Origin of the sequence: Marinobacter flavimaris (genome assembly GCF_002933295.1) — a bacterium.
Classification (GTDB): Bacteria; Pseudomonadota; Gammaproteobacteria; order Pseudomonadales; family Oleiphilaceae; genus Marinobacter; species Marinobacter flavimaris.
On record NZ_PSSW01000005.1, the window covers coordinates 1 to 226,184 of the forward strand.

Genomic DNA, 226,184 nt, shown 5'->3' on the forward strand with positions numbered 1-226,184 from the left:
GTACTACTCAACAACAGGAGGAATCTGACGACCCGGACACTCAAAAAGCGGTCACTGAAAACTGATGAAAACCGGACAATCTAAACTGATAAAAATCGGTCAAAACTCACTGTTGTTGACAGGATGGGGCGGGGCCGTTTTGCGGAATTGTCAGGGGCGGTGCGTCAGGTGGTGCCCGATGACAACGATTGGCGGCGGATTCGGTTCATGGTGTTTGATCTTCCGGATAAGGAGGCAACCTTCGACCAACGTTTGGCCCGGCTGCGTGTATTAATCCAAGAGGTTGAATCACCCTACATGGCGCTTGTCGATCAGCAACGGGCGAGCACCCATGAGAAACTGATGCAGCGTTTGGATAAGATCGTCGACGGCGGCGCAGAGGGTTTGATGTTGAAGCTGGGGTCCAGTCATTACCGAAGTGGGCGCTCCGATGATCTACTGAAAGTAAAACAGTATCAGGATGCCGAAGCGGTGGTTGTTCATCATCTGCCGGGAAAGGGCAAATACGAGGGGCTGATGGGGTCACTGCTGGTGGAGTTGGACGATGGCAGGCGATTCCGGATTGGTACGGGGTTCAGCGATTCCGAGCGAGCGTCTCCTCCGAGACCCGGAACCACGATCACATTCAAGCACTATGGCCTCACAGCCACGGGGCTGCCTCGCTTTGCCAGCTTTCTCCGTATCCGGAATGATGAACCTGCGCGGTAATTGAGCGCACAGGCTCACTGGCGCTTGACGGGGGTCAAGACTGGCAAGCGCAGCTAGCCATACACTGGAATGAGTCAAATACATCTCATCCCCCACAGTCATGGAGACTGCGCGAATGTCCCTCGAAAAACACGATCTGATTCACGAACTGCCGGAATCCAAAGAAGCCATTCATCTTTTGAAAACCAACAGCACTCACTTCGCCAAGCTGTTTGACGAATATCATGAAGTGGACCATGCCGTTCATCGCGTTGAAACGGGCGCTGAAAACACCTCCGATGAGTATCTGGAAAACCTCAAAAAGAAGCGGCTGAATCTGAAGGACCAGTTGTTTGCCATGATTCGCGAGTATGAGGCTTCGGCGGCTAGCTGAGGGCAACCTGCCAGATAATCCAGCATCGGCTGTCAATTGGCCGTAATCCTCCTTGGGGAGACTGTTGATAGGGTATCATCGGTCTCACAAGGAGGAGGTTATGATGTTACGGATCCTTTCGGGGCTGGTGCTGTGCTCGGTACTTTCCCTGGTACAAGCGGCGACCGTTGAAGAGCTCTCCCCGCAATCAATTGCGCTGGCGCCTGAACAGTCGGAGCCCTCGGTCCATCTGGGACCACGGCCTTTCTGGCTGGTTGGTGCAATGGACGACAGTCCGCTCAAAGAGCGCCTGCAAGCCTGCAATACCGACACTGTCGAGAAAACGGATTTCTCCATCGGCCATCGTGGCGCGCCCCTGCAGTTTCCCGAACATACCCGTGAATCCTACATTGCGGCAGCGCGCATGGGTGCGGGTATTCTGGAATGTGATGTCGCCTTCACCAGGGATCGGGAACTGGTTTGCCGACATGCCCAGGACGACCTTCATACCACCACCAATATCGTTGCCGTCCCTGCATTGAACGCCAAGTGTACCCAGCCTTTTGTGCCCGCCGATCCTGCCACGGGCACGCCGGCACAGGCCGAGTGTCGCACCAGCGATATCACTCTGGCCGAGTTCAAGTCACTGGAGGGCAAGATGGATGCCCACAACCCAATGGCAACCACGCCGGAGGAATACCTGGCTGGCACCGCAGACTGGCGCACTGATCTCTACTCCAGCCGGGGCACCTTGATGACTCATCAGGAGAGCATCGAGTTGTTCAGGGCTCTGGGCGCGAAGTTCACTCCGGAATTGAAATCACCGGTGGTTGCTATGCCCTTTGAGGGGGATTACAGCCAGCAAGACTATGCCCGCCAAATGATCCAGGATTACATCGATGCCGGTGTGCAGCCGGAAGACGTCTGGCCCCAGTCCTTCAATTTGAAGGACGTTCTTTTCTGGGTAGACGAGATGCCGGAATTTGGTCGGCAAGCAGTCTTCCTCGACCAATCTGAGTCTACCCTTGTGAACGCGTCCGCAACCTATATGGCTTACCTTAAAAGTAGGGGTGTGAACATTCTGGCGCCGGCGCTCTGGAAGCTGCTGACTCTGGACAGCCAGAGGCAAATCGTTCCGTCCCGGTACGCGGAGAATGCGCGCGAAGCCGGCCTGGACCTGATTGCCTGGACCGTTGAGCGCAGCGGTCCGCTGGAAAAGGGCGGCGGCTGGTATTACCAGACGGTGACCGATGCCATTAACAACGACGGCGACGTGCTCACCGTGATCGATGTTCTGGCCCGTGAGGTAGGTGTGATTGGGGTTTTCTCGGATTGGCCGGCGACAACGACCTTCTATGCCAATTGTATGGGGTTGTCTAAGCATTGAGGTAGGGACGGCGCAGCGCCAAGTTGGCCCCCCGGAGAGAATGTGAATCTATGGCCTGTTTCTCCGGAGGACAGACAATAGCGCTCCTGAGCTCTTGTTCACTTAAAAGTCTTGTTCATTATTAATGAACAGTGCTATTTTGTGAACATAATGTTGGAGAGGCTATGAAACCATCAATCAACGAGCGCGCATTTCTAAGCCAGGCAATCCGCGCGTTCCATCAAGAGACAGGTTTAGACTTACACCCTACTGTCGAGAGTGAAGTGATGCCCTGCTCTGATGGCCTCATTCTTGCACTGGGCGATACGGGCATCCAGTACAGCGTTGAGCTGAAGCGCTGGGCGCAGCAGGCGAATATAGGCACTATTGTCGCTCAGCTACGGCGAATGCCGCCGCCCGCATTGCTGGTCGCTGATTACGTAAACCCGAATATGGCAGACCGCCTTCGAGAAGCCGGCGCACAGTTCATTGACGCCGCCGGCAATGCTTATCTGAACGAAAAGACATTCTTCATCTTCGTAAAAGGTAATCGCAAAAGGCCGGTTCATGCATCAGCAAGGAAAACCTCCCGAGCCTTTAATTCATCTGGTTTAAAGCTGATTTTCAGTTTTCTAATGGACCCTCATCTGGTCGGTGAAACTTATCGAAAAATGGCAGAAGTCAGCGGTGTTTCCCTCGGAGCCATCGGCTGGGTTCTGAATGACCTGAAAGACAAGGGCTATGTTCGAGAACATGGAAAGAAGGGCGCAAGGTCACTTGAGAACCCTATGGGGCTGCTTGATCGCTGGGCCGAGTCCTACCCGGAAAAACTGCTACCCGAGTTGGACATGGGGCTATTTCAGGCAACCTCTGCGATGCCGTGGAAGAAAATCCGGCCGGAGCTTCTGGGTGGGTGTTGGGGCGGGGAAGTTGCCGTCTCTCGGCTGGGCAACTATCTGTCGCCTGCCCAGGGGACTATTTATCTGCCCCGAGAAAAGCTGAAAAGCTTGGTGATGGAATATAGGCTTCGTAAAAGCCCGGGCAATTCACCCAATACGTCCGAGACATTGCAGATCAACGAGAAATTCTGGCTCGCTGATTCACTCAACGTAAACCAAACTCCTGGGATTGCCCCAGATATTCTTGTCTATGCTGACCTCCTGATGACCGGCGACTCGCGTAACCTGGAAGCAGCGGAGCGGCTTTATGCCCAGATTAAAGATCGATTCCAAGAATATTAATCCGACTCAATTGAAGACCTACGGAGCCATCAAGTGTGTCGCCGTGGATCAGGATGTGCCATTCATCATTGTCGGCGCCTCCGCCCGTGATCTGGTAATGCATCACGCCTATGGAGCACCCATTCAACGGGCAACAATGGATATCGATCTTGCCGTTCAGGTCCCGGATTGGGCTGATTTTGAACGCATCCGCGATAGTTTGATTGGCAAAGGTTATACCAAAACCGATCTCCCTCATCGTTTGCACGGCCCGAACGGCGCACCCATCGACATTCTTCCTTTTGGAGCTGTTGAAAGTGACGATTCAGTTATTCAATGGCCGCCTTCTGGCGAAGTGCAAATGAGCGTGGTCGGTTTTCAGGATGCCCTGAATAACGCCGACTGGTTGATGATAGCAGCAGAGTCAGAGTCAGAGTCAGAGTCAGAGCTGGAGTTGCCTGTTGCCAGTCCTCAGGGATTGGCCCTTCTGAAACTGGTGGCCTGGTCCGAAAGAGATGCGCAAACAAGACGCAAAGACGCGGCCGATATCGCTTATCTGGCATCCAACTATGAAAATATTCCTGGCCAGATGGACCGGCTTTTCGAACAGCATGAAAGCATCCTCGAAGCCTACGGCTGGGATACGAGACTTGCGGGCGCTCAGTTGCTCGGCAAGGAAACGGCACAGATTGCCAACAAATCAACGATGAAAGTCCTGCGACGCCTGCTCAGTAAGGATCTGATTGCCAACCTGACTAGGGATTCGGGCAACACGTGCGGCGATTTCACCGAAGAAGTTGTGTCAGCGTTTATTGGCGGACTTTTTGGCTCAGAAGTAACAAATGTACAAAATTGACTCAGAAGCCAACCGCATAACACCAATGGCGGTAACTTCTCAGAATGCAAGATTTTAGAGCGAAATCACTGTCAGGAATGGCTCGAAAACGCTCCCGAAGCCTTCGGCGAAGAGCTTCCGATTATCCAGAAAGAGTTCGACGGTTTTGAAGATACCCGTGGACGCCGAGATTCACTTGTTCTCGACAAAGACGGCAACCTGGTCATTATCGAAAAGAAGCTGGATGACATCCGATCGTTATGTGGTCTGGCAGGCGCTGAAGTACGGCGGCTACTCCGCGAATCTGAGCAGTTCCTAGCGCCTGATATTCGTGGCGGCTAAATTCCGCAAAGAAGTCACCAATGTGGTGTTATGGCTCAGCCAGTTCTGATTGCATTCTCTTCCTTGCGCTTGTCTTCTACCGCCTGACACGGCCGGTTTCCTCCAGAAAACGGCAAAAAGGGGTAGAGGCGCAATCAGGTTTAGGTATCGATGCCATTCGCAATCTGATCAAAGCCAATCCCCTGGAGGCCGCGTTGATGGCGTTCGCAGTGGGTATCGCAGAGCAGAAGGATCCCAGGCTCAAATCATTGCTGATGGAAGGTGGCATGGTGCTGATGAAACGGGCCGAGTCGTCTGACCCCGACCGGGTCGTTGCATATAAGACTCCCGAGAACGAGAGTGAAACCAAGCCAGATTCTAATACCCCTCAATAAGTCAAAGTTGTTGTTTTTTTCGAGGTTAATTGCGGATTACGGGATCTTAGTCCGGGTTTAACCCGGTAGGGCAGGAATTCCTAGTAGGGTGAGTTCAGGTAATTGAAAGGCAACTTTCGATTTCCATGGAATGAAAGGATATTTGAACTCATTAGGAGGAACGCCCTATGAATTCCGCAATCCGTTTTACCAGCGCCGCACTGTTCACAGCCTCGTTTGTTACTGCGCCCGTCGCATTAGCTCAGAGCAACGTGGAGAGGGACCAGTCAGGCCCGTATGTCAGCGGCAGCTACGGTGGCTACAAATCACACGGCGGCGAGTTCGAGGACGAAAACGATCTGCTTGGCGCCGCTGTTGGCTACCAGTTCAATCCGTTTTTTGCCCTGGAGGCCGAATACATTGATTTCGGCAACTTTGGCGAGGACGACGTTGAAGGCAAGCTGAAAGGCTTTGGCCTGAGTGCTGTTGGCCGTCTGCCTCTGACCGACAGCTTCGGCGTCTATGGTAAGGCCGGCGCGTTTGCGTCTGCGTTCGATGTTGATGCATTCAACGAAAGTGAAACCTACGATGAAGTATCGCCCTTTGTCGGCGCCGGTGTGGATTTCCGGGTAACGCCTGCGCTGACGGCATTCGCGGAATACAATCGCTACAACGTCGACATTGATAAAGAGGACTTCAACGGCCAGGTAACCAACAGCGGTCCGGAGTTTGATACCGGTCGGGTCGGCCTGAAATATCAGTTCTGATCAGTGCAGGGCGCAGCGCGAGGCTGCGCCTTTTCCCGTTTACTGAACGTTTTCCTGCTCGCCAAACTGGCCGGCGAATAACGCGGTGGAAAGATAACGCTCGGCGGTATCCGGCAGCACCACCACAATGTTCTTGCCCTGGTACTCCGGCTGCTTGCTGATGCGTACTGCAGCCACCACGGCTGCTCCGCAGGAAATACCGCAGAGAATGCCCTCTTCCTGCATCAGCCGATGGGCCATGTCCATGGCCTCCTCGTTGGTGACCGTCTCCACCTGATCGACCATTTCCAGATCCAGATTCTTCGGCACGAAGCCCGCACCGATGCCCTGAATCTTGTGGGGCGCCGGTTTGATGTCTTCGCCGTTCAACATCTGGGTGATCACTGGTGAATCGGTGGGTTCGACGGCAATGGTGGCGATCTGTTTGCCCTTGGTGCCTTTGATGTAGCGGGAAACGCCGGTCAGCGTGCCACCGGTGCCCACGCCCGCCACGAAGATATCGATTTCACCATCTGTGTCTTCCCAGATTTCCGGGCCGGTGGTGTCCTCGTGGATTCGGGGGTTGGCCGGGTTCTGGAACTGCTGGGGCAGGAAATAGTTATCCGGGTCTGACGAGAAGATCTCTTCGGCCTTGGCGATGGCACCCGGCATGCCTTTGGCAGGTTCGGTCAGCACCAGTTCGGCTCCCAGTGCCTTCAAGACTTTGCGACGCTCAAGGCTCATGGAGGCGGGCATGGTCAGGATCAGTTTGTAGCCCCGGGCGGCTGCCACGTAGGCCAGGGCGATACCGGTATTGCCGCTGGTGGGTTCCACAATGGTCATGCCCGCCTTCAGGGTGCCGCGCTTCTCGGCGTCCCAGATCATGGCAGAGCCGATCCGGCATTTAACGGAATAGGCCGGGTTTCGGCCCTCAATCTTGGCCCAGATCGTGGCGCCGTCGTTCACGCGGTTCAGTCTGACCAGTGGGGTGTTGCCGATGGACAGGGAATTGTCCTCGTAGATGCGAGCCATGGCGTTCTCCTTGTTACTTTGTTTTTATTCAGTCTAGCACCACTCAGGAACCCACTGAACGCGCTTCCAGCCGGTTGCGACCGTTCTGCTTGGCCTGGTAGAGCGCCTGGTCTGCCTGTCTGAGAAACTCTGCTGGCGAGTCGTCGGGGCCCGGTATGCCAGTGGCAAGGCCAATGCTGATGGTGAGGTGAACGTCGTGTTCTCCGCATACCGAGCAGCTTTTTTCGACGTGTTTGCGGAAGGATTCCAGCCGGTTGCGAATTTCGCTGTTGTCCTCATAGCTGGCGAAAATGACGAACTCTTCGCCACCGAAGCGCGAGAGCCGGTCGGTTTCCCGCCGGAAATGTTTGCGCATAAGCTCTGCCAGTGTTTGCAGGCAGATGTCGCCTGCTTCATGGCCGTAATTGTCGTTGATCCTTTTGAAGTGGTCGGCGTCGACCATGGCCACTGCGAAGCCAGAATGGTGGCGCTGGCACCACTGGAAGCTCTTTCGGAATTCCTGGTCAAAGTAGCTTCGGTTGCCCAGCTTTGTCAGGTCGTCGGTAACGCTGAGTTTCGCGAGCGTCTCGTTGGCCTCGGTCAGATCATGGTTGAGGCGATTCAGCTTTCTATTCCAGTAAACCAGCAGGAAAGCGATCACAATGGCGGCGATCGACAGTTGCCAGATCAGGGTGTAATCCACAGGCTCTTTGAGGCGGATGTTGCGCCACTGCCTTTCGAGGTCTTTGCGTTCCTGGGTGGTAAGACTGGATACCAGTTTCTGCATGATGCCCAGAACAACAGGCTCGTCTTTCCTGACTGCAATAGACAGCGACCAGTCTGCTGGAATGCGCCCGATGACCTTCAAATCAGCGAGGCCGAGTTCCTGCATATAGTAACTGGCGGTTGCCAGAGTGGTGATGTAGCCGTCCAGTTCGTTGTTCTGCAGTTGCCTCAGGCCAGCCTGCTCATTGGGAACTTCGACCAGGTTCAAGGAGGGATAGCGGCTTTGGAGCAGCTCTGCGAACGCGTAGTCCTCGACAACACCGATTCTCTGGCCACGAAGATCGCCCACGCGTTCTATAAAGGGGGCTTCAATCCGGCCAAGAACCACTGTGGGCACTTCGAGATAGGGTTCTGTAAAGTTGAGGAACTCCAACCGTTCCGGCGTTTGCATCGCCATGGTGAAAATCTGACATTTACCCTGTTTGATCGAGGCAATGGATTCGGTCCAGCTTTCTGTGGCAACCAGTTCGAAGTCCACGGGCGATCGTTTGGAGAAGAGTCGCGCAACCTCTGCGGATAATCCGGCATGCCTGCCTTCCTCGTCCAGGCCTTCCAACGGGAACCAGTCCGGATCAATACAGTAGCTGAGTTGATTGTCATGCGTCCCGAGCCAGGCGAGCTCAACGGCGTTCAGAGAAACCTCACCAGTTTCCTGGACTTCCACATCAACACTGGCCCCCAACCAACGGCTCTCGATGGTGTGCATTTCTTCCGGCGTGATTGCTGCCAATGCATCGTCAAGGATGTCCGCGAGCGGCGCGAGCCCTGGTCTCACGCCGAACCGCAGATCTTCTCCCGTCTGTTCGTCCAGTACCAGCTCGCCGGCTATCCGGACACCCGGGATGCCCAACTCGCGAATCCAGAAATTGCCATTGGGCAGGGCGGCCAGAACAACATCCACCTCGTCCCGGGATAGCGCCTGGAACATGGCCTCCTGGGTCGTGAATATTCGGGCATTTTCGCCCAGGGCCTCTCTGACAGGCTCTTCGTAGTAAATACCGGAACCGAGGGCAACACGCTGATTTTTGAGATCAGCCAGGGTCTCGGTTCTCAGGGTTGGGTCCCGGGTAAAAGCGACGTTCGGGATGGTGTGATAGGGCTCGGTGAAACGAGTGAAAGCCTCCCGTTCCGGTCTGAAAGACATGTTGGCCAGGACATCGATCTCGCCATCCCGGAATAATGGCAACAGTTCTACCCATTGCCCCTCAACCGGTATCACCTGTAATCCCGTCAGGTCCGATATCCGATTGAGGATATCAACGGTCAAGCCGTGAATTCGTGTCCCGCTTTCGAAGCTGTAGGGTGCGTAATCCCGCATCAGGCCAACGCGAACAGGGCCCGTTTCAGCAATGAACCGGCGCTGTTCTGGCGACAGTGAAAAACTGGTTCCGCTTACGAGGCTGTTACCTCCAAGGTCCTGCCAACGCTGAAGTAGTTGGCTGATTCGCTCTTTCGGGACCTGTTCCAAACCAGAGGCGATCTTCCGATACAGGTCCTCGTTGGACTTTAAAACGCCAATGCGGAAATCTTCGGTCGCCAGATCGCCGAGTGGCGCGGCGCCGGCAATTTCGAGAAAACCGAATCCGGCCTTGTTGGCATAGTATTGGAGCGTAAGCCTGGGGCCGACAACGACATCAACCCAGCCGAAAGCAAGGGCCCGAATGAGGCTGTGAACGGAATCGTAGCTCGTGAGGGAGACACCTTCTGCCTGCAGTGCGTCGCGGTAGTACACGTCGCGCACAATACCTACCCGAAGTCCCTTGAGATCTGAAAGGGTGTTGATGTCCCCCAGTGGCCTCTGGGTATTGTGCATCAGATAGGTCTGGCGAAGGTGGTAGGGCTCAGTGAACAGGATGTTCTCTGCACGCTCGGCACTGAACGAGATGCCGTCGATAACATCCAGTTCGCCCCGCAAAAATGCATCGTAGATTTCCGGCCAGCTGCCGGCGCGAAACTGGAAGGTCAGATCGGCCCTGCGGGCGACTTCCCGAAGCACATCAACAGAAAAACCGGAGGCGCCGGGGCCATCGTCGAACGAGTAGGGTTTGTTGTCGCCCACGATGCCGACAGTCACGGTGTCGTCCGCCTGTTCGGACATCGCCAGTGGGGATGCGAGCAAAAGGCAAAGGGCCCAGAGGACTGTCGCGGCCACGCTCCGGTATCGGGTTTCTTTGTGAGTATCGGAAGTCTTCATCGGCGAGCCGGCGATCCTTTACAGCTTCGACTTAAGTGTAGCCTTAACCGACTCGATTGAACATTACTCAGGTGCTCACTGGGCGGCCGGTGTAATCGGAGAAGTCCGGCTTTTTCGGATGATGCTGGTCGTCTGTCATGTACGCCGAGGTAAGAATGAATTCGGCAGTTGCGCGGTTGCAGGCTACGGGAATGTTCCAGAGCGCGGCAATGCGCAGCAGGGCCTTGATGTCCGGGTCATGGGGTTGAGGTTCCAGGGGGTCCCAGAAGAACACCAGCAGGTCGATTTCGCCCTCGGCGATCTTGGCGCCGATTTGCTGGTCGCCGCCTAGCGGACCGCTTAGCAGGCAATGGATATCGTCCCGCTCCAGGTTATCCCGGAGCAGCCGGCCGGTGGTGCCGGTGGCGTAGAGTTTCAGTGGAGCGAATCGGGTGCGGTTCTCGGCAACCCAGTCCACCAGTTCCTTTTTCTTGTTGTCGTGTGCCACCAAAGCGACGGATTTTACGGCCATTTGGGGTAAAGTCTCCTGTTATCAAGGTTTTTACGGTGTCAGTGTTTCACAGGCTGGCCCGGTTCGGAATAGGAAAGAGGTTTATGTCCGCGACAACATCGTTTGACTGGCAATCCACACCGGCGTCTGTCTGGCGTCGGCATCGCTCGGGGCTGCGCGCCATCCGCCGGCTCGATCCGGTGCAATGGCAGGATCTGAAGGGCATCGACCGACAGCAGCAGGCTTTGGCCCGCAATACCGAGCGGTTTCTGGCCGGTGAACCCTCCAACAACGCGTTGCTCTGGGGCTCACGCGGCACCGGCAAGTCGTCGCTGATCAAGGCGCTGTTGAACCGCTACCAGGAGCGAGGGCTGCGGATGATCGAGGTGGACAAGGATGATCTGGTCAACTTGCCGGAAATCGTTGACGACATCTGCGAGCTGCCGTTCCGGTTTGTGATCTTCTGCGACGACCTGTCGTTTGACGTTGGTGAGTCCAGCTACAAGGCCCTGAAAAGTGTACTGGAAGGTTCCCTGGAACTGCCCCCGGAGAATGTAAGGGTGTATGCCACCTCCAACCGCCGTCATCTGATGCCGGAGTTCATGTCCGATAACCTCAAGAGCGAAATGCGCGACGGTGAGCTGCACCCGGCCGAAGCCATCGAAGAGCAGGTGTCCCTGGCGGACCGGTTCGGTCTTCAGCTTTCGTTCTATGCGTTTTCGCAGGCTGTGTACCTGCAGGCGGTGGACGCGCTGTTCCCCGACTTTGATGACCGGGAAGGCCTGCATCGGGAGGCGATCCGCTTCGCCACTGCCAAGGGCGTACGCAATGGTCGCACGGCCCAGCAGTTTTACCGGCAGTTTGCCGGCGAGCAGGATCTCGGCAGGCTGAAGTAGCTACTGCCGTTTTGCCATCTTGATGAAGTGATGGTGGACCACCCGAACCCCGAGAAACACCAGGGTCATTACCACCGGAATGGCGATGCCCAGAACCAGGGTCTTGTTGAAGACAACACCGGCTTCGTAAACCGAATCCAGCCCGAATTTGAGCAGGCCGATCAGGTAATAGGTGATGGCCACCACCGAGAAGCCTTCCACCGTATGCTGCATCATCAACTGGATCTTGGAGCGCCGGTCCATGGAACTGAGCAATTGCTGGTTCTGGCTCTGGATGGCCAGTTCCACCCGGGTGCGCATCATGTCCGAGGCCCGGTCGACCCGTCGGGAAAGGTCTTCCAGCCGTTCGCTCACCGCTTCGCAGGTTTTCACTGCCGGAGTCAGCCGGCGGGTCATGAATTCGGTCAGGGTCAGGTGGCCGGAGAGTTCGTCTTCCCGTAATTCCTCCAGGCGGGTCAGTACCAGCCGGTGATAGGCGCGGGTGGCAGAGAAACGGAACGTGGAGTGGGCCCGGAAGGCCTCGATACGGGCCGCAATGTTGGTCAGCTGGGCCAGCAGTTTTTCTTCGTCGACATCCTCGTTTTCCGCCAGTGACCGGGTGATCACGGCCAGTTTCTCGTCCATGTCGTTCAGGGACGGCGTGATTTCCCGGGCAACGGGGAGTGCCAGCAGTGACATCAGGCGGTAGGTTTCGATTTCCATCAGGCGCTGGGTCAGACGGCCCAGCTGGCTGTCCGACATGTGGTGGTTCATCACCATGAACCGGCCAAAGCCGTCACTGTGTAGCCGGAAGGTGCCCCATACCCTGGCGGCACCCTCCTGGGGACTGCTCCCGACCAGTCGCATGCCTTCGAAGTGCTTGCGTACATAGTCCAGGTCGCCTTCGGTTCCGTCAGCGGCGGGCCGTACTTCCAGGTGGAATGCCGCAATCACTGTACCGGTCAGCTGTTCCAGCCACTCCTCGGGCAACGGTGTAATGCCGGTCTCGCTGAAGGGTGTTTCCTCACCCGCAGCCAGGTTGATAAAGGTGTAGGACGCGAATTCCATGTGCATCTCGCGACGTACCCGCAGGGCACCGAAGGTATGTTCAAAGCAGCCCACCTCGTTCTCCGGGACCGGATGCCCCATCAGCCGATGAAGTTCCTGCAGGTGCCGGAATTGTTCCTGCCGTTGCTCAGGTGTTGTCAGAACCGCCATCTGGGTAACCCGCGCCGGTGTCGGTAGCACCTGGAACGGCCTTGAGTGCAGCTCGTTGTAGAGATCGTTCCGAAGCGGGTGAATGTCGAGGGATTCCAGGCGTGCGCTCACGGCAGGGTGGTCCTGTGGTCAAGAGTGGATAGCTGGGATCATAACCCGGAAGCACACACCGTCAATGCCACCTTGGGCGCGGTTCCGGGCTTCCACATGGGCACCATGGTAGTCGGCAATCAGGTTGACAATGAGCAGCCCCTGTCCCAGGTGGCCCTGTTCCTGGCCGTCCCGCATTGAAACGAAGGGGCTGAAGATGTCAGTTGTTGTGTCTTCGGGCAGCGTTGAACCCTCGTTGAAGACCGACAGACACAGCCCTTCCGAAGTTGTTTCCAGGCCCACCTCAATCAGGCCATCCTGTGGTGTGAAATCCCGGGCGTTGTCCACCAGCTTGTCGAGCAGTTGCACCATCAGTTCTGGCGAACCCGTGATCTTGCAGCCTGCCTGCGGCCCCGAATAGCGGATCTGATGGCTGCTGTCGAGGGCCTGATACGCAGCGGTTGCTTCTGCGGCCACCTCCGCCAGATCGAACTGTTCTTTATCCGCATGGTCCAGGCTCTGTTCCAGGCGCGCCGCTTCGCTCATGCCATGGAGTATCTGCCGGAGGCGTTCGGTGGCGGAAGCGGCCCTTTCGATGTATTGCCTGCGCTCTTCCTCCGAATCGCTGTGGTTGAGGTTTTCCAGCGAGGAACGAACTACGGCGACAGGTGTTTTAAGCTCGTGAGAGAGTCGCCGGGAGAAGCTTTCCAGGTAGCGGTTGTACCCGTGGAGACGATCCACCATCAGGCTGAAGTGTCGCTGCAACTGGCCCAGTTCGTCCTTGCTTCGGGCATCCGGCACTCTGCCTGTGATCCGGCCGTCTTCATCAATACTGGCGCTGACAGCACGCTGCAGTCGTGTAATCCGCCAGGAGAGCCAGCTGGCATAGCCAAGCAGAACCAGGGTGAGAGCAACAATGATGAGGGTGCTGCGGGCAATGACCGAGCCGAGGGCAGAGCCGGAGAGAGTAAGAAGCTGATCCAGCGATTGCTCCAGAATCAGCGTGCGGCCACCGAAAACCTCCCGGGTGGTCAGCAGCCAAACGCTGTCATCTTCATGACGGACCAGGCTCGTTTCCGGTAGCGCCTCAACGTCCACACGGTTGGTGTCGGTTTCGATTGAGGTGGGTTCTGGCTGGTAGAGGCGTACCAGGCCTCTGAGTGCATTGAGACTGATCTTTTCGATCACCTGCACCGGGCTGAGACTATCGAACTCTGGCGCTGTGACGGCTGAGTCAGCCTGTTGTCTCGCGATGACCCATCCGGCCGGTTCAACCAGTCGGGCCTGCTGGCCGGGGTTAAGTTGTGGTTCCAGCTGTCGCTCCAGGGCGAGATTTCGACTGACCAGCACCGGCAATGGATCAACCGACGTGGAGACGCCGGTTACCTGATCACTGCCCCATAAGGCCGCAAAACCCAGGCGGCTGCGGTCGACAGGCATGGGCAGTTTCAGTTCCAGCTGCCAGCCATCGCCGGCGCCCTGCAAAAAGCCGGAGAGGCGATAGTCAGGCTGGCCGCCTTTCTCTTCAAGGCCATAGAGCTGGCCGGGAGCCGGTGTGCGCAGTAACCAGGACTGCCGGCCGGATTCCTGGGCCAGGTTGCCGCCTGAGGGCTCTAGCCAGAGCCTCAGCCGGTCATGGGCCTGTTCCGGGCTGCCGGGATTAAAGAACACGGGTTGCCTATGGCTAACGCGAATTAGCAGGTACAGGTTCCGTCTATCGGTAGCGGCCTGCCATTGCAGAGCCGTTTCCCCGGCTTTGCCGCTGGTGACCCTTTGCCAGTTTCTGGTCTGGTTTGCCTCGTCATATCCTGGCCAATCGTCAGCGTAACCATCCAGGTTCAGGTTGCCGGCAAAAGGTTCCACGTAGATGGCGGGCTCACCGGGCCGGACCACCGGCGTACCGATGATCTGATCGCCGGCAGTCGCGGCCAGTCTTTCGGCCTGGGCCTGGAGTTGCTGCCGGGCCTGTTGGCGAAGGGCATCGTCCAGCTCCAGAACAAACTGAAGGCCCGCCCAGGGGATCAGCAGCATCAGAAGGCTGGCAACGAACAGCTGGCGCTTGAGATTCAAGACTCAGACCTCACGGGCGTTCCACCGGTAGCCCATGCCGTAGGCGGTCTGTATGCCGTCAAAAGTTGCGTCAATCTGCTGGAACTTGCGGCGGATACGCTTGATGTGGGAGGTGACCGTATTGTCATCCAGCACCGTGCTTGCGGCTTCCATCAATTGTTCCCGGCTGCGGACATGGCCGGGGTGCTGAACCAGCGAGTGCAGCATCCAGAATTCAGTGACGGTCAGGTCGATGGGCGTTTCATCCCAGGCCACTGTCATGCGATCCACATTGAGGGAGAGTTTGCCCCGCTCGAGCACCTCGTCCGGTTTCTGCAGGGCTTCGGCCCAGGCGTCGGCCCGCCTGAGCAGGGCGGTAACCCGGGCCAGCAGGTGGTCCAGGCTCATGTCCTTGGTGACGTAATCATCGGCCCCAAGGCGCAGGCCGTGGACGGAATCGATATCGCTGTCACGGGCGGTCAGGAAGATGATCGGCAGGGTCTGGGACAGTGACCGCAGATCCTGACACAGGGCAAAGCCGCCCTCCGGTTCGTCGCCCAGGCCGACATCGATGATGGCCAGGTCCGGCAGTGACTGACGCAGCACCTGCCAGGCAGAAGACCGGTCGCCATGGGCAGTCACACGATAGCCCCGGCGCTCGAATGCGGCGCGGTAGTTGTCGCGGATGGCCGGTTCGTCTTCGATCAGTACAACGTGTTTCTTCATGGTGGCGGCTGCTTCCCCTTGCCGGTGTGTGCCTATTTAACCACGGCAGGTTTTGATAACAAGTGCGAAGGGCGTTGTTGCCATAATTCATCATTTTTTGAGGGCGGTTTGTCGCTTTCTGCCATGGGAGTTCCTTTCCGGATTGCTGAAATGGCGGTGTTTCGCACAGTCATGCAGTCACAAGGATTCCCTCATGATTATTTCCAGTTCTCCTCTCAGGCTCTACTCACCAGCCTCTGTTACCCGGCGTCAGCGATTTCGGTTAAAACGCTTTCTGGAGGGTGTCAGCCTCTGGCTGTCGGTTCTGTTGATGTTGTTTGTTCACCCACTGTATGCCGAGGCGAATGAGGCAGACAACGTCGGCCAATTGCATTTTGTCGATGGCCAGGGGCAATGGCAGGAACCGGCACTGGTGCTGGACAGTGAATTCGACATCCAGGTCAGCGGACTGATTGCCGACACCCGGTTGCTGCGCAGTTTCCGGAATACCAGTGACCAGTGGCGGGAAGGCATTTTCGTGTTCCCGTTGCCCGAGAAGGCCAGTGTCTATGGTCTGACCATGAAGGTGGGGGAGCGGACCATTGAGGGCAAGGTGCAGCCGAAAGAGACGGCGCGTCGGACCTATGAGAAAGCAAAGCAGGCCGGGCAGCATGCGGCGAATGTGGAGCAGCAGCGTCCGAATCTGTTTACCGCCCGGGTTGCCAATATCCCGCCGGGGGAGACGGTTTCGGTGGAGCTGAAGTACCAGCAACCGGTGCAGTATCAGGCCGGGGTGTTCGAGCTCACTGTGCCAACCACGCTGACGCCCCGTTACATGCCGGGAAAGGCGCTCAGTGCAGCGCCGGATCAGTGGCAGGGTGGTTGGGCAGTGCCGACGACCGAAGTGCCGGACGCCGGTGCCATCAGTCCCTTTACGGTTAATCCGGGTGATGTGGCGGACGATAGCCATCGGGCGGTGATCAATCTGGTGATTGATTCCGGGCTCCCCCTTGAGAGCGTCTCCAGCCCGTCGCACCGACTTGCGACCAGTCAGGACGGCCAGACGTTCAGAGTTCGTCCCGATGGGGGCGAAATCCTTATGGACCGGGACTTTGTGGTGCGCTGGCGCCCTGTTGCCGGGCTGGAGCCCTCGGCAGCGGTGTTCCATCAGTCCTGGGAAGGAGAGGACTACCTCATGGCCATGCTGGTGCCCGGAGAAAGCGGCGCCATGGCGTTGCCCCGGGATCTGGTGTTCGTGATCGACACCTCCGGTTCCATGGCGGGCGAATCGATCCGCCAGGCCCGAGATGCTCTTCAGGCCGGTCTGGGCACACTGACACCAAGGGATAGGTTCAATGTCATCCAGTTCAACAGCCAGACGCATTCCCTGTTCATGCAGCCTGAAGTGGCCACCGGTAACAACCTTGCCCGGGCGCGCCAATATGTGGATCGCCTTCGTGCCGACGGTGGCACCGAGATGGCACCGGCTCTGTCCAGAGCCCTGGAAGGCGGAGGCGAGACTGAAGACGGCGCACGGGTGCGCCAGGTCATTTTCATTACCGATGGCGCGGTGGGAAATGAAGCCGCCCTGTTCCGGCAGATCCGCCAGCAGCTTGGAAACCAGAGGCTGTTTACGGTGGCTATTGGCTCTGCGCCGAACCGGCACTTCATGCGCGAAGCCGCCCGCTGGGGGAGGGGTACCTACACGGCGATTCACTCGCCTTCGGATGTGGATGGACCTCTGCAGGCCCTGTTCTCAGCCATGGAGTCACCGGTTCTGACCGATATCGGGGTCAACTGGCCCGGCCAGAAAGCCGGTCAGGAGTCGTTTCCGAGACGCCCGGGCGATTTGTTCCAGGGCGAGCCGCTGATTCATGTGGTCCGTGGCGTCCCGGCCACGGGGCAGCTGGAGGTGTCGGGGCGCCTGCCGGGTGGCAGGGACTGGACCAGAACGCTGGATCTGCAGCAGGCCGCTCCCGCAACGGGGCTGCATCGGCATTGGGCGAGGGAGAAAATCGACAGTTTGGAGGATGAGGCTAAGGTCACAGGCCGGGAGCCGGATGAGGCCGGCCTGACCGAGCTGGCGGTTCAGCACGGCCTGATGTCTGCCTACACCAGTTTTGTGGCCGTGGATTCCACACCCGCCCGAAGTTCAGAGGCGCCCATGGAATCGGATAATTTGCCCACTCTTCTACCGGCGGGCAGCCAGGCGGGCATGCTGCGCTATCCACAGACGGCAACATCGGCGCCGTTGCTGATCGCGCTCGGTTTGGTGGGGTTGATGTTTTCACTGGCGATTGTGCTGCTGCAGAGGAGGGCGTTCTCATGACCCGGCTTCTGCTTCTGTTATTGACCAGCTCTGCTACCTTGTTGGTATTCGGGTTATGGATTCCGCTCAAGGCGGTTATCGCCCAGGAATTACTGGCGATCGCCTGGGCTGAAAGCCAGGCACGGCAGACGGAATCGCGTCCCTGGCCCTGGGCGGACACCTGGCCGGTAGCCCGGCTGGCTATTCCGGAACTGAACGACTCGATGATTGTTCTGGCCGATACCCATGGTGAGAGCCTGGCCTTTGGGCCGGGCCGATTAACCGGAGGCGCAGATGTCGGGGGAGCCGTGATCATTGCCGGGCACCGGGATACACATTTCCGGAGCCTGAAAGCACTGGAGACCGGCAATGAGGTGCGTCTGCAGGGAAGGGATGGCCGTTGGCAGAGTTACCTGGTGGAGGGTGCCCGGGTGGTGGACAGCCGTTCAGAGCTGATCGATACCCAGCGTCTGCCAGAGGGGACGCTTCTGCTGGTGACCTGTTACCCGTTCGACAGTGTCGACGCCGGTGGGCCGCTGCGATACGTCGTCAGAGCCTCGGCAAAGGGTAAACAAAGGGAACAAATTGACACTGTTGCCGGAATATAAAGTTGGCGTACACTTGTGCGCCAAAATTTCGCTGCAGAGTTTGGTTGCATGGGTATTATCAGAAAACTGCTGGCGTGGCTGAGCGTACCGATCATTTGCCTGTTCGCGCTCGTGTTCTACGCGGCGAGGCCGTTCAATCCGGACAACAACCGTATCCTGGCGCGCGTCGTCGCTCGTTTCGGGCGGGCGGTTCTGGGTATGGAGCGCCCTCTTGAAGGCTGGGAAAACATGCCGCAGGACCGGCCTACCGTCGTCATTGCCAATCACCAGCACAATGACGATCTGTTTGTTGTGGGCGACTTGTTGCCGCCGCGCACCGTCACGGTTGGTAAATCGTCACTGGTCTGGGTGCCTTTCTTTGGCCAGGTCTTCTGGCTGGGCGGTAACGTTATCCTTAATCGCGGACGCTCCCACAAAGCCATTGCGGTCATGAAGGCCACCAGCAGCGCCATCGCACGGGATCGAAAGAGCCTCTGGGTTTTCCCCGAAGGCACCCGCAGCAGGGGCCGGGGACTGCAGAAATTCAAGAAAGGCGCGTTTCACGCAGCGGTAGCATCGGGCGCGCCCATCACCATGGTCTGTGTTCAGGAGTACGCCGATGAGGCCGTCGGCTGGACCGGCCGGCGTGAGTCAGTGGCCATTCGGGTTTTACCGCCCATCGAAACCGAGGATCTCACGGCTGATGATATTCCGGAGCTGATCGAGCGTTGCCACAAAAAAATGTCGGAGACGATTGCCACATTGTAATCGCCTCGTCTGGAAGTGCTTGAAGCACTTCGGTAAACAGGGCAGTCTTGCGGGACTGATCGTTTCGTTCAACGACCCTCAGGGAGAGGCAAGAGATGAATCTGATTCTGTTTTTGATTATAGGCGGTGTGGCCGGTTGGCTGGCTGGTTTGATCATGAAGGGCCGTGGTTTTGGCATTCTGGCCAACATCGGTATTGGTATTGTCGGCTCGTTTCTCGGCGGTTTTGTGTTCCGCCTTCTGGGTCTGGCGGCCCAGGGTGCTGTTGGTGAGCTGGTCACCGCAACGGTAGGCGCTGTGTTGCTTCTCGCTATTGTTAGTGCAATCAAGAAGGCCTGAGCATGATCGTACCCGTAACCGGAGTGTTTGCCGCAGTTATCGGCATTCTTTTGCTGGTGTTGTCGGCGCAGGTCGTCAAATTTCGTCTGAAGTACAAAAAGGGCCTGGGCGTCACCGATGATCGGGATTTCGAGGCCGCGGTCCGGGCCCACGCCAACCTGGTGGAGTATGCGCCACTCGGTCTGCTCATGCTGGCTATCGCTGAGCTCAACGGCGTTTCCAGTACTCTGATTTACTGGACCGGTATGGCGCTGGTGGTTGGCCGCATTCTTCATGCCTTCGGCATGATCAACGGTCGCGGTGGCACCCATTGGGCCCGTATGATCGGCATTCTGCTGACCTGGCTGGCGATTCTGGTGACAGCCTTATTGCTGTTGTGGAACGTCTGGCAGGTTTATGGCTAGACCAGAAAAGAACGGGCGGCCAATGGCCGCCCGTTCTGCTTTCAGCAACCCGGTTTTATACCCGGTCAGTCTTCAACCTGGCTCTCATCCTCCAGGATAAGCTCTACTTCTTCCGCATCCAGTACCTGAGGCTCATAGGTCAGTCCCTGTGCCTCGATCACGCTTACAAAGGCTTTCAGGTGGCTTTTTGATCCATCCAGCAGGTTGGAATAGGCAAGAATGATGGCGCGCTCATCGGTTTGATTAATCGCAGCCAGAATATCTCTCATATCCTTCTCTTCGATCAGGCCCCCTACGAACAGGCCATCAACAAACGAGTTTTTTCCCTTGGCAACCAATTCGTCATACAGGGCCTGAAGTTCCTGATTGGTGAATACGCCGATCGTGTCATTCACTACCGGGTCTTCAACATCAAACTTTTTCAACAGGTAGTCTACGGTGCTGGTATGAGATTCTTCGGACAGCGCGATTCTTGCGAATACCTGCGTTCTGTCGCCCCAGTACTGGTCCATTGTGAGATAAACGTCTCGGGCCAGCTTTTCCTCTTCGCGCATGAACTGCAGATCGCTCACCTCAATGGTGGTCAGATCTTCCGAATCGGCAGTTTCTGCCGATCCACCCCCGCCGTCGCTGTTGCGCGGACCGCCTGCAGCGAATGTGGCGCTGGTAAGGAACATCGAACCAATGAGTGCGGCAGTGGTGAAGGTTTTTGCGTTCATAGTGACCTCTCTAGTCAGGTAACAGTTAAACCCTGGATACATGACTAAGACGAGGAATTCGGGCAAAAGGTTCGTTAAATAAATGTAAGTTTGCTTTCTAGTTTGTAAATAAAGTCTTGTTTTTATTGAATAATAATTTTCAGTTTTAATGAAATTGATCCGTTTACCGCTTCAGAAATCGGAATAATTAAGATTTCATAAAAGCCGCCGACAGCGGTTGCAGGGTGTTCCATCACGCCTGTGCAGGGTGCATCCAGCCCCCGCTACGCGGTAAGTCCGGGGGCGGCCTATGGGGTTGGTGTTGCCGCTCAGAGTGCCTGGGCGACATCCATGTCCATGTATTCCAATTCTACTCGGCGGTTGGCAGCCCTGTCTTCCGGCGTTGCCAGAGGGCGCGCTGAGCCCCAGTGCCGCATTAGAATCCGGGATTCCTCCACGCCTTCCTGAATGAGACTTCGCGCCACTGCATTGGCCCGCAATCGTGACAGAAACTGGTTGTAATCCTCCGAACCGAAGTTGTCGGAATGGCCATGAATCCGCACGCTCACGGAAGGATGCTCCTTCAGGTAGGCGGCGTGCTGTTGCAGGAAGGCAATGTCATCCTTGTCCAGTGAGTGCTTGTTGAAGCCGTAATGGAACTTCATGCGGTGCGGGCGTCTGGTCCCGGCATCGTAAGTGGCAGCGGTGAAGCCTGCGGCCATCGCAGCATTGGCGATCAGGCCCGGGTTATCCAATACAAGTACGGTCATCTGAAAATCCTTGGTTCGGTATCCGGTTTTTCTTGTTATTCCTGTTCACTATTGGCCGGAGCAGGAATAACGGCAATTGGCGAAAAGTCGATACATGTCCCGGCACAGTCCGTCGCTGGAAATGATTTAATGTCATTTGTGTGACGCGCCAATGACAGTCTCACCGGTAGTCCGGGCTTTTCCGACTCTGTGGGGTGTGCCACATTTCCGGGATTGACCCATAGCGACCTTTGCGCTGGATTCCATTTGAGCGCGAAAAGAAGGCGTGGCTGTGGTAAAAAGCAGACTTTCAGGGACAGATTATGATGAATTGTGACCGCCCATGCTGATTATCCCCGCCGAGAACGCCATCAACTGGAAACGCCCGCCCTGGGTCACCCTGGGCCTGATCATGGCCTGCCTGCTGGTTTTCCTGTTTTATCAGGGGGACGACAGCCGGAAACTCGAGCAGGCCGTTGAACAGTACCTGGCCGCCGATCTACATGAGCTGGAGGCGCCGGCCTACGAGGATTACCTGCAACGGCAAATCCAGTTCCAGGGTGAAGAAGGCCGGGTATACGAACTACAGCAGTTTCAGCAGCTCCGGGAAGAGAACGAAACCTTCTGGCTGGCCATCAATCTGATGATGGATCGGGAGTTCTACCAGTATCTGCTGCAGAACCGTGATGTGATCTGGGCGCCGACAGAAAGGGCCCGTTGGCAGGAGCAGCGCACTGCGATAGAGCAGCAGTACATCCAGAAGCTGAGTGCCAACCAGTTGGGACTGGTTCCTGCCGATCTGTCACTGTATACCCTGATCACCTACCAGTTTCTGCACGGCGGCTGGGGCCACATCATCGGTAACCTGATCTTCCTGTTCCTGCTGGGATTCACCGTTGAGAAAGCCCTGGGGCCGGGTCGGTACCTGATTGCCTATCTGGTTTGCGGTGCCTTGTCCGGCCTGATGTTTACCGCGGTTTCGGCGGGTAGCTATGTACCCCTGGTGGGTGCCTCTGGCTCGATCTCCGGCCTGATGGGCATGTACGTAGCCATCTATGGCCTGCAGAAGATCCGTTTCTTCTATTTTCTCGGCGTTTACTTCAACTATTTCCGTGCTCCGGCTATTGCTCTGTTACCGGTATGGGTGGGCAAGGAAATCTACGATTACTGGTATGCCGGTGCCACCGGTATCGCCTACATGGCCCACGCTGGCGGTCTGATCGCAGGTGCCGGCCTGGTCTGGCTGCTTGGCAAAAGCTGGCTGCAGGTGCGAGAGGAATTTTTTGAACCGGAAGAGGAAGAGCAGGATGCCCGGTTTACCACCGGTTACGCCCAGGCCATGGCCAGCCTCGGCCGAATGGAGTTCGATCTGGCCCGGCGGCAATTCGAGGCTCTTCGTGAGCACTATCCGGAACGCCATATTCTGCTGGAACACCTTTACCAGTTGGCCAAACTCCGCCCGGACTTGCCCGAATATCGTGATCGCGCCAAAGAGCTGATGAACGATGCCCTCAGCCGGCGCCAGCCAGAGCAGATGATTGCGATTTGGCAGGAATACCTGGGTAAAGGGGAAAGCTATCAGCCGTTATCGGCGCAAGACCATAACCGGGTGTTGTTTACCAGCCTGAAACAGCATGATCTGAAAGCTGCCGAGAAAGCCTTTGAGCGATTGAAAAGCACCGGCGATGACATGCTGACCACCGAGGCCTGTCGGTTGCTTGTGGAAGAGTTTGAAAAGCGCCAGATGGCGCCCAAAGCTCGTCATTATCGTCAACTTCTTCAGGCCGGCTAGCCTCGGGGCAGCAGGGTATGGGAGGGGCTTCCCAAAACACGCTGTGAATACGTCCCTGTACGCTCGGCTCCGCCATCCATGGCTCCGCACGGTTTTGGGAAGCCCCTCCCATACCCTGCGTCAGTCCTGGGCAGAAAACGTTGCTTTCGGTCCCTTCAGCGGCTCTTTATTCTGCGCCTGCTCCAGATAAACCGTAATCTGCTCATGCAGCGGATGATTCACGCATTTTTTCTGAATAAACGTCAGGAAAGCCGTCGCTTTTTCCCACTGGGACAAGCCGTTGGCCAGGGTCTGGGCGACGAGCAGATAGGCTGGGGCCAGCTGTTCGCTGTCCGGGAAGCGTTTGTGGAAATCCTGAAGCACTCGCAAGGCCGGTTTGAACTGGCCACGGTGATACAAGGCCCTGGCGCAGCGCACTGAAAGGTCCGGATCCTCCAGTTTGAAGCCGGGTTCTGCTTTCTGGATCGTATTCAGCACATCGGCGATGCCTTCGCCGTCGTTGCGGTCGGCCAGCCAGCCCAGAATGCGTGGATGGTAGCGGTAGAGTTCGTCGGTGTCCTGGCGGGCGGTGAGTAGCTGGTACAGCTGGCCGATTCTCAGGGCGTTATCCCGGTCCCGCTTCAAAGCTTCCTTCAACATGCTCTGCACCCGATCGTAGTTGCCGTCTTTCAGGTTCATATCGATATCGGCATCAAAGCGGGCGCTACGGTCGCGCTGGTGGGTGTCCTGCCCGGTGGTGTCATCCTGGATATCCGAGGCAAAACCCAGCTCTTCCTGGTACTGGAACAGCAGGTAGCCCAGCATGTGGAACAGGATCAGGGTGAAGGTACTGTTCAGGAAGCCGGCCAGGGGCTGGGCCACCCAGAACGGAAAGTGATTCACCGCAAAGTCCTGGGCCGCGCCCGAGGCGAGGGTCAGCAGGATCAGGTAGCCGTAGAGCAGGAAATAAGGGGTGCCAATTCGCGAGATCAGCACCGCCAGGTTCATCGGATTCACCGCAGCACCCACCGAGCGTTCCATGGCCAGAACCATGATGCTGGCCGGTAATGCCAGAATGACAAATGCCAGCGCCAGCAGCATCAGGATGGGGCCGCCGAGCATGGCAGCCGCGCCAACCAGCCCGCCCATCAGCACGAAGACCAGCAACTGCAGGATGACAATATCAAAGCCACTGCCGGTGAAGGCGACGGACACGGCGGGCGGTTTCAGGTGGCCTTCAGCGGTGTGGTTAATCACCGCATAGGTGTACTTGAACAGGGCCAGGGCAAGCACCAGCCAGATCAGGATGCCAATCAGGTTGGCGGGGGCTACCACCGGCACCAGGGTACAGATGGCGATCACGATCAGCGGATCGGTATGGAACGGGTAGCGGAAGAACGCGCCGAGTCGCTGCCAAAACGGGACCACTTCGGTGGCGGCGCCCAGGTATCGCATGGCCTTGCTGCAGTGCGGACACAGGGCCCGACGCTGTCGGGTATCGGCGTCGGGCATGCAGCGGCTGCAGTAGTGAATCTGGCACTCCCCACAGTGCCATTTGGCAGGGTCGCCGGGGTGATAGTGGCAATCGTGTTTCACAGGTGCTTGTGTCCTGGTCCATCAGAAAATCGTTGGCTCATGATGACAGATGTCGGTTTTGATCGCAGCAAACCAGTTAACAGGTAGACTATTGTCAGTTCCCGGGCGTATCCAACCGGGCACATCTGATTATCCGGAGGTTGCTTGGAACACCCGCAAAACAGCGTAACCGGTATCGATACTCGCGAAACCCGGCAGCAGTACACCTGGCGGGATATCTTTGGGCTTGCGCTCAAGCACAAGCCAAGACTGGTGCGTGCCAATCTGCTGGCTATCATGGCAACCGTGATGAGTGTGCCGGTGCCACTGCTGCTGCCGGTTCTGGTGGACGAAGTGCTGCTGGACGAGCCTGGCCCTGTGTTACCGGTAATGGATTCCTTCCTGCCGGGGAGCTGGGAAACACCGGTGGTCTATATCGGCCTGATGGTTGTGGTGGCATTTCTGCTTCGTGTGGCGGCACTGTCGTTCAACGTTTTGCAGTCCCGGGAATTTTCCAAGGTTTCCAAGGATGTGGTGTTCCGCATCCGGTCCCGCCTGCTCGGGCGTTTGCAACGGGTGGCCATGTCCGAGTACGAAACTCGCGGCTCGGGCGGAATCAGCAGTCACTTTATTACCGATCTGGATACCGTAGACCAGTTTCTGGGTACCACCATCAGCCGTTTTCTGGTGGCGAGCCTGACAGTGCTGGGTACCGCTGGGGTCCTGCTCTGGGTGCACTGGGAGCTGGGCCTACTCATTTTGCTGTTCAATCCGCTGGTTATCTTCGCCACGATTCTGATCGGCAAGCGGGTCAAGGAGTTGAAGCGCCGGGAGAACAGCGCTTACGAAGACTTCCAGGGCGACCTGACCGAAACCCTGGATGCGATTCACCAACTGCGGGCGGCTAATCGGGAAAAGCATTACCTTCGCCAGCTGATCGACCGCGCCCGCAACGTGCGGGACCACGCGATCCAGTTCGAATGGCGCAGCGATGCAGCCAGCCGGGCCAGTTTTGCCCTGTTCCAGTTCGGCGTCGACGCGTTCCGGGCCGCCGCGATGGTAACCGTGCTGTTCAGCGACCTGAGCATCGGCATGATGTTCGCCATTTTCGGCTACCTCTGGTTCATGCTGACGCCGGTTCAGGAAATGCTCAACATGCAGTACGCCTGGTTCGCCGCCAATGCGGCGCTCGGGCGTATCAACCGGTTGCTGGATCTGAAAGAAGAGCCCCGCTATCCGGCGCTGGAGAACCCGTTCCGCGACCGTCATACCGTGGGGCTTACCCTGCGCAATATCCATTTCGCTTATGGCGAGGAGCAGGTGCTCCGGGGCATCAATCTGGAGTTGGCGCCCGGCGAAAAAGTGGCCCTGGTGGGCGCCAGCGGTGGCGGCAAGTCGACTCTGATTCAGGTCATCCTCGGCATGTACACACCGCAGCAGGGCGAGGTGTTGATTGATGGAGTGCCTGTTGAGCGCATTGGCTTGCCCTGCCTTCGTGAACATGTCGCGACCGTGCTTCAGCACCCGGCGCTGTTCAACGATACCGTTCGCCAGAACCTGACCCTTGGCCGGGACAAGCCCGATGCCGCGCTCTGGGATGCCCTGCGAATCGCCCAATTGGACGGCACGGTTGCGGCAATGCACGACCAGCTTGATACCGTTATCGGCCGACAGGGCGTGCGCCTGTCGGGCGGACAGCGTCAACGCCTGGCCATTGCCCGGATGATCCTGTCAGAGCCTTCAGTGGTGATCCTGGATGAAGCCACCTCGGCTCTGGATGCGGAAACAGAGTTTCAGCTCCATCGGGACCTCGAAGCTTTCCTCAAACAGCGCACCACGCTGATCATTGCCCATCGCCTCAGCGCCGTTAAACAGGCAGATCGTGCCTGTGTTTTCGAGGATGGCCGGATTATCGAAGAGGGTCACCACGACGAGCTCATTGCCAAAGAAGGGCTGTACGCCCAACTTTATGGCGAGCGCCAGATGTAATCCTGTCCCTAAAGTTTACTTCTCATTACAACAAAAAAAGATCTGTCGCTTTTTGCGTCCGTAAAAGATTGGAAATGCAAGTTCTAGGGGCTAAACGTTGCGTAATGCACCCATAGCCCGGTTTCAAACTTCTCTGCAAACTTGCGCGGATCTTTCACGGACAGGAAAAGTGAACAGGAAAACGACAAGTATTCTGCTTTTCGCCGCAGCTTTCCTTTTGGCACTTGCGCTCCCGGTGATGCCGTCGCTGCTGAACAATAGCGGCTTTTACGGGATGGCGATTGATGAGCCGGGAGAGAACCTGAATGGCTACCAGCCTCCGCAGAACGGACTTTCCGTTATTTTCTTTGGTTATCGCCAGTGCGGAACCGTTTGCCCGGTTCAATTGGTCAATCTGATGGAGTTGAGCCAGCTTTTGGATGGGGCTGAGGTCGAATTCCTGTTTGTCACCCTTGACCCGGAAAACGACACGCCGGAAGTGCTTGACCAGACCATGGAGAGTCTTGGGAAGGTGTTCAGATTCTACCGGCCAGAAACTCACCGGGCCGCTCAAAAACTGGCTTCAGCGTACAACGATTTTGCCGTTAAACAGGGTAGTTCCGAGGATGATCTCATTGCTCACAGCGCACATCTGCATGTAGTGACGGGAGAGTTCCGCAGAAGGCTGGTTTACACAACGCCAGATCTGAATCTCAAGCTGGTTGAACAGGATCTTCGCCGCTTACTAAAAGACAAAAATAGCGAGAGTTCCAAATGATGAGCGCAGTAAACAGTCAGTCTTACGAAGTTGAAATCCGGGAGCGCACCGATCGCCAGATGTTGTTGATCCTTCTGGCTCATATTCCGGTGGTCGGCTTGCTGGTGCCGATGGGCTATGGCACCACTATGTTCGCTCTGATTGCGTCTTTGCTGGTGGGAGGTCTTGCAACTGCCGGCTTCTTTACGATGCGTGGAACAAGGGCCTTGTCGTCACTGTTCGCAATCTGCCTGATGCTCTTCTCAGCCATCATGATCCAGGCGCAGTTGGGTCGCATTGAAATGCATTTCCACATCTTTGCCGCCCTGGCTCTGGTGATCATTTATCGGGACTGGCTGCCGGTGGTGGTCGCGGCAGGTACCATCGCTGTTCATCATTTGGCGTTGACGGGCCTGCAGCTGAGCGGTGCGTCCTTTGGCAACATGGCATTGATGATCTTCAACTATGACTGCAGCTGGTCGATCGCATTTCTGCACGCAGCTTTCGTGGTTTTCGAGGCGGCGATTCTGGTGTTCTTCGCGATTCGAATGGGTGCGGAGCAAAAGCAGTCGATCCAGATAATCGAGATTATTCGAGGATTCGATTCCAACAACGATCTGACGACACGTCTGGATGACGCGGACAAAAGTGTGACGGCCGGTTCGTTCAATAACATGCTGGAGCGGTTTGTCGAATTGATTTCCAGGCTCCGGGAGCTGTCAGAACAACTTCGCTCAAACGCTGATGACATGACCAGTGTCAGTGACACAACCACGCAGATTGCCAACGAGCAGCAGGTTCAGACTGATCAGGCGGCCACGGCAACCAATGAAATGTCCGCCAGTATCCAGGAAGTCGCCAGTAACGCGCAGTTGGCGTCCGATGCGGCCAGCAATGCTTCTGCTGCCGCCACCAGAGGTGGTGAGGCCATGGCTAACGCGTCGAAACTCACGGAGTCTACCGATGAAGCTCTTGAAAGCAGTGCTAATCGGGTTGATGAGCTGAGCGAAAAAATCGAATCCATTTCCTCTGTCGTCGGCTCTATCAATGCGATCTCCGAACAGACCAACCTGCTGGCCCTGAACGCCGCCATCGAGGCGGCAAGAGCCGGAGAGCATGGCCGTGGATTCTCCGTGGTGGCGGATGAGGTCAGGGCGCTTTCCCTGAAAACCCAGGAATTTACTGACCAGATTCGGGCTACCGTCGGCGAACTTAGCGACATATCAGAAGCCACCAAGGCTTCGATGGAGATGGGCCGGACCCGTTCTGCCGAGTCAACACGGGCCATGCGAGAAACCGGCGAGGCAATTCGCGAAGTTGAAGCAGCCATCGGCGAGGTTTCGCGAATGAATTACCAGATCGCATCGGCTTCGGAAGAGCAGGCAGCCACGTCGCTTCAGATCAATGAGAATATTCATTCCATCGCCAACCGGAACAACGATGTGGTATCCGAGGCGGAGCGGGTCAGAACCATGGCTTCAGACCTTGAGGCGGTCACCGAAAAACTGAATGAACTGGTGAAGCTGTATCGCATCTAAACCTTCCAGGAACTGATGTCGGAGAGTCGTCCGGCTCTCCGACGTTGGTCTGATATTCACCGCGCTGATGCCGAACATTCACCGGCCCGCGGTTGAACTCTCGTTAATTGCTGCAATAGTTAAAGGTGACTTCACGCTGTGGAGTCCTTTCATCAGGCTATTGCCCGGTATGGGATTGCTTTCCCGGTCGATGCGTTGCTGAAAGGGCTTCGAAAGAGCCTTCCGGAATACGCGGATAACGACGAAAAAGGAGGCACCACATGTCGAACGAAAGTCTCAGTAAAGACAGTCTGAATACCCTTTCCAGCCTGGATGCTGGCGGTAAAACCTTTCATTACTACAGCCTGCCCAAGGCTGCGGACACCCTCGGCGACCTGAATCGCCTGCCGTTTTCGCTCAAAGTGCTGATGGAAAACCTTCTGCGCAATGAGGATGGCACCACCGTGGACAGAAGCCACATTGATGCCATGGTGCAGTGGATGAAGGACCGTCATTCCGACACTGAAATCCAGTTCCGGCCTGCCCGTGTGTTAATGCAGGATTTCACCGGCGTGCCCGGCGTCGTCGACCTGGCTGCCATGCGTGAAGCGGTCAAGGCAGCCGGTAAGGATCCGGCGATGATCAACCCGCTGTCGCCTGTGGACCTGGTGATCGACCACTCGGTAATGGTGGACAAATTCGGCGACGCGTCCTCGTTCAAGGACAACGTAGCCATCGAAATGGAACGCAACCAGGAACGCTATGAGTTCCTGCGCTGGGGCCAGCAGGCGTTCGACAATTTCCGTGTGGTGCCACCGGGCACGGGTATCTGTCACCAGGTAAACCTGGAATATCTCGGCAAGACCGTCTGGCAGAAGGACCAGGACGGCAAGACCATCGCCTACCCGGACACCCTGGTCGGTACCGATTCTCACACCACCATGATCAACGGCCTGGGCATTCTTGGCTGGGGCGTTGGCGGTATTGAAGCGGAGGCCGCCATGCTGGGCCAGCCGGTCTCCATGCTGATTCCGGAAGTGGTGGGCTTCAAGATCACCGGAAAGCTTCGGGAAGGAATCACCGCAACAGATCTGGTGCTTACCGTCACCGAAATGCTGCGCAAGAAAGGCGTGGTGGGCAAATTCGTGGAGTTCTACGGCGACGGCCTGAAGGACATGCCGGTGGCAGATCGGGCCACCATCGCCAACATGGCCCCGGAATACGGCGCCACCTGTGGTTTCTTCCCGGTAGACGAGCAGACCATCAAGTACATGCGCCTGACCGGCCGTGAGGAAGAACAGCTGGAGCTGGTGGAAGCCTACGCCAAGGCCCAGGGCTTGTGGCGTGAGCCCGGCCATGAGCCGGTGTACACCGACAACCTGGAACTCGACATGGGCGAAGTTGAGGCCAGCCTTGCCGGCCCCAAACGCCCGCAGGATCGTGTTGCCCTGAAGAACATGAAGTCCTCCTTTGAGCTGTTGATGGAAACTGCCGAGGGGCCTGCCGAGAACCGTGAGGCCAACCTTGAATCCGAGGGTGGTCAGACCGCCGTTGGCGTTGACGACAGCTACAAGCATCATGCCAGCCAGCCCCTTGAGATGAATGGCGAGAAAAGCCGGCTGGATCCGGGTGCGGTCGTCATTGCGGCGATCACTTCCTGCACCAACACGTCGAATCCGAGCGTTATGATGGCCGCAGGCCTGATCGCCCAGAAAGCGGTCCAGAAGGGACTGAGTACCAAGCCCTGGGTCAAGACATCGCTGGCGCCGGGTTCCAAAGTCGTCACTGACTATCTGAAAGTGGGTGGCTTCCAGGACGATCTGGACAAACTCGGCTTCAACCTCGTCGGCTATGGCTGCACAACCTGCATCGGCAACTCCGGGCCTCTGCCGGACGCGGTAGAGAAAGCCATCAGTGATGGTGACCTGACCGTGGCCTCTGTGCTCTCCGGCAACCGGAACTTCGAAGGCCGGGTGCATCCGCTGGTGAAAACCAACTGGCTGGCATCGCCGCCTCTGGTGGTTGCCTATGCGCTGGCCGGCAACGTGCGCCTGGATCTCTCAAAAGATCCGTTGGGCAACGACAAGGATGGCAACCCGGTGTACCTGAAGGACCTCTGGCCGAGCCAGCAGGAGATCGCTGAAGCGGTGGAGAAAGTGAAGACCGATATGTTCCGTAAGGAATACGCGGAAGTCTTCGATGGCGACGCCACCTGGAAGTCCATCAAGGTGCCGGAAAGCAAGGTGTACGAGTGGTCTGATAAATCCACCTACATCCAGCATCCGCCGTTCTTCGAAGGGCTCAAGGAAGAACCGGACGCGATCGACGATATCAAGGATGCCAACATACTGGCACTGCTGGGCGATTCGGTGACTACCGACCACATCTCACCGGCCGGTTCCTTCAAGCCGGACACCCCTGCCGGACAATACCTGCAGGAGCACGGTGTCGAGCCGAAAGACTTCAACTCCTATGGCTCTCGCCGGGGTAACCACGAAGTCATGATGCGTGGCACCTTTGCCAATGTGCGTATCAGGAACGAAATGCTCGACGGCGTGGAAGGCGGTTACACCAAATTCGTGCCCACGGGCGAACAGATGGCGATTTACGATGCCGCCATGAAGTATCAGGAGAAAGGCACGCCGTTGGTGGTCATTGCCGGCAAGGAGTACGGTACCGGCTCAAGCCGCGACTGGGCGGCCAAGGGTACCCGTCTTCTGGGTGTGAAAGCTGTGGTGGCCGAATCCTACGAGCGCATTCACCGCTCCAACCTGATCGGTATGGGCGTAATGCCACTTCAGTTCCCGGAAGGCACGGACCGCAAGAGCCTCAAGCTCACCGGTGAGGAAACCATCAGCATCGAAGGCCTGTCTGGTGAGATCAAGCCGGGACAGACCCTCAAGATGACGGTGAAGTACAAGGACGGATCCACGGAGACCTGCGAGCTGAAATCTCGCATCGACACCGCCAACGAGGCCGTCTACTTCAAGCATGGCGGCATCCTCCATTACGTGGTGCGGGAAATGTTGCGCACTGCCTGAGTGGACAGGGTGAAATGGCATAGCGGGCGGCCGCTATGCCGAATTCAAGAGATCAATGAGAGAAACGAGAGAGACATTATGACCGATCAACCGTTTCTGACCGACGTGAAAACCCTCAGAGAGCGGGCCCGCAAGCACATCGAAGAAGGAGCGCTTACCGAGGGCTACGGTGCCAACCGCGACAATGTGGTGAAGATTCTTAACGAAGCGCTGGCGACCGAAATTGTCTGCACCTTGCGTTACAAAAGCCACTATTTCCGTGCTGATGGTATCAACGCCAATGTCGCTGCCCAGGAGTTCCTGGAGCATGCAGACCAGGAACAGCAGCACGCCGATTGGCTGGCCGAACGTATCGTGCAGTTGGGTGGGAAACCGAACTTCTCGCCCGAAGGTCTTTTAACGAGGTCCCACGCTGAGTTCGTTGAGGGCGATACATTACGGGAAATGGTAGTGGAAGATTTGGTGGCGGAGCGGATTGCCATCGACAGCTACCGCGAAATTGCCCGTTATCTGGGCGATCAGGACCCGACCTCACGGCGGATTATCGAGGAAATCCTGGCTCAGGAAGAGGAGCACGCCGACGATATGGCGGGCTTGCTTGAAGGTCTGGATAGCTAAGCCGCCTGACCGTGGAGAGTAAAAGTGCTGCCTTTCAGGTAGCGCTTTTATTGCCGGTTTAGGCGACCGGCAAACTCAACCAGAAACAGGCGCCATGCCCTTCCTCTGAGTCAAACCCCACATCTCCGTCCATGGCGTGCATCAATTCTCGCGTAATGGCAAGCCCAAGACCGGTGCCACCCTTTGCCCTGCGGTCTGAAGAGTCTGCCTGGGAAAACTTCTGGAAGATCCGGTCTCTGAACTCCGCAGGAATGCCCTGGCCTTGATCAGACACGAGAATACGGATTCTGTTTTCCGTTCGCTCGGTATGCACGATCACCTCGGAATGATCGGGTGAAAACTTGATGGCGTTGGAGAGCAGGTTGTTGAGTGCCTGGCAAAGTCGGCCGCGGTCTGCTTGGACATTTACATCGTGAATGTGTTCCGCTTTCAGCGTTACCTGTTTGTCCACCGAAAAACTTTCGATGCCTTCCAGGCATTCCCGAACAACCCCTGACAACTGGCAGTCTTCCAGGGCGAAGACCATTTTCCCGGCAACCAGCTTTTCAATATCGAGCAGGTCATTGATCAGAAGTGTCAGTTGCTGGGTGTTTCTGTAAGCAATCTCGGCCAATCTCGACGCTTTTTGAGGAAGTTCACCGGCTGCATTATTCGAGAGTAGCCCCAGTGATCCCGCAATCGACGTCAGAGGCGTCCGTAGCTCATGGCTGACGATGGAAATGAATTCGCTCTTTACTCGGTCGGCCTTCTTTTGCTCTGAAATATCTTCGGCGATCAGCCAGATAACCGGGTCGCCGTATAGAGTGTCCAGCGTGAGGCCATGGAGCAGCACCGGGTTCAGTTCGTTTTTTGCGTCTGGAAAATAACCCTCCAGGCCGCTGAAACGGGGTTCTTTCTCCAACAGGCCGGAGATGTCCAGTTCTTCGGAGAGAATCCGGCGCCTGTGGTCATAGACGTAACGGAAAAAATGTAAAGAGTTTGCTTTGTGGCCAAACAGCTTTTCGAAGCTTTTGTTGGCGCGTAAGAGCTTTCCATTCTGAGCGGCGTACAGCCCGATACCGAAAGGCGCCAGTTCAAAAAGGCCCGAAAAGCGCCGCTGCATCTGGTGGTCGCGCAGCAGAAGGCTGGTTAACCAGTAGGTACCTGCGAAAAGCAATAAAACCATCAGCCCTAAAATGGATCGCACGAGCACCGGTGATTCCGGATGGCTTGGCCACCCCTGGGTGGGTTGTGCGAACAGCGTCCATGTAATGCCCGGCAGATTGAGTTCGGTGGTTATCGGATCTTGCCATTGAGTTGTGGCGGCGCCGAAAAATGGGTCTTCTTCGAGGCCAGGGGACGACGTTTTGAAAAGCGCCAGATAGCCGTTTTCTGAAAACGACGCCATGTCCACCGCGTTATAGAGACGATTAAGATCGAGAATCACGGAAATGACACCCCAGAACTGACCTGACTCGTTCTCGAAAATCGGAATCCTGGCCGCCATGCCCTGGCCACCCTGAACAAGATTGATCGGACCGCTGAACAGCGCTTTCCGGGACTCCGTTAGTGTCTTTACCTGCTCGGGGGAGAGGCTTTGGCTGGTTAGATCAAGCCCAAGAGCCGCCTCGTTTCCTTCCAGCGGGTAGATATTGCGAATGGTCAGGTCCGGGGCCAAACCGATGTTCCGCAGCTGTGGTGCCAATGAGAAAATAACGGGGGCTAGCTGTTGAAACTCGGCCTCTGTGATGTCTGGCTGAACAGAGACATTGGCAGCCAGACCCCAAACCGTCTGAACGTTTTGCAAAATGGCACCCTGCAGCTTGAGGTCTATATCGTTGAGTCGGGCTTGCCATTCCTGACGGACGTCGTTCCGATGAGTCTGGGTAGCTGCGCTATCGAGTACAAAGGCTACCCCGAGCAAGAGGACAAGAACAGCGGCACGAGCTAACCAGACGAGGTAAAAGAGCGCCCGGTCTTGAGTTTTTGTCATCGTCTATGCCTTCACTTGCTCCAACGGCAGTCCCAGCCAGAAAGTTGAGCCCCTTCCTTCCCGTGACTCGAATCCGACATCTCCTCCCATCTGTGTCATGATTTCTTTCGTGATGGCCAGACCGAGACCTGTTCCCCGTTTGCCACGTGTGTCGGAACTGTCTGCCTGAGCGAATTTCTGGAAAATTCTGCCGCGGAAATTATCAGGAATGCCAGGTCCCTGATCAGTAACGAGGATACGGACAAGATCATGTTCGACCTCGGTGCATACCAAAACCTCACCTTCAGGGGGCGAGAACTTGATGGCGTTAGACAGCAAATTGGTAAATGCCTGGCCCAGACGCGATCGATCGATTTTCGCCATGCAGTTGGGGCTAGTGTCCTTGATCTGCACAGAGACGCCGCTCTCCAGGGCGTAGGTTTTTAGACGTTCTGCCGACTCCTCAATGACGGGGCCAAGTTCCTGTATACGCAGGTTCATGGTCATCTTGCCGGAAACAAGTTTCTCCATGTCTAACAGGTCGTCCACCAGTTGTTTCAGCTGCTCGGCATTACGATGGGCGATAGACACCATACGCTCAGCCTGTGAGGGAAGCGCGCCCAAAGTTCCGCTTTCGACCAGGCTGAGAGAGCCTGATATGGAGGTCAGCGGCGTACGGAGTTCATGGCTTACCGTTGAGATGAACTCGCTCTTCATCCGGTCTACTTTTTTGCGCTCGGAAATATCTTCTATAAGGGTCCAGATCAGCGGTTGGCCAGAGGGGTTGCTGATTTTCATACCGCGGACGATGGCAGGGTAGGTTGAACCATCCGCGCGCACGATCTCGACTTCATAAGGTCCGAAACGTCTTTCGCTCTGAAGTTCGGCGATGATTTGCTGTCGATGGTTTTCGAAGTCTGGAGGCAGGAGCTGCGAGTAGTCCATTGCCATCAATTGGTCACGGCTGTATCGGGTAGGCCCTAGCAGAGCCTCGTTCACGTCAAGAAACGCTCCTGATACATAATCATTCAGCGCTATGCCAATGGGGGACAGTTCGTAGAGCCTCCGGAGCTGAACTTCGCTTTCCTGAAGGGCCAGTTCGGTTTGTTTTGCCTCGTCAATGTCAGCAATGTAACCGTGCCACATGGTACTGCCGTCTGGCATCCGTTCCGGTGATGATTTGCCCTCTACCCAGCGCCAGCCGGATTTGCCGTCTGTTACACGATAGTGACTGTGCCAGAGAGTCAAGGACTCCTCAGATCTCTCAATACTGGCTGCTACCTTGGGAAAATCATCGGGATGGATCTTGGTGAAGCAGATCGAGGCATCTTCATGTGCCTCCTCTGCTGTAACACCGTAGATGTCCGTGATGCCGGGGCTGGTGTAGGGAAACGAAACACGGCCATCCGGCCACTGTTGATACTGATAAAGCATTCCCGGCGTCTGTTCTACCAGTTTGGTGAGCATCTGCATACTGAGCTGCCTTTCAATGAGGGCTCCAACCCAGCGTGCCAGGAGAGTCACAAACTTGATTTCAGTATCCGAGAAGTCCTGTTCCCGTGGTTCCGGCGAAGAAAAGTTGAGGGTTCCGTACAAACGGTCTTTGATGAAAATGGGCGCGGCCAGGTAGCTCTCAAGCCCGAACTTGTCGTAGCAACGGTGGCCGCGATAGCTCGACTTGGCCATGTGTGCAATGGCCAGGCTTTCCCGTGAACCGAGAAGCATAGAACAATAGGTGTCTTTTAGTGGGTAGCTGGAATTTTTTTCTAACCCGGCGTCTTCGGGGGCGACGAACCACCGGATGGAATAAACGCTACTGTGGATCTCGCTGACTATTCCGAGCGGAAGCTTCAGGTAGTCGGACCCTAGCCGGAGGGCTCTTTCGATGCGGATGTCGTCATTGGTTTCGGTGTCGAGGGTCAGATCATTGAGGATCGCCAGCGCTTCGTTCTGATGCTGGATCTTGTTCAGGTTGTTCATTTCCTCTGTGATATCGGCGTGGGTGCCGTACATCATCAGGGGCTCGTCGGTCTCGGTCCATTGGAAGACCTGGCCGCGATCGTGCACCCAGACCCAGTGGCCATTCTTATGCTTCATTCGGCATCGGTAGTCGTACTCGGACAATTCGCCCGCAAAATGAGCTTTAAGCAAACGTTCTGATTCAGGCAAATCCTCCGGATGCGCCAGGCCCAACCAGGTCTCAATACTGATCGGCTCCAGTTCATCCAGCGTGTAGCCGCAGATATTGGCCCAACGCTCGTTAAAAACGGTCTCACCGGTTTGTACATTCCACTCCCAGGTGCCAATTCTGGTGCCCTCGATAATTGAGCGGGCCCTGCGCTCGCTGTGTTTGAGGTCCCGGTAGAATTCGCTTGCCGCCTGCAGGTTAATTTCGCGCTCTACACAATCGGCGATTTCACGAAGAAGGGATTGGTCATTCTGATTGAAACTGCGTGGCGAGCTGTCAATCAGGCAAAGAGTGCCGAGTCGGAATCCCTCGCTGTTATGGAGTGGTGCGCCCGCGTAAAAGCGTATGTGCGGATCGTCTGTGACCAAGGGGTTGTCCATAAAACGCTTGTCGTGAAGCGTATCCTGGATCACGAGGAGTTCCGAGTTCAGGATGGCATGGCCACAGAATGAAACGTTGCGTGGGGTTTCTGAGGCGGAAAGCCCCTGACAGGATTTGAACCATTGTCGATTGCTGTCCACGAGGCTGACCAACGCGATCGGCACGTTGAAAGCCTTGCAGGCCATTCGTGTGTAACGATCAAAACGTTCTTCAGGCGCTGTATCGAGCAGGCCTGTACGTTCGAGCGCCGCCTGGCGCTCAAACTCCTCGGGAGGTGTTTCTGGCGCTTTCATTGACGTGATTCTTCCTGGTCATATTATTGGGAAGTTCAATCCAGAAGTTGGCGCCGCGATCGTAGAAATAGCCAACTTCTCCATTCATGAGCTTTGCCAATTCGCGGCAGATCGCGAGGCCGAGGCCTGTGCCCTTGATGGACTTTGATGTACCGACCTCCGCCTGGGAGAAACGCTCGAAGAGTTCGTTCTCGAACTGCTTTGGCACGCCATCACCGCAATCGCTGACTGTGATGCGGGTAAAGCCCGGGACGGTTTGTTCAACTCTTACGGTGATGGCCTCATCAGGCGGCGAGAACTTGATGGCGTTGCTGATAAAGTTATCGAGAACCTGTCGCAGGCGGTGCTCGTCAGCCACAACCATCTGATCCTCAAGGCCTTCGGTAGACAACGACAAAACGTGTTCCTCGGCCAGTGCGATATTGCCAGCGATTGCAGCATTGATGACAGGCGCCACGGGCTGAGCAGACAGAGTGACGTTCATTTGGCCGGCAGTCAGCTTGCTGAAGTCCAGCAGGTCCGAGATCAGAAGATGCAGGCGATCGCCGTTACGCAGAGCCAGACTCGCCATTTCCTCAGCTTTCCCGGGCAGTTGACCGGCAGCTCCGGAAGCCAGTAAGCGAAGTGCCCCATTGAGCGAGGTCAGGGGTGTTCGTAACTCGTGGCTGACATTCGAGACGAAGTTTTCTTTCATGGTGCTGATTGCATCGCGCTCCGACATGAGCTGATTGAACGCGGTGGCCAGTCTCCCGGTCTCCTTGGCGCCGTTGGCAGTCAGTCGTTGGCCAGTGGAGGGACTTTTTGCCATCTCTTCGATCTTTTCGGTCATTCTGTCCAGAGGCTTTATGGCCGTTCGACTTGCAACAAAACCCAGCAGTGCAATGACCAAACCAATAGCCGCGCTGATGATAAAGAACTGCACGAATGAATCGTTTGCCGGAGCGGTAGCACGTTCGTAAGGAACAGAGCGAACGAACATCCAGCCGAGTTCTTCCAGATGACTGGCCGCATAAATCAGTTCCTTGCCACTTTTGTCCCTGACGGTTCCAAACGTGATGCCTGACAAGGCCGCGTCAACAAGGGGGTCGGCGCCAGGTTTTGGAAGAGGTTGGATACGTTTGCCCGGAGACGGGCCGCCTTCGATGTAAAGAAAGTTTTCAATATCAACAACCTTGAACAGATCCTCTTCTTCCCTCAGGCGCCTGAGCATCTCTTTGGGTATCAGGCTGGTCTGACCAATATTTACGGTGCCACCCAAGAATCCGAGCAGATCTCCTTCATCGGACTGAATGGGTGCAAGAAAGGACAGCAAGGGCACGCCAGTTGTACGGCCAATGATGGGTCGGCTGATTATGGGGGATCGGGTCGTGATTGCGCGCCGGAAATGGTTTCGGTCGGAGTAATTCGTGCCGATACGGCCCGGAACGTGAAAGTCCTCTGCGATGGCGGTTGCTTCGGCATCAAAGACCACAAGACCATCTGGAAAGAGTGAACGCAGAAGGTTCTGTCGGTTGAGCTGGTAATTAATTTCGGCGATTGAGTGAAGGGCGTTGCCATCGGTCATCATGGCAGCAGACTCACTGAGTACGTCCAGCTTCAGTTCAAGGCGCTGCTCTACCTCGGAGGCGATTCTCCGTGTTTCCACGAGCTGTTGCTCAGTCAGTATTGCCTCGAAATCGTCCACCAGGGCGTTGTACGCAACAGCCAGAACTGCCCCGACGGTCAAGATGGAACCAAGGATAACAATGACGGCAAGGCGGGTCCCGAGTGAAAGTGACGGCAAAACGATTTCCCCGGTGGTACTCTGAAAAAAATGATGCAAGTATTTTAGCCGAAGTATGGCATAAAACAGCTTTATTGCGGATCTGATTGAGTGGTGTATGTCTGACGAGAAAACGGCTGACGTTTTACGCAAACTTGATGTCCTGAAAACACGCTTCAGGGAGAAGGCGTCGGGCGATATCAATCTGGTTACGTTGATGGCTCAGGATGCCATTGCCGGCAAGGGAAGCTCAGACGACCTTCTACGTGCCTATCAGGTTCTTCATCGGCTCGCCGGGTCTGCGGGCACCTTCGGCTTTCGGGCCCTTGGCGACGAAGCCCGGGCGCTTGAGCTGATACTCAAGCCCTTCTCGGAGAATGATGGGGAGGCTGGCGAAAGTGTCGAGAAGGTTAAAGACGATCTTCACCACGCCCGCTTTATCGAAAGAGTCGAAGGTCTGGAGCGTTTGCTCAATATAGAGGAGACCAGTCCGGATACGGCCGAAATGTCGGAAAGCAGTAAGGTTGATGCGGCTGGCCAACCTGTGGTTCTCATCGTAGAACCAGACCAAGCAGCAGCAGAGCGACTCTCAAATGCGCTGGCTCCCCATGGATTTAATGCTTATCCCGTAGCTCCGAAAAACCTTGTCTCGGAAAATCTGTCCCGGATATCCATGGTTTTGATAAGGGACAATGTTCTGATTGCGCAGGAACAGATCCCATTGTCTTCAGGCGACCGGCCTCCTGTTATCTGCATTGGTTCCAGCGATACCTTCGAAGACAGATACAGACTTGCGGCGTTGGGTGTAGACGGGTTCGTCAGTGAGCCTATCGACGTGCCAGCACTGGCGGATTACATGGAACGTCTCGCCAATGAAAAGTTGGAGTCTGGCTCCGGGCGGGTGATGGTTATCGATGACGATCCCGAGTTGCTGGAGCGATACAGCCTGATTCTCGAAGGTGGCGGGCTGGAGGTTCGCGGAGTGAGCTCTCCCTCCGATATCCTGGGCGTTCTGTCAGAGTTCCGGCCGGATATCATTCTAATGGATGTCCAGATGGGGCGGTTTAGTGGGCCTACACTGGCAAAAATGCTTCGCTTTGATCCCGAATGGGTGGGTTTACACATTATTTTCCTGTCCTCGGAAGAAGATCGTGAGTTCCAGTTTGATGCCCTGTCCCAGGGCGGCGATGATTTTCTCACCAAACCCGTTTCCGACAGGATCCTGGTACAGGCGGCCAAAGTTCGCTGTTATCGGGCCAAACAACTGGACAAGCTGGCGTCGCGGGATAGCCTGACCGGATTGCTGAAACATTCGTTGGCCAATTCGGAAGTCGCCAAAGAGCATGCTCGCTGTCAGAGACTGGCGCATCATTCTGTTGTAGCAATGCTCGATCTTGACCATTTCAAGCAGGTAAACGACCGGCATGGCCATCGGGTTGGCGACCTGGTTATCAAAGGCCTGGCCAACCTGCTTCGGCACCGCCTGAGAAAGACCGACATTATTGGGCGCTACGGGGGTGAAGAGTTCATCGTGGCATTACCCGATTGCTCGATCGAAGACGCAAGACAATCAATGCAGGCGGTGTGTGAGCAGATGTCGAAGATTGCTTTCAGCGGGGCCGGCGGCACCTTTTCAGTGACATTGAGTATTGGTATCGCGCCTCTTGATTCTTATGAAAAGCCGGAGGACGCGATAGAAGCCGCAGACCGGGCACTTTATGTCCGTAAATCGGCTGGTCGCAACGGCGTTACCATTGTCAATGATCTGGACAGCATGAAGCAGGGGGCTTAGCCGGCATGAATGTCATTATTGTCGAAGACGACGAGTTGATGGCAGACCTCCTGGAGACTGTAGTTGCCGGGCTTCATCCGGCTATAAACGTCTTCAAGGCATTCACCAAGAGAGAGGCATTGGATCTCTGGCGGGGCAAAGATCCAGGCCTGTTCATTGTCGACTGGTCGCTGCCGGATGGATCCGGCCTGGATGTGTTGCGAGAAATACGTGGCAAGGACGAGAATATGCCGGTTGTCATGGTAACCGGCCGGGCTGATCGAGATTCGATTTTAAAAGCTGCCCATTATGGAATCAGTGGTTACATGAGCAAGCCGTTCAGTGTGGAATTGCTCCATGAGCGTCTTGCGAGAATGCTGAAGGGCGTACTTCCGGAAGACAATGACTCCGAGAGCCTGGATGAGATGCTATCCCGGAAACTGGAATCGGGCTTGCAGATACCAACCCGAATGGATGTTTCCGGTATTTTGGGCCTCATGGAACGCGCCCACGATCTTTCTGGCGCACAGCTGGCCGAACGTTGGCAGAAAGAGGCGTCGTTGTGTGCCAGATTGCTGGAAGTAGCCAACCGATCTTCGTTCCGGCGAACCGGAGAGCCGGTTGCTACGGTTCGAGATGCTATTTCGGTGATGGGTGTGCCCATGGCTTTGAGCCAGGCGCTGGCTCTTGCACTTGACTCAGGTTCCGCCTTCCGGTCGGCTGCCCTGGCAGACAGGGCCAGACAGCACCAGGCCGAGGCCGAGGCTGCAGGTGTCGAAGCGCAGAAAATTGCCCTCGTCCTTGATAAGAAGGCCCTCGAGTTCCAGACAGCCGGACTGTTGAGTCGAATGGGAGAGCTCGCCGTGTTGAATGTTATGGATCAGTTTGTTCAGCACGGTGGGGAGCTGACCGATGCGGATATTGAAAATGGGCTTCGTGACTGGGCTCAAAAATATGGAAACACGTTGAAAGTACAGTGGCGCCTGCCGCTGGCCATCCGGCAAATGACCGGTGCGGTGCATTACCTCGCACGTGGGGATGTCAGGCAAAATCTTCTTGTCATGCGGGTCGCTGGTCTGATTGCGGGTGGGCAGACAGATAATTCGGAGTGCGCCAGGCTGCTCAGGCACCTCGGCCTGGAAGACTGGTTGGAATCCCGGAAACAAACATCGGATACGGGGAGTGTGTAGATGGGGGAGTCTGTGGCGCCTTTGGAAAAGATCATGTTGGTCGAGGATGAGGAAGACATCAGAGCGGTGGCCGAGTTGGCTCTGGAAGCGGTTGGCGGATTCACCCTGAAAACCTGTCATTCCGGTGCCAACGCACTTGAGAGCCTTGATGTTTTCAGGCCGCAATTGATCCTGCTGGATGTCATGATGCCATCAATGGATGGCCCCAGCACACTGCGAGCCATCCGTGATAAGCCCGGATTTGCGAATACTCCCGCTGTTTTCATGACTGCCAAGGTTCAGCCCGACGAAGTGAAGGGATACCTTGCTCTGGGCGCCGTCGACGTAATCCCCAAGCCCTTCGATCCGATGACACTCTCGGATCGGATTCGGGAAATCTGGGACAATCTCGACTGAAATACTTGTCTGGCCTTGCGGATTTGAGGAGGCCGGTGGTTTTGCTGCGCCCGATTCGGTTAACCTGTGGCTGTTCTAGTTTGTATTTGAGGCCCCTTAATGTCGTCTTCTCCTTCCCTGGATGAGTTAAAAGCGAAGCTCAATCTGGAAACCTCCCGCATCCACTGGCATGAATTGCAGACCTATTTTGCCCGTGGCCAAGTGGTTCGCGTGTCACCGGATCTCGATCTGCTGGATGTGGCAGCAGAGCTTGCGGCTGATAATAAACAGCGATTTGCCCAGTGGATGGAGGAAGGACGCGTTGGTGAGGTTGCCCCGGACGCGGCGCAGGGTTGGTATGATCGCAATGCGGAACTTTGGGCGGTCGTCATCGCACCCTGGGTCCTCGTTCAGGACAGGTCAGGGCATGTTCTGCACTGACAGCATAACGCCATGAAGCTCCACTATTTCCACGGCCGTAGCCCGCTTCGGGATCTTGTCATGGTGAAAGACGGCCAACGCATCGAGCTGCACATCCGGCCAGCAGGCGGCGGCCATTGGGGCCTGGTCGCTCTGTCTGGCCCTGATGAGGGGCGCCCGGATGGGCAGTTCTGCCGTGGGCCCTGGCCAACCCAGGCCCGGGCTGAATCGGTTCTCAGGAGCGTCGCCGGCACCATGGTGGGAAAAGGCTATGAGCCGAAGCCCGGAGATTATGCGGTCTGGTCCGTTACCGCCCAGCGTCTTGCCCGCACTATCGGAGCTCCCCAGGGCGAACAGGCCACCCCGGATGCCGATCCCGACCAGTTCAAACCCCTGACCTGATAACCCCTTTTCTTTTCGAGGACGCCATGCTGACTGGAGCCTTGCTCATTCTTGCTCCCCTGTTCCTGGGTTTTGCCATCGCCCTGGAAAACCGCCGGGCCATGACGGTGATCCATTACACGGTGGAGGCACTGGTTTACTTCATCCTGTTGCTGCTGGGCCTGGGGCTTGGCCAGATGGAGGGCCTGGCGGCGCAACTGGGTGGCATGGCGACTCAGGTGCTGGCACTGGTGCTGGTGCTTTTCGTCGCCAACATGTTTGGGCTCTGGATGTTCCACCGCTGGCAGCCAATGTCCATCGAGCGGGTCGAGGGCAGTGTCAGCCCCGGATACCGCCGGCTTTTTCTGGCTGGCCTGAAACCGCTGGTGGCGGTTATTGCCGGGCTGCTTGCCGGCTACTACCTGTTGCCGGACATGCCCATGGCGGAACAACTGGCGACCTGGTCCCTGATGTTGCTGCTGTTTCTTATCGGCCTGCAGTTGCGCAATGCCGGGCTGTCGCTGCGCAAGCTGCTGATGAATCGGCAGGGCCTCGGCATTGCACTGGCTCTGACGCTCAGTTCCCTGGTGGCCGGTGCCCTGTTGATACCCTGGCTTGGGTTGCCCTGGCACGACGCCCTGGCGGTTGCCTCCGGGTTTGGCTGGTACTCGCTGTCCGGCATTGTCATCGGCGAAGCCCTTGGCCCTGCCTGGGGCGGCGTGGCCTTCCTCAATGATGTGCTCAGGGAGATTGTTGCGCTGGCAATCATCCCCTTGTTGATTGCCAACAGGCCGGCCATGGCTATTGGTTATGGTGGCGCTACCGCCATGGACTTCACCCTGCCGGTTATCCGCAGCAGTGGCGGGCTGACCTGTGTTCCGGTGGCGATCGCCTCCGGTTTCTTGCTGTCTTTTCTCTCGCCGGTGCTGATGGGGGTGTTCCTGTCTTTGGGATAAATTGACACGGTGCAAGGCAAGTTGCGGTTTTACGGGTAGTATGTGAAGCAGTAAACTGTCGTTTATTGACAAATGTTAATGTCTTCGCCCGGTCCGGAGCCTGATGCAACGCCGTGAATTCCTTGGTCTATCGATAGCAGCCGGACTGTCCGCGGCGGGATTGCCGGGTTGCAGCGATCCCGGCCCGCTGAGGTTCGGTATCCACCCCTGGATCGGCTACGAGCCACTGTACCTTGCCCGTGATTTCAACTGGTTGCCGGATACGGTTGCGCTGGTGCCGGGCACGTCTGCCAAAGACTCCATGGAGGCCCTTATTTCAGGGGCGCTTGATGGGGCGGCGCTGACTCTGGATGAAACCATACGGGTCCGGTCGAGTGGGCTGGAACTGCTTGTGGTTGCCGTCGCTGATGTGTCCGCCGGCGCCGATGTACTGATGGTCAAGCCATCGATCACGGAATTGACAGCCCTCAAGGGGCAGCGGATTGCGGTGGAGCTGAACGGCGTCTCGGGCGTTATGCTGTTTAAAATCCTTGAGGTAGCGGGGCTCGGTCGCAGCGACGTGATAAAAGTGGATTTGCCGGTAAGCCAGCATGCACAAGCCTGGTCCCGCGGTGAAGTGGATGCTTCCGTGTGCTACGAGCCAACAGCGTCACTCATAGAGAACGCCGGAGGCGTCAGACTCTTCGATAGTAGCGACATTCCGGAAACCATCTTCGATGTGCTGGTGGTGACCCGGAAAGCGGCAGAGAGCAATTCCAGAGCGGTTCGCGACCTGTTGACCGGACATTTTACCGGCCTGCAGCACCTGGTGCGGAGCATGCACGACTCAATGTACCGGATTGCCACCCGTCAGGGGATCAGTCCGGACGAGGTTCGCATGGCACTGGCCAGCGTTATGCTGCCGGATCTGGCCGCGAACCAGCGTTATCTCAGAGCAGCCGGACCCATCGAAACCATGGCCGGATCCCTGTCTCGCCTTATGCTGGCAGAGGGTATGATTGATCAAAATCCTGGCATCCAGCGCATGTCAGATCCTTCGTTTCTGCCAGCGAGGGTCTCTTGAATATTCGCCGGTTTGTTGCCTGTCTTTGTTTTCTGTTTGCCACGGAATTTGTGGCGATGGCATCAGCCAGTGCCGATGAAACACTGACTATGGGTGTATTCGCCTATCGGCCGGACAGTGTGCTTCAGGAACGTTACCAGCCTCTGACGGACTACCTGTCCAGGGAAACCGGCATATCCGTAAGGCTGGAGGTTCTCAATCAGGAGAATATGAGCCGGGCGATCGCCGCCAACCGGCTCGATTTTTTTCTTACCAATCCCAGCCATTTTCTACTGATCCGAAGCGAACGCAGTCTGACCGGCGTTCTGGCGACTCTGGTCAGGCGCTCCGGCCAGTCTTCGACCGGCAGTCTTGGTGGCGTGATCTTTACCAGGGCCGAGCGCGACGACATTGAACAGCTTGCCGATATCCGTGATAAAACCATTGCCTCGCCCGGTGTCCATTTCCTCGGGGGCTACCAGACCCAGGTTCTCGAGCTGATGGATGCCGGTATTGATATCCGCAGAGTGAATCTGATCCGGTTTATGGGCACCCACGACCGAGTGGTTCGTTCGGTTCTCTCCGGATATGCCGATGTAGGCTTTATCCGAACCAGCATTCTGGAGCAGATGGCGCAGGAAGACCCTGATCTGTTTACCAAGGTAAAGGTTCTGAACCGTCAGCGGCTGGCGGGTTTCCCTTACGTTGTTTCAACCCGTCTATACCCGGAATGGCCCCTGGTGGCGCTGCCCCATGTAAACGAGCGGGCTGTCCGTCGTATCGCGTCGGCGCTTTTTGCCATTGAGCCGGAAGACGAGGTGGCGCTGTCAGTGGGCATTTCGGGTTTTTCGCCGCCCGCAGACTACCAGTCGGTTGAGTACCTGGCTCGCACTCTGCGGGTAACGCCCTACGACCAGGTGCCCCAACTTACCTGGGTGGATGCGTTGCACCAGTATCGGCTCTGGGTCTTTACCATTCTGGTGTTGCTCATGTTGCTGGTGGCATTGTCGCTCTGGCTGGGCAAGAGCAAGCGGCAGCTGGCCGCGGAACAGAGGCGTCTGCGCCAGCTTATCCGGGGTTGGCCACAAGCTGCATTGCTGATCCGCGGTGGACTTTTCATCGACACCAACCGGGCTTCTGTTGACCTGCTCAGGTACACCTCCAGTGAATCACTGGTCGGCAAGGATCTGGCGGTCTTTTCGCCGGAATTCCAGCCAGACGGGCAGATTTCCCGACAGAAAATGGCGCCCATGCTGGCCCGGGTTTCGGCGGGTCAGGTGGAACAGTGCGAATGGGTTCTGAATCGCTCTGACGGCACGGAGATCTGGGTGGAGCTTACCATGGCGCCCGTCCACACCGAGGACGAACCGGAAGCTCTGATTCTTTGCTCCCTGTATGAAATCACTCTCCGGAAACACGCGGAACAGCGGCAGCGGCTGGCGGCGAGCGTCTTCGAATACGCCCGCGAGGCTATTTTCATTACTGATAATCACGGCATCGTGATTGATGCCAACGATGCGTATCTGGCGATAACCGGCCGGCCCCGCAATCGGGCAATAGGAAGACTGCCACCCCTACCGGTGGAGGAAGGCAGTGGTATTTTCGCCAGTGCCCGGTCTCAGGGCTTCTGGTCCGGAGAGTTTTCCAGCAGACGCAATGATGGCGAGCCGATTACCTTGTCGGTAACACTGAGCAGTGTTCGTGGCGATCATGGCGAAGTCTCGCATTTTGTCGGTATTTTCAGTGACATCAGTCGGCTTAAAGAGCAGGAAAGAAAGCTCCGGATCATGGCCCATTACGATGCCCTGACCGGAATGCCTAACCGGGTTCTGTTTGCCGACCGATTGCAGCAAGGCATGGCTCTTACCCGGCGTCAGAGCGGCAAACTGGCGGTGGTTTATATTGATCTGGACGAGTTCAAGCCGGTAAACGATGCCTTCGGTCATGAGGCGGGTGACCAGTTGCTTGTCGAGGTGGCCGCCCGTATGCGTTCGGAACTCCGGCAAGAGGATACTCTGGCGAGGCTCGGTGGTGATGAGTTTGCGGCCATCGTGATGAATGTTCAGGACGACGCATCTCTTGAGACCCTGTTGGTACGTCTTTTGGCGCGGGTGGCAGAACCTGTCTGGGTTGCCGATCACAGCGTCGAAGTTTCAGCCAGTATCGGCTACACGCTGTTCCCGCAGGCAGAGGATCTGGACGGCGACCAGCTCCTGCGCCAGGCCGACCAGGCCATGTATCAGGCCAAGCACCGGGGCCGCAATCGCTATGTCCGATTCTCTGATCCATCTTCCTGATAGCAGCTGTTGAACCACTCTATTCCGAGCTGTCCGCGGCTGTCAGCGTTCTCAGGCGAGGAATTTCCTGACATCAATCTTGTAGGTTTCCGGATCAACGGCTCGCAGAATCCGGTCCTGTGTGCCCGGTTTCGCGAGATCGAGGGTATCTACTGTGATCGGCATGCGGAATTTGGTGTGGTACATAACGCGCACAGTCGGCAGCCTCTGGTCACTGTCATTGGCTTCAACCACGACGCCAAGGCGACCACTTTCCAGAAGCACCAGCGAACCCACCGGGTAAAGGCCCAGGCACCGGATAAACTGTTTGACCAGACTGGGATCGAGGTGAGTGCCGCTCCACTCCAGAAGCTTCTTCAGACCCTGTGTTGGTGTCATGCCCTTGTGATAGACCCGGTCTGCGGTGATGGCATCGTATACATCGCTGATCGCCACCATGCGACCGTATTCCGAGATCTCATCACCCTTCAGACCCTCTGGATAGCCTGTGCCGTCGAGGCGTTCGTGGTGCTGGGCCGCCGTGATGACGGTGAGCTCGCCAATGCCCTCTGTGGTAGCCAGAATGTCCCGTGAATGGCGGGCGTGGAGTTTCATCACTTCAAACTCCTCGGGGGTCAGGCGGCCGGGTTTGTGCAGTATCTCGTCGGGTGTGAGGATTTTGCCCAGGTCGTGGAGCAGGGCGCCAACGATAGTCTGGTGCAGAACGTCAGACGACAGGCCCCGGTAATTCCCGAAAAGTGACATCAGGACACTCAGGTTGACCGAGTGTTCCAGCAGATAATTGTCTTTTTCCCGGATTCGTCCCAGACAGCTCAGGGCGTTGGCATTTCGGAGCACTGAATGCTGTAGTTCGTCCGCCAACTGATGGATGGGGGCCACATCAATGGCGCCGCCAACCTTGGCGTGATTCATGAACTCGCCCACCAGCCCCTGGGCCTGGCTGTGGATTTGCTGGGCGATGACCATTTCTTCGGCAAGTGGTACATAGGGCCGCAGGCCGGGCGTCAGTTCACCCGCCTTTTGCAGGGCCGACTCATTCCGGCGATCCACCTCGGCGGCGGTTTCCGAGTCCTGGGTATCGAGCCCCTTCGAGGCATCGATATAGACGAACTCCACGCCCATACGGCGGATTTTCTCGATGGTTTCCTCTTTTTTGATAACACCTCGCTTGCGCTGGGTGTTGTGGGGAATCCAGTCGTTGTTCAGGTCGGTTATGTACATGCCGACCTTGAGTGCGGAAATGGGGACGCGCTTGATCATTCGCTGGAGAAAAACGTCCTCAGGCTGTTGTGATACGTCTTGCCAATCACTTCGTCCAGAGGCAGTTCTTTCACCTCTGCGATTTTCTCGGCCACAAACGGCAGGTAGAACGGTGCGTTTTCCTTGCCGCGGTAGGGTACCGGGGTAAGGAAGGGGGAATCGGTTTCCAGAAGGATCTGGTCAATCGGAGCCATACGCACGATGTCGCGTACATTCTCGGCCTTGTTGAATGTCGTGATGCCGTTAAAGCCCAGGCACCAACCCTGATCCAGGGCATACCGGGCAAGTCCCGGGCCGGACGTGAAGCTGTGGATCACGCCACGGCGTTTGAGTGTGTCCTCAAACTCGGCAAGGATCTCGATGGTGTCCTCGTCGGCCTCCCGACTGTGGATGACCACAGGCCGATCAGTGTCGCAGGCGATCTGAAGCTGACGCCGGAACACCTCGCGCTGAACATCTCGGTCGGCGTTGTCGTAAAAATAGTCCAGCCCGATCTCGCCCACCGCAACGATCTTCTCGTCCCGGGCGTGGGCACGGATTTCGGCTTCCACGTCATCAGAATAGCTTTCAGCATCGTGGGGGTGGATCCCCTGAGTACCATAAACCCAAGGCGCAACCTGGCTGAGTTCGCGTACTCTGGCAAGGTTGTCCGGGGACACCGCAATGGTGATCACTTTCTCGATATTGACCCCTTTTGCCTGCTCCAGGGTTTCCTCAAGCGCGCGGTCCTTGAGGTAATCCAGGTGACAGTGGGTTTCGATGATCGGGTGATCGAATACGGGAATCTCGCGACGTTTTTTACTCATTGCCGGGTACTACACTCCATCGCAACCTGTATTCGGGCTGCTATTCTGTGAATTCAATCTCACAAGTTTACCAGTTTGTACGATTGTTGACCTGTATTACATTCATAGGGACTTGCACGGAGCATTGGATGAAATTGTCGGCGTTTGCCAGTTCTTTTCTCTACGACCCTGGAAAACCCAGATTCCGGGATTACCCGACTTTTCTGGATGGCGATGACACCACCCTGCCAGGGTTGGAAGCCAGTCTGGATCAGATCGGTGAATACCAGCGCCGGCTCTGGGCCAACCAGTCCAGGGCGGTTCTATTGGTTACCCACGGCCCGGACACCAGTGGAAAAGACAGCCTGATCCGTACTCTGGCAACCTACGCCGACCCCGCTGGTTTCCATGCCTGGTCGTTCAGCCGGCCCAGGGGCGCCGAAACCCGCCATGACTTTCTCTGGCGGGTAACGCCGTTTCTGCCCGGATTTGGCCAGATGGTCGCTTTCAACCGCAGCCATCATGAAGCGGTGATCGCCGAGCGGGTTTGGCCGGTCCACGCGCCTGAAAGCTACAACTGGCAAAACCGTTACCGCTCCATCCGGAACTTCGAGAATCATCTGGTGGAAGAGGGCACCACGGTGATCAAGATCTGGCTCAACCTGTCTGAGGATGAGCATCGCCAGAGGCTTCTCAAGCGTCTGGACAAGCCGCGCAAGCGCTGGAAGTTTGATCGGTCCGATATCGATGGCTGGGAAAAACGCAGGGAGTACGAAGCGTTTGCCGAGGAAGCCATTGCCGCGACCCATACAGAGCAGGCACCCTGGTTTATCGTGCCGGGAGATCGGAAGCCCCAGGCGCGCCCGATTGTCGCAGCCATACTGGCTGAGCAATTGCAGAATCTGGCGCCGGAATATCCGAAAGAAGATGAAAGCGTTTTGAAAGAGTACCGGCGTCTGCTGGCGAAAAGCGGCGTGAAATAAACACAGGGGAGGAATGCATGCACATTGCTGTTGTTGGTGGCGGCGTGGTGGGAATGACCACCGCCTATGAACTGAATCGCCGGGGCCACCAGGTGACGGTGCTGGAACGTCATTCAATGGCCGGCAACGAGACCAGCAAGGCCAACGCGGCCCAGCGATCCTATGGCGTGGTGTATCCCTGGGCCGATCCCGCGATTGTGTTCAAGGCCATCCCCTGGATCCTCAAGCAGGATGGCCCCCTGAAGCTACGCTTCCCGCCGTCTGTGGAAACACTCAAGTTCATGTTCGCCACGCTCCGTTACGCCTGGTCGCCAGGGCTGTTCGGGTTGAATCGCCGCGCCATGTTGCGCCTCGGTATCCACAGCCGGGAGCGATTCCTGGCGCTTGAGAAGGAGCTTGATCTGTCCTTCGATGGCGACCACCAGGGTCTCCTGCACCTGGCGAGCACACCGGAAGCGCTGGAAGGCTACCGGACGACCCATGAACTGCTGAACGAACTGGGTATCCCTTCCCGTTTGCTCACACCCGAACAGGTGCGCGACGCCGAGCCCGGCATGGTTGGCAATGGTCCGCTTTATGGCGCCCTGAGCTATGACACCGACGGAACCGGCGATTGTCACAAGTTTTCCCAGGAACTTGCTAAAGCCTGCCAGGCAAAGGGGATAGTGGTTCGTTACAACGTGGAAGCGGAAAAACTGATTGCCGATGACCAGAGGGTTAGCGCAATTTCAGTCAGAAACAGCGATGGAGTCATGGAAGCCCTGGAAGTGGATGCTGTGGTGATCAGCGCCGGCTGCTGGTCCAACCACCTGGTTCAGCCCCTGGGCCTCGAACTGCCCATCTATCCGGTAAAAGGTTACAGCCTGACGGTCCCCATGAAGGACCCGGAACGAGGCCCCGCTTCCACCATTCACGATGACAACTACAAAGTGGTTTCTACTCGTCTGGGCAATCGATTGCGCGCCACAGGGTTTGTCGAGCTAGCGGATTTCAATAGAGACATTCCGGAGGCGAGGCTGGCCACGATCCGAAAATCGGTGGAGTCCCGGTTCCCCGGCTGCGCCGATCTCGACGCCGCGGAAACCTGGAGCGGCTTCCGCCCCATGACCCCGGATGGCCCTGCGATTATCGGGCGAGGCCCCAGAGACAACCTCTACCTCAACACTGGCCACGGCACCTTCGGCTGGACCCTGTCCGCGGGCAGTGCCGATGTCATCGCCCAGGTAATCGAAGGCGAGGAGCCAGCCATATCTTTGGATGCCTTCCGCCCCGGAAGATTTCAGGAATAGTCCCAACAAACCGGTGCGTGCAAAAGGCTCGGGAGCAGGACGGATAGCCCTTCCGGGGATCGTCGAAAACATGGATGTTTTCGTCGAGCGTACATGGACGTATTCACAGCGTATCCCGGGAAGGGCTATTCGTCCTGTGAATACTCGGAATCGGAGCGCGACTGAGGGCCAAGTTTACGCTCAATATTCGAACACAGCGTATGAACAAACCCGATATCCCGATCAGACAACAAGGGCAAACGCTCGAAAACCCACTGGGACAGTTTTCCCTCAGGCGGTGTGTCCAGTTCCGGTAGCAAGGTTTCGAGTCGGCCGCGGAGTGCGCCAAGACGGTTTTCATCGGCAGGCTCAGGCTCGTTATTCATAGCTACCGATAGCCCGGACATTTCCCAGGCATAGAGCATCACCGACTGGGCAAGGTTCAGGGAGGGGTAGGTGACCTTCATGGGGATGCCGGTTAACAGATCGCAGAGAGCCAGCTCTTCATTGGACAGCCCGCGATCTTCCCGGCCAAACACCAGTGCTGCGGTTGCCACGGACGCACCCTTCGTGGCCAGAGCCTTCCGCAGATCTGAGGGGCCGTGCCAATCCTGGCGCTGATGCCGGGTCTTGGCGGAGGTGCCCATCAGCAGGTCTACGGAGTTTCTTACCGCAGCCAGATCGGGGAAAATGCGCGCATTGTCCAGGATATGGTCGCTGCCATGGGCCAGCCAGTGGGCTTCCGGGCGGGTGTGCAGATCGGAATTGACCAACCACAGCTCGCCGAAGCCCATGGTGCACAGCGCACGGGCAGCTGCACCGACGTTTTCCGGAACCTTGGGTTCAACAAGTACAAAGGCCAGTTGCATGACGTTACCTCCGGCGGCGAGTTTACACCACGGCGCGGAATCTTTTTACCAGCATTGGCAGCAGCTGAACGACTGGCTGGTACAGCATTCCGAGTTCTGGCAACCGGCGCCGTTCATGACGCCAGAGCCTGCCTGGGCGCGTCGTTATCCGGAACTGGGCACCATGCTGGCGGAACTAACCGATGGGGAATGCCAGCAACTGGATGGCAGCCCGGTTGAGTTGGCGGCTCGGGTTGCCCCATGGTTGCCGTCCCTCGACCGTTACGCCGACATGGTTCAACTGCCGGAGCTGTTGCCGGCACCCGAAAAGGCATCAGAGGCGACGCTCCCGGAAATCCGGGCCACGGATATGCCCGGTCGGAAACGCCTGCAGTCGGGCGCCTTTACGGCGGCACTGACACCGCTGGAACACCCCGCCCTGGACTGGTGTTGTGGTAAGGGCCATCTGTCCCGGACGCTGGCGCCGTTTTGCCCCAGTGAGATACAGGGTTTCGAGTGGAATCCGGAGCTGGTGCGCGATGGCAACCGACTGGCACAACAGTTCGGAGATCCAGTGTCGATCCGCTGCCAGGATGTCATGGCAGAGGATTTGTCGCTTCCCAGCCGTCACCACGGTGTTGCACTGCATGCTTGTGGCGATCTGCACCGACAGTTGCTGAAGCGGGGCAGTGAAGCCGGGTTGCCAAGATTGAGCGTCTCGCCCTGCTGCTACCACCTCACTGAGATGGAACACTATCGGCCGCTTTCACAGCGGGCGGCGGATCACCCAAAAGCGCTGCAGCCGAGCCGTAACGATCTTCGGCTTGCGGTTCAGGAAACCGTGACGGCACCGGCCCGGGTGAGGGAACAGACCCGCCTTGTCAGCCAGTGGCGCCTGGGATTTGATGGTCTGCAGCGGCAACTTCGTGGGTGTGATGAGTATCTGCCGGTTCCTTCGAATCCGCCCCGCCTTTTGAACGAAGGCTTTCCCGCCTTTTGCCGTTGGGCGGCGGCAAAAAAACAGCTGCGATTACCCGATACGCTGGACTTTGATCACTGGCAGGCGTTTGGCGAGCAACGGCTGGCCGAGGTTCGCCGCCATGAGCTGGTCAGGCATCTGTTCCGGCGTCCTCTGGAGCTCTGGATGGTGTTGGATTACGCGCTCTTTCTGGAAGAGCAGGGGTACAGGGTCAGGCTGGGGCATTTCTGCGATCGTTCACTGACACCCCGCAACCTGCTGCTTGATGCGGTCAGGGTTTCCGGTACTCAACCCGTTCAACACAGCCATCTCTGAAATACACATAGGTCAGCTCATAGAGCGCGCCATAATAGCGGGTCTGGTAGATCCAGACTTCCTGGGGGCTGGTGTAGGTTTCAGGAGGGTTGCCGAAAGCACGGCGCACGTTGTCCCGGGTCATGCCCCGCACCACCTGCTCGCGAACCAGATAACGACGCAAATCGGTGGAGTTGATAAAACGGCATGTGCCGGCCTCTTTTTCTTGTTCTGACTCTTTTGTCTGTTCTTCTGGATCAGGGGACTCCTGCACCGGGAGGTTCTGATTGAAACTGCCGCCAATGCGGTTATCCCGTAGCTCAAGCGATTCAGCATCCTCGCCGCAGGGCTGGTCCGAGAACACCGTATTGCCGTCTTTTTCGCAGCGAAAAACCTGGGACTGCGCCGGCACTGCCAGAACAGAGAGCGTGAAGATCATTGCCATGGCTCTGAGCATCGGTTCCTCGCATTTTTGCAGAAACAAAAAAGGCGCCCGAAGGCGCCTTTTCAAACCACTCAGGTAAAACCTTAAATTAACGGCGAACCTGAATGCGCGCTTCAACCCGGCGGTTGGCAGCTCGGCCGTCCGCTGTGTTGTTGGACGCGATCGGCTGATCCTCACCATAACCTACGGCTTCCACTCGTGCCGGATCAACACCCAGAGGCCCGGTCAGACGGCCGGCAACTGCTTCAGCGCGACGCTGCGACAGGAACTGGTTGTAGTCCGCGTCGCCGCGGCTGTCAGAGTGACCGGCAATCTCCACGATGGTTTCCGGATTTTCTTTCATGAAATCAGCAACACGACTGATTTCACTGTCGTAGGCGTTCCCAATCACAGAGCTGTTGGTCGGGAAATTCACTTCGATGGTGAAAGTCTGGATGGTCTCAACGACACCTTCACAGCCGGATGCATCCACGTCTGCGCCAGCGGTGGTGTCCGGGCACTGGTCTTTGCTATTGACCACGCCGTCGTTATCGCTATCCAGTTCACAACCACGGCTGTTAACTTCCGCGCCGCGCGGTGTGTCTGGGCACTGGTCACGACTGTCGGCCACGCCGTCGCGATCCGAATCCGGCTCGCAGCCATTGCTGTCAACGGTTGCGCCAGCCGGGGTGCCGGGGCACTGGTCCCGTGAATCCGGCACGCCATCACCATCTGCATCTGCCGGACGCGCAGGCGCCGGAGAGGCTTGCGCCACGGTGCGGGTAAACGCGAAACTAATGCCCAGAGAGACCTGAGTGTCGAAGGTGCTTTCATCAATGCCGTGGAATTCACGGAGGTCACCGCGCAGTGATACGGCGTCGCTGATGTTGTAACGGAAGCCGGTACCCACGTTCACTCGGGTTTCGTCATGGTTGCTGCCCGCAGTGCGAACGCCACTGTTGTCCGAACCAAAGTCTGCATGGCCTGCGCCCAGAGACACGTATGGGTTCCAGGCTTCGTCCGGCCCTGCAAAGTAGTAGGTACCGTCAACCCGAACTTCATCAAATTCCGATTCGCCCGGCACGTATTTGCGGTCTGCATCGGCACGTGAGTAAAGCGCCTCCACCGACCAATGAGGACGGAAGCGGTATTCCACACCAACGCCGAAGGTGCCGGTTTCGCTCAGATCGCGTTTGTCGTCAAACAGCTGAAAACCTGCAAACGGGTTGATGTAAACGGTTTCCTGACGATCGGCCATGGCCGGGGTTGCCAGGGTAGCGGCCAATACAGCCGCGGAAATCGGACGCATGACGTTCATGCAGAACCTCCTGTTCATTGTCGTTGTGGTACCGCACTTCCTCATGATAAGTGCTTGTATACCCGGAATTTAGGCCAGTAGGCCAAAAAAAACAAAAAAATGATACGGATTGTTACGTCCGCAATTGTACACAGTTGACCTTTACGACCCCGAGGTCGTTTCAGGCCAGAGCGGAAAAATACAGATGCGCGCTTTTTTTACTGAAGTTAAGCATCTCGCCGTTGTCGAAATGCACCTCGAAAGAATTCTCATCTTCGGCGACCACCGAGCCGGGACCAAAGATCGCGTGGCCAAGACGTTTTTGATGCCAGAGTGGTTCCGTTGAGTTTTCGAATGTTGCAGCCTGGCCCTCAAGGGTGACGCTCTCCCGGTCGGCGTAACGCTGGCTGACCGGTGTCAGGGGGGCAGTTAACCGAATGGTTGATGTTTCTGCCGGAGATCGATCATCCAGCCAGCGACCGAATTCCTCGGCAAGTTCAAAACAGCACTCTTCCACGAAACGGCTTGGGCCCAGATCGCCGTCCAGGTGCGGTTGCTTGCTGGCCGGTCGGGTGATCATGTGCAGCCGCTGGCGTGTGCGTGTCATGGCCACATACAGCAGCCGTCGCTCGCTTTCCAGAAATGCTCTGGCATTGTCCTGGGGGCGGGGGCTGTACGGCAGGTATTTCTCCTGCAGTCCGGGAATGATAACTGTCGGCCATTCCAGACCCTTGGTGCGGTGAATCGTTGAGAGAAGCACTCCACCCTGCTGTTTTTCACCTGCCTGCTGCTTGAGGGTTTTCAGGTGCTCCAGGGCGCCTTCAGCTGTGACATCAAGGCTTTTAAGGTACTGCCGGAATCCTTGTATCGTATCGATCCGTTCCTCGGCACTCTCATGCGTCAGCGCGAGGCTGCGGATGCCCTCGTAAAGATCAGTGTGCTCGGCATAGACACTGATCAGTCCTGCAACCGGGCCTCCGTAGCTGCGCAGTTGGGCAAGCACTTCGCCGAGTTTCCTGAGCTTGCGGGCGGCCATGGGCGCCAGCGCGTCGAAGTCCATCGCCAGCAGACGTTCGTGCCAGCTCCAGGCGATCCTCGTCCGGCAGGTTTTCCAGTTTCCCGGTCACCACCATCAGAAGGGCAGTGATCGCCTGAACTTCCCGGCTGAACAGCGCGCCTTTGCCGGCATCAATCCGGTAGGGAATCTGACGAGCCAGCAACTTCAGCTCGATAGGGACACTCTGACTCCAGACCCGGAACAGTATGGCCGTGCCTGCCAGAGCCGGTTCCGATTGGCCCTGAAGAATCTGCAGCACGGTATCGGCATCGCTTTCCGACCGATGCAGGGTGATCTCCGTGCCGGGCGTGGAAGCGTGGGAATGGCAAAGCACATCCTTGCGACCGGTGTTGTGACAGATCAGATGGTTGGCGAGCAAAGCGACGCGATGGCCGTACCGGAAGGTATAGCTGAGCGTCTGCTCGAGCGGGCTTTCGAACTCATCGCTGAACCGCTTGAGAATGAACTCGGGCTTTGCGCCCCGGAACTCGTAGATCGTCTGGTCCGGGTCGCCAACAACCGTCACCCGGGCCCGGTCTCCAGCCACGTAGCGCAGCAGCAGGTGCTGGATTTCATTGGTGTCCTGGTACTCATCTACCAGAATCAGATCCATCTTGTTGCCTACCAGCCGCTGCAAAGGCGGATTCTGGTGAATCGCCATCACCGGCTCGTACAGCATGTCGGCGTAGCTGATCCGTCCCTGGCTCTTACGCCACTGTTCAAAGCTGTGGAACAGGTCAATGAGGTATTTGTGCTTGTCCGAGTACCCCAGTTCCTCAAACACGATTTCCGCCGGCGACAGCGTTGTTTTTACCAGATCAATAAACCCCGTCGCCGTCTCGACAAAATCCTTCTTGTTGCGCCGGATTTCATCCGCCAGATCCTCCGGCGCCAGCCGTCGGGTCAACTGCCAGGCCTGGAAGCTGATCTCCTGCTCGGTCAGGATTTTGTCCGAAAACCCCGGCAGATAGCCCTCCCGAACAAACCTCTTGTACAACCTCAAGCCCATGGCGTGATACGTCCGTATCTCTGGCAGCGCCAGCCCGCTCCGGGCGCACACCTCCTGCAGCTTGCGCTCGAAATCCACCCGGGCGCTGCGGTTGAACATCAACACCAGCATCCGGTCCGGATCGTGGCCCTGTTCCAGCAGATACCGGATTCGCCAGGCCAGCGTCGACGTCTTGCCACTGCCGGCTACGGCGGTAATCACCGAATGCTCATAGCCCGCGGTGATAATCGCCCGCTGCTCATCGGTGAGGAAGTCCGGAAGGTTGGTGGTCTCAGGAATTTGGGGTTCGGTCGGCATGGCCGGTATTGTAACGGCCTGCTGGTAGAGCGGATACCGCTCCCGCATAATTGCGATCAAAACATGAGAGCGAAAGGGTCTTAAACATGGAAATGTCCGAATCGGTAAACGTACTTGGCGAAAAACTCGAAACCTGCGGCAAAGACCCGATCACCGGCTTTTACCGCGATGGCTGCTGCAACGTCGGCCCGGATGATTTTGGCCTGCACGCCGTCTGCGCCGTGGTAACCGACGAATTCCTCGAATTCTCCAAAGCCCAGGGCAACGACCTCAGCACCCCCAGGCCTGAATTCGGTTTCGAAGGCCTGAAAGCGGGCGATAGCTGGTGCCTGTGTGCCGGCCGCTGGCAGGAAGCCTTTGAAGCCGGCTGTGCCCCCAGGGTTCGACTGCGGGCCACCCATCGGGCTGCCCTTGAAAAATGCGCCCTGGACGACCTCAAGTCTCATGGTGCCGACCTTAGCTGATGAGCCATTCCGGACCCGATGCCAAAGCGGATCCGTCCGCATGGCGTGCCCTGCAGGACAGCCTCACCGCCAACGGTGAACGCCGACTGGTTCTGCTTGAGGGTGATCGGGAACAGAACCTCAGGTGGCTTTCCGGTCTGTTACCCGGGTTGGAAATACAGAGCGGCCTATGGACGGGACCAGCGGATCATAGCCCCGATACCCGGCTGACCCGGGTCACGCCTCCCGGGGCTCGAAAGTGGCTCGGGTGTGAAGTCTCGCTTATCGTCTGGGATGGCTGGCACGGCAATCCTCCGGATGCCTTTGCCGCGCTCTCGGGTGCGCTCACCGCTGGTGGCCTGCTGTTCTGGCTGATGCCGCCGCTGGCAGAGTGGTCCCGCTTTGCGGATCCCGATTACTCGAGAACCGGTCTGGAGCATGGTCCGAACCATCCGTTTGCTGCCCGCATGGCCGACCTGCTTGCCGACGATGATGCGGTCATCCGGGTGTCGCCCGACCGTCCGGAATCACGGCCGCCGGTTCCACCCCTGCCTGAGAAACGCTTTCGAATCGCCGCCACCCGGGATCAGGAACAATTGGTTCAGCGCCTCGTCCGTTTTGGCCTGGGCCGACGGCGCCGGCCGCTGGTAGTGACGGCGGACCGGGGCCGTGGCAAATCTGCGGCGATGGGCATGGCTGCAGCCGAATTGTTGCGCCAAGGCAGGCAGGACATCGTGGTTACCGCGCCCTCGGAGCAGAATGTGGAGACCCTCTTTCGCCACGCCCGTGAGTCTCTCGGGGACGAATTGGCCGAAGCCAGCCCGGGGATACTCGCCTCCCGAACCGGTGGCCGCCTGAGGTTTATGCCGGTGCGTGACTTGCTGGCTTTGCGGCCGGAAGCCGAAGTGGTCCTGGTGGATGAGGCAGCAGCGATTCCGGCGCCGCTGCTGAAATCGGTTCTGCTCGGCTGGCCGAGAGTGGCGTTCGCCACCACGGTTCATGGTTACGAAGGGGCTGGCCGGGGCTTTGCCATTCGTTTTCGACAGGTCCTTGATCAATCAACGCCCCAGTGGCAGTCGGTAACGTTGAGCGAGCCGGTACGCTGGTCCATGAACGATCCGCTGGAAGCCCTGATTAGCCGACTCTTTTTGCTGGAGGCCGACGGTGGTCGCTTGCCCGGTAAAACTGAATACAGCGCCGGCGAGCTGGTCATCGAACCCTGGGAGCCGGCAACGGCAAGTGACGAAGCTCTGTCCCGTGCCTTTGGGTTGCTGGTGGATGCCCATTACCGGACCAGCCCCGCTGATCTGAGGCAGTGGCTGGATGACCCGGCCGCCCGTAGCTGGCGCGCGCGAATTGGCGATCAGACGGTTGGTGTGCTCTGGTGCGCGCTCGAAGGTGGCCTTCCGGATGAGCTGGCACAGCAGGTCAGTCTGGGTACCCGGCGAATACGGGGCCATCTGCTGCCGCAATCGTTGGCCAGCCACAGCGGCTATCCCGAGGCCGCGGTCCTGCGGGGTCTGAGGGTTGTCCGCATTGCAGTATCAGACGAGGTCAGACGCGCGGGCATTGGCCAAAGCATGGTGCAGGCTGCCAGGGCGTATGCCGCCGAGCAGGATGTTGATTACCTCGGAACCAGCTTCGGTGGCAGCGCTGACCTGCTCGCGTTTTGGCAGACCTGCGGTCTGCATGTGGTCAGGGTTGGCTTGCAGCAGGAAGCATCCAGTGGCGAATACCCACTGCAGATGGTGGCCGGCTTTTCGCAGGCTGGTCGCGATCTGGAAGGGCGCATCCGCAACCGCCTGGCCGATCATTGGCTTACTCTCTTGCCCGGCAACTGGCAGGGGCTGGAGCCAACATTGCTGGCCGGGATAACCGCCGATCTGCCCACCGGGCCGACGCTGGACAAGGATGATTTGCGGGATCTCCGCAATTTCGCCAATGGGCATCGTGGCTTTCAGGTTACTGTCCCGGTATTGCGGAAGCTGAGTCAGGTGCCGGGGATCATGGCGTGGCTGAAAAGCCATGAGGCGCTTGCGGTCTGGTGCCAGGGTGTTCTTCAGGGGCGGCCCTGGTCCGCGCTGCAGGCGGACAGGCTTTGCCTGGGCCAGAGAGAAGGCGAAGATCGTCTGCGACAGGTGGTGCGTGATCTTTTGAAGGATGGCCCGGGTTTGTGACTCGCTCGATTTAATTTCCGCCGGTGTCTGCCCAGAATGGGCTCTCGTATCCTTTCAACGAGATCCACAGAGACTGTTTGTTATGGCCAAGGGAACCGGCGCCTTCCGTTTTTTGCTGATATTACTTCCGCTTGTTGTTTTCCTGTCCGCCTGCGCCTCCCCGAACCAACCGGTTGCTCTGAGCCCCGAGGCCCTGGCCGAGGCGGATGCACTGCTGGTTTCAGCCGCCGGGAATGGTGAAAAGCGGCGCGTGCAGCTGTTGTTGTCGGCCGGCGCCGATGTGAACACCAGTGACCAGTACGGGTATACCCCCGTGATGCGGGCGGCGGAAAACGGCCATCTGTCGGTGGTGAAGGTATTGGTGGCAGCCGGTGCCAACGTCAACGTGAGTCAGGGGGGCGAATCCCTGCTGATGAAAATCGTGGCCAACGGGGATTTGCTGACGGCGGAGAGGCTGGTGGCGGCCGGAGCCGACGTCAATTACGAGGCGAGCGATGGCCAAACGGCACTTGACGTTGCCCGCGCCACCAACAATCGGGATCTGGAAATGTTGCTGGTGCAGGCGGGCGCCGAGTTCTAGCGCCGACCGGCTTACTCCAGGCCCATCGGATCCGTCTCGTCATCCCACTCCGGGGTGAAATGAGCCGCAACCACGTCTTCCGGCACATCGGCCACGCTCGGGTAACTCCATTTTGGCTGACGGTCCTTGTCGATAGCCAGAGCCCGGATTCCCTCTGCCAGATCAGGCCGGCGGATGCATTCGGAAACCATCGCCAGTTCCATGCGGAAGGCGTCCTTCAGGGACATTTGCTGCGCTTTCTGTAACTGGGTCCAGACCAGCCATGCAGAGACCGGGCATCCGTTTCTGAGCGTGTTCATACACGCATGCCACCAGTCGCAGTCAACCTCCGCTGCAAGCAGTTGATCAACGATGTCCGGAAGTTCATCGCCGGCGCTCAGCCTGGCAATCCGCTGTTCGTGCCGGGCGAGGTGACTGGGTGGCAGTGTCCGGTAATCCGGTGTCTGGATCTGGTTGAGTAACCTGAACAGTCGATTGTCATCGGCGGCGGTTTGGCCGGTCCAGCGTTCCGAGGCCAGTCGGTCAAGCAGGCGATCCCGGTCCTCCGGCAGGATGGCCATGTCGGCGAGACCAACCCGCAGCGTATCGCTGACGTTCAAACGGGCGCCGGTCAGCCCCATGAACAGCCCCAGCCTTCCTGGCAGCCGTTTCAGAAACCAGCTGGCACCCACATCCGGAAACAGCCCGATCGTGATCTCGGGCATTGCCAGCGTGACATCGGGTGTAACCAGCCGATACCGGCAGCCTGAGAACACACCAAGACCGCCGCCCATCACCACGCCGTGGGCTATACCCAGCACCGGCTTTGGGAAGCGATGGATGTTGAAATCCATCCGGTATTCCCGGCTGAAAAACCGTACCGGTTTCTCCGGCTCTTGCCCATCGAGAATTGCATCATAGAGTTCGCGGATATCACCGCCGGCGCAAAAGGCTCTCTCACCGGCGCCCTGAATGACCACGATGCAGATTCGGTCATCATTGGCCCAGCGGTCCAGGATGTCCTGGATCTGCTCGATCATGTGTTCGGAAAGCGCGTTGAGAGTGCCCGGGGAGTTCAGTGTCAGAACACCCATGTGCCCTTCGCGGCATGCAAGTTCCTCGGCCTCTACAGACATTGGCGTTTTCTCCGGAGAATTAAATCAATCTTGGATACGGAATCGAACGTACTTTCACCCTAATAGCCAGAACAGGAAAGAGGACTAACGTCGAAAAGATGTCCTTGACCTATCGCATTTGAGGTTGCCCCGCTCTGTGCTATAAGTGCAAGTCAGTTTAGTGCCCGGCCTCCGAACCGGCCTTAAAATCTGGAAAATGACGATGAGAGGGTAATAACAATGAATCTGAAACACTACGCTGTTGCGGGAATTTTTGCGCTTGGCGCTGCTGTGCCTGCAGTAGTTTCTGCCGCAGATGCCGAAGCCGGCAAGGCCAAGGCGGCTGTCTGTGCTGCGTGCCATGGCCAGAATGGTCTTGCGCAAATTCCGACATACCCGAACCTGGCGGGCCAGAACGAGCAGTACCTGGTATCGGCCCTGAAGGCGTACAAGAACAAGCAACGCTCTGGCGGCCAGGCTGCGATTATGCAGGGGCAGGCTGCTGCCCTGAGTGACACTGATATCGCCAACCTCGCGGCCTACTACGCCAGTCTGCCGGCAGACGGCGGCAAGTAAGCCTTACCCTGTCAGCGAAGCGGCTCAGGCCGCTCCGCTGACGATGCGATAGCTCGGTCTGTAAGCCGAAGAACCCGGTAGTTTCATTCGGTTCTGGGTCACAAACTGCTCGAGCATGGCTTCGAGCGGTTTTATCAGAGTCGGGTCGCCTGCGATTTCGAATGGCCCCTTCTCCTGAACCTGTCGTATGCCACCCTCCTTGACGTTACCGGCAACAATGCCACTGAAGGCCTTGCGCAAATTCGCAGCGATAAGGTGCACAGGCTGGTCCCGGTGCAGCTCCAGCGCCCGCATGTTGTCGTGATTGGGCTCGAACGGCAGCTGGAACACCGGGTCGATCTTCAGCATCCAGTTGAAATAATAGGCATCCTGCATGGCGCGCCGGAACGTCTCGACCTCCTTCATCCCTTTTTTCATGGTCTGGGCCACGCGCACCGGATCGTCGATGATGATCTCGTATTTGCTCGCAGCCTCATCCCCGAGGGCGTTCCGGATGAACTTGTCGATCATCTCGAAGTATTCCGCGTTTTCCTGCCGGCCGGTAAATACCACCGGGAAGGGTAGATCCGCATTGTCCGGATGCAGCAGGATCCCGAGCAGGTAGAGAATTTCCTCGGCGGTGCCGACACCGCCCGGGAATACAATCACGCCGTGACCACAGCGGACGAACGCTTCCAGGCGCTTTTCAATGTCCGGCATGATGACCAGTTCATTGACGATAGGGTTTGGGGCTTCGGCGCCAATGATGCCGGGTTCTGTAATACCGATGTAGCGACCGTTCTTTACCCGCTGCTTGGCGTGGCCAATGGTGGCACCTTTCATGGGCCCTTTCATGGCACCCGGGCCACATCCGGTGCAGATGCTCAGGGCCCTGAGCCCCAACTGATGACCGACATCCTTGCTGTACTGGTATTCTTCATGTCCGATGGAGTGGCCACCCCAGCAGACCACGAGGTCTGGTTGTCTTCCCGCCTGCAGCACCCGGGCGTTGCGGAGAATGTGGAACACGTAATTGGTCAGGTCCTCCGGATCATCCCGGCGAAAACCGGCGGCTGTCTGAGGGATCGAATGCGAGTAGATAATGTCTCGTAAAACCGAGAACAGGTGCTCGCGGATCGCCCTCAGCATTTCGCCATCAACAAAGGCATGGCCGGGCGCATTGATCAGTTCCAGTTTGAGGCCCCGGGGCTGCGGTACCAGGCGGACATCAAAGTCGGCATGGGATTCCATCAATGCCTTGCAGTCGTCAGTCTCGATGCCCGTATTGAGAACCGCCAGCGCGCATTGGCGGAACAGCCGGTAAAGGCCGCCTTCGCTGCGGTCCTTGAGGCGGTTGACCTCATGATTGGAGAGAATTTCAAGGCTGCCCTCTGGTGAGACGAGGGCATTGATGGTGGTTTCCTGCATTAACGGTGAAACTCCTGGATGTTGCGGAAATGCCCGATTTTGAGGCACGCAGTCAAAAGGGTAGACTAAGGCCTTTCAGTACAATACGCCACCCGACAAAATTCCGATTTATGAAACTGCTTATTCGTCCCGCTCCGGAAGTTGCTATCAAGAGTAAACCCGTCCGTCGCCAGCAGATGCGTCATCTGCGCCAGAACATCCGAAAGCTGCTGGCGCGGCTTGATCCGGAGATTCGGGTTGAAGGCAGCTGGGACAGGGTGGACGTGGAGGTGCCAGACGGTCGTGGGTTGTCCGGGCCGGCCCTTGAGCTGCTTTTGCGCATACCGGGCATTTCCACGATCCAGGAAATCGGAGCGTTTCCATTTGTCAGTCTGGAAGACGTTGCCGAGAAGGCTGTTGAGGCCTTTGCGGACCGGTTGGCTGGCAAAACCTTTGCCGTCAGGGCCCGACGTCACGGTGAACACAGTTTCCGCTCTATTGATCTGGAGCGCACCGTGGGTGCCGCGCTTATGCAGGCATCGGGTGCCAGTGGGGTTGATCTGAAATCCCCACAGGTTGAGGTGCGGATTGAAGTCCAGGACGACCAGTTCCATATTGCCCATCGCAAGCACCGGGGGTTGGGCGGCTATCCGCTGGGCAGTGTCGAAAATGTGCTGACCCTGATTTCCGGGGGCTATGATTCTTCGGTGGCGGCTTACTTGATGATGCGAAGGGGTTTGCGCAATCACTTCCTGTTTTTCAACCTCGGAGGCACGGCTCACGAGGTTGGTGTGCGCCAGGTGGTGCACTACCTGTGGGATCGCTACGGTGCCTCCCACAGTGCCAAGTTTATCTCGGTGCCCTTCGAGGGTGTTGTCGCTGAAATCATGCGTTCGGTGAGTCACCGTCACTGGGGCGTGGTGCTCAAGCGTCAGATGCTGATGGCGGCAGCAGAGATTGCCCGCAAGAACAACGCCTCGGGGGTGGTGACAGGAGATGCCGTGGCCCAGGTGTCCAGCCAGACCCTGAGCAACCTCAATGTGGTGGATCGGGCCAGTGACGAGGTGGTCCTGCGCCCATTGGTGTCCATGGACAAGGAATCCATTATCCGCATCGCCAGGGAGATTGGTACCGAAGTCTACGCCTGCAACATGCCGGAATACTGTGGTGTGATTTCCCAGAAGCCGGCCACTCGTGCCAAGTTACACCGGGTAGAGGAAGATGAATCCCGGATGGATGCTTCCGTGCTTGCAAGCGCAATCGAGGCCCGGGAAGAAACGCCGGTCAATCGGTTGCTGGAAACGACCGTGACCCCTGAGGAAGTGGAAATGGTGCAGACGCCCTCCGTGGATGACGTGATTATTGATGTCCGCCACCCTTCCGAGGGGGAGCAGTCACCGCTGAAACTGACTAACAACGAAATTCTGCAGATTCCGTTCTACGAGCTGAATCAACAGCTGCCGGAGTTGCCGGCCAACCGGCAGTATCTCCTGTATTGCGATCGCGGCACCATGAGCCGCATGCATGCGGGGCACCTCAGGGCCGAGGGGCACGAAAACGTAAAGGTTTACGCGCCCGCGGCCTGAAATATCAGCCGGCCAGGCCTTTGAAGAACTGCTGGACGTTCTCGCTCAGGGCGTCCAGGTCATATCCGCCTTCCTGCACCACCAGAGTAGGCAGTCCCAGCTGGCGCACATGGGTGCTGAGCCTGCAGAAACCTTCCGATGATACCGATACCTTGGCCTGGGGATCGTTCTTGTAGATGTCGAACCCGAGGGCGAGGATTATGGCGTCCGGCTGGAACAGCTTGATCGCTGCAAGGGCGTCGTCCAGTTTCGCGAAGAAGTCATCTTCCGAGGAACCATGGGGCATCGGCATGTTGATGTTGTAGCCAAAACCTTCCCCTTCACCACGTTCGTTCTCGAAGCCGCTGACTACCGGGTAGAAGTTGGTGGTATCGCCGTGGATGGAGATGTACAGCACATCGCTGCGATCGTAGAAAATCTCCTGGATACCCTGGCCGTGGTGCATGTCGGTATCCAGGATAACGATTTTCGGGAACCGTGCCTTCATATGCTCGGCAGCAATTGCGGCGTTGTTGAGGTAACAGAAACCACCGGCGGCATCCCGGCGGGCATGGTGCCCAGGCGGACGGCACACGGCGTACGACGTTCTGTCGCCGGCGATCAGTGCATCAGCCGCACCCAACGCGCTCTGGGCAGACCAGTACGCGGCATGCCAAGTGTGTTCGCCAATCGGACAGCTGCCATCAGCCTGATAGCGGGCCGCCTCTGCGAGAATGCCAGTCAGGTGATTCGGGGAACGGACGAAAATATTCGAAATAACCTCATCGCCCCAGTCATCCATCTGCTTCCAGCGCCGATGCGCAGATTCAAGAAAGCGCAGGTAGCCCAGATCGTGGACTTTTGAAATCGGCCCCGCGCCCTGGTCTGCTGGCTGCAGCACAGAGATGCCCAGTTCCCTGAGTCCGCCCAGCATTTCACCAGTGCGGGCAGGAATTTCCTGGGGCTGGCGCATCTGTCCCCGGGTAAAGTAGGTCTGTGGAACATGCTCATCCTGTGCGGGATGGAAAAATGCCTTCATTGTTCGGTCTCCTGGGTGGCTGATCCCCCGAGTATAGGCACACTCAGGCGATGATCAAAAGCCTGCCCTTGACTTTACAGGTTGGGATACAACATCCACTATGAAAGACATAAAACACTGACGCAACCAGATTACCTTTACTGCGCCCCACTCGGGGCGGAGCCAATCACAGAAGAGGAGCCGAGATGATCGAGTCACCCCTGCTGGAAAAGCTGACCGGCTATATCGGTGGTCGCTGGACTGACAATGAACATGGCAACACCTTCGATGTCTATAACCCGGCAACGGGTAAGGTGATCGCCCAGGTCGCATCCATGTCGGAAGACGAAGTGAACGCCGCCGTTGCCTCCGGCAAGTCGGCACTGCGACTGACCAGTCCCTACAGCATCGAGACCCGCCGGAAGTGGCTGGAAGACATCCGGGATGCGCTCAAGGCCAACAAGGAGGAAGTCGGTCGGATCCTGTGCATGGAGCATGGCAAGCCGCTGCAGGAGGCCCAGGGCGAAGTGGATTACGCCGCCGGGTTCTTCGATTACTGCTCCAAGCACATCCAGGCCCTGGATGCCCATACCATTCCGGAAAAGCCAAAAGACTGCACCTGGACCGTTCACTACCGGCCCATTGGCGTCACCGGCCTGATCACGCCCTGGAACTTCCCAATTGGCATGATCGCGAAGAAGCTCTCCGCTGCGCTGGCGGCAGGCTGCCCCTCGGTGATCAAACCGGCCAGTGAAACCCCGCTGACCATGATTGCCTTGTTCAGCCTGATGGATAAGCACACCGACATACCTGACGGCATGGTGAACCTGGTGATGGGTAAAGCCAGTGTGATCGGCAAGGTTCTCTGTGAGAGCCCCGACGTGCCCATGCTCAGCTTTACCGGTTCCACCGAAGTGGGCCGTAAGCTGATTGTCGACACCGCAGATCAGGTCAAGAAACTGGCCCTCGAGCTGGGCGGCAACGCACCGTTCATCGTCTTCGACGACGCCGATCTGGACGCTGCGGCGGATAACCTCATCGCCAACAAATTCCGTGGTGGTGGCCAGACCTGTGTTTGTGCCAACCGGATTTTCGTGCATGAGAAAGTGGCCGATGCCTTCGGTGAAAAGCTTGCCGAGCGTGTTAACAAGATGACCGTCGGTGACGGCATCAACGGCGACGTGGATCTTGGCCCCCTGATCAACCAGGCTGGCTACGACAAGGTCAAACGCCACGTACAGGACGCCCTTGAAAAAGGCGCTACCCTGGTTGCCGGCAAGAAACCGGAAGATCTGGGTAACGACCTGTTCTTCCCGCCGACCGTCGTGCACGGCGTAAACCGGGATATGTACTGCTACCAGGAAGAAACCTTCGGCCCGCTGGTGCCCATGGCCCTGTTCCGCACGGAAGAGGAAGTCATCGAAGCCGGTAACGACACCGAGTTCGGTCTCGCCTCCTACGTGTTCACCAACGATGCCGAACGCGCCCAGCGCGTGGCTGCTGGCCTTCGTTTCGGCCACTGCGGCTGGAACACCGGCACCGGCCCGACACCGGAAGCGCCGTTTGGTGGCATGAAAGCCTCTGGTATTGGTCGTGAAGGCGGCCTGGAAGGTCTGTTCGAGTTTGTTGAAGCGCAGACTGTACCAAGGGGTTTTTAACAGAGAAGCCATCTCCAAAGCGAGATAAGCGCGGGGGCGGGGCTCTGTTCAGGACTGTCTGTGGCCAGGGATGGCCACAGCCAAGCGCACATGGATGTGCTCGTAGCGTGTCCTGAACAGAGCCCCGCCCTCGTGCTTTTCCCCTCAAGAAAAGGGCTAACCCAAGCCCAAAAGAAATCCCGCATTTCTCCTGTTATACTCTCAGACCTGTTTATTTAACCAGTAGCGAACCGATTCTTTATGGACGTCTCCCACATCATCGATCCGTTGAACGATGCCCAGCGTGAAGCTGTTACCGCTCAGAACGATCACCTTTTGGTTCTGGCAGGTGCAGGAAGTGGTAAAACCCGTGTTCTGGTGCACCGGATCGCCTGGTTGATGACCGTGGATCGGGTGCCGCCCACTGGCATCCTGGCGGTTACGTTTACCAACAAGGCCGCCAAGGAGATGCGTTACCGCATTGAGCAGATGATGGACATTCCGGCTCGCGGCCTCTGGTTTGGCACCTTTCATGGCATCGCGCACCGTCTGTTGCGCTCGCACTGGAAAGACGCTGGCTTGCCGGAGAACTTCCAGGTTCTGGACAGTGACGACCAGCTGCGGCTGATCAAGCGGGTGATGCGGGAAAACCAGATTGATGAGAGCAAGTGGCCGCCGAAGCAGGCCCAGTGGTTTATCAGTAGCCAGAAGGACGAAGGGCTGCGGGCGGATCATATCCAGGAGAATCCGGGCGACCATTTCCTGTCGATCATGCTGAAGATCTATCGCCAGTACGAAAAACTCTGCCAGCAGGGTGGTCTGGTGGATTTTGGCGAGTTGTTGCTGCGATCCCATGAACTGTGGCTGCATCGTCCGGAGCTGCTGGCCCATTACCAGAGCCGGTTCCAGCATATCCTGGTGGACGAGTTTCAGGACACCAACACCATTCAATACGCCTGGCTGCAGGTGCTGGCCAGCAATCGCGTGCCAATGACGGTGGTGGGGGACGACGATCAGTCTATCTACGGCTGGCGGGGCGCCAAGGTCGAAAACATCCAGCAGTACCAGCGGGATTTCCCCAATGCCCGGTTGGTGCGTCTGGAGCAGAATTACCGCTCCACCCAGATGATCCTGAAGGCGGCCAACGCGGTGATCGCCAACAACCAGGGCCGGCTGGGCAAGGAGCTCTGGACCGACGGTCCGGAAGGCGAACCGATCAGCCTTTACGCGGCGTTCAACGAACAGGACGAAGCCAACTACATTGCCGACAGCATTTCCGCCTGGGTGCAGGACGGCAATCTGCGCAGTGAATCCGCGATTCTCTATCGCTCCAACGCCCAGTCCCGGGTGCTGGAAGAATCGCTGATGCGCCAGGGGATCCCATATCGGGTCTATGGAGGTCTGCGTTTCTATGACCGCCAGGAAATCCGAAACGCCCTGGCGTACCTGAGGCTGGTCCAGTATCGTCGCGACGATGCGGCATTTGAGCGAGTGGTGAATGTGCCGCCCCGCGGCATTGGCGCAAAGAGCCTCGCGGAGCTTCGGGAATACGCCACCGAGCAAAGCATCTCCTTGTGGGAATCCGCCGAGCGGCTGCTGGACGCCGGGCAGGTGAAAGGCCGGGCCAAAACCGGCCTGCAGTCTTTCATTGCCATCATCGAAGGCCTCTCCGAAATGGTCGGCGATGCGTCATTGCATGGCCTGATGAAGCAGACCATCGAAAACAGCGGCTTGAAGGATTATCACGCCAGCGAAAAAGGCGAGAAAGGCCAGGCCCGGGTGGAAAACCTCGAGGAACTGGTGAATGCCCTGTCTGATTACGAAGTGGAGGATGGCGTCGACGCGCTGTCGGAATTCATTGCCCAGGCGGCTCTGGATGCCGGTGAATCTCAGGCCGAAGACCATGAAGATAGTGTTCAGTTGATGACATTGCACTCCGCCAAGGGCCTGGAATTCCCACTCGTGTTCCTGGCCGGCGTGGAAGAGGGTCTGTTCCCCCACGGCATGTCCCTGGAAGAGCCGGGTCGCATGGAAGAGGAGCGCCGACTGGCCTACGTGGGCATAACCCGGGCCATGAAGAAGCTGGTACTCACTTACGCCGAATCCCGGCGTTTGTACGGTCAGGAAAAGTTCAACGCGTTGTCCCGGTTTGTGCGGGAGATTCCGGGCGACTGTCTGCAGGAAGTGCGGCTGCGAAATACCGTCACCCGTCCGGCCATGGTCGAGCGTCCGAATGAGAGCATGTTCAGCCAGGATTCGGCGCAGCAATCAGGCTTCAGCCTGGGGCAACGGGTACGCCATCCCAAGTTTGGCGAGGGTATCGTGATGAATTCGGAGGGCACCGGGCACCATACTCGGGTGCAGGTGAATTTTGATGAGGGCGCCAAGTGGCTGGTTCTGGCGTATGCGCCTCTAGAGGCCTGCTAATTGTAAGCAGGCCTACATCAGAACTGCGTAAATCACACCCGCCAGAACAATCCGATAGATAACATACGGCCACATGCCTACCTTGTTGAGCCACTTCAGGAAGAAGTGGATCGCGGTAATGGCCATAAGGAACGAAGTCACCCCGCCAATCAGAAAACCACTCCAGTCGACGATCACATCCGAAGTTGCTACTTCCAGCAGTTTCACCGCCGATGCCAGCACGATGATGGGAATTGCCAACAGGAATGAGAACCTGGAGGCGGTTTCGCGGGTCATGCCCAGGAACAGGCCGGCGGTGATGGTTACGCCGGAACGGGAGGTGCCGGGGACGAGGGCCATGGCCTGGGCAATGCCTACCAGGACGGCGTCTTTCCAGTTCAGTTTGTCGAGGGTGCGCTGACGTTTGGGCAGCCAGTCTGCAAGGCCGAGGAGCAGGCCGAAGAACAGGGTGGTGAAGACGATGACTTCCACCGCCCGGAGTTCATTGTCGATCATATCCAGCAACGCCAGGCCGGCCAGGCCCGCAGGGATGGTGCCGATGACGAGGTACCAGGCCAGGGCGCCCTGGCCAACGATTTTGCGGCGGCTGACGGAAATCAGACCGTCCCGGGCAATACCAAAAACATCCCTTCGGAAATAGAGCACAACCGCCAGTAAGGTCCCGACGTGCACCGACAGGTCGAAGCCTACGCCCTGATCGGTCCAGCCGAACAGCGCCGGGGTGAGGATCAGGTGAGCGGAGCTGGAGATGGGCAGGAATTCGGTCAGTCCCTGGAGAAGGCCAAGGAAAAGGGCCTGGAAAACGTCCATTGCGTGGATTCCGTCAGAGTCAGTGCGTCAGAAATGTGGCCGCGATATTAGCAGGGTGACGGTGAGCTGAACAGGTAATGCGAGTGAGGTCAGCGCCGTGACCAAAAGCCCGGCGCTGGCCGCCGCGATTTATGCCGGGAACCGATCCCGGGTCTTGTTGGCGATGCGAACGAGCACCAGCATCAGAGGTACCTCCACCAGAACCCCGACGACGGTTGCCAGCGCTGCGCCGGATTGCAGGCCGAACAATGCGATGGCCGCAGCCACGGCCAGTTCGAAGAAGTTGCTGGCCCCAATCATGGCGCCAGGCGCTGCGATACAGTGGCGTACTTTCCACAGCCTCGCCCAGCCATAGGCCAGGAAGAAAATCAGGAAGGTCTGAACAATCAGCGGCACGGCAATCAGCACGATATGCAGGGGATTGTTCAGGATTACCTCGCCCTGGAAGGCGAACAGCAGCACCAGAGTGACGATCAGCGCCGCCGGGGTGACCGGGCTGAGCCGCTTCATAAAGACATCGTCGTACCACTGCTGACCGTGGCGCGAAATCAGGGCGCGGCGGGTCAGGTAGCCGGCTGTTAGCGGAATCACGATATACAGGACGACCGACAGCAGCACGGTATCCCAGGGCACCTGGATGTCGGAAATGCCCAGCAAGAAAACAACAATCGGCGCGAAGGCAAACAGCATGATGATGTCGTTCAGGGATACCTGCACCAGAGTGTAGGCGGCATCGCCTTTGGTCAGGAAACTCCAGACGAACACCATGGCGGTGCAGGGCGCTGCACCCAACAGGATCGCCCCGGCCAGGTACTCGCTGGCCAGTCCCGGCGCGATCCATGGCTCGAACACCACCATCAGAAAAAACCAGGCAATGGCAAACATGGTGAAGGGCTTGATCAGCCAGTTGACGATGGTAGTGATCGCCAGGCCTTTCGGTTCTTTCCGTACACCGACCACCGCACTGAAATCAATCTGCGCCATCATCGGGAAAATCATCGCCCAGATCAGAATGGCGATGGGGATGGAGACCTGCGCGTATTCGAAGCGGGACAGAGTCTCGGGCACTACGGGCGCGAACTGGCCCAGTGCTACGCCGGCAATGATGGCCAGAGCCACCCACACCGACAGGTACCTGCCGAACAGATCCATGCCTTCGCCGGAGCCTTCCGCCTGGGTGATTTCGGTATTGCTGCTCATTGCCTTTCCCTCACATGGACCGCTGGTTGACGCGCTTGGAGACTTCTTCTGCACTTTCCACCCGCTCCGAATACCGGTCGGTCAGGTAGTCACTCCGGTCCCGGATCAGCAGAGTGAATTTCACCAGCTCCTCCATAACATCGACGATGCGATTGTAATAGGGCGAGGGTTTCATGCGGTCGTTGTCGTCAAACTCCATAAACGCCTTGGGCACCGAGGACTGGTTGGGGATAGTGACCATCCGCATCCAGCGACCCAGCACCCGCAGCTGATTGACCGCATTGAAGGACTGGGAGCCGCCACAGACCTGCATTACGGCCAGGGTCTTGCCCTGGGTGGGGCGCATGCCGCCAATGGAAAGGGGAATCCAGTCAATCTGGGTTTTCATGATGCCAGTCATGGCGCCGTGACGCTCTGGTGAACACCACACCATGCCTTCAGACCACTGGGCCAGATCCCGCAACTCCTGCACCTTGGGGTGAGAGGCATCTTCTGCATCGGCCAGAGGCAGCCCCCGTGGATTAAATACCCGGGTTTCCGCGCCCATGGCTTCGAGCAATCGGGCAGCCTCTTCAACGGCCAGCCGACTGAACGAGCGTTCCCGCAATGAGCCATACAGCAACAGAATTCGCGGCGGATGTGACGACGGCTTTGCGCTGAATAGTTGGTCCGCTATTGGGGTGTTGAACGATTCCGGATCGACGTTGGGGAGGTCCTGGTCCTGGGTGCTCATTTTTTTGCCGGATTCCTTTACTCGTGAAGATGCCGGATCTATTATGCACAAAATTGGATATCCATAAAGCCGAATATATGGGGAAGCAGATATGAAGCGCCGCGTTTTGTTTGTCTGTACCGCCAACAGTGCCCGTTCTCTTATGGCAGAAGCCTTGCTGCGGGACATAGCCGGGGACCGGTTTGAAGTGGCCAGCGCCGGTACCGAGCCAACCGAGCCCCACCCGATGGCATTGCAGGTTCTTGAGGAAGCCGGCGTATCGACGGAAGGGCTTTCTAGCAAGCGGTTGGCAGATTTGCAGGAACAGTATTGGGATTACGTGATTACCCTCTGCGAGAAAGCTTCCAGCGAGTGCGGTGCGGTCTGCCAGCCGGCCCAGCAGATTGCCTGGGATTTTGCCGATCCGGTACCAGCAAACCGCCATTCCACTTTCGCCCTCAGGCTTAAGGAGATCAAAGAGCGAGTCGCCCTGTTCGCACTCATTCATCAGAAAGAAACTGGAGCGAAACCCGCCAGCTATGACCCGGTCACGGTGTTCAAGGCGCTGGCCGACGATTTCCGCCTTGCGGCGCTGTTAATGATCCGCAGCCAGGGGCAACTCTGTGTCTGCGAGCTTACCGAAGCCTTTGAAGCGCCCCAGCCGAAAGTCAGCCGGCATCTGGCCACGTTGCGGGATGCCGGCCTGCTGGCCACGGAGCGTCGGGGCCAGTGGATCTACTATTCCCTGAACCCGGGCATTCCGCAGTGGCTGGCCCGGGTGCTGGATGAAACCGCCAGCCATAACGGCCGATTGATAGAGAACCCGCTTGCGCGATTGCAGGCCATGGCAGACCGCCCATCTGTCCAATGTCTGTAATGTCCGCAGGGTCTAATGTACGGAACAGGTTTATCAGGAGCACAACATGAGCAAGATCAAAGTAGGCATTAATGGATTTGGCCGAATCGGTCGTCTGGCCTTGCGGGCCGCCTGGGGCTGGCCAGATATGGAGTTTGTGGCCATCAACGATCCGGGCGCCGATACCGGTACTTTGGCTCACCTGCTCAACTTTGACAGCATCCATGGTCGCTGGAGTCGGGAAGCCACTGCCGACGGAACGGATATCGTCATCGAGGGCCAGCGCATTCGCGTGACTCACAACCGGAGCATCGGTGAAACCGACTGGTCCGGCTGCGATCTGGTGATCGAGGCAAGTGGCGTGAACAAGAAGGTCAGTGCTTTGCAGGCGTACCTGGACCAGGGCGTGAAACGGGTCGTGGTCACGGCACCGGTGAAGGAGGCGGGCGCCAAGAACATTGTGGTTGGTGTGAACGATGATATTTTCGACCCGGCCAACGACCGCATTGTGACCGCCGCCTCCTGCACCACCAACTGTCTGGCACCGGTGGTGAAGGTGATTCATGAGAAGCTGGGCATCAAGCACGGCTCCATCACCACCATTCACAGCCTGACCAACACCCAGACCATTATCGATGCGCCCCACAAGGATCTGCGCCGGGCGAGAGCCTGCGGCAGTTCACTGATCCCCACCAGCACCGGTTCAGCAACGGCGATTATCGAAATATTCCCGGAACTGAAAGGGCGCCTGGATGGCCACGCCGTGCGCGTGCCGCTCACCAACGCGTCGCTGACCGATTGCGTGTTTGAAGTGGAATCGGCTACCGACAGGGACACCGTAAACCAGCTGTTGAAAGAGGCTGCCGAGGGTGAACTGAACGGTATTCTGGGCTACGAAGAGCGCCCACTGGTGTCCATCGACTACAAGACCGACCCGCGTTCCTCCATCGTTGATGCCCTGTCCACCATGGTGGTCAACGGTACCCAGGTGAAAATCTATGCCTGGTACGACAACGAGTGGGGCTACGCCAACCGCACCGCCGAACTGGCGCGCCGGGTGGGCTCGGCGTGATATGACGGCCGCCATCCGACAGTACCTGATTATCACCGGTAACTACTGGGCTTTCACCCTCACCGATGGTGCCCTGCGGATGCTGGTGGTGCTGCATTTCTACCAGTTGGGCTATTCGCCGCTGGAAATCGCCCTGCTGTTCATCTTCTACGAGTTCTTCGGGGTGGTGACCAATCTGGTGGGCGGTTACCTGGGTGCCCGCATGGGCCTGAACCGCACCATGAACATCGGGCTGTTCCTGCAGATTGTGGCGCTGGGCATGCTGGCGGTGCCGGCGGCGATGCTCACGGTGCCCTGGGTGATGGCGGCGCAAGCATTGTCCGGCATTGCCAAGGATCTGAACAAGATGTCCGCCAAGAGCGGCATCAAGTTGCTGGTGCCGGATGAGCAGCAGGGCACCCTGTACAAGTGGGTGGCCATTCTGACGGGCTCCAAGAATACCCTCAAAGGTGTGGGCTTTTTCCTCGGTGGGGTCCTGCTGATGGCGGCCGGCTTCAAGGGTGCCGTGATTATCATGGCGGTGGCTTTGGGACTGGTCTGGCTGGCCAGCCTGTTCTTGCTGGGACAGGATCTGGGCAAGAGCAAGGCCAAACCGAAGTTCAGCGAGATCCTCTCCAAAAGCCGGGCCATCAATGTCTTGTCGGCGGCCCGGATGTTTCTGTTCGGCGCGCGGGATGTCTGGTTTGTGGTTGCTTTGCCCGTTTACCTGCACACGGTCTTTGGCTGGGACTTCTGGAAAGTGGGCGGCTTTATGGCCAGCTGGATTATCGGCTACGGCTTTATTCAGACCATTGCCCCGCGCATCACCGGCAACATGGAAGGCAAGCAGCCTGCTGTGCTCTGGGCGGCAGCACTGGCGCTGATTCCGGCAGCGATTGCCATCGGCCTGGCAGCGGGTTGGTCACCCCAGTTCGTGATTGTTGGTGGCCTGCTGTTGTTTGGCGTGCTGTTTGCCGTCAACTCGTCGCTGCACAGCTATCTCATCGTTAGCTATGCCCGCGGTGATGGGGTGTCCCTGGATGTGGGCTTCTATTACATGTCCAATGCCGCCGGCCGGTTGCTGGGAACGATTCTGTCCGGCTGGGTCTACCAGGCCTGGGGGCTGGAGGCCTGCTTGTGGATATCGTCGGGTCTGGTGGCCATGGCCGCGTTGCTGTCGGTTTTGTTGCCCCAGCGGCGGCCAGTGACGGCCTGACCGGGCTTCAGAACCGAATGGCCAGCCCTGCGGCGGCTTCCACCTGCAGGTAGCCGCTGCTGTCGAATCTGAGTTCGCAGCCGCCGGAGCAGAACGCGGAGCCGCCCGAGTTCAGGGCTGTGTAAACACCACGCAGATCGAGCCTCAGGCGCAGTTGTTCCGTCAGGAAAAACTGGTACCCGCCGCCAATGGACAGGGCGGCCCGGTGATGGGTTTCATACCGTGAATCGTCCGGCTCGAGGCGGGTAACGCCGAACACACCAGAGACAAACCCGCCATGATTCTGGCCAGCCGGGAAATACAGCCCGCCGAACTGGAGCTGGTAGATGGTCAGGTCGATGGAATCCAGGCTCGGTGCAAACAGACCATTGTCCAGTCGGGCGGAGGTGTTCTGCCGGCCGAAATAAATCTCTCCCTGTTTGCCGGGCTCTGCCAGATCAAAATTGAACACCAGTCCCTGGCTGGCGGAATCCCGGAAGTCGATCTGGTCTGAGGTGCTGGCGCCGGCGGTCTCGATATCCACCGAACTGCTCATGCGAAAACCGGCAAACGGTGCCAGACTGACCTCTGCTGCCAACGGCGGGGCAATCAGTGCAACTGCCAGTGTGAACGTAACAAGAGATCGAAGCTTCATACATCCCTGGCCTGTGTGGCTGGTTGTTGGCAGGACACTGTGCAATGGTATATCCGTTATGAACATTGGCGAGCCCTGATGAGGCTATCTTGACAGATTTGGTCCTGAAAAATCTCTGTGTTGGCACTCTCAGTAACGTGTCTTTGACGGTACCTGGTGGACAGGTTGTCTGTCTGTCCGGTCCGTCAGGCAGTGGCAAGAGTCGGCTGCTGAGAGCCGTGGCGGACCTGGAGCCCCATGGGGGCACCGTGTCTGTGGCTGATACCTGCCAGGAGGATTTGCCCGCCCACCAATGGCGAAGCCGGGTGGTGATGGTGCCGGCAGACAGCCAGTGGTGGTTTGATGAGGTTGGAGGTCACTTCCCGGATCATGTGAAGGCAGATTTGCCGTCAGCGCTGGGCTTCCCGCCCGAGGTGCTGGAGTGGTCGGTAAGCCGGTTGTCTTCCGGTGAGCGGCAGCGGCTGGCGCTCTGGCGGGCCCTGCTGCTTGAGCCTGAGGTTCTCTTACTGGACGAACCCACCGCCAACCTCGACAACGACAGCACAGAAGCGATTGAAACCTGGTTGCTTGAGGAAATCCGGAGGCGGCAGATCGCAGTGCTCTGGGTCGCCCATGATGTTGGCCAGATTCATCGGGTGGCCGATGCCCATTACCGGATTATTGGCACCAGCCTGGAGCGCGCAGATGGAAGTGATTGATCTGGCCTGGTGGAAGTTGGGGCTGGCGGCGCTGCTGGTGCTCGCCCTGGCTGGGACGGGGTATCTGGCCCGACTGGGCATTACCCGAAACCTGTTGATCGCTGCACTTCGAACAGTGATTCAGCTGGCGCTGATCGGGCTGGTTCTGGAGGCACTGTTTGCGTCGTCCGGGTTCTACTGGATCGCCCTGATGGCCCTGGTCATGCTTCTGGTTGCCGGCCGGGAGGTTGTTGCGCGTCAGGGCCGAAGACTCCAGGGCTGGTGGGCGTTCGGTATCGGCACCGGATCGATGTTCGTATCGTCCTTCTCGGTGACGGTACTGGCGCTCTCGGTAGTGATCGGCCCAGACCCCTGGTACACCCCACAGTACGCCATTCCCCTTCTGGGCATGATGCTCGGAAACACCATGACAGGCGTCAGCCTGGCGCTGGATCGTTTGAACGAATCGGTCTGGCGGCAGCGGGCCGTCATCGAAAACCGCCTGATGCTGGGCCAGACCTGGAAGCAGGCGCTGGAGGATATCCGGAGGGACGCCATGCGCAGTGGTATGATGCCTTCCATCAACGCCATGGCCGCTGCCGGTATCGTCAGCCTGCCTGGCATGATGACCGGCCAGATTCTTGCAGGCAGCCCGCCGGCAGTGGCGGTGAAATACCAGATTCTGGTGATGCTGATCATCACCGTCGGCACCGGATTCGGTGCCCTGATGGCAGTTTCCTGGGGCGGGCGAAGACTGTTCGACGACCGGGAGCGCCTACGACTGGACCGACTGGTGAAACAATGATCGACCTGCTACGACGTTACCCCCTCCCTGTGATCGTTCTGGCCCAGCTTTTCGGCACCTCGCTCTGGTTCAGTATCAACGGTGTCTGGTTGTCGCTGGCCGGCGAGCTTGGCCTGACCGAAAGTGATCTCGGGCGGCTGACATTGGCGGTGCAGGCCGGGTTTATCGCGGGCACCTTGACCATTGCGGTGACCGGCCTGGCCGACCGCTTTGGCGCGAGTCGGATCTTTGCGCTGTCGAGCCTGTTGGGGGCTCTGGTTAACGGTGGATTTATTTTCGCTGCCGGTGCGCCGCCGCTCGATTTCCTCCTGCGCTTTGCCACCGGGCTGTGTCTGGCCGGCATCTATCCCCTGGGCATGAAAATGGTCATTGCCTGGACGCCAAAGTACGCCGGCGCCGCCCTTGCCTGGCTGGTGGGCATGCTGACACTGGGAACGGCGCTCCCACACCTGATGCGTGGAGCAACCCTGGGCATGCCCTGGGAGTGGCCGCTGATGGCGGCGTCCTGTCTTGCCGTGGCCGGAGGGCTGCTGGTGTTTCTGCTGGGTGACGGCCCGCACCTGCCTAGAAGCAGCGGGCGATTGCCCCTCAGCCAGGGGTTGGCGGCTCTGCGCATCCCGAGATTCCGGGCAGTGGCCGGTGGTTACTTCGGCCATATGTGGGAACTCTACGCGTTCTGGACATTAACCCCCCTGTTCATCGGCCGGGAGCTGCAGCGGATGGGGCAGAGTGACGCACTTATTCCCTGGTTGTCGTTTGCTGTCATTGGCATTGGTGCGGCAGGTTGCGTCGGTGGTGGCCGGCTCAGCCGAACACGGGGTAGTGAATGGGTGGCCCGGCGAGCCCTGATGGTGTCCGGGGCCTTCTGCCTGGTTTACCCCTGGCTGAACGGACTATCGCCGGCCTTGCTGATCGTTTTGCTCATTGTCTGGGGCATTGCTGTGGTTGCCGACTCACCTCAATTCTCGGCGCTGGCCTCGGCAACGGCGCCGAGGGAGTCGGTAGGCTCCTCTCTGGCGGTGATGAATGCGGTCGGGTTTGGTCTGACGCTGCCGGCCATCTGGCTGACCAGTGGGCTCTGGGGCCAGTTGAATGTCTGGGTGGTTCTCCTGCTGTTCCCCGGTCCGGTGCTCGGGCTTTGGGCACTCTCCCGGGCTCGGCCTGAGATTCAGGCTGGTTAGTGAGACATCGTATGACGACCTCTGGAACCACGCCGAGAATACTCCTTCTGTCTGGCTACGATGCCGCCAGTCACAGGCGCTGGCGGGAGCAGTTGAGCGCCATGTTTCCGCGTTATGAATGGCAGTTTCTTGCTTTGCCGCCAAGATTCTTCCGCTGGCGTATCCGTGGCAATCCACTGAGCTGGCTGAATGAGCCGCTCCTGCAGGAATCCTGGGATCTGATCATCGCCACCTCCATGGTGGACCTGGCAACCTTGCGGGGGCTACATCCGCGCCTGGCCAATACCCCCTGCCTGCTGTACATGCATGAAAACCAGTTCGCCTTTCCGGTATCGAGTGGCCAGAACAGCAGTGCCGATCCGCAGATGGTGAACCTCTATAGCGCGCTGTCTGCCGATTGTGTGGTATTCAACAGTGGCTGGAACCGGGACAGTTTTCTGGCTGGCGCCGACTCTTTCCTCAAGAAGTTGCCCGACGCAGTGCCCGAGGGCCTGATCGAAACCCTGCGGGACAAGTCGAGGGTGATACCGGTGCCGATCGAGGACCGGTTGTTTGCTGATCGTCGGCCACTTATGAACCGGGCCTGCCCCCATCTGCTCTGGAACCATCGCTGGGAATACGACAAGGGGCCTGACCGTCTGCTGAAGTTCCTGCAGGTGCTGGACCAGCGTTCGATGCCGTTCAGGTTGAGTGTGGTGGGTGAGCGATTTCGCAGCTATCCGAAGGCATTTGACCGGATCCGGGAACAGTTTGGTCCTTGCATCGAACACTGGGGGTTTTTCGAGAATCGTGAAGACTATGATCAGTTGCTGCGTCAGGCCGATATTGTGATCTCCACGGCACTGCACGATTTCCAGGGGCTGTCGATGCTGGAAGCCATGGCTTCAGGTTGCGTGCCACTGGCGCCGGATCGCCTGGCCTATCGCGAATACGTGCCGGATCTGTGTCGCTATGAGAGTCATCAGGAAAATGCGGCGATGGAGGCTGAAGTGGCTGCCGACACGCTTGAACAGCTGCTGGAAGGACAGCTTCTGGCCTGCCCGCCGGAGGATTGGCGGGCATCCAGCCTGGCCGGCGATTATCATTCCCTGTTCCAAGATTTGATTCAGGCAGGATCAGCCAGTTCCTGAACCTGTTTCTTCCTCAAATCTGTCTCAGATCAATCCCGTTCCTTTGCGGTTGGCCCGGCCGATACTAGACTCAGAACTGTCTTTCGGCCTCACCACAAGGAGTCGTGGCCATGGAGTTTCATACCCTCGATGGCAATGAAGCGGTGTCTTCGGTGGCTTATCGCCTGAGCGAGACCATTGCCATCTATCCGATTACCCCTGCTTCGGTCATGGGCGAGCATGCCGATGACTGGGCGGCCCTGGGCAAGCCCAATCTCTGGGGGCAGGTGCCAAGTGTGGTCGAAATGCAGTCCGAGGCTGGTGCCGCGGGTGCCATGCACGGGGCACTGCAGGCCGGTTCACTGGTGACCACCTTTACTGCGTCCCAGGGGCTGCTGCTGATGCTGCCCAATCTGTACAAGATTGCCGGTGAGCTGTCGCCCTTCTGCATGCATATTGCTGCGCGCAGCGTTGCCACCCATGCCTTGTCGATCTTCTGCGACCATTCCGATGTAATGAGTGCCCGCGGTACCGGATTTGCCCTGCTGGCTTCGGGGTCGGTACAGGAGGCCCAGGACCTTGCGGCCATCGGCCACGCCGTCACCCTGGAAAGCCGGGTGCCGGTGATGCATTTCTTCGACGGCTTTCGCACCTCCCATGAAATCTCCAAGATTGCGGCGCTCAGTGACCAGGATTTGCAGGCGCTGGTATCGCACGACGGAGTTGAAGCACATCGCAGCCGCCGGATGACACCGGACCGGCCAGTGGTTCGCGGCACCTCCCAGAACCCGGACGCCTTCTTCCAGGCCCGGGAGGCCATCAATCCCTTCTATCAGGCATTCCCGGGGAAGCTTGAAGCCGTGATGGACCGTTTCGCCGGTATCACCGGTCGGCAATACCGTCTGTTTGATTATGTTGGGCACCCTGAGGCCGACAGAGTGGTCATCCTGATGGGTTCCGGGGCCGAATGCGCCCATGAAACGGTGGAGTGGCTGCTGACGCAGGGTGAGAAGGTCGGGGTTCTCAAGGTCCGCCTGTTCCGGCCCTTTGCCACGTCGCGTTTTCTGGACGCTTTGCCCGATACCGTCGAACATCTCGCGGTGCTGGATCGCACCAAGGAACCGGGAGCCCAGGGTGAGCCCTTGTTGCTGGAAGTCAGCGGTGCCCTGATGGAGGCCTACAGCCGGGGGGATCGGAAGGTACTGCCCCGGGTGATTGGCGGCCGATATGGGCTGTCTTCCCGTGAGTTTACGCCGGCCATGGTCTGCGCCATTTTCGACGAACTTAAAGCGGCAGCGCCGAAAACCCGCTTCACCGTCGGCGTGCGGGACGATGTCAGCCACCTTTCGCTGGAGGTGGATAGCGAACTGGATATTGAATCCCCGAAAACCCGCCGGGCGCTGTTCTTCGGTCTCGGTGCCGATGGCACTGTCAGCAGCAACAAGGCCAGCATCAAGATCCTGGGTGAGGGCACGGAGCTGTTCGCCCAGGGCCATTTTGTCTATGACTCCAAGAAATCCGGCGCTACCACCGTCTCCCATCTGAGGTTTGGGCCGCTGCCGATCCGCTCCAGTTACCAGATCAACAGGGCCCAGTTCGTCGCCATTCACGCGCCCCAGTTTCTGGAGCGGTTTGATGTGCTCGAACACGCTGCCGAGGGTGCCACGGTGCTGCTCAATGTGCCCTGGTCAAAGGACGAGGTCTGGGATCGGCTGTCGATCGAGGTTCAGCGGGTATTGGTCGAGCGCAAGGCCCGGCTGTTCGTGATTGATGCCGCCGAGGTGGCGGAAAAGGCGGGTCTGGAGCGGCGGATCAACACCGTGATGCAGGTCTGCTTCTTCGCCCTGGCAGATATCCTGCCCCGGGAAGAGGCCATTGCCCATATTAAGGAATCCATTCGCAAAACCTGGGGCCGCCGCGGGCCGGAGGTGGTGCGCCGCAACGTGGAAGCGGTGGACTCGGCCCTGGACAACCTGCATGAGGTGCCGGTCCCGGACAAGGTGACGGCAACCCGCACGCGATCGCCAAGGGTGCCCGAGAATGCGCCGGACTTTGTGCAGAAAGTCACTCGCCTGTTACTGGAGGGGCAGGGGGACAAACTGCCGGTCAGTGCGTTCCCGCCGGACGGTACCTGGCCAACGGGAACCAGCCAGTACGAGAAGCGAACCATCGCCCTGGAAATCCCGATCTGGGAATCCGACCTCTGCGTGCAGTGCAACTTCTGCGCGATGATTTGCCCGCACACCGCGATCACCAGCAAGGTGTTTGAGCCCGAGTCGCTCAAAGGGGCACCGGAGGCGTTCGAGGTGGTGCCGGAAACCCAGACGTCTGAACTGGAGGGCCTGGATTACCGGATTCAGGTGGCGCCGGATGACTGCACCGGTTGTGGCTTGTGTGTCGAGGTCTGCCCGGCAAAGGACCGCACCCAGCCCAAACGCAAAGCCATCAATATGCAGCCGATCGAAGCGCACCGTGAGGTGGAGGCAGAGAACCTGGCGTTTTTCCGGCAATTGCCGGCTGTGCCCAGAGACCGTATCCCCCGGGACTTCAAATCCCTGCCGCTGCTGATTCCCCTGTTCGAATATTCCGGCGCCTGCTCCGGCTGCGGTGAAACACCCTACATCCGTCTGCTGACCCAGCTGGTGGGCGATCGGTTGCTGATTGCCAACGCCACCGGATGTTCCTCGATCTATGGTGGCAATCTGCCCACCACGCCGTACACAGTGAACGCCGACGGCCGTGGTCCTACCTGGAACAACTCGTTGTTTGAGGACGCGGCGGAACTGGGCCTGGGCATGCGTCTGGGGCTGGACAAGCTTGTCGGTCGGGCCCGGCAGTTGCTGGAAGGGTTCCGGGAAGAACTACCTGACGGACTCTACCCGGAGCTGACCGGCGCCTGCACCACCGTTGATGAATCGGCAATGGCAGCCAGACGCACAGCCATTGAGCAGCTGCGGAACTGGCTGGCAGACAAGCAGACGCCAGAGGCCCGGGAGCTGGACAGCCTGGCCGATGAGCTCTGCCCGAAGAGTGTCTGGGTAATCGGGGGCGACGGCTGGGCCTACGATATTGGTTATGGCGGTCTCGACCACGCCCTGGCCTCGGGTCAGAATGTGAAACTGCTGGTACTCGATACCGAAGTCTATTCCAACACCGGCGGGCAGCAGTCCAAGGCCACCCCCATGGGTGCAATTGCCAAGTTCGCCGCCGCCGGCAAGGCCACTCGGAAGAAGGATCTGGGTCTGCTGGCCATGAGTTATGGTCACGTCTACGTGGCCCAGATTGCCATGCAATCCCACAGCAATCACACCACCAAGGCCCTGCAGGAAGCCGAGAGCTTCGACGGCCCGGCACTGATCATCGCCCACAGCCCCTGCATTGCCCACGGTTACGACCTGGTGCACTCGCCCGCACAGCAGAAGCGGGCGGTAGACAGCTGGGCCTGGCCGCTGTACCGGTTTGATCCCCGGCGCATCCACGAAGGGCTGCCGCCCCTGCAGCTGGACTCCCTGCGCCAGAAAGTCTCCATGAAAGCCTACATGCAGGAAGAGGCCCGGTTCCGGATGCTGGAGCTGCGGGATCCCCAACGTTACGAACAGCTGGTGGCGGCAGCTTCTGAGGCTGCAACTGAGCAGCGTGAGCTCTACAAGCAGCTGGCGGGGATCCACTTCGAGCCCCATGAAACTTCTGACGCTGACAATGAAAAGGGTGAACGTCATGACTGAATTGGCAACCCGTTGGCTGGGGTTGGAGCTTCGCTCCCCCCTTGTGGTCGGCGCCAGCCCCCTGACCGATGACCTGGACGCGCTGAAGGCCTGTGTTGACGCTGGCGCCGGTGCCGTGGTGATGCATTCCCTCTTCGAGGAGCAGCTGGTGGAGGAGCAAATGGCGGCTCACCGGTTTATTGATTCGCGGATCAACATGGACGCCGAAGCCCGATCGTTCTTTCCCGAATCCGAGTTGTTCGAGATGGGATCGGACAGCTACCTGCAGCGGTTGGAGCTGTTGCGACATTCGCTGGGTGTGCCGGTGATTGCCTCGCTCAACGGTATTTCAGCGGGTGGCTGGACCCGGCATGCACGTGAGCTGGAAGCGGCGGGCGCCCATGCTATCGAACTGAATCTCTATGACCTGGCCTCGGATCCGGAGGAAACAGCGGAGGCACTGGAACAGAGACAACTCTCGGTTGTGAGGTCAGTGGCTGAGCAGGTGAGCATTCCGGTCAGCGTCAAGCTATCGCCTTTCTACTCGGCCTTGCCTGCGTTTGTCGCCGGTATCGAAGAGTCAGGGGCCCGGGGCGTGGTTTTGTTCAACCGGTTCTATCAGCCCGACATGGATCTGGATGAGCTGGAGTTAAGCCGGGAGGTGGTGCTGTCGACCAGTGCGGAGCTGCCGTTGCGGTTACACGCAGCCGCCATGTTGTATGGCCAGACAACACTGGAGATGGCAGTTTCGGGCGGCGTTCACAGTGGTGACGATGCGGCAAAAGCCATCCTTTCGGGCGCTTCCGCTGTGCAGGTGGTCTCGGCCGTGTTGTCGGAGGGTACTGGCGCCCTGTCGAGGATTACCCGGGAAATGACGGCTCGGCTCTCCGGAATGGGATACCGCTCGCTGGCGGAAGCCCGGGGCGTTATGTCAATGGCGAACGCCCCCAATGCCCGAACCTGGGAGCGTCTCAACTACGCCCGCCTTCTGCACGGCTGGAACTAGAGCGGATCAGGGTCAGAGAACCTGCTCCGGCACCTCGCGGATCCGACCGTGCTCATCAATGGCAACGTAGACGAACAGACCCTCGGTGACCTTACGTGGATTCTTGGCAGTGCGGTCAAGGGTCCACACTTCCACGCTGATTTTCATGGAACTGCGGCCGATATCGACGAGTTCGCAGTAACAACCTACCTGGGACCCTACTCGCAACGGTGACAGGAACTCCATCCGGTCCATGGCCACGGTGGCGTTACGGCCCTGGGAAATCCGTCCGGCCATGGTCGCCGCGGCGAGATCCATCTGTTTTACCAGCCAGCCGGCAAAGACATCGCCATTGGCATTGGTGTCTGAGGGGAGCGGGATAATCTGCAGGGTGAGTTCGCCACGGGGCGTGGGTTTGTCATCATCTAACGCTGTCATAGTACTGCCTTCTTGCGAGCCTGGAATTGTTTTAACACGCATGGTAGCGGGCTGAAGCAGCGCTGCAAGCAAATTTGAACATTCCTGACTATATTTCAGAAGCTGTAACAAAGTTGTCACAGAGTGCCATTAGTCTGCACCCATCGGTAAAGCACATCCGACAAAACGTCCAAACCAAAAAATGGAGACATGACGTGATGAAACTGAACAAAGCACTCGCGACTGTAGCACTGGCCGGCTCCGTAGCCGCCATGTCTGCACCAGCCATGGCCCGTGACACCATCAGCATCGTGGGTTCCTCAACTGTTTATCCGTTCGCCACAGTTGTTGCCGAGCGTTTCGGCACCAAGACCGACTTCAGCACACCCAAGCTGGAATCCACCGGTTCAGGCGGCGGTCTCAAGCTTTTCTGCCAGGGCATCGGCACCCAGCACCCGGACATCACCAACGCGTCACGTCGCATGAAGACGTCCGAGTTCGAACTCTGCCAGAGCAACGGCGTTACAGACATCACCGAATTCCGCATTGGTTCTGACGGCATCGTGATCGCCAGCTCTAAAGAAGCTGAGAACCTCGATATCACCCTCGAGCAGCTGTTCCTGGCCCTCGGTTCCAAAGTGCCTGTTAACGGCGAGTGGGTAGCCAACCCGAACAAAAACTGGAGCGATGTTGACTCCAGCCTGCCGAACAAGCCGATTCGTGTAATGGGTCCGCCCCCGACTTCCGGCACCCGTGATTCCTTCAACGAGTTGGCTCTCGCCGCTGGTTGCGACGAGCTGCCTGAAGCCGCCAGCCTGAGCAAGGACGAGCACGCCTCCATCTGCGAAAGCGTTCGTGAAGACGGCGCCTTTATCGAAGCGGGTGAAAACGACAACCTGATCGTGCAGAAGCTGATTGGCGACACCGGCATGTACGGTGTATTCGGTTACAGCTTCCTGGAAGAAAACGCAGACCGTCTGCAGGCTGCCACTCTGAACGGTATGATCCCGACTGCCGAAGCCATTGCTGCGGATGAGTATCCGGTGGCCCGTTCGCTGTTCTTCTACGTGAAGAAAGCTCATGTTGGTGTGGTTCCGGGCATTGCGGAGTATGTCAGTGAGTTCACCAGCAACGCTGCCATGGGCCAGAACGGCTACCTGAAAGATGTGGGCCTGATCGTGCCGCCGCGGGCTGCTTTGATGGACCTGATGGACAAGGCAGAAAGCATGCCGAACCTGACCCTGGACGAGCTCAAGTAAGACCGTCGTCCGGTCAAGAATGGAGGTGCGGGTCTCGTTGGAGGCCCGCACCTTTTGCACGTTTGGACGATCCGGTGCGAGTTCAGAGCTGAATCTGTAAACTGTGCGCCAATTCGAAGTCGAATACAGGAATTTTCATGCAACCGGCTAATCTTTTATTACTGACTCTGGTGCTGGCGATCGTGGCCTATTGGCTCGGTTACGCTCGCTCCCGGTCGTTGGCGATGCCGCTGGGTGGGATCCGTCACCTCAAGTCCCTGCCTTTTTATTACGGAGCCCGAGCGGCATTGTGGAGCGGTATCCCCGCTCTTATCGTGCTTGGTCTTTGGGCGGCATTCCAGGGCAAAGTCATCCAGATGATCGTTATTGGTGGTTTGCCTGAAGGTATAATCCCGGCGACCGACGGTGAGGCGAGCCTGCTGTTGAGCAAGATCAGCAATGTGGCCAGCGGAGCCTTGCCTCCTGGCTTCGTTGAAGCACCGATAGCTGAGGCCGCCGAGCGTTTACAGGCACTGCGCACGCAGAGTCGGTTCCTGATGTCTGGTCTTGTAATCTCGGTTGCCGTGCTTGCGGGTTTTCTCGGGTGGTTGAGAATTCGCCCCCGCCTGAATGCCCGTTCCCAGGTCGAGTCCATTCTCAAGTGGGTATTTTTCGCCTGTGCGGCCCTGGCTATATTGACCACCGTCGGAATCATTTTCTCGGTGGCGTTCGAGACTTTTCGTTTCTTTGGCAAGGTCCCGTTCACCGAATTTATCTTTGGTAGTCACTGGAGCCCCCAGACCGCTCTGAGGGCCGATCAGGTGGCTTCTCAGGGCGCCTTCGGGATGATTCCCCTGTTTACAGGTACCCTTCTGATTTCTGCCATTGCCATGGTTGTGGCTGTGCCGGTGGGCTTGCTGTCGGCCATTTACCTGTCGGAATACGCGGGTAGAAAGGTGCGCGGTGTGGTCAAGCCGTTGCTGGAAATGCTGGCGGGTATTCCCACCGTGGTTTACGGCTTCTTCGCCGCTCTTACGGTCGCTCCGTTTATCAGCGATCTGGCCGCATCCATGGGTATCGAGGCATCAAGCCAGAGTGCCCTGGCCGCTGGTGCCGTTATGGGCATCATGATCATTCCGTTTGTGTCTTCCCTGTCGGATGACGTGATCAATGCCGTGCCCCAGGCCATGCGTGATGGCTCTCTTGCGCTCGGAGCCACCCAGTCCGAGACCATGAAAAAGGTGATTTTCCCGGCTGCACTGCCCGGCATCATGGGCGGTATTCTGCTGGCGGTCTCCCGGGCCATCGGTGAAACCATGATCGTGGTCATGGCCGCTGGTCTGGCTGCTAACCTGACGGCCAACCCGCTGGAAACGGTTACCACCGTAACCGTGCAGATCGTGACCCTGCTCACCGGTGACCAGGAATTCGACAGCGCCAAGACGCTGGCTGCCTTCGCATTGGGCGCCATGCTCTTCCTGGCAACCCTGTTGCTCAACGTCATTGCACTGAAAATCGTACGCAAATATCGGGAACAGTATGACTGACCAACGTTCACAGGCGGAGATTGTCCGCCAGTCGCTCAAGCGTCGCTACCGTAAGGAACGCCGTTTCCGCGCCTACGGCATCATGGCAATCGCCATTGCCCTGGGGGCCCTGTTAATCCTGTTCACCGATATCATCGGCAAGGGTTATACCGGCTTCGTGAAGACCACCATCACCATGGATGTGCAGTTGGATGGTGAGATGATGTATCTGGATGATCCCACGGACGAGCGTCAGATCAAGATGGCCGATTTTGTCGAGCCTCTGGTTCAGGCACTGATCAAGGAGATCCCTGGAGCAACGGAGGATGACCGGAATCAGGTTCGCGAGCTGATCAACCCGTACGCCTCGGTGACGCTACGGGATGCCCTGAAGGCAAACCCCGATTGGTTGGGCACCACCCAGACCATGACCTTTCTCACGCACACGGATGTGGATGTCTACGTCAAGCATGCAGGGGATGATGCCTACTCGATCAAGCTGAACGACCAGCAAAAAACCTGGGTCGATGAGCTTCTGGAGCGGGACGTTATCGAGACATCGTTCAATGATGTGTTCTTCAGTGGCGGCGATTCCCGTGATCCGTCCAAGGCAGGTATTCTTGGCGCCATTGTCGGTTCGCTGCTGACCATGTTCGTTACCCTGATCCTCTCGTTCCCGATTGGTGTGGCCGCGGCGATCTACCTGGAAGAATTCGCGCCCCAGAACAAATTCACCGATTTTATCGAGGTGAATATCAACAACCTGGCGGCGGTTCCTTCCATCATCTTTGGTCTGCTTGGCCTCGCGGTGTTTATCAACCTGTTCGGGATGCCACGTTCGGTTCCGGTGGTTGGTGGTCTGGTGCTGACGTTGATGACTCTGCCGACCATCATCATTTCCAGCCGGGCCGCGATCAAAAGCGTACCACCCTCGATCCGGGAGGCCGCTGAAGGTATCGGTGCATCCAAGATGCAGGTAGTTCTGCACCATGTGCTGCCGCTGGCCATGCCGGGTATGCTCACCGGTTCCATCATCGGTATGGCCCAGGCACTGGGTGAAACCGCACCGCTGCTGCTGATCGGTATGGTGGCGTTCATTGTGGACGTACCCGACGGGTTCTTCGATTCGGCGACGGTGCTGCCTGTGCAGGTGTTCCTGTGGGCGGGCAGCCCGGAGCTGGCCTTTATTGAGCGAGCGTCGGCAGCCATCATGGTGCTGCTGGCCTTCCTGATCAGTATGAACGCATTGGCCATCTGGATGCGCAAACGTCTCGAGCGCCGGTGGTAAGGAGAATCAAGATGAATAGTGTGAATACAACCATTACCAGTGAAGTTACCCAACCGGACGAGGTTGCCGTGCCAGTTCAGGAATCGAAGCCCGCTGAAACCATCATCGAGGAAGGCAAGACCGTCGGTAAGCCTTACTCGGACGACCCCAAGTTCAAGCTTCGGGATGTCGAGGTATTCTACGGGGATGCCCCCGCGATCAAGAAGATCAGCCTTGATATTGGCCGTAACGAAGTCATTGCCTTCATCGGCCCATCCGGTTGCGGCAAATCCACCTTCCTGCGCTGCCTGAATCGCATGAACGACAGCATCGATATCTGTCGTGTGAAGGGTTCCCTGCAACTGGACGACCACGACATTTACGACCCCAAGCGGGATGTGGTCGAACTGCGGGCCAGGGTCGGTATGGTATTCCAGAAGCCGAACCCTTTTCCCAAGTCCATCTACGACAACGTGGCTTACGGCCCCCGGATTCACGGGCTGGCCAACCGCAAGTCGGATCTGGACGAGATAGTGGAAAACAGTCTGCGCAAGGCCGGCCTCTGGGAAGAGGTAAAGGATCGCCTGGACGCCAACGCAACCGGCATGTCCGGCGGCCAGCAACAGCGTCTGTGTATTGCCCGTGCCATTGCCGTGAGCCCGGAAGTGGTGCTGATGGATGAGCCCTGCTCGGCCCTGGACCCTATTGCGACCGCGAAAGTGGAAGAGCTGATTGCCGAACTGTCCGAAAGCTACACGATCGTTATCGTGACCCACTCGATGCAGCAGGCGGCCCGGGTATCTCACCGTACGGCCTACTTCCACCTGGGACACCTGGTTGAAGTGAACGAGACCAACAAGGTATTCACCTCGCCGGAACATGAACTGACCGAGTCCTACATCACCGGCCGTTTTGGCTGATTCCGGACCTGAGGAATTTTGGAGAAGAACAGTATGCCTACAAAGAAGGACGACGTTTACGGGGATCACATCTCCCACAAGTTCAATGACGAACTGATGGAGCTCAAGACCGAGTTCCTCAAAATGGGCGGCATGGTTGAGGCCCAGGTCGATAATGCCATCCTCGCCCTGGTGGATGGCGATGGTCATCTGGCCGACGAAATCCGTGCCAACGACAAGAAAGTTGACCGGATGGAAGTGGAAATCGACGAGGAGGCCACCCTGATCATTGCCCGTCGCCAGCCGACGGCCCGGGATCTGCGTCTGGTGATCTCAGTCATCAAGATGGTGGCCGACCTTGAACGGGTTGGCGACGAGGCCAAGAAAATCGCCAAGCTGGCCATCAAGCTGCAGGAAGAGGGCCAGGCCCCGCGGGGCTATGTGGAAGTACGCCACATTGGCACCCACGTGCTCAGCATGCTTCACGATGCCCTGGATGCCTTTGCCCGGCTGGATTCCGAGCAGGCGTTGCGGATCATGAAGGAAGACAAGCGCGTCGATGAGGAATATCAGGCAGCTGCTCGGACCCTGCTGACGTTCATGATGGAAGATACCCGTAACATTTCACGGTGCATGTCGGTGATGTGGGTGCTCCGTGCCCTGGAGCGGGTGGGTGACCACGCATGTAACATTGCTGAGAACGTGATTTTCATGGTCAAAGGCGAGGACGTTCGTCATACGCCGGTTGAAGAGGCTGAGAAAGTCGTCGGCCGCTGATTTTTTGGCCTGGGAGGAGGGCCGCCGCGTGGTGCGGCTTTCCGAGACACGCTCGAGCCGTCCATGGTCGCTTGGCTTTCGCCATCCATGGCGAAAGACAGTCCCGGAAAGCCGTACCACACGCCGTCCGATCAGAGCTGGGAGTCAGCCTGGTCCCTTAACAAAACAGATAATTGGGCGCCTACGAGCGATAGCTCCCAGGTTTGAGCAAGTGGGCCGGCAATGCTGTTTGGGACTATCTTTCGCCAGGGATGGCGAAAGCTAAGCGCGCATGGATGCCTTGAGCGTGTCCCAAACAGCATTACCGGACCGCTTGCCGGCACCCAAGCCTAAAGCAATCAGGCATGCTTCATTTTTTCGGTATACGGCGGCCAGCCCAGCGGCTTCCCGGCAAGAACATGCAGATGAATGTGGAACACCGTCTGCCCTGAATTTTCCCCGCAGTTCATGACGACTCGATAGCCGTCGTCGGCAAAGCCCTTCTCCTTGGCAATTTTCGCAGCCACCAGATACAGATGCCCCACCAGTTCCCGATCTTCCTCGGTGATGTCGTTAATGGTGGCGATGGCCTTTTTCGGGATGACCAGGAAATGAACCGGCGCCTGGGGGTTTATGTCGCTGAAAGCGAGGGCGATGTCGTCTTCGTAGAGGATGTCCGCGGGAATTTCCCGGTTGATGATCTTGGTGAAAATCGTCTCTGACATGGTGGCTCCTTTGCACTTGTCCTTGGGATTGTTGTTTGGCTCTAAAGCTGATTCAGGCCCGGAATCCGGGAGGCTATCTGCCGCACCACGGCCGGCAGTTTCTCGTCGATGCCCATGGCGTAGCGGGCAACCCGGTTGCGGGCGAAGGGTAGGGCGCGGGCGGCGCCGAGGCCGAGGTTGCGTAGCAGGTGGACGGGTGGAATCCGGTTGCTGAACAGATGGTAGAACAGATCCATGGTCAGCATCATTCTGCGGTTCGCCGGCCGGCGCTGTTGTTCGTAGAGGTTCAGCCACTTCGGATTTGCCAGATCATCGCCGGCGCGCTTGGCCTCTTTGAGGGCTGACTGGAGGGCTTGCGCATCCTGGAATCCCAGGTTCACCCCCTGGCCGGCCAGCGGGTTGATGGTATGGGCAGAATCACCGGCCAGGACAACTCGTCCAGAGTGATATTGTTTGGCGTGCTGGCGGGCGATGGGGAACGAGGCTTTGATGTCGATGTGGGTCAGCAAGGGCAAACTCGCGGGAAACGACGACTGGATTTCGCTCATCAGGGTGCTGTCGTCCAGGGCTTTCAGGCGTGCCAGTTCATCGGGCGAATCGTACCAGACCAGGGAGCCCCAGCTTTCACCCGGATGTTCCGGACCGGCACTGTGCAATGGCAGGAAGGCTCGGGGCCCCGAGGGGTGAAAGCCCTGCCAGGTAATGTCTTCAACCGGCCCCTGATAGCGTACCGAGATAACCATTGCCTGCTGGTCATACTGGTTACGGGTTACGCCGATGCCGGCCAGGTCCCTGATCCGGGATTGGGCGCCATCGCAACCGACTACAAGGCTTGCTAGCAGCTCGCGGTCGTCATCCAGGGTGACCGTGGCTGTATCACCGGACTGCGCCAGTGAGGCGACACCCTGACCGTGGAACAGGGATATCTGGGGGCAGGCCTCGGCGGTTTGCCAGAGCGCCTGTTGGGTTACTGAGTTTTCGACGATGTGTCCCAGGTGGTGGGCGCCCAGCTCGGTGGCGTCGAATTGGACCTCAGCCAGTTTTCGGGGCACCAGGTTCTGCAGTGGATAGCGGGTTTCATCCCACACGGCCAGTCGCCTATAGGGCGTCGAGCGCATCCCGAGGATGTGGTCCCAGGCGCCCAGGCTCTGGAGATAGCGCTCACTGCCGGCGCTCAGGGCAGAAACCCGGATGTCCGGGGCGCTTTCCGGGTCAAAGTCGGGGGGCGGAGCCCGGTCGACAAGGGCAACGCGGAAGCCATTCTGGCCGAGGCCAGTGGCGAGAGCAGCGCCGACCATGCCGGCACCAACTACGACAATATCAAAGACTTGAGTCATATCGGTTTCCTGTCTGATGCCCTCAGTTTACGCGATGACGGCAGCCAGACAAGAGACCGGGATCAAGCCGGAATGAAAACCCTCAATAGCCTGCCATACCTGACACCCGCGGCTCGGCAGCGTCGTCAGGCCTGCGACGGTTCTTGATCAGCCAGGCGGGCTTCTGTGCACCCGGTTTGTTGAATCCCTGGTTCAGGACCATGGGTTGCACGAGGGTCAGGAAATCCGAGGTTTTCATATGTGCCGATTCGCTGTGGCTGCCTGCGGCGAACGCCAGTTCGGGCTGCTCGGTCAGCGCTTCGGCGCAATAGACGGTCATTCCGAACAGGTTGCCAAAGGGGGGCATGGCGCCTACCTCGCAATCCGGGAAGCGGTCCTGGAATTCCTGTTCGTCAGCGAGGTCAAGAAAGTCGGTGTCGAGGATGCGGGATAACCTGTCCCAGCGGATTCGCCAGGTGGCCGGCATCACCAGCATTGCCATTTTACCATCCAGTTCGATGATCACCGTTTTGACGACACGGTCGCCGGCAATCTTGACGTGGTGGGCGAGTTCCTGGGCGGTAAATGCAGGAGGGTGGGAGAGGCACATGTATTCCACACCCGCCTCATCGAGGAATTCCTTCAACTGCTGTACCGGCATAGTGACAACCTCCTACCAGCAATGACAGCGTTCCGGAGCCTGTGTTGATCTAATTGCCTGGCCCCGATGGCCTGGCGGGGTTGGTCAACCCCGCCATTAATGGTCAGCTTAGTTGAGGTTACGCAGTTTGCGAGTAACCGGATGTATCAATGAGAAACCGATCGCGAATCTCAGTCGGTTTTAATCATATGAACATCGCGCTGGGGGAACGGAATGCTGATACCCTCGGCGTCGAATGCTTTTTTCACTTTCTCATGCATGTCCCAGTAGAAGGGCCAGAGATCACCTGATTTGGTCCAGGCCCGAACGGTCAGGTCGACGGAGCTTTCGCCCAGTGCACCAACAACGATCAGTGGTTCGGGGTCCTTCAGTGCGCGCTCGTCTTCTTCAATAAGGCGCTTGCAGATGGCCTTGGCCTTGTCGATGTCATCACCGTAGCCGATGCCGAAGCTCATGTCGCAGCGACGGGTTTCATAGGCGCTCAGGTTGGTCAGGCTGGCGTTGGCCAGTTGACCATTCGGGATCACAATCCGGCGGTTATCGAAGGTGTCGACAATGGTGTACAGGATGGAGATTTCGCGGACGGAGCCGAGGTAGCCCTGGGCATCAATCGTGTCACCAACCTTGAACGGTTTGAAGATCAGGATCAGCACGCCGCCGGCGAAGTTGGCGAGGCTGCCCTGAAGCGCAAGACCGACGGCCAGGCCGGCAGCACCGATAATGGCAATGAAGGAGGTGGTGGCAATTCCGACCATGGAGGCGACAGAGATCAGCAGCAGAATCTTGAGGATTGCTCCGATCAGGCCGCAGAGAAACTTGTTCAGAGTGGGGTCTTTTTTGCCCAGCTTGTTATCTAGAACGCCGACAAACCGGTTGATCAGCCACATGCCCACAATCAGAGTGACAATGGCCAACACGACCTTGGGGGCGTATGTCATGACCAGAGCCATGGCCTGATTCATGAGTTCCGAGGCACCGCCTTCAGCGCCAAATAGGTCTTCCATAAAGGACTCCTTGTTCGTTGGTATTTTTCATAAGTGTCTGATTAACGGACAAATTCCTGCAACAACATGATTCGTCTACTTCTTTATATAGCAGACAAATGTCGTGAGTGTGTACTGCAGGCGTAATATTCAGTCAGGGCCTTACGCAACCGAGCTTTTGTTGGCCCAGTCGAGAATGGTCTTGGGGCCTCCACGAACAAGAATCCGGCCTTCTTTCTTGCCCAGTTGGTAGTCGTACATTGGGTCGTAATAATCCTGGAGCAGTGACTGGATCCAGGCGTTGTGGGCCGCTGTCTCTCCGGTGGCTTCCTGCTGCAGGAGTGCCTGGTCCATCAGGCCGCGCAGCTGCTGGTGTCGCTCCCCGCCCAGGCGCTTGCGGATGCGGTCAATGGCGCTCAGCAGATAGTCCCGGAAATTCAGCCAGCCTGCTTCGGCCCCGTCGCGGTCCACGTAATCCGAGTACATTCCCTCAACATAATCCTCGCGGATGATGCCAATACGCTCTTCCATCGGTTGCTCGAGGATCAGCAACGGCGACCTGGCCATCCGCTCCTTGAGGGATTCGGGCAGGGCGCAACGGCCAACAAGGCGGCTTTCATCTTCCAGATAGACCGGACCACTGTTCAGGTGGCGGGCTTTGAGCATGGCTACCGCCAGCCGGTTCTCGAAATCGATTTGTGAAGGCTGCGGTGTTACCTGACGCCCGAAGCTGGAACCCCGGTGATTGGCCAGGCCTTCAAGATCCACCGGATTGGGGAGCTGTTTCAGTACCCGGGTCTTGCCGGTGCCGGTGCGCCCGCTGAGAATCCGGAACTCGCCGGATTCGATCTGCGCTTCCAGACTGTCGATCAGGAATCGGCGCAATGCCTTGTAGCCGCCTTTGACCAGCGGGTAGTCAATTCCGGCCTCCCGGATCCACTGCTGGGTGAGCCGGGAGCGCAGGCCACCCCGAAAACAGAACAGGTAGCCGTTCGGGTGGCGGGCGACAAAACGTTTCCAGGCTTCAATGCGCTGGGCCTTGATGTCACCGGACACCAGCTGGTGCCCCAGTTCAATCGCCTTGTCCTGACCTTTCTCCTTGTAACAGATGCCGACCCGATGGCGCTCCTCATCGTTCATCAGGGGCGCGTTTTCGGTATTCGGAAAGCTGCCACGGCTGAACTCTACCGGTGCCCGGACGTCCATCAGCGGCACATCATTCAGGAACAGGGAAAGGTAGTCGTCGGTGTCGGGTCTGCTTGCCATTTCAGCGGTAAACCAGTTGTCAGATGGAGGCGGCAGTATAGCGGAAATGGGGTTTTTCTGCTTGTCGCCGCCTGTTTCCCGGACTGGTCACGGGTACAATGACGCCTTCCGGAAAATTGAGGTTGGGTACCCCATGTCAGTGGACAGTCTGAATCAGCACCTGCGCAAAACCCTCTCCCGAGGCCGGGTGGCCGTTTCCCGTCCTGCCGGTTGTGAGCGCATTGCCCTGTACCTCTTTGACCCGAGGGTGCTTGAGGGGCCGTTATCGCACGAAGAGGCCCAGGCGGTCGTTGCCGAACCCGCCTACTGGTCGTTCTGCTGGGCCAGCGGCCAGGTGCTCGCCAACTGGATTCTGGACAATCCCCATTGGGTTGAGGGCAAGCGCGTCCTGGATTTCGGCTCGGGATCCGGAATCGTGGCTGTCGCGGCGGCAATGGCCGGAGCGAAGGAAGCCATCGCCTGTGACATTGATCCGGCTGCGCTGGACGCGGCCAATGCAAATGCGGCTCTCAATGGTGTTTCCGTTGGCCTTTGCCCTGACTGGGCAGCCCGACCGGACGAAATAGATGTCGTGACCGCCGCGGATGTGCTCTATGATCCGGAAAACCGGCCGTTGCTCGGCGTTTTACGCGAGGCGGCTCCTCGGGTGCTGCTGGCGGATTCGCGGATGAAAGTGTTGGGTGACGATGCCTACCGCAAGCAGACAACGCTTGAGGCCCGGACCTGGCCGGATCTTAACGAATTCGAGGAGTTCAATAGGGTTCGTATCTACCTGGCCGAGAACAACCAGTGATGGATCAGAGGTGAGAAAAAAGAAGGTATAAAAAAATAAAGGGCAACCAAACGGTTACCCTTTCTCGGAACAGGTCGGCGCATCCTTGCGCATTTGGCAACAGCCGTGTTGCGAGATCCTTGAGCCACTCCGTGGTGCCGGCATCCGAGCCGGCTATCCGAATAGTTATCCCTTAAGCGAGGCGTCCTTGTGTCCCTACCTCTCCCCGCGGTCCTTGCCGGGGTGCATCCAGTGCGTCGTCCATTTCCCTGTCATCCTTGACAACAACAATATACCAACTGGATTCTGACAAACGTGTGAACTGTGCACGCATCGCAGGAGATGTCAGCGTGGGTGTCTACAATAAAACAAATTTATCAGTGAGTTAGCTTTTCCCTGAAGAGTTTCTGGCACTGCCGCGTACACAACGTCACTGCAAGATCTCACGCCTTTGTAAGAGATATCTCACAGCGATTCTGGCGAATTTCGCAAATCCGGTTTTCCGGTGTTTCGGATGCCGGGCCAGGGAAGAAGTCCGATGGCAATGCCGGCGCCGTCCGCAGCCAGATCGGCCAGGGAAAATTCCCGATAGGGCAGGGTTGCCTGGATAAGCTCAATGCCAAGGCCAAAGCCCAGCAGGGCCGGCGCAAACCAGATGGGCCGGAGCTCCGGCCAGGCCAGCCGGGTGAGGATGGTGAGCTCGAGGAAGGCGATCAGATGGTTCACCTTGTCGTTCGACGATGAAGGTATGGCATGAGGGCTGTCGGTTGTCGCCAGAAACCCGATGGCCAGAACGGAAACCACAAAGGCTGCCTGCCAGAGGGGGCGGAATTGCAGCAGGCTGGTCAGTTGTTGTTTCAATGTATCCATCGGGGAAGTCACTGAGCGTTCTCGGGCTGTGGGAATGTTGCCAACATGATATGCTTTGCGCCCCGTCATTGTCATTGAAGCGGAGGTCCTGCCAGCTATGCTCAAGGGTAATTTTTTTCGTGGACTGGGCTACCTGGGTGAGGGTTTCCGCCTGATTCGTCAGCCCGGTCTTCGGCTGTTCGTCATCATTCCACTGGTTATCAATATTCTGCTCTTCGGATTGCTGTTCTTCTTCATGGGAGAGCTGTTTGCAGGCCTGATTGCCACCGCGATGTCGTGGTTGCCGGACTGGGCGTGGCTTCAGGCACTGGATTGGCTGTTCTGGATTCTGTACGGGGCGGTCATCGTACTGATGCTCGCCTACGGCTTTGTGATCGTTGCCAATCTGATTGGTTCCCCTTTCTATGGCTATCTTGCCGAACTGACAGAAAAGCACCTGACCGGCCAGGAGGTGAATACCGATGACAGTTGGGCATCGATCATCAAGGATATTCCCCGCGCACTCTGGCGCGAGGTTCAGAAGATCCTGTATTACCTGCCGCGGGCTATCGGTTTGCTGATCATCGGTCTTATACCGGTTGTTAATCTGGTGGCTGCTGTTCTCTGGTTCCTGTTCAACAGCTGGATGATGGCGCTGCAATACGTGGACTACCCGGCAGACAACCACAAGGTGAGTTTCCCTGCCCTGCGACGGTTGCTCGGCGACACACGCCTGTCTGCCTTCGGCTTTGGCCTGCCGGTGGCGCTGGCTGCCATGGTGCCGGTGCTGAATCTGTTTGTGGTGCCGGCGGCGGTATGTGGGGCGACGGCTTACTGGGTGCGTGAGAACGGCGCCACAAGAACTTAATTGGTCTGGAGGTTTCTTGGATACATCGGAATTTGTTATTGGTCAGCGTTGGGTCAGCCACAGTGATACCGGCCTGGGGCTCGGGATCGTCACGGATATCTCCGGGCGCCGGGTGACCCTGGGGTTTCCTGCCGCCGATGAGGAGCGCACCTACGCGATTGATAACGCCCCGCTGTCCCGCATCATCTATCAGTTGGGGGAAGAGATTGAGACCTTCGATGGCGAACGGTACACCGTCCGCGCAGTTGAGGACCGGGGCGGGGTGCTCCTGTATCACGGGGACGACGGCACCGATCTGCACGAAATATCCGAGGTGAAACTCGCCGGATCCGTGAATTTTTCTGCGCCGCACCAGCGGCTGTTTGCGGGCCAGTTCGATCGCAACGGCGCCTTTCGCCTGAGGTTTGCCACGCTTCAGCACATGAACCGCCTGCGGGCATCGTCAGCCCAGGGGTTGATCGGCGCCCGCACGCAGCATCTGCCACACCAGATATACATTGCCCATGAAGTTGCCCGGCGCCATGCGCCACGGGTTCTTCTGGCAGATGAGGTCGGTCTTGGCAAAACCATCGAGGCGGGGCTGATCCTCCACTATCAGCTGCACACTGGCCGGGCAAAGCGTGCCTTGATCGTGGTACCGGATTCCCTCACCCATCAATGGCTGGTGGAAATGCTCCGCCGCTTTAATCTGCGATTTTCCATAGTGGATCAGGGTCGCTACGACGCTCTGAAAGAGCAGGAAAGCGACGTGGATGCGCTGGTTAACCATATTTTTGGCGATGAAGATGCGGTGAATCCGTTCGAGAGCGAACAGCTGGTGCTCTGCAGTCTCGACTTCCTGAAGAAAAGCCAGAAGGCGCAGGACGATGCCCTCAAGGCTCACTGGGACCTGATGATTGTTGATGAGGCCCATCATCTTGCGTGGAGCCCTGAAGAGGTTAGCCCGGAATACCGGATTGTTGAGGAACTGTCGGCGGTCAGCCGCGGCCTGCTCTTGCTGACAGCAACGCCCGAGCAGGTGGGTATCGCCAGTCACTTTGCCCGCCTGCGGCTTCTCGACCCGGCCCGTTTCCATGATCTGGAAACCTTCCGCAGAGAAGAGCAGCAGTATGAAGCCATCAACAGTGTTGTCCGGCGGCTTCAGGACGAAAGCTCCGATATCAGCGAGGGCGATCAGAAGCTGCTGCGGGAATGGTTGGGTGAAGAGCTGGACCAGCTGTTTGCCGGTGACAATCCGAGGCAATCGGTGATCGATGCCCTGCTGGACCGGCATGGTACCGGTCGCGTGCTGTTCCGGAACACCCGGGCGGCCATCCAGGGATTTCCCGAGCGTCGACCCGATCCTGAACCGTTGCCTTGTCCGGCCATGTACGAAGGGCAGGCCTCAGGTATTCAGGGATTGACCCCGGAGCAACTGGTGCCCGAGGAGCAGTGGCTGGCGGACGATCCCCGGGTTGAATGGCTTGAGAAAAAGCTGATCGGCCTGCGCCCTGCCAAAGTGGTGGTGATCTGTGCCAGTGCCCAGACTGCCATGGCCCTGGAGCATTATCTCCAACTGCGGGCGGGTATCCGCAGTGCTGCCTTCCATGAACACCTGAGCCTGATCGAGCGTGATCGCGCCGCCGCCTATTTCGGCGACACGGAGCAGGGTGCCCAGGCGCTGATCTGCTCTGAAATCGGCAGCGAAGGCCGCAATTTCCAGTTTGCCCATCATCTCGTGCTCTTCGATCTGCCTGCAAACCCGGACTTGCTCGAGCAGCGCATCGGGCGGCTGGACCGGATCGGTCAGACAGAAGCGATTGATATTCACGTGCCCTACCTCAGTGGCACCAGTCAGGAGGTGCAGTTCCGCTGGTTCCACGAGGGCCTGAACGCCTTTGCCGAGAGCTGCGCGGTGGGCGTTGCCGTTCAGGAAGCGTTGCAGGCCCAGTGGCAGCAGGCTATTGATGGCGACCTTGATGTGGCTGATGGGCTGGTCGAGGCCTCCGCGGACGAAGCAACGCGCCTGAAAACGCTCTTGCAGGCTGGCCGTGATGCCTTGATCGAGCTGAATTCCTGTCGCCCTGAGGTGGCAGAGGATCTGATCGCCGCCATCGAAGACGAAGAATCCGAGGCCCGGGTTCGGGATTACATGATGGAGGCTTTTGACATCCTCGGCGTGGATGTCGAAGACCATGCCGATCACTCCGACATTCTGCGACCCGGCGAGCAATATCAGGCCGGCCATGTCGCCGAATTACCGGAAGACGGGATTACCGTGACCTGGGACCGACAGAATGCCTTGGAGCGGGAAGACCTGGCTTTCATGAGCTGGGAGCACCCGATGGTCACGGGGGTGATGGACTCGGTGACCAGTTCCGGCCTTGGCAAGGCCGCCCTCGCCAGTCTTTCCGTAAAGGCGCTGCCGCCCGGAACGCTGTTGATGGAGGCCCTGTTTACTGTGCACTGCCCGGCACCGGAAGCGCTCCAACTGACCCGCTACCTGCCGGTCTCGCCACTTCGGCTGCTGGTGGATGTAAATGGCAAGGAGCTTTCGGGCGCGTTGCCTCACGACCGGCTCAACGAGATGTGCTCGAATATCCGGCGGCGCACGGCCCAGGCCATCGTTCCGCAGATCCGGCCCCAGGTGGAAACCATGGTGGACCACGTGGAGCGGTTGTCGGAGCCTCATCTGGAGCCCCTGAAGTCTCAGGCGCTTGAGCAGTTGGAGGCCAGTTTCGGACCGGAAATCCGTCGGCTGGAAGCATTGCAAAAGGTGAATCCGGCGATTCGTGAGGAGGAAATCGACTTTTTCCGCGATCAGTTTGAAGCGGCAAAAGAGGCGATAGGGCACGCCAGTCTGGCATTGGAAGGCATTCGTGTGATCGTGACCGCATAATGCCAGGTGTGATCTCCGTAACTGGCTGACTGTGCGGCATTTGCTGGTCAGCCCTCATCTGATGCGGTACCGTAAACGTAACGGTTTATAGTCTTCGACATTCCCGAACCATGGATGATAGAGAGAACCTATGATGACTTTCATACTGTTTGTAGTGGCACTGGCTGGCCTGCTGATTGTGATGCGGCGCGAGTCTGGTGCAACGTCCGCGATTGGCGTAATGGCCGTTACCGGCCTGCTGTCGCTGATTTTTGCCTCTGGTTTGCTGGCCCTGGTTTTGTTTATTGGTGCCGCCCTAACAGCTGCTGCCGGCCTCCCCGGGTTTCGCCAAAGCTGGCTGACACCCCGCATTTTCGCGATGTTCAAGAAGGTCGCACCGAAGGTTTCCGAGACTGAGAAAGTGGCTCTCGAAGCCGGTACGGTCGGCTGGGACGGTGAACTGTTCACTGGTCGGCCTGACTGGCACAACCTGCTGATCAACCGCAATACCGGCCTGAGCGAGGAAGAACAGGCCTTCGTCGACAATCAGTGTGTCCAGGCAATTTCCATGTGTAACACCTGGGACGTGGCGGTCGAGCGGGCTGATCTGCCCAAAGAGCTGTGGGACTTCCTCAAGAAGGAAGGTTTCTTCGGGATGATCATTCCCAAGGAATACGGTGGCCTCGAATTCTCTGCCAAGGCGCAGTCTGCAGTTCTGCAAAAACTGGCATCCAACGAGACGCTCATGGTGTCTGTGGGCGTACCCAATTCCCTTGGTCCTGGCGAGCTGCTCGTCAAGTACGGCACCGAGGAGCAGAAAAACCATTACCTGCCAAGGCTTGCAGACGGTCGTGAAATTCCTTGCTTTGGTCTGACGGGCCCAAGGGCTGGTTCAGATGCGACGTCGCTTCCGGACACCGGTATCGTTTGCAAACAGAAAGTCGATGGCAAGGAAGTTGTCGGTATCCGGCTGAATTTCGAGAAGCGCTGGATCACCCTGGCGCCCATCGCCACGGTTGTTGGCCTTGCCTTCCGCATGTTCGATCCGGACGGGCTCCTGGGCGAAACCGAAGACTATGGTATTACCTGCGCACTGATCCCCAGGGACACCAAAGGCATGGAGATCGGCCGTCGTCATTGCCCGATTGGCAGCCCGTTCCTGAATGGCCCGATCAAGGGTAAAGATGTCTTCATTCCGCTGGACTACATCATCGGTGGCGTGGATATGGCCGGTCAGGGCTGGCGTATGCTGGTTGAGTGCCTGTCGGTGGGTCGCTGCATCACCCTGCCGTCCGGTGCGGCCGGTGCGGCTGCGTCGGCCGTTGGCACCGCTGGTGGTTTCACCCGTATCCGCCGTCAGTTCAATACGCCGGTTGCTGATATGGAGGGTGTGCAGGAGCCTCTGGCCCGAATCGCCGCCAAGACCTATATCTCTCAGGCAGCTGTAAACCACACTGCCAATATGATTGATAAAGGTGAGAAGCCGGCAGTGCCGTCTGCCATCCTTAAATACCACCTTACCGAGTTCCAGCGCGGTGTATTGACCGATGCCATGGACGTTCACGGTGGCAAGACCGTCACGCTTGGCCCGCGTAACTACCTGGGCATAGGCTACAGCGGTGCCGCTGTCTCGATCACTGTTGAGGGTGCCAACATCATGACCCGCAGCCTGATGATCTTCGGCCAGGGCGCCATTCGCTGCCATCCGTATGTGCTCAAGGAGCTGGCGGCCAAGGACAACGATGATATCAACGCGTTTGACGATGCGTTCTTCGGCCACGCCGGGCTGATTTTCGGCAATGCCGCCCGCGCCTTCACCCAGGCTCTTGGTCTTGGACGGGCAGATGTGCCGTTTGACAGTGCCAGTCGCAAGTACGCGCAGGCCGTGGCCCGCTTCAGCGCAGCCTTTGGTCTGTGCTCGGATGCCGCGATGACCACGCTTGGCAGCGAACTGAAAATGCGGGAGCTTATCTCTGCACGGCTGGGGGATATGCTGTCCAACCTGTACCTGGCTTCCATGGTCCTCAAGAACTGGCACGAGACCCAGCCGGTAGAGGGTGAGAAGGAAGTAATGGAGTACAGCCTGGGCATGCTGCTGCATCGCACTGAAAACGCCCTGGATGAGTTCCTCCAGAACCTGCCGAATCGCGCCGTGGCGCTGGTTCTGCGGGGCGTCACGATGCCGCTTGGCCGTCGCTGGGGCAGTCCGCAGGACGACCTTGCGCGCAAACTGGCTCGTGCAATATCCACAGACACGCCTATCCGCAATAAGCTGATTGCCAGCATCTGGCATACCAATGGCGAGGGCACCGTGGAGAATCCGGTGGCTCGCTACAACGGTCTGCTCAAGGACTATGACAAGGCAGAACAGCTATACCGGAAAGCGACCAAGGCCTACGCCAAAGGTGAATTGCCGATGACCGCCTTGCATCCGGAAGAGCGGTTTGAGGCGGCCCTGAAGGCTGGTATCTATACCAAGGAAGAGGCCGATTTCATGCGCCAGTATGAGACCGTTGTACTTGAGATGCTGACGGTCGATGACTTCCCGTTTGATGAGTTTGCGCGCAACAAGGAGACAGTGATTGATCACAACCCTGCCTGACAGGAGACAGCCCTGACATGTGGTTGTCGTTCGTTGCTGTGAGTGTTGGCGCCGTTATCGGCGCCAACCTTCGTTGGGCTCTGGGGTTGTGGTTGAACACGACCTACCATGCCGTTCCTTACGGAACGCTGGTTGCCAACCTAAGTGGTGGTTGGCTGATCGGGCTGCTGATCGGTTACTTCAGCCATGGCACCACGCTGGCACCGGAGTGGCGGCTCTTTGCCATAACCGGATTGTGCGGTGCGCTGACCACCTTTTCGACGTTTTCACTCGAGATGTTTGCTGCAATCCAGGACGGCAAATGGGCCATGGCCATCACCGGTATTCTGGCCCACGTTGTCGGCTCCATCCTCATGACTGCACTGGGAATTTACACCTTTGGCCTGGTGAAGGGATGATGGGTACCACTACCTACACAAATTCTCGAAAATACCCTTGGCAAGCTTCGGATTCAGGAGTAGAGTGAAGGGCGTAGGAAAGATTCAGTAAAGCATTTCATGAATAAGACGTACCTCCGCAGTTAGTAGTGACCGTCCTGTTTTTGATTCCGCGAGTTCTGTATTTCCGCAAAACGCTGACCTGACACCATGAAGGTGCGAGGCGGCAGATAATATGATTGATTTCAGGAAGTTTAAGTATGTCTACTACTACCGGTACTGTTAAGTTCTTCAACGAAGCAAAAGGCTTTGGCTTTATCACTCGTGAAGGCGGCCCGGACGTTTTTGTTCACTACAGCGCTATTCAGGGCAGCGGTTTCAAAACTCTGGCAGAAGGCCAGCAGGTTGAGTTCACCGTTACCCAGGGCCAGAAAGGTCCTCAGGCGGAGAACGTTGTTGCCCTGTAATCCCTGATGGATTCGGCAATAACCGCCAAAAAGGCAGCTTCGGCTGCCTTTTTTAATGGCTGAAAAACGCCTGGCAAGGTGGCACGCTTTTGTTATTTTCCCATCATTGTGTAATCTTTACCGACCTGCTGCTCGTTTAACCGGAAGTCGAGATCTCCAGGAATCATTACATGCTCCGACCGCTCAAGGCCGCCTGGATCCTGTTCTGGGCCATACTGCTCACCCTGATTCTGTTCTTCCCGATTGTTATTGCAGCCCTTTTGGGCAAGCGAGGGGATGCAGCGTTCCACGGCACCCAGATTTATGCATGGATTATCCTGAAAGTCTGCGGTATCCGCCTCAAGGTTCGTGGCAGGGAAAACATCGAGCCCGGTCAGCGATATGTCATTCTGAGCAACCATGCCTCCTATCTTGATCCCCCGGCGCTGGTGCTCGCCCTTGGTCTGCAATATCGATGGGTGATCAAGAAAGAGTTGCGCAAGGTGCCCCTGTTCGGATTGGCACTGGAAGCCTCGCGGAATTTGTTTATCGATCGCTCGAAAGGCAGTGATGCACTGGAGAGCATCAAGCGGGGTGTCGGCCAGCTCCCGGACGGCACCGGCATTCTGATTTTCCCGGAAGGAACCCGTTCGTGGGATGGCAAATTACTACCCTTCAAGAAGGGTGGTTTCGTCATTGCACAGGATGGCGAGCTTCCGATTCTTCCTGTCACCATCTGTGGGTCCCACCAGCGATTGCCCAAGGGAAGTGCTGCCTTCAGCAGCGGTGACATTGAAATCGTCATTCATCCCCCGATGGCGTCCGGGGCTTTGCCGCTGGATGATCTGATGACAGACGTTCGCAACAGTATTGCGTCGTCCCTCTGAAGCAGAAGAACCCGGCCGTCCGGCCGGGTTCCGGTGTTCAGCGCACGGTGTTACCGGGCGAAAATAGCCTCGTAGAAACGCATGGTTCCCTCCCAGGAACGGGTGGCGGCCTCTTCGTCATAACCTATCGGCATGCCGAACTCCTCGGCGACCTTGTCAGCGCCAGGATTGGTGAATGAGTGCAGCACGCCGGGAAAGCTCACCAGGGTGAGATCGACTTCTGCATCCTGCATCTCCTTCACCAGGCCGGCGACCTGGTCCGAGGGAACCATCTTGTCGGCACCACCGGTGTAAACCTGAACCCTGGCCTTCACTGTTCCGGCTTCGGCGGTTATGGGGCTGCCAAGCGCACCGTGGTAGCTGACGACGCCGTCCAGATCCACGCCCATACGTGCCATATTCAGGACCACCGCGCCGCCGAAACAGTAGCCTTGTGCAGCGATGCGGGACGCATCAACGCTTTCATGGTTTTGCAGGATCTCCATCGCCTTCATGAAGCGCGCCTTCACCTGATCCATGTCCTTGGTCGCTTCCTGCATGAACTTCTGGGCGGTATCAGGGTGGTCCGCCTGCTTGCCAGAGCCATACATATCCAGGGCAAACGCGGTATAGCCGGCGGCGGCGAGCCGCTCTGCCTGATCCCGGGCGAATTCATTGTGGCCCCACCACTCATGCACCACCAGAACACCCGGGCGCTTCTCTTCGAACTCATTATCCCAGGCCATGTAACCGGTGAAGGTGGTTTCACCGACCTTGTATTCAACGGTCTTGGTTTGCATTTCTGCCAGTACCTGCGTGCTTGCCAGAGTTAGTGACAGGGCTGCGGCGGTCGCCGCTGTTTTCAGAGTTTTCATGATCTGTCCTGCTCCTTTTGGGTCGGATTGTCTTTTTATCCGGAAATCTACGCCCGGAACCGGTAAACCGATGCAATCAGTTGCCAATCCAGTATAGGACCTTTTGACTACACTACAGTCAGACACCCGCAAATCCCGAATGATCTGGAGGTTGTGTATGAGGATCGGTGTACCCAGGGAAATCAAGAACCGCGAATACCGTGTAGGCATGACACCCGCTGCCGTTCATGAGCTGTGCGGCCACAATCATGAGGTGTTTGTGGAAACCGGAGCTGGCCTCGCCATCGGTTTTTCTGACGAGGATTATCGGCAGGCCGGAGCGCGAATTCTTGAGACGGCCGGGGAGGTTTTCGATACCGCAGAGTTGATCGTCAAGGTCAAGGAGCCCCAGGCCGAAGAGCGGGCCATGCTGAAGCCGGAACACACGCTTTTCACCTATCTGCATCTGGCCCCGGACAAAGCGCAGACGGACGACCTGGTGAAGTCCGGCGCTACTTGCATTGCCTATGAGACAGTGACCGACCATGGAGGGCATTTGCCCCTGCTGGCGCCTATGTCGGAAGTCGCCGGGCGCATGTCGATCCAGGCCGGTGCCCATTGCCTGGAGAAAGCCATGGGCGGTCGCGGCGTGCTTTTGGGCGGCGTACCCGGTGTCAGTCCGGCGCGGGTAGCGGTCGTTGGTGGCGGAGTTGTCGGCCAGAATGCGATTGCGATGGCGGTCGGGTTGGGTGCCCAGGTCACGGTTCTGGACCGCAACATGGACGTACTCAGAAACCTGGACCATCTCTACGGCAACCGCATCACAACCCTGTTTTCAACGGCCCAGACTCTGGATCAGGCGGTGACGGAATCCGATCTTGTCATCGGCAGTGTGCTCATTCCAGGGGCCTCTGCGCCAAAGCTGATCACCCGCGATATGATCCGCCGGATGCCGGAGGGAAGCGTTATCGTGGACGTTGCCATTGATCAGGGTGGCTGTGCCGAAACCTCCCGGGCCACGACGCACGACGATCCCACGTATATTGTTGATGGTGTGGTACATTACTGCGTGGCGAATATGCCGGGTGCCGTTGCGCGCACGTCGACTCTGGCGTTGAATAACGTCACTTTGCCTTTTGTGGCGGCCCTGGCCAACAAGGGTCCGGATCGGGCGATGAAGGAAGATCAACACCTCAGGGCCGGGCTGAACGTGGCCGCGGGCAAGGTGACCTACAGGGAAGTGGCAGAAGCGACCGGGCACCCATACACCAACCCTGAATCCCTGTTGGGATCCTGAGTGTGAAATCCCCGGAGAAACCATGAAACTGATCGGATCCACTACTTCACCTTACGTTCGGCGTATTCGTATCCTGCTGGACGAAGAGCCCTATGAATTCCTCAATCTCAATATCTATGGTGAAGGCCGGGACGAGCTGCGGCGAAACAATCCGACCCTGAAAATTCCGGTACTCGAAGACGGTGGCAAGGAAATCTATGATTCCCGGATTATCGCCCGTTACGTCAGTGCCAAACAGGGCCGCGATCCGCTGACCTGGGATCAGGAAAACCAGCTGACCATGATCGATGGCGCCAATGACTCCGCGGTCACGTTGCTGCTCTCGGAGAAGTCCGGAATCGATACCGGCGCCGACCTGATGTTCTACAACCTTCAATGTGAACGCATCATGACAACCTTGCGCACGCTGTCGGCAATGGCGGAAGAGGGCCAGTTCGAGGAATGGAATTACCCGGCCATCTGTCTTTATTGCCTGGTAGACTGGCTGGATTTCAGGGACCTTGTGGACTTTTCCGGTGTGGAGAGCCTGTTATCCTTCCGCGACAGCCACCGGGATTACCCCTGGGTTGCCGAGACCGATCCGCGCAATTCCTGACTCCGCGCGGCCGGCAATCGCCGGCCGCCGCCTCCAGCCAAGGCTGAAAAAAAACTTGCCCGATCATCCTGCGTCATTTTGCTTTCGCAATCGCTGTTCTTGACTATAGTTAAGATTAAGGAACAGCGTCTGATCTGCCGGTTACCGCGTTCCGTACGTATAAATACCAACAATAGAAGAGAGAGGGGGTCATCCATGCTCCTGTCACATGCGTTCGGTCTCTTTACCCATCCTGATGAAGAGTGGGCTTCCATACGAAAAGAACATGAAACTCCGCGCCGGGTCTATGTTGCCTATGTTCTGATTCTGGCGGCGATAGCTCCCATTTGTGCCTACATATCGACTGCCTATTTCGGCTGGACGGTCGGCAATGAGCGGCTGATCAAGTTAACCGAGATCAGTGCAATGCAGCTCAGCGTGTTGACCTATCTGGCAATGCTGGTCGGCGTTTTTGCGCTGGGTTACGCCATCAACTGGATGGCAAGAACCTACGGCGCCAAGGAAGAACACGTACCCTCGAACGGTATTGCCCTGGCAGCCTACTCCTGCACTCCTCTGTTCCTCGCAGGATTTGCCCTGCTGTATCCAGTGCCCTGGTTCAACGCCATCGTCTTCCTGGCCGCCGCCTGCTATGGCGCCTATCTCATGTATGACGGGCTGCCGATTGTCATGGGCATCGAAAAGGAGCGGGCGGTAATGTACGCCGGAGCGTTGCTGACCGTCGCCCTGGTGATCCTGGTATCCACTCGCGTGGGTTCCGTCATTCTCTGGAACTTCGGAGTTGGTCCGGTATTTATCAGCGGATAGACCGGGTTTAAACGGACCGCAAAAGGGGAGCCACTGGCTCCCTTTTTTTATGGTTTCTGGTTCTTGCAAAAGACTTGTCGTGATTTGCCATCCCCCTGTCGCAAATTGGCAATGCGTTCTTAACCAAGCCCGATTAGCTTCTTCATTTGGAGTAGAAACGGCGAAAGGTGCAGAACGTCGAGACTACAAGGGACGAATGCAGGGGAAGATATAACAATGAAACGACTGACACGACGGGATTTTCTGAAGGCATCAGCCATGGGTATGGGCGCCGTGGTGATTTCGACCGGCCTCGCAGGCTGTGTACTGGACAGCTCCGACAAGCGAACAATCAGCTTTACCCATGGAGTGGCCAGCGGCGACCCGCTTGCCGATGGTGTCATGCTCTGGACCAGGGCTGCACCGGCGACCGGTTCGGCACCTGTCGGTGTCGCCTGGGAGGTATCGACGGATGAGGGTTTCGAGAACCTTGTGCACTCCGGCACGGCAGAGGCCACTGAGGCCCATGACTTCACCGTCAAGGTGGACGTCCGCGGCCTGGCACCGGGGCAGAGCTACTATTACCGCTTTCAGACGACCGATCGGCAGTCACCGGTGGGCGTAACCCGGACCTTACCGGAAGGCAGTATCGACTCAGTGCGCCTGGCCGTGGTCTCCTGCGCGAATTATCCGGCCGGTTATTTCAACGTCTACGGGGAAATCAGTAAACAGAATGACCTGGATGCCGTGGTCCATCTGGGCGACTACATCTACGAATACAGCTCCGACAGCAGCAGTTATGCGGCACAGGATGCCCAGGCCCTGGGGAGGACCTTTTCTGAGGACAACAATCTTGAGCTGATTGAACTGGTGGACTATCGCAAACGTTACGCTGCGTATCGGGCAGACCCGGATCTTCAGTCCCTGCATGCGAGAGTGCCGTTCATTGTGGTGTGGGACGACCACGAAGTGGCGAACGACGCCTGGGAAGAGGGAGCTGAAAACCACAACGAGGGCGAGGGCGATTTCACCCAGCGTAAGCTCAATGCCCTCAAGGCCTATTTTGAATGGATGCCGATCCGTCCTGTGTTCGAGGGCAGCGACGAGGCCATTTTCCGGACCTTCCGGTTCGGCGACCTGGTGGATCTGCACATGCTCGACACCCGCATTATCGGTCGCGACCAGCAACTGGACTACATGGACTACTTCACGGGAGAAGGCCTTGATGCCGCCCGCTTTACTGCGGATGTTGGCAGTGAGAACCGTACCCTGCTGGGTGCGGAGCAACTGCTCTGGCTGCAGTCTTCCCTGAACTACTCCACCGCCACATGGCAGGTGTTGGGGCAACAGGTGCTCATGGGCCGAATGAATCTGCCCGCGGAGCTGCTGGTGGCCATTGCTACTGAGCAGTTTGACGGTCTGCCGGAAAAACTGGCGGAACTGGCCCAGCTCAAAGGCCGGGAGCTCCAGGGGGATCCGTCCCTGACTCCAGAGGAATTGGCTCGCATCAATACAGTTGCCCCCTACAATCTGGACGCCTGGGATGGCTACCAATATGAACGGGAAGTGGTTCTGGGAACGGCCAAGGCGCTGAACAAGAACCTGGTTGTACTGGCGGGGGATACCCATAACGCCTGGGCCAACAACCTGAAAGACATCCAGGGCGACCAGATTGGCGTGGAGTTCGCTACAGCGTCGGTTACATCACCCGGCCTGGAGGAGTATCTGGGCATTCCGGATGACATGATTCAGGGCGCGGAACAGGCCATTGGTCTGCTGGTGGATGACCTGGATTACCTGAACGTGAATCAGCGTGGCTACATGCTGGTGACCTTTACGCCCGAAGAAGCCCGGGCCGACTGGTATTTCGTGGACACCATCAAGTCAAAGGATTATCAGATCGACGCGAGCCGCACCGCTTCCCGGCGGGTATTGCCCGGTCCCGGAAATCGTACGGTGCAGGACACAAGCATAGGATAAGAAGTCCGACCGGTCCCCTGACTATTCTGTCTTTGATGCAGCGCAAACCACCCCGGGTGCTTTCCGGGGTTTAATGGGGTGTTGCAATGGCAGGGAGCTCTCAGGGGATGTCGGAATCGGTGGTCTTGAAAAACGGCGAGTGCGAGCAGCGGGAGCCGGAGTGGCATGTGCTTCAGTCCGCGGAAGCAAGGCAGGAGCTCAAAGCAAAGGAGCCCCTGTCTGAGGATGAGGTTCGCCAGCGCCTGGCCCGCCATGGCCCAAATGCTTTGCCGGAGGCTCGTGCAAAGGGGCCTTGGGCGAGACTGGGACGGCAACTCAAGAATTTCCTGATTTACGTACTGGCAGGGGCCGCCGTAATCACGGCGAGCCTGGGCCACTGGGTGGATGCTGGCGTCATTCTCGCTGTTGTTGTTATCCAGACGCTGGTGGGCTTCGTTCAGGAGGGCAAGGCCGAGCAGGCCCTGTCGGCCATTCGCCACATGCTTGCGCCCAAAGCACGGGTCATGCGTTCTGATGGCCAGCATCAGATAGATGCTGCCAATCTGGTTCCGGGCGATACGGTACTGTTGGAGCCCGGAGACCGGGTGCCCGCCGATCTGCGTCTGGAAAAGTCCCACAACCTGAAAATCGATGAGGCCATTCTCACGGGTGAGTCCGAGGCTGTTGATAAATCAACAGGGTCGGTGGCTCCAGATGCTCCGTTGGGGGACCAGTCCGGGATGGCCTTCTCCGGCACCATGGTTGCGACCGGGACCGGCCGTGGCGTTGTGGTTCGAACCGGCGCGCGCACTGAGATCGGTCGCATTTCCGGACTCCTCGCTCAGACCACAACTCTGAAAACCCCCTTATTGGAGCAAATGGACAGGTTCGCCCGAATCCTTTCCATCATCGTGATTGCCGCCGGCATTGCGATTTTTGTTGGCGGAGCTGCATTCAGCGGTCTGCCATTCCGGGAACTGTTTATGGCAGTGGTTGGCCTCACCGTTGCCGCGATACCCGAGGGCTTACCAGCAATTCTCACCATTACCCTGGCCATCGGTGTGCGCCAGATGGCACGCCGGCAGGCCGTGGTTCGCCGAATGCCGGTTATCGAAACCCTGGGCGCGGTGTCGGTAATCTGTTCGGATAAAACCGGAACGCTCACCCGGAACGAAATGATGGTCACTCGGGCGGTGTTATCCGGGGTTCAACTCGAGGTGACTGGCGAAGGCTACGATCTTGATGGTGCGGTAAACGCCGAAAATGGTCACCCGTCGGACTCCACTCTGCTGGACGAACTTGCCCGGGCCGCCGCCCTTTGTAACGACGCCCATGTTCACCATGACTCAGGCAGAATCCGAATCGCCGGCGATCCAATGGAGGCCGCGCTCTCCGTGTTTGCCCGCAAAGCCGGGTTTGATGTTGATGGCAGCGCCGCCGACTGGCCCCGGAAAGATGAGATTCCTTTCGATACCGAGAATCGCTTCATGGCCACGCTGAATCATGACCACCACGGCCACAGCGTGATCTACCTGAAAGGCGCGCCGGAGCGGATCCTGGATATGTGTAACAGCGAGGTTGCCGAATCCGGGGAAACCAGCGAACTGCGCCGGGATTTCTGGGAGCGGGTTATCACCGAAATGGCATCCGATGGTCTCAGAGTGCTGGCCCTTGCCCGGAAGCCCGCAGAACGTGGCAGTGGCGAACTGGCCATTGAAGATCTTGAACAGGGTGCAGAACTGCTTGGTCTGGTTGGTTTGCTGGATCCGCCAAGGCAGGAAGCCATTCGGGCTATTGCCGAGTGCCACGAAGCCGGAATCCGGGTGAAGATGATTACCGGTGATCACGGGATCACGGCAGGCGCTATTGCCCGCAAGCTGGGCCTGAAAAATACCGGGCGGGTTCTGACTGGTAAGGAATTGGACCAGCTGGATGATGATCAGCTTCGGGATCTTGTTGGTGAAGTGGATGTCTTTGCCCGGACCAGTCCCGAACATAAATTGAGGCTGGTCACTGCGCTGCAGGCCCTGCATGGAGTTGTCGCCATGACCGGGGACGGGGTCAATGACGCACCGGCCCTCAAGCGGGCGGATGTGGGTATTGCCATGGGGGTGAAGGGCTCGGAGGCTGCGAGGGAAGCGTCTTCGGTGGTGTTGCTGGACGACAATTTCGCCAGTATTGCGGCAGCCGTGCGCGAGGGGCGAACTGTTTACACTAATCTTAAAAAAGGCATTGCCTTTATGCTGCCCATTAACGGTGGGGAGTCTATCAGTCTCGTTACCGCCCTGTTGCTTGGGCTGACCCTGCCCATTTCGGCACTGCAGATTCTCTGGGTCAACATGGTCAGCTCTGTGGTTCTGGCCATGACACTGGCGTTTGAGCCCGCGGAACCCGATGTTATGAAGCATCCGCCAAGGGGGCGGAATGAGTCCCTGCTTCGGGGATTCGTGGTCTGGCGTGTGGTCTTCGTTTCACTTCTGTTCCTTGGTGGCATTTTTGCTGCCTGGTACTGGGCCATGCATCATCATGGTGATGAGAGCACTGCCCGGACCCTTGCGGTTAACACGCTTGTGGCAATGGAAATGTTTTACTTGTTTGCGGTGCGGTACCTGGATTCAGCGTCAATTACCCTGCGCGGGGTGTTGGGTACGCCGATCGTCCTGTTGGCAGTCGCCGCGGTTATTGCATTGCAACTGCTGTTTACCTATACGCCCTGGTTCAACGATACCTTTGGCACGCAGGCGCTGAGCGTTGAAATGCTCGGGTTTGCAGCGGTTTCCGGTGTGGTGGTTCTGGTGATCCTCGAAATCGAAACGGTTGTCAGAAGGCGTTGGCTCAGGGCAGGCCCCGGGTAATCACCGCCGGGTCCCCCCGGCCTTCTACCGCTGCCAGCTCCGCACTGGACAGCCATTCGCCCGGGGGCTTGTCCATCACGCTGGCGCAGGCAGCCAGGGCATGGCCCCAGGAACAGCCGTTGGCAAACAGCATGCCGGCCTCATTCAATGTCCCGCCGCGGTTGATGTAACCAAGAACCCGGGCCTGCGACGGTTCCGGGAACAGCGGATGGAGATGGCCCCGGAAGACCTCCGGGCGCATGTGCGTGAGAGCAACCCGTCGGCGAATGCGGTGGGGGAACAGGCGCTCCCGCTCGAATTCGGACAGGCATACCTGGGCTTCCATGGTGTCCCTCGGTTGGCGGAATCTGCCGGGTTCCTGGATATAGACCAGGCGAAAGGGGGTGCCGGTCTCCCTCAGGCGTTCGCAGGCTCTGATTGACTCGGATAACTGGTAGGCGCCATTGGCGATGAGCAGCAATGGTTCACCGGACGAGGTATCTTCATCCACCACCAGGGCCCCGTGCCTCGCCAGCAGTTCCGCTTCCCGGGTGTCGAAGACGCAGGGGCGTTCCCGTTTCGGGATCACCATGCAACTGATCGTGCCCCTTTCACGGAATACCGATGGCAATGTTGCCAGGGTGCTGTTGTAGTCTGCCGGAAACAGCACCCGGGAGACGTCGTTCATCTCCGCGAGCATACTTTCGCAGAAGGTGGTGTCCTGATGGGACTGCTCGTTCTTGCCATTTTCCCAGGTGTGTGAGGTGGCAATAACCGGCAAGCCGAGCCAGCGGGCAGAACGCCCGATTTCTTTCTGGTGCCGGGCAAAAATCAGCTCCTGGCGGATGGCGCCAAGCATTTTCACGCAGAAGGCCTCATAGCTGGCGACCAGATTCAGCCCCGCCTTATTGGCCAGACAAGCCGATACCACAGATTCTTCGTTCAGTGCCGTGATGATCTTGCCGTGCACCGACTCCTGATCGTTCTCGGGATCGTTCACCCGGTGCTTCAGATCATCCAGCACTCCGCCAAGACGATTGCTTGCCAGCTCGTCCGGATTGCCCACTCTGGCCCTGAGGTCCGGGTTCTGGGCCACCAGCGCACGGAAAAAATCACCCACAGCCTTCATCGGCGAGGTGCATTCCCGACAGGCCGGAAGCCGGGGGATTATCGGGTCCGGTGGATTGCGGGTCGCGAGAGCATGATCACGCTCAAGTGGGCGAGATTGCCCGGCGTGCTGGTTAAGATGAGTGATAGCGTTTTGAAGCTGATCCGGAGCCACCCACAATCTGGCGGCATGCTCGTTAAACAGCTCCCTGGCCCGGGCATCCATTCGCGGGTTTCCGGGCAGTGGCAGGTTGTGGGCTGCATTGCTGCTGGCGCCATAAAAACCATACCCCTTGGTGGTCTCCGCAATGCCATAGGGTACCCGAACGGGATAGCCGCTCTCTCCCCGTAGCGCCGCCTCGCCATTGGTGGCGAGTGCCTGCTCCATTTCATATAGAGCACAGACAAAGGCGGCAGGATCGCGGCCATCAAAACGGAAGGGCACAAAGCCCCTGTGTTCGAGATGCGCTTCAAAACGTTCGAGACCCTCGCGGGTGCCCAGCTCGGTTCGCTGTTCAATGCGCCGTCCATTGGCAATCATAACCGGCATCACTGCGCCGCAGTCCTCGGCGCGCCACCAGCGGGGGATCCAGTCGCTGCCGCGCTGCTCCTCGGCGGCCCCATCAGACAGAAAGGCCACCAGAGACTCACCCGGCAGGGGCATATGGGCGTATTGCAGCTCGGCAAACCCGAGGTAGCCCCCTTCGAGAATACCACCGGCGGTGTGCGGATTGACGTGGCTGCCAAGGGGCGCGGCCATGGTACCGTCCGGCTTCTGGCGGTAGCTGTAGAAATCGGAAACCAGAGTTGAGAGCCCGTCCGGCCCTCGATAACGTTCCGCCTGTTCCGGATGAAGGTTTCCGGTGAGGACGTTCAGGGCGTCCACGGCTGCCACGCAGTGCCCCTGGCCCATCAGCCAGCTCCGTGTGCGTCCGGTCAGATTGTTCAGAGCCAGATAGCCGGCATAGGCCGGCACCATGTTCAGTGCCCCGCCGGTGTGGCCTTCCGGATTGGTCTTGAAGTCCTGAGGCGCCAGCGGCTGGCCGGAGACATCAACCCGGCGGGCGTAGGTCATGTGAACTACCAGCCAGAGACCGGCACTGGTCAGTCTGTCCAGGTCGGCGAGCTTACGATAGACCGTGGCAGCATCGGGCTGGTGGCCGGCAGCAACCAGGTGCTCTGCCAGTAGGCTGACCTGATGTTGCGTGGCTTCACTGTGCTGGATGACGCCATAACCATCGCACCAGTGCCGGAAATCCGGGCAGTCTGAAGCGGCGTGATTCACCGCTGCTGTTTGAATGGGAAATGGCATGAGATGCCTCCATGGCGTCAGTGTGTCCGCGAATTTTAAAACCACCGCTGTGAACTGCCATTGATGCAGGTCAGTCGAAACTGCATCTTTCTGCAGACTGCCCCAAGCCAAGCGTTCCACCCGCCCGCGTGCAGGCTTGCTCGCCTGCCCGTTGCCGAAAGCCATGGTTTCTGAGAGTCTGTTCGAATAAGCCACCTGATAAGGAGACTCCCATGACGCAAGACAAGAATCAGGACAAGCGCCGGAAATATTCGGCCCCCGTTGTTGATGGCATTGGCAAATCCGCCAGCCGTGCCATGCTTCGGGCCGTCGGGTTTACCGATGAGGATTTCAAAAAGCCGCAGATCGGCATTGCGTCCACATGGAGTAATCTCACGCCTTGCAACATGCACATCAACCAACTGGCCGAGGAGTCGGCTGCCGGAGCCGATGAGGCCGGCGGCAAGTCGCTGATTTTCAATACCATTACCATATCGGACGGCATTGCCAACGGTACCGAGGGCATGAAGTATTCCCTGGTGTCCCGGGAGGTGATCGCCGATTCCATCGAGACCGTGGCCGGTTGTGAAGGGTTCGATGGCCTGGTGGCGATCGGTGGCTGCGACAAGAACATGCCCGGTTGCATGATGGGCCTGGCGCGCCTGAACCGGCCATCTGTGTTCGTGTATGGCGGTACCATCATGCCTGGCGAGAACCACACCGATATTATTTCCGTGTTTGAAGCCGTGGGTGCCCACGCCCGTGGTGATCTGGATCTGATTGAGGTGAAGCAGATAGAGGAAACCGCGATTCCGGGGCCAGGGTCCTGTGGTGGCATGTATACCGCCAATACGATGGCGTCGGCCATCGAGGCCATGGGCATGAGCCTGCCGGGCAGCTCCGCCCAGAACGCTGTGTCGGAGACCAAGGCGGAGGATTGTCGAGGTGCCGGGGCTGCGGTGCTGAACCTGCTGGAGAAAGACATCAAGCCCAGCGACATCATGACCCGGAAAGCCTTCGAAAACGCCATTACGGTCGTTATCGCCCTGGGCGGTTCCACCAATGCGGTACTGCACCTGCTGGCCATGGCCAGCACCGTTGGTGTCGATCTGGAGCTGGAAGACTTTGTCGAGATTGGCAAGCGGGTGCCGGTGCTGGCGGATCTGCGCCCGAGCGGCCACTACATGATGTCGGAGCTGGTGGCCATCGGCGGTATCCAGCCACTGATGAAAATGTTGCTGGACCGCGGGCTGCTGCACGGTGACTGTCTTACCGTAACCGGTCAGACGCTGGCGGAGAACCTGGCTGATGTTGCCCCCTATCCGGAAGGGCAGGACATCATTCACGCCTTCGACAACCCGATCAAGGCTGACAGCCATCTGCGGATCCTGTTCGGCAATCTCGCACCAACGGGTGCGGTGGCGAAGATTACCGGTAAGGAGGGTACTCACTTTACCGGCCGTGCCCGGGTATTTCATTCGGAAGAAGAAGCCCAGGAGCGGATTCTCGACGGCACGGTGGTGGCCGGCGATGTGCTGGTCATTCGCTATGAAGGCCCCAAAGGCGGACCGGGCATGCGGGAGATGCTGAGCCCCACCTCCGCGATTATGGGCAAGGGCCTGGGCAGCGATGTCGCGTTGATTACCGATGGCCGGTTCTCAGGGGGCAGCCACGGTTTCGTGGTTGGCCATATCACACCGGAGGCGGCCGAGGGCGGCCCGATTGCGCTGGTCGAGGATGGCGACACCATTACCATTGATGCCGTCAGTAATCAAATTGAGCTGGATGTCTCGGATCAGGAACTGGAACGTCGTCGGCAGGCCTGGCAGGCGCCCAAGCCACGGTTCACTCGCGGCGTTCTGGCAAAATACGCTCGCACCGTGGGTTCTGCATCCAACGGGGCCATTACCGATCTGCCATGATCCGATGACTCCGGGCAATCACTGCTATAATCCGCCGCTGGCGGGGCAGTGATTGCCCGTACAGTTAACAAGTGAAGGGGCTTTGAAGCATGGGTATCCGCAGTATGGCCATCTGGTGGGTGTTTTTGCTGGCGCTGCAGCCCGGGATGTCCCAGGCTCACCAACAGGAGGCATCGGCCAGTTCGTCAGCATCGTCGAAACAGGATGGTCCAAACCTGGCATCGGTGAATGCCGCGGTTGCCGTGGCTGGTGATAACGAGCTGATTTTCGGCAAGAATGCCGACCGGTCCGTACCCATTGCCTCTGTCACCAAGGTCATGACCGCGCTGGTCGTGCTGGAATCCGGCGAGCCGCTGGATGAGTGGCTGACTTTTCATGAGCGGCATACGCCCGCCGCCGCCAACGCCTACAGTCGGATTCGCATCGACTCGGAGATGCGGCGTAAAGATGTCCTGCGCATTGCACTGATGTCCTCCGAAAATTTTGCCGCCTACACCCTTGCCCGTAGCCACCCGGGCGGGTTCGATGCCTTTATCGAGGCGATGAACGCCAAGGCCGCGGCCCTGGGAATGACCGGTACCCGGTTTGTTGATCCGACCGGGCTGTCGTCGGAGAACCTTTCAACCGCCGCGGATCTTGTAAAGCTGGTAAACGCTGCGGCTGATTACCCGGAAATCCGGGAGTACTCCACCACCGGTTATTTCCGTGGGCAATTCCGGCAGCCCCGTTACAGCCTGTCGTTCGGGAATACCAATGCCCTGGTGCATCGGGATAGCTGGGGGGTGGCCCTCAGCAAGACCGGCTATCTCTCCGAGGCCGGGCGCTGCTTGGTGATGATTTCGAAGATGAACGGCAAAGAGGTGGTGACCGTGCTGCTTGATTCCCTCGGTACCCGCTCGCCGATGGGCGATGCCGGACGGATAAAGCGCTGGCTTGATACCGGAGCCAGGGGCTCGGTGGCCGCTGCCGCCCGGCGTTACGAACAGGAAAAGAACGCGTCATACGCGACCGCTGGTAACAGTACGGTCAGTGTGAACTGACACTGAAAGGAATCCCGTTATGATCCAGATATTCACGACCGGTGGCACCATCGACAAGGTCTACTTCGATGCCAACAGCGAGTTCGAGGTAGGGCACAGCCTGCTGCCGGAGCTGCTGTCTGAATCCAACATCCACGAGGGCTATCGCCTGCGGGAACTGCTGCGCAAGGACAGCCTGGAGATGACCGATGATGATCGCCAGCAGGTACTGGCGGCGGCCACTGAATGCGATTGTGGCCGAATCATTATCACCCACGGCACGGACACCATGGCCGATACTGCGGCGGTGCTGTCCGGCCTGAAGGACAAGACCATCGTATTGACCGGCGCGATGCAGCCGGCCCGTATGCGCCGAACCGATGCGGTATTCAATGTCGGGTTTGCCTGGGCTGCGGTGCAGCTTCTGCCGCCGGGTGTGTATATCGCGATGAATGGTGAAGTGTTCGAGGCCGGTGCAGTGCGCAAGAATCTCAAGGCGCAACGTTTCGAGCGCACCTGAGTATCACGCCAGGCTGTCTCTTTCCTCGGCGGTCAGTTCCCGGTATTCGCCGGGCATCAGCGCATCGTCCAGTTCGACCTGTCCAATGCGGACACGATGAAGGGCTTCCACGTGGTTGCCAACGGCTGCCATCATGCGCTTGACCTGATGATAGCGCCCCTCCGAAATCGTCAGCTCAATGATCCTGTCTTCCAGAAAATGCACCCGGGCCGGTCGCGTCGGCCTGGGATCATTATGCAGGTCCACACCACGTTCCAGTTGCTGTGCCGCAGCGTCGCTCAGAGGTTCGTTCAGGGTTACCCGGTAAGTCTTGGGGCAGTCGGTTCGCGGTGAGGTGACCCGGTGAGACCACTGGCCATCGGTGGTCAGTAACAGCAGGCCGGTTGTGTCTGCATCGAGGCGCCCGGCAATATGGAGATGTCGGGTGATGTCTGCTGGCAACAGGTCCAGCGCTGTTGGATGGTCGCTGTCGGTCGTCGCGCTCACCACGCCTGCTGGTTTGTTCATCATCAGATAGCGCTCGCCCGGGAGGCTCAGAGGGGTGCCTGACAAGGCCACCCGTTCATCCCCGGCCAACCGGGTGTTGGCGCCCTTGCAGATTTGCTCATTGATCGTTACTTCTCCGCGGCCGATGGCCCGCTTGGCCTCTTTTCGGGAAAGCTCGGTGCTGTTGGCAATAAACTGGTCCAGTCGCATGGTGTTCAGCAGCGTTGTCCGGGTGCCGGGGAGCTCAGACTGGCCAGACAGAGCACCGGCGTTTCGGCAATCATCCGGGACCAGAGCAGCCCGAGGGCTTCGGAGCTTACTGGTGGGCGTGGAGTCCGAAAGCTCACCGTGGGGTCGATGCCGCTGCCATTGCGGGTCGCCAGAACAAAGGTAAACGGGTGCGCGCCTGGAATGCCCAGCCTGATATCGGTGGCCGTGATGCGGTCGCCGGCCTGGTCGTAATCCAGGAAGCCCCGGGTGAACCATTCAAGTCGCCGGGCCTCGGGCAGGTCCGAGACTTCGCTCGCCAGCTCCGGGCGGCGTGGAAAGTATTCAAGATTCAGCGGCGTGTCGCCATCCAGAAAGCCGGTGACAATTTCTACCCGCTGATCACCCTGCAGAGCCGTTGCCCGCCACAACAGTGTGCTGAATGGCATGGGCTGAACCAGCAGGTCCGGGTTTTCCAGGCCGGCGGCCGCAAGCGCGGGTTGCACTCGCTGTGTCATCACTTGCTGGGCCAGAACACTCCAGCCCAGGTACAGGGTGGACACTGCCAGGCCTGCAACTATCGCTGTTTTGGCGGGCGGCCGGGCGAGAAAAAACAGGCAGCCGGCCAGCAGGGGCAGGGTGTATAGCGGGTCGATGATAAAAATGCTGCTGACGGCTACGGGTGGCCCGATGGGCCAGAACAACTGGGTGCCATAGGTTGTAAAGGCATCCAGTAAAGGATGGGTAATCAGGATCAGCCCCGTCAGGGCGAGCCACCGCTGAAAACTCAGTTGTGGTTTCCAGCGCCAGAGCAGCCAGGCAAGGGCCACTGCCAGAGGGGCCAGAACGAACAACGAATGGCTGAATCCACGGTGTTGGGTGAAATTGGCCACTGCGGTGCCGTAATCGATGACGACATCCAGATCCGGGAGGGTGCCCAGAACTGCGCCTGTCAGCAAAACCGAGCGGCCAAGAGTCTTGCCGGCTACGGCGCCGGCCAGGGAGGCGCCCAGGGCGGCCTGGGTGAGTGAATCCATGTCAGATCAGTCTCGCATCAAAACGGTGTCCTGCAGTAGTAGGCCGCCGACTCCCCGGCGGATCACTGTCCTGCAGGTATTTCCAACGCCGCCAGCACCGATTCACCGGGGTAGCCATCAGCCACCAGGTTGTTGGCAGCCTGGAACTGACGGATGGCAGACCGCGTTGCCGGGCCCATGATGCCATCTGGGTTACCCGGCTCATACCCTCGTTGCTGCAGGGCTTTCTGGAGGTTGATGATGTTGGCGCGGGACAGCGCAGGCGCGTCCTCGGGCGGAGGATTTTGCAGTTTACCAGCGCCGGCAATCCGGTCAGCCAGATGACCAACCGCGATGGCGTAGAACTCGGAGCGGTTCCAGCCCATGATCACGCGGAAGTTGTGATAGGCAAGAAACGCAGGCCCGCGGTGTCCTGCCGGCACCACGAGGGCGGCATTAATCGGTTCGCGGGCCAGTGGCTTGCCGAAGGCATCCGTAATGCCCATTTCGCGCCACTGCTCCAGTGGCAGACGACGCCCGTCCGCAAGGGAATAGTCGAAATTCTCGGGTAACAGGACCTCGCGGCCCCAACGGTAGTCGCCGTCCCAGTTCATGGATTCGAGAAACCGGCCCGCAGACATCATGGCATCCGGAAGGCTGTTCCACAGATCCCTGCGGCCATCACCATCGGCATCCACCGCGTGTTTCAGGAAAACCGTCGGCATGAACTGAACGTGGCCCATGGCGCCGGCCCAGGAGCCTTCCATCTGGTCTGCCGGTATGGCGCCCTCGTCAATAATGCGCAGGGCCGCGATCAACTGCTCGGTGAAGAAGGTGCTGCGGCGGGGATCGCAGGCCAGTGTTGTCAGGGAGCTGGGTACCGGCATCTTGCCGAAATAGCTGCCAAAATTGGTTTCCAGGCCCCAGAAGGCCACCAAATAAGGCGCGGGCACGCCGGTTTCCCGGGTGACTCTGGCCAGCAGCTCCTGATGTTCCTGCAACAGTTCGCGGCCGGTGTTGACCCGGGCATCGTTAACCCGCCGGTTCAGGTAGTCGGCAAAGGTAGTGGTGAACTCCGGTTGCCGCCGGTCCAGTTCGATCACCCGTGCCAGATGCTGGACCCCGGACATCACCTCGCTGGCGGTCTTGCTGCTGACCCCGGCGGCAATGGCCTGCTCCTGAAGCCGGGCCTTGCATTCGGCAAATCCCGCTGGCTCAACTTCAGCGCTGTCCTGGGCAATGGCGGGCAGTGACAGACATGACAGAAAACCGGAAAACAATAAGCCGCGAGTAACGCCGCCCTGGCGAAGAATCCTTGCAGGTTTGGTCAGCACACAAAACCTCTATCAGGCTGATGATCGTGGAGTATCCTGAGCCCATGTTAGCGCGTTTTCCAGCCGGAGAAACACTGTCCTGGCTCCCGTGGAGTGACAATTCTTTAACCTGACGGTTCCTGAAAAACGGCGATTGTGGTCTTTTTGTTGCCGACAGGTTTCTGGCGTGGGTGTTTGTTCTATAGTTGCAACATAGAACCGGGTTGTGGATAGGGGAAGGTCTGAACTATGGCAATGCTGAAAGCGCTGGTGGTGGATGACGCCAGCTTTGTACGTGATCTGGTCAAGCGAACCGTGCGCCAGCGTTTCCCGGTCATCGAGACTACCGACGCCCAGAACGGCCGGCGAGCGCAGTCATTGATGTCGAGGACCGCGTTTGACCTGATTCTGTGCGACTGGGAGATGCCAGAAATGTCCGGGCTGGAATTGTTGCAATGGATGCGCCAGCAGCCCCAGTACGAAAACGTGCCTTTTATCATGATCACCAGCCGGGGCGACAAGGATCACGTGATCGAAGCGGTCAAAGGCGGCGTTTCCGAATACCTTGGTAAACCGTTCAGCCCCGAGGGGTTGAGCAAGAAAATCATCAAGGTGATGGGCCGCAAACTGAAAGATGCCATGGACCGGAGCGGCAAATCCATGGCCAGCCCTGCCGATGCCTTCAAAGAGTCGGCCAACCTGCTGACCCGCAAGCCCGAAGCCGCGGCGGAGGTTTCCGCCGAGTCACCGTCCTCTTCCCCCGGGCCCGAGCCTTTGGCACCGACAAGGCCGACCTCGGCCCGGGCGCCCATGAGCCTGGCCTCGGTACGCTTCGCCGAGAGCACCCTGAAATCGGTGGTCAAGGATATCAATCTGACGGAGGTGCGGGTGATCGCGAAGCGGGACCAGGTATTCCCGGGGATTCTCGACCAGGCGGTAGTGGACATCGAGATCGCCGAGGGCCAGATGGCGAGGTTGAACGGCTACGTGCACCAGTTGCAGGCGGTGGACAAACGCCAGGACACGGACTTTGTCAGCGTTACCATTCGTTTTGTCGATGAAGACCCGAAAAAGCTGGAGGACCTGTCGAGGTTTGTCGCCCGCTTCCGCGCGGGTATGCGCTAGCTCTCTGCCCTCTCGGGGATCCGCTCGACCAGTCGCTCCCGCGGGAAATGACAGATAAATTCACTGCCCTCGCCAATCCGGCTGCGAATCTCCAGATTGCCATCGTGGTTGAGCAACACGTGTTTGACGATTGCCAGGCCAAGGCCGGTGCCGCCGGTGTCCTTGTGGCGGCTGGGATCGGCCCGATAGAAGCGTTCTGTCAGACGGGGGATATGGACCGGGTCGATACCGATGCCGGTATCCCTGACTGACAGGTGTGCGCCTTCCCGGTTGGTGGACCAGGACACGATAATCTGGCCATTTGCAGGGGTGTACTTCACCGCATTGAATATCAGGTTCGAGAAAGCGCTGCGCAGCTGGCTTTCATCGCCTTTCAGCAGGCGGTGGTCGCCGATATGCACGGTAATCTCGTGCTGTTTTTCGCCACTGAGCGCCCGGGCGTCATGACAGATCTGGGTCAGCAACTGGTCGACGTCCGTGAGGGTGTCGTTGACCGTTTGCTCCCCGGTTTCAATACGTGAGAGCAGGATCAGATCGGTGATCAGGGCTTCCATCCGGGATGACTGGGCAGCCATGGTGTTAATGGCCCGGCGCCACTTAGGCGGCAGGTCGGCAGCATTGTCCACCAGGGTTTCGAGGTAGCCGCTGATGACCGTGAGGGGCGTGCGCATCTCGTGGGACACATTGCCGACAAAGTCCCGGCGCATCTGTTCGAGCTGGTACAGCCGTGTTACGTCCTTGGCGACAATCAGGCGGTCGTCGTCACCAAACAGGCTGATCTGGATCTGAAGGTGAATGTGAGGTCTGGCCGGCGAATGTATCTCCAGGGGCTCGCGGTAATCCCGTGAATCGAAATAGGTCTTGAAGGCCGGCGTGCGGATCAGGTTATGGATGTACTGGCCCTGATCGGTGTTGCGCCGGAAACCCAGCAGATACTCGGCGGAGCCGTTCCACCATTCCATGGCGCCGCGGGAATCGGTCATGATCACGCCATCGCGCATGGCGTTGGTGGATTCCTGCACCCGATTGATCTGGGCCCTCAACCGGTCCTGGGTTCTCAGGTGGGTCTGATGCAGTTTGTGAAGGTTGTCGAAAATATCGCCCCACAGGCCGATGCTCTGCGGGGCTTCGTCGGTGGCGCTGGGGTTGGACAGCCACTGGTAGAGACGCCTGGCCTGAAGCAGCGTCCACCAGAGATAGACGATCAGCCCGAGGGTAAGGCCGTAAACGGGCTCACCGAAATAGAGGCCAACCAGGGTGGAGCCAATCAGGCCACCGATAATGTAGCGCAGGTATCGTGACCAGTTGTGCTGCATCAAAAACTGCCTTGTGTCCGTTCCGGGGCTGATGCTCAGCTGGCCGGAGTTACTTACGCGGCTCTGGTCGAGAAGCGGTAACCGGTTCCGCGTACGGTCTGGATCAGGTGGTCGTACTGGTCGCCAAGCGCCTTGCGGAGCCTGCGGATATGCACATCCACGGTCCGCTCCTCAACATAGACATTGCCACCCCAGACCTGGTCCAAGAGTTGGGAGCGAGTATATACCCGTTCCTGGTGCGTCATGAAGAACTGAAGCAGTCGGTATTCTGTCGGGCCCATGGTAAGGGCGCCATTCTGGGTGGTGACCCGATGCCCGACCGGATCCAGCGTCAGGCCTTCCACTTCAATCGGGCTGTCTACGCCCGGCGGCGTCGCACGCCGAAGCACGGCTTTCAGGCGGGCGACCAGTTCCCGGGGGCTGAACGGTTTGGTGATGTAATCATCGGCACCAACTTCCAGGCCCTGGATCTTGTTGTCTTCCTCGACCTTGGCGGTGAGCATGATGATGGGAATGTCGGCGGTCGCTTCTTCTTTCTTGAGGCGGCGTGCCAGTTCCACGCCGCTGGTGCCGGGCAGCATCCAGTCGAGGAGTACGAGATCCGGGTGTTTGTCGACAATCAGGGCATGGGCTTCCCGGGCGTCCGCTGCCTCCAGATAGTCATAATCCGCCATTTCGAGGGCCACCGCGATCATCTCGCGGATCGGGGCCTCATCATCGACGATCAGGACAGTTTTTCCAGTCATGAGCTTTTAACCTGTGTCAGACCTTGATTTGTTGCTGCCTCATTACAACGCTCAAGTGTTACAAGTATATGACAGGTTCAGCTGACCATGAGATCAATTACAAGGCCGGCAAAAACGGCAAAGCCGGCCCAGTTGTTGTTCAGAAACGCCTTGAAGCAGCCGTCCCGTTCACGTTCCCGCGCCAGGTACTGGTGGTAAATGAACAGGCAGGCCATGGCCACGACGCCCAGATAGTAGAAGGTGCCCAGCTCGGCACGATGGCCCACCATGATCAGGATCAGTACAACCATGGCCTGCAGCATGCCAATGATCGCCTTGTCGGCTTCTCCGAACAGGATGGCCGTGGACTTGATGCCCACTTTCAGATCGTCATCCCGATCCACCATGGCATACAGGGTGTCGTAGGCAACGGTCCATAGCACGTTGGCGGTGAACAGCAGCCAGGTGAGCTGACTCAGTTCGCCGGCCTCCGCCGCCCAGGCCATGGGGATGGCCCAGGAAAAGGCCGCGCCCAGAAACAGCTGAGGCAAATGGGTGTAACGCTTCATGAACGGGTAAATGAATGCCAGCAGGGCACCGCCGAACGACAGATACAGGGTCAGCGGGTTGGTGAACAGAACCACCATCAGGAAGGAAACCAGGCACAGTCCCGCGAACAGCGCCACCGCTTCCCAGGGTTTTACCCGGCCCGCGGTCAGTGGCCGGTCCTTGGTGCGTTTGACATGCTTGTCCCAGTCCCGGTCAGCGAAATCGTTGATGGCGCAGCCAGCCGCGCGCATGAAGAAGACGCCCAGGGTGAAAATGATGACATTAGCCAATGCGGGGCTGCCGTCTCCGGCCAGCCACAGGGCCCAGTAGGTCGGCCACAGCAGGAGCAGGGTTCCGATCGGGCGGTCGATTCTGAGCAGGCTGGCGTAGTCGGCCAACCGGCGCTGGATAGGTTCTGGCACAGCGTCAGGCAGCATGGCGCGCGTCCGTCTGGTGTTCTTCGAATTGAATGAGTGCTGGGATTATAGCCAGTCGCGGGAGGCCGGTTAAAGCGTGTTCCGCTGAAACAGCGCCGGTAGCAGGTATTCACCAACCAGCAGGGAGCTGTTGTGGCCACTGAACAGGGAGCGCCTTGCCAGTTCCGGCTGTCCCGGGATTACCGGTCTGCAGAGGCCGGTTTCCAGAGGGCCCCGTTGCCAGTGGGGGCTGGTGAACAGGTAGGCGCCCAAAGGTCGATTGCCCAGGTGAAGCAGCCGGCGCCCCTCGCCCTCCAGACACTTCAGGGGAATGACCGTCCTGGCCAATACCCAGGGCTGGTTGTCGCCGCACAGGCTGACTTCCCGTATCCAGGCGTGTTGACGGTGGGGAATGCGCAGGCGCCGGGCCTCTTCCTGTGTCGGCGTTGCAAAGCCCTCCCGGCGGACCTCAACGTGAAAGGAACGGCTGCACTGTTTCTGCAGGGCTCGTGTAAACGAACCCTCTACCTGCAACCAATAGCGGGCAGGCCCGTGAACCGCCGGGTTCAGGAGGCCGGCGGCCGTCAGCGATTGGTACCAGTCCGTCGGGGGTATGGTCAGGTGACTGTCGATGTCAGAGACCCTTGACTGCATAGATGCCCGGGGCATTGCGCCAGTAGCCCTTGTAGTCCATGCCGTAACCGAACAGGAAGCGGTCTTCCACTTCCAGGCCGGTGAAATCGGCCTTCAGATCCGGACGGGCTTTCCGGTCATGTTGCTTGTCGACCAGAACGGCCGTCAGTACCTCACTGGCACCGTGAGCGCGGCAGTAGTCGGCGATGGCGCACAGGGTCGTCCCCTCATCCAGAATGTCATCGATAATCAGGATGGTACGGCCGTGCATATCGGCTTCGGGTTGCAGTTTCCACTCGAGAATGCCGCCGGTAGTTTCCTGACGGTAGCGGGTGGCATGCAGGTATTCGGCCTGGACCGGAAACCGGAGCCGGGGTAGCAGTTGTCCGGTCAGGATCAGCCCGCCGTTCATCACGCAGAACAGCAGAGGGTTACTGTCTTTCAGGCGGGCGGTAATATCGTCGGCCAGGTTGCCGATTGCAGTCTGTACCTGCTGTTCATCCACCAGACAGTCGGCTTCGGCCATAACCTGGTTCATTTCGGCGACGGTATCGGTCATATCGGTCGGTCCTGTCGTAAAACGGGCGATTATACCGGACAGGGCCTGCAGAAGGGAGGGGCCACCCCGGTTGTCAGATCTGTATTTGTGGCTATTGGCAGAAATCCCCTGACCGGACCGTCGGCATTGGCATTGGTCAATACCGGGGCGATGGGTATGATGGCCTGAATCGACAGTTGTTCGTATCTGTTAACTGAATAAAACACTTGCGTGCAATATTGTCTGACAATTATTATTGCGTCCGTCTGATGTTGGGAGAACGATATGAAGAAGTGGCAGTGTGTGGTGTGTGGTTTGATTTACGATGAAGCCGAAGGCTGGCCCGAGGACGGCATTGAGCCGGGCACCAAGTGGGAAGACGTACCGGAAGACTGGGTATGCCCGGATTGCGGTGTCGGCAAGGAAGATTTTGAAATGATCGAGATCGGTTGATAGTACCCGGCACGGCCGGTAAAAGCCGCCCAGGTGAGTTAAATACAGGAACACGGTTATGACTGAACAGGCCCCCATCATTATTGTCGGTACCGGTTTGTCCGGTTATTCCCTGGCGCGGGAAATCCGGAAGCAGGACAAGGAGACCCCGGTTCTGATGGTTACCGCCGACGATGGCGTGAGCTACTCCAAGCCCATGTTGTCCACCGGCTTTACCAAGGGCAAGGACGCCGATGGCCTGGCCCAGGGCGGTACCGACGCCATGGCGGATCAGCTGAATGTCCGGATTCGCACATTTGCCACGGTCACCGGCATTGATAGCGAGGCCCACGAACTGATTCTCGGTGATGAACGACTTGCCTACAGCAAGCTGGTTCTGGCCTGGGGCGCCGATGTGATCCGGCTTGGCCTGGACGGTGATGGTCAGGAGCATGTGTTCTCGATCAATGACCTGATGGATTACCGCGCCTTCCGGCAAGCGCTGGGCGAGGGCAAGCGGGTGGCGATCATGGGGGCGGGTCTGATTGGTTGTGAGTTTGCCAACGACCTGCGCAACGGCGGTTATGAAGTTGATGTGATTGCCCCTTCCGAGGAGGTGATGCCCGGACTGCTGCCGGAGGCGGCCGCCCATGCTGTCCAGCAGGAGCTGGAGAACCTGGGGGTCGGGTTTCACCTCGGAACCGTGGTTGATCGGATCGACCGCAGGGGTGACGGGGTCAGTCTGACCCTGGCCAATGGCGAGACTCTGGACGCTGATCTGGTACTGTCCGCTGTGGGCCTGCGCCCGAGGACCGATCTGGCCCGGGCTGCCGGGCTGGAGACGGCCAGGGGCATCGTAGTGAATCGCGCGCTCGAGACTTCCGCGCCGGATGTCTACGCACTCGGTGATTGCGCCGAAGTCGACGGCCACGTGCTGCTTTATGTCCTGCCGCTGATGGCCTGTTCCCGGGCGCTTGCAAAAACCTTGCTCGGTGAGCGCACCGAAGTCAGCTATGGCACCATGCCGGTGATGATCAAGACCCCCTGCTGCCCGACCGCCGTCTGTCCACCACCGTCGGAAGCCAAGGGCAACTGGGAAGTTGAGCAGGATGGCACCAGCGTCAAGGCGCTATTCAAGAGCGCCGGGGGCGATGTACTGGGGTTTGCGGTGACCGGCAGCTATGCCATGGAGAAACAGGCCCTGTCCAAGGAAGTGCCTCCGATACACGGCTGATTAGCCGGACTCCAATCCGCAGCCCCGATACCACGGGGCTGCTTTCTCTTGGCCGGCGACGGCTTTTCATTGCGAAATTTCGCCGCTTGCGGTAGAAAACTCCTTCGTGTGCTAACGAAATCACAGGAGCAGGCATGCTTGAGGTAACCAAGAAACTGGTGGAGTTGCTGGATCTCTCGCCCATCGGTGACGACCATTTCCAGGGGGACAGCGAGGATCTGGGCTTTCCAAACGTGTTTGGCGGGCAGGTTCTTGGTCAGGCGCTGATGGCGGCCAGCCGAACTGTTGAAGGTCGCCTTTGCCACTCCCTTCATGCCTACTTTTTGCGCCCCGGTAATCAGGACATGCCCATCGACTACGAGGTCCAGCGGGTCCGTGATGGTGGCAGTTTCTCGGTACGTCGGGTGATTGCCCGCCAGGACGGCAAGGAAATCCTGACCGGTTCCATGTCGTTCCAGGTAGCCGAGGAAGGATTCGAGCATCAGCTGATCATGCCGGATGCGCCGGACCCGGAAACACTTCGCTCGGAACAGGAATGGGGCGAACTGCTGGCACCCCAGGTACCCGAGAAGATGCGCCCGATTCTGACCCGGGACCGCCCGATCGAGATCCGCCCGGTGAACCCGGTCAACCCCCTGAAGCCGGAGAAGCGGCCGCCCCACAAGCAGAGCTGGTTCCGGGCCCAGGGGCATCTGCCAGACGATCCCGTACTTCACCGTTGCCTGCTCACTTACGCATCGGATTTCCAGTTCCTCGGGACTTCCCTGAACCCGCACGGCCTGACATTCATGAGCAAGGGGCTGCAGGTGGCCAGCCTTGATCACTCGATCTGGTTCCACCGGGATTTCCGCATGGACGAATGGCTGTTGTACGACAAGGATAGCCCCAGCGCTTCGGCCGGACGGGGATTCAATCGGGGTAATTTCTTCAATCAGGACGGTGTGCTGGTGGCATCCACTACCCAGGAAGCACTGATTCGTCAGAGGTCCTAGCCGGCTAGCCCAGCTTACGCTGGTCCGGCTGCTGGTGATTCTTATCCAGCCAATCCATCATTTCGTCGAAGGGCAGTGGCGGTGTCAGCAGGTAACCCTGGATCATGTCGCAGCCCATGTCCCTGAGCAGATTGGCGGTTACCTCATCCTCCACACCCTCGGCCACCACCTGATAGCCCAGGCTGTGGCACATATCAATGGTGGTCTGCACAATCACCCGGTCTTCCGCCTCGGTGGTCAGCTCGGTGACCAGTGACCGATCGATTTTGACCTCGCTCGCAGGTAGCTGCTTGATGTAGGACAGTGAAGAGTAGCCGGACCCAAAGTCATCGATCGAAACCGGAATGCCGGTGGCGCTGAGTGAGTTCAGCGCTCGCAGGGAGTTGCCCGGGTCCTGCATCATGGACGTTTCCGTTACCTCGAAAATAATCGAGCCCTGATGGCTGTGATAGCTGTTCATCAGACGCTGAACAAAGATGGGAAAGTCCGGTTCCCGCAGGTTGTTGGGCGAAATATTGATGGATATGTTCAGGGGCCAGCCGCGCTCCAGTAAGTGTGAGCGCAATTCCAGTGATTGCTCAATGACCCACCGGGTCAGAGGTTTAATTAGACCGGTCTGTTCCGCCAGACTGACAATCTCATCGGCGCGGATGGGGGTTGCCCGGCCGGGCCACCGGATCAGAACCTCAATTCCGACGATTCGACCCGTTTTCAGGCTCTGCTTGGGTTGCATGAACAGAGCGAGCTCGTTGGTATTGAGCGCATGCCGTAGCTCCGACACCAGGGTCAATCGGTCGGCGCTGTAGGAGTCCTTTTTGGATTTGTAATAGGCTATGCCACGTTCCCGCGCAGAGTCGGATCCTTCAGCGATCACTGCCCGACGTATCAGGGTATTGGCATCGGTGCCGTGCTCGGGAAAAATTGCCACTCCCAGGGCGGGGTCCAGAGGTATCTGCATGCCCAGATAGTCGATCGGGTAGCGTATGCCCTCCAGCGCCTTCAGAATGGCTCTGGGAACGTGGCCGGTTGCATCGGCGTCGACAACAAAGGCGAATGTCTGTGGGTCCAGTGACGCCAGGTAGAAATTGCGCTGATCACTCTGCTCAATCGGCAAGGCGCCCGGGAGCTCCCTCGCCACGGCATTGTAGTGCTTGGATGCCAGCGCCAGAATGCGGTCGCTGTTGCGATGCCCCAGCGTCTTCGTGACCGACTGCAGGTTATTCAGGTGGATGACGGCGACGCCATAGCGTCGCTCGGGGCTGCGCAGCATCAGGTCGTTCAGCATCATTTCCAGGCTGCTCCGATTGGGGAGGCCGGTAAGGGGATTATGCAGCGCATGATCCATCAGTTTCAGCTCTGCTGACCGTCGTGCTGCCAGAGCATTCAGTTCGGCTTCCCGGGCGTCAACCTTGTCCTGGCGTTCCTGATAAATTCGCGCCGCGAGGGCCAGCGTGAGCAGAATGGCCTCCAGTGCCGACCCAATCTGCATACCGTAGGTGGTCACAAAATTGTTTGGCAGCAGGCCGTACTTGTTGGCCGCGGTTATTGCGCTGCCCAGTGTCAGTGCCGCCCAGGCCACCGTGTAATAACCGGCTTGCGGGTTCCCCTTCCACCATTGCACGGGCCCCAGAACAGTGAGCAAAAGGCAGCTGGGTATTGCCAGGGCCACGGTCAGTCGGCTGCCCGTGCTGTAGTCCAGAAAGAATGTCATCAGACCAACCACTGCATTCAGTGAGATCATGAACAGTACGAGCCGGTTCAGAACAGGCCCGGTGTGTTCAAGTTTCAGGAATGAGCGGGAGAACACCAGGGTGAAGAAAAGAGAGAAAGGCACAGCCAGCAACATGATCTGATTCTGTAGGGCAGGGCTGTCAGGCCAGAGAAACTGATAAGTTGAGCCATTCAGGCTTCCGATAAGTAATAGATAGCCGAGTGTCGAGAGCACGTAGAGCAGGTATACCGGCTCTCGTAGCGCGGCAAAAATAAACAGGTTGAAGAAAATCACCGTGATCAGGATGCCGTAGTAAAGCGCGTGCATCTGGTCTTCGGTGGAAGAATGCTCGAAGAACGCCTGGGCGTTCCAGAGACGAACCGGAATCTGCATGGCCCCCTCGGTGCGCACCTCCAGCAGAATCTGGTACTCGCTGGCTATGCTTTGCTCGAAGGGGAACAGGAAATGGCGGTGCAGTATCGGGCGCTGTTCAAACGGAACGTGGTCTCCGGTCTCCACCCGCCGTGCGATTCGGCCGTTCTCAATCAGGTGGAAGGTCACTTTATCCAATTGCGAGTAGCGAACTTCAAGAAGGTTGATGGTCGCCGGCTGCGATACCGGAAACCGAAGCCAGACGGTATCGCGGATATAGCCAAAATTCGGACTTTTTTCCTCGAGAGTTTGCCAGCTGTCGGAGGCCAGGGCTTCACTGACCGTCAGCTTGTTGTCGGGGGCAACGCGCAGGTACTCGATTTGCGGAACATAGGAATCCTCGGCCCCGAAGGATGGGGCGGACAGGCCGGATAACAGCAAAAGTGTTATCAGTAAACGAAGCCAGAGGGTGGATGCCACGTCGTACCGCTTAATTGTCATTGTCTCTGGGAGTATGGCGTGTCGTCTTTGGCGGCTCAAGTCGCTGGCAGAGCCTGATTGGCAAATTTTTGTAGCCGTGTCTCAGATCTGCTCCAGCCACCCCCGGACCCAGGGCAGCGCTTCGGCCTCCGGTTCCATGGTTTCCAGGGCATCAATCCGAAGCGTGTCACCAACCTTACGGGCAGCGGTTTCGTAAAGCGCTTCCTCCATGAGGTCGCCAGCGCCACAGAAAGTATCTCCGTAGGAGCTGTCACCCAGGACGATGATGCCAAACGGCCGGCCGGGTTGTTGTGGCAACTGGTCCCTCAGGTCCAGGTAGAAGGGCAGCAGATTGGCCGGAAGCTCGCCCTGTCCGGTTGTCGATGTGCATACCAGTAGCGCATCGTTGTTCGACGTGATGTCATCCAGTGCCGGATTTTCCAACACGGTCACGTGGTGACCTTCCCCCTCAAGCTCTTTCTTGAGCGTTCTGGCCGTCAGGAGCGCGCCGCCATAGACGCTGCCCACCAGGATTCTGATTGATGTCATAGGTTATCTGCTCGCTGCCTTGGCACTGTTCATACGGTCGTTCGGTGGCGCACGATCATAGCGGGAGTGCTTTCTCGCCTCAAGGCGAGTGGGTGGGGGAAGGTTCGCTTTCCTGGCTTCGAACCCGCGGTGCTATCCGGTTGCGCCCGGATTCCTTGGCATTGTAGAGGTTCAGGTCGGCCTGTTTGAGAAGATCGTCAAGTGACCGGGCCTTGGCGATGGAGCAGACACCGGCGCTGATGGTTACCGGTAATGCCTGATCTCTGAACCGGAACGGGTGCCTGGCAACTTGCGACCGCAGTCTTTCAGCCAGGCTCAGGGCCTGGAGCAGTGAAGTGTCAGGCAATAACACCAGAAATTCTTCACCGCCCCATCGGGCCGCGACATCCGCCTGCCGAATCACGGTTCGCATCAATGCAGCGAACTCCCGCAGGACATCGTCGCCCGCGTCGTGTCCGAACTGGTCGTTGATCTGTTTGAAAAGGTCGAGATCGATCAGGGCAATGGAGAAGTGGTGGCCGGAGCGCTGGTAGCGGGAAAACTCCATGGTCAGGCGGTTCTGCATTTCACGGCGGTTGGCCAGCCCGGTGAGCTCGTCGGTGCGGGCGGCGTGCTCATGGGTTTCGGCCAGCGCCAGAAGTTCATTACGTGCTTTCAGTCGGCTGGCTTCGAGGACGAAACAGAAAATCGATTCGAAGGTCAGGGCCGCAAAAAAGCGGATCTTGAAATCCATGCTGTATTCCGCCGAGACCAGCGGTAGCCCGGGAAACTGGAACACCACTACCGCGACCAGGTAGCAGAACAGCAACACCGCCGTGCCGGTTTTCAGGTCAGTCAGGTAAAAAAGCAGAGGCGGGAAGACGTAAAACCAGAGTGGCCCGGTGTTGCTCTCGCCGCCGGACGCAATCAGGTAGGTGAAAAGCAGGCCGACAATAACGATCATCCCGGCTTTCTGGCGTGCCCGGTTGCCGGTGCTGGCAAAGTGCAGCATGTTCACGGCAATCAGACCGATGAAGGACCAGAGCACCCAGGCATGGGTCTCGTGTCCGGCGAACCAGGCCTTGGTACCGATGCCAACCAGAAAAGCGATAGCGGTTGCCGAGAGCCAGGTGAGCAGACGCGAGACCTGGCCGTCTTCCCGTTCGCCGGCAGCGAGCTGTCCGGAGGAAGTTGAATGAGGCATGGGAACCTTTTTTTTGCTGTTTTTGTGATTTTGGCGCTTATGTCCGGGATTATGAGTCAATTTAGTGCGTTTTTGCACTCGAGTCTGTGATGTGTTTAGTCTGTGTGAATTGTGACCGTTTTATTTCATTTTCATGTCAAAAAAATTATAGTTGCCGCGCGAAAGTGTTCGCCCCCAATCCTCACAGACTAAACGAGACCTGATCTGTTATGGCCCGTTCGAGCGGATTCCTGGATACCCTTCTCACCAGCCCTACCACGGAACGATACAGGGTCGGCATCAGCCTGCTTTTCTTACTTGGCGTGTGGCTGACTGTCGGATCATTCAGCCAGGGAATGCCCAACAGTATGTTGCTGATGGCCGCCGCGGTGATTGGCGGGTACATGGCGATCAACATTGGCGCCAATGACGTTGCCAACAACGTGGGGCCAGCGGTGGGTTCTGGTGCCCTGTCCCTGGGTGCCGCTGTGCTCATCGCAGCCGTTTTCGAGGCCGGTGGCGCGATCATCGCCGGCGGAGATGTGGTCTCCACCATCAAGGGTGGCATCATTGATCCCTCCAATCTGGAAGAGAGCAGGGCGTTCGTGTGGCTGATGACCGCCGCCCTCCTGGCTGGCGCCCTCTGGCTGAATCTGGCCACCTGGATGGGCGCGCCTGTGTCTACAACCCATTCCATTGTTGGCGGCGTTCTGGGTGCCGGTATCGCCGCCGGTGGCTGGGGTATTGCTGATTGGGCGGTGATGGGCAAGATTGCCGCCAGCTGGGTGATTTCGCCGGTGCTGGGCGGTGCTCTGGCAGCCCTGTTCCTGTTTGCGATCAAGAAGACTGTGCTCTATCGAAGAGAGGTCATTCCGGCCGCGAGGACCTTTGTTCCCTGGCTGGTGGCGATCATGGCCTGGGCCTTTGGCACCTACCTGATGATCAAGGGCGTCAAGAAGATCGTCAAAGTCGATTTTCTCGAGGCGACGCTGATCGGGCTTGCCGCGGCCGCCGTGGTGTTCTTCGTTATGCGCACCCTGGTGGGCCGCATGGCATCGACCATGGAGAACAGCTCGGCAGGCGTGAATACCCTGTTTACCTGGCCGTTGATCTTTGCCGCGGCACTGCTGAGTTTCGCCCACGGCGCCAACGACGTGGCGAACGCCATTGGTCCGCTCGCTGCCATTAACGATGCCCTCTCGGCTGATTCGGTGGTTATGTCAGCGAATATTCCCCTGTGGGTCATGATGGTGGGTGCCCTGGGTCTGGCCGTTGGCCTGATGCTGTTCGGCCCACGCCTGATTAAGACCGTCGGCAGCGAAATCACCGAACTGGATAAGACCAGGGCGTTCTGCATCGCGCTTTCGGCAGCGCTCACGGTGATCCTTGCGTCTCAGCTTGGCCTGCCTGTTAGCTCCACCCATATCGCGATTGGTGGCGTGTTCGGCGTTGGCTTCCTTCGGGAGTACCTGAAGTCCAACTACGCAACCCAGCTGCACAAGATCATGGAGCACCATGATCCTGCCGAGCAGGAGCGTCTGAAGCCGTTCCTGGATGATTTCCGCAATGCGTCGGTTGAGGAGATGGAGAACCTGCTCAAGCGGGCCAAGAAGAAAAAGCAGGTCCCTCTGTCCAAGTCCGAGCGTAAACGCCTGAAGAAGATCTACCGGGAAGAGCTGGTGAAGCGTTCGCATCTGGTGCGCATTGCCGCAGCCTGGATCATCACCGTACCGGCATCGGCCATTATGGCAGCGATTCTGTTCTTCACCCTGCGAGGCTTGTTGATCTGACCGGGCTGGTTGTATAAACCGAGTTTGGTCATACTATCTGTAAAAAGGGGTGTTTCACCCCTCAAGCCTATTTGTCCGTGGAGTGAAGTATGAGTTCATCCGTTGAAGGCCGTCAGGCGAAGATGATTAATGAGCTGAGGACCTTCATCAAGAAGGTTTTGAGCGACCCGACCATTGCCGTCAAGTCCATGGAGATTGCTCGCAAGCACCGGGGTCAGCCGAATGCCGAGGAGCTGATTGCGCAGGAAATCAGTGCCAGCACCAATATCCGGATTCCCGAGAACTGGAGTGAGGCGGATAAGATGTTCCTGGATATCATCCATGATGTTCTGGATGATGAAGAGGCCCTGTACTAAGGCCTTGTCTGCAGGCTTGGGAGAAGCGAGCCGGGCGGGGGATGGTTCAAAAACACGCTGTGAATACGTCCCTGTACGCTTGGCTCCGCCATCCCTGGCTCCGCACAGTTTTTGAACCATCCCCCGCCCGGCTCAACTGAGCCATGGTTGTTGCCTAAAATCGCCATGGCTAAGTCTTCTGGACTCTTCAGGCCTGTCTCGCGTTCGGCGTCGCCTGCTTCAATACCGCATCCGCCATCTGGTGCAGGATGCTGATCTCATCCTCTATGCCCTCATCCCGTGATAACTCTCTCTGTTCCGAAAGGATGTCGGCCAGGATTTCTTTGGTCGTCAGAGGGTTGGCCAGTACCACCCGGAACACGATGCACGGGAAGTTGTAGTAACGGGCCGGCTCCAGTCGGGTACGTGACACGAACGCCTTGCCCCGTTCCCGCTGGGTTTTCTGGATGAACTTGGTAATCCGGTTCAGACAGGTGTTGAGCTTTTCCGCCTGCAGCGGGTCGGCGCAGGCCAGGGCTTCCTGGACGTTTTCCGGGCAGTAGCGGTAGGTCAGGATGTTCAGTTCCGGTCTCGTGACCAGTTCGAAATCCGGTTCTGCTTCGATCATTTCCGCGAAGGTCTTGGCCTTGTCGATACCCTGGTCGATCAGGATCTCGTAGCCTTCCCGGGCCAGGATTTTCAGGCCGGAGTGGATCAGCATGGACATGCCGGGCCGTGAGCCCTCGAGGGTGGTGCTGCCCAGGTCCCGGGAGCCTTTACGGATGATGTACTGGGCGTGGTGTTCCACGGCGCTGGCGAGGCTCGGGTCGCGGAAGACTACCAGGCCCACGCCCATGGGGACGTAGAGCTGTTTGTGGGCGTCGAAAGTGACGGAATCTGCCTTCTCGATACCGCGCAGCAGGTGTTTGTAGGTGCGGGAGAACAGCGTGGGCCCGCCCCAGGCGGCGTCCACGTGGAAGTGGGCGCCGAATTCGCGGGCGATGTCGGCCATGGCGTCCAGAGGGTCGACGTTGCCGGTTTCGGTGGTGCCGGCCACGCCGCAGATGGCCATGACTTTGATTTTCTGGCGCTGCAGTTCCAGGCACTTGTCCCGCAGGGCATCGGTGTTGATGCGGTTTTCGTCGTCGGTATCCACGGGAATCAGGGATTCCCGGCCCAGGCCGAGTACGTCGGCGGCTTTGCGCAGGGAATAATGGCCGCGGCGCGAGACGACGATGGCGGCGCCTTCGTAGCCGTAGTATTTCAGAGCCCGGAACAGGCCTTCCTGGTGCAGTCCGCGGAAGCTACCCTCGGCCGGGAAGGCCCGGTTGCGGGCGACCCACAGGGCGGTGAGGTTGGCGACTGTGCCACCAGAGCACATGGCACCCAGGGCGTAACGGGGGTCGTGCATCCACTTGCGGTAGAAGGCGCCGTCTTCCTGGTATACCAGCCGGTGAATCATGCCCAGCACCTGGCGCTCCATGGGTGTAAACGCCTTGGAGGTTTCGGTTTTGACCAGGTTCTGGTTCAGGGCAATCATGATTTTCGACAGCGGCAGCATGAAATACGGCAGCGCTGAGGTCATGTGCCCGATAAAGGCTGGTGAGGCGGTGTGAACGGAGTTGGCCACCAGTTTGTCGAGCAGGAACTGGGCCTGTTCAGACACAAAGACCGGCTTCTCGGGAATGCTGTAGTCGGAGAAGTCTTTCTCCACATCCGAGAGGTCCCGTTCTACCGCAACGATGTGCTCCTGCAGAAAGCCTGCAAGATTGCGGGAGATGTTCTGGTCAATCCGGCTCAGCGTCGATTCCGGCGCCTCGGGCACCGTGAATACGCGATACATGGCCTCTACCGAGGCCTGGGCGGATTTTTTCTTTCCGGTCATAGGCGCCACTCACAATCAGTGGTCATCCGAAGGGCCGGTTCCGGATGCCCTGCGGATACGGCCGGCATTGCTGTCCGGCATTAATGTCTGGTCGCCTGCCGCTGGCAGGCGCACTGGCATCCCTGAGGGGGCGTAGTATACGGCCTGGCGACAGGTTACGCCACACGCGGCCCTCGGGGTTATACGGTCAGAGTATTTCCCGGTGTATATCCAGTATGGCAGCATCCACGCGTTCTTCGATGGCTTTTTCGATCTGGTCCAGACGCTGGGTAATCTGCTGTGAGGAGGTGCCCAGGGCCGCGATGGTCCAGGTGGCGCAGTCGAGAGCCTCCTGGTCGGCGGTTTCGGCGACGGCGAGGTCGGGTTCTTTGCCCCAGACGGCCTTCAGGGCGGTGAAGACTTTGCGTTTGGCTTTGAGGTCGTCGCAGCCGTAGAGCTGGAAGTGCAGGGTCAGTACGCCCACGTGGGGCGTTATAACCGGCTGTTGGGGCTTTTGGCCTTCCCGCAGGAGTTTTCTCAGGGCTTCTGACATCTTTGATTCCGTGCTGGAGTCGATGAGAAATCCCCTCCCAAAAAACGCTCCTTGCGGCACATCCCTGTGGCGCTTGGGCTCCGCCATCCATGGCTCCGCACATTTTTGGGAGGGGATTCCCCATCGACTCTCAGAGTTCTCAGTGGGCTTCCAATAGCAACTTAGCCTACTACAGGCGTTGCCCGTTTGATAATGGCTGCCGGATCGGTGCCCGAGGGCAGGTTGCCGTAGTTCATGCCGCCACTGGACTCGAGTCTCGAGGCGCAGAAGGCGTCGGCGACGGCGGCATCCGAGTGGCGGAGCAGCAGGGAGCCCTGCAGGGCCAGGGCCATGCGATCGACCAGGTTTCGGGCGCGGTACTGGAAATCGCTGATGTCGGCGAAGTCGTGTTGCAGCTGCGCCAGGAACTGGTCGAAGCGGCGATCGGCGCCTTTGGCTTCAGCGGCTTCCTTGAAGAAGGCGTCGAGGGTTTCAGGCTCTTTTTGCAGGGCGCGCAGGGTGTCCAGGCACTGAACGTTGCCACTGCCTTCCCAGATGGCGTTGACGGGAGATTCCCGGAACAGCCGGGGCATGATGCAGTCTTCCATCACGCCGCTGCCGCCGATGCATTCCATGGCCTCATAGGCATGGTTCGGGGTGCGTTTGCAGATCCAGTATTTGCCGACCGGTGTGGCCAGGCGGGCCAGCAGTCGTTCGTGTTCTTTGTCCTGGTTGTCCAGGGCGCGGGCGATGCGCATGGTATAGGCCAGTGCCGCTTCGCTTTCCAGGGCCAGGTCGGCCAGAACATTCTGCATCAGAGGCTGATCGATCAGGCGGGCACCGAAGGCGCTGCGGTGACGGCAGTGGTGACTGGCCTGGGCGATGGCCTGACGCATGCCGGCGGAGCTGCCGATCATGCAGTCGAAGCGGGTCATGGCCACCATTTCAATGATGGTGGGCACGCCGCGGCCTTCCTCGCCAACCATCCATGCAAGGGCGCCGCGCAGTTCGGCTTCGCTGGAGGCGTTGGCAACGTTGCCCATTTTGTTCTTGAGGCGCTGGACCTGCCAGGGGTTCTTGGTGCCGTCCGGGCGCCAGCGGGGCATCAGGAAGCACGACAGTCCTGACTGTGTCTGAGCCAGTACCAGGAAAGCGTCGCACATGGGAGCAGAGACAAACCATTTGTGACCCACCAGCTCATAGGCCTGGCCCGGGCCTCCCGCGCCGATCGGGTAGGCCCTGGTGCTGTTGGCGCGAACGTCGCTGCCACCCTGTTTCTCGGTCATGGCCATGCCAATGGTCACGGAACTTTTCTGGCTGTCCGGCAGGTTGCGGGGATCGTAGCTGTCGGCCAGGATCCTGGCTTCCCAGTCGGCCGCCAGTTCCGGCTGCTTGCGAATTGACGGGATGGCGGCAAAGGTCATGGTTACAGGGCAGCAGTGGGCGGCCTCCACCTGGGAGTGCATGTAGTACTTGGCTGCGCGGGCAACATGCGCGCCCTGGCCTGGATGGCTCCAGGGGCTGCTGTGGAGACCATTGTCGAAGGCAATCCGCATCAGCTCATGATAGGCCGGATGGAAGTCCACTTCGTCGATGCGGTGGCCGAAACGGTCATGGGTGTTGAAGACCGGTTTGTTGGCGTTGGCGCGAAACCCCAGGTCAATGGTCTGCGCGGCCCCGGCCAGGGCTCCGAATGCCTTGAGGTCCTCGGCAGCTTTACCGGCGCCCTCCCGGAGGGCAGCTTCCTGCAGGGCAATGTCCTGTTCGAACAGGTTATAGTTCTCCAGGGCCGGTGGCTGGTTGAAGACCTCGTGGGTGCTGGCCAGGTAGCGATCTTCCTGGTCGTTTGATGGCGTCTCTGGCCCGGGCTGCCGCGCGTTCATAGCTACCTCCTGGTGCCGGTCAACCCCTGCATACAAAAGCAGATGATGGAATTGACCAGCGGGTCATTGTTGTCTTCTGTTGTGCTGGTGGCCTGGCTGGTCTGTGTCGGTGACAGGGGGCCAACCAGGCTTTCCGCTATGGCGCCCACCAGGCAGGTGCTGCTTTGGCGAGCGTCCTGATCCGGGATGCATCCTTCTTCAATGCCTTCGCGGATCGCTTTTTCGAACAGGTTGGCGTACGCCTTGCGGTATGCCAGTCGTTCTTCTTCCACTTTCGGGTCCACCGGCTCGGCGATCAGTGACCAGGCCATTTGCGGGCCTTTCAGTGCCCGCTCGGCAAATTGTCTGAGTGCCCGCTCAAGCCGCTCGGCGGCGTTGCCATCGGAGGCCAGAGCTTCGGCGACCTTGTCGACCTCCCGCTGGGTTGCCAGCCGGAAAATCTCGGCGAACAGGTCCTCTCTGGACTCGAAGTGCCGGTAGATAGTTCCTGTGGCAACGCCGGCCAGCCCGGCGATCCGGGTAACCCGCGCGCTTCGAAAACCGCCTTCGGCCACGCACTGATAAGTGCAGTCCACAATCCGTTTGCGCGCCTCCGCCTTGCGCTGGCGCATTTTTTCCGTTTCTCGATAGGCCATTCGGGCTCCCTATAAGCAGTGAATCACTATTCATTCTTTCTGTCAATTTTTTGATCTACAGGCGAATATAAAATTTTCGCATGTAATTCAATTGTTTATTGTGATTTACAAAAATTTACAAAAAAGTCGTTGCCAATAAATAGCGTGGTCACGAAAAGCAGATTATAAAGACGCCAAGACGAAGCCGCAGGCGGTCTTTCGTCGATACGGAGTGAGGTTCCCTGCGGGGTCGCAGCACTCGACCATCTGTTTTCGTTGATGGAGAAAAGATCATGAGTGAATTCGACGAAAGCAACCTGGAGCAGTCCGGAAGCTGGACCAGCGACAGTGACGACAACCATTCCATCGCCGGCCGTGCCCGCGTTCGCGCACAGTTGCAGGCAGACATCGAAGCGTTCCTGAGCCAGGGCGGAAGGATCCAGGAAGTAGATACCTCCTTCCGTTCTGATACACCTCGCAAGGTGGAAGTGGGTTTTAACAACCGCTCCCTCTGAACGTTCAGACGGCAGTCCGGGGCGCTTCGCCCCGGCTCCGTTTTTGATCCCTGTCTCGGTATGACCTGTCAGCGTCGTTTATCCTCGTTCATTATCATTTTGCGCCGTTAGCCCGGGCAAATCGCCAGTCACCCGTAATCTGGACTCCTGTGTGGTAATGAAGCGCCGAATCCATCTTTTCCTTGTTTTGCTACTGATCATAGCAGCTGTTGTCAGCTTCTGGCTGATGACGACAGATCCGGCTGCCGAGGGTGAGCCGGTCGTATCGGCGCCTGTTGATGAGTCTCTGAAATCACTGAACAAGGGGGCGGCCTCTTCTGCGCCCTCCGACCTGGTAAACAACGCTTCCACGGTCCGTGTTCCCGAGCAGTTGCCAGCCTCGCTGGCCGGCACCTCGGTCCCGGATGGTTGGGCCCGAACGGACAGGTTCGGCAATCTTGTCCCGACCCCGCATCTGCGACAGCTGTTCGAGTATTTCCTGTCAGCCCTGGGAGAGGAATCGCTGCAAGCGTTGGTGGCGCGCATTGAAGCGGCGCTGTCGGGCCTGGAAGAGCCAGCGAGATCCCAGGCCCTGGTAACCCTTGGAAACTACCTGGAATACAAACTTGCGGTTTCTGAGCTGGAACAAAGCTATGGTGAGGTGTCCGGGCTTGGCGCGGGTGAGATGCAGCGAAGGATGGCAGAGATCCAGGCACTGCGGCGGACCTGGCTTGATGCCGATACCGCCGCCGCTTTCTTTGCTGACGATGAGGCAGTCGACCGCTTCCAGATCGAAAAACTCAGGATCGCAAGCAATGACAGCCTGACCGATGAGCAGAAAGCAGAAGCTCTTCGCCAGGCCGAGTCTGCCTTGCCGGAGCCGCTCCGCAAGGCCAGGGAGGAGACCCGACGGTTTGCAGACTATGAACAGGTGCGCCGGGAGCTGGCGGATGATCCCCGGGCGCTCGAGGCCTGGCGTCAGGAGGCCTTTGGGGAAGCCGCGGCGGACAGGCTGGCCCGCCTTGAGGAGGAACAAAAGAACTGGGACCGCCGCTGGCAAGTCTATTCACAGGAGCGGGACCGGCTATTGTCCCCCGGGCTTGCCGAGCCGGAACGTCAACAGGCGCTGGAGCGTCTGAGGGCCAGCCACTTCAATGAAACCGAACAGGTTCGAGCCGAGGCGCTGGATTCGATACGGTAATTAACCTGTCATTTAATCGCCCTATCCTGCCAGGGGAGTCTGCAACCAGCGGCGCCGGCCGTGTATGATGGCGCAAAGGGCGCCCGGCGGATGCCGAGACGGTCCATCAGACTTTTTGTTCAGCCATCCAGGAGGTTGTCAGTGCCGATTCCGACTCCCCGTACTTTTCCTGCCACCCGCTTACGCCGTAACCGGGCCAGCGATTTCTCGCGTCGCCTGGTTCGGGAAAACCAGCTCACGCCGGACAACCTGATCTATCCGGTATTCGTGCTGGAGGGTGAGGGCCAGCGGGAACAGGTGCCCTCAATGCCGGGAGTGGAGCGCCTGAGCATTGATCTGCTGGTTGAACAGGCTGCGGAGCTGGTCGAATTGGGTATCCCGGCAATTGCCCTGTTTCCGGTAGTTCCGGCCGAGAAGAAAAATCTCTCCGGCTCCGGAGCCTGGGATTCCGATGGTCTGGCGCAGAGAGCGGTTCGCGCCCTCAAGTCGGCCCACCCGGAACTCGGAGTGATTACAGACGTGGCGCTGGACCCGTTCACCACCCATGGCCAGGACGGCATCATCGATAACGACGGTTATGTCCTCAATGACGTGACGGTCGAGGCACTGGTCAACCAGGCGCTCTCCCATGCCGATGCGGGCGCCGATGTGGTCGCACCGTCTGACATGATGGATGGCCGTATTGGTGCCATTCGCGAAGCGCTGGAAAACGGCGGCCATGTGAACACACGGATCCTGGCCTATTCTGCCAAGTACGCATCAAGCTATTACGGGCCTTTCCGTGATGCGGTAGGCTCGGCCGCCAATCTCGGCAAGGGTAACAAGGCGACCTACCAGATGGATCCGGCCAACGGTGACGAGGCATTGCATGAGGTCTCGATGGACCTGGCCGAAGGCGCAGACATGGTGATGATCAAGCCCGGTATGCCGTATCTCGATATCGTGCACCGGGTGAAGACGGAATTGCGGGTACCAACATTTGTTTACCAGGTCAGTGGCGAATACGCCATGCATATGGCCGCAGCCCAGAACGGCTGGCTCGACGGGGATGCGGTGATGATGGAAAGCCTGATGGCCATGCGCAGAGCCGGGGCCGACGGAATCCTGACCTACTTTGCCGTGCGCGCGGCCCGACTGATGCGGGACCGTCAGCGCGGATAAGGCCAAAATCATTCGCCAGCAGTGGCGAACACACTGGAATCGAGGAATCATGACAACGGAAACGGCGAAGAATCAGACGGCAGGGGATGACCGGAGTGTGCCTGCGCCGGTGGATGTGCCCCCGGTTGGTGAGGAGATCAACCTGGATGCCAATGAAAATTACTTCAACCGGGAACTGAGCCAGCTCCAGTTTAATTACCGCGTGCTCAAGCAGGCCCTGGATACGACGCACCCGTTGATCAATCGTCTGATTTTCTGCTGCATTTTCAGCAGCAACATGGACGAGTTCTTCGAGATCCGTGTGGCCGGTCTAAGGCAGCAGATGAAATACGGCCGTGAGACCGTTGGTGCCGATGGCATGATGCCGGACCAGGCCCTGGCGGAGATCAGCCGTGTTGCTCACGAGTACATTCGCGAGCAGTACGACATACTGAACAATGTGCTGATTCCCGAGATGGAAGAGCAGAACATTCACTTTGTCCGGCGCCGGGAGTGGACGCCGGAGCAGGCGGAGTGGGTGCGCACTTATTTCGAGGAGGAGATCCTGCCGGTGGTCAGCCCCATCGGGTTGGATCCTTCGCACCCGTTCCCGCGTCTGGTCAACAAAAGCCTGAACTTCATTGTTGAGCTGGACGGCAAGGACGCCTTCGGGCGGGAAACCGGCATGGCGATTGTGCCGGCTCCGCGTTCGCTGCCCCGCCTGGTCCGTCTGCCTGATGATGTCTGCAATGGTGGCGAAAACCTGGTGTTCCTGTCGTCCATGATCCACGCCCACGCCGACGAGCTCTTCCCCGGCATGGAGGTGAAAGGCTGCTATCAGTTCCGGCTGACCCGTAACGCCGACCTTGAGCTTGAAGACGATCTGGAAGACCTGGCCTCGGCCCTGCGTGGTGAGCTGCTCAGTCGCCGGTTTGGCGACGGCGTGCGCCTTGAGGTTGCCGACAACTGCCCGGAAGAGCTGGTTCAGTTCCTGCTGAAGGAATTCGGTCTGACCGAGCGCGATCTTTACCAGGTCCATGGCCCGGTGAACCTGACCCGATTGATGGCGGTCGGAGGGCTGGTGGACCGTCCGGACCTCACCTATTCCGGTTTTTCGCCGTCGATTCCCAAGCTGATACGCAGCAAGGAATCGATGTTCGATGCCATTCGCAAGCGCCCGATTCTATTGTTGCACCCTTACGAAAATTTCAGCCCGGTCGTTGATCTGTTGCGCCAGGCCGCCAAGGATCCTCAGGTTCTGGCGATTCGCCAGACCCTATATCGGACGGGGGCAGACTCGGAGATTGTCGAGGCGCTGGCGGATGCGGCCCGCCGCGGCAAGGAGGTTACCGCGGTTATCGAGTTACGGGCGCGATTCAGTGAGGCCGAGAACCTCGAGCTGGCCAGTCGGCTGCAGGAAGCGGGCGTGATCGTGGTATACGGCGTGGTTGGTTACAAAACCCACGCCAAGATGATTCTGATTGTGAGGCGTGAGGAGGGACGGCTGCGCCGCTATGTGCACCTGGGCACCGGTAACTACCATGCCGGTAACGCCCGTCTGTATACCGACTACAGCTTCATGACCTGCGATGAGTCCATCAGCGACGACGTCAACAAGCTGTTCCAGCAGCTTACCGGCATGGGTAAGGCCCTGAAGATCAAGAAGCTGTTTCATTCGCCCTTCACCCTCCATCCCCGGCTACTGAGCCTGATTGATCGGGAAGCGGGCTTTGGGGACAAGGGCCGGATCATCTTCAAGTTCAATGCATTGACGGAAATCCAGCTGATCAAGGCGCTTTACCGGGCTTCACAGGCCGGTGTGAAAATCGATCTGATCATCCGCGGCATCTGTTGTCTGCGTCCGGAAGTGCCGGGCCTCTCGGAGAATATTCGGGTGAGGTCGATCATTGGCCGCTTCCTGGAGCACACCCGTGTCTACTACTTTGGCAACAATGGCCGCCCGGATGTGTACTGTTCGAGTGCCGATGGTATGGAACGGAACCTGCTCAGCCGGGTGGAAACCGCTTTCCCCCTGGACGATCCTGATCTTGCCGCCCGGGTCAGAGAAGATCTGGATACCTACCTGGCCGACAATTGCCAGTCCTGGGTACTGCAACCGGACGGCAGTTATATTCAGAACCAGCCCGCAGAAGGTGAAGAGCGCCTTGCCTCACAATTGGTGTTGCTTGAACGGCTGACCGGAAAAACCTGATTCCCGAACTGGAGAAAGTTGTTTGAACACCAAATGGATGATTGCCGGCGCTGGTGTGCTGGCTGTAGCGGGCGGCCTGCCCTGGGTCGTGGGATACGTAACTGAGCAGCAGTGGCACCAGGCAACAGCGGAGGTGAACGATGCACAACCCTTCCTTCGCATGGAAACGGATAACTATGAGAGAGGTATTCTCGGGGCCCGTTTCAGAGGTTCGGTGAACCTGATCAATCCGGAAACCGGTGAATCCCAGAAGCTTGCCTACCGGGCCAATGTGACCCATGGCGTGACCGGCAGCCTGATGGATTTCCAGCCCGAGGATGGCTGGGCCGCCGGCGATAGCGACTGGTTCTCCGGTGAGGAGCCGAAGCTGACCCTGGAAACCCGTCTCTGGGGTACCGCTGTTCTCGAACTCGAAGCGCCCCAGATGACCCTGACGGACCCGGATACCGGGGAGACCCTGGCCTCAAGTGGCGGCTTGGCAAGAATTGAGGTCAGTGAGGCCGGTTCTCAGGCCGATGCCTTGATGGTCTGGCCGGGAGTAACCCTGTCCGGTCCGGACCTGGATATCCAGGTCAGCGACTTCCGCCTCGAGCAAACCATGAGTCATCTGACCGGTGAGGTCTGGACCGGCTCCGGCGAGATTGCGGTGGAATCGGTTGCTGTGACCCCGGCGGCGGAAGCCCCCTTCATGCTTCAGGGGATTTCGGTTCTTAGCAGCAGCGAGCCGGTCAACGATGGTGAGCGCCTGGATTCACGAATGACGTTCGAGGTCGCTGGCGTTTCAACGGCCGATGAGCGTTATGGTCCCCAGAGACTGGTGTTCGCATTGTCCGGGCTGGATGTGGCGGCCTGGAGCAACCTGACCGAGAGCCTTTCATCCATGCAGGCGCTGGCTATCACTCAGGCCTCTGGCGGTCCCCAGCAGTTTGAGCAGCAGATGGCCGCCATGCAGCAGGTGAATGCCGCCGTTCGGGATTTGGCAGCAGCCGGGTTCTCGGTTGGTTTTCCAGAGCTGACGGTGACCACCCCGGAGGGTGTGATAGAAGGCAGCGCCCGGATCGCCCATCCGGAGCTGACGGCGGATCAGAAAGCAGAAATGCTGATGGTGATGCAGCAGTTGACCGGCAAAATGGATCTCAGTCTGCCCGTCGCGCTCGCGGAGGAATACCCGGAATTCCGGTTACAGCTGGCACCGCTGATAAAGCAGGGGCTGCTGGTAGAGCAGGGTGACAGTCTGGTGCTTGATGCCAGTATGAAAGATCTTGTGCTGGACGTGAACGGTGTGGAAATTCCTTTGCCGCCGTTGCTTTGACGCCGCTGCTTCATTGCCATAAAAAAGCCCCGCTGGTCGGGGCTTTTTTGTTAGTTCAGCTTCAGCTGAACTTCTTTTTCAGGGCAGCCTCTACCGCCGGATCAACAAACTCCGAGACATCGCCACCCAGGGATGCGATTTCCCGGATCAGGGTGGAGGAGATGTAGGACAGGTGATTGGCCGGTGTCAGGAAAACGCTTTCCACTTCCGGAGCCAGACGGCGGTTCATGTCGGCCAGCTGGAATTCGTATTCGAAATCCGATACCGCCCGGAGTCCACGGAGGATCACGGTGGCACCCTGTTCACGGACGAAATCGGCGAGCAGGTTGCTGAATCCGGTGACGCTGACATTGGGGAGATGCGCGGTCGCCTGGCGGACCAGTTCGCAGCGTTCTTCTAGATCGAGAAGTGGCTGTTTCTTGGGGTTGTAGGCGATGGCGACGACGATTTCATCAAACATTCGGCCGGCCCGTTCGATCAGGTCGGTGTGGCCGTTGGTGATGGGATCGAAGGTGCCCGGGTAGATGACTTTGGACATGCGCAGCTCCTTTCTTTGCGAGGCCCAAGGATAGCAGCATTTTCGGAGACTCTGTAGGCGTCCGGGGCTTCAGGTCGTGCATGTCGGCTATGTGGTGGGGCCGACTGGAAGGGCTTGTCCGGGAAACGCTACAAGCACATCCCTGTGCGCTTTAGCGAAGCCATCCATGGCTTCTCACATTCCCGGACAAGCCCTTCCAGCCAGCCCTTTCATCCCCGTGCGAGCCTCCCCGAAGGAAACTGGGGCTGTTATCTGCGCGCAATGCTAGCTGGCTGCTCGCGAGAGTCTTTGAGCCAACCTTGTACTGTTCCGTGCCGCCAGGGCGTAAACCGACAGCTGCGGATTTGCCCCGATGCTGGTGGGGAAGATCGAGGCATCGTGGATGCTGAGGTTGCTGACCTGGTGGTGTTCACCAAAGCCGTTGACGACCGAGTTTTGCGGATTGCTTCCCATGGCGCAGCCGCCCATCTGGTGGGCGGTGAACAGGCGGACGCGGTGGGGTGCCATGGGGAGCTGGTCGATGGCGGCTTTGGCGTCGGTCCAGTTGGTGTACCAGTCGGAATCCAGGTGCATCAGGCGGACTTTTTCGGCACCGGCGGCGAACTGGATTTCGGCCATGGTGTGGAAGGCTTCGCGGATGCCCTTCCAGAGGTAGTCGCTGACGGGGTAGTCCAGTACCGGACTGCCGTCGTCGCGGAGGGAGACTGTGCCGCCGGGGCTTTCGGGGTGGAAGCCGTCCCGGAGCAGGGCGATGACGGACTGCATGTGGGGCAGGCCGGCCATGTTGTTGATCTGGGTTTCGCCGTGGCCGGGTATGACGCCGCTGGACATGCCCGGGTGCAGCGGTGGCACCTCGAGTTTGTAACCAACCGGGCCGTCGACGCCGTTTCGGAAGTTGAATTCGTCCGAGTAGATGGACTGGGGCGCGCCATAGAACGGATCGACGCGCTGAGGCATCTGGGCGACGGTGGCGTTGACCGGATGGATGAACGAACGCTTGCCGATCCGCTGGTGCGGGTCCGGGATGTCGGAGCGGAGCAGCAGGCCGGGGCTGCCGATGGCGCTGGCGGCGACCACGAAGTGTCGGGCTTTGAGCGTGACCTTGATCCCGGTCGGGGTGACGCCATCATCCGCAAAGGCAGAGGCTTCCAGGTGGTCGATCTTGTCCTCGTTCATTACCAGGCGGTCGGCGCGCAGGCTGTGGAACAGCCGGGCGTTGTTATCGAGCGCCCCCGGAATGGTGGTCATCAGGGCGCCCTGTTTGGCGTTGGTCGGGCAGCCGACGCCGCAATAGCCCAGGTTCCAGCAGCCTTTCACATTGCGGGGAATGATCTGCCAGCTGTAACCCAGTTTTTCGCAGCCCTGGCGCAAGATGTCGTTGTTGACGTTCGGGTCGACCTGCCACGGGGCCATGGAGTGGCGTTCTTCCCGGCCATCGAACCAGGGCGCCATGGCGTCCGGCCGAAGTTCGTCCAGGCCAAACTGCTCGGCCCAGTAATTGAGCGTGGGCGCCGGTGTCCGGAAACTGGAAGTCCAGTTTACCGTGGTGGAACCGCCCACGCAGCGGCCTTGCAAAATGGCGATTGCCCCGTCCCGGGTTACCCGGCTCATGCCTTCCTGGTAAAGGTTGGCATAGGAGGTCTGCTCGTCCATCTTGAAGTCTTTCTGATAGTAAAGCCGGCCCTCCTCCACGAGTATCACGGACAACCCGCTGCGGGCCAGAATCTCGGCGGTGGTGCCGCCACCGGCGCCGGTTCCGATAACAACAACGTCCGCTTCTGCGGTCAGGTTTTGCGTCAGGAGGGCGCTATCGGTGACGTTCCAGCCTGATTCCAGGCCCTGGGCAATACGATCGGTCAATGACATGTTTGTGCTCCGTCAGATCAGCTGGCAATCAGGCGTTTTGGAATTGTGGCAATGCGTCGACCGCGTATTGCGGTGGTCCGGGATAGCCGGACAGGTGCCAGAAATCCCGATAGCCATAAAACGCCACGTTGCTGATCTTGGTCAGCGCAATGTAGCCGTTGTTGAACAGCCCGATACGGCTGGTGCGCCAGCGCTCCAGAAACGCGTCGGCTTCCGCCGTTGTCACATTCGGCCAGCTGGACCAGACCCGGGCAACGGTCACCCGGGTGAGCCCGAAGTTCAGCAGGTCAAACAGTTGCCGCAGTTCCTTCTGGTTAGCTGGTCCGAACTTGTGGATGCCGGCATCAATCCGCTCGATCGTCCCGGCAATTGCCAGGTTTCTGGCCTGTGGCTGCTCTGGCAAACCCGGCCCAATCATGGCGGGCAACAAGGCCTCGAACAGCGCAATGTCATCCTCGTTTAAAAACCGGAACTGGTAGCTGGCGTCCATCCGGGTGCCAACGGCACTCAGCCGGCCCGCCGGCTGAGTGGCGCATCCGCTAAGCCCGGCGGTGACGCTGACGGTGCCCAGAAACACGGCACCGCCAAGTCCGGTTTTTAGAAAGCTTCGGCGGTTGAGATCGGCAAATTGAGGGTGTCCTGACGGATCAGGGATCTGTTTCTGCATGGGTGTGTTCTCGTTATTGTTTTTGGATAGCGGGGAAAATGCTGAATCGTCGCGGGCTGGTAGCCCCTTCCAAAACTGTGCAAAACAGGGATGTTTTGCTCAAGCCTACACGGACGTATTCACGGCGTGTTTTGGAAGGGGCTACCAGCCCGCGACAGACTCCGAGTTCTCAGCGGATAAAGAACTTGTAAACCAATTTGTGCGCAGTTGTCCCATGGGGCGCATAGACAAACTTGCCGCTGTTGAATTTCTGCTTGGTGAAAATGGCCCGGTGATGGGAGAAGGTCAGGAACCCCTCACGGCCGTGATAGTGCCCCATGCCGGAATCACCGATGCCACCGAAAGGCAGATCATCCTGGGCTACGTGCATCAGGGAATCGTTGATGCACATGCCTCCAGAGTGGGTGTTATCCACCACATGCTGCTGCTGGGTCTTGTCGTACCCGAAGAAATACAGCGCCAGAGGCCGCGGACGATCATTGATGTAGTGAATGGCTTCATCCAGGCTGCCGTAACTGACGATCGGCAGAATCGGACCGAAGATCTCATCCTGCATCACCTTCATATCCGGAGTGGTGTTCAGCACCAGCGTCAGGGGCAGTTTTCGGGTGCCGTCCTTCAGATTCTCCCGGGCAGGGTTGATCTCCACCAATTCGGCGCCTTTCTCCCGGGCGTCCTCAAGGTAGCCTTGCAGTCGATCGTACTGCCGCTCATTGATGATGGCAGTGAAGTCGTCATTGTCCCGCAGGCTGGGATACATCTCGGAAAAACGGGCACGGAACTCGTCGACAAACGACTGCACCCGGTCAGCGGGGCAAAGGACGTAATCGGGCGCCACGCAGGTCTGGCCGGCATTGAAAGCCTTGCCAAAGGCGATTCTCTGGGCCGCGTCTTCCATGGGCACATCCGGGGAGACCACGGCCGGGGATTTGCCTCCCAGCTCCAGGGTGACCGGTGTCAGATTTTCCGCTGCGGCCTTCATGACCAGCTTGCCCACCGACGTAGAACCTGTGAACAGCAGATGATCAAACGGACGTGACGAGAAGTCTGCAGCCACGTCGGCCTCGCCATTAATAACCGAGACCAGGTCCTCCGGGAAGCTGGCTTCAATCAGCTCCTTGAACAGGGCCGAGGTGTGTGGCGTGTACTCCGACATCTTGATCATGGTGCGGTTGCCCGCTGCCAGAGATGCGACCAGTGGGCCCACCGCCAGGTACAGAGGGTAGTTCCAGGGCACGATCACGCCAACCACACCCTTGGGCTGGTAGTGGACCTTGTTGCTGGCGGGCTGGAATAGCACGGAGACGTGGCGCCTGGACGGCTTCATCCAGCCGCTGAGGCTCTTCAGGGTGTAGTTGATGCCCTGGATCGACGGCATGACCTCGGCAATCAGGGATTCGTCCTTCGAGCGGCAGCTGAAATCCCGGTCGATGGCATCCAGAAGCCTGTCCTGGTTGTTGAGCAGAACCCGCTTGAGGCGTTTCAGGTTCTCCTGCCGCTCGGCAAGGGAGGGCATCGGATTGTTGCGGAACGCCTTTTTCTGATCCTCAAACACGCGGTGGGTGTGCTGGATCTGTTTCTTGCTCTCGGTGAGCTGGACGACAGTGGCTCCCATGATGCTTTCTCCTCATTGGTGCCGATCAGAGTCCGTCGGCGACCTGTTATTCCAGATATTGAAAGGCTGGCGAAAAAATACTCAATTTGCGTCTGGGGGTATTATTAGAGTATATACTCTAGTGAGTCAAGCGGAGGCGGATGGCGAATCGGGCCATCTGTGAGCGACACAACAACAAACGCCGACGGGTCTATGAAGACAAGAGACAAAATTCTGCTCTCCAGCCTGGAGCTTTTTAACGAACGTGGCGAGCGCAACGTCACGACCAACCATATTGCGGCGCACCTGGCCATCTCGCCGGGCAACCTGTATTACCACTTCCGCAACAAGTCGGACATCATTTACGAGATCTTTCTGGAATACGAAAAACTGGTGGATTTCTACCTGGATATTCCGGAAGACCGGGCGATGACCCTGGACGACATGACCTTCTACCTGGAGTCGGTCTTCGACGGTCTCTGGAGTTATCGGTTCTTCCACCGGGATCTGGAATACCTTCTCGATAGTGATCAGAGGCTGCGTCAGGACTATCGGGATTTCACCAACCGCTGTCTGGCGTCCATCAGTCGTATCTTCGAGAAGCTGGCGGAAGCAGGCATTATTGAACCCCAGGAAGAGGATCTCCGATCGGCCATGTCGCTGAACGTGTGGCTGGTTATAACCAACTGGATGGCTTTCCTGAAGACAGCACATGCGGCCGAGGCATCCGCCTGCCTGACGCTAACGGAGCTGAAGCAGGGCATTTACCAGGTGCTCACTCTGGAAATTCCCTATCTCACCCCGGCGTATCGCGAGCGTGTTATGGCGCTGAGAGAAAAGTACCGGCCGTCGCTTCATGAACTGGGCGACACCGGCACCGGGGTTTATAAGTGAAACCCGAAAATGTGGTCAAAAAACGATCTATTCCGGAACTTTTGTCGAACACTACAGTCATATGGAGTGACGTTGGGAATTCGGACATTCCTTGCGTCTCCTGAGTGCGATCTCAGGTTTTAGCACGTCGCAAACCCTGACGTTTCACCGGTCTGCTTTCTGGCAGACCGGTTTTTTAATCCTCGCTGTTTCCTGCTCGAAAACACCCTTGTAAGTGGTTTCCGAATTCGATAGGCTTCTGATGTTACCGGTAACATATGCCGGCACAAAAACAATCAGGAGACGCTATTATGTTCCCGACCCGACTCGCGACTGGCCTACTGTCAGCTGCACTTGCCTTTAACGCCTTCGCGGCGGACTATACCTTCAAGTTCCAGTCCTCCGACCCCGCTGGCGTCAAGAACTTCGAGATTCAGCAGCAATGGGCTGACCGTGTCGAAGAAATGACCGGTGGCCGCGTTGCCATTGATCTTCTGCCTGTGGGCAGCGTGGTAAGCCATACCGAAACTCTCGGTGCCATGAATATGGGCGTCCTGGATGGCCATGTATCGGTGACCGGTTATTTTTCCGGCAAAGATCCCGCGTTCGGGCTCATTGGCAATACCGTGGGCGCCTGGTCCAGCCCGGACCAGCTCATCGATTACATCAATTATGGCGGGGGCTATGAGCTGATGAACGAGCTCTACGCGCCCTATGGCGTGAAGTTTGTTGGCGGTGGTGGCACTGGCCTGGAGTCGTTTGTTTCGAAGAAACCGCTGGATGGTGTTGAAGACTTGAAAGGCCTCAAGATGCGTGCACCCGAAGGTTTGGTGCAGTCGGTATTTGCCGCCGCCGGGGCGGCGCCAGTGAACCTGCCGGGTTCCGAGGTCTACACCGCACTGAGCAAGGGTGTTATCGATGCTGCCGACTATACGGTGTTTTCCACCAACCACGAAGCCGGCCTGCACGAGATTGCCCCGCATCCGGTGTACCCTGGCTTCCACTCCCTGCCGCTGATCGAAATTGCCATGAACCTGGAAGATTGGGAAGAGCTTCCCAAGGACATTCAGACGATCATGACCGTCTCGGCCCGGGACTTCGCCCAGGATATCAGCACCCAGCTGGCCATGGCGGACAAGAAGGCCGTCAGGGAAGCACGCGCCAATCCGGATATCACCGTTCATGACTGGTCGGCGGAAGAGCGCCGGAAGTTTCGGACCATTGCCCGGGACCAGTGGAAGAAATACGCTGAGCAATCCCCCAATGCCGAGAAAGTCTATCAGTCGGTAACCGGCTATCTGGAATCCCAGGGCCTGCTCTAAAGGCAATGCCCCGTAACCAGTAACCGGGCAGGCAGGGCCTGCCCGGTGCGCGGAGTTCATTATGTCTGCTGCAAACCTTTCCTCCGGCCCGGAGCGCACTCCGGGCCAGGGTGATCTGCTGCCCGAATCCGACGAGGATATCGGCTTTACCCGCCTTGACCGCGCCATTGTCTGGCTGGGGAAAAAGCTGAGCCTGGTATTCGCGTTGATCGTCCTGGTGTCTTTCTACGAGATTGTCCGCCGATATGTGTTCGGTTCGCCGACGCTCTGGGTGCATGAAACGGTGACCTTCGCCGGTGCCACCCTGTTCGTGCTGGGTGGGCTCTATGCCCTGGCCACCGATCGCCACGTGCGTATTGTGCTGATCTACGACGCAGTGTCCCCGGCCGTCCAGCGTTGGCTGCGGGTGGTTCACCATCTGTTCGGGCTGGCGTTCTGTTCGATGCTGCTCTATGCCAGCTGGTTCATGGCCAAGGGGGCTGTCTGGGCGCCCTGGGGCGGCTGGCGGCTGGAGACCTCCGGGTCGGCCTGGAATCCACCGTTTCCTGCCCTTCTGAAGGTGATCATTCTGGTGGCGATTGCTGTTATGACCCTCCAGTTTGTCCTGCACCTGATTCGTGATCTGCGTGGTCCGGCATCGACCGGGGAGAAAGACAATGTTTGAGCTGGCTTCCCTCGGAATTGGCTACGGCAGCCTGCTGATGCTGGTGATGCTGATCGTACTGTTGCTGACCGGCATGCAGCTGGCCTTTGCCACCGGCCTGGTGGCCCTGGTCTTTGCCCTGGGCTGGTTTGGCCCTGACGCGCTGCCGATTGTCAGCAGTCGTCTTTACAGCTTTATCGGTAACTACGTTTTCCTGGCGGTGCCGATGTTCGTGTTGATGGCGTCGCTACTGGATCATTCCGGCATTGCCCGGGACCTGTTCGATGCCATGGCCCGTTTTGGCCGCAAGCTGCGCGGTGGTGTCGCCCTCCAGACCCTGGTGGTGGCGGTGATCCTTGCTTCCATGTCGGGGGTGATCGGTGGCGAAACCGTGTTGCTCGGCATCCTGGCACTGCCGCAGATGTTGCGTCTGGGTTACGATCGCAAGCTGGCGATTGGCACCACCTGTGCCGGTGGTGCGCTGGGCACCATGTTGCCGCCGAGCATTGTCCTGATCATTTATGGCCTGACCGCAAACGTCTCCATTGGTGACCTTTTCAAGGGCGCGTTCCTGCCCGCGCTGATCCTGGCGCTGCTCTACATGGGCTACGTGCTGGTCAGGGTCTGGCTGAAGCCGGAGATGGCCCCCATCCCCTCCGACCAGGACCAGCCGGATACCCCGGCGCCGAACTTCTTCAAGGCCCTGCTGTTCCCGATTCTGTCGGTGGTGGTCGTGTTGGGCAGCATCTATGGCGGCGTGGCGTCGGTTACCGAGGCATCGGCCCTGGGTGTGCTGGGCATTGCCATCAGTACCTGGATCCGGGGCGAACTGTCTCTGGCCATGGTGCGCAAAGCCACCATCAGTACCCTGCGGGTGTGTGGCATGATCATCTGGATTGGCATCGGCGCCACCGCTCTTGTGGGCGTCTATAACCTGATGGGCGGTATCGAGTTTGTCCGCGAGATGGTGTTTGCGGTCAGTGGCGGCGATGGGCTGACCACCATCCTGTTCATGATGTTTATTCTGCTGATTCTGGGCATGTTCCTGGACTGGGTCGGGGTGGCTCTTTTGACCATGCCGATTTTCGTGCCCATTGTCACGGAGCTGGGCTACAGCCCGATCTGGTTCGGTGTGGTGTTCTGCATGAATATGCAGGTATCCTTCCTGTCACCGCCCTTTGGCCCGGCCGCGTTCTATCTGAAAACGGTAACCCCCAAGGACATCACCCTCGGCGAGATTTTCCGGTCGCTACTGCCGTTTATTGCCTTGCAGATTGTTGCGCTGGCCCTGTTGATCGCATTCCCGCAACTGGCTTTGTGGTGGCAGTGATATGAGCGTTTCGAAAATCATCGTCATGGGTGTGTCCGGGTGTGGCAAAAGCCTGATTGGTACCCGGCTGGCGGAACGTCTTCAGGTGCCGTTTTTCGACGCCGACGACTTTCACAGCCCGGCCAACGTGGCCAAAATGGCCAGCGGTGTGCCGCTGACCGATGCCGATCGCAGCGGTTGGCTGGATGATCTGGCAGGGCTGGTCAAGGGTGAGCAAGGCGGTCTGGTGCTGGCATGTTCTGCCCTCAAGCGGGCTTACCGTGACCGGCTGAGGGCGGGTAATCCGTCACTGCAGTTTGTCTATCTCAAGGGCGACATGGAAACCATCTGGTCCCGGCATTCCAGTCGGGAAGATCACTACTTCAATGGTCGTTCCATGCTCGAAAGTCAGTTTCGTACGCTGGAGGAGCCGGAACCAGGGGAAGGGGCCATTGTCGTCGACGTCTGCGAGCCGCCCGACCGCATTGTTGAGCGCTGCCTGGCAGTGCTGAGTACACCCGACCGGAGGCGGAAAAACTGAATGGTTAAAAAGAAGCGCCCAACACTGCAGGATATTGCCGATAGGGTCGGTGCTACGAAAATGACCGTGAGCCGTTGCCTGCGGGGCGGCAATAATGTGTCTGAACACATGCGTGAGCGGATTTTCGCCGAGGCCGAGGCGCTGGGTTACATTCCGAACAGAGCGCCGGATCTCCTGTCCAAATCCACTAGCCACGCAATCGGCGTGCTACTGCCATCGCTGACCAACCAGGTCTTCGCCGATGTCATCAAGGGGGTCGAATCAGTCACCGAACCTGCGGGCTATCATCTGATGCTGGCCCACTACGGTTACAGCCGCGAGGTGGAAGAGCGCAGTCTGGCCTCGCTACTGTCCTACAACGTCGATGGCGTGATCCTGTCGGAAAGCCAGCACACCGACCGCACCTTGCGAATGCTGGGGACTGCGGGCGTGCCCACGGTGGAAATCATGGACACCCACACGACGCCCTTCGAGCAGGCGGTGGGTTTTGACAATGTGCGTGCGGCCTATGACATGGTGCGGGAGATGATTCGCCGTGGTCGCCGCCATGTTGTGTACCTAGCGGTTCGGCTGGATGCTCGCACGTTGCAACGACAGGAGGGTTACACCCGCGCCATGGAGGAGCAGGGGCTGATTCCCGTTACCCTGCGCAGTGAACAGCGCTCATCATTCAGTGTCGGCGCCACATTGCTGCAACGCATACTCATCGAAGCGCCGGACACTGACGCGATCTTCTGCACCAACGACGACGTGGCTATAGGCGCTTTTTTCGAGTGCCAGCGGCAGGGTATCGAAGTGCCGGGTCAGATGGCGATAGCAGGCTTTCACGGCCACAATGTTGGCCAGGTCATGGTGCCGACGCTGGCCAGTGTCATTACGCCACGTGAGCAGGTGGGCCAAAGGGCGGCTGAGGCCCTGATCGCTCGCCTGTCCGGCGCGGACATGGGCGAACAGGTGATTGACCTCGGTTACCGGATAGAATGCGGTGGCACCCTTTAATTCCTTGTTACTCCGCTTCCAGCCACTCGATCAAGGCCTCCCGGCATTCGTCCACGCCCCGTTTTGACGTTGCAGAGAACATGATCAGATGTTCGACGCAGGAATACGATTTCAGGTTCTTGGCAATGCCCAGCATGGCGGTCTTGGCCTGGCCGTATTTCAATTTGTCGGCTTTGGTGGCCAGAATCATCAGCGGCAGGTTGTTATGTTCGCACCATTCCACCATCATTTGGTCGAAATCGGTCAGTGGGTGGCGAATGTCCATCACCAGAACCAGGCCGCGTAAACAGCGCCGGTCATTCAGATAGTGGCCCAGGTGCTTTTGCCAATCGTCTTTCATGTCCCGGGATACTTTGGCATAGCCGTATCCGGGCAGGTCGACCATTCGGCAGTTCTCGCGGTTCAGAGAGAAGAAGTTGATCAGTCGGGTGCGCCCCGGAGTTTTACTGGTTCGCGCCAGCTTGCCGTTGGCGGTGATCGCGTTCAGTGCGCTGGACTTTCCGGCATTGGATCGGCCGGCGAAGGCAACTTCCGCTCCGAAATCGGGCGGACACTCGTCCAGACGGGAGGCGCTGATGAGGAATCGGGCGCTGTTAAATGAGAGGCTTTTTTGAGTCAGATCAGGGTCCACAGCGGTTGGCTTTCCTTTGGATTTCAGTTATCAGGGATTAATGTATAATGCTACACCAATTCCGGGCGGCGCGCTGTGCGCGACCGCTGTCAGCCCCGGTTTTGAGCCTGACTGGTCAGTGCCTGCCGGCTGCGTAGCGAAGAATACCCTTAAAAGATGAGAGAAGCGGAGCGAGCATGAAAAAACTGATCGCAGGAGTAGTTCTCGGTGTTGGCCTCACAGCGATGGCGCACGGGGCGGGAGATCCTCAAGCAGGCGAACAGAACGCAGCGGTATGTGCTGGTTGTCACGGTCAAGGCGGTGCCAAGCCGGTGATGGGCGTATACCCGAAGTTGTCTGGCCTTGGTGAGAAGTACCTGTATCGCCAGTTGGTGTTGATCAAGGATAAAGAGCGGAATATCGCGGAAATGACCGGTATTCTGGATAACATGGACGATCAGGATTTGCAGGATCTGGCGGCTTATTTCAACTCCAAAGACATGGTTGTTGGCCAGGCCGATCCGGATCTGGTTGATCAGGGTGCTGCCCTGTACCGTGGCGGCAACATGGCAACGGGTGTCCCAGCTTGCGCCGGCTGCCATAGCCCTCAAGGTGTTGGCAACGAGCCGGCCGGCTACCCGGCGCTCGGTGGCCAGAACGCAGAGTACCTGGTCAAGCAGTTGCAAGCCTATCGCGATGGTGAGCGGGACAGCGGCGTGAACGCATCGATCATGATGGACGTGGCCTCTAAGCTGACCGATGCCGAGATCGAAGCGGTCTCCAGCTACATTTCCGGCCTGAACTAAGCCGCCGGTCTGCAGCTAGAAACCCCGCCTGGTGCGGGGTTTTTTGCTGCCTTTCTTTTCTGTAACTGCCGACCTGTGGAACTTTTCAGGTACGCTGGGTCATAATCCTCCCAAAACGATATTCAGATAACCGGAGATTTTTCATGTTTCGATCCTTCAGAACGGCTTTCCTGCTCCTGTTGGCGCTGTCTGTTTCTGGCCTGGCCAGTGCTGCAGAGTGGAAAGAAGGGACCCATTACAACCGGTTGGATAACCCGGTAAGAACCGAAAGCGATTCCGGTGTCGAGGTAGCGGAAGTCTTCTGGTATGGCTGCCCCCATTGTTACAACTTCAAACCTCTGATTGAGGAGTGGGCGGCCAGTGCTCCTGATTACGTCAATTACGTGAAGATCCCTGCGGCACTGGGCAGAAACTGGGAACCCCACGCCTACGCTTTTTATGCGCTTGAGGCCATGGGGGAGCTGGACAAGGTGCACGATGCCCTGTTCGAGGCGCTTGCCGGTGAGCGTCGACCGCTGAATACCCCTGAAGCCCTGGCCGACTTTGTTGCGGATTACGGTGTAGATCCGGATGAGTTTGTCAGCACTTACAAAAGCTTTGGCGTGAATGCCCGTATGCAGAAAGCTCAATCGAAAATCCGTGGCGCGCGGATTACCGGAACGCCGACTATGCTGGTTAATGGCAAGTACACTGTCAGTGCATCCATGGCCGGCAGCCATGAGGCCGTTCTCGACGTGGTGGACTACCTTGTCGCCAAAGAGCGTGGCGAGGTGGAATAACCCCCGTTACGGATTCCGGCCCCATTGCAAAGACCAGCCGGCCGGTTGAGGCCGCCACTATGTACAAGCATATCCGAAAGCAGTTGAATGGCATCCTGAGGCCGGCCGGCGGGCCCAGGGGTGCCTGTTCCGGGACCGAGCATGTGCCGGAGTTCGAACCGAAACGGCACATCCGCCTGCTCACCTTCAATATTCAGGTGGGAATCAACACCTCGTCCTACCGTCATTACCTCACACGAAGCTGGCAGCACATACTGCCTCACCGTAACCGTATCGAAAATCTGGATCGGATTGCCTCCCTGCTGCGCGGGTACGACGTGGTGGCTTTGCAGGAGTGCGATGGGGGCAGTCTGCGCAGCGGCTATATCAACCAGGTGCAATATCTGGCCGAAGCGGCCGGCATTCCCTACTGGTACCAGCAATTGAACCGGAATCTCGGTCAGATCGCCCAGCACAGCAATGGCCTGCTGAGCCGGTATCGGCCCCTTGACGTTACCGAACACAAGTTGCCGGGCCTGATTCCGGGCCGGGGCGCCATCATCGCCCGATACGGAACCGAGCATGATCCACTGGTGCTGGTGCTGATGCACCTTTCCCTTAGCAAGACGGCTCAGCAACGCCAGCTGGGTTACATCCGGGAGCTGATTGCCGACTACCGGCATGTGGTTCTGATGGGAGATATGAACGCCCATGCCGAACAGCTACTGACTCAGACGCCCCTCAGGGAAACCGATCTGGTGCCGCTACCGGATACCGCCCATAGCTTCCCCAGCTGGCGGCCGGAGAAAGCTTTGGATCATATCCTGGTAAGTCCTTCACTCGAGATCCGCCGGTCCGAGGTGGTGAGTTATCCGATGTCGGATCACCTGCCCATCGCCATGGATGTGGCGTTGCCGGAGGGCTACCTGGAGAAGTTCTGAATAGCATCAAGTCAAAAAAAAGCCCGGCGCATTGGCCGGGCTTTTTTGGATGCCGGATCAGGAATTACTTGATCTTGGCTTCCTTGTACGCAACGTGCTTGCGGACAACCGGATCGTACTTTTTGATCTCGATTTTTTCCGGAGTGTTACGCTTGTTCTTCTTGGTCGTGTAGAAGTGACCAGTACCTGCTGATGAAACCAGCTTGATTTTCTCGCGCATGATGCGGCTCCTTAAAATTTCTCGCCGCGGGCACGAAGATCGGCCAGCACAGCGTCAATGCCTTTTTTGTCGATGATGCGCATGCCCTTGGTGGATACGCGCAGCTTCACGAAACGCTTCTCGGACTCAACCCAGAAACGATGGTTCTGCAGATTCGGCAGAAAACGACGACGAGTGTGGTTCATCGCGTGGGAAACGTTGTTACCGGATACCGGACGCTTACCGGTAACCTGACAAACTCTGGACATACTTGCCTCCGACCTGAGCAATGGTCTCAATAATACGAATTCGTTTTTAATGCGTCTCTGGTTGCTAAGGAGCTATTACGCCCCCATTCGCGCCTCTAAACTGAACGCTGCTCGCCAGACGCCGCCAGAAAGGGACGCTTTTATACCAGAACTCACCCCCCAACGCAAAAAATTGTTGGGAATTTGGCCAGTTTTCCGGCATTGACGTGCACGGTTAACCATCGGGCTTTACAGCAGACCCCGTTCAGCGAGAGATACTACCTCACCATGGCCAACAACCATATGGTCAAGAACCCTGATATCCACCAGTCCGAGGGCCTCTTTCAAGCGGCGGGTGAGGGAAATGTCGGCCTGGCTCGGTTCGGCGACGCCCGACGGGTGGTTGTGAGCGAAAATCACCGCTGCTGCATTGTCCTCCAGAGCCTGTCGCACCACTTCCCGCGGATAGACGGCCGCGCCATCGATGGTGCCCCGGAACAACTCACGGTATTGAATAACGCGATGGCGATTGTCCAGAAACAGGCCTGCGAAAACCTCGTGCGGGTAGGTGCCGAGCCGACTGGTAAGAAAGCGGCGGGTATCTTCGGGAGAGCGCAGGGGATCACCCTGGCGCAATGGTTCATCCATGACCCGGCGCGCCATTTCCATGGCCGCCTGAACCTGGGCGTATTTGGCGGTTCCCAGACCTTTGACATCGCAGAACTGGCGACGGGAAGCCGTCAGCAACCCCCGAAGCCCGGAAAACTCCTCAATCAGGTGGCGAGCCAATGCCATGACCGGCATGCCGGTGGTGCCGGTGCGTAAAAACAGGGCGAGCAGTTCGGCGTCGGAGAGGGTTTGCGGTCCGTGGGCGAGCAGGCGTTCCCGTGGACGTTCGTCCGTGGGCCAGGCGGGGTCTGACATCGTGGCTTCCTTGCATTGGTTGTCTCCTGCCCTGGTGCTTCCTGCACCGCGACGGGCATCTCAGGGTTACAAAGGTTACTTTAAAAACTAACAATCGGTAAACGTATGCCGGGTCTGGCAGGCTGTCGCTGCGGCCTGAGCATGCTATCTTATAAGCCTTTCATTTTATGCGGAAACGGAGCCCCTATGGCCGCCAGACGAATCCTCCTGGGAGTAACCGGTGGTATCGCTGCCTATAAAAGTGCCGAGCTGGTTCGCCAGTTAAAGAAAGCGGGCCATGAGGTGAGGGTTGTTATGACCCGCGGGGCGGAAGCGTTCGTGGCACCACTGACCTTTCAGGCCCTCAGTGGCGAGCCCGTGAGGACGTCCTTGCTGGACCCTGAGGCGGAAGCTGGTATGGGGCATATTGAACTGGCCAAGTGGGCTGATCAGTTGGTCGTTGCGCCGGCGTCGGCCGATTTTATCGCCCGCCTTGCCCAGGGGATGGCCGACGATCTGTTAACCACCGTTTGTTGTGCAACCGAGGCGCCCATTGCCGTGGTGCCTGCGATGAATCAGGCAATGTGGAGCAATGGCCGTACCCAGAGAAATATCCGGCTGCTTGAAGAGGATCCCCAGATCGAATTATGGGGGCCGGCTCAGGGAGCGCAGGCCTGTGGTGATACCGGGCCAGGGAGAATGTTGGAGCCGGAGGACATTGTTGCGCTTGTCGATCACGGTCGCACAGGCGTGCTCGCTGGCAAGACGGTCGTGATTACTGCAGGCCCGACCCGAGAGCCTATCGACCCGGTGCGCTATATAAGCAATCACAGCTCCGGGAAAATGGGTTATGCCCTGGCCAGCGAGGCGCAGAAGGCAGGTGCCCGGGTGATTCTGGTCAGTGGTCCGGTAGCGCTTTCCGCGCCTAACGGTGTCGAGGTTCGTCCGGTGTTAACGGCCGAGGACATGTTGCAGGAAGCCTCAAACGCCGTGGATGAGGGCTGTGACCTGTTTATTGCGACAGCTGCGGTCGCCGATTACCGTCCGGAAACCTGTGCCGGAGACAAGATCAAGAAGTCCAGTGACGCCATGGCGCTCTCGCTGGTGCGCAATCCCGACACCCTGGCTACCATAGCCGGCCGCGACGATGCGCCTTTTAGCGTAGGTTTCGCGGCCGAAACCACCGATGTGGCGAGCTACGCCACCGACAAAATGCAACGCAAGAAACTGAACATGATCGTGGCCAACGATGTGTCTACGCCCGGGCTGGGCTTTAACAGCGACAACAATGCGGTGAGCGTATTCTGGCCGGGTGGCCAGACGTCGATCGGTCCCGACAGCAAAACGAACATTGCCCGACAGCTTGTGGCGATGATAGGTGAACATCTTGGTCAGGCCGCCCGCTGACTCAGCGAAGCGCACCTGCACTACAATCGACAGGACCCCTCATGAGCAGGAAAAATCTTCAGGTACGTATTCTGGATGATCGCATTGGCAGCCAGATTCCCTTTCCCGAGTATGCCACCGAAGGCTCCGCAGGCCTTGATCTTCGGGCCTGTCTGGACGAGCCGCTGACCCTCGAGCCGGGCGATACCCAACTGATCAGGACAGGGTTGTCGATCCACATTGCCGATCCATCGCTGGCGGCCATGATCCTGCCCCGAAGCGGGCTCGGCCACAAGCACGGTATAGTGCTTGGCAACCTGGTGGGCTTGATTGATTCGGATTACCAGGGCGAGTTAATGGTGTCCTGCTGGAACCGGGGGCGCACCAGCTTTACCGTGGATGTGGGGGAGCGTCTGGCACAGTTGGTGCTGGTACCCGTTGTGCAGGCTGATTTTGAGGTGGTTTCGGAATTCGACGCCAGCGCCCGCGGTGAAGGCGGCTTTGGCTCCACCGGCACAAGGTGACCGGGAAGCCGGCCACGCAGAACATTGTGCCGGCGTCTATACTTTGCGGATAACTGCTTGTCCAGGACGATAAAATTACAACTGCAGGATGGACTATGAAGCTGGGTAAAAAGAAAGATGCCGACGCGTCCGTTGATGAAAAGCCGGCGAAGAAGGCGGTGAAGAAGGAAAAAACCAGTTCTTCGGGACCCAAACTGAAGAGACTCAATTCCGTGGCGGTGAGCCAGTCGCTGGTCGTGGTCCTTGCGGGGGTGATTGCCGTTGCCTTGCTTCATTTTCTGGTGGTTCAGCCGTCTGCAAAGGAACGCTTCGAGTCATTGAAAGTTCTGGAAGCGGATGCCGCCGCCCTTCGACTGAACCAGTATTTTGACCAGGTCCAGAAAAGCGTCAATGGTCTGGCGACGCAGCCCCATGTCGTTCAGGCCCTGAGCAGCCGGAACGAGATTCCGGCGACCGAGGTGCAGCTGGCGGATTCACTGCCCGGCATCGAGGCGGTGCATCTGTTTCCCTACCGTGACATTCCACGCACCTCCAGCAGTGAGGGCCTGCTGGGCTTCTCCGGGCTTGAGCTGGCCCGGCGCGCTGAAACCGGCCAGCGACTGTTTCCCGACGCGTTTCCACGGGATAACCGGTGGTTTGTCCAGATGGCAACCCCGGTTCGCAATCCGACCAGCAATGCGGTCATCGGCAGCCTGCTGATTATCTTCGACTCCGGCCAGATCCAGCCGTTGCTGCAAGTGGTCAACTCCAGCCTCGGTGGTCAGCTCGCGCTGGTGCAGACCGTGTCCGGTTCATCCCGCACCGTGGTCAGTAACGGCAGCGGCTCCGGAAACGCGGAATCCCGCCGGCTTTCCAATCCGGACTGGACCGTAGCCTACACCCCTGCCAAATCGCCCGCAGCGCCGGTTGATACGATGATGATCGCGCTTCTGGTCGGCGTGCCCGCGTTGATCGCTGCCATCATCGTCTGGGTACTGCTGGGCGGGGCCCAGAAGGGCTTGCGTCAGGATGTGACGGCCCTGATCCAGTGGGCGCACAAGGTGTTCGGCGGAGAGCGGGTAAAGCTGCCGACCTTCCGTTGGGATATGGTCGCCTCAACCGGTGAGGTGCTCTACCGTTTGTCACAGGTGGTTGATAAACGGGTCGCCAAGGCTGTAGAAACCGCCAAACCCAGGCTGGCTGGTTCCGGAAAGGCTGGCGGTGGTGCCGCCAAGGGCGGCGATGAGCCTTTGTTCCAGGACAAGGACATGCCCGATATCGACATGCTTGATGGCGATGAGGACGTTCTGGGCTTCGGCAGCGGCGATGATACCGTCTTTGGTTCCGGCGACACTCCGGACGTGGAAGAGGTGGCCCTGCCTCAGGTGGAGCTTTCCCAGGATATTTTCCGGGCCTATGACATTCGGGGCATTGTCGGCGAAACCCTGACCGCCGAGGGCGTTGAAGTCATCGGTCGGGCCATCGGTTCGGAGGCCCGGGAGCGCGGTGTCGACAGCCTTTGCATTGGTTATGACGGCCGCCATTCCAGCCCGGATCTGGCTGATGCTCTGGCACGCGGTGTCATGGCAGCCGGGTGCAACGTGATTCACGTGGGGGCCGTGCCGACACCGGTCCTCTATTTTGCCACCCACGAACTCCAGACTGGCTCTGGCGTGATGGTGACCGGCAGTCACAACCCGGCCAACTATAACGGCCTGAAAATCATGTTGGGTGGCGAAACCCTTTCAGGTGAGGCCATCCAGAAACTGTATCAGCGCATCCAGACCGGAGATTTTGCCAGCGGTAGGGGCAGCCAGAGCACCGAGGATGTGCGCCGTGCTTACCTGGACCGGATTGTTGGCGATATTGCGGTAGCGGCACCGCTCAAGGTGGTCGTCGATGCCGGCAATGGCATTGCCGGTGAGTTGGCACCCATGCTGATCGAGGAGTTGGGCTGCGAAGTGATTCCGCTCTACTGCGAGGTGGACGGTGACTTCCCGAATCACCATCCCGACCCAGGTAAGCCGGCGAATCTGGCGGATCTGATTGCCCGGGTTGAATCGGAAGGGGCCGACATCGGTTTGGCCTTCGACGGCGATGGTGACCGTCTCGGTGTAGTAACCAATTCTGGCAAGATTATCTGGCCGGACCGGCTGATGATGCTGTTTGCCCGGGATGTGGTTTCACGGAATCCGGGGGCCGATGTCCTTTACGATGTGAAATGCAGCCGCAGGCTGGCCGGGGTGATTTCAGAAGCCGGGGGCCGACCGATCATGTGGAAAACCGGTCATTCCCTGATGAAGGCAAAAATGAAAGAGACTGGCGCCTTGCTGGCCGGGGAAATGAGTGGTCATATTTTCTTTGGCGAGCGTTGGTACGGGTTTGATGACGGTCTGTATTCTGCGGCCCGCCTGCTGGAAATTCTGGGCATTGAGGATCGTCACAGCGATGAAGTTTTCGAGGATTTCCCTGATGACATCAGTACGCCAGAGCTGAATGTCGAAGTGACGGAAAGTTCCAAGTTCGACATTATCAAACGCCTCGGCGAGTCCGGGGATTTCGGTGACGGCAATATCAGCACCATCGACGGCATCCGGGTGGACTACGCCGACGGCTGGGGGCTGTGCCGGGCATCAAACACCACGCCGGTGCTGGTCTTACGCTTTGAAGCGGAGACCGACGAGGCACTGGAGCGTATCAAGTCTGTGTTCCGTGACCAGCTGCAGAAGGCAGCGCCGGATCTGGTGGCGGATTTCTGATTCGCAGTCACCGAGTTTCACAGGCAAGTTTCAATACAGGATCAACAAGGCAAAAACATGGCGCTGGATCGTGAAACGGCAATGCAGGTGGCTTCGGTACTTAGTCGGGGCCTGCCTTATATTCAGAGATTTACCGGCAAGACCGTGGTCATCAAGTACGGCGGTAACGCCATGGAAAACGAAGACCTGAAGAGCAGTTTTGCCCGCGATGTGGTGCTGATGAAACTTGTAGGCATCAACCCGATCGTTGTCCATGGCGGTGGCCCGCAGATCGGCGAGCTGCTGGAGCGTTTGAACATCCAGTCCCGATTCGTCAACGGCATGCGGGTAACCGATTCCGAAACCATGGACGTGGTGGAGATGGTGCTTGGTGGCCAGGTGAACAAGGAAATTGTCTCCCTGATCAACTCTCACGGCGGCATGGCGGTGGGGCTCACCGGCAAAGACGCCAATCTGATACGAGCCCGCAAGCTGGAGGTGGTCGACCGCTCTCCCGAACTGGAACGCCCGGAGATTATCGACATCGGCCATGTGGGCGAGGTCGCCAGTGTCAACGTGGATGTGATTGAGATGCTTACCCGCAGCAACCTGATTCCCGTGATTGCACCGATTGGCGTGGGACCGGATGGCGCCTCCTACAACATCAATGCGGATCTGGTGGCGGGTAAGGTGGCCGAGGCCATGAAGGCCGAGAAGCTGATGCTGCTGACCAACGTCTCCGGTCTCAAGAGCAAGGAAGACAAGGTGCTTACCGGGCTCACGGCCAAGCAGGTCAATGATCTCATCGAGGACGGCACCATTCATGGTGGCATGCTCCCCAAGATCCGTTGTGCACTGAGTGCCGTCGAAAATGGCGTGCGCACGTCCCATATTATCGACGGCAGGGTCGCTCATGCGTGTCTGTTGGAGATCTTCACTGATGAGGGTGTCGGCACCCTGATTTCCCGTAACTGACGGCACCCGACAAGGAGTCTCCGGATGAAGCGCCTGCTTGCGACGCTGGTAATACTGGTTCTGGTCGGCTTTGCCGCATTCAAGGCGGGGGTCTGGTGGCTGGCGGATCAGCGCATGGCCGAGGCGAGACAGGCGCTGGAGCCCCACGGTGTTCTGCACAGGGGCAGCATCAGTTCCGGCGTCGAGGGCCGGTTGGTTCTCAACGACGCCAGCTGGCAGGATTTCGAGCTCACCCAGCCTCTGGACATGGCGAGGGTGGAGCTTGATACCGGCTCACCTGTCAGCTTGCTCTCTGTCCTGTTCGACCCGGCTGGCATGCCGGAACAATGGACCTTGCGACTCGACGGCCTTGGCCTGACCCTCGACCCGACAATGCTTCGTAACTGGGTTACTGCAGAAGGCGCCAACAGCGAGGGCGATCCGGCCTTGTTTGCGCTTTCCTGCGCGCCAGATCCGCGCCAACAGCTGGGTAGTGGTGACCTGATCCGCATGGGCATCACAGCACTCGCCGGGGATGGCTTTGTGCGACAGACTCCGGGCAATCTCCATGCTGAGTTGAATACCGTCAGCACCGGCAGTCTGGAGCTGGACTGGCGTGATGCCCGAATCCGGATCCAGGATGCCGAGCTGACCGTTTCCGGTGGCGCCGAGCCGATGACGCTGACCTTGCGTGATGGTGGCCTGATGCGTCGCATCGCCGCCTATTGCGCCCGCGAAGCCGGTATCGAAACCGGAGAATGGGCCGGGCGCGCAGTGCAGGCGCTGTCTGCCGGGCTTGAGGCCCGGGGCCTGGCCGCCAGTGACCAGCTGAAAGCGTTGTACCGGCAGTGGCTGCTGGAGGGCGGTGAGCTCACGGTAGATGTGCAGCCGGCCCAGCCTCTGCTCGGAGTGCCTGTAAGAACGGCTGAAAACGAGGGTGCGGGCATGAGCTGGCCAGTTCGTTACAACGGTGCAGGCGTGCCGGACGTCTATCTGGCCGAGGCCGAGCCGGTTGTTCAGGAAACACCAGAGGTGGCCGTCGAGCCGGTGGTGCCACGGGAGGATCCTGAGACCGAAACCTGGTATCCGGCGAGTCTTGAAACCGCCGAACAATGGGTTGACCGGCAGGTCCGGGTAACGCTTTCCAACGAGAACGTGGTGGAAGGGCGTCTGGTGAGCGTCAGCGAACGCGAGCTGGAAGTGGCCCGGGTTATCGCTGGCGGTGAAGTCGCCTACCCGATGTTGATCCGGGCGATTACCAACTTTGAAGTCTGGCGGCGTGGCCGTGCACAATGATTCCAATGGGAATCTGAGAGGAAACTATGTCGCAGTCCGATAGCAAATCCGCAGTGGTGCCGGGCATTCGTGACATGCTTGCCCGTCTGATATCTCTGCCCTCAATCAGCAGCGCGTCGGCAAAATGGGATCATAGTAACGAGCCTGTGGTGCGAACCCTGGCAGAATGGCTCGAAGCCCTCGGGTTTTCCGTGGAAATCCTGGAAGTGCCAGGCATGCCCGGAAAATTCAACCTGATCGGAACCCTTGGCAGCGGCCCGGGCGGTCTTGTGTTGTCCGGCCATACCGATACAGTGCCCTTTGATGACAAACGCTGGCAGAGCGACCCCTTTACCCTGACCGAGCGGGACAATCGCTGGTACGGGCTGGGTACCTGCGACATGAAAGGCTTTTTCCCGTTGGCCATTGAAGCAGCCAGGGCCTTTGTGGACGAAGATCTCAAACAGCCCCTGATCATACTGGCCACCGCCGACGAAGAGAGCTCCATGGATGGCGCCCGGGCCCTGGCAGAAGCTGGCAAGCCCAAGGCCCGCTACGCGGTCATCGGCGAGCCAACCAGCCTGAAACCGGTGCGCATGCACAAGGGCATCATGATGGAGCGCCTGAAATTCGAGGGCCAGTCCGGTCATTCCTCCAATCCGGCCTTGGGCCGCAACGCCATGGAAGGAATGCACGAAGCGCTCACCGAGTTGCTGGCACTCCGGTCAGGCTGGCAGGAAAAGTACCGGAACCCGAACTTCGAGGTACAGTTTCCAACCCTGAACCTTGGCTGCATCCACGGTGGTGACAATCCAAACCGTATCTGTGCCCAGTGCGAGCTGCACTTTGATCTGCGCCCGTTGCCGGGCATGAACATGGAAACCCTGCGCCAGGCCATCCTGAGCAAGGTTCAGCCGATCGCGGACCGCCGGGAACTGTCCCTGGAATTCGAGCCGCTCTTTGATGGCGTGCCACCGTTCGAAACTCCGGCCGATGCCGCTCTGGTCAAAGCCTGTGAAAAGCTTACTGGCCATACCGCTCACGCCGTTGCTTTCGCCACGGAAGCACCCTGGTTGCAGAAACTCGGCTTGGAAACCCTGGTTATGGGCCCTGGGTCTATCGATCAGGCGCACCAGCCCGATGAATTTATCGAGCTGTCCCAGCTTGATCCAACCGTTAAAATACTGCGAGGGCTGATTCGACAGTTCTGTCTCTGAGTGGCATGCAGGCACTTCCGACGTCTGCAGAGAGTCCTGGCGGGGAGGGTGAGCCAAAACCGTGGAGCGCCAGGGATGACGCGACCGAGCCCTACAGGGACGTATTTACGGGCGTGTTTTGGCTCACCCTCCTCGACAGGACTCGGCAAACTCCTCAAGATAAAGTACCTGCCTTTAGAAGATAACGAGAAACCAGGAGAAAGGTTTGAAATCAAACGACTGGCTGCATGGATTCCGCCATTCATCCCCTTACATCAACGCCCATCGCGGGCGGACGGTAGTATTGACCATTCCGGGGGATGCGATTGAACACGGGAATTTCATCAACATCATCCATGACATCGCGCTGCTGAGCAGCCTTGGTGTGCGGCTGGTCGTTGCCTTTGGTGCCCGCCCGCAAATCCAGACGCGGCTGGATGCTGCAGGAATCGAATCGTCGTTTTCAAAAGGTTTGCGGATTACGCCGCAAGAGCACCTCAGCATGGTGATGGAGGCCGTCGGTGGCCTGCGTGCCTACCTGGAGAGCCACCTTTCCATGGGTTTGGTGAATTCGCCGATGCATAATGCCCGTATCCGGGTGAGTGGCGGCAACTATGTGGCTGCCAAGCCCGTGGGTGTGCTCGACGGTATTGATTTTGGCCATACCGGCAAGGTGCGCCGGGTGGATGTGGCCGGGATCGAGAAACTGCTGGAGCTTGGTCACATTGTCCTGTTGCCGCCCATGGGCTATTCGCCCACCGGGGATGCCTTCAACCTCTCCTACGAGGATGTTGGCAGCCAGGTGGCAGCGGCACTGCAGGCCGAGAAGCTGATGGTGTTTATTGATGATCCCGGGTTACAGGAAGAGGACGGTACTTTGATCCGGGAGCTGTCGGCGCGCCAGGCGTCCGAGCGTCTGGCGGCCGGTGCGGTGACCGGTCACGATGCCGACTTGCTGCGAGCTGCCTGTGATGCCTGTGTGAAGGGTGTGCGTCGCGCCCACATCATCAGCTATGTGGATGACGGCGCCCTGCTGAAGGAGCTCTTCACGCGGGATGGCGCCGGCACGTTGGTCAGTGGCGATCACTACGAGCAATTTCGCCAGGCCCGGGTCGAGGACATCGGCGGGATTCTGGAGCTGATCCAGCCGCTGGAAGAGCAGGGCATTCTGGTTCGCCGCTCCCGGGAGATGCTGGAAACCGAGATTGACCGCTTTGTTGTGGCGGAGCGCGACGGCACTATCGTGGGCTGTGCCGCTCTGTACAGCTACCCTGAAGAAGGCGCCGGCGAGTTGTCCTGCTTCGCGGTAGACCCGACCTATCGCCGGGCCGGACGGGGTGATGAGATTCTGGCAATGGTGGAGAAGCTGGCCAGGGGGCAGGGTATCCAGAAGCTGTTCGTGCTCACCACCCAGACGGAGCACTGGTTCCGGGAGCGGGGCTTCCAGCCTTCGACAGTGCAGGCCCTGCCGGGGCCGAAGCTGGCTGCCTATAACACCCAGCGGAACTCAAAGGTGTTCTTCAAACCGCTCTGACAGGGCGGCCAGATGTTCAGACCTCTGGGGTTCCAGTTGCTCTGACAGCATCTCGACGGCCTTGTAAAAGTCCGCAAAGTCGTAGCCTGCATTCCGAAGCATCTGACGGAACGCCGGTACGTGCTGGTTGTACTGACGAAACAGCGCCAGGTTGGCATTGTTCAGGCTGACTGGTACGGGTCCGAACGGGCCCGGTTCGGACCACTCTGCGGAAAGTTCCTGATAGGCAAGAGCCAGCTCTTGGTAAATGGCCGCCTTGCGATTCCGCAGTTGCTGGTCTGGCAAGACGTCCTGCTGAGCATAAAGAACGTCCAGCCGGGCACTGAAGTCTTCGACCAGGGAGAGCGTCTGGTTTCGGCGAGCCAGGCGGTCCAGTGCCTCGTCGAACTGGCCGGATTTGCCCTGTTCCGATAGCCAGAGCCTGAGCCCTTCCAGCTCCACCGCGGTGGCAAAGCTTTCGTTAAATGCCGTGTCATCGGCGATGTAGACCACCCGGTGTGCCAGCTCATGGAACATCAGGGCGACCATGCGATCCTCCGTAAGTTGGGTAAAGCCGGTGTGCAGGGGATCATCGAACCAGCCGAGGGTGGAATAGGCCGTGACGCCGCCAATAAACGTGTCGAAGTCCTTGTTGCGAAATTGCGACTCCTCGGCACGCGCATCCGCCAGGCTGTAGTATCCCCGGTAGGCCTGACAGCCGAGCACCGGATAGCACCACCGGTGCGGTTCCAGGGAGAACTCCGGCACAGCCACCAGGTTCACCACTACCCAGGGTCTGTCGAGATTCACGTAGTCGCTGAAGGCTTCTCCCACCGGCAGGGCCAGTCGTTGACCGGCGAATTCCCGGGCCTGTTGCGCTACCGTGAGTTTGCCCCGTAGGTCCATCGGCGTTGAGGTGTCGGAGAGAATGTCGTCGACCGGTTCCGCCGACATCATCAGGGAGAGATGGCCACTGACAGCCTGCGAATAGTAGCCAATGGTCGAACAGCCGTTAAGCATTGTTACCAGTAGCAAAAGTAGATAGATCTGACTAAGCTGTTTCATGGGTCAGGATGTTATAGTGGATTGGTTTGCCTGTGGGGGCCAGGCCGCTATAGTACAATCATGGTCTCTATAGTAGCAGGTGGCATCCGCCATCGTTTCAGGGACGTGAGCCGGTACCGGGCGCTGTGTTCGGTGATCGTTCCGGCTTTGCGAGATATCAGGTAGTTCATGGATCCGAGAGAACGTCGTAGCAGCCCCCGCCAACCAATCAAGCTTGCCGCCCAGATTGATCTGGGAACCGGTGAAGCCTGGCCGTGTCAGATCGCCGATTTCTGTGCGGAGGGTCTGTTCGTCCGCTATTCGGGTGAAACCTCGAAGAAGCTGGATCGGGCGTTTGCTTCCGGCATACCCCCAGAACTGGTGATACGTTTTCGGGGTCTGGATGGCGCGCGCCGCCACGAGCTTCATGTCAGTATTGTCCGTCGCATCGATGGCGCCATGGGGGTCAATTTCAGCAGGCCCAACCCGGTAGCCGTGGATGCCATGCTGCAGCAATGCGGGGGCTCCCGAAGTCAGGATCGCTCCTCGCTCCGCGCACCCAGTGACCGCGTACAGTTTGTCCTGCATCAGTCCGCCAAGGCGGTGACCCAGTTTATCGAGCCGTTGATGGACGCCTGTTTCGTGCAAATGGTGGAGGGTCTCAAACTGGCGGCCCAGAGAGCCGTAAATGATCAGCAGGCCAATGAATACATGGATGCTTCGGGCCAGATTCAGGCCCGGCAACGGGTCATCTGGCATCAGATGGCTCGCAGCCTGGAATCACCACTGAAGCCCGCCCCCAAGGGGTTTCCGGGGTCCGAGCTGTCCGTGGTCGACAAGGGCGAATTCGAGGACTGGTTGACGATCCGGGTGATGGTAACCAAGGCGGATACCCAGTATCGGGGCGATCTGCTGCAGCTCAAGCTTCGCCTGGACAAACTTGGCATCGCGAACGCCACGGGACACCACAATCCCCTCGGGCCCTCCCTGGTCTGCGAAGCCTTCCATAATGGCCTCAGCCAGCTCAAGGCGACCCGGGAGGTGGAGAAAGTCTGTCTGCGGGTCTTTGAGCAGACCGTGTTGCAGCAGCTGGGACCTCTGTACAAAGAACTCAACGATATTCTGATTCGTCACGGTGTTCTGCCGGACCTGGATCTCAGCAAGTATCTGAGCGAGCAGGCCGGGGCAAAGCCGGAGACACAACAAGAGCCCGCGGAGCCCGAGCCGGTTGCCGCGGAGAGTGCTGCTGCAGAGTCAAAGCCAAAGGCGGGTGCCGAAGACGCCGGACAGCCCCAGTCTCGTCGCAGAGCCGGCATGCTGGGGGGCGAGTTTCGGGGTTATGCCCAGGCGGCCCAGACTGCGTTCGCCACGGTGCGTAACCTGCTGAATACCCTGAGCGCGAGCCGTGTGGCCCGGGGCGATCCGGAGCCTTTGCCGTTCCAGCCCAATGCCAGGCCTTTGTCGTCCGGAGAATTCCAGCGAGAACTCCAGCAGCTGCAATCTCAGCCCGTGGATACTGGCGAGGAGCTGGCTCCCCTGAAGGAGCGGGTGGTAGAGAAAGTAAAGGCAAGCGGTGATAACCGGCTGGATGAAGAACAGCAGGAAACGGTCGATGTGGTCGACCGGTTTTTTAAATCGGTGGTGGAAAGCCCGAAGCTCAGCGAGTATGCCCAGCAGCGCATGCGGCAGCTGGAAGTACCCGTTCTCAAAGTTGTCATGAGGGACCCTGCGTTCTTTGACGATCAGGATAGCCCGGTACGCGGGGTGATGAACCGTCTGGCCCAGCTAGGGGTAAAGGGCGGGCGCATCAATCCGGTGGTTCAGCGTCGCGTGGATGAGCTGGTAGAGCGCATTACAACGGACTTCGAGCAGGACACCGGGGTATTCGAGCAAACGGTCCAGGAACTGGACACCCTGATTGATCGCCAGAATCTTGTCTATCGCCGGAATGTTGAGCGAGTGACAGCGGCCGCAGAGGGGGCCCAGAAGGTAGCCGAGTCAAAAAAGGCTGTGGCCGATGTTCTGGACAACAAACTGGGTGGGCGCAAGGTGCCAAAGGCGGTAATCAGCCTGTTGGATGGTGGCTGGCGGGATCTGCTTTCGCTGACCTGGATCCGGCAGGGGCCTGACAGCCAGCTGTGGCATGATTACCTGGCAGTTATCGATTCGCTCCTATCCTTCGCTGATGATCCGAACAGCTCCATTAATCTGCCCGAGCTGCTGCGGGTAATCCAGGATGGTCTGGCCTCTATTTCCAGCAACCATATGCCTTCTTCGCAAATCCGTGACGAGCTCAAGCAGTTCCTGGTTCGCAGTCCGCAAAAAAGCCCCGAACTGGTTGAAGTGCCAGTGGCAAAGCCGGAGCAACCGGATGCCAGAAAACTGTCCGACCGGGAGCAACGAAGTCTTCAGCGCTGGATCAACCGGGCGCAGAAATTGCGAACCGGCGACTGGCTTCGCGACCAGGAAAAACCGGACGAACCCCAGTACATTCGTCTGGTCTGGGTGGCCCGCGGTTTCAGCCGCTTTGTCTTTGTGAATCACCAGGGCATGCGAGTGGTGGAATTGGAGCTGGAGGCCCTGGCCCGGCAGATGCGAAAAGGCATCATTGTGCCCGATAGCCAGTATGAACGGCCGCTGGTGGACGAGAGTATCGATCGCATGGTCCGCAAGGTCTATGACCAGTTGTCCTGGGCCTCCACTCACGACGAATTGACCGGCCTTCTCGGGCGTCGGGAATTCGAACGCATGCTCGATCAGCAGTTGGCCCGTCGGGAGGATGAGCGCTCCCTGGTGCGCCTGGATCTCCGCAGGTTCCGCCTGCTGAACGACACCGCCGGCTACCAGGCCGGTGATGAGACCCTGAAACGGGTTGCCGATATCCTGCGCAGCCACGTCGGTGACGGTATGCCCGTGGCCAGACTTGCAGGAAATGAGTTTGCCATGCTGGTGCCGTCCGAGAGTGCCAGCGACGCGGCAAGAGATCTCATCCGGGCAGTGGAGGCCGCCGAGTTCAGTTTTGGTGGTCGCGACTACCGGCTCTCTGCCAGCGCCGGTGTGGTCCCCACGTTGCCGGCCCTGGTCAGTGCTGAACGCTGGTTACGGGCGTCGGAGCAGGCGCTTGCCGCGTCCCGCCAGCAGGGCCACGGCAAGGTTTCGGAGTATGCCCTGGATGCCGATGATCAGGCCCGTCAGGAGCAAATTGCCGCCAAGGTTGCCAGCCTCAGCGACCTGAATGAGGAGCGCATGCTGCTGCGTTGCCAGAAGATCATCCCTCTGCATGCCAAGTCCTCCATGGCTGCGCAGTATGAGGTGCTGATCAGCATGTACGATGACGAAGGCAACCTCATTACCGGTCGGGACTTCGTGCGCATGGCCGAGCGTTATGACCGTATGCAGGCCGTGGATCGATGGGTTGTTGGTCACATGCTGGACTGGCTCAGGGAACAGGCGCCGGACCCGAGGCATTTCGGCGGCGTCTGCATCAACCTGTCCGGCTATTCCATGAATGACCAGTCGCTGCTGGAGTTCATCTACGAAAAGCTGAGTGAGAAAGATGCGCCTATCGAGCGGCTGTGGTTCGAGATTACCGAGGCCTCGGCGATCAACGACGTCCAGTCAGTGGCAGACTTCATCATTGAGATGAAAGAACTTGGCTGCCGGTTCTGTCTCGGCAACTTTGGCAGTGGCCCCAGTTCGTTCGAGTTCATGCGTTCGTTACCGGTAGACCTGATCAAGATCGACAGTGCCTTTACCGGCCAGCTGTCGACCAGCGAGACCGACCGGGCAATGGTGCGCTCAATGGTGGATATGGCCCACTACATGAACCGGGAAGTGATTGCCTCCCAGGTTGAATCCCGGGACGTTCTGGACATGCTCCGACAGCTGGGTGTGGACTACGCTCAGGGCTTCGTGGTTGAAAAACCCCGTCTGCTCGACAGCCTAACCTGATTCCGGCAACCTGCCTCTATGTCAAAACGTCATCCCATCATCGCGGTTACCGGTTCGTCCGGAGCGGGCACCACGACCACCGGCCAGATTTTCAGCCGGATGTTTGCCAGTGAGGGGCTGAACGCCGCAATGGTCAGCGGTGACAGTTTCCATCGCTACAACCGTGAACAGATGGCCAGGCTTGCGGCCAAGGGCCAGTTCGGTGAGCGCAACCACTTTGCGCTGGCCGCCAATCACATCGACAAGCTGGAAGCACTGTTCTACGACTACGGCCACACCGGCAACGGTCGGTATCGTCAATACGTTCACGATGAGGATCGCAGGCTGGTTGAAGCCGGGCACAAGCCCGGCACCTTCACGCCCTGGGGGCCTTTGCCCGCCGATACCGATCTGCTGTTCTACGAGGGGCTTCATGGGGGTGTGGTCAGCGAAACCTGCAATATCGCCCAGTATGTGGACCTGCTGATCGGTGTGGTTCCGATTGTGAATCTTGAATGGATCCAGAAGATCCACCGGGACACACACAAGCGGGGCTACAGCCAGGAGGCGGTGGTGGAAACCATCATCAACCGCATGGATGACTACGTGCACGACATCGTGCCCCAATTCTCGCACACCCACATCAATTTCCAGCGCATTCCCCTGGTCGATACTTCCAACCCCTTTGTCGTCCGGGAAGTTCCCACTGAGGACGAAAGCATGCTGGTGATCCGGTTCCGGGATCAGTCAGAGGTGGACTTTCCCTATCTGCTGCAGGTGATTGCAGGCAGCAGCCTGTCGCGACACGACACCCTGGTGGTTCCGGGCACAAAAATGCCGCTGGCCATGGACCTGATTGTCAGGCCCATGGTGCAGCGGCTGATGGCAAGAAAGCCGTTTGCCTGAGGCGTCAGGCCGTCAGGCGTCCATCCCGGTAATCCCGGAGCGTCTGCTCGATCTCCTCGCGGGTATTCATCACAAACGGACCATACTGGACCACCGGCTCGCCAATCGGTTTGCCGGCAATCAGCAGCAGTCGCGCTCCGGCTTGCCCCGCATGGAGTTCGATCTGGTCGCCGTCGTCGGAAAGAACGTTAGCGGCGCTTCGCTGCAGCGAGCTTTCCCCCAGGCTCGCGCTACCCTCGTAAAGATAGAGCATGGCGTTGTGGCCTTCCGGAAGGGGCAGTCTCAGACTCCCATCGGATGCCAGGTGAATATCAGCGTAGATCGGCTGGGTGGTGCGATCGGGCACCGCCCCTGCATGGGCCTGGCCATCGATCTGTAATGTGCCGGCAATGAGCTTCAGCTTGCCACCGTCGAAGGTAAGCTCCGGAATCTCTTCCGGCTGGATGTCCCGGTAGCCGGCCTTCGTCATTTTTTCCGCCGCTGGCAGGTTCAGCCAGAGCTGAAAACCGCGCATCACGCCTTCTTCCTGCTGGGGCATCTCCGAATGGATGATGCCGCGACCGGCGGTCATCCATTGCACACCGCCGTTACGCAGGTCGCCCCGGTTCCCGAGATGATCTTCATGCAGCATGTGCCCCTCGATCATATAGGTCACGGTTTCGAACCCCCGATGGGGGTGCGAGGGGAAGCCTGCGATATAGTCGGCGGCCTCGGCGGAACCAAACTCGTCCAGCATCAGGAACGGGTCAAGGCGAATGTTCTGTTGCTGGCCAATGGAACGCTTGATGCGCACGCCGGCGCCGTCGGACGTTTCCAGGGCGGGTATGATCTGTTTCAGGGAGCGCAGGGTCATGATGTCCTCCTCTCGTTAGCTCTTGGCTCTATTTAAACGGGATGGGAGGAGAGAATAAAACGCAGAAATCTGGGGGGTGACATCAAAAAAACTGAAGGACCTGTGACGCCCCGGGCGGGGCGCCACAGGAGGCGATCATTCGACGTTGCGGGAATAGAAGATTTCCAGCATTTCCCGACGCAGACGGTCCTCGATGGATTGCGCTTCGGCGGGATCAAGATCACCGGCGTTCACACCGAACACATAGTTATCGAGGTTGAAGTTCTTCAGCATCATCTTGGTGTGGAACAGGTTCTCCTGGTACACGTTCACATCGATCATCTGATACGCGTTCTGGGTATCTTCGGTCAGGTAGTTCTGGATCGAATTGATGTCGTGATCAATGTAGTGCTTGGTGCCGTCCACATCACGGGTAAAGCCGCGAACCCGGTAGTCCACGGTAACGACATCAGAATCAAAGCTGTGGATCAGGTAGTTCAGCACTTTCAGCGGTGAGATCAGGCCACAGGTGGATACGTCGATGTCAGCCCGGAAGGTGCTCACGCCATCGTGGGGATGGCTTTCCGGGTAGGTGTGCACCGTGACGTGACTCTTGTCCAGGTGGGCCACGATGGTATCCGGCAGCGGTCCGGGAGACTCTTCGTTGTCGGGCTCTTCGCCATTGGTGAGCTCGTGCTCGGCGATCAGCATGGTGACAGATGCACCATGGGGCTCGTAGTCCTGACGCGCGATGTTAAGAACGTTAGCGCCGATAATCTTGACGACGTCGGTCAGAATCTGGGTCAGGCGCTCGGCGTTGTACATCTCGTCGATGTAGTCGATATAGGCCTTGCGTTGTTCTTCGGTCTGCGCATAACAGATGTCGTAGATGTTAAAGCTCAGGGATTTGGTCAGGTTGTTGAAACCATGCAGCTGGAGTTTTGATTCCATGCTCAGCCCCTCCGGATCGTGGAGATGAATGACTGCAGAGCTGCATTGCTGAGCTCTGCCGAGGCCGCCACCGACTACTGACCGGGTTGTTCACCTTTTGCGCAGACCGGCGGAGAGGGTGCGTATTATGCACACCGCAAGTGACGTTGAATAGTATTCGCAATGACATTTTAGCATTCGTGATTTCCCCTGCATCCGGCCCGGGGAATCGGTCCATGAGGGGCCCTGCCGAGATTTCTCACACGGGTTATGACGCCTGGTGAACCTCGTAGCTGTGACTGATCTCGACGCCGGCCTTCTCAAGCATGATAGAGGCGGAGCAGTACTTTTCTGCCGACAGGCTCACGGCCCGCTTGACCAGATTGTCTTTCAGGCTGTTTCCGGTTACCACGAAGTGCAGGTGAATGCGTGTAAACACCGCCGGAACCGCGTCGGCCCGCTCTGCTTCGAGCTCGGCGTGGCAGGCTGTCACGTCCTGGCGGCTTTTCTTCAGGATGCTCATGACATCGAACGCCGAGCAGCCTCCGAGCCCCATCAGCAGCATTTCCATGGGGCGCGGGCCCAGGTTCTCACCGCCGTGGTCTGGCGGGCCATCAAGCTGCACGCTGTGGCCACTGCCGCTGGTGGCTTTGAAACTGGCGTTGCCGGTCCAGTCTACGGTTGCTTTCATGGGACGACTCTCCGTTGTGATGACGCGGGACCAACTGGTGTGATGGCCCCGATAAAGATGACCTGTGGCCGGATGCTAGCACAACCGGCTTCGCCAGGCAGGCCGATCTCGGATACATGTTGTATACTCTTTCCGGTTGCCCGCAACAGACCTTCTTGTTATAAGTTGCGGAGTTTTGCAGTAAAAAAGAACGAACCCGCAAGGAAAGCCGGGTGCATAACAAACATTGGGACCCGCCAGTATCTGAGGAGGCACGACTCGCATTATGGCCACTATCGTCAAGCCGGTTGAGCAGAAAACCAAGCATCTCGACTATTTCCTTTCGCAGTGCCATCGCCGCCGTTACCCAGCCAAGAGCACGATTATCTATGCCGGGGACAAGAGCGATTCCCTGTTCTACATCGTCAAAGGCTCGGTGACGGTTATCATTGAAGACGATGACGGTCGCGAGATGATCATGGCCTACCTGAACGCCGGTGACTTTTTCGGTGAAATGGGGCTGTTCGACAACATGGATTCCCGCAGCGCCTGGGTAAAGGCCAAGACCGAGTGCGAAGTGGCGGAGATCAGCTACACCAAATTCCGTGAGATTGCCCAGCAGGATCCCAGGGTTCTGTATTTCATTGGCGAGCAGATGGCTTCCCGCCTCCGCCAGACCACGCGCAAGGTGGGTGATCTCGCGTTCCTGGATGTGACCGGCCGGGTCGCCCGCACCCTGCTGGATCTCTGCAAGGAGCCGGATGCCATGACTCACCCGGACGGCATGCAGATCAAGATTACCCGCCAGGAAATCGGCCGTATCGTGGGTTGTTCCCGGGAGATGGTTGGACGGGTTCTGAAGACCCTGGAAGATCAGGGCCTGGTTCGGGTCAAGGGCAAAACGATGGTGGTGTACGGCACCCGCTGAGTCTCCGAATAGCAGAGCATCGATGTAGCAAGAAAGGCCGCTGATATCAGCGGCCTTTCTGGTTGGGGCAGGGGCCGCCGGTGTCAGTCGGCCAGGGCCACGGACTTGATCTGCATCCACACCTGCTGGCCGGGTTCCAGAGCCAGTTGGTCAACAGCCCGGGTGGTCAGTCGGGACATGACCGGTGTGGGTCCGGCGAGCAGGCGGACGATACTGACGCCGGGGGTAACGTCCGGTTCAATCCGGTCAATGGTTGCCGGAACCAGGTTCTGGATGCTCTGGTCAGGGTTCTCTTCCAGAGCCAGGCTGATGTCCCGGGACAGCAACTGGATCCGGACCCGATCCCCGATTTTCATGCCGTTGTCCCGGCGCAGCCACAGGGAGCCACCGTCGAACTCAAAGCGCGCCAGGTGCCAGCGCTGATCCAGTTCTCTTATTGTCCCCTCCACAAGCACGCCCGCGTCGTCCTCGAGACGGAACGGGTTGTCCATGCGTGCAAGTGTCTCCCGGGTCGGCCCGCTGGCTAACACCTTGCCGTCCTCCATGACCACCAGATGGTCGGCGAGCCGGGCCACCTCTGCGGTAGAGTGGGAGACATATACGATCGGGATGGCCAGGGCGTCCCTAAGACGCTCCAGATAGGGCAGGATGTCGTGTTTGCTGGCTTTGTCCAGGGCCGACATCGGTTCGTCCATAAGTAACAGCCGGGGACTGGTCAGCAGCGCGCGGGCTATCGCTACCCGCTGGCGCTCGCCCCCGGACAGGCCTGCGGGCATACGGTCCAGGTGGCCGCCGAGTCCCAGCCAGTTCACTGCCTCGTCAAACCCGATCTGCCGGTCCGTGGCCGGAATGCGCCGGTATCCGAATTCAAGATTCTTGCGCACGGTCAGATGGGGAAACAGGTGGGTTTCCTGGAATACATAGGCGAGGGGACGTTTATGAACCGGCAGGAAAGTATCAGCGCTTTGCCAGTGTTCGTCGAGAACGGTCATGGCTCCCTCTGCGCGGTGCAGGCCCGCCATACAGCGCAAAACAGTGGTCTTGCCGCAGCCGGAATGCCCGAACAGGGCGGTGATGCCCGTGCCGGGCAGGGTCAGGTCAACGTCCAGACCAAACCCGGGAAATGCGCAACGGAAGCGAGCAGAGATGCTTTTCTTTTCGCTCATTTCAGTGCTCCTGACCGGGCCTTACCGTTCAGCGCGTAGAGGGTGACCAGAACCACAAAGGAGAACACTACCATGCCGGCAGAAAGCCAGTGTGCCTCGGTGTATTCGAGGGATTCCACGTGGTCATAGATAGCAACGGAGAGAACTTTGGTTTCCCCGGGAATGTTACCCCCGATCATCAGAATCACGCCGAACTCGCCAATGGTATGGGCGAAGGTCAGTACGGCGGCAGTGAGGAAACCGTTGCGGGCAAGGGGCACGGCAACAAACAGGAAGCGATCCCAGGGCGCGGCTCGAAGCGTGGCAGCGACCTCGAGGAAACGGTCGCCAACCGACTCGAAGGCATTCTGCAGCGGTTGCACCGTAAACGGCAGGGAATAGATCACGGAAGCCACCACCAGACCCTCGAAGGTAAAGGGCAACAGCCCGATGCCGAGCGACTGGGTGAACTGGCCAACCCAGCCTTCCGGCCCCATCACCAGCAGCAGGTAAAAGCCAAGGACCGTTGGCGGCAGAACCAGAGGCAGCGCGACCACGGCCGCCACCGGCTGGCGCAGCCAGTGCCGGGTTCTGGCGAGCCACCAGGCGATGGGCGTGCCTATCAGCAACAGCAGCAGAGTGGTTGTCGTGGCCAGTTTCAGTGTCAGCCAGACTGGATCCCAGTAGGTTTCAAACATCAGTTGATCGCGTCATGTCCTTCGTCGTAACCATAGCTCCGGATGATGCCGATGGCAGTATCGGATTTCAGGAAATCCATCCAGGCGCGGGCTGCTTCATTACTGGCGCCCCGGTTCAGCAGGATGGCCTGCTGGTCAATGGGCTGGTAATAGGCCTGAGGCACCTGCCATAGGGTGCCGGCATCCTCGTCCCAGACTTTGACCTGGGAAGCGGCCACGAAACCGGCCTGGGCATTGCGACTGACAACAAACTGGAACGTCTGGGCTATGGAATCACCGCGGACCAGTTTCGGTTGTAACGGTTGCCATTGGCCGATGTGCTCAAGAACCTGCTGGGCAGCCAGGCCATAGGGTGCGGTTTTCGGGTTGGCGATGGCCAGCCTGGCGAAGGGCTGCTGCTCCAGATAGCGCGGGGCATCCTCAAACGCATCGGGCGTCGGGCTCCAGAGCACCAGCTTGCCCCGGGCATAGGTAAAGCGGGTTCCGTTGACCCCGGCCTGCGCCTCTTCGATCAGCTCTGGCCTGAGCACGTCGGCCGCCATGAATACGTCGAAGGGCGCGCCGTTCCTGATCTGGGCGTAAAGTTTGCCGGTAGAGCCAAAGCTGGCGGACACCCGGTGACCGGTTTCCGCTTCAAAGTGCCTGGTCAGTTCCCGGGTGGTATCGGTGAAGTTTGCGGCCACACCAATACTGACTTCGCCGGCGATGGCTCCGGAAGCAAAACTGAACAACACGCACAGGCAGGCGAAAGCCCGGGTTATTGGGTGGCAGATTCTGGTGCGGCGTTCATGGGGCTCTGGCATGGAGCAGGGCTTTCTGTTCGGCGGTTGATTGGGCAGACGCATTGTCCCTATGCAGGCACAGGGAATGCAAGTATTGCCACACCTCGTCCCGGTTGGTTTCGTTGAGCATCTCATGGCGCCCGCCCTCAAACAACCTCAGGGTCACATGGCCAACGCCCGCCTCTCGAATGGCCTGAAAGTGCTGGCGCACGCCGCGGCCCATTTCACCAACCGCGTCCGCCGTTCCAGAGAACAGGTGCACAGGCAGGTCTTTGCGCCAGGTCGGCGGTTTGATGGCCAGCATGCCGCCGATAAAATCCAGCCAGAGCCCGGTTGAGCATTGGAACCCGCAAAGCGGATCGGAAACGTAGGCGTCAACCTGGTGCGGATCTCGGCTGAGCCAATCGGCATGGGTCCGATTGGGGCGGAACCGGCGATTGAATTGCTCAAACGTCATGCGGGTAACCAACGGGCTGCGGTGCCGCTTGCCCCGGAGCAGTCGGATCAGGCCGATCAGGGCCCGGGATGCCAATAGCTGGCCCCGATCAATCCGGTTGGTGGCGCTCAGGATCAGGGTATCCAGGGAATCACCGTATCTCTGGGCGTAACCCTGGGCAATGAACGAGCCCATGCTGTGGCCCAGCAGGTTGACCGGCAGCCCGGGAAACTGTGAACGGGCGTGTTGGACCACCTGGTGCAGGTCGGCCAACACGCTGGCCCAGCCGTTCTGGTCGGCATAATGCCCCAGGTTCTCGACTCCTGAATTCGGGCCATGGCCCCGGTGGTGAAAGGTGATAACGGCCATGCCGCGTTCGCAGAGCCAGCGAGCGAGGGACTGGTAACGGTCGCCATGCTCGGCCATGCCGTGGCTGATGATCAGAAGGCCGGTGGGAGCCGTCGGGGTAAAGACTGTTCCGGCTATGCTGTGGTCATCACCACTGCTCAGCGTCAGAGGGTGTTCGTTCGTTGTCACGACCCGGTTCCTTGTTGTTTTTCTCCGCAGCCGGGCGTTGCCACTCCGGCGGTTTCCATAGATGGGTAAGGCGAGACAATAATCCGCCGGGCTGTGCCATGTCGCGGAACAGGTCCACGTATTCGTGGGTCCAGAGCACAATCAGGTTATTGGAGCGAACAGGCCGGGTGATGCCGTATTCGGGCGGATCCTGGGCATTTTCATCGACAAACGTGCCGAACAGGCGATCCCACACTATCAGCGTGCCGCCGTAATTACGGTCGATGTAGCCGGGATTTCGGCCATGATGGACACGGTGATGGCTGGGCGTGTTGAACACCAGTTCGACCCAGCCGGGCAGCTTCCCGACCAGTGTGGTGTGAATAAAGAACTGGTAGACCAGCGACAGGGCATAGGCTACGCCGATCCAGACAGGATTGAGTCCCAGCAGCGCCAGGGGCAGGTAGAACACCCACATGCCGTTGAAAATGTTGGTGGCATTCTGGCGCATGGCAGTGGAGAAGTTCATCCGCTCGGAGGAATGGTGAACCACATGGGCCGCCCAGAACCAGCGTACCCTGTGACTGGCCCTGTGCATCCAGTAGAAACAGAAGTCCACCCCCAGAAAAGCCAGCAGCACGGTGAATCCGTTCAATTCCAGATCAAACAGCCGGTAGTGGTAGCACAGGGCATAGACAGGGAAGGCAATGAGGCCGGCGAAGAGCAGTTCGGTCACCTGATAGCCGGCGCCCAGGGCAAAGTTTCTGACCGCCTCACGGGTATCCATCAGCTGCGGATCGTGGCGAATCTTCAGGTATTCCCACAGGGTAACGCCCACAAAAACCGGTGTTGCAATCACAAAGATCAGTTGGCGTTCATCCAGCGCCAGCCACGGCGCAGCCATCGCCCAGAGAGAAAGCAGGCCGCTGTCTTCCAGTACGGCCAGTATCATGTCGGTCAAAGCCATCGGGTTTCTGCCGGTTTCCTCATCAAGTCCGTTGATTCTGGCACGTAACCCGGAAACCGGAATGTCGGTTCACGCCAGATTGGCTAACGGATTCCGACAATCCGGTACTCAGCCTGGTCGACGGTTGTCTTCGTACACTTTTTCCAGAGCCCGGATCTGTGGCTGCCACTGGTCCAGCCAATGTTTGATGTCTTTGGGAATTCGTGCAGTTTTCGGCCATGGCACCGGATACTGTGCGGGCTGGAACATGGGTGCAAACAGGGCGGCTGCGGTCAGGTCTGCGCGCGAAAACTGGTCGCCGGCCAGGAAAGGCCTTTCGGCGTAGATGGCAGCCAGCTCGGTGAGCAACTCTTCCATGACCTGGCGGGACTTTTCAGAGGTTTTTTCGTTGATCTTCATCCACTGACGCATGACTTCATCAACCCGGCTGAAAGCAAGGCTGAGCAGTATCCGGTTATAGAAAGGCGTTCCCGCGGCCAGCATGGGCACCACAATTTTGGGGCGCTGCAGGAAGTGGTGGTAGGAATAGCAGCGGATAGCCGGCCCCGCTTCCTCGTCAAGCCGGCGCTCCCAGGCCAGCGCCTGCTCACGAACGTCCGGGTCTGCCGGTGTCAGCGGGTGCTCGGGAAACGTCTGGTCCAGGTAATCCAGAATGGCGGCTGAGCCCTGAACCACGTGGCCGTCATGGTCCAGTACCGGCACAGAGGAGGCTTCACCGGTCAGTTTCCGGATGGTTTTCACATGTTGTCCCGGCAGCAGGTTCACCGTTTCGTAGTTGAGCCCCTTGTAGTCCAGGGCCCAGCGTATTTTTTCGCAGTAGTGGGAAATGGCAAATTGGTAAAGTTTCAGTGCCATGGGGTGTCTCCTTGGTTCAGCGTTCTAGCATACTGCCGGTGGGGCGGTATAAGAAGTCCCATCAGATGCCCATGGTGGCCTCATCGGTCGTTGGGTTCTAAACTGTAGGCCGAAAAGACGCTCAAACAAGGGAACTGACCATGCACTCACGACGAGTTTTGATGTTGTCCGTCGTCACTGCGGCGAGCCTTGCCATCTCCGCCTGCTCCTCTCTATCCAAAACCAGTCAGCCGGTTTCCGCGAGCTATGCTTGCGGGCAACTCGATATTGCCGTCTCCGGCACGGACGACAGCGATTTGATCAGCATCGACTATCTGGATCGACGTATTCTGCTCAAGCCGGAGATAAGTGCCTCGGGCGCATTGTACGTAGCCCCCGGCGACGACCAGACGCGGTTCTGGAGCAAGGGTGAAAAAGCTACCCTGACAGTGAAGGGGCAAACCTATCCGGAGTGTTTGCAGCCTGGCGATCTGGAAATGCCGTTTGAGGCGCGGGGGAATGAGCCTTTCTGGCACGCGACGCTTGAGGGCGGTGAGCTCTTGATAACACGGCCTTTCGAGGAACAGGGAACCCGTCGGGTACCGGTTGAAGTCAAAACAGCCAACCGGCATGGGCGGACATTTGTGGCGACGCTGGCAGATCTCCCCATTACCCTGACAGTCGCCCGTCAGCTCTGTGACGACAGCATGTCCGGGGCTCAATATCCCGCGCAGGTGCGCCTGCAGGTCGGTGATGATGAGTTCAGGGGATGTGGTGGTGATCGCCAGCGTCTGTTACGGGGCGCAATCTGGGTTGTTGAGGATCTTGCGGGCGCAGGCATCATCGATCGGTCCCGGATCACGATCGAGTTTCTTGAGGGCAATCGGATCGCGGGCAGGGCGTCTTGCAACCGATACACTGGCACCTATGAACTCAGGGGTGAGGGCATGGCTATAGGTCCACTGGCATCAACACGGATGGCCTGTGCGCCCGCGCTGATGAATCAGGAAGAGCGGTTTCTGAACCTGCTGGACCAGGTGAGTTCAGTGCGGATCGGGCAGCAGGGCCAACTGCTGTTGTCGACACCGGGCGGTGAGTCGATCCGGGCGTTTCAGTCTGACCACGACAGTCCATAGCGCGTCAGGATCTCTTCCACCCGCCCACTGCTTTGCAGGGCTCTCGCTCCCTCTGACAGGAGCGCTGCGAGCTGGGCGGAATCACGGCCGACCGGTGAAAATGCAACGTAGATCGGCGACTCGTGGATCACCGCGGCCATTCGCAGGCTTTCCGTGTTGTTCTCCTGCTCCAGTTGCCACTGCATCACATAGCGGTCTTCCGGGAATACGTCAGAGCGCTGCTGGTGCAGGAGTTCGATTGCCCGGCTCAGTGGTGCCGGCCCGGACAGCACCCAGACCCGCTCCGGATCGTCCTGGTACTTCTCGATATAGCTGTCCAGTTCCGGTGAGTAAGCGTAGCCGTTGATCGCCAGCAGCTTGGATTGGCTGAGTGAGTCGATGCCAGCGTACTGCCAGTTGTTGTCAGGGTGGGTGTAGAGCGCGATCGTCGAGTAACCAGTAGCGGCGTCCGGAAACACGAAGTCCGGCGCATCCCCCGGAAGGGCTCCTACAACCGCATCAATATACCCGTCCCGGGCCTGTTGCAGGGCCCGTGCCCAGCTCATGTTCACGTACTCGACATCGATACCGGCGAGTCCGAACGCCTCCCTGGCAATATCTATCATATAGCCTTCGTGCTCGGAGCCGGCTTCACAATTGTGAGGACACCAGGGATCAGCGGCAATGACGACGCTATGGCGCGGCTCTGTGGGAGCCGGCGCAGCGGGAGCGGTCTTCGTTGCCTTTGCCGCTGTTTCAGGAACCAGCGGTGGCGGGTCTTCTGGCTGCGAGCAGGCGGCAAGAAAGAGCGCGATGGAAAGAACCAGGGTTTTTGCCATGGTGATAAAACCGGGATGCCGATGACGTCGGCTCTCCCTGAAGCATAGACCCTGGTCGCGGTTTTGTAATGGCTAAAAGCCCCTAGGCGGCGGTTTTGTTCCTGTCAGCCGACGCGGCGGTCGGCACCAGCGCCCGGGCGAGGTCTTTCATGTGCAGTGTGCCCACGTGCTGATCGTCCCGGACTACCCGGAAATTCAGAGACATATCCCCGTCGGATTTCAGCAGTACCGTTTCAAGGTTGTCCTTTTCCGAGATGTCACCGGCGAACGTGGCCTCACCGTCATCCGGGGGGCTCATGACCGATCGTACCCTCAGCACCCGTGCCCGATTGATATCGCTGATGAAGTCGACGATGTAGGGATCGCCGGGATTGAGCAGGATTTCCTGGGGATCTCCCTGCTGCACTACTTCGCCATCTTTCAGGATGACCAGGTGGTCGGCCAGTTTCAGGGCCTCATCAAGATCATGGGTGATGAACACGATGGTTTTCTGCAGTTCTTCCTGGAGCTCCAGCAACAGGTCCTGCATATCGGACCGAATCAGCGGATCCAGTGCCGAGAAAGCTTCGTCCATCAACATGATCGGGGCGTCGGACACCAGGGCTCGGGCGATGCCCACCCGCTGTTGCATGCCACCGGACAGCTGGTGTGGATACTGGTATTCGTTACCCTCCAGACCAACCCGCGCGAGCCATTTTCGGGCGTCGGCCTCAAAGTCCGATGTCGTATAGCCGCGAATGTCCTTGGCCATGCCGGCGTTCTCGAGCACGGTTTTGTGGGGCAGCAGGGCAAACTTCTGGAACACCATCGACATCCGCTCGCGGCGAAGCTTTCGCAGCTGCTCTTCGCTGTAGCTCATGATGTCTTCGCCATCGACACGGATTTCGCCGGCCGTGGGGTCGATCAGTCGGTTCAGGTGCCGGATGAGTGTGGACTTTCCGGAGCCGGAAAGGCCCATGATGACCGTGATCTCGCCATCGTGGATGTCCACGTTGATATCACGCAGACCGAGTACGTGTCGCTGCTGCTCCAGCAGATCGGCTTTGCCCATGCCCTTGCGAACATACTCCAGGGCAACATCCGGGGTCGGGCCGAAGATCTTGTAAAGGTTCCGGATCGAAATCTTGATGTCTTTCGCCATGGGGGCTTTCCTCACTGCTTCTGGGAGACGTTAATTCGTGCCAGGGACGCCTTGGTTACCCTGTCGAGAATAACCGCCAGGATCACGATGCCAAGGCCGGATACCAGGCCAACACCCAGTTCCAGATTACGGATGCCCCGCAGGACCAGAACGCCAAGCCCGGGCGCGGAAACCAGGGATGCGATAACAACCATGGCAAGACTCATCATGATGGTCTGGTTAACCCCTGCCATGATGTTGGGTAGCGCCAACGGGATCTGCACCTTGTAGAGTTTCTGTCGGGGCGTCATGCCAAAGGCGTCTGCGGCCTCAATCACGTCCTTGTCTACCAGCCGGATGCCCAGGTTCGTCAGCCGGATCACAGGAACAATCGCGTAGAGGATGATGGCGATGCCGTACAGCTTTGATTCGGTAACACTGAACAGGAAGATAAGCGGAATCAGATACACAAAAGGTGGCAGCGTCTGCAGCATGTCCAGCACCGGTATGATCATCCGTTGCAGGGAATTGCTGCGTGCCATGGCGATGCCTATGGGTACCCCCAGCAAGACACAGAGGAAGGCACATACAAAAATGATCGCCAGTGTTTGCATGGCGTAATCATAATGGTCGATGAAGGCCAGCAGCACGATACTGCCGCCTACAAAGAGCATCAGTTTCCAGGATTTGGTGACCACGTAAACAACCGCCAGTAACAGTGGAATCACGATCCACCAGGGCGTGTTCAGCATGGCGTAAAGTGCCCCATCCAGGAACCAGCTGAGAGGCTGGGTCAATGGATCGAGAACCAGGCTCAGGCTGTCCTTTATTGCCAGAAATCCCTGTTCCAGGCCCTTGGTAAGTTCCCGGGACTGGGGGAAGGCGGAGCAGGATTCGTTCAGGGCGTCCATGGACGGAAACGGGAGTTCCCATATAGAGGCCGGTTCGGCGCTCTCTCCCTTGGTTTTATTCAGCAGGTCGGCCATCGACATGGGGCCGCTGCTTTTGCCTTCCGAGCACCATTGCTCAAGGCCGAGCGATGAAAAAAGGGAATCGTAGGTTGCCATGGGCGGTCAGTCTCTCCTGCGCACGTCTGGAATCAGAACGGTTTTCGGGAAACGACCCGGGGCATCGCGAAGGATGCCCCGGGAGGGGCAGGTCAATCAGTTAAGAACGTTGGCCAGACGCTCACGCGCGGAGTCGTTCAGCCAGGTTGACCACTCGTCGCTGTTGTTGCTGAGGTAGTAAACCGCAGCTTCTTCGCCCGAGGCATTGTTGGAGTCCATCCAGGCCAGGATGCTGCTCATGGTCTCGGTCTTGAACGTCAGCTTGCTGAGCATCTCGGCCACTTCCGGCTCGCGCTCTTTGAAGCTGGTAGTGATCGACGTCAGAACCGTTGCCGCCGGGAAGTCGGATACGCCCGGATTGTCGACATCCTGTGTCTGGTTCTTCTGGTGCACGTCCGGCTTGATGTCGCCGAGATCTACCCGGGTCATGTCGTACTTGCCGAGGGGAACGGTCGGGCCCCAGTAGTAGCCGAACCAGGGCTCTTTGTTCTGGACAGCGGACGCCATGGAGGACGCAAGGGTCTCACCGGAACCATGGTTGAATACGTCAATGCCGGACTCTTCCAGATCCAGGGCGCGAACCAGGTTGTCACTCACAACTCGGCAGCCCCAGCCGTCCGGGCAGTTGTTGAAGGTGCCGCCAACGAGCTCAGGATTGGCCATGATGCCTTCGATGGTCTTCAGCTCCGGATGCTCTTCCGCGAGGTAGGTGGGAATCCACCAGCCTTCAACACCGCCCGGATCGAGAACCTTGCCAAGGCGCTCCACTTTGCCCTGTTCTTCCAGGCGCAGGTAGGCCTCGCCCGCGGAGTTCAGCCACAGCTCGGTGACGATGTCAGGCTCACCGTTTTCGGCAACGGAGGTTACCGCCGGAACGGTATCGGAAGGAACGATGGTGACGTCACAGCCGTAACCCTGCTCCATGATGAAGGTGGCCACGTTGGTGACGACCGTGTTGGACGCCCAGTTCATTTCTGTGATTGAAACTTCTCCACAGTTAGCCTGGGCCAGTCCGGGTGCTGAAAGTGCACAAAGCAATGCTGCAGACGTAAGCTTTCGCATAGTCGCGTCTCCTTTCTAAGGTTTGTGTTGCTTGGCGAATTTATCGGGTACTACGGAATCGCGATCGGGAAAGATCGGATAGAAGGCGATATTTGGATCACTAATGTGATACAGCAAAACGGGGACGTCTCGGTTAGTACGTAGCTAATAGGATAACCATCCTTGGGCAAGTTACAAGGGCGTGAGCAAAAACTGTCATCAAAAAGCACATAAGTTTGACCTTATGACTGTCAAAAAAATGTAGTAGTGACAGGTTAGAATCCGGGTTTTCCAAGCCGGAACGAGCGATGACAGAGCTGCGCGACCTGACACCTCACACATCAATCAGCCACGAGCAGGCCTCTCGGGATGGGCGTCAGCGAAGGTTGCTGAGAACCTTCCTGCCGGAGCTCGTTGGCCTGGAGCGCATCCTGGCGGAAGCGCCGGATTTCATCACAACCGAAGTGGTGGAGCGGGTCGCCCTTAAGGACCTCTCCTTGCCCATCTACCGTGTCGATATCGGCTCTTCCCGGCCCGATGTGCCAGCGGTATTGCTTGTTGGCGGCGTGCACGGGCTTGAACGCATTGGAAGCCAGGTAGTGATGGCCTGGCTGAAGTCGCTACTCGCCAGAGTGACCTGGGACGAACATTTGCTGGGGTTGTTGCAGAAGGTTCGAATTACCCTTTTGCCGATCCTTAACCCGGGCGGTATGTACCTGAATCAGCGCAGTAATCCCAACGGCGTGGACCTGATGCGCAATGCGCCGATCCAGGCTCAGGAACGTAGCGCATTCCTGCTCGGCGGCCAGAGAATTTCACCCCGATTGCCGTGGTACACCGGTGACCCAGAACAGGGCATGGAGCTCGAAAACCTGGCTCTTGAGGCGGTCATAAAACAGCTGCTGCCGGGGCGGCCGTTCAGTGTGGCACTGGACTGCCATTCCGGATTCGGGATGCAGGACCAGATCTGGTTTCCCTACGCCTACCGGCGTCGACCCATGCGCCGAGTCGCATCGGTTATGGCGCTGAAGCTTATTTGGGAGCAGTCATACCCGAATCACGACTACCGTTTCGAGCCCCAGTCCCGCCACTATCTCACCCATGGCGACTTGTGGGATTACTTCTACAAACAGGTCAATCGCGAAAATGCCGGTGTGTTCCTGCCCCTGACACTGGAAATGGGCTCCTGGCGCTGGATTCGCAAGCGGCCCCGTCAGTTGCTGAGACTCGACGGCTTTTTCAATCCCCTGGTTCCGCACCGGCACAAACGGGTCCTGCGCAGTCACCTGACCTGGATGGACTTCCTGATTAACGCCGCCGCCAGCCACGAAAACTGGTTGCCGGCTCGGGATGAGGAGTCCATGCTGAAAGAAGCCGCGATCATGCACTGGTATCGCGATACTCTCTAGCGATCCAGCCGGCCCTGGCATCCATCAATCGGAACTATCGTATGCACTGGATTCTGTTGCGGGGTCTGACTCGGGAACACGCCCACTGGGGCAGCTTCCCGGCTCGCCTTGGGGAGGCATTTCCCGAGCACCAGTTCCATCTGGTCGACCTGCCCGGGACGGGCGTGCGATATCGAGAAGACAGTCCGGCAACGGTAGCGGCGATTCGGGAAGCTGTCTCCAGGCACGTTAGCCATATCCCCGGTCCTTTCAGCATCCTGGCACTTTCCATGGGCGGTATGGTGGCCCTGGACTGGGCCCAGCAGGCTGCGGATGGTCAGATCCAGAACCTGGTCCTGATCAATACCAGTTCCGGCTTCAGCCCGCCCTGGAAACGCATGCGGCCTGGGGTCTGGCCGCGAATTCTGCGGCTGCTGGCCCGTCAGGAGTTGTTTGACCGTGAGCGGGATATTCTCCGGCTCACGTCTAACCGTGAGGTGCCTCTGTCACTGGCAAAACAGTGGTACAGCATACAACGACAACGCCCCGTCAGTACCCGCAATGCGATCAACCAGTTGGCGGCTGCCGCCCGCTACAAACCCGGTGAAAAGCGTCCTGTGCCAGATGCCCTGATTCTCGCCAGCCGCGGCGATCGCATCGTTCACTGGCGCTGCAGTTCTACGCTGGAGGAACGCTGGCAATGGACCATGAAACTGCACCCGGATGCTGGCCATGACCTTCCACTGGACGACCCGGAGTGGATTATCCAGCAGATCCGCAACTGGCTGCCCCGGTAACGCCGGTTGCTTGACGCAACTCTTCTTTCCGGTCAGTCTTCTCGTTTTGAACCGTCAAAGCCGCCATTGATCAGGAACGGAGCCGATAATAATGAAAATCTTCGAAACCAAAACCGCCCCTAACCCCCGCCGCGTGCGCATGTTCATGGCCGAGAAAGGCCTGTTGGACAAGGCTGAATTCATCGAGATTGACCTGCAGAAGGGTGAAAACCTGACACCTGAATTTGTCGCCCGAAATCCGATGAAGAAAGTGCCTGTGATGGAACTGGATGACGGCACCTGTATTGCCGAGACCATGGCAATCTGCCGCTATTTCGAAGAGAGCTACCCGGACACGCCGACCCTGATGGGCGACACCCCGCTTGAAAAAGCCCAGCTTGAGCAGTGGCTCCGGTGGATAGAGTTGTTCTTCTTCATGCCTACTGGCATGTGTTTCCAACACACCACCGGCTACTTCAAGGACCGGATGAACCCGATCAAGGAGTGGGGCGAGGAGTGCGGCAAGAGCGTTGAGAAGTTCATGCACTTCCTCGACAAGCAGCTCGAAGGCAAGGAATACATCTGCTGCGACCGCTTTACGGCCGCCGATATCAACGCCTTCACAACAGTGGCATTCGCCCGGGTGGTGGGCATCCGGATCAAACCTGAGCAGGCCAATCTGCAGGCCTGGTACGACCGCATCAAGGAACGCCCCTCTGCCCAGGTTTGAGCCACAGGCCAGTCAGAAACCAGAAGAGAGATCTTAATGACCACAACGGATTCAAGACTCCAGTGCGCGCTGGCGTCTATTGACGCAGCCAATAAGGCCGACCCCAATCAGGAGTCTTTCGACAACGAACGCCTCCCGAAGGAATACGCCTACAGCCTGCACATGACCCGCTGGCTGTTCGAGCTTGAATCCGACCCTTCCGAACGCATGCAGATCGCCTGCCGCGCCCAGCACATTGAGCGGTGGACGATGCCGCGGAAGGACTATCCGGAAGGTCGTAAAGCCTATTACCAGTGGCGTCAGGCCTGTGGCCGTATGCATGGCCGGCGTGCTGCAGAAATCATGGCGGATTGTGGCTACCCGAAGGAGGAGTGCGATCGGGTGGAGACCATCCTGACCAAGCGCGAACTGAGGCAGGATGCCGACACTCAACTGCTGGAGGACGTGGCCTGCATGGTCTTCCTGGAACGATATTTCGCAGATTTCTATGAGGAAAAAGCGGACTACGATCGGGAGAAGTGGCTACGCATAGTGCGCCGGACCTGGGGCAAGATGTCGCCCCGTGGGCACGAGGCGGCACTCAAGCTGGCAGAGGGGATGCCGGCGCACCTTCTGGAACTTTTGCAGGAGGCTTTGGCCGACGCCTAGCATCAAATGCCTGTTGCGAACTTTTGTGCACAGTCCAGCGGGTACGACCTGCCAAAATACGCTGTGAATACCTCCCTGTACGCTCGGCTCCGCCATCCATGGCTCCGCACGATTTTGGCAGGTCGTACCCGCCGAACTGTTTAAACTTGTGAGTTAGCCTTTTGGAAAGAACAGTTCTTGAAGTTTCTGGCCAGGCTCTTCCGCCCGCATAAACGATTCCCCCACAAGGAAACCGTAAATCCCGCGAGCAGTCATCGCTTCTACGTCGCTGCGGGTCATGATGCCACTTTCCGTAATGGTCAGCCGGTCCTGGGAGATCCGCTCATGCAGGTCAAACGTGGTGTCCAGCGAAACATCGAAGGTATGCAGATTGCGGTTGTTGATGCCGACCAGAGGCGTCGTCAGCGTCAACGCATCATCCAGTTCCTCGCCATCGTGCACTTCGACCAACACATCCAGCCCGATCTCATGGGCAATACCTTCCAGCTCTTGCATCTGGTCTTTGGTCAGGCAGGCGGCGATCAGAAGGATGCAGTCGGCGCCAATGGCCCGGCTCTCGTAGACCTGATAGGGCGCGACCATGAAGTCCTTGCGGATCACGGGCAGACTGCAGGCATTGCGGGCGGCGACAAGGTAGTCCTCGTGGCCCTGGAAGAAGTCGCGGTCGGTGAGTACCGACAGACAAGCGGCGCCTCCGTTCTCGTAGCTTTCGGCAATGACCGCTGGCTCGAAGGGGTCTCGCAGAATGCCCTTGCTCGGCGAGGCTTTTTTGATCTCGGCGATAACAGCGGGAGTCTGCTTTTCAATTCGGCTGCGCAGAGCGTTGGCGAAGCCTCTGGCTGCTGGTTGGTCCCCAGCCATGGCTTTCAGGTCGGCAACCGAAACCCTTGGTTTCCGCTCGTCAATTTCTTCCCACTTGCGGTCCACGATCTTGCGAAGAATGGTGGGAGTCTTGTCCAAATGTCGTTCAGTCATTAGCGGCCTGCAAGTAGTTAGCGAGAGCCGGTGGGGCAGGGCTTTCCAAAACTGTCTGCAGCCATGGATGGCTGCAGCCAAGCCCTACAGGGACGTATTCACGGGCGTGTTTTGGAAAGCCCTGCCCCACCGGGTCGTCCTGCCGAAATCCGGCAGGCTTATCCGATCAAAAGCACTGAGAAAAATCAGCCAGCTCCGACATCTTGCCGGCGGCGAGGCCAGAGCCCATGGCGTCCAGGGCCATATCGACGCCTTCTTTGGCGTTGCTTGCCAGCCCAGCTACATAAATCGCTGCGCCGGCGTTCAGGGCAATCAGATCCCGGGCTTTCTCGGACATTTCGTCGTGGCCTCGACCAAACGCGGCGCGGATCAGCTTCAGGGAATCTTCGGCGGTATCGACGGTCAGGCCCACCAGCGCCTGGCTCTTGATGCCCAGGTCCTCCGGGGTGATGTCGTATTCGGTGACTTCGCCGTTCTTCAGCTCCGCCACATGGGTCGCGCTGGCCAGACTGATCTCGTCCAGGCCATCCTTCGAGCAAACCACCATGATGTGCTCCGCCCCCAGTCGATGCAGCACTTCCGCCATCGGGCGACACAGCTCCCGGTTGAACACGCCCACCAGTTGGCGTTTAACACCCGCCGGATTGGTCATCGGGCCGAGGATGTTGAAAATGGTCCGGCAGCCCAGCTCCTTGCGGGGGCCAATGGCGTGCTTCATGGCGCCATGATGGGCCGGGGCGAACATGAAGCCGACACCGATTTCCTCGACGCAGCGGGCCACTTCCTCCGGTTTCATGCTCAGGTTGATACCCAGCTTTTCCAGAAGGTCGGCACTGCCGCTCTTGGACGAGACGGCCCGGTTGCCGTGCTTGGCCACGAAGCCGCCGGCCGCGGCCACCACGAATGAGGCGGCGGAAGACACGTTGAACAGGTTGGCGCCATCGCCGCCGGTACCAACGATGTCCACCAGAGGCTCGGCCTTGACCGTTACCTTGGTGGCCAGCTCGCGCATTACCTCGGTGGCGCCGGTGATTTCATCAATGGTTTCGCTTTTCAGACGCAACCCCATCAGAAACGCGCCGATCTGGGCGTCCGTGGCCTCGCCGTTCATGACGATGCGCATCACGTCCTTCATTTCCTCCCGGGACAAATCCAGGTTGGAGGCAATGCGGTTGAGAGCTTCTTTCATGTCCATGTGTCGGCCTCTTATTGTGTTCTCAGAAAGTTGCGCAGCAGCTCGTGACCCTGTTCCGTCATAATAGACTCCGGATGGAACTGCACACCCTCAATGGGCAGCGTCTTGTGGCGAACCCCCATGATTTCCTCGATGGAACCGTCGTCGTTGCGGGTCCAGGCAGTCACTTCCAGGCAGTCGGGCAGGGTGGTCTTGTCGATCACCAGGCTGTGGTAGCGGGTCGCCTGCAGCGGGTTGCTCAGGCCACGGAATACGCCGGTGTCCTTGTGGAATACCGGGGACACCTTGCCGTGCATGACCCGGCCGGCGCGGATAACGTCACCGCCGTAGACCTGGCCAATGGCCTGATGGCCGAGGCAGATGCCCAGGATCGGAACCTTGCCGGCGAAATGCCGGATGGCCGCCATGGAGATGCCAGCCTCGTTCGGGGTGCAGGGCCCGGGGGAAATCACCAGACGTTCCGGGTTCAGGGCTTCAATCTGTTCGATGGTAATTTCATCGTTGCGGTGCACCTGCACGTCGGCACCCAGTTCGGCCAGATACTGCACCACGTTGTAGGTGAAGGAATCGTAGTTATCGATCATCAGCAACATAATCTGTTCCTCCGCCTCAGTGGTCGAAATCGTTGTAGGTCATGGCCACCGCGCGGAAAATGGCGCGGCCCTTGTTCATGGTTTCCTTCCACTCGAGGCGGGGCACCGAATCGGCCACCACGCCGGCGCCGGCCTGGATGTGCAGGGTGTTGTCCTTGATCACCGCTGTGCGGATGGCAATGGCGGTGTCCATGTTGCCGTTGAACGACAGATAGCCCACGGCGCCGCCGTAGACCCCACGCTTGACCGGCTCCAGTTCGTCGATAATCTCCATGGCCCGGATCTTGGGCGCACCGCTAAGGGTGCCGGCGGGCAGGGTGGCGCGCAGCACGTCCAGGCAGCTGGTGTTGTCTTTCAGCCGGCCGGTGACGTTGGAGACGATATGCATCACGTGGGAGTAGCGCTCCACGATCATCTTGTCGGTCAGCCGGACCGTGCCGGTTTCCGACACCCGGCCGGCATCGTTACGGCCCAGGTCGATCAGCATCAGATGCTCGGCAATTTCTTTCGGATCAGCCAGCAGCTCTGTTTCCAGCGCCTTGTCCTCGGCATCGGTGGCGCCGCGCTTGCGGGTGCCGGCGATCGGCCGAACCGTCACTTCCTCGTCTTCCACCCGGGCCAGGATTTCCGGGGAGGAGCCGACGATGTGGAAGTCACCCAAATCCAGGAAATACATGTAAGGGGAAGGATTCAGTACCCTGAGCGAGCGATACAGGTTCAGCGGTGGCGCCTCGAAGGGAATCGACATGCGCTGTGATATCACCGTCTGCATGACATCGCCGTCGAGCACGTAGCCCTTGATCTTGTCTACCGCGGCTTCGAATTTGTCCTGGGTAAAGCCGGAAATAAAGTCGCTCTCGTCCACGGCTTTTCCGCGCAGGTGTTCTGGGGTGCGGGGCGCGTCAGCGGTCTGCCTGTGCAGATGGTTCTCCAGCTGATCAATGCGGCTCTGCGCCGTTTCGAAGGCGCCCTCAATGGCCGGATCGGCATGGACAATCAGATGCAGCTTGCCCCGCAGGTTGTCGAATACCACGATCTCGTTGGACACCATCAACAGGATGTCCGGAGTGCCGATTTTGTCCGGCGGACAGCTCTTGCGCAGCCGTTTTTCGATGTAGCGCACGGTGTCGTAGCCGAAGTAGCCCACCAGGCCGCCATTAAAGCGGGGCAGCTCATCCAGATCCGGTGCATGGAAGCGTTTCTGATAGGCTTCGACAAAGGCGAGCGGATCGTCCACTTCCTCGGTTTCAACAACCTCGCCGCCGCGGCTGATCTCCACCCGGTGGTCGAAGACCTTCAGTACTTCGTGACTGGGCAGGCCGATGATCGAATACCGGCCCCATTTCTCTCCGCCCTGAACGGATTCGAACAGATAGGAATAGGGTCCGCTGGCGAGTTTGAGGTAGGTGCTCAGGGGCGTGTCGAGGTCGGCCAGTACCTCACGATACACAGGGATGCGGTTAAAGCCGGCGTCGGCGAGCTCAATGAATTGCTCGGGTGTCATGGTACGGTTTCCTGAAATCTGATCTGCATTGTGGATGAAAGCCTGTGCTTCCATCAGGTGCTGCGGGCTCGACCAGCAGACGCCAGTCAGCCTCCGGGCCTGCTCAGCCGGTGCGCCATCGCCACCATCGTGTTGCGCGGGTTGTCAGGATGCCTCGCGCTGCAGTCAGATTCAGTCCCTGCACGGCAGGAATCTCCCGTAAAGAAGTGCTCAATGTAAGTTCCTTGTGAGGTTACAAAAGCTCGGCCAGCGAATCAACAACCGCGTCGGCGCCCAGAGTATCCACCGCAGGCCCGTAGTTATACCCGTACCGCACCGCCACACAGGGAATGCCCGCGGCCAGTGCCGCGTTAATATCCGCTGCGGAGTCGCCCACCATGACCGTGGTTCCGCGGGTGCCACCCAGGGTTTCCATGGCATGAAGCAGGGGAGCGGGGTCCGGTTTCTTGACCGGCAGGGTGTCACCACCCACGGTCAGGTCGAACCAGTGATCCAGTCCCATTTGCTCAAGCAGCGGTGCCACAAACTGTTCCGGCTTGTTGGTGACGATGCCCAGCCGGCAGCCCTGGTTCTTCAGATGCGTGAGACAGGCCTCGACGCCGGCGTAGACTACCGAATGCTGTCCGTTGAGCGTGCCGTAGGCGTGATAGAAAATCGCCAGGGCATCCTTGAACAGGGCCTCGTCTTTTGGTCGCGCCGGTTCCCAGTCCACCTGGCCGGCCAGGGCCCGGCGCACCAGAACGCTGGCGCCATTGCCTACCCAGTTCCGTACCCGGTCAATGCCCGCCGGTGAGCGCCCAAGATGCGCCAGCATCTGGTCCACGGCGGCCGCCAGATCCGGTGCACTGTCCACCAGGGTGCCGTCGAGATCAAACAGGGCAACCCCCGGCCAGCGTGGATTGAACAGCCCTGCCAGGCTCATTGGCTGATCACCCTGCGGGCCTGCTCCAGTTCTTCGCGCATGGCATCAATGGTGGTTTTATAGTCGTCGGTGTTAAAGATGGCAGATCCCGCCACGAAGGTGTCGGCACCGGCCTCGGCGATTTCCCGGATGTTCTCGGTCTTCACGCCACCGTCGATTTCCAGGCGGATATTGTAGTTACTGGCATCGATGCGTTTGCGGGCCTCCCGGAGTTTGTCGAGCGTGCCGGGAATGAACTTCTGGCCACCGAAGCCGGGGTTGACCGACATCATCAGCACCATGTCCAGTTTGTCCATCACATGATCCATGTAATGCAGCGGCGTGGCCGGGTTGAACACCAGGCCCGCCTGGCAGCCACCGTCGCGGATCAGCTGCAGTGAGCGATCAATGTGGTTGGTCGCTTCCGGGTGGAAGGTAATGTAACTGGCCCCGGCGTCGATAAACATACGGATGAGGTCGTCCACCGGCGACACCATCAGGTGCACATCGATGGGGGCGGTCACGCCGTGCTTGCGCAGCGCCTCGCAGACCATGGGGCCAATGGTGAGGTTGGGTACGTAGTGATTGTCCATCACATCGAAGTGCACCACGTCGGCGCCGGCGGCCAGCACGTTATCGACTTCCTCGCCAAGACGGGCAAAATCGGCGGACAGGATGGATGGGGCAATCAGGTAAGGGTTCATGACGGCTCTCTCACAACAATGGATAATGGCTTGGTCAGCGGTCCCTGCCGCACATTCAGGATGGCTGCTAGTCTAACAGCTCAGTGGCGTTTTTTCGCAGTCAAAGGATCAGTATCTGTGCAGAGATTCGAGATTTACCGGCCCGGCGTGTTCTGGCTTTTTGTCCTGGCGCTGATGTGTGTCGCACCGTCCATCACCCTCGGGCAGGAAGAGAGCGGGACGGCCGGTGAGGCCGAAGGCGTCGAGGCGTCAGAGTCTGCGAGTCGGGCCCTGATCTGGACAGGCACCGGCGAACGCTCCCTGATCCAGCGTTTTCCCGAGTCAGCGGTATGGCTGGAGCTTGAGGAGGGTGATAGGTCGCTGGGCCTGTTCTACCCGGAAGCCAGGTTGCCGGCTCGCGGTGCGGTGCTGGTTCTGTCGGACGAAGGTGAAACTGCCGCTTCCGGGGTAACCGGCTCACTGGCAGCGGGGCTGGCTTCCCGGGGCTGGGCCGTCCTTACGCTTGGTCTGGAGTCGCCCTCTCCGGTTCTGAATGAGTTCCTGATGCGACCCGTGATGGAGCCGCCGGCGGCTGAAGCAGGCGCGGGCGAGGAGGGGGCATCAGATTCAGTCATGATCGATGTCATGGCCTCATCCGAGAGTGCCGATGATCTTGAGGCGCGCTACAGAAGCCGCATCAACCAGATGCTGCAGGCAGGGCTGGCCCTGCTGGTTGAGCGGGGCTATGAAGCTCCGGCAGTTCTTGGTGTCGGGCGAGCCAGTATCCATGTGACCAACCGGGTACTGGATAGCGCCGATGCCTCTGCCCTGATCTGGGTGGCGCCTCGGTTTTATCCCGTTGACCGGTCAGGTCTGCCGGACCGTCTGGAGTCGCTCGGCACTGATTTGTTGGAGCTGTATCCACAAGGGACGGCTGATGATCAATCGGGCTGGAGTATTGGCATGCAGTTGCGGCGCGCCGGAATGAGCGGCTTTGAGCGACAACCGATTGCCTGGATCAGCCCTGCGCCTGAGACTCTGGGCGATGGCGTGGCCAGTCGTGTTGCCGCCTGGCTGGAATCCCGCGAGCGTTAGGGGCGGAGGGTGTTGTGCCGCTTTATCAGTTCCCAGGCCTGTTGGTAGTGGAGCAGGCGTTCCTTGGCCAGGCTTCGGTCGCGGTCACTGACCTGCTGTTGGGCAAGCTTGTCCGGGTGGCACTCGGATATCTTCTTGCGGTAGGCCCGTTTGATCACTTCCAGGGAATCCCGGCGGGTAACGCCTAGAAGTTCACAGGCCTGCTGATAGCTGGTGGGTCTGGAAAGGTTCTCGCTGTGCCGGGTCCAGACCTTGCTTGCATAACTGTCGAAAATATCCTCGCTGATGCTTACCGGCAGACCAATCTGGTCAATGGCGTCCTCGCAGCGATAACGTCTGGGTTTGCCGGGGCGGCCGTTAAGCTGGCTGGCGTGGCAGAGACAGATGGCGGTTTTCAACGCGGGAGCGGGCCAGAGACGGCGGGAAAGTCGCATGGCCAGCCCGCGGATGAACGGCAGCTGCCCGGCCGACTTGCCCTGCTGGAACCAGCCAATGGCTCGCCTGCGCTGGCGTCTGGACAGCCTCATGGCCTTGATCAGCGACTCGGCATAACCGATGTCGGCTTCGGTGACGCGTCCGTCTGCCTTGGCGATATAGCCGAGGAAGAAAAACAGGGAATGTCGGCACCAGCGGGGAAGGCGGGCGCGCTCAATCAGAGCGGGGGCCTGGTGACCACAGGCCGAGAGTTCCCGCATCAAGCTGGAAAATTCGGCTTCCATTCGGGGCGGCAGTGCCGGTTGTCTGTTATCGCCTGCCATGACTTTCAGGTTCCCTGGAGCCCAGTTGCCGGTCGAGCGCCTGCAGGCGTTCCGGGGTGCCGACGTCCACCCACTGTCCGGGATGGAAAAGACCCTTTACCCGGCCTCTGCTCATGGCATCGCGAAGCACCGGCCCCAGTTTCCCCGCCTGATCGCTCAGCCCCTCGAACAGGCGCCGGTGTAACAGGCTAATGCCGGTGAAGGTCAGATTGTCCGGGCCATCACTATGGAGTACTCCCTGGTCAGTGAGGTGAAAGTCACCTTCGGGATGGTGTGGCGGATTGCTGGTGACCACCAGCAGGGCGTCTGCGTCAGGCGGCGGTGTCAGTCCAGAAAGGTCGAAATCGCTCCAGATATCGCCGTTGATCGCCAGAAACCAGTCAGATTTGTCATCGGCAAGCAGAGGCAGAGCGCGCACGATGCCACCGGCGGTTTCCAGCGGCTCGCCTTCCCGGGAATATTGAATGGATAGCCCGAACCCTTCGCCGTTTCCCAGGGTTTCCTCAATCTGGTCGCCCAGCCAGGCATGATTGATCACCACCTCACGGATTCCCGCCCGCCGCAGGTGCTCCAGATGATAGGTGATCAGAGGCTTGCCAGCGGCCCTTAACAGGGGCTTTGGTGTGGCCAGCGTCAGTGGCCGCATGCGTTCACCTTTGCCGGCTGCGAGAATCATGGCCTTCACTGGGGCAAGTGCTCCTGACCCGGGGCCGGGCCGATGCTCGTCTCGATCCGGGGCATAACCCTATCGCTCAGCCATTCGTGGAAGTGACGCAGGGCTGGCTGTCGACCGCTGGCAACGATCAGGTAATGGACGGTTCGGGGAATGTCCTTGAGATAGCCGTGCTTGCCATCGCGGATCGATAGCCGGGCAAAAATGCCGGCAGCTTTCAGGTGCCGCTGCATGCCCATCAGTTCAAACCACTGGCGGAAGGTCTCCGGGTCCGCACGGTGCAGGCCAGCCTCGAGGCTGCTCTGGCGGTAGTCTTCCAGCCATTTGCAGATGCGCTTCTCTGGCCATTGGATGTAGCAGTCTTTCAGCAGTGAGACCACATCGTAAGTGACCGGCCCGGTAACCGCGTCCTGGAAATCGATAACACCCGGGCGAGGTTGGTCTTGGCGAACCAGCAGGTTTCGGGAATGGTAGTCCCGATGGACCGTCACTTCCGGTTGCGCCAGGGCGCTTTCCCGCAGCATGGAAAAGGTCGTGTCCAGCAGGGCCCGCTCGCTGTTTTCCAGGTTCATGCCCAGATGCCTCTCAAGAAGCCAGTCCGGGAACAGCGCCATTTCCCGCTCAAGCAGGGTGGCATCGTAAGGCGGTAGCGGGTAATCACTGGGGGAGGTCTGGCTCGCGATCAGGGTCAGCTCTTGCAGAGCGTTCCTGTAGAGCTGGTCGGCGGACTCCGTGTTCAGTCGGCCAAGCATCAGCTGGTCGCCAAAATCCTCCAGTAACAGGAAGCCCTGCTTCAGATCAGCCTGCACAATGTCCGGCACTGCAATACCCTGCCGGTGCCAGTGCCGGGCGATGGCCACGAAGGGCTCGCAGTCCTCATGTTCCGGGGGCGCATCCATCACGATAAACGGTGCACCGTCCCCGGGAGCGGTCGTCGGATTTGCGTGCTGCCAGACCCGGAAATAACGGCGAAAACTGGCATCGCCGGAAACCGGTTCGGCTTCGCACTGTTCGAAGCCGGGAAATTGTCTGACCCAGTTGGTCAGCAACTGCAGGCGGGTATCCATAGTTCGGGTTGCGATCCTGAAAAAAGTTGTCGCTGACAGCGAAAGTTAGCAGACGAGTATAAAGAGGGTAAATCGGTTTTGCAGCGGAGTTTCCGTTAACAACCCTTCAGGGCACGTGTAAACTAGGCGGCGTTTATTATTGCCCGTCCTCCAATTCACCCGGAACAGGATCCAGCCACCGTGCCATGTCCCGAACGCCCACTGCAATCGCCGGAAATCCGGTGGCAGAGCCGGTATGGCCGTGTATTGCTGGCTGCGGTTTTTGGGTTGGGCGTTACGGATGGGCATGCCCAGACACCACCGTCTGCGGCGGAAATAGATTGGCGGCCCAGAGCAGAGCTGCCAGCCGAGGCCCGGGCCTCGTTGCCCCTTTTCTGCGAAGGGGGGTATCTGCCTTCCGGTCGCGCCAATGGCGTTGGCAGTGCGTTTGCCGTTGGCAGCGATTCCGAGCAACCGCTGGAAGCCAGCGGCTTGAACGCTCGCTATGAGATAGACCGGACGCTGTTCCTTGAGGGAGATGTCCGCATTCGCCAGGGCGGCTTTCAGGTAACCGGTTCAGAGGCGCGCTACAGCCAGGAGGAGGGTGCAGTATCGGTGCAGGGGCCGCTGGTCAGTCGCGGCGAGGGTTTCCTTCTCACCGGTGAGAACGCGAACTACGACGTCGATAGCGGACGCCTGGACATCAACACTGCGACATTCCTGCTGCATGGTCCGGAAATGCGCGGTCGTGCAGGCAGCCTGTCGCGCATCAGCGAGCAGCAGGTCGTCATTGCAGATGGCTTTCTGACCACCTGTGGTCCCAGCCAGAATGACTGGGCCATCGTTGCCTCGGATATCAGGCTGGATCGGGCGCAAGGATTCGGTACCGCCAAACACGTTCGATTGGAAGTCCTTGATGTGCCGGTGTTCTATTGGCCGTGGGCAAGCTTTCCTATTGATGATCGCCGCAAGTCCGGTTTCCTTTACCCGCAGTTCGGCTCTTCCAGTGCCGGCAGCGGTGGCTTTCTTGCCGTGCCCTACTACTTCAATCTGGCACTCCATTACGACGCGACGCTGACGCCCCAGTACATTCATGGCCGGGGCCTGTTCAACGAAGTCGAGGGCCGGTATCTCAGCTCTCTCGGGGAAACTACTCTGCAGCTCGGGTACATCGGCAACGATTCGGCGTTTCAGGAGGAAAACCCCGGTGAATCCGGTGAGCGCTGGGCCCTGGATGCCACAACCCGGGCTGCCTTTGGCCGTGGCTGGCGGGGCTACGGAGATTTTTCCGTGGTGAGCGATGAGGACTATCTCAGCGATCTGAACCGCAGCCTGGAGATCAATCAGGCCACTCATTTGCAGAGAAAGGGCGGGGTTACCTACCGAAGCGACAAGCAGTATTTCGATGCCTACCTCAACGATTACCAGACCATCAGTGATCGCATTGCCGATGTGGACAAGCCCTATGCCCAGTTGCCGGAAGTGATCTACGCAGGCCAGACCGGCGCAGGGATTGTGGAGGCGAACCTGGAAAGCCAGTACACAGTGTTTTACCGGGACAACGAAGCACTGACCGGTCTGGATCGGGCCAACGGGCAGCGTTTCCGGGCGCGGCCGGAACTGGCGTTGCCCATGCGGGCGTTGTGGGGGTTCAGTCGGCCGTCGGTAAGCGTGGATTACACCCGCTACAACCTGGACGACTACGTGCTGGGGGATGGCAGTTTCGATCGCACCGTGCCGGTTGCCGAGTGGGATAACGGGTTGTATTTCGACCGACAGAGCCGCCTGTTTGATGTGCCCTACAACCAGACTCTGGAGCCCCGGCTATATTACGCCTGGGCCGATGCCGATCCGGATCAGAACGACATCCCGGATTTTGACACCGACCTCCAGACCTTCCGTTTTGAACAGCTGTTTCGACCGGACCGGTTCACCGGCGGTGACCGGGTAGGCGATGCCAACCAGTTGACCGTTGCCCTGACCAGCCGTTTCAATGACCTCCTCACCGGTGCGGAGCGTGCCCGATTCAGTATTGGACAGGTACAGTATTTCGAGGATCGCGAAGTGACGTTGTTCGGCGAGGGTGCCGGTACCCGGAGCCGTTCACCGCTGGCGGGCGAAGTCGTGCTGAACCCACTCGATACCCTGGAAATCCGCTCCTCCGGATTGTGGGATCCTGATACCGGGGATACCGAGGAAGGCCGCAGCCAGTTAACCTTTCACTCCACTGACTACCGGTACCTGGCCAGTGTGGGGCACACTTACAGCCGGGGCGAACTGGAACAGTCGGATATCGCGGCGGTTTTCCCGGTCTCGGACCGTGTTAGTCTGATCGGCCGCTGGGTCTACGACTCCGACCTTGATCGAACCGTCGGATCCCTGGCCGGGCTGGAATACAATAACTGCTGCTGGAGTGTTCAGGTGGTTCACCAGAACTATCTGACCGATGACCGCGAGCTCGATAGCCGCATACTGTTCCAGATCCAGCTAAAGGGCCTGGGCGGCAGCGATGGTGCATCATCGAGTATTTCCGAGGCCATTTACGGTTTTGATGAAAGGGAGCGTCGTCGTTTTGGAACTCCCTGACTGGATCCCGGACTAAGGCCCCCAAAACGCCAGAAAAGCTCAAATTCTATTTGTAGAGGTGATTATGAAGGCGACCCTTCGCCATGGTGTACAAGCGTTACTGGTTCTTCTAGCCGTCCTGGCCCCGTTGTCTGTTCAGGCCGAGCGTAAGTTGCTGGACCAGGTAGTGGCCATCGTCGATGAGGATGTCATCCTTCAGACCGAGTTGGAGGCCCGAATCAACACCATCACCAGTCGCCTCAGTGCACAGGGCACGGCGCTGCCGCCAAGGCAGGTCCTCGAAGAGCGTGTGCTTGACCAACTGATCACCGAATCGATCCAGATGCAGATGGCAGATCGGGCCGGTATGCGCATCAGCGATAACGAGTTGAACGAAACCATGGCCAACATTGCCGAACGCAATGGCATGAGCCTGCCGCAGTTTGAAAACCAGCTCGAAGCCGAAGGCGTGACTTACAACCAGGCCCGCGAACAGATCCGCAAGGAAATGCTGACCAGCCGGGTTCAGCAGCGCCAGGTCGGCAACCGGGTTCGGGTGACTGATCGGGAAGTTGAAAACTATCTGGAAAGTCTGGAGGCCCGTGGAGGGAATAACGCTCAGTACCGGCTGGCGTACATCTTTGTGAGCGTAGACGACCCCTCTGATGAGGCGGAGGTGGATGCCGCAAGGGAGAAAGCCGAGCGGCTGCGCAGTGAGATCGCCAATGGCCGTGATTTCCGCGAAGTGGCTGTTGCCGAGTCTGATGCCAGTAATGCCCTGGAAGGTGGCGATATGGGCTGGCGTGCCGAGGGTCAGCTGCCGTCTCTGGTTGCTCCGGTCGTGCCGGAGCTGCCGGTGGGTGAGCCCTCAGACGTCCTGGAAAACAACAGCGGCTTCCACCTGGTAATGGTGATGGACAAGCGAGGCGGCGAGCAGCAGCAGATGATCCAGCAGCACCGTGTCCGTCACATTCTGGTTCGGCCTTCCGAAGCCACGACGGACAGCCAGGCTGAAACCGTGATTCGGGATCTGTACCAGCAGCTTCAGAATGGAGCCAGCTTCAGTGCGCTGGCCAGAGAGTACTCCGATGATCCGGTGTCTGGCTCCGATGGCGGTAATCTGGGCTGGGTAAGCCCGGGCCAGATGGTGCCGGCGTTTGAGCAGGCCATGCTCGATGCTGATATTGGGGAGTTGCGCGGGCCGTTCCGTTCCCAGTTTGGCTGGCACATTCTGCAGGTTCAGGAGCGCCGCCAGAAAGACATCAGCGGTGATGTGCGCGACGCCGAGGCCCGCCAGGCCATCTATCGCCGCAAGTTTGAGACCGAACTGCAGAACTGGCTTCAGGAGATCCGCGATGAGGCCTTTGTCGAGTTCAAGGGCGAGTACGCTAAGGACGAACCGGCGGAAGAAGAGCCAGTCTCCTGATGAGTAATCCCGTGGTGCTGGCACTGACGGCCGGCGAACCTGCCGGCATTGGTCCGGAGTTGTGCCTGCAACTGGCTCTTGAGGCCCGGAGTGCAGGTGTGGTGGTGGTTGCCAGCGGGCCATTGCTGGAGGCCCGGGCGAAGCAAATGAACCTGGCGGTTGAACTGCGTGCCTGGCAGCCCGGAGATTCGCCGGAAATGGAGGCAGGCCTGCTGTCGGTTCTGCATGTGGACGGTTGTGCCAATCATGAACCGGGCACACTGGATACCGGCAGCGGTGCTTATGTGCTCAGAACGCTGGAAGTCGCCGCTAACGGCTGCCTCAGCGGCGATTTTGACGGCATGGTGACGGCGCCTGTCCATAAGGGCGTTATCAACGATGCCGGCATCGCGTTCAGCGGCCATACCGAGTTCCTGCAGGAGCTCTGCGGTGTGGATCGTGTGGTCATGATGCTGGCGACCGAAGAGTTGCGGGTTGCGCTTGTTACTACCCACTTACCGCTCAAGGACGTATCCGCCGCCATTACCCCGGAGCGCCTGACTCAGGTAACGCGAATTCTCGATGCTGATCTGAAAAAGTTCTTCGGTGTTGCCCGGCCCAGGATACTGGTGGCCGGCCTGAATCCTCATGCCGGCGAAGGTGGTCACCTTGGTCGGGAGGAAATCGACACCATCGAGCCAACCCTGGAGGCTCTGCGTGCCGAAGGCATTTCTCTGACCGGACCTTTACCTGCGGATACCCTGTTTACTCCGCACTGGCTCGACCAGGCCGATGCGGTTCTGGCCATGTATCATGACCAGGGGCTGCCGGTGCTGAAGTTTCAGGGCTTTGGGCGTGCGGTGAACATTACCCTGGGGCTGCCGATTGTGCGCACGTCCGTGGATCATGGTACGGCTCTGGATCTGGCGGGAACCGGTCGAGCCGATGCCGGCAGTCTGCATACGGCCCTGAAGGTAGGCGAGCAAATGGCTCGTTGTCGAAAATCTGCAATTGAAGAGACCCGTTCGTGAGCAACAAAGCCGGCCATCAGGCCAGAAAACGGTTTGGCCAGAATTTCCTCCATGATCCGGGGGTCATAGAGCAGATCATCCGCGCCATTAACCCGAAACCTGATGACGCCATCGTGGAGATTGGCCCTGGCCTGGGCGCACTGACCGAGGAAATACTGGCGGTGAACCCGAAGCTCCAGGTGGTAGAACTGGATCGGGACCTGATTCCCGTGCTGCGCACCAAGTTCTTCAACTATCCCGAATTCCGGATTCACGAGGCGGACGCACTCAAGTTTGATTTCAGCCAGCTCATGGTGGATCGCCCCCTGCGGATCATCGGTAATTTGCCGTACAACATTTCCACACCGCTGATTTTCCACCTGCTGTCCCAGGCCGGTGTTGTGCAGGATATGCACTTCATGCTGCAGAAAGAGGTGGTTCAACGAATGGCAGCGGTGCCGGGTGACAACAATTACGGGCGTCTTGGCATCATGACCCAGTATTTCTGCCGGGTTCAGCCGCTGTTTGAAGTTGGGCCCGGCGCTTTCCGACCGGCGCCCAAGGTGGATTCGGCGATTGTCCGATTGGTGCCTCACAAGACCCTGCCACACCCGGCGAAGGATTTGACGACACTTCAGGCTGTGGTCCGCACAGCCTTTAACGCCCGGCGGAAAACTCTCCGCAAGGCACTGGGCGGCATGGTGTCGGCCGAACAGCTCCGGAGCCTTGGCATCAATGACGGTCTGCGACCGGAGAACCTCGCGCTGGCCGATTTCGTGGCGATTGCCGACCTGCTTTTTACCGAGAAGGGTGCAGCCAATCCGGCAAACGAGGTAAGTGATGACTGACTACGCGATCGGCGATATTCAGGGCTGTTACGAGCGTCTCAGGGATGTCCTGGAGAAAGTGGATTTCTCTCCCTCCCGTGACCGTCTATGGGTGGCCGGTGATTTGATCAACCGCGGCCCGTCTTCGCTGGAAACCTTGAGATATATCGAGAGCCTTGGGGATTCGGCGGTCGTCGTGCTTGGCAATCACGACCTGCATCTGCTGGCGGTGTCCCTGGGCGGTCATCAGACGCGTCGCAAAGACACCCTGTCCGATATCCTTGACGCTCCGGATCACGAGCGGCTGGTTAACTGGCTCCGGCAGCAGAATCTCTGTGTTCACGACCCGGCCCGGAATCTGGTGATGACCCACGCCGGTTTGCCCCATATCTGGACGGTCAGCCAGGCAATGGAGTGTGCCAGGGAAGTTGAAGCCGTGATCCGGGGCGAAACCGCCGAGGAATACTTTACCCACATGTACGGCAATCAGCCCGAGCGCTGGGACGAGTCCCTGCAGGGAATGGACCGCTGGCGGGTCATTACCAACTATTTCACCCGCATGCGCTTTATTGCCGAGGATGGCTCTCTGGAACTGGCGGCCAAGGAAAGCGTCGACAGCGCGCCGGAAGGTTACCAGCCGTGGTTTCATTTTCCCCGCAATGACGATGTACGGGTGGTGTTTGGCCACTGGGCAGCCCTGGAAGGAAAAACCGGTAGTGACCGTTTTATCGGCCTGGACACCGGGTGTGTCTGGGGTGGCGCACTGACCATGATGAACCTGGATTCGGGAGAAAAGATCCACTGTGACTGCTGAATCCGTACAACCGGCCAGGAGAGGGATTCTTCGGTTACCGCTGTTGGCAGGTGCTTTTCTGGCCCTGGTGGCAGTGATGGCCGGCGCTTTCGGTGCACACGGGCTGCGCAATCTGGTCAGTGAGCGGGGCCTTGAAGTTTTCCAGACCGCCGTCACATATCAAATGTATCATTCCATTGCGCTGGTTCTGCTGGCATTGCTGGCCGGACAGGGCCTGCCCAGGAAATTGCTGGGTTGGTCGGCGGGATTCTTTCTGGCCGGCATCCTGTTATTCAGTGGCAGTCTTTACCTGCTGGTGCTGACAGACATCCGCTGGATCGGCCCGATCACGCCCATCGGCGGGGTGTGTTTCATGGTGGGCTGGGCGCTGTTAATAACCTCCGGTCTCCGCCGGAACAAGTAGATGAATACAGAGGGTCAGGAGTCACGATGCAGGTTCAGGTAAATGGCGATGCAATGGAGCTGCCAAATGGTGCAACCATTGCCACGCTGATTGAGAAGATGGCTCTCGCGGGCAAGCGGCTGGCGGTTGAGGTGAACGAGGATATCGTGCCACGCAGCCGGCACCCGGAATTTACCCTGAGCGATGGCGACCGTGTAGAAGTCGTTCACGCTATTGGCGGCGGCTGAACAGCCCGCTCCGCCTAACCCACCGATCACGTCGGTTTCCATCCTCCCGTATTCAAACGATTCAGGAACACTATGACAGAGACATCCGAACTCCAGCTTCCAGAAGACAGACCCCTCGAAATTGCCGGACGGGTTTACCAGTCCCGTTTGCTCGTCGGTACTGGCAAATATCGTGACATGATGGAAACCGGACATGCCATTGAGTCCAGCGGTGCGGAGATCGTCACCGTTGCGGTTCGTCGTACCAATCTCGGCCAGAATCCGGATGAGCCGAACCTGCTGGATGTGGTTTCCCCGAGCAGTTATACCATTCTGCCCAACACGGCCGGCTGCTATACCGCCAAAGACGCCGTACGCACCTGCAAGCTGGCCCGGGAGCTCCTGGATGGCCATGATCTGGTGAAGCTGGAAGTCCTCGGTGAGGAGAAAACCCTTTATCCGAACATGACCGAGACGCTGGTGGCGGCCGAGGAGCTGATCAAGGATGGCTTCAAGGTCATGGTCTACTGCTCCGACGATCCATTGCTGGCCAAGCGTCTGGAAGAGATGGGCTGTGTGGCCATCATGCCCCTCGGTGCGCCAATAGGTTCCGGCCTGGGGATCCAGAACCGGTACAACATCCGCCTGATTGTCGAGAACGCCAGGGTGCCGGTGCTTGTGGATGCGGGCGTCGGCACAGCGTCGGATGCCACCATCGCCATGGAACTGGGCTGTGATGGCGTATTGATGAACACCGCCATTGCCCAGGCCAGAGATCCCATCAAGATGGCCAATGCCATGCGCCTTGCCATCGAAGCGGGCCGTGAAGCCTACCTGGCAGGCCGGATGCCCAAGAAACTCTATGCCAGTGCATCCTCGCCCATTGATGGCACCTTCTTCTGATCTCGGGCACAATCCTGACTAACGATAACCGAGGGCTGGCATTGAACGACCGGCCCCGACAACGATAAATCAGAGCGCTGCTGTCCTGCCATGACTGATCAGAAACCCAGTCGCCGCGAGGCGATTCTTCATGCTCTTGTGGAACTCCTGGAGACCGATCCGGGTGCCCGAATCACCACCGCCGGCCTCGCCAAATCCGTGGGCGTTACCGAGGCGGCTTTGTATCGCCATTTTCCCAGCAAGCGGAAAATGTTCGAGGCGCTTATCGAGTTCGCTGAAGAGGCCGTGTTCTCTCGCTGTCAGGTGATCCTGCAGGAGCAGGAGGACGTGCGGGTTCGTCTCCAGCAATTGGTGCACCTGGTGCTGGTCTTTGCTGAACGCAATCCGGGGCTGTGTTGTGTGCTGACCGGTGATGCTTTGATGGGCGAGAACGACACCCTGCGCAAGCGTGCCTCCCAGTTCTTCGAGCGCCTGGAAACCCAGGTACGGCAAACCCTCAAAGAAGGCGAAATCCGCCAGGGCCTGCGGCCCCGGACGACGTCTGCTCGCGGCGCGGACTTTGTACTGGTTTTTGTTGAAGGGCGGATCCAGCGGTTTATCCGCTCCTCGTTCTCGCGGTTGCCTTCTACTGACTTCGACGAGAGTTGGGGGTTGGTTGCAGAAGGTGTTTGGGGCTGAGCTTGGAGTTGGCCTCCTTTTGGTAGCCTGATAGATCCGGTGGTGAGGCGAAGGCAGGAAGGGCTTTCCCGAAACCGCTACGAGCACATCCATGTGCGCTTGGCGTCGGCCATCCATGGCCGCCGACATTTCGGGAAAGCCCTTCCTGCCCCCGCCTTTCCGGTCTTTCCGATATCTCTCCAATAATAGAATCACGAAGCCTGTAGGTTGGATTAGGCGAAGCGGTAATCCAACAAAACACTTTGGGAATACCTTCACTGTGTCGGATTACGACTTCGTCTAATCCGACCTACCAAATTTCCCAAGATGAATTCGCGATATCACCGTAGCGACGTCGGCACGGGATGGGAACCTGCTCCCCGGAATGTCGACGGCCAAGGATGGCCGGCGCCAAGCGCACATGGATGTGCTAGTAGCGGTTCCGGGGAGCAGGTTCCCATCCTGTGCCCGCCCCGAAGTTAACAGGCTAGTGACAACCCCCGAAGGCAATCACAAGCACAATCAGTCGTACCCAGAGGCAGACCGCAGGATAGACCGAACAGGCTCCCAAAGAGCCGGTGCCGAAATCAGGATATCGCGGCCCCAGAGGTCGGCAGGATAACCGTCGGGCACTTCACTGAAATGGCCAGCGGTGGCGCCTGCTTCCAGGGCGATCAGGCGGGCGGCGGCGAAGTCCCATGGGCTGACGTTTTCATAGTAGATATCCAGTCGGCCACAGGCCACCCAGCAGATATCCAGTGCCGCGGAACCGATGCGCCGCAGGTCGCGGCATTGGTGAATCATTGCATCCAGGCGTTTGACCAGCGGTTCCAGGGCGTCCTTGGTGTAGGGGAAGCCGGTTGCAAACAGGGCATCCCGGGGCACGGTGGCGCCGCTGTGGCGGATCGGATGGTTGTTCAGCGTGGCGCCCTCTGAGCGGGTCGCCCGGAAGGTTTCGCCGGGGAAGGGCGCATGCACCACACCGGCCTGAACCCGACCTTTTTCGGCATAGGCAATGGAGACGGCTACCTGGGGATGGCCATAGGCATAGTTCACGGTGCCATCGATGGGGTCGACGATCCAGAGGGGTGTATCCAGCTCTTCGGCCTGGCTAAGGTCGGGCATGGTCTCTTCCGAGAGAATCCGGTGGCCGGGGAAGCGTTTGCGGATGGCGCCTGTGATGAATTCGTCCGCCATCACGTCGGCGTGGGTTACCAGCTCGGTCTGATGTTTGTAATCGGTGCGCAGGGCGTTGTTGTCCCGCTCGCGGCGAATCAGTTCGCCGGCCTCGCGGGCCAGGTTTTCGGCAAAGTCGGTAATCTCGAGCAGAGAAACTGAATCAGACATGGCGCCCCCGTTGATATCCCGTTAGAGAATGAGGGCGCCAGTCTAACACGGCGGGATCAGAGGCTGTTCAGCCACTGCTCCATCTTGTCCATGGCGGTGACCAGCCGCGGGCAAGCCTGTTTCACGAAGTCGTCGCCCAATTCCTGTTCGGCATAGTCGCCGCCGGCGAGCTCTAACGATTCGGCGCCGTCGAAGTCGACGAAGGCCAGGCGCGCCGCCAGATGATCCGGCACGAAGCCAAAATCGCTGGCCGGCAGGATGGCCACGCCGGTGTTTTCCAGCAGGGCCTGGCAGAGGGCCTGGCTGGTCTTGATGTCTTTACTGGCCAGTTGTTCGCGGAAGCCGGAGAAGTCCGGGAACAGGTAGAACGCGCCTTCCGGTTTCTGGACTACCGCGCCCATGTCGCTCAGTCGACGGTGCATGTACTCGCCAACAACCTTCAGCACCCGACGGGACTGTTTAAGGTATTCGTCGATGTCGTCACCGCCATTGAACGCTGCAATGGCCGCGTGTTGGATCGGCGCGCTCGTCGCGGTGTAGGTTTCACTGGCGATGATGGCCATGGCGTCCTGCAGGGGCCTCAGTTCCCGGGGGAAAATGAATGTGCCAAGGCGCCAGCCGCCGGCACCGGCCCATTTACTGAGGCCGGTACTGATGATGGTGCCTTCCGGGTAATACCGGGCAATGGATTTGTGCCTGCCCTCGAAATGCACCTCACCGTAGATCTCATCGGAGAGCAGGATCAGCCGGTATTTTCGGGCCACATTGGCAATGGCCAGTAGCTGGTCGTCGGTGTAGGTGCAGCCGGTGGGGTTGGACGGGTAGTTCAGGATCAAAATCCGGGGCCGCGAGGGATCATCCCGACAGATGATATCCAGCTCTTCGGCGGTAAGCTGCCAGTTGTTCTCGGCATGGGTTGGCAGCCAGTGAACCGAGCGGCCGATGATCCGGGCTTGCGGGGCATAGGAGACCCAGCTCGGACGCGGGATCAGCAGATCACCATAGTAGGCCAGCTGCAGCATGAACAGCAGTTCCTTGGAGCCCGGGCCAATCAGCACGTCTTCCCAGGTGCAGTGCATGCGCTCACTCCGGCGAATATAGCCGGCGATTGCCTCGCGTAAGCCTTTGAGCCCTTTTACCGGCAAATAGTCCTTTTCGTGGGCGTGCTCCTTGAGCGCCTCCACCACGCGATCGGGAACCGGGAAAGGGGACTGCCCCAGCCCGAGTTTGATAATGTCCTTGCCCTCGGATTTGAGGTGATTGCTCAGCTCATTGATTCGAAGGGTGGCCGAGGGCTGAATACCCCGGACGTTCAGGTTGATCGCGTAACGGTGGTCGTTTTGGATGTCCATTGTCCCTGTCTGTTGGTTGGAAATGACCCCGTCAGTATAGGAAACCCAAACATATCTGTGATGTCGTGGCGGATAGGTGATTGCCGCAGTTTTTCCTCAGACTTTGGTCTCGGCTATCGGGATTTGATCCAGACTTCCACCCGACCATTGCGCGGGCTGCCGCTGCCGCCCACCGGCATGTACTGGCCATAACCCGTGTAGGCAACATCCGGCACGTTCACTTCCTGCAGGGCCTTGCGGACCGACAGGGCCCGGAGCTCGGAAATCATCTGGGCACGTAATTCATGGCTCTGGGTGTCGGCGAACCCGATGAGTAACAGGTCGTCAGCGGATCGGCCGTTCTGGTTCAGATACTGCTGAACTCGCTGCAGGTCCCGGCGGGCCTTGTTGTCGAGCTTGGTCCGGCCTTCGGAGAAACGGAAATTGACCGTCAGGCGATGGTAGTTGCCGGTCAGGCGGCGAAAACTCTCGGGCGTCGATTCGTCGAATTCCGGCTTGACCGCGATGGGGTTCTGGGAGATGAATCCGGATTCTGCAACCAGTGCCTGGCCTTGCTGGCCGAGGGCAAAGCCAATCAGACCTGCGGAAAGTGGCGGGACGTCACTCCCGGGCGTGTACATGAACAGGCGTCGTGATAGCGGATAATCCTCGCTGGCAACGGTGAGCTGGTTGGGGTGAAGCGCCGGGGCATTGCCTTCCGAGATCGCCAGGAGTTTGCTGTTACGCACTGAGGCGAGGCCCGAGAAACCAATACCCGAGGGATCCTTGCTTACGTCATCCGACAGCTGGTCGTTGGATTCGTAGCGCCTGGCGTTGCTGTCCAGTTCGAACTGTTTTCCAAGAACCAGGGATTTGAAGGTGTCCCAGGTTCCGGAACGGTCATCTCTGGCGTAGAGATGAATCGGGCGGTCCGGGCCGCCCAGCTCAGACCAGTTCCGGATCTGCCCGGAGAATACGCGGCCCAGGGTTTCGATGCTCATTTTGCTTACGGGGTTGGACGGGTGCACCAGAATGGCCAGGCCATCAATGGCAATAACGTGCTCGCTCTCGGGCGCAGTGAGGTCCGCCCGGGCGCGAAATTGCTCTGCTTCCTGCGGTTTTACCGGGCGGGAAGAGGCCCAGATGTCGGCCTTGCCTGCGGCCATCGCCTTGAAGCCGGTGCTTGATCCGTGCGCTGCAACCAGCACCTCGGCCGCCCGATTGTTCACAGGCGCTCGCAGGATTTTTTCGTTTTCCACGCCGGTACCCCTGGCTGCAACCTGTCCGCCGCCATGCTCTTCCAGATAGCCGGTAACCAGCATTGGCGCCAGGGTAGCGCCGACGGTATTGGAACCGTGAATTTCCAGGTCATAGGCCTGGGCCTGAAAGGCCATAAGAGCGGGCAGTAGCAGTCCCGGGAGTGTTGCAGTCATCCGTGTGAATCGCGGCATCTTTCGAAAAACCCTTACCAGACAGTTGGTTGAGAAGCTGGAAGGATGCTTCAGAAATATGACATTTGTGTTTCACTGCCTACACATTGGGACGCAAGGCCGCAGGTCCCTGTAAAAAAATGTTAAGCAGTGCGCGGAGCGCAGCGTTCGGCTGGCCTATAGTGACGCATCCGCCGTAACAAAAATAAACACAGCGGGCAGAGGCACATCCATGGATGCCATAACATCGAAAGCCGGGCAGGCCCCTGCTGCGGGCGCACGACCAGTTCCCATGAAGAAGGTGTTGCTGGTCGATGACCATGCCCTTTTTTCCCAGGGGTTGGCGGGCCTGATCCGTCAGGAAGGCTTGGCCGAATCCGTTGTGATCGCCAGCACCGTTGAGGGCGCCTCGGATTTGTTGGTCCGTCAGGACGATTTTCAGCTGATCCTGCTCGATATCGCTTTGCAGGGCGAAACAGGGTTGGCGTTGTTACCCAGGCTGGCAAGCCACAGGGAGCCACCTCCGGTGGTGATCATTTCCAGCAGTGAAGACGAAGCTACGGTAAGAGCTGCGCAGGCAGCCGGTGCCAGTGGCTTTCTGGCGAAATCTGCCGGGCGGTCGGCGCTGGTGAGCATGGTCCGCTCTGTAAGCCGCGGTGAGAGGTATTTCCCTGGCGGTAACGATCCTGTGGCACCGGGGCTGTCGTTGACCCCGAGGCAAATGGACGTGCTCCTGTTGTTGGCCCAGGGCTTTCCCAATAAACGGATTTGCCAGAGCCTGAATTTGACGGAGCACACGGTGAAAACCCATCTCAAGGCGATTTTTACCCAGCTTGGTGTTCACAACCGGACAGAATGCGTGAATCTGGCGCGGGCTCGTGGGTGGTTGTGACGGCCGCGGGAAGCCGGACCCAGAACACAGACCCCCCGCCAGACCTCGACTCGGCGCCGCACTCTCCCCGCATCAGCGCAACAAATTCCTGAACAATGGTCAGGCCAAGTCCCAGACCCGGATACTCACTGGGGCCTGCGCCCCTCACGTAGGGTGAGAACAGGTTATCCACCAGCCCGGGTGGCAGGCCGATGCCGTCATCCGCGACCTCCAGCAACACATGTGAGCCCATGGCTTTTGCTGACAGGGTAACGGCCGTGCCGCTGCTGTGTTGCACCGCATTGAATATCAGGTTCTGGAGGATCCGCGACAACAGTGATGGATCCGCCATAACCTGAAGATCACTACCCGGGTGGTCAATCCGAACCTCTATCTTGTTATTGCCAAGCGAGTCCGCCAGCAAATCGTTGAGATCCCGGAATACCGGTGCCAGTGTGGTTGGTCGGACAACGGCTTGCACCATGCCCTCGTTGAGCCGTGCGCTGTCGAATACGGTGCCCAGCAGGCGCCGGAGATGACGAATCATGTCCCTCAACTGTTGGGTGGCCGGGTGCGCTGCGGGGCCGTCTTTGCTTGGCGACAGGCTTTCCAGCGTTATGTCGATCACGTTCAGAGGCTGGCGCAGGTCGTGGCTGGCTGCGGTGATCAGTTCCGTTTTTCGCCGGCTCTCGTCGCGGGCCGCCTGATGCATGTGATCCAGCAGCTTGCGGTCCAGAAAGTGCGCTCGGTGGCGGTATTCACTGGTCCACGCGCCAACCATGCCGATAAGGTTGGCCGTGGTCAGGAAAAACAGGTTGGTCGCTATGTCGGAGCCGGACATACCGCTCCAGAGTTCGGTCAGAAGGTAGCCGACGATCAGAACAAGCGAGACCATGGACGCGCTTAAGAACGGCAGCCCCATGGCAAAGTATCCGAACATGAGCATCAGGATCATGCCCTCGTAGGGCAGCGGAAAGGCAACCTGTCGCGCGGCGGCAATGATTGCGACCACGCTCAGGCCACCTACGAGGTAGGCCAGGGTATAGATGCGCTCGAAGAGCCTGTCCGAGGGAGACGCGCGGTAGGCGAGCCAGACAACTGATGCAATCACCGGGCAGGTGACGGCGAGCCGGATGGAGACCGTGACCTGAGCCAGTTCTGGCGGCAGGGTCAGTGCATCCATAACCGCGTAGATCAAAAAAAGGAACAGGCCGGCCACTGAAACGGGCCGGGCTCGCTGTCGGATCAGTCCGGACCGGGTTCGCCGGTAAGCTTCCTCCAGATCGGGCGCAAAGCGCAGGTTCCGAAATCCGGCGGCCTGTTGTTGTCTGATCTGCTCGGTTGTCATGGCCGTTTCCAGTGTCGGGCAGGTTTCTGGATTGTATCCGCCCCGGCCGACTGGCTTCGCGAACCCGAGCACATTCCGGTCAGCCGTTACCGAGCATCTTCAGCCGTGCCCAGGTTCTGTCCTGCTCATCCGGGAAATGCTGTTCCAGCAGAGCTTCTTGCTGTTCCTGGATGTCGGCCTCGGTCAGACCCGAGGATTCCTCCCGTTCCATCGCGTCCCGGAACGCATCGAAGCGCTGGTCGAAGCGCTTACGCTGCTTGAGATACTTTACGACGCTCTCGACACCGTCCGGACCCACGCCAAGCTCTTCCAGTTGCCTGCCGGCGGCTTCCGGAGACGAGGCAGATTCAATGGCTGCTGTCCGGGCCTGTTGTTGTCGGCTGCTCGCGTGAAGGTGTTTTTCGGTTGTCCTCAATTCCTCGGGCAACTGATTGCGGTGCCACTGTACGAGTGCCTGTTTGCCCTGTTCGCTCAGGTCTGTGCGCTGCTGAATGGCCAGTGTCGCCAGTGTGTATTCGCTGTAAGCCTCCTCAAGCCCGAAGAAAGCCCGGTGGGCATCAGGGCTGAAGGTGCTGGCGCGCAGTTCTTTCAGCTGTGCCAGGGCATCGCCCAGCGCCGTCAGCTGATAGCCCGGATCCTCTGTTCGGGCTGGGTCGAGTCGGGTTTGCAGGACTTGCAGTGACGCCTGTTTATAGGCGAGATACTCATCGAGGAGCGCCAGCGCCTGGGTGGAAGCGGGTTCAGGCAAGTGGTTCCTGGCCATGGTTTCGATCTGTTGAATGGCTGTTTCCGGAGTCACCTCGCCGACCGTGCTGAGGAAGTAATCGAAAAAGTCACGCACCCGGAGATTGATAACCAGCTCGCCGTTGTCATCGGCTGTCAGGGCGCCGTCAATTTGTGTCCCTGATAGCGACGCCGCAAACGGGGTCGGCCCGAGGGAATCAGGAGTTCGGGATTGCTCCTGTCCAGAAGAAGGCTCTTCCGGGACCGCTTTGGCGCTGTGCTCGGATGCTGGCGTTGGCGACTTCGCCGGGGCCGCGGATGATGGTGGCATTGAAGCCGAAATTTCGGCGTTTGTCTGGGCTGTTCCGGCAAGGCCATACCAGAGAGCACCGGCGACCAGGACGGCCGCCAGTGCACCCGGGAACAGCCACCGACGCGCTTCGATGGATGTCCGCTTCATGGTCACCTCACAGACCGCGGTTTTTAAGCCGGTTGGCCTGGGTGCGGTAAAGGGTGACAGGGTTGGTCCACAGAGAACGGGCTCCGAGAAGGTGGTTTATGGCGTCCACGTGGTTCATGTCGTAGTGGGTGCCGATCACCCGGCCCATCATGGTTGAGCAGACGCCTACCAGCCCGTCGTTGGGCTCGCTGCCAAAGGCCAGTGAAGTGATACCCAGGAACGGGTCGGTAATGTCGAACGCATTGGTCCACACGCCCCGGCCGGTCCAGGAAAAGAACTTGATGCGATTGCCGTCTATCCAGACATCCTCGCTGGTTCCGGCGCAGCTATTCCGGTTCACGCCTTTCCAGCCAAGGGCATCGTTCAGGCTGGTTGTGCCAGGTGTGGTGAGGGTCTCCAGCGCCGCCAGCCCGTTCTGAGGGTTGTCTGCTCCGGACAAGGCATTGATCAGATCGCCCAGGGCGTTGGCGATGGCGTTGGCGCCGCCTTCGACATAGCTACCCGGCGGAAGGATTCCCCGGACCACATCGGCCACTTTGGAGCCCTTGTTAACGCCGTCGATGGAGGTGATTGAGGCAATACGGTGAGGAATCAGGGCTGCCGTCACCCGGGAGGTAGGCGCGCCCTGGCTGTGGGCCATCAGGTTGACTTTGGAATGGCCGAGGCTGTTGACGTAGTTCGCCAGTTGCTGGCCCCGCTGCTCACTGCTGTTGACGAAGGACACGCTGGCGGAATAGACCTGTGCGCCACTGCGCTCAAGATTCCAGGGAATGGTATGGAAGTAGTTCACCAGGCCGCCGATGGTGTTGAACCCGGTGACGCCGTGAACCAGGACAATCGGGTGGCGGGTCTGGGTGTAGCCGGCGTGGCTTGAAAATGAGGCGGACAGCAAGGCCAGCCCCAGCACAACTGCTGTGGTAAATCGAATACGCATGTGTGACTCCTGTTGTTTTTGTTGACGGCTGCATCAGGCAGCCGACGGTCGTCGATGCGTTGTCGATTATTGGTATGTCAGGAGCGATCAGGAATCGCCCAAATGGGTGAGGACAGGAAGGCTGCGTATTCAGGAAAACCGGTGGGGTTCCAGCTCCATATGCTGGATGCGCTGGCCCAGCATGATGATACGGCCGGTGTAGCGCTCCTCACCGGTGGATGTGAAATCGAACAGGAAGCGGCGCCAGACTCGGATCCGCCCCTGATCGTCGCGTTTGAACCATAGGCCACGGAGGAATACCGCATCATCCAGCAGCATCACGTCCATGCTTTTGCAATAGCGACGCGCTGCCTGGAGCACGAAATCCTTGATGGCTTTGGCGCGCCACCAGTACCAGACAGCGAATCCGGCCACGAATAGCCAGAACAGGGTTCCAAGAGTCACGGTCTCAGCGATCTTCCACGGTTGCTCAGAGGGATGAACGCCAGCCTACCCTATTGCGTCGGCTCGGGGAATCGCTGACGCTTCCCGGATTCCGGCGCCGGCAACAGTCGGTCACACAGCATCTGCAGGAAATGGCTGGTCAGCAACTGGGCCTGATCCACGTTATTGCCGAGGTGTTCCGACTCTTCCCGGGCGTTTTCGCTGCTCTCGACGGAGCGGTTACCGAGTTCCAGGAGTCGTGCTGCCTGACGTTCCACCTGAACGCTCAAGGCCGCCTGTTGTTCCGTAGCGCCGGCTACCTCATGGGTGCAGGACGTAATGAGATCCACATCTCTGAGGGTCGCTTCCAGCGTCTCGCTGGCCTCATTGGCGATGCCTGCCGTTTGCTGACAGCAGTGGGTGCCGTTGTTGATCACCTCGACCACCTCACGGGTTTCGCTTTGCAGGGCAGCAATCATCTCGTCGATCTTGCGGGTGGATTCGTGGGTTCGCTGGGCCAGCCCCCGAACCTCATCGGCAACCACGGCGAAGCCGGGACCTGATTCGCCGGCTCGCGCCGCTTCGATGGCGGCATTGAGAGCCAGCAGATTGGTCTGCTCGGCGATGTCGGAGATCACATCCAGAACCATGCCAATGGCATCGCTTTTTTCGGACAGCGCCTGCATGCGGTCATTGGCCACAGAAAGCTGGCCGCCGAGCTCGGACAGCGACTGATTCATGGATGTCATCTGTCCGCGACACTGGTTGGCTGACTGGCGCGCGTCGTCCGTTGCGTCGTGGGTCCGTGCGGTCAGTTCGCTGACCCGCCGCACGCTTTCCGCCAGCTCCTCAAAAGCACGGGTTATGTCCTGGATATCGCCCTGCTGGCTGCGGATGCTGGCTACAGAGTTGGCGACCCACTCGACGGTCCGCTGTTTCCGGCCGTGGAGCTTGCCCACATTGGCGTGCATGCGGGCGGAAACGGCCCGAAGAACGGCATCCCGTTTCTGGCGATCAAATTCGATCCAGGCACCTTCATCCCTGCGTCCGGTATAGATCCAGGGCATGGCCGGGTGGGTCTCGGTACAAGCCGATCTGGCGCTGCGCATCACAGGAAGGGTAAGCCAGACCAGTACCGCGAATACTGCCAGCAGCAGCCCTTGCAATGTCACTAGATGGGACAGGGCGAGCTCTGAAAGTCCGAACCAGAGCAGGGCAACCGCCAGCAGTCCATACAGGCAGCCCAGTTTCAATGCCAGGGGCGGACTGACTGCAAGGTATCTGCGGGGGACTTTGCCTTGTTTCCAGGCCGAATAAAGTTTCTCCGCCCGGGCAACCTGATCTGGTCGGGGGCGTGTGCGAACAGACTGGAACTCAACAATCTCGCCGTCTTTGCGAATTGGCGTAACAAAAGCGTCCACCCAGTAATGATCGCCGTTCTTGCAGCGGTTCTTCACCATACCCCGCCAGGATTCGCCGGATTTAATGGTTTGCCAGAGATTTTCGAATGCCCCCGGCGGCATGTCCGGATGCCGTATCAGGTTGTGGGGCTGGCCGACCAGTTCGTCAATTGTATAGCCAGCGACTTCGGCAAACTCTTCGTTTGCGGCGGTGATCTTGCCGCGAAGGTCGGTGGTGGTGATCAGGTGGTAGTGGTCCGGGTAAACCTTTTCTTTCTGAGTGACCGGTTCGTTGACTCGCATGGCGTTTCCTTGCACGGGTCAGTGTTTTTCTCGTTGTTGGCCTACTATCAACCCGTTCTTTTGTCCTGAATATCCGGTTATTGCAATAAATGAAAATATGTTCATCTATTTGCTGTTTCCCCTGGTGGTTTCTCGTCTTTTGCAATATGTGGCTAGGTTGGCGACAGATACTGCTTATGCTGGTGGGTGGAACTGATCGGACATGATTCAGGGGCTGCTAAAAAGGAGTGAGCAGTGCATGCAGGCATTACAACAACAAGATTTCAGGGCTCTCGTCGACAACCACCCAAAAGCCATCATGCTGGCAACCAGGGAGCCAAGGATTCTTTACGTGAACGAGAAATTCCGTTCAGTCACCGGCTACCGGTCGGACGAGGTG

199 protein-coding genes and 2 pseudogenes (1 of these 201 running past the window's edge) are annotated in these 226,184 nt (G+C 58.6%); 113 read left to right on the forward strand and 88 right to left on the reverse strand.

The window, feature by feature from the left end; genetic code table 11:
* Nucleotides 1-123: 123 nt before the first annotated feature.
* The 7 genes and pseudogenes from MDHKLMBL_RS10375 to MDHKLMBL_RS10410 all read left to right on the forward strand — a co-directional run.
* Nucleotides 124-708: pseudogene (locus MDHKLMBL_RS10375) on the forward strand (DNA ligase); the annotation flags it as partial.
* Nucleotides 709-823: 115 nt separating this feature from the next.
* A complete protein-coding gene (locus tag MDHKLMBL_RS10380) occupies nt 824-1,081 on the forward strand; it encodes an HP1242/YdcH family protein (protein WP_008175748.1) in 258 nt (85 codons plus the stop codon).
* A gap of 100 nt (nt 1,082-1,181) precedes the next feature.
* The gene (locus tag MDHKLMBL_RS10385) at nt 1,182-2,447 is read left to right on the forward strand and encodes a glycerophosphodiester phosphodiesterase family protein (RefSeq protein WP_008175750.1); all 1,266 of its coding nucleotides are present in this window, start codon (nt 1,182-1,184) and stop codon (nt 2,445-2,447) included.
* A 164-nt stretch (nt 2,448-2,611) separates the two neighbouring features.
* The gene (locus tag MDHKLMBL_RS10390; RefSeq protein ID WP_241956217.1) at nt 2,612-3,667 is read left to right on the forward strand and encodes a type IV toxin-antitoxin system AbiEi family antitoxin; all 1,056 of its coding nucleotides are present in this window, start codon (nt 2,612-2,614) and stop codon (nt 3,665-3,667) included.
* The gene (locus MDHKLMBL_RS10395; protein WP_104270760.1) at nt 3,633-4,502 is read left to right on the forward strand and encodes a nucleotidyl transferase AbiEii/AbiGii toxin family protein; all 870 of its coding nucleotides are present in this window, start codon (nt 3,633-3,635) and stop codon (nt 4,500-4,502) included. Before MDHKLMBL_RS10390 ends, MDHKLMBL_RS10395 begins: the two co-directional genes overlap by 35 nt.
* Before the next feature lie 341 nt (nt 4,503-4,843).
* Nucleotides 4,844-5,197, forward strand: coding sequence for a hypothetical protein (locus MDHKLMBL_RS10405; RefSeq protein ID WP_008175757.1), 354 nt, complete (start codon nt 4,844-4,846; stop codon nt 5,195-5,197).
* A 167-nt stretch (nt 5,198-5,364) separates the two neighbouring features.
* Entirely contained in the window at nt 5,365-5,943 is a 579-nt protein-coding gene (locus MDHKLMBL_RS10410) for an outer membrane beta-barrel protein (RefSeq protein ID WP_014578628.1), read from the forward strand.
* A gap of 39 nt (nt 5,944-5,982) precedes the next feature.
* Here the strand turns inward: MDHKLMBL_RS10410 and cysK are convergent, their stop codons facing one another.
* The 3 genes from cysK to MDHKLMBL_RS10425 all read right to left on the reverse strand — a co-directional run bounded on the left by cysK (nt 5,983) and on the right by MDHKLMBL_RS10425 (nt 10,424).
* Nucleotides 5,983-6,954: a cysteine synthase A gene (gene cysK, locus MDHKLMBL_RS10415; protein ID WP_092034294.1), complete on the reverse strand. Its 972-nt coding sequence runs from the start codon at nt 6,952-6,954 to the stop codon at nt 5,983-5,985.
* 43 nt (nt 6,955-6,997) lie between these two features.
* The gene (locus MDHKLMBL_RS10420; protein WP_241956218.1) at nt 6,998-9,913 is read right to left on the reverse strand and encodes a transporter substrate-binding domain-containing protein; all 2,916 of its coding nucleotides are present in this window, start codon (nt 9,911-9,913) and stop codon (nt 6,998-7,000) included.
* A 67-nt stretch (nt 9,914-9,980) separates the two neighbouring features.
* Nucleotides 9,981-10,424 (reverse strand): methylglyoxal synthase, encoded by a 444-nt coding sequence (locus tag MDHKLMBL_RS10425; RefSeq protein WP_008175765.1) that lies wholly within the window; start codon nt 10,422-10,424, stop codon nt 9,981-9,983.
* A gap of 83 nt (nt 10,425-10,507) precedes the next feature.
* Between MDHKLMBL_RS10425 and MDHKLMBL_RS10430 the strand changes: the two genes are divergently transcribed.
* Nucleotides 10,508-11,299 (forward strand): ATP-binding protein, encoded by a 792-nt coding sequence (locus tag MDHKLMBL_RS10430; protein ID WP_104270761.1) that lies wholly within the window; start codon nt 10,508-10,510, stop codon nt 11,297-11,299.
* Here MDHKLMBL_RS10430 and MDHKLMBL_RS10435 read toward each other — a convergent pair whose 3' ends face one another.
* The 3 genes from MDHKLMBL_RS10435 to pdsR are packed head-to-tail and all read right to left on the reverse strand — an operon-like array spanning nt 11,300 to nt 15,361.
* Nucleotides 11,300-12,607, reverse strand: coding sequence for a DUF3422 family protein (locus MDHKLMBL_RS10435; protein ID WP_092034291.1), 1,308 nt, complete (start codon nt 12,605-12,607; stop codon nt 11,300-11,302).
* An 18-nt stretch (nt 12,608-12,625) separates the two neighbouring features.
* Entirely contained in the window at nt 12,626-14,656 is a 2,031-nt protein-coding gene (locus MDHKLMBL_RS10440; RefSeq protein ID WP_008175771.1) for an ATP-binding protein, read from the reverse strand.
* Between the two features lie 3 nt (nt 14,657-14,659).
* On the reverse strand, nt 14,660-15,361 hold the full coding sequence (gene pdsR / locus MDHKLMBL_RS10445) for a proteobacterial dedicated sortase system response regulator (RefSeq protein ID WP_008175773.1): 702 nt from the start codon (nt 15,359-15,361) through the stop codon (nt 14,660-14,662).
* Between the two features lie 193 nt (nt 15,362-15,554).
* Here pdsR and MDHKLMBL_RS10450 point away from each other — a divergent pair, with 193 nt between their 5' ends.
* From MDHKLMBL_RS10450 to MDHKLMBL_RS10470, 5 genes are all read left to right on the forward strand, one after another.
* Entirely contained in the window at nt 15,555-17,669 is a 2,115-nt protein-coding gene (locus MDHKLMBL_RS10450) for a marine proteobacterial sortase target protein (RefSeq protein ID WP_104270762.1), read from the forward strand.
* Entirely contained in the window at nt 17,666-18,256 is a 591-nt protein-coding gene (locus tag MDHKLMBL_RS10455) for a class GN sortase (protein ID WP_053113239.1), read from the forward strand. Before MDHKLMBL_RS10450 ends, MDHKLMBL_RS10455 begins: the two co-directional genes overlap by 4 nt.
* A 48-nt stretch (nt 18,257-18,304) precedes the next feature.
* A complete protein-coding gene (locus tag MDHKLMBL_RS10460; protein WP_053113238.1) occupies nt 18,305-19,003 on the forward strand; it encodes a lysophospholipid acyltransferase family protein in 699 nt (232 codons plus the stop codon).
* Nucleotides 19,004-19,098: 95 nt separating this feature from the next.
* Nucleotides 19,099-19,341 carry a GlsB/YeaQ/YmgE family stress response membrane protein gene (locus tag MDHKLMBL_RS10465; RefSeq protein WP_008175780.1) on the forward strand — a complete coding sequence of 81 codons (243 nt, stop codon included), beginning with the start codon at nt 19,099-19,101 and terminating at the stop codon, nt 19,339-19,341.
* 2 nt (nt 19,342-19,343) lie between these two features.
* Nucleotides 19,344-19,745, forward strand: a complete 402-nt coding sequence (locus MDHKLMBL_RS10470) for an MAPEG family protein (RefSeq protein ID WP_041645712.1) — start codon at nt 19,344-19,346, stop codon at nt 19,743-19,745.
* A 65-nt stretch (nt 19,746-19,810) separates the two neighbouring features.
* Here the strand turns inward: MDHKLMBL_RS10470 and MDHKLMBL_RS10475 are convergent, their stop codons facing one another.
* Nucleotides 19,811-20,464, reverse strand: coding sequence for a DUF2202 domain-containing protein (locus MDHKLMBL_RS10475; protein WP_158254282.1), 654 nt, complete (start codon nt 20,462-20,464; stop codon nt 19,811-19,813).
* Nucleotides 20,465-20,772: 308 nt separating this feature from the next.
* Entirely contained in the window at nt 20,773-21,213 is a 441-nt protein-coding gene (locus tag MDHKLMBL_RS10480) for an OmpA family protein (RefSeq protein ID WP_014578618.1), read from the reverse strand.
* A gap of 322 nt (nt 21,214-21,535) precedes the next feature.
* Here MDHKLMBL_RS10480 and MDHKLMBL_RS10485 point away from each other — a divergent pair, with 322 nt between their 5' ends.
* Nucleotides 21,536-22,984, forward strand: coding sequence for a rhomboid family intramembrane serine protease (locus tag MDHKLMBL_RS10485; RefSeq protein WP_053113236.1), 1,449 nt, complete (start codon nt 21,536-21,538; stop codon nt 22,982-22,984).
* 120 nt (nt 22,985-23,104) lie between these two features.
* Here the strand turns inward: MDHKLMBL_RS10485 and MDHKLMBL_RS10490 are convergent, their stop codons facing one another.
* On the reverse strand, nt 23,105-24,559 hold the full coding sequence (locus MDHKLMBL_RS10490) for a hypothetical protein (RefSeq protein ID WP_053113235.1): 1,455 nt from the start codon (nt 24,557-24,559) through the stop codon (nt 23,105-23,107).
* Nucleotides 24,560-24,703: 144 nt separating this feature from the next.
* Between MDHKLMBL_RS10490 and MDHKLMBL_RS10495 the strand changes: the two genes are divergently transcribed.
* From MDHKLMBL_RS10495 to MDHKLMBL_RS10515, 5 genes are all read left to right on the forward strand, one after another.
* On the forward strand, nt 24,704-26,527 hold the full coding sequence (locus MDHKLMBL_RS10495; RefSeq protein ID WP_053113234.1) for an ABC transporter ATP-binding protein: 1,824 nt from the start codon (nt 24,704-24,706) through the stop codon (nt 26,525-26,527).
* Nucleotides 26,528-26,624: 97 nt separating this feature from the next.
* Nucleotides 26,625-27,284 carry an SCO family protein gene (locus MDHKLMBL_RS10500; RefSeq protein ID WP_227507839.1) on the forward strand — a complete coding sequence of 220 codons (660 nt, stop codon included), beginning with the start codon at nt 26,625-26,627 and terminating at the stop codon, nt 27,282-27,284.
* Nucleotides 27,284-28,801 carry a methyl-accepting chemotaxis protein gene (locus MDHKLMBL_RS10505; protein ID WP_241956219.1) on the forward strand — a complete coding sequence of 506 codons (1,518 nt, stop codon included), beginning with the start codon at nt 27,284-27,286 and terminating at the stop codon, nt 28,799-28,801. Before MDHKLMBL_RS10500 ends, MDHKLMBL_RS10505 begins: the two co-directional genes overlap by 1 nt.
* A gap of 260 nt (nt 28,802-29,061) precedes the next feature.
* Entirely contained in the window at nt 29,062-31,821 is a 2,760-nt protein-coding gene (acnA, locus tag MDHKLMBL_RS10510) for an aconitate hydratase AcnA (RefSeq protein ID WP_104270765.1), read from the forward strand.
* A gap of 78 nt (nt 31,822-31,899) precedes the next feature.
* Nucleotides 31,900-32,439 (forward strand): ferritin-like domain-containing protein, encoded by a 540-nt coding sequence (locus MDHKLMBL_RS10515; RefSeq protein WP_008173036.1) that lies wholly within the window; start codon nt 31,900-31,902, stop codon nt 32,437-32,439.
* 58 nt (nt 32,440-32,497) lie between these two features.
* Here the strand turns inward: MDHKLMBL_RS10515 and MDHKLMBL_RS10520 are convergent, their stop codons facing one another.
* The 3 genes from MDHKLMBL_RS10520 to MDHKLMBL_RS10530 are packed head-to-tail and all read right to left on the reverse strand — an operon-like array spanning nt 32,498 to nt 39,035.
* Nucleotides 32,498-34,411: an ATP-binding protein gene (locus tag MDHKLMBL_RS10520; protein ID WP_104270766.1), complete on the reverse strand. Its 1,914-nt coding sequence runs from the start codon at nt 34,409-34,411 to the stop codon at nt 32,498-32,500.
* Nucleotides 34,412-34,414: 3 nt separating this feature from the next.
* On the reverse strand, nt 34,415-37,252 hold the full coding sequence (locus MDHKLMBL_RS10525) for a PAS domain S-box protein (protein ID WP_104270767.1): 2,838 nt from the start codon (nt 37,250-37,252) through the stop codon (nt 34,415-34,417).
* Nucleotides 37,218-39,035, reverse strand: coding sequence for a sensor histidine kinase (locus MDHKLMBL_RS10530; protein ID WP_104270768.1), 1,818 nt, complete (start codon nt 39,033-39,035; stop codon nt 37,218-37,220). Before MDHKLMBL_RS10530 ends, MDHKLMBL_RS10525 begins: the two co-directional genes overlap by 35 nt.
* 97 nt (nt 39,036-39,132) lie before the next feature.
* Between MDHKLMBL_RS10530 and MDHKLMBL_RS10535 the strand changes: the two genes are divergently transcribed.
* The 8 genes from MDHKLMBL_RS10535 (at nt 39,133) to MDHKLMBL_RS10570 (ending at nt 47,446) form a co-directional block, all read left to right on the forward strand.
* Nucleotides 39,133-40,806: a diguanylate cyclase gene (locus tag MDHKLMBL_RS10535; RefSeq protein WP_104270769.1), complete on the forward strand. Its 1,674-nt coding sequence runs from the start codon at nt 39,133-39,135 to the stop codon at nt 40,804-40,806.
* A gap of 5 nt (nt 40,807-40,811) precedes the next feature.
* The gene (locus MDHKLMBL_RS10540) at nt 40,812-41,975 is read left to right on the forward strand and encodes a response regulator (RefSeq protein ID WP_104270770.1); all 1,164 of its coding nucleotides are present in this window, start codon (nt 40,812-40,814) and stop codon (nt 41,973-41,975) included.
* A complete protein-coding gene (locus tag MDHKLMBL_RS10545) occupies nt 41,976-42,371 on the forward strand; it encodes a response regulator (RefSeq protein WP_199185504.1) in 396 nt (131 codons plus the stop codon). It abuts the gene before it with no gap.
* A 99-nt stretch (nt 42,372-42,470) separates the two neighbouring features.
* On the forward strand, nt 42,471-42,791 hold the full coding sequence (locus tag MDHKLMBL_RS10550; RefSeq protein ID WP_104270771.1) for a DUF2288 domain-containing protein: 321 nt from the start codon (nt 42,471-42,473) through the stop codon (nt 42,789-42,791).
* Between the two features lie 12 nt (nt 42,792-42,803).
* Nucleotides 42,804-43,172, forward strand: coding sequence for a PA4575 family protein (locus tag MDHKLMBL_RS10555; protein ID WP_104270772.1), 369 nt, complete (start codon nt 42,804-42,806; stop codon nt 43,170-43,172).
* Between the two features lie 26 nt (nt 43,173-43,198).
* Entirely contained in the window at nt 43,199-44,107 is a 909-nt protein-coding gene (locus tag MDHKLMBL_RS10560) for a LysO family transporter (RefSeq protein WP_014578602.1), read from the forward strand.
* 103 nt (nt 44,108-44,210) lie between these two features.
* Nucleotides 44,211-45,170, forward strand: coding sequence for an ABC transporter substrate-binding protein (locus MDHKLMBL_RS10565; RefSeq protein WP_104270773.1), 960 nt, complete (start codon nt 44,211-44,213; stop codon nt 45,168-45,170).
* A 56-nt stretch (nt 45,171-45,226) separates the two neighbouring features.
* Complete coding sequence (locus MDHKLMBL_RS10570) at nt 45,227-47,446, forward strand: PhnD/SsuA/transferrin family substrate-binding protein (protein ID WP_241956220.1); 2,220 nt, start codon at nt 45,227-45,229, stop codon at nt 47,444-47,446.
* Nucleotides 47,447-47,497: 51 nt separating this feature from the next.
* Here MDHKLMBL_RS10570 and MDHKLMBL_RS10575 read toward each other — a convergent pair whose 3' ends face one another.
* Nucleotides 47,498-48,706, reverse strand: a complete 1,209-nt coding sequence (locus tag MDHKLMBL_RS10575) for a cyclic di-GMP phosphodiesterase (RefSeq protein ID WP_104270775.1) — start codon at nt 48,704-48,706, stop codon at nt 47,498-47,500.
* Nucleotides 48,703-49,512, reverse strand: coding sequence for a TatD family hydrolase (locus MDHKLMBL_RS10580; protein ID WP_104270776.1), 810 nt, complete (start codon nt 49,510-49,512; stop codon nt 48,703-48,705). Before MDHKLMBL_RS10580 ends, MDHKLMBL_RS10575 begins: the two co-directional genes overlap by 4 nt.
* A gap of 128 nt (nt 49,513-49,640) precedes the next feature.
* Here MDHKLMBL_RS10580 and MDHKLMBL_RS10585 point away from each other — a divergent pair, with 128 nt between their 5' ends.
* Together MDHKLMBL_RS10585 and MDHKLMBL_RS10590 are read left to right on the forward strand one after the other, a co-directional pair.
* Nucleotides 49,641-50,474, forward strand: coding sequence for a polyphosphate kinase 2 family protein (locus tag MDHKLMBL_RS10585; protein ID WP_104270777.1), 834 nt, complete (start codon nt 49,641-49,643; stop codon nt 50,472-50,474).
* Between the two features lie 17 nt (nt 50,475-50,491).
* A complete protein-coding gene (locus MDHKLMBL_RS10590; RefSeq protein ID WP_104270778.1) occupies nt 50,492-51,763 on the forward strand; it encodes a D-amino acid dehydrogenase in 1,272 nt (423 codons plus the stop codon).
* Nucleotides 51,764-51,888: 125 nt separating this feature from the next.
* On the opposite strand, the gene MDHKLMBL_RS10595 is transcribed toward MDHKLMBL_RS10590, so the two are convergent.
* A complete protein-coding gene (locus MDHKLMBL_RS10595; protein ID WP_104270779.1) occupies nt 51,889-52,611 on the reverse strand; it encodes a tRNA/rRNA methyltransferase in 723 nt (240 codons plus the stop codon).
* On the opposite strand from MDHKLMBL_RS10595, the gene MDHKLMBL_RS10600 reads away from it, so the two are divergent.
* On the forward strand, nt 52,610-53,884 hold the full coding sequence (locus tag MDHKLMBL_RS10600; protein WP_104270780.1) for a methyltransferase: 1,275 nt from the start codon (nt 52,610-52,612) through the stop codon (nt 53,882-53,884). The genes MDHKLMBL_RS10595 and MDHKLMBL_RS10600 overlap by 2 nt on opposite strands.
* Here the strand turns inward: MDHKLMBL_RS10600 and MDHKLMBL_RS10605 are convergent.
* The 3 genes and pseudogenes from MDHKLMBL_RS10605 to MDHKLMBL_RS10615 all read right to left on the reverse strand — a co-directional run bounded on the left by MDHKLMBL_RS10605 (nt 53,841) and on the right by MDHKLMBL_RS10615 (nt 57,995).
* Nucleotides 53,841-54,320, reverse strand: a complete 480-nt coding sequence (locus MDHKLMBL_RS10605) for a DUF4124 domain-containing protein (RefSeq protein ID WP_104270781.1) — start codon at nt 54,318-54,320, stop codon at nt 53,841-53,843. The two genes, MDHKLMBL_RS10600 and MDHKLMBL_RS10605, sit on opposite strands and share 44 nt — an antisense overlap.
* 76 nt (nt 54,321-54,396) lie before the next feature.
* On the reverse strand, nt 54,397-55,605 hold the full coding sequence (locus tag MDHKLMBL_RS10610; RefSeq protein ID WP_104270782.1) for an OmpA family protein: 1,209 nt from the start codon (nt 55,603-55,605) through the stop codon (nt 54,397-54,399).
* A gap of 160 nt (nt 55,606-55,765) precedes the next feature.
* Nucleotides 55,766-57,995: pseudogene (locus MDHKLMBL_RS10615) on the reverse strand (ATP-dependent helicase).
* Nucleotides 57,996-58,033: 38 nt separating this feature from the next.
* Here MDHKLMBL_RS10615 and MDHKLMBL_RS10620 point away from each other — a divergent pair.
* The 3 genes from MDHKLMBL_RS10620 (at nt 58,034) to MDHKLMBL_RS10630 (ending at nt 61,147) form a co-directional block, all read left to right on the forward strand.
* Entirely contained in the window at nt 58,034-58,411 is a 378-nt protein-coding gene (locus MDHKLMBL_RS10620) for a DUF2237 family protein (RefSeq protein ID WP_008173000.1), read from the forward strand.
* Complete coding sequence (locus tag MDHKLMBL_RS10625) at nt 58,411-60,567, forward strand: tRNA(Met) cytidine acetyltransferase TmcA (RefSeq protein WP_053113219.1); 2,157 nt, start codon at nt 58,411-58,413, stop codon at nt 60,565-60,567. The genes MDHKLMBL_RS10620 and MDHKLMBL_RS10625 overlap by 1 nt, the downstream gene beginning before the upstream one ends.
* Before the next feature lie 82 nt (nt 60,568-60,649).
* Nucleotides 60,650-61,147 carry an ankyrin repeat domain-containing protein gene (locus MDHKLMBL_RS10630; protein WP_008172997.1) on the forward strand — a complete coding sequence of 166 codons (498 nt, stop codon included), beginning with the start codon at nt 60,650-60,652 and terminating at the stop codon, nt 61,145-61,147.
* 11 nt (nt 61,148-61,158) lie between these two features.
* Here the strand turns inward: MDHKLMBL_RS10630 and MDHKLMBL_RS10635 are convergent, their stop codons facing one another.
* On the reverse strand, nt 61,159-62,262 hold the full coding sequence (locus MDHKLMBL_RS10635; protein WP_104270783.1) for an enoyl-CoA hydratase/isomerase family protein: 1,104 nt from the start codon (nt 62,260-62,262) through the stop codon (nt 61,159-61,161).
* Nucleotides 62,263-62,481: 219 nt separating this feature from the next.
* Between MDHKLMBL_RS10635 and MDHKLMBL_RS10640 the strand changes: the two genes are divergently transcribed.
* On the forward strand, nt 62,482-62,817 hold the full coding sequence (locus MDHKLMBL_RS10640) for a c-type cytochrome (protein WP_053113218.1): 336 nt from the start codon (nt 62,482-62,484) through the stop codon (nt 62,815-62,817).
* A gap of 24 nt (nt 62,818-62,841) precedes the next feature.
* Here the strand turns inward: MDHKLMBL_RS10640 and ppnN are convergent, their stop codons facing one another.
* Complete coding sequence (gene ppnN / locus MDHKLMBL_RS10645) at nt 62,842-64,224, reverse strand: nucleotide 5'-monophosphate nucleosidase PpnN (RefSeq protein ID WP_014578587.1); 1,383 nt, start codon at nt 64,222-64,224, stop codon at nt 62,842-62,844.
* 110 nt (nt 64,225-64,334) lie between these two features.
* Here ppnN and thiI point away from each other — a divergent pair, with 110 nt between their 5' ends.
* Nucleotides 64,335-65,789 carry a tRNA uracil 4-sulfurtransferase ThiI gene (gene thiI, locus MDHKLMBL_RS10650; protein ID WP_092030558.1) on the forward strand — a complete coding sequence of 485 codons (1,455 nt, stop codon included), beginning with the start codon at nt 64,335-64,337 and terminating at the stop codon, nt 65,787-65,789.
* A gap of 4 nt (nt 65,790-65,793) precedes the next feature.
* Here the strand turns inward: thiI and MDHKLMBL_RS10655 are convergent, their stop codons facing one another.
* Nucleotides 65,794-66,807, reverse strand: coding sequence for a histone deacetylase family protein (locus tag MDHKLMBL_RS10655; RefSeq protein WP_008172990.1), 1,014 nt, complete (start codon nt 66,805-66,807; stop codon nt 65,794-65,796).
* Nucleotides 66,808-66,992: 185 nt separating this feature from the next.
* Here MDHKLMBL_RS10655 and MDHKLMBL_RS10660 point away from each other — a divergent pair, with 185 nt between their 5' ends.
* Together MDHKLMBL_RS10660 and uvrD are read left to right on the forward strand one after the other, a co-directional pair.
* Complete coding sequence (locus MDHKLMBL_RS10660; RefSeq protein ID WP_008172988.1) at nt 66,993-68,444, forward strand: NAD-dependent succinate-semialdehyde dehydrogenase; 1,452 nt, start codon at nt 66,993-66,995, stop codon at nt 68,442-68,444.
* Nucleotides 68,445-68,684: 240 nt separating this feature from the next.
* Nucleotides 68,685-70,850 (forward strand): DNA helicase II, encoded by a 2,166-nt coding sequence (gene uvrD, locus MDHKLMBL_RS10665; RefSeq protein WP_104270784.1) that lies wholly within the window; start codon nt 68,685-68,687, stop codon nt 70,848-70,850.
* A 12-nt stretch (nt 70,851-70,862) separates the two neighbouring features.
* On the opposite strand, the gene MDHKLMBL_RS10670 is transcribed toward uvrD, so the two are convergent.
* From MDHKLMBL_RS10670 to arsH, 3 genes are all read right to left on the reverse strand, one after another.
* Nucleotides 70,863-71,660, reverse strand: a complete 798-nt coding sequence (locus tag MDHKLMBL_RS10670) for an undecaprenyl-diphosphate phosphatase (RefSeq protein WP_053113215.1) — start codon at nt 71,658-71,660, stop codon at nt 70,863-70,865.
* Nucleotides 71,661-71,789: 129 nt separating this feature from the next.
* Nucleotides 71,790-72,860: an ACR3 family arsenite efflux transporter gene (gene arsB, locus MDHKLMBL_RS10675; protein WP_104270785.1), complete on the reverse strand. Its 1,071-nt coding sequence runs from the start codon at nt 72,858-72,860 to the stop codon at nt 71,790-71,792.
* Between the two features lie 10 nt (nt 72,861-72,870).
* Nucleotides 72,871-73,593 carry an arsenical resistance protein ArsH gene (arsH, locus tag MDHKLMBL_RS10680; RefSeq protein ID WP_104270786.1) on the reverse strand — a complete coding sequence of 241 codons (723 nt, stop codon included), beginning with the start codon at nt 73,591-73,593 and terminating at the stop codon, nt 72,871-72,873.
* 91 nt (nt 73,594-73,684) lie between these two features.
* Between arsH and MDHKLMBL_RS10685 the strand changes: the two genes are divergently transcribed.
* From MDHKLMBL_RS10685 to arsJ, 3 genes are read left to right on the forward strand one after another with little or no spacing between them, the layout of a single operon-like run.
* A complete protein-coding gene (locus MDHKLMBL_RS10685; protein ID WP_008172983.1) occupies nt 73,685-74,449 on the forward strand; it encodes a metalloregulator ArsR/SmtB family transcription factor in 765 nt (254 codons plus the stop codon).
* A gap of 46 nt (nt 74,450-74,495) precedes the next feature.
* On the forward strand, nt 74,496-75,500 hold the full coding sequence (locus MDHKLMBL_RS10690; RefSeq protein WP_104270787.1) for an ArsJ-associated glyceraldehyde-3-phosphate dehydrogenase: 1,005 nt from the start codon (nt 74,496-74,498) through the stop codon (nt 75,498-75,500).
* Between the two features lies 1 nt (nt 75,501).
* Complete coding sequence (gene arsJ, locus MDHKLMBL_RS10695; protein ID WP_104270788.1) at nt 75,502-76,695, forward strand: organoarsenical effux MFS transporter ArsJ; 1,194 nt, start codon at nt 75,502-75,504, stop codon at nt 76,693-76,695.
* A 7-nt stretch (nt 76,696-76,702) separates the two neighbouring features.
* Here the strand turns inward: arsJ and MDHKLMBL_RS10700 are convergent, their stop codons facing one another.
* Nucleotides 76,703-77,329, reverse strand: coding sequence for a hypothetical protein (locus tag MDHKLMBL_RS10700; RefSeq protein WP_008172980.1), 627 nt, complete (start codon nt 77,327-77,329; stop codon nt 76,703-76,705).
* An 89-nt stretch (nt 77,330-77,418) separates the two neighbouring features.
* Between MDHKLMBL_RS10700 and MDHKLMBL_RS10705 the strand changes: the two genes are divergently transcribed.
* The 6 genes from MDHKLMBL_RS10705 (at nt 77,419) to MDHKLMBL_RS10730 (ending at nt 85,811) form a co-directional block, all read left to right on the forward strand.
* Entirely contained in the window at nt 77,419-78,027 is a 609-nt protein-coding gene (locus MDHKLMBL_RS10705) for an ABC transporter ATP-binding protein (RefSeq protein ID WP_104270888.1), read from the forward strand.
* Complete coding sequence (locus tag MDHKLMBL_RS10710) at nt 78,014-78,811, forward strand: ABC transporter permease (RefSeq protein WP_041645695.1); 798 nt, start codon at nt 78,014-78,016, stop codon at nt 78,809-78,811. The genes MDHKLMBL_RS10705 and MDHKLMBL_RS10710 overlap by 14 nt, the downstream gene beginning before the upstream one ends.
* Nucleotides 78,808-79,992 carry an MFS transporter gene (locus MDHKLMBL_RS10715; protein ID WP_104270789.1) on the forward strand — a complete coding sequence of 395 codons (1,185 nt, stop codon included), beginning with the start codon at nt 78,808-78,810 and terminating at the stop codon, nt 79,990-79,992. The genes MDHKLMBL_RS10710 and MDHKLMBL_RS10715 overlap by 4 nt, the downstream gene beginning before the upstream one ends.
* An 11-nt stretch (nt 79,993-80,003) precedes the next feature.
* Nucleotides 80,004-81,122: a tRNA-queuosine alpha-mannosyltransferase domain-containing protein gene (locus tag MDHKLMBL_RS10720; protein ID WP_104270790.1), complete on the forward strand. Its 1,119-nt coding sequence runs from the start codon at nt 80,004-80,006 to the stop codon at nt 81,120-81,122.
* A gap of 110 nt (nt 81,123-81,232) precedes the next feature.
* Complete coding sequence (nifJ, locus tag MDHKLMBL_RS10725) at nt 81,233-84,826, forward strand: pyruvate:ferredoxin (flavodoxin) oxidoreductase (RefSeq protein ID WP_104270791.1); 3,594 nt, start codon at nt 81,233-81,235, stop codon at nt 84,824-84,826.
* Entirely contained in the window at nt 84,819-85,811 is a 993-nt protein-coding gene (locus MDHKLMBL_RS10730) for a dihydroorotate dehydrogenase-like protein (protein ID WP_104270792.1), read from the forward strand. Before nifJ ends, MDHKLMBL_RS10730 begins: the two co-directional genes overlap by 8 nt.
* Before the next feature lie 12 nt (nt 85,812-85,823).
* Here the strand turns inward: MDHKLMBL_RS10730 and MDHKLMBL_RS10735 are convergent, their stop codons facing one another.
* Nucleotides 85,824-86,228: an acyl-CoA thioesterase gene (locus MDHKLMBL_RS10735; protein WP_008172970.1), complete on the reverse strand. Its 405-nt coding sequence runs from the start codon at nt 86,226-86,228 to the stop codon at nt 85,824-85,826.
* A 197-nt stretch (nt 86,229-86,425) separates the two neighbouring features.
* Here MDHKLMBL_RS10735 and MDHKLMBL_RS10740 point away from each other — a divergent pair, with 197 nt between their 5' ends.
* The 5 genes from MDHKLMBL_RS10740 (at nt 86,426) to phoU (ending at nt 91,914) form a co-directional block, all read left to right on the forward strand.
* Complete coding sequence (locus tag MDHKLMBL_RS10740) at nt 86,426-87,466, forward strand: substrate-binding domain-containing protein (protein WP_008172969.1); 1,041 nt, start codon at nt 86,426-86,428, stop codon at nt 87,464-87,466.
* 137 nt (nt 87,467-87,603) lie between these two features.
* Entirely contained in the window at nt 87,604-88,992 is a 1,389-nt protein-coding gene (pstC, locus tag MDHKLMBL_RS10745; protein ID WP_008172968.1) for a phosphate ABC transporter permease subunit PstC, read from the forward strand.
* Nucleotides 88,985-90,259: a phosphate ABC transporter permease PstA gene (pstA, locus tag MDHKLMBL_RS10750; RefSeq protein ID WP_053113208.1), complete on the forward strand. Its 1,275-nt coding sequence runs from the start codon at nt 88,985-88,987 to the stop codon at nt 90,257-90,259. Before pstC ends, pstA begins: the two co-directional genes overlap by 8 nt.
* An 11-nt stretch (nt 90,260-90,270) precedes the next feature.
* Nucleotides 90,271-91,158 carry a phosphate ABC transporter ATP-binding protein PstB gene (pstB, locus tag MDHKLMBL_RS10755; protein WP_041645688.1) on the forward strand — a complete coding sequence of 296 codons (888 nt, stop codon included), beginning with the start codon at nt 90,271-90,273 and terminating at the stop codon, nt 91,156-91,158.
* Nucleotides 91,159-91,191: 33 nt separating this feature from the next.
* Nucleotides 91,192-91,914 (forward strand): phosphate signaling complex protein PhoU, encoded by a 723-nt coding sequence (phoU, locus tag MDHKLMBL_RS10760; protein ID WP_008172965.1) that lies wholly within the window; start codon nt 91,192-91,194, stop codon nt 91,912-91,914.
* A 338-nt stretch (nt 91,915-92,252) separates the two neighbouring features.
* Here the strand turns inward: phoU and MDHKLMBL_RS10765 are convergent, their stop codons facing one another.
* The 5 genes from MDHKLMBL_RS10765 to mnmH form a co-directional block, all read right to left on the reverse strand.
* A complete protein-coding gene (locus MDHKLMBL_RS10765) occupies nt 92,253-92,618 on the reverse strand; it encodes a histidine triad nucleotide-binding protein (protein ID WP_053113207.1) in 366 nt (121 codons plus the stop codon).
* A gap of 41 nt (nt 92,619-92,659) precedes the next feature.
* On the reverse strand, nt 92,660-93,955 hold the full coding sequence (locus tag MDHKLMBL_RS10770) for an FAD-dependent monooxygenase (RefSeq protein ID WP_053113206.1): 1,296 nt from the start codon (nt 93,953-93,955) through the stop codon (nt 92,660-92,662).
* A gap of 82 nt (nt 93,956-94,037) precedes the next feature.
* Nucleotides 94,038-94,595 (reverse strand): aminoacyl-tRNA deacylase, encoded by a 558-nt coding sequence (locus MDHKLMBL_RS10775; RefSeq protein ID WP_053113205.1) that lies wholly within the window; start codon nt 94,593-94,595, stop codon nt 94,038-94,040.
* 170 nt (nt 94,596-94,765) lie between these two features.
* Nucleotides 94,766-95,599, reverse strand: coding sequence for a mechanosensitive ion channel family protein (locus tag MDHKLMBL_RS10780; RefSeq protein ID WP_053113204.1), 834 nt, complete (start codon nt 95,597-95,599; stop codon nt 94,766-94,768).
* Between the two features lie 141 nt (nt 95,600-95,740).
* A complete protein-coding gene (gene mnmH / locus MDHKLMBL_RS10785) occupies nt 95,741-96,844 on the reverse strand; it encodes a tRNA 2-selenouridine(34) synthase MnmH (protein WP_092030556.1) in 1,104 nt (367 codons plus the stop codon).
* Nucleotides 96,845-96,977: 133 nt separating this feature from the next.
* Here mnmH and MDHKLMBL_RS10790 point away from each other — a divergent pair, with 133 nt between their 5' ends.
* The gene (locus tag MDHKLMBL_RS10790) at nt 96,978-97,637 is read left to right on the forward strand and encodes a class I SAM-dependent methyltransferase (RefSeq protein ID WP_041645686.1); all 660 of its coding nucleotides are present in this window, start codon (nt 96,978-96,980) and stop codon (nt 97,635-97,637) included.
* Between the two features lie 444 nt (nt 97,638-98,081).
* Here MDHKLMBL_RS10790 and MDHKLMBL_RS10795 read toward each other — a convergent pair whose 3' ends face one another.
* Nucleotides 98,082-98,486 (reverse strand): VanZ family protein, encoded by a 405-nt coding sequence (locus MDHKLMBL_RS10795; protein ID WP_014578558.1) that lies wholly within the window; start codon nt 98,484-98,486, stop codon nt 98,082-98,084.
* 97 nt (nt 98,487-98,583) lie between these two features.
* Here MDHKLMBL_RS10795 and cysZ point away from each other — a divergent pair, with 97 nt between their 5' ends.
* The 6 genes from cysZ (at nt 98,584) to MDHKLMBL_RS10825 (ending at nt 106,502) form a co-directional block, all read left to right on the forward strand.
* Complete coding sequence (gene cysZ / locus MDHKLMBL_RS10800; protein WP_008172957.1) at nt 98,584-99,333, forward strand: sulfate transporter CysZ; 750 nt, start codon at nt 98,584-98,586, stop codon at nt 99,331-99,333.
* Nucleotides 99,334-99,349: 16 nt separating this feature from the next.
* A complete protein-coding gene (gene rapA / locus MDHKLMBL_RS10805) occupies nt 99,350-102,211 on the forward strand; it encodes an RNA polymerase-associated protein RapA (RefSeq protein ID WP_104270793.1) in 2,862 nt (953 codons plus the stop codon).
* Nucleotides 102,212-102,341: 130 nt separating this feature from the next.
* Complete coding sequence (locus MDHKLMBL_RS10810) at nt 102,342-104,792, forward strand: acyl-CoA dehydrogenase (protein ID WP_053113201.1); 2,451 nt, start codon at nt 102,342-102,344, stop codon at nt 104,790-104,792.
* A 17-nt stretch (nt 104,793-104,809) separates the two neighbouring features.
* A complete protein-coding gene (gene crcB, locus MDHKLMBL_RS10815) occupies nt 104,810-105,190 on the forward strand; it encodes a fluoride efflux transporter CrcB (RefSeq protein ID WP_008172952.1) in 381 nt (126 codons plus the stop codon).
* Nucleotides 105,191-105,429: 239 nt separating this feature from the next.
* Nucleotides 105,430-105,636: a cold-shock protein gene (locus MDHKLMBL_RS10820; RefSeq protein WP_008172950.1), complete on the forward strand. Its 207-nt coding sequence runs from the start codon at nt 105,430-105,432 to the stop codon at nt 105,634-105,636.
* A 170-nt stretch (nt 105,637-105,806) separates the two neighbouring features.
* Complete coding sequence (locus MDHKLMBL_RS10825; RefSeq protein WP_053113200.1) at nt 105,807-106,502, forward strand: lysophospholipid acyltransferase family protein; 696 nt, start codon at nt 105,807-105,809, stop codon at nt 106,500-106,502.
* A 50-nt stretch (nt 106,503-106,552) separates the two neighbouring features.
* On the opposite strand, the gene MDHKLMBL_RS10830 is transcribed toward MDHKLMBL_RS10825, so the two are convergent.
* Nucleotides 106,553-107,356, reverse strand: coding sequence for a dienelactone hydrolase family protein (locus MDHKLMBL_RS10830; protein WP_053113199.1), 804 nt, complete (start codon nt 107,354-107,356; stop codon nt 106,553-106,555).
* A 157-nt stretch (nt 107,357-107,513) separates the two neighbouring features.
* On the opposite strand from MDHKLMBL_RS10830, the gene ald reads away from it, so the two are divergent.
* The 5 genes from ald (at nt 107,514) to MDHKLMBL_RS10855 (ending at nt 114,827) form a co-directional block, all read left to right on the forward strand.
* A complete protein-coding gene (gene ald, locus MDHKLMBL_RS10835; protein WP_053113198.1) occupies nt 107,514-108,632 on the forward strand; it encodes an alanine dehydrogenase in 1,119 nt (372 codons plus the stop codon).
* Nucleotides 108,633-108,654: 22 nt separating this feature from the next.
* Nucleotides 108,655-109,227 (forward strand): glutathione S-transferase family protein, encoded by a 573-nt coding sequence (locus MDHKLMBL_RS10840; protein ID WP_053113197.1) that lies wholly within the window; start codon nt 108,655-108,657, stop codon nt 109,225-109,227.
* Between the two features lie 195 nt (nt 109,228-109,422).
* Complete coding sequence (locus tag MDHKLMBL_RS10845) at nt 109,423-110,034, forward strand: Yip1 family protein (protein WP_008173563.1); 612 nt, start codon at nt 109,423-109,425, stop codon at nt 110,032-110,034.
* 216 nt (nt 110,035-110,250) lie between these two features.
* On the forward strand, nt 110,251-111,993 hold the full coding sequence (locus tag MDHKLMBL_RS10850; protein ID WP_104270794.1) for an alkaline phosphatase D family protein: 1,743 nt from the start codon (nt 110,251-110,253) through the stop codon (nt 111,991-111,993).
* Nucleotides 111,994-112,100: 107 nt separating this feature from the next.
* Nucleotides 112,101-114,827 (forward strand): cation-translocating P-type ATPase, encoded by a 2,727-nt coding sequence (locus tag MDHKLMBL_RS10855; RefSeq protein ID WP_104270795.1) that lies wholly within the window; start codon nt 112,101-112,103, stop codon nt 114,825-114,827.
* On the opposite strand, the gene MDHKLMBL_RS10860 is transcribed toward MDHKLMBL_RS10855, so the two are convergent.
* Entirely contained in the window at nt 114,808-117,225 is a 2,418-nt protein-coding gene (locus MDHKLMBL_RS10860; RefSeq protein WP_104270889.1) for a phosphoketolase family protein, read from the reverse strand. The two genes, MDHKLMBL_RS10855 and MDHKLMBL_RS10860, sit on opposite strands and share 20 nt — an antisense overlap.
* Nucleotides 117,226-117,437: 212 nt before the next feature.
* Between MDHKLMBL_RS10860 and ilvD the strand changes: the two genes are divergently transcribed.
* From ilvD to MDHKLMBL_RS10875, 3 genes are all read left to right on the forward strand, one after another.
* Entirely contained in the window at nt 117,438-119,126 is a 1,689-nt protein-coding gene (gene ilvD / locus MDHKLMBL_RS10865) for a dihydroxy-acid dehydratase (RefSeq protein WP_104270796.1), read from the forward strand.
* An 89-nt stretch (nt 119,127-119,215) separates the two neighbouring features.
* Nucleotides 119,216-120,166, forward strand: a complete 951-nt coding sequence (gene pbpG, locus MDHKLMBL_RS10870; RefSeq protein ID WP_227507835.1) for a D-alanyl-D-alanine endopeptidase — start codon at nt 119,216-119,218, stop codon at nt 120,164-120,166.
* 19 nt (nt 120,167-120,185) lie between these two features.
* Nucleotides 120,186-120,665, forward strand: coding sequence for an asparaginase domain-containing protein (locus MDHKLMBL_RS10875; RefSeq protein ID WP_014578542.1), 480 nt, complete (start codon nt 120,186-120,188; stop codon nt 120,663-120,665).
* 3 nt (nt 120,666-120,668) lie between these two features.
* On the opposite strand, the gene rsuA is transcribed toward MDHKLMBL_RS10875, so the two are convergent.
* The 3 genes from rsuA to MDHKLMBL_RS10890 all read right to left on the reverse strand — a co-directional run bounded on the left by rsuA (nt 120,669) and on the right by MDHKLMBL_RS10890 (nt 123,708).
* Nucleotides 120,669-121,361: a 16S rRNA pseudouridine(516) synthase RsuA gene (gene rsuA, locus MDHKLMBL_RS10880; RefSeq protein WP_104270797.1), complete on the reverse strand. Its 693-nt coding sequence runs from the start codon at nt 121,359-121,361 to the stop codon at nt 120,669-120,671.
* Nucleotides 121,362-121,366: 5 nt separating this feature from the next.
* Nucleotides 121,367-122,395: a metal-dependent hydrolase gene (locus tag MDHKLMBL_RS10885; RefSeq protein WP_104270798.1), complete on the reverse strand. Its 1,029-nt coding sequence runs from the start codon at nt 122,393-122,395 to the stop codon at nt 121,367-121,369.
* Nucleotides 122,396-122,457: 62 nt separating this feature from the next.
* On the reverse strand, nt 122,458-123,708 hold the full coding sequence (locus tag MDHKLMBL_RS10890) for a lytic murein transglycosylase (protein WP_104270799.1): 1,251 nt from the start codon (nt 123,706-123,708) through the stop codon (nt 122,458-122,460).
* A gap of 228 nt (nt 123,709-123,936) precedes the next feature.
* Here MDHKLMBL_RS10890 and MDHKLMBL_RS10895 point away from each other — a divergent pair, with 228 nt between their 5' ends.
* Nucleotides 123,937-124,812, forward strand: coding sequence for a response regulator (locus MDHKLMBL_RS10895; RefSeq protein WP_008173544.1), 876 nt, complete (start codon nt 123,937-123,939; stop codon nt 124,810-124,812).
* Here MDHKLMBL_RS10895 and phoR read toward each other — a convergent pair.
* From phoR to MDHKLMBL_RS10920, 5 genes are all read right to left on the reverse strand, one after another.
* On the reverse strand, nt 124,809-126,128 hold the full coding sequence (gene phoR, locus MDHKLMBL_RS10900; protein ID WP_104270800.1) for a phosphate regulon sensor histidine kinase PhoR: 1,320 nt from the start codon (nt 126,126-126,128) through the stop codon (nt 124,809-124,811). The two genes, MDHKLMBL_RS10895 and phoR, sit on opposite strands and share 4 nt — an antisense overlap.
* Before the next feature lie 53 nt (nt 126,129-126,181).
* Nucleotides 126,182-126,874 carry a phosphate regulon transcriptional regulator PhoB gene (phoB, locus tag MDHKLMBL_RS10905; protein ID WP_104270801.1) on the reverse strand — a complete coding sequence of 231 codons (693 nt, stop codon included), beginning with the start codon at nt 126,872-126,874 and terminating at the stop codon, nt 126,182-126,184.
* A gap of 77 nt (nt 126,875-126,951) precedes the next feature.
* A complete protein-coding gene (gene ubiA / locus MDHKLMBL_RS10910) occupies nt 126,952-127,839 on the reverse strand; it encodes a 4-hydroxybenzoate octaprenyltransferase (protein ID WP_008173537.1) in 888 nt (295 codons plus the stop codon).
* A 69-nt stretch (nt 127,840-127,908) separates the two neighbouring features.
* Nucleotides 127,909-128,472 carry a chorismate--pyruvate lyase family protein gene (locus MDHKLMBL_RS10915; RefSeq protein ID WP_053113189.1) on the reverse strand — a complete coding sequence of 188 codons (564 nt, stop codon included), beginning with the start codon at nt 128,470-128,472 and terminating at the stop codon, nt 127,909-127,911.
* Nucleotides 128,453-129,010, reverse strand: a complete 558-nt coding sequence (locus MDHKLMBL_RS10920; RefSeq protein WP_008173534.1) for a hypoxanthine-guanine phosphoribosyltransferase — start codon at nt 129,008-129,010, stop codon at nt 128,453-128,455. The genes MDHKLMBL_RS10915 and MDHKLMBL_RS10920 overlap by 20 nt, the downstream gene beginning before the upstream one ends.
* Before the next feature lie 264 nt (nt 129,011-129,274).
* Between MDHKLMBL_RS10920 and MDHKLMBL_RS10925 the strand changes: the two genes are divergently transcribed.
* From MDHKLMBL_RS10925 to MDHKLMBL_RS10935, 3 genes are all read left to right on the forward strand, one after another.
* Nucleotides 129,275-129,442, forward strand: a complete 168-nt coding sequence (locus tag MDHKLMBL_RS10925; protein WP_008173532.1) for a rubredoxin — start codon at nt 129,275-129,277, stop codon at nt 129,440-129,442.
* 58 nt (nt 129,443-129,500) lie between these two features.
* Nucleotides 129,501-130,655 carry an NAD(P)/FAD-dependent oxidoreductase gene (locus MDHKLMBL_RS10930; protein ID WP_104270802.1) on the forward strand — a complete coding sequence of 385 codons (1,155 nt, stop codon included), beginning with the start codon at nt 129,501-129,503 and terminating at the stop codon, nt 130,653-130,655.
* Nucleotides 130,656-130,789: 134 nt separating this feature from the next.
* Nucleotides 130,790-131,647, forward strand: coding sequence for an acyl-CoA thioesterase (locus MDHKLMBL_RS10935; protein WP_008173524.1), 858 nt, complete (start codon nt 130,790-130,792; stop codon nt 131,645-131,647).
* A gap of 4 nt (nt 131,648-131,651) precedes the next feature.
* Here the strand turns inward: MDHKLMBL_RS10935 and MDHKLMBL_RS10940 are convergent, their stop codons facing one another.
* The 3 genes from MDHKLMBL_RS10940 to MDHKLMBL_RS10950 form a co-directional block, all read right to left on the reverse strand.
* Nucleotides 131,652-134,231, reverse strand: a complete 2,580-nt coding sequence (locus MDHKLMBL_RS10940) for an EAL domain-containing protein (protein ID WP_053113186.1) — start codon at nt 134,229-134,231, stop codon at nt 131,652-131,654.
* Between the two features lie 81 nt (nt 134,232-134,312).
* On the reverse strand, nt 134,313-134,759 hold the full coding sequence (locus tag MDHKLMBL_RS10945; RefSeq protein ID WP_008173520.1) for a flavodoxin: 447 nt from the start codon (nt 134,757-134,759) through the stop codon (nt 134,313-134,315).
* 79 nt (nt 134,760-134,838) lie between these two features.
* Nucleotides 134,839-135,942: a GGDEF domain-containing protein gene (locus MDHKLMBL_RS10950; RefSeq protein WP_053113185.1), complete on the reverse strand. Its 1,104-nt coding sequence runs from the start codon at nt 135,940-135,942 to the stop codon at nt 134,839-134,841.
* 209 nt (nt 135,943-136,151) lie between these two features.
* Between MDHKLMBL_RS10950 and MDHKLMBL_RS10955 the strand changes: the two genes are divergently transcribed.
* A complete protein-coding gene (locus tag MDHKLMBL_RS10955; protein WP_053113184.1) occupies nt 136,152-137,711 on the forward strand; it encodes an inorganic phosphate transporter in 1,560 nt (519 codons plus the stop codon).
* An 89-nt stretch (nt 137,712-137,800) separates the two neighbouring features.
* Nucleotides 137,801-138,067 (forward strand): hypothetical protein, encoded by a 267-nt coding sequence (locus tag MDHKLMBL_RS10960; RefSeq protein ID WP_008173512.1) that lies wholly within the window; start codon nt 137,801-137,803, stop codon nt 138,065-138,067.
* Between the two features lie 187 nt (nt 138,068-138,254).
* Here MDHKLMBL_RS10960 and panP read toward each other — a convergent pair whose 3' ends face one another.
* The 4 genes from panP to MDHKLMBL_RS10980 all read right to left on the reverse strand — a co-directional run bounded on the left by panP (nt 138,255) and on the right by MDHKLMBL_RS10980 (nt 142,960).
* Nucleotides 138,255-139,931 (reverse strand): pyridoxal-dependent aspartate 1-decarboxylase PanP, encoded by a 1,677-nt coding sequence (panP, locus tag MDHKLMBL_RS10965; protein WP_008173510.1) that lies wholly within the window; start codon nt 139,929-139,931, stop codon nt 138,255-138,257.
* Between the two features lie 187 nt (nt 139,932-140,118).
* A complete protein-coding gene (locus MDHKLMBL_RS10970) occupies nt 140,119-140,463 on the reverse strand; it encodes a DUF503 domain-containing protein (RefSeq protein ID WP_053113183.1) in 345 nt (114 codons plus the stop codon).
* A gap of 161 nt (nt 140,464-140,624) precedes the next feature.
* Nucleotides 140,625-142,325, reverse strand: a complete 1,701-nt coding sequence (locus MDHKLMBL_RS10975; protein ID WP_008173507.1) for an isovaleryl-CoA dehydrogenase — start codon at nt 142,323-142,325, stop codon at nt 140,625-140,627.
* Between the two features lie 2 nt (nt 142,326-142,327).
* Entirely contained in the window at nt 142,328-142,960 is a 633-nt protein-coding gene (locus MDHKLMBL_RS10980) for a TetR/AcrR family transcriptional regulator (protein ID WP_008173505.1), read from the reverse strand.
* A gap of 272 nt (nt 142,961-143,232) precedes the next feature.
* Between MDHKLMBL_RS10980 and MDHKLMBL_RS10985 the strand changes: the two genes are divergently transcribed.
* From MDHKLMBL_RS10985 to MDHKLMBL_RS11005, 5 genes are all read left to right on the forward strand, one after another.
* Nucleotides 143,233-143,454: a hypothetical protein gene (locus MDHKLMBL_RS10985; RefSeq protein ID WP_008173503.1), complete on the forward strand. Its 222-nt coding sequence runs from the start codon at nt 143,233-143,235 to the stop codon at nt 143,452-143,454.
* Between the two features lie 226 nt (nt 143,455-143,680).
* On the forward strand, nt 143,681-144,634 hold the full coding sequence (locus MDHKLMBL_RS10990) for a lipase secretion chaperone (RefSeq protein ID WP_227507833.1): 954 nt from the start codon (nt 143,681-143,683) through the stop codon (nt 144,632-144,634).
* A gap of 141 nt (nt 144,635-144,775) precedes the next feature.
* A complete protein-coding gene (gene hemB / locus MDHKLMBL_RS10995; RefSeq protein WP_008173501.1) occupies nt 144,776-145,795 on the forward strand; it encodes a porphobilinogen synthase in 1,020 nt (339 codons plus the stop codon).
* Between the two features lie 49 nt (nt 145,796-145,844).
* Entirely contained in the window at nt 145,845-147,986 is a 2,142-nt protein-coding gene (gene ppk1, locus MDHKLMBL_RS11000; protein ID WP_053113181.1) for a polyphosphate kinase 1, read from the forward strand.
* Between the two features lie 22 nt (nt 147,987-148,008).
* The gene (locus MDHKLMBL_RS11005) at nt 148,009-149,298 is read left to right on the forward strand and encodes a DUF945 family protein (protein ID WP_008173497.1); all 1,290 of its coding nucleotides are present in this window, start codon (nt 148,009-148,011) and stop codon (nt 149,296-149,298) included.
* Between the two features lie 61 nt (nt 149,299-149,359).
* Here MDHKLMBL_RS11005 and coaD read toward each other — a convergent pair whose 3' ends face one another.
* The 4 genes from coaD to MDHKLMBL_RS11025 all read right to left on the reverse strand — a co-directional run bounded on the left by coaD (nt 149,360) and on the right by MDHKLMBL_RS11025 (nt 153,984).
* Nucleotides 149,360-149,836, reverse strand: coding sequence for a pantetheine-phosphate adenylyltransferase (gene coaD / locus MDHKLMBL_RS11010; RefSeq protein WP_008173494.1), 477 nt, complete (start codon nt 149,834-149,836; stop codon nt 149,360-149,362).
* Between the two features lie 264 nt (nt 149,837-150,100).
* Nucleotides 150,101-151,702 carry a GMC family oxidoreductase gene (locus MDHKLMBL_RS11015; protein WP_008173492.1) on the reverse strand — a complete coding sequence of 534 codons (1,602 nt, stop codon included), beginning with the start codon at nt 151,700-151,702 and terminating at the stop codon, nt 150,101-150,103.
* Between the two features lie 28 nt (nt 151,703-151,730).
* Nucleotides 151,731-152,369, reverse strand: coding sequence for a hypothetical protein (locus MDHKLMBL_RS11020; protein ID WP_008173490.1), 639 nt, complete (start codon nt 152,367-152,369; stop codon nt 151,731-151,733).
* A 169-nt stretch (nt 152,370-152,538) separates the two neighbouring features.
* Complete coding sequence (locus MDHKLMBL_RS11025; protein ID WP_053113180.1) at nt 152,539-153,984, reverse strand: coniferyl aldehyde dehydrogenase; 1,446 nt, start codon at nt 153,982-153,984, stop codon at nt 152,539-152,541.
* Between the two features lie 192 nt (nt 153,985-154,176).
* On the opposite strand from MDHKLMBL_RS11025, the gene MDHKLMBL_RS11030 reads away from it, so the two are divergent.
* The 6 genes from MDHKLMBL_RS11030 (at nt 154,177) to gntR (ending at nt 159,650) form a co-directional block, all read left to right on the forward strand.
* On the forward strand, nt 154,177-154,857 hold the full coding sequence (locus MDHKLMBL_RS11030; protein WP_053113179.1) for a TetR/AcrR family transcriptional regulator: 681 nt from the start codon (nt 154,177-154,179) through the stop codon (nt 154,855-154,857).
* A gap of 290 nt (nt 154,858-155,147) precedes the next feature.
* Nucleotides 155,148-156,158 (forward strand): TRAP transporter substrate-binding protein, encoded by a 1,011-nt coding sequence (locus MDHKLMBL_RS11035; RefSeq protein WP_053113178.1) that lies wholly within the window; start codon nt 155,148-155,150, stop codon nt 156,156-156,158.
* A 61-nt stretch (nt 156,159-156,219) separates the two neighbouring features.
* Nucleotides 156,220-156,822 carry a TRAP transporter small permease subunit gene (locus tag MDHKLMBL_RS11040; protein ID WP_199185505.1) on the forward strand — a complete coding sequence of 201 codons (603 nt, stop codon included), beginning with the start codon at nt 156,220-156,222 and terminating at the stop codon, nt 156,820-156,822.
* Nucleotides 156,815-158,131: a TRAP transporter large permease gene (locus MDHKLMBL_RS11045; RefSeq protein ID WP_053113177.1), complete on the forward strand. Its 1,317-nt coding sequence runs from the start codon at nt 156,815-156,817 to the stop codon at nt 158,129-158,131. Before MDHKLMBL_RS11040 ends, MDHKLMBL_RS11045 begins: the two co-directional genes overlap by 8 nt.
* Before the next feature lies 1 nt (nt 158,132).
* Nucleotides 158,133-158,651, forward strand: coding sequence for a gluconokinase (locus MDHKLMBL_RS11050; protein WP_053113176.1), 519 nt, complete (start codon nt 158,133-158,135; stop codon nt 158,649-158,651).
* Entirely contained in the window at nt 158,652-159,650 is a 999-nt protein-coding gene (gntR, locus tag MDHKLMBL_RS11055; protein WP_053113175.1) for a gluconate operon transcriptional repressor GntR, read from the forward strand. It abuts the gene before it with no gap.
* A 7-nt stretch (nt 159,651-159,657) separates the two neighbouring features.
* Here the strand turns inward: gntR and yihA are convergent, their stop codons facing one another.
* Nucleotides 159,658-160,281, reverse strand: a complete 624-nt coding sequence (gene yihA, locus MDHKLMBL_RS11060; protein WP_053113174.1) for a ribosome biogenesis GTP-binding protein YihA/YsxC — start codon at nt 160,279-160,281, stop codon at nt 159,658-159,660.
* A gap of 176 nt (nt 160,282-160,457) precedes the next feature.
* Here yihA and MDHKLMBL_RS11065 point away from each other — a divergent pair, with 176 nt between their 5' ends.
* The 3 genes from MDHKLMBL_RS11065 to MDHKLMBL_RS11075 all read left to right on the forward strand — a co-directional run bounded on the left by MDHKLMBL_RS11065 (nt 160,458) and on the right by MDHKLMBL_RS11075 (nt 162,765).
* On the forward strand, nt 160,458-161,066 hold the full coding sequence (locus MDHKLMBL_RS11065) for a c-type cytochrome (protein WP_053113173.1): 609 nt from the start codon (nt 160,458-160,460) through the stop codon (nt 161,064-161,066).
* Between the two features lie 143 nt (nt 161,067-161,209).
* Nucleotides 161,210-161,845, forward strand: coding sequence for a thiol:disulfide interchange protein DsbA/DsbL (locus tag MDHKLMBL_RS11070; RefSeq protein ID WP_008173469.1), 636 nt, complete (start codon nt 161,210-161,212; stop codon nt 161,843-161,845).
* 59 nt (nt 161,846-161,904) lie between these two features.
* Nucleotides 161,905-162,765, forward strand: coding sequence for an endonuclease/exonuclease/phosphatase family protein (locus MDHKLMBL_RS11075; protein WP_053113172.1), 861 nt, complete (start codon nt 161,905-161,907; stop codon nt 162,763-162,765).
* Nucleotides 162,766-162,829: 64 nt separating this feature from the next.
* Here MDHKLMBL_RS11075 and rpmG read toward each other — a convergent pair whose 3' ends face one another.
* The 3 genes from rpmG to radC all read right to left on the reverse strand — a co-directional run bounded on the left by rpmG (nt 162,830) and on the right by radC (nt 164,136).
* Complete coding sequence (gene rpmG, locus MDHKLMBL_RS11080) at nt 162,830-162,985, reverse strand: 50S ribosomal protein L33 (RefSeq protein WP_008173465.1); 156 nt, start codon at nt 162,983-162,985, stop codon at nt 162,830-162,832.
* An 11-nt stretch (nt 162,986-162,996) separates the two neighbouring features.
* Complete coding sequence (gene rpmB, locus MDHKLMBL_RS11085; RefSeq protein WP_008173462.1) at nt 162,997-163,233, reverse strand: 50S ribosomal protein L28; 237 nt, start codon at nt 163,231-163,233, stop codon at nt 162,997-162,999.
* 228 nt (nt 163,234-163,461) lie between these two features.
* Nucleotides 163,462-164,136, reverse strand: coding sequence for a RadC family protein (radC, locus tag MDHKLMBL_RS11090; protein ID WP_008173460.1), 675 nt, complete (start codon nt 164,134-164,136; stop codon nt 163,462-163,464).
* A gap of 186 nt (nt 164,137-164,322) precedes the next feature.
* Between radC and coaBC the strand changes: the two genes are divergently transcribed.
* From coaBC to argA, 7 genes are all read left to right on the forward strand, one after another.
* On the forward strand, nt 164,323-165,522 hold the full coding sequence (gene coaBC, locus MDHKLMBL_RS11095; RefSeq protein WP_053113171.1) for a bifunctional phosphopantothenoylcysteine decarboxylase/phosphopantothenate--cysteine ligase CoaBC: 1,200 nt from the start codon (nt 164,323-164,325) through the stop codon (nt 165,520-165,522).
* A 41-nt stretch (nt 165,523-165,563) separates the two neighbouring features.
* Nucleotides 165,564-166,025: a dUTP diphosphatase gene (dut, locus tag MDHKLMBL_RS11100; RefSeq protein WP_008173456.1), complete on the forward strand. Its 462-nt coding sequence runs from the start codon at nt 165,564-165,566 to the stop codon at nt 166,023-166,025.
* A gap of 95 nt (nt 166,026-166,120) precedes the next feature.
* A complete protein-coding gene (locus MDHKLMBL_RS21285) occupies nt 166,121-168,763 on the forward strand; it encodes a phosphomannomutase/phosphoglucomutase (protein ID WP_104270803.1) in 2,643 nt (880 codons plus the stop codon).
* A 57-nt stretch (nt 168,764-168,820) separates the two neighbouring features.
* A complete protein-coding gene (argB, locus tag MDHKLMBL_RS11110) occupies nt 168,821-169,717 on the forward strand; it encodes an acetylglutamate kinase (RefSeq protein ID WP_008173452.1) in 897 nt (298 codons plus the stop codon).
* A 24-nt stretch (nt 169,718-169,741) separates the two neighbouring features.
* Entirely contained in the window at nt 169,742-170,992 is a 1,251-nt protein-coding gene (locus tag MDHKLMBL_RS11115) for an aq_1923 C-terminal domain (protein WP_053113169.1), read from the forward strand.
* 26 nt (nt 170,993-171,018) lie between these two features.
* Nucleotides 171,019-172,188, forward strand: a complete 1,170-nt coding sequence (gene argE / locus MDHKLMBL_RS11120) for an acetylornithine deacetylase (RefSeq protein ID WP_053113168.1) — start codon at nt 171,019-171,021, stop codon at nt 172,186-172,188.
* A 205-nt stretch (nt 172,189-172,393) separates the two neighbouring features.
* Entirely contained in the window at nt 172,394-173,701 is a 1,308-nt protein-coding gene (gene argA / locus MDHKLMBL_RS11125) for an amino-acid N-acetyltransferase (protein WP_014578504.1), read from the forward strand.
* Here argA and MDHKLMBL_RS11130 read toward each other — a convergent pair.
* Nucleotides 173,675-174,745, reverse strand: coding sequence for an aminopeptidase (locus MDHKLMBL_RS11130; protein WP_104270804.1), 1,071 nt, complete (start codon nt 174,743-174,745; stop codon nt 173,675-173,677). The two genes, argA and MDHKLMBL_RS11130, sit on opposite strands and share 27 nt — an antisense overlap.
* Nucleotides 174,746-174,913: 168 nt before the next feature.
* Here MDHKLMBL_RS11130 and MDHKLMBL_RS11135 point away from each other — a divergent pair, with 168 nt between their 5' ends.
* A complete protein-coding gene (locus tag MDHKLMBL_RS11135) occupies nt 174,914-178,675 on the forward strand; it encodes a DUF1631 family protein (protein WP_104270805.1) in 3,762 nt (1,253 codons plus the stop codon).
* 18 nt (nt 178,676-178,693) lie between these two features.
* Complete coding sequence (locus MDHKLMBL_RS11140) at nt 178,694-179,560, forward strand: phosphoribulokinase (RefSeq protein WP_008173441.1); 867 nt, start codon at nt 178,694-178,696, stop codon at nt 179,558-179,560.
* 4 nt (nt 179,561-179,564) lie between these two features.
* Here MDHKLMBL_RS11140 and MDHKLMBL_RS11145 read toward each other — a convergent pair whose 3' ends face one another.
* The 3 genes from MDHKLMBL_RS11145 to MDHKLMBL_RS11155 form a co-directional block, all read right to left on the reverse strand.
* Nucleotides 179,565-180,413 carry a pirin family protein gene (locus tag MDHKLMBL_RS11145; protein ID WP_104270806.1) on the reverse strand — a complete coding sequence of 283 codons (849 nt, stop codon included), beginning with the start codon at nt 180,411-180,413 and terminating at the stop codon, nt 179,565-179,567.
* Between the two features lie 135 nt (nt 180,414-180,548).
* A complete protein-coding gene (gene speD / locus MDHKLMBL_RS11150; RefSeq protein ID WP_008173437.1) occupies nt 180,549-181,343 on the reverse strand; it encodes an adenosylmethionine decarboxylase in 795 nt (264 codons plus the stop codon).
* 247 nt (nt 181,344-181,590) lie between these two features.
* Entirely contained in the window at nt 181,591-182,013 is a 423-nt protein-coding gene (locus MDHKLMBL_RS11155) for an OsmC family protein (protein ID WP_014578500.1), read from the reverse strand.
* A 265-nt stretch (nt 182,014-182,278) separates the two neighbouring features.
* On the opposite strand from MDHKLMBL_RS11155, the gene crp reads away from it, so the two are divergent.
* Nucleotides 182,279-182,920 (forward strand): cAMP-activated global transcriptional regulator CRP, encoded by a 642-nt coding sequence (gene crp, locus MDHKLMBL_RS11160; RefSeq protein ID WP_007153756.1) that lies wholly within the window; start codon nt 182,279-182,281, stop codon nt 182,918-182,920.
* 83 nt (nt 182,921-183,003) lie between these two features.
* Here crp and modC read toward each other — a convergent pair whose 3' ends face one another.
* The 6 genes from modC to MDHKLMBL_RS11190 form a co-directional block, all read right to left on the reverse strand.
* Nucleotides 183,004-184,086, reverse strand: a complete 1,083-nt coding sequence (gene modC / locus MDHKLMBL_RS11165) for a molybdenum ABC transporter ATP-binding protein (RefSeq protein ID WP_062786056.1) — start codon at nt 184,084-184,086, stop codon at nt 183,004-183,006.
* Nucleotides 184,083-184,763 (reverse strand): molybdate ABC transporter permease subunit, encoded by a 681-nt coding sequence (gene modB, locus MDHKLMBL_RS11170; protein ID WP_053113164.1) that lies wholly within the window; start codon nt 184,761-184,763, stop codon nt 184,083-184,085. Before modB ends, modC begins: the two co-directional genes overlap by 4 nt.
* Nucleotides 184,763-185,566 carry a molybdate ABC transporter substrate-binding protein gene (gene modA / locus MDHKLMBL_RS11175; protein ID WP_104270807.1) on the reverse strand — a complete coding sequence of 268 codons (804 nt, stop codon included), beginning with the start codon at nt 185,564-185,566 and terminating at the stop codon, nt 184,763-184,765. Before modA ends, modB begins: the two co-directional genes overlap by 1 nt.
* Entirely contained in the window at nt 185,550-186,518 is a 969-nt protein-coding gene (locus MDHKLMBL_RS11180) for an alpha/beta hydrolase (RefSeq protein ID WP_104270808.1), read from the reverse strand. The genes modA and MDHKLMBL_RS11180 overlap by 17 nt, the downstream gene beginning before the upstream one ends.
* Nucleotides 186,478-187,464, reverse strand: coding sequence for a sterol desaturase family protein (locus MDHKLMBL_RS11185; protein WP_014578497.1), 987 nt, complete (start codon nt 187,462-187,464; stop codon nt 186,478-186,480). Before MDHKLMBL_RS11185 ends, MDHKLMBL_RS11180 begins: the two co-directional genes overlap by 41 nt.
* A 108-nt stretch (nt 187,465-187,572) precedes the next feature.
* Nucleotides 187,573-188,319: a glutathione S-transferase family protein gene (locus MDHKLMBL_RS11190; protein ID WP_053113161.1), complete on the reverse strand. Its 747-nt coding sequence runs from the start codon at nt 188,317-188,319 to the stop codon at nt 187,573-187,575.
* Between the two features lie 140 nt (nt 188,320-188,459).
* Here MDHKLMBL_RS11190 and MDHKLMBL_RS11195 point away from each other — a divergent pair, with 140 nt between their 5' ends.
* Nucleotides 188,460-189,434 (forward strand): META domain-containing protein, encoded by a 975-nt coding sequence (locus tag MDHKLMBL_RS11195; RefSeq protein WP_227507832.1) that lies wholly within the window; start codon nt 188,460-188,462, stop codon nt 189,432-189,434.
* On the opposite strand, the gene MDHKLMBL_RS11200 is transcribed toward MDHKLMBL_RS11195, so the two are convergent.
* From MDHKLMBL_RS11200 to MDHKLMBL_RS11215, 4 genes are all read right to left on the reverse strand, one after another.
* Nucleotides 189,410-190,252 carry a substrate-binding periplasmic protein gene (locus MDHKLMBL_RS11200; protein ID WP_053113159.1) on the reverse strand — a complete coding sequence of 281 codons (843 nt, stop codon included), beginning with the start codon at nt 190,250-190,252 and terminating at the stop codon, nt 189,410-189,412. The genes MDHKLMBL_RS11195 and MDHKLMBL_RS11200 overlap by 25 nt on opposite strands.
* Nucleotides 190,253-190,334: 82 nt before the next feature.
* Nucleotides 190,335-191,393, reverse strand: a complete 1,059-nt coding sequence (locus tag MDHKLMBL_RS11205) for a quaternary amine ABC transporter ATP-binding protein (protein ID WP_014578493.1) — start codon at nt 191,391-191,393, stop codon at nt 190,335-190,337.
* An 11-nt stretch (nt 191,394-191,404) separates the two neighbouring features.
* The gene (locus tag MDHKLMBL_RS11210) at nt 191,405-192,439 is read right to left on the reverse strand and encodes an ABC transporter permease (protein WP_008173411.1); all 1,035 of its coding nucleotides are present in this window, start codon (nt 192,437-192,439) and stop codon (nt 191,405-191,407) included.
* 96 nt (nt 192,440-192,535) lie between these two features.
* Nucleotides 192,536-193,501 (reverse strand): ABC transporter substrate-binding protein, encoded by a 966-nt coding sequence (locus tag MDHKLMBL_RS11215; RefSeq protein WP_104270809.1) that lies wholly within the window; start codon nt 193,499-193,501, stop codon nt 192,536-192,538.
* Between the two features lie 287 nt (nt 193,502-193,788).
* Here MDHKLMBL_RS11215 and MDHKLMBL_RS11220 point away from each other — a divergent pair, with 287 nt between their 5' ends.
* The 4 genes from MDHKLMBL_RS11220 (at nt 193,789) to MDHKLMBL_RS11235 (ending at nt 197,022) form a co-directional block, all read left to right on the forward strand.
* Nucleotides 193,789-194,889, forward strand: a complete 1,101-nt coding sequence (locus tag MDHKLMBL_RS11220; RefSeq protein ID WP_104270810.1) for a M14 family zinc carboxypeptidase — start codon at nt 193,789-193,791, stop codon at nt 194,887-194,889.
* Nucleotides 194,890-194,930: 41 nt separating this feature from the next.
* On the forward strand, nt 194,931-195,665 hold the full coding sequence (locus MDHKLMBL_RS11225) for an alpha/beta fold hydrolase (RefSeq protein WP_104270811.1): 735 nt from the start codon (nt 194,931-194,933) through the stop codon (nt 195,663-195,665).
* Between the two features lie 91 nt (nt 195,666-195,756).
* Complete coding sequence (locus MDHKLMBL_RS11230; RefSeq protein ID WP_008173402.1) at nt 195,757-196,374, forward strand: glutathione S-transferase family protein; 618 nt, start codon at nt 195,757-195,759, stop codon at nt 196,372-196,374.
* Between the two features lie 36 nt (nt 196,375-196,410).
* Nucleotides 196,411-197,022: a DUF4202 domain-containing protein gene (locus MDHKLMBL_RS11235; RefSeq protein WP_104270812.1), complete on the forward strand. Its 612-nt coding sequence runs from the start codon at nt 196,411-196,413 to the stop codon at nt 197,020-197,022.
* 153 nt (nt 197,023-197,175) lie between these two features.
* On the opposite strand, the gene trpC is transcribed toward MDHKLMBL_RS11235, so the two are convergent.
* The 6 genes from trpC to rpe all read right to left on the reverse strand — a co-directional run bounded on the left by trpC (nt 197,176) and on the right by rpe (nt 202,894).
* Nucleotides 197,176-197,997, reverse strand: coding sequence for an indole-3-glycerol phosphate synthase TrpC (gene trpC / locus MDHKLMBL_RS11240; protein WP_104270813.1), 822 nt, complete (start codon nt 197,995-197,997; stop codon nt 197,176-197,178).
* Nucleotides 197,998-198,163: 166 nt separating this feature from the next.
* A complete protein-coding gene (gene trpD / locus MDHKLMBL_RS11245) occupies nt 198,164-199,192 on the reverse strand; it encodes an anthranilate phosphoribosyltransferase (protein ID WP_104270814.1) in 1,029 nt (342 codons plus the stop codon).
* A gap of 11 nt (nt 199,193-199,203) precedes the next feature.
* The gene (locus MDHKLMBL_RS11250; protein WP_104270815.1) at nt 199,204-199,785 is read right to left on the reverse strand and encodes an aminodeoxychorismate/anthranilate synthase component II; all 582 of its coding nucleotides are present in this window, start codon (nt 199,783-199,785) and stop codon (nt 199,204-199,206) included.
* Nucleotides 199,786-199,801: 16 nt separating this feature from the next.
* Nucleotides 199,802-201,289 (reverse strand): anthranilate synthase component I, encoded by a 1,488-nt coding sequence (trpE, locus tag MDHKLMBL_RS11255; RefSeq protein ID WP_104270890.1) that lies wholly within the window; start codon nt 201,287-201,289, stop codon nt 199,802-199,804.
* A gap of 232 nt (nt 201,290-201,521) precedes the next feature.
* The gene (locus MDHKLMBL_RS11260; RefSeq protein WP_014578485.1) at nt 201,522-202,211 is read right to left on the reverse strand and encodes a phosphoglycolate phosphatase; all 690 of its coding nucleotides are present in this window, start codon (nt 202,209-202,211) and stop codon (nt 201,522-201,524) included.
* Entirely contained in the window at nt 202,208-202,894 is a 687-nt protein-coding gene (gene rpe, locus MDHKLMBL_RS11265) for a ribulose-phosphate 3-epimerase (protein WP_008173385.1), read from the reverse strand. Before rpe ends, MDHKLMBL_RS11260 begins: the two co-directional genes overlap by 4 nt.
* A 117-nt stretch (nt 202,895-203,011) precedes the next feature.
* Between rpe and MDHKLMBL_RS11270 the strand changes: the two genes are divergently transcribed.
* The gene (locus MDHKLMBL_RS11270; protein ID WP_104270816.1) at nt 203,012-203,968 is read left to right on the forward strand and encodes a DUF3530 family protein; all 957 of its coding nucleotides are present in this window, start codon (nt 203,012-203,014) and stop codon (nt 203,966-203,968) included.
* Here MDHKLMBL_RS11270 and MDHKLMBL_RS11275 read toward each other — a convergent pair.
* The 3 genes from MDHKLMBL_RS11275 to MDHKLMBL_RS11285 are packed head-to-tail and all read right to left on the reverse strand — an operon-like array spanning nt 203,965 to nt 206,466.
* Complete coding sequence (locus tag MDHKLMBL_RS11275) at nt 203,965-204,726, reverse strand: DnaJ domain-containing protein (protein ID WP_167450402.1); 762 nt, start codon at nt 204,724-204,726, stop codon at nt 203,965-203,967. The genes MDHKLMBL_RS11270 and MDHKLMBL_RS11275 overlap by 4 nt on opposite strands.
* Complete coding sequence (gene murU / locus MDHKLMBL_RS11280; protein ID WP_104270817.1) at nt 204,713-205,411, reverse strand: N-acetylmuramate alpha-1-phosphate uridylyltransferase MurU; 699 nt, start codon at nt 205,409-205,411, stop codon at nt 204,713-204,715. Before murU ends, MDHKLMBL_RS11275 begins: the two co-directional genes overlap by 14 nt.
* The gene (locus MDHKLMBL_RS11285) at nt 205,408-206,466 is read right to left on the reverse strand and encodes an aminoglycoside phosphotransferase family protein (protein ID WP_104270818.1); all 1,059 of its coding nucleotides are present in this window, start codon (nt 206,464-206,466) and stop codon (nt 205,408-205,410) included. The genes murU and MDHKLMBL_RS11285 overlap by 4 nt, the downstream gene beginning before the upstream one ends.
* A 246-nt stretch (nt 206,467-206,712) precedes the next feature.
* On the opposite strand from MDHKLMBL_RS11285, the gene MDHKLMBL_RS11290 reads away from it, so the two are divergent.
* The 9 genes from MDHKLMBL_RS11290 to slmA all read left to right on the forward strand — a co-directional run bounded on the left by MDHKLMBL_RS11290 (nt 206,713) and on the right by slmA (nt 215,256).
* The gene (locus MDHKLMBL_RS11290) at nt 206,713-209,031 is read left to right on the forward strand and encodes an LPS-assembly protein LptD (RefSeq protein WP_241956224.1); all 2,319 of its coding nucleotides are present in this window, start codon (nt 206,713-206,715) and stop codon (nt 209,029-209,031) included.
* Nucleotides 209,032-209,095: 64 nt separating this feature from the next.
* Nucleotides 209,096-210,436 (forward strand): peptidylprolyl isomerase, encoded by a 1,341-nt coding sequence (locus MDHKLMBL_RS11295; protein ID WP_062786090.1) that lies wholly within the window; start codon nt 209,096-209,098, stop codon nt 210,434-210,436.
* Complete coding sequence (gene pdxA / locus MDHKLMBL_RS11300) at nt 210,436-211,446, forward strand: 4-hydroxythreonine-4-phosphate dehydrogenase PdxA (RefSeq protein WP_104270819.1); 1,011 nt, start codon at nt 210,436-210,438, stop codon at nt 211,444-211,446. The genes MDHKLMBL_RS11295 and pdxA overlap by 1 nt, the downstream gene beginning before the upstream one ends.
* A complete protein-coding gene (rsmA, locus tag MDHKLMBL_RS11305) occupies nt 211,443-212,273 on the forward strand; it encodes a 16S rRNA (adenine(1518)-N(6)/adenine(1519)-N(6))-dimethyltransferase RsmA (protein ID WP_008173367.1) in 831 nt (276 codons plus the stop codon). Before pdxA ends, rsmA begins: the two co-directional genes overlap by 4 nt.
* On the forward strand, nt 212,266-213,066 hold the full coding sequence (locus MDHKLMBL_RS11310; RefSeq protein WP_092030489.1) for a symmetrical bis(5'-nucleosyl)-tetraphosphatase: 801 nt from the start codon (nt 212,266-212,268) through the stop codon (nt 213,064-213,066). Before rsmA ends, MDHKLMBL_RS11310 begins: the two co-directional genes overlap by 8 nt.
* 43 nt (nt 213,067-213,109) lie before the next feature.
* Nucleotides 213,110-213,469 (forward strand): DUF423 domain-containing protein, encoded by a 360-nt coding sequence (locus MDHKLMBL_RS11315; RefSeq protein ID WP_092030488.1) that lies wholly within the window; start codon nt 213,110-213,112, stop codon nt 213,467-213,469.
* Between the two features lie 26 nt (nt 213,470-213,495).
* Nucleotides 213,496-213,696: a sulfur carrier protein ThiS gene (gene thiS / locus MDHKLMBL_RS11320; RefSeq protein ID WP_064229836.1), complete on the forward strand. Its 201-nt coding sequence runs from the start codon at nt 213,496-213,498 to the stop codon at nt 213,694-213,696.
* 72 nt (nt 213,697-213,768) lie between these two features.
* A complete protein-coding gene (locus tag MDHKLMBL_RS11325; protein WP_092030486.1) occupies nt 213,769-214,578 on the forward strand; it encodes a thiazole synthase in 810 nt (269 codons plus the stop codon).
* Between the two features lie 90 nt (nt 214,579-214,668).
* A complete protein-coding gene (gene slmA / locus MDHKLMBL_RS11330) occupies nt 214,669-215,256 on the forward strand; it encodes a nucleoid occlusion factor SlmA (RefSeq protein WP_008173360.1) in 588 nt (195 codons plus the stop codon).
* Nucleotides 215,257-215,757: 501 nt separating this feature from the next.
* On the opposite strand, the gene MDHKLMBL_RS11335 is transcribed toward slmA, so the two are convergent.
* From MDHKLMBL_RS11335 to MDHKLMBL_RS11345, 3 genes are all read right to left on the reverse strand, one after another.
* The gene (locus tag MDHKLMBL_RS11335; protein WP_008173359.1) at nt 215,758-216,582 is read right to left on the reverse strand and encodes an inositol monophosphatase family protein; all 825 of its coding nucleotides are present in this window, start codon (nt 216,580-216,582) and stop codon (nt 215,758-215,760) included.
* Nucleotides 216,583-216,638: 56 nt separating this feature from the next.
* The gene (locus tag MDHKLMBL_RS11340; protein WP_008173357.1) at nt 216,639-217,934 is read right to left on the reverse strand and encodes a pyridoxal phosphate-dependent aminotransferase; all 1,296 of its coding nucleotides are present in this window, start codon (nt 217,932-217,934) and stop codon (nt 216,639-216,641) included.
* A 113-nt stretch (nt 217,935-218,047) separates the two neighbouring features.
* Entirely contained in the window at nt 218,048-219,346 is a 1,299-nt protein-coding gene (locus tag MDHKLMBL_RS11345) for a substrate-binding domain-containing protein (RefSeq protein ID WP_227507831.1), read from the reverse strand.
* A gap of 229 nt (nt 219,347-219,575) precedes the next feature.
* On the opposite strand from MDHKLMBL_RS11345, the gene MDHKLMBL_RS11350 reads away from it, so the two are divergent.
* The gene (locus MDHKLMBL_RS11350) at nt 219,576-220,235 is read left to right on the forward strand and encodes a response regulator transcription factor (protein ID WP_008173353.1); all 660 of its coding nucleotides are present in this window, start codon (nt 219,576-219,578) and stop codon (nt 220,233-220,235) included.
* Here MDHKLMBL_RS11350 and MDHKLMBL_RS11355 read toward each other — a convergent pair.
* The 5 genes from MDHKLMBL_RS11355 to MDHKLMBL_RS11375 form a co-directional block, all read right to left on the reverse strand.
* Complete coding sequence (locus tag MDHKLMBL_RS11355; protein ID WP_008173352.1) at nt 220,168-221,562, reverse strand: sensor histidine kinase; 1,395 nt, start codon at nt 221,560-221,562, stop codon at nt 220,168-220,170. The two genes, MDHKLMBL_RS11350 and MDHKLMBL_RS11355, sit on opposite strands and share 68 nt — an antisense overlap.
* A gap of 79 nt (nt 221,563-221,641) precedes the next feature.
* On the reverse strand, nt 221,642-222,745 hold the full coding sequence (locus MDHKLMBL_RS11360; protein WP_041646388.1) for a lipase secretion chaperone: 1,104 nt from the start codon (nt 222,743-222,745) through the stop codon (nt 221,642-221,644).
* 7 nt (nt 222,746-222,752) lie between these two features.
* Complete coding sequence (locus MDHKLMBL_RS11365; RefSeq protein ID WP_008173346.1) at nt 222,753-223,679, reverse strand: esterase/lipase family protein; 927 nt, start codon at nt 223,677-223,679, stop codon at nt 222,753-222,755.
* 129 nt (nt 223,680-223,808) lie between these two features.
* The gene (locus MDHKLMBL_RS11370; protein ID WP_008173344.1) at nt 223,809-224,123 is read right to left on the reverse strand and encodes a DUF3301 domain-containing protein; all 315 of its coding nucleotides are present in this window, start codon (nt 224,121-224,123) and stop codon (nt 223,809-223,811) included.
* A gap of 50 nt (nt 224,124-224,173) precedes the next feature.
* Nucleotides 224,174-225,805 carry a methyl-accepting chemotaxis protein gene (locus tag MDHKLMBL_RS11375; protein WP_104270821.1) on the reverse strand — a complete coding sequence of 544 codons (1,632 nt, stop codon included), beginning with the start codon at nt 225,803-225,805 and terminating at the stop codon, nt 224,174-224,176.
* Between the two features lie 238 nt (nt 225,806-226,043).
* Between MDHKLMBL_RS11375 and MDHKLMBL_RS11380 the strand changes: the two genes are divergently transcribed.
* Nucleotides 226,044-226,184 carry the start of a putative bifunctional diguanylate cyclase/phosphodiesterase gene (locus MDHKLMBL_RS11380; protein WP_008173342.1) on the forward strand. It continues 1,548 nt past the right edge of the window, so 141 of the gene's 1,689 nt are visible here — the first part of the coding sequence; the start codon lies at nt 226,044-226,046; the stop codon falls past the right edge of the window.

Excerpts from the sequence above, each read along its gene's own strand:
- MDHKLMBL_RS10940 (WP_053113186.1), bottom strand. The coding sequence starts at position 134,231 with ATGACAATTAAGCGGTACGACGTGGCATCCACCCTCTGGCTTCGTTTA.
- MDHKLMBL_RS10960 (WP_008173512.1), top strand. The coding sequence starts at position 137,801 with ATGAGTTCATCCGTTGAAGGCCGTCAGGCGAAGATGATTAATGAGCTG.
- ppnN (WP_014578587.1), bottom strand. The coding sequence starts at position 64,224 with ATGCAGGAAACCACCATCAATGCCCTCGTCTCACCAGAGGGCAGCCTT.
- MDHKLMBL_RS11020 (WP_008173490.1), bottom strand. The coding sequence starts at position 152,369 with ATGCAGAAACAGATCCCTGATCCGTCAGGACACCCTCAATTTGCCGAT.
- MDHKLMBL_RS10550 (WP_104270771.1), top strand. The coding sequence starts at position 42,471 with ATGTCGTCTTCTCCTTCCCTGGATGAGTTAAAAGCGAAGCTCAATCTG.
- panP (WP_008173510.1), bottom strand. The coding sequence starts at position 139,931 with ATGACCGGAAAGAAAAAATCCGCCCAGGCCTCGGTAGAGGCCATGTAT.
- MDHKLMBL_RS10660 (WP_008172988.1), top strand. The coding sequence starts at position 66,993 with ATGATCGAGTCACCCCTGCTGGAAAAGCTGACCGGCTATATCGGTGGT.
- argE (WP_053113168.1), top strand. The coding sequence starts at position 171,019 with ATGTCGCAGTCCGATAGCAAATCCGCAGTGGTGCCGGGCATTCGTGAC.
- MDHKLMBL_RS11185 (WP_014578497.1), bottom strand. The coding sequence starts at position 187,464 with ATGGCTTTGACCGACATGATACTGGCCGTACTGGAAGACAGCGGCCTG.
- arsB (WP_104270785.1), bottom strand. The coding sequence starts at position 72,860 with ATGAGCAGCAATACCGAAATCACCCAGGCGGAAGGCTCCGGCGAAGGC.
- MDHKLMBL_RS10475 (WP_158254282.1), bottom strand. The coding sequence starts at position 20,464 with ATGAACGCAAAAACCTTCACCACTGCCGCACTCATTGGTTCGATGTTC.
- MDHKLMBL_RS10735 (WP_008172970.1), bottom strand. The coding sequence starts at position 86,228 with ATGACAGCGTTAGATGATGACAAACCCACGCCCCGTGGCGAACTCACC.
- ald (WP_053113198.1), top strand. The coding sequence starts at position 107,514 with ATGAGGATCGGTGTACCCAGGGAAATCAAGAACCGCGAATACCGTGTA.
- MDHKLMBL_RS10620 (WP_008173000.1), top strand. The coding sequence starts at position 58,034 with ATGGAAATGTCCGAATCGGTAAACGTACTTGGCGAAAAACTCGAAACC.
- MDHKLMBL_RS10630 (WP_008172997.1), top strand. The coding sequence starts at position 60,650 with ATGGCCAAGGGAACCGGCGCCTTCCGTTTTTTGCTGATATTACTTCCG.
- MDHKLMBL_RS10450 (WP_104270762.1), top strand. The coding sequence starts at position 15,555 with ATGATTATTTCCAGTTCTCCTCTCAGGCTCTACTCACCAGCCTCTGTT.
- MDHKLMBL_RS10920 (WP_008173534.1), bottom strand. The coding sequence starts at position 129,010 with ATGACCGATACCGTCGCCGAAATGAACCAGGTTATGGCCGAAGCCGAC.
- MDHKLMBL_RS10670 (WP_053113215.1), bottom strand. The coding sequence starts at position 71,660 with ATGGACGTTTTCCAGGCCCTTTTCCTTGGCCTTCTCCAGGGACTGACC.
- MDHKLMBL_RS11365 (WP_008173346.1), bottom strand. The coding sequence starts at position 223,679 with ATGCGTATTCGATTTACCACAGCAGTTGTGCTGGGGCTGGCCTTGCTG.
- MDHKLMBL_RS10635 (WP_104270783.1), bottom strand. The coding sequence starts at position 62,262 with ATGTCTGTAGAGGCCGAGGAACTTGCATGCCGCGAAGGGCACATGGGT.
- MDHKLMBL_RS11070 (WP_008173469.1), top strand. The coding sequence starts at position 161,210 with ATGTTTCGATCCTTCAGAACGGCTTTCCTGCTCCTGTTGGCGCTGTCT.
- ubiA (WP_008173537.1), bottom strand. The coding sequence starts at position 127,839 with ATGCTGCCTGACGCTGTGCCAGAACCTATCCAGCGCCGGTTGGCCGAC.
- MDHKLMBL_RS11025 (WP_053113180.1), bottom strand. The coding sequence starts at position 153,984 with ATGGGAGCCACTGTCGTCCAGCTCACCGAGAGCAAGAAACAGATCCAG.
- MDHKLMBL_RS10930 (WP_104270802.1), top strand. The coding sequence starts at position 129,501 with ATGACTGAACAGGCCCCCATCATTATTGTCGGTACCGGTTTGTCCGGT.
- MDHKLMBL_RS11130 (WP_104270804.1), bottom strand. The coding sequence starts at position 174,745 with ATGAAACAGCTTAGTCAGATCTATCTACTTTTGCTACTGGTAACAATG.
- trpD (WP_104270814.1), bottom strand. The coding sequence starts at position 199,192 with ATGGACATGAAAGAAGCTCTCAACCGCATTGCCTCCAACCTGGATTTG.
- MDHKLMBL_RS10795 (WP_014578558.1), bottom strand. The coding sequence starts at position 98,486 with ATGGATACATTGAAACAACAACTGACCAGCCTGCTGCAATTCCGCCCC.
- MDHKLMBL_RS11220 (WP_104270810.1), top strand. The coding sequence starts at position 193,789 with ATGACAGAGCTGCGCGACCTGACACCTCACACATCAATCAGCCACGAG.
- pdsR (WP_008175773.1), bottom strand. The coding sequence starts at position 15,361 with ATGAAGAAACACGTTGTACTGATCGAAGACGAACCGGCCATCCGCGAC.
- phoR (WP_104270800.1), bottom strand. The coding sequence starts at position 126,128 with ATGCAGCACAACTGGTCACGATACCTGCGCTACATTATCGGTGGCCTG.
- MDHKLMBL_RS10710 (WP_041645695.1), top strand. The coding sequence starts at position 78,014 with ATGGAAGTGATTGATCTGGCCTGGTGGAAGTTGGGGCTGGCGGCGCTG.
- MDHKLMBL_RS11260 (WP_014578485.1), bottom strand. The coding sequence starts at position 202,211 with ATGAGCCTGGCAGGGCTGTTCAATCCACGCTGGCCGGGGGTTGCCCTG.
- MDHKLMBL_RS10925 (WP_008173532.1), top strand. The coding sequence starts at position 129,275 with ATGAAGAAGTGGCAGTGTGTGGTGTGTGGTTTGATTTACGATGAAGCC.
- MDHKLMBL_RS10460 (WP_053113238.1), top strand. The coding sequence starts at position 18,305 with ATGGGTATTATCAGAAAACTGCTGGCGTGGCTGAGCGTACCGATCATT.
- MDHKLMBL_RS10605 (WP_104270781.1), bottom strand. The coding sequence starts at position 54,320 with ATGCTCAGAGCCATGGCAATGATCTTCACGCTCTCTGTTCTGGCAGTG.
- MDHKLMBL_RS11340 (WP_008173357.1), bottom strand. The coding sequence starts at position 217,934 with ATGGACATCCAAAACGACCACCGTTACGCGATCAACCTGAACGTCCGG.
- MDHKLMBL_RS10720 (WP_104270790.1), top strand. The coding sequence starts at position 80,004 with ATGACGACCTCTGGAACCACGCCGAGAATACTCCTTCTGTCTGGCTAC.
- rpmG (WP_008173465.1), bottom strand. The coding sequence starts at position 162,985 with ATGCGCGAGAAAATCAAGCTGGTTTCATCAGCAGGTACTGGTCACTTC.
- MDHKLMBL_RS10775 (WP_053113205.1), bottom strand. The coding sequence starts at position 94,595 with ATGCCGGTACAGCAGTTGAAGGAATTCCTCGATGAGGCGGGTGTGGAA.
- pdxA (WP_104270819.1), top strand. The coding sequence starts at position 210,436 with ATGAGTAATCCCGTGGTGCTGGCACTGACGGCCGGCGAACCTGCCGGC.
- MDHKLMBL_RS11050 (WP_053113176.1), top strand. The coding sequence starts at position 158,133 with ATGAGCGTTTCGAAAATCATCGTCATGGGTGTGTCCGGGTGTGGCAAA.
- MDHKLMBL_RS10700 (WP_008172980.1), bottom strand. The coding sequence starts at position 77,329 with ATGAAGCTTCGATCTCTTGTTACGTTCACACTGGCAGTTGCACTGATT.
- MDHKLMBL_RS11190 (WP_053113161.1), bottom strand. The coding sequence starts at position 188,319 with ATGGCACTGAAACTTTACCAATTTGCCATTTCCCACTACTGCGAAAAA.
- MDHKLMBL_RS11350 (WP_008173353.1), top strand. The coding sequence starts at position 219,576 with ATGGATGCCATAACATCGAAAGCCGGGCAGGCCCCTGCTGCGGGCGCA.
- MDHKLMBL_RS10410 (WP_014578628.1), top strand. The coding sequence starts at position 5,365 with ATGAATTCCGCAATCCGTTTTACCAGCGCCGCACTGTTCACAGCCTCG.
- MDHKLMBL_RS11155 (WP_014578500.1), bottom strand. The coding sequence starts at position 182,013 with ATGAAAGCAACCGTAGACTGGACCGGCAACGCCAGTTTCAAAGCCACC.
- trpE (WP_104270890.1), bottom strand. The coding sequence starts at position 201,289 with ATGACACCCGAGCAATTCATTGAGCTCGCCGACGCCGGCTTTAACCGC.
- thiS (WP_064229836.1), top strand. The coding sequence starts at position 213,496 with ATGCAGGTTCAGGTAAATGGCGATGCAATGGAGCTGCCAAATGGTGCA.
- rpe (WP_008173385.1), bottom strand. The coding sequence starts at position 202,894 with ATGAACCCTTACCTGATTGCCCCATCCATCCTGTCCGCCGATTTTGCC.
- MDHKLMBL_RS10970 (WP_053113183.1), bottom strand. The coding sequence starts at position 140,463 with ATGTCAGAAGCCCTGAGAAAACTCCTGCGGGAAGGCCAAAAGCCCCAA.
- MDHKLMBL_RS10685 (WP_008172983.1), top strand. The coding sequence starts at position 73,685 with ATGAAGCGCCGCGTTTTGTTTGTCTGTACCGCCAACAGTGCCCGTTCT.
- MDHKLMBL_RS11225 (WP_104270811.1), top strand. The coding sequence starts at position 194,931 with ATGCACTGGATTCTGTTGCGGGGTCTGACTCGGGAACACGCCCACTGG.
- MDHKLMBL_RS10380 (WP_008175748.1), top strand. The coding sequence starts at position 824 with ATGTCCCTCGAAAAACACGATCTGATTCACGAACTGCCGGAATCCAAA.
- MDHKLMBL_RS11310 (WP_092030489.1), top strand. The coding sequence starts at position 212,266 with ATGACTGACTACGCGATCGGCGATATTCAGGGCTGTTACGAGCGTCTC.
- MDHKLMBL_RS10830 (WP_053113199.1), bottom strand. The coding sequence starts at position 107,356 with ATGAAAACTCTGAAAACAGCGGCGACCGCCGCAGCCCTGTCACTAACT.
- MDHKLMBL_RS10655 (WP_008172990.1), bottom strand. The coding sequence starts at position 66,807 with ATGAAGGCATTTTTCCATCCCGCACAGGATGAGCATGTTCCACAGACC.
- modB (WP_053113164.1), bottom strand. The coding sequence starts at position 184,763 with ATGTTTGAAACCTACTGGGATCCAGTCTGGCTGACACTGAAACTGGCC.
- MDHKLMBL_RS10740 (WP_008172969.1), top strand. The coding sequence starts at position 86,426 with ATGAAACTGAACAAAGCACTCGCGACTGTAGCACTGGCCGGCTCCGTA.
- MDHKLMBL_RS11325 (WP_092030486.1), top strand. The coding sequence starts at position 213,769 with ATGACAGAGACATCCGAACTCCAGCTTCCAGAAGACAGACCCCTCGAA.
- MDHKLMBL_RS11200 (WP_053113159.1), bottom strand. The coding sequence starts at position 190,252 with ATGGCAAAAACCCTGGTTCTTTCCATCGCGCTCTTTCTTGCCGCCTGC.
- rsuA (WP_104270797.1), bottom strand. The coding sequence starts at position 121,361 with ATGCGACTGGACCAGTTTATTGCCAACAGCACCGAGCTTTCCCGAAAA.
- MDHKLMBL_RS10505 (WP_241956219.1), top strand. The coding sequence starts at position 27,284 with ATGAGCGCAGTAAACAGTCAGTCTTACGAAGTTGAAATCCGGGAGCGC.
- MDHKLMBL_RS10860 (WP_104270889.1), bottom strand. The coding sequence starts at position 117,225 with ATGCCATTTCCCATTCAAACAGCAGCGGTGAATCACGCCGCTTCAGAC.
- dut (WP_008173456.1), top strand. The coding sequence starts at position 165,564 with ATGAGCAGGAAAAATCTTCAGGTACGTATTCTGGATGATCGCATTGGC.
- MDHKLMBL_RS10560 (WP_014578602.1), top strand. The coding sequence starts at position 43,199 with ATGCTGACTGGAGCCTTGCTCATTCTTGCTCCCCTGTTCCTGGGTTTT.
- pbpG (WP_227507835.1), top strand. The coding sequence starts at position 119,216 with ATGGGTATCCGCAGTATGGCCATCTGGTGGGTGTTTTTGCTGGCGCTG.
- MDHKLMBL_RS10990 (WP_227507833.1), top strand. The coding sequence starts at position 143,681 with ATGACGACAGATCCGGCTGCCGAGGGTGAGCCGGTCGTATCGGCGCCT.
- acnA (WP_104270765.1), top strand. The coding sequence starts at position 29,062 with ATGTCGAACGAAAGTCTCAGTAAAGACAGTCTGAATACCCTTTCCAGC.
- MDHKLMBL_RS11345 (WP_227507831.1), bottom strand. The coding sequence starts at position 219,346 with ATGACTGCAACACTCCCGGGACTGCTACTGCCCGCTCTTATGGCCTTT.
- MDHKLMBL_RS10565 (WP_104270773.1), top strand. The coding sequence starts at position 44,211 with ATGCAACGCCGTGAATTCCTTGGTCTATCGATAGCAGCCGGACTGTCC.
- cysZ (WP_008172957.1), top strand. The coding sequence starts at position 98,584 with ATGCTCAAGGGTAATTTTTTTCGTGGACTGGGCTACCTGGGTGAGGGT.
- MDHKLMBL_RS11075 (WP_053113172.1), top strand. The coding sequence starts at position 161,905 with ATGTACAAGCATATCCGAAAGCAGTTGAATGGCATCCTGAGGCCGGCC.
- MDHKLMBL_RS10850 (WP_104270794.1), top strand. The coding sequence starts at position 110,251 with ATGAAACGACTGACACGACGGGATTTTCTGAAGGCATCAGCCATGGGT.
- MDHKLMBL_RS11140 (WP_008173441.1), top strand. The coding sequence starts at position 178,694 with ATGTCAAAACGTCATCCCATCATCGCGGTTACCGGTTCGTCCGGAGCG.
- MDHKLMBL_RS11230 (WP_008173402.1), top strand. The coding sequence starts at position 195,757 with ATGAAAATCTTCGAAACCAAAACCGCCCCTAACCCCCGCCGCGTGCGC.
- mnmH (WP_092030556.1), bottom strand. The coding sequence starts at position 96,844 with ATGGCAAGCAGACCCGACACCGACGACTACCTTTCCCTGTTCCTGAAT.
- MDHKLMBL_RS11235 (WP_104270812.1), top strand. The coding sequence starts at position 196,411 with ATGACCACAACGGATTCAAGACTCCAGTGCGCGCTGGCGTCTATTGAC.
- MDHKLMBL_RS11115 (WP_053113169.1), top strand. The coding sequence starts at position 169,742 with ATGAAGCGCCTGCTTGCGACGCTGGTAATACTGGTTCTGGTCGGCTTT.
- trpC (WP_104270813.1), bottom strand. The coding sequence starts at position 197,997 with ATGACTGAACGACATTTGGACAAGACTCCCACCATTCTTCGCAAGATC.
- MDHKLMBL_RS11275 (WP_167450402.1), bottom strand. The coding sequence starts at position 204,726 with ATGGCAGGCGATAACAGACAACCGGCACTGCCGCCCCGAATGGAAGCC.
- MDHKLMBL_RS10690 (WP_104270787.1), top strand. The coding sequence starts at position 74,496 with ATGAGCAAGATCAAAGTAGGCATTAATGGATTTGGCCGAATCGGTCGT.
- MDHKLMBL_RS11375 (WP_104270821.1), bottom strand. The coding sequence starts at position 225,805 with ATGCGAGTCAACGAACCGGTCACTCAGAAAGAAAAGGTTTACCCGGAC.
- ppk1 (WP_053113181.1), top strand. The coding sequence starts at position 145,845 with ATGACAACGGAAACGGCGAAGAATCAGACGGCAGGGGATGACCGGAGT.
- MDHKLMBL_RS10600 (WP_104270780.1), top strand. The coding sequence starts at position 52,610 with ATGACGTTACCTCCGGCGGCGAGTTTACACCACGGCGCGGAATCTTTT.
- MDHKLMBL_RS11135 (WP_104270805.1), top strand. The coding sequence starts at position 174,914 with ATGGATCCGAGAGAACGTCGTAGCAGCCCCCGCCAACCAATCAAGCTT.
- pstC (WP_008172968.1), top strand. The coding sequence starts at position 87,604 with ATGCAACCGGCTAATCTTTTATTACTGACTCTGGTGCTGGCGATCGTG.
- MDHKLMBL_RS10540 (WP_104270770.1), top strand. The coding sequence starts at position 40,812 with ATGAATGTCATTATTGTCGAAGACGACGAGTTGATGGCAGACCTCCTG.
- MDHKLMBL_RS10840 (WP_053113197.1), top strand. The coding sequence starts at position 108,655 with ATGAAACTGATCGGATCCACTACTTCACCTTACGTTCGGCGTATTCGT.
- thiI (WP_092030558.1), top strand. The coding sequence starts at position 64,335 with ATGAAACTGCTTATTCGTCCCGCTCCGGAAGTTGCTATCAAGAGTAAA.
- MDHKLMBL_RS10520 (WP_104270766.1), bottom strand. The coding sequence starts at position 34,411 with ATGACAAAAACTCAAGACCGGGCGCTCTTTTACCTCGTCTGGTTAGCT.
- MDHKLMBL_RS10395 (WP_104270760.1), top strand. The coding sequence starts at position 3,633 with ATGCCCAGATTAAAGATCGATTCCAAGAATATTAATCCGACTCAATTG.
- MDHKLMBL_RS10525 (WP_104270767.1), bottom strand. The coding sequence starts at position 37,252 with ATGAAAGCGCCAGAAACACCTCCCGAGGAGTTTGAGCGCCAGGCGGCG.
- MDHKLMBL_RS10545 (WP_199185504.1), top strand. The coding sequence starts at position 41,976 with ATGGGGGAGTCTGTGGCGCCTTTGGAAAAGATCATGTTGGTCGAGGAT.
- MDHKLMBL_RS10470 (WP_041645712.1), top strand. The coding sequence starts at position 19,344 with ATGATCGTACCCGTAACCGGAGTGTTTGCCGCAGTTATCGGCATTCTT.
- MDHKLMBL_RS11355 (WP_008173352.1), bottom strand. The coding sequence starts at position 221,562 with ATGACAACCGAGCAGATCAGACAACAACAGGCCGCCGGATTTCGGAAC.
- MDHKLMBL_RS10640 (WP_053113218.1), top strand. The coding sequence starts at position 62,482 with ATGAATCTGAAACACTACGCTGTTGCGGGAATTTTTGCGCTTGGCGCT.
- MDHKLMBL_RS10845 (WP_008173563.1), top strand. The coding sequence starts at position 109,423 with ATGCTCCTGTCACATGCGTTCGGTCTCTTTACCCATCCTGATGAAGAG.
- MDHKLMBL_RS10875 (WP_014578542.1), top strand. The coding sequence starts at position 120,186 with ATGATCCAGATATTCACGACCGGTGGCACCATCGACAAGGTCTACTTC.
- MDHKLMBL_RS10480 (WP_014578618.1), bottom strand. The coding sequence starts at position 21,213 with ATGACCGTACTTGTATTGGATAACCCGGGCCTGATCGCCAATGCTGCG.
- MDHKLMBL_RS11210 (WP_008173411.1), bottom strand. The coding sequence starts at position 192,439 with ATGGCAACCTACGATTCCCTTTTTTCATCGCTCGGCCTTGAGCAATGG.
- coaD (WP_008173494.1), bottom strand. The coding sequence starts at position 149,836 with ATGTCCAAAGTCATCTACCCGGGCACCTTCGATCCCATCACCAACGGC.
- pstA (WP_053113208.1), top strand. The coding sequence starts at position 88,985 with ATGACTGACCAACGTTCACAGGCGGAGATTGTCCGCCAGTCGCTCAAG.
- MDHKLMBL_RS11205 (WP_014578493.1), bottom strand. The coding sequence starts at position 191,393 with ATGGCGAAAGACATCAAGATTTCGATCCGGAACCTTTACAAGATCTTC.
- MDHKLMBL_RS10935 (WP_008173524.1), top strand. The coding sequence starts at position 130,790 with ATGCTTGAGGTAACCAAGAAACTGGTGGAGTTGCTGGATCTCTCGCCC.
- MDHKLMBL_RS11015 (WP_008173492.1), bottom strand. The coding sequence starts at position 151,702 with ATGTCATTGACCGATCGTATTGCCCAGGGCCTGGAATCAGGCTGGAAC.
- argB (WP_008173452.1), top strand. The coding sequence starts at position 168,821 with ATGGCGCTGGATCGTGAAACGGCAATGCAGGTGGCTTCGGTACTTAGT.
- MDHKLMBL_RS11195 (WP_227507832.1), top strand. The coding sequence starts at position 188,460 with ATGCACTCACGACGAGTTTTGATGTTGTCCGTCGTCACTGCGGCGAGC.
- MDHKLMBL_RS10465 (WP_008175780.1), top strand. The coding sequence starts at position 19,099 with ATGAATCTGATTCTGTTTTTGATTATAGGCGGTGTGGCCGGTTGGCTG.
- rpmB (WP_008173462.1), bottom strand. The coding sequence starts at position 163,233 with ATGTCCAGAGTTTGTCAGGTTACCGGTAAGCGTCCGGTATCCGGTAAC.
- MDHKLMBL_RS10810 (WP_053113201.1), top strand. The coding sequence starts at position 102,342 with ATGATGACTTTCATACTGTTTGTAGTGGCACTGGCTGGCCTGCTGATT.
- MDHKLMBL_RS11040 (WP_199185505.1), top strand. The coding sequence starts at position 156,220 with ATGTCTGCTGCAAACCTTTCCTCCGGCCCGGAGCGCACTCCGGGCCAG.
- arsJ (WP_104270788.1), top strand. The coding sequence starts at position 75,502 with ATGACGGCCGCCATCCGACAGTACCTGATTATCACCGGTAACTACTGG.
- ilvD (WP_104270796.1), top strand. The coding sequence starts at position 117,438 with ATGACGCAAGACAAGAATCAGGACAAGCGCCGGAAATATTCGGCCCCC.
- MDHKLMBL_RS11295 (WP_062786090.1), top strand. The coding sequence starts at position 209,096 with ATGAAGGCGACCCTTCGCCATGGTGTACAAGCGTTACTGGTTCTTCTA.
- MDHKLMBL_RS11045 (WP_053113177.1), top strand. The coding sequence starts at position 156,815 with ATGTTTGAGCTGGCTTCCCTCGGAATTGGCTACGGCAGCCTGCTGATG.
- MDHKLMBL_RS11215 (WP_104270809.1), bottom strand. The coding sequence starts at position 193,501 with ATGCGAAAGCTTACGTCTGCAGCATTGCTTTGTGCACTTTCAGCACCC.
- MDHKLMBL_RS10555 (WP_104270772.1), top strand. The coding sequence starts at position 42,804 with ATGAAGCTCCACTATTTCCACGGCCGTAGCCCGCTTCGGGATCTTGTC.
- MDHKLMBL_RS10385 (WP_008175750.1), top strand. The coding sequence starts at position 1,182 with ATGATGTTACGGATCCTTTCGGGGCTGGTGCTGTGCTCGGTACTTTCC.
- MDHKLMBL_RS11285 (WP_104270818.1), bottom strand. The coding sequence starts at position 206,466 with ATGGATACCCGCCTGCAGTTGCTGACCAACTGGGTCAGACAATTTCCC.
- MDHKLMBL_RS10455 (WP_053113239.1), top strand. The coding sequence starts at position 17,666 with ATGACCCGGCTTCTGCTTCTGTTATTGACCAGCTCTGCTACCTTGTTG.
- MDHKLMBL_RS10885 (WP_104270798.1), bottom strand. The coding sequence starts at position 122,395 with ATGGATTCACTCACCCAGGCCGCCCTGGGCGCCTCCCTGGCCGGCGCC.
- MDHKLMBL_RS10430 (WP_104270761.1), top strand. The coding sequence starts at position 10,508 with ATGTCCGCGACAACATCGTTTGACTGGCAATCCACACCGGCGTCTGTC.
- MDHKLMBL_RS10580 (WP_104270776.1), bottom strand. The coding sequence starts at position 49,512 with ATGAGTAAAAAACGTCGCGAGATTCCCGTATTCGATCACCCGATCATC.
- MDHKLMBL_RS10420 (WP_241956218.1), bottom strand. The coding sequence starts at position 9,913 with ATGAAGACTTCCGATACTCACAAAGAAACCCGATACCGGAGCGTGGCC.
- MDHKLMBL_RS11250 (WP_104270815.1), bottom strand. The coding sequence starts at position 199,785 with ATGTTGCTGATGATCGATAACTACGATTCCTTCACCTACAACGTGGTG.
- MDHKLMBL_RS11030 (WP_053113179.1), top strand. The coding sequence starts at position 154,177 with ATGAAGACAAGAGACAAAATTCTGCTCTCCAGCCTGGAGCTTTTTAAC.
- MDHKLMBL_RS10715 (WP_104270789.1), top strand. The coding sequence starts at position 78,808 with ATGATCGACCTGCTACGACGTTACCCCCTCCCTGTGATCGTTCTGGCC.
- MDHKLMBL_RS21285 (WP_104270803.1), top strand. The coding sequence starts at position 166,121 with ATGAAGCTGGGTAAAAAGAAAGATGCCGACGCGTCCGTTGATGAAAAG.
- phoB (WP_104270801.1), bottom strand. The coding sequence starts at position 126,874 with ATGACTGGAAAAACTGTCCTGATCGTCGATGATGAGGCCCCGATCCGC.
- MDHKLMBL_RS10730 (WP_104270792.1), top strand. The coding sequence starts at position 84,819 with ATGACTGAATTGGCAACCCGTTGGCTGGGGTTGGAGCTTCGCTCCCCC.
- MDHKLMBL_RS10945 (WP_008173520.1), bottom strand. The coding sequence starts at position 134,759 with ATGACATCAATCAGAATCCTGGTGGGCAGCGTCTATGGCGGCGCGCTC.
- MDHKLMBL_RS10770 (WP_053113206.1), bottom strand. The coding sequence starts at position 93,955 with ATGACTCAAGTCTTTGATATTGTCGTAGTTGGTGCCGGCATGGTCGGC.
- crp (WP_007153756.1), top strand. The coding sequence starts at position 182,279 with ATGGCCACTATCGTCAAGCCGGTTGAGCAGAAAACCAAGCATCTCGAC.
- MDHKLMBL_RS10825 (WP_053113200.1), top strand. The coding sequence starts at position 105,807 with ATGCTCCGACCGCTCAAGGCCGCCTGGATCCTGTTCTGGGCCATACTG.
- coaBC (WP_053113171.1), top strand. The coding sequence starts at position 164,323 with ATGGCCGCCAGACGAATCCTCCTGGGAGTAACCGGTGGTATCGCTGCC.
- MDHKLMBL_RS11035 (WP_053113178.1), top strand. The coding sequence starts at position 155,148 with ATGTTCCCGACCCGACTCGCGACTGGCCTACTGTCAGCTGCACTTGCC.
- MDHKLMBL_RS10575 (WP_104270775.1), bottom strand. The coding sequence starts at position 48,706 with ATGATCAAGCGCGTCCCCATTTCCGCACTCAAGGTCGGCATGTACATA.
- MDHKLMBL_RS10780 (WP_053113204.1), bottom strand. The coding sequence starts at position 95,599 with ATGGAAGACCTATTTGGCGCTGAAGGCGGTGCCTCGGAACTCATGAAT.
- phoU (WP_008172965.1), top strand. The coding sequence starts at position 91,192 with ATGCCTACAAAGAAGGACGACGTTTACGGGGATCACATCTCCCACAAG.
- MDHKLMBL_RS10425 (WP_008175765.1), bottom strand. The coding sequence starts at position 10,424 with ATGGCCGTAAAATCCGTCGCTTTGGTGGCACACGACAACAAGAAAAAG.
- MDHKLMBL_RS10765 (WP_053113207.1), bottom strand. The coding sequence starts at position 92,618 with ATGTCAGAGACGATTTTCACCAAGATCATCAACCGGGAAATTCCCGCG.
- modA (WP_104270807.1), bottom strand. The coding sequence starts at position 185,566 with ATGCCAGAGCCCCATGAACGCCGCACCAGAATCTGCCACCCAATAACC.
- modC (WP_062786056.1), bottom strand. The coding sequence starts at position 184,086 with ATGAGCGAAAAGAAAAGCATCTCTGCTCGCTTCCGTTGCGCATTTCCC.
- MDHKLMBL_RS11360 (WP_041646388.1), bottom strand. The coding sequence starts at position 222,745 with ATGAAGCGGACATCCATCGAAGCGCGTCGGTGGCTGTTCCCGGGTGCA.
- slmA (WP_008173360.1), top strand. The coding sequence starts at position 214,669 with ATGACTGATCAGAAACCCAGTCGCCGCGAGGCGATTCTTCATGCTCTT.
- MDHKLMBL_RS10570 (WP_241956220.1), top strand. The coding sequence starts at position 45,227 with ATGGCATCAGCCAGTGCCGATGAAACACTGACTATGGGTGTATTCGCC.
- MDHKLMBL_RS10390 (WP_241956217.1), top strand. The coding sequence starts at position 2,612 with ATGAAACCATCAATCAACGAGCGCGCATTTCTAAGCCAGGCAATCCGC.
- MDHKLMBL_RS10625 (WP_053113219.1), top strand. The coding sequence starts at position 58,411 with ATGAGCCATTCCGGACCCGATGCCAAAGCGGATCCGTCCGCATGGCGT.
- MDHKLMBL_RS10855 (WP_104270795.1), top strand. The coding sequence starts at position 112,101 with ATGTCGGAATCGGTGGTCTTGAAAAACGGCGAGTGCGAGCAGCGGGAG.
- MDHKLMBL_RS10585 (WP_104270777.1), top strand. The coding sequence starts at position 49,641 with ATGAAATTGTCGGCGTTTGCCAGTTCTTTTCTCTACGACCCTGGAAAA.
- speD (WP_008173437.1), bottom strand. The coding sequence starts at position 181,343 with ATGGAATCAAAACTCCAGCTGCATGGTTTCAACAACCTGACCAAATCC.
- MDHKLMBL_RS10950 (WP_053113185.1), bottom strand. The coding sequence starts at position 135,942 with ATGCCTCATTCAACTTCCTCCGGACAGCTCGCTGCCGGCGAACGGGAA.
- MDHKLMBL_RS10895 (WP_008173544.1), top strand. The coding sequence starts at position 123,937 with ATGGCAATGCTGAAAGCGCTGGTGGTGGATGACGCCAGCTTTGTACGT.
- MDHKLMBL_RS10790 (WP_041645686.1), top strand. The coding sequence starts at position 96,978 with ATGTCAGTGGACAGTCTGAATCAGCACCTGCGCAAAACCCTCTCCCGA.
- arsH (WP_104270786.1), bottom strand. The coding sequence starts at position 73,593 with ATGAGCACCCAGGACCAGGACCTCCCCAACGTCGATCCGGAATCGTTC.
- MDHKLMBL_RS10405 (WP_008175757.1), top strand. The coding sequence starts at position 4,844 with ATGTGGTGTTATGGCTCAGCCAGTTCTGATTGCATTCTCTTCCTTGCG.
- MDHKLMBL_RS10515 (WP_008173036.1), top strand. The coding sequence starts at position 31,900 with ATGACCGATCAACCGTTTCTGACCGACGTGAAAACCCTCAGAGAGCGG.
- MDHKLMBL_RS10820 (WP_008172950.1), top strand. The coding sequence starts at position 105,430 with ATGTCTACTACTACCGGTACTGTTAAGTTCTTCAACGAAGCAAAAGGC.
- MDHKLMBL_RS10610 (WP_104270782.1), bottom strand. The coding sequence starts at position 55,605 with ATGAACGTCATGCGTCCGATTTCCGCGGCTGTATTGGCCGCTACCCTG.
- MDHKLMBL_RS10485 (WP_053113236.1), top strand. The coding sequence starts at position 21,536 with ATGCTGATTATCCCCGCCGAGAACGCCATCAACTGGAAACGCCCGCCC.
- MDHKLMBL_RS11065 (WP_053113173.1), top strand. The coding sequence starts at position 160,458 with ATGAAAAAACTGATCGCAGGAGTAGTTCTCGGTGTTGGCCTCACAGCG.
- MDHKLMBL_RS10980 (WP_008173505.1), bottom strand. The coding sequence starts at position 142,960 with ATGGCCTATCGAGAAACGGAAAAAATGCGCCAGCGCAAGGCGGAGGCG.
- MDHKLMBL_RS10915 (WP_053113189.1), bottom strand. The coding sequence starts at position 128,472 with ATGCAGTCAAGGGTCTCTGACATCGACAGTCACCTGACCATACCCCCG.
- MDHKLMBL_RS10985 (WP_008173503.1), top strand. The coding sequence starts at position 143,233 with ATGAGTGAATTCGACGAAAGCAACCTGGAGCAGTCCGGAAGCTGGACC.
- MDHKLMBL_RS10975 (WP_008173507.1), bottom strand. The coding sequence starts at position 142,325 with ATGAACGCGCGGCAGCCCGGGCCAGAGACGCCATCAAACGACCAGGAA.
- uvrD (WP_104270784.1), top strand. The coding sequence starts at position 68,685 with ATGGACGTCTCCCACATCATCGATCCGTTGAACGATGCCCAGCGTGAA.
- MDHKLMBL_RS10535 (WP_104270769.1), top strand. The coding sequence starts at position 39,133 with ATGTCTGACGAGAAAACGGCTGACGTTTTACGCAAACTTGATGTCCTG.
- cysK (WP_092034294.1), bottom strand. The coding sequence starts at position 6,954 with ATGGCTCGCATCTACGAGGACAATTCCCTGTCCATCGGCAACACCCCA.
- MDHKLMBL_RS10590 (WP_104270778.1), top strand. The coding sequence starts at position 50,492 with ATGCACATTGCTGTTGTTGGTGGCGGCGTGGTGGGAATGACCACCGCC.
- MDHKLMBL_RS11145 (WP_104270806.1), bottom strand. The coding sequence starts at position 180,413 with ATGACCCTGCGCTCCCTGAAACAGATCATACCCGCCCTGGAAACGTCC.
- nifJ (WP_104270791.1), top strand. The coding sequence starts at position 81,233 with ATGGAGTTTCATACCCTCGATGGCAATGAAGCGGTGTCTTCGGTGGCT.
- gntR (WP_053113175.1), top strand. The coding sequence starts at position 158,652 with ATGGTTAAAAAGAAGCGCCCAACACTGCAGGATATTGCCGATAGGGTC.
- radC (WP_008173460.1), bottom strand. The coding sequence starts at position 164,136 with ATGTCAGACCCCGCCTGGCCCACGGACGAACGTCCACGGGAACGCCTG.
- MDHKLMBL_RS11335 (WP_008173359.1), bottom strand. The coding sequence starts at position 216,582 with ATGTCTGATTCAGTTTCTCTGCTCGAGATTACCGACTTTGCCGAAAAC.
- crcB (WP_008172952.1), top strand. The coding sequence starts at position 104,810 with ATGTGGTTGTCGTTCGTTGCTGTGAGTGTTGGCGCCGTTATCGGCGCC.
- pstB (WP_041645688.1), top strand. The coding sequence starts at position 90,271 with ATGAATAGTGTGAATACAACCATTACCAGTGAAGTTACCCAACCGGAC.
- MDHKLMBL_RS10595 (WP_104270779.1), bottom strand. The coding sequence starts at position 52,611 with ATGCAACTGGCCTTTGTACTTGTTGAACCCAAGGTTCCGGAAAACGTC.
- MDHKLMBL_RS10955 (WP_053113184.1), top strand. The coding sequence starts at position 136,152 with ATGGCCCGTTCGAGCGGATTCCTGGATACCCTTCTCACCAGCCCTACC.